Genomic DNA, 230,686 nt, shown 5'->3' with positions numbered 1-230,686 from the left:
AAACCTAATCCAGAAATCATCACATCTCGCTTCTCTTTACCTGTTTCTAATCTTACTGCTTTAACATTTTGTAAATCAAAATTATCAGGATTATGAGGTGGTGACAATAATGCACCTAACTGATTTTTCCACAATTCATTGGCATTTTCAGTTTTAGTTCTATGAATATTGAGTTCGTTTGAAAAATGACATACTAATGAACGTCTGCCACCACTAACATAGTCAATACGCGCTATCCCACCAAAGAATAAAGTTTGACCTTCATTCAATTGATATACACGTTGCTTAACTTCTTTTTTAGGCATAATCGTTTTAAGTTCATCGTCCGTTACCACATGTGTCATTTGATGTTCTTGAATCACGCCTGGAGTATCAAACATAAATGATGTATCATCTAACGGTATGTCAATCATGTCTAGCGTTGTTCCTGGGAATCTAGATGTAGTAACAACATCTTTTTCACCAACACTGCGTTCAATTAATTTATTTATAAGCGTAGATTTACCAACATTTGTAGTTCCTACAATATAAACATTGTCGTTATTACGTAATGTGTTAATAGATGCTAATAAATCATCTATTCCTTCATTTTTTTCTGCAGATATCAATACAACATCTTCAGTTTCTAAACCATATTTTCTTGCTGTTTTCTTCAACCATTCTTTAACTCGACGTTTATTAATCTGTTTAGGCAATAAATCTAACTTATTGGCTACTAAAATGATTTTTTTATTACCTACAATACGTTTGATTGCATTAATGAAAGATCCTTCAAAATCAAAGACATCTACAACATTTACTACAATTCCTTTTTCATCTGCTAAACCGTTCAATAAATTTAAAAAGTCTTCACTATCTAAACCAACATCTTGAACTTCATTGTAATTTTTTAGTCTAAAGCATCTTTTACATATGACATCTTCACGATGTAAATTATGTTCTGGCACATAGCCTGCCGCATCTGGATCTTCAGATTGAAGTGGCGCACCGCATCCGATACATTTTAAAATTTCAGTCAATCAATTTTCCTCCCATTTGATATAGCCTTTTTTTCTAAAGTGTTGTAATAATCTTCGCTCTATCATTCGGTTGAATTTCGTAATAAAACCATCCGTTTGTTTCACGGGTACCACCATAATTGTGAAGAGGCCACGTCTATTACCTCCAAATACATCTGTAAGCATTTGGTCACCAATCACAACAATTTCAGCAGGTTTTAAGTGCATTAATTGTGCGGCTTGATTAAAAGCACGACCTCTTGGTTTTTTTGCTTTGAAAATATAATCAACATTCAATGATTTTGAAAAACTACCAACACGTTTTTCATTATTATTAGAAACAATCGTAATTGTGATACCTAATGCATTTGCTTTCTCAAACCATTGTTTTACTGCTGCAGTCGGGTCTGCTTCGTCCCATCCTACAAGTGTATTATCTAAATCTGTAATAATTCCTTTCACGCCAGATGCTGCTAGTTTATCAATATCTATTTGAAAAACGGACTGCACATATTCATTTGGCATAAAATAGCTTTTTATTATACCCATTATTTATTTTCACCTTTTTATATAGTTTTAATTAAACGCTCAACAATTTCACTAGAAGATACTGCTGCTTTTTCTAAAAATACATCGAACGTAATACCAGCATCGCCGTCAGCTAAATCTGAAATTGCACGCGTAATTATGAATGGCAAATTAAATTGATAGCAGGTTTGTGCAATTGCAGTAGCTTCCATTTCTGCAGCCATTGCTTGTGGGAAGTTCGTTTTAATCGTCGTACGTTGCTCAGTTGTACCAATAAAGCTATCTCCACTCACAATTAACCCAGTTTTAGCTACAAGTTGTTGTTCATTTATTGCATCTGTTGCCTTTTTAATTAAATGCTCATCAGCAATAAATTGTGCTGGCATTTGCGGTATTTGTCCTAACTGATAACCAAACGCTCTTGCATCTGCATCATGATAAGCAACCATATCACTGACAACAACATCACCAACATTTAATGTTTTGTCTAAAGCTCCTGCAGAGCCTGTATTAATAATTACATCAGGTTTAAATTTCTCAATTAATAATGTCGTAGAAATTGCAACATTCACTTTACCAATACCACTTTGTGTAAGTACTATCTCTTTATCATGTAGACGACCTTTATAGAATATTACATGCGCAATTTTTATTTCTTCTAATGTTTCAAGTTTATCTTTTAAGATTGCTACTTCTTCTTCCATAGCACCTATAATACCTATCATTATAATTCACCTCATATTAAAATCCTAGCCTTAGTTATTCTACCACATTTATGTTCAGAGCTCGATCATTGTTCAACTTTTTATATTAAATTCTATATGTTATTTTCCCTATTTTTAAGTTAGTAATATTAATTTTTTTATACATTTGAATTCTTTATTTTTTTCCATATAAAAACTCTGAACAATACATTAGCAGTATGTATCGTTCAGAGTATTAAAATATTGATATATTAACTACCAAATAAACCTGATAAGCTTTGTAGAGAGAATAATGCTGCAGCAATTGTAACTATTACTGCCAATATACCAAAGAGTAACATCCACGTTGGATGATGATAATCTCCGACAATTGATTTTCGCTTACTAGCTATTAAAATCGTACCTAACGTAATGGGTAGAATAAAACCGTTAAGTGCACCAGCAACAATTAATAAAGTGACTGGTTGACCTATGAATAAAAATACTAGTGAAGAAACAACAATAAAACTAATTACGATTATATTGGTTTTATTGTATATCGATTTATGTAGTGTTTTTAAAAATGTCGCACTCGTATAAGCAGAACCAATTACAGATGACATTGCAGCTGCGAATAATACGACACCAAAGATACTACGTCCAACTGGTCCAAGTACATGTTCAAAGACTGAAGCTGGTGGGTTTTCTGAACTTAAAGTAACACCTGTAACAACTACACCCAGTACCGCTAAGAATAATAAAGCTCTTAAAACGCCGGTAGTCAATATGCCAGAGATTGCGGCTTTGTTAATAAATGGTAAATATTCTTTGCCTTTAATTCCAGAGTCTAAAATTCTATGCGCCCCTGCAAAAGTAATATAACCACCAACTGTACCACCTACCAAAGTAATAATCGGTAATACAAGCGCCAATGGTTGTTCTGGCATAACTAAATGTTTAGCCGCTTCTGCATATGGCGGATTGGCTTTGAACATTACGAATGCTATGACTACAATCATGAGCATACCTAAACACATTGTGACAAAGTCCATAATCTTTTGACCACTTTTACTAATAAAGATACCGATCGCTAGAACTGCTGTAATCGCAGCACCAATCTTCACATCTAAACCGAAAATAGCATTTAAACCAAGCCCAGCGCCTGCTATATTACCAATATTGAAAGCTAATCCTCCAATGGCTATCAGTATTGAAATAATTGTACCTAGCCCATTGAATATCTCATTTGCTACTTCTTGACCACGTTTACCGGTAACTACTAATACTCTCCAAATATTTATTTGCGCTCCAATATCTATAATAATAGATAATAGAATAGCAAATGCGAAACTTGAAGTAAATTGTGCAGTAAATACTGCGGTTTGAGTTAAAAATGCTGGTCCTATAGCAGATGTTGCCATTAAAAATACCGAACCTAATAATAACCTTTTATGGTTTTTTGTGAACTCAAAACCTTTTTCTTCAGAACTTAATCTTTCTTTCATAGGTTAGCCCCCTAGACTTTTTATAGAAACGCCTTCTTTCGTTAATCTTTCTCTAATTTGTGTTACAAACTCGAGAGCATGTGCACCATCTCCATGCACACAAATTGTATCAGCTTCTATGCTGATGGTCTTTTGGCTTTTTGCGACAACGGTTTGCGATTTCACCATGTTAACTACTTGCTCAATTGCTTCATTTGTATCCGTAATTAGTGCATCGTGTTCTTTCCTACTTACAAGTTGGCCATCGTCTTCGTAACGTCTATCTGCAAAGACTTCTGAAGCTGTTGTTAAACCAACTAATTTAGCTTCAGAAATTAATGACGTGTTAGATAATCCCACATATATTAGGGTCTTGTCAATATCAAATACTGCTTGTGCGATTGCACGAGCTATATCTTTATTTCTAGCTCCCATTTGATAAAGGGCACCATGCGGTTTTACGTGATTAATCTTCACGTTATGAATTTTACAAAATCCACTTAATGCGCCAATTTGATAAACAACAATATCATAAATTTCATTTGGTGATAAATCCATATTTCTACGTCCAAATCCTTGTAAATCTGGCAATCCTGGATGAGCACCGATTCCTACACCATGTGCTTTGGCTAATTTAATTGTTTCATTCATTACATGTTGGTCACCCGCGTGAAAACCACAAGCAATATTTGCTGAAGTAATTAGTGGGATGATTTGTTCATCCCCTCCAAATGAGTAATTACCGAATGCTTCACCGAGATCACAATTTAAGTCTACTTGCATTAAGATACCCCCTTGATAATTTGATGTCTATCTAAAAATTTTATATCTACTTCTTTTGCATCTCCATCTGCATACAATGGATATGATAATACTGCGTATAAAAAGTCAGCAGTTGTTGTAAAACCGTCTATCACCATTTCATCTAAAGTGACTTTTAATTTATTGATTGCACGTTGTCTGTCGGGTGCTTTTACAATCACTTTTGCTACTAAAGAATCATAGTAAGGAGAAACAGTATAACCTTGGTAAAGTAAACTATCTACACGTACGTTAAATCCTTGTGGTAAGTGTAATGCTTCTACTTTACCTGGTGAAGGTTGGAATTGTCGTTCTGGGTTCTCTGCATTAATTCGTGCTTCGATTACATGTCCATCAAAAACTATATCTTCCTGTGTAAAAGGCAATTCACCATTTATCATCAAGTATAGTTGAGCTTGTAGTAAATCCCTATTCGCTCTCATTTCAGTCACCGTATGTTCTACTTGAATACGCGCATTCATTTCAATGAAATAATATGCTTCGTCTGTTACTAAAAATTCGATTGTGCCTGCACTTCTATAATTAGAAGCATTTGCGACTTTGACAGCATCAGTACACATTGCATTTCTAGTCTCTTCTGTTATTGCTGCACATGGTGATTCTTCAATTAATTTTTGGTTTTTTCTTTGTACAGAACAATCTCTTTCCCCTAAATGTATGTAATTATTCTTACCATCACCAATGACTTGAACTTCTACATGTTTCGCTACGGGAATGAACGATTCAACATAAATACGATCATCACCAAAATACTTTTCTCCCTCACTCTTGGCTTCTTTAAAAGCTTTAGCTAATTCACCAACTGTTTTAACAATTCTAATACCTTTACCACCGCCACCGCTAGCAGCTTTTAAAACTAGAGGGAAACCAATATCTTTTGATATTTTCTTCACTTCTTCAATTGACTCCACAGCATTCGTAGAACCAGGAATAATTGGCACGCCCGCATCATCAACTGTTTGACGAGCGGTGATTTTATCACCCATCATTTCCATCGTCAATTGTGTTGGGCCAATGAAATCAATATTATTTTCTTCTACTTTTTGTGCAAAAGAAGTACTCTCTGATAAAAAGCCATACCCTGGATGTATTGCAGTAGCGCCACTGATTTTGGCGGCGCTAATAATTCGATCTTGATTCAAATAACTCTCTAGTGGATTTGCCTCACCTATGCAAATAGCTTGATCAGCTAAACTCACATGTAAACTCGTTTCATCCCCTAATGCATATATAGCTACTGTTTCAACATCCATCTCTCTACATGCTCGGATAATTCTAACAGCTATCTCTCCTCTGTTTGCTATTAAACAACGATACACAGCAAACGCCCCTTTCTTTCACTTATTTTATTTTAATAATCGTCTGATTATATTCGACATTCTCACCATGTGCTACTACGATTTCCTCCACTACACCATCTATGTCACTTTTCACTTCATTCATTACTTTCATCGCTTCAATAAAACCAATCGTATCACCTTTATTTATTTCATCACCAACACGAATGATTGGCTCAGTAAGCTCCTTTTCATCTTGTTGGAAGAACGTACCTACCATTGGTGATTTAACTTCTTTAAAGTTGTCATGCTCCTTTGTTTGGCCGTCCGCTACACTTTGATTTTGATTGAATGCTTGGTTGGCTAAAGTTTGTGAACTATGATCGGAAGAAAATGAATGTAATTTATTGTCATTAAAATCTATAGATATTTCACTTTTGCTATCTTTGTATTCAAATTTTTTAACTTCGTTTTCTTTTACTAATTTTATTAATTGCTCGATTTTTTCAAGATTCATTTTAATTCCCCTTTTAATAATTTTTTGATACGTGAAGCCGTTGGTCTGAATTGCGCCGTATTATAAATAGGTGTATCGATTGTATTTTCTAATACTTTCTTGAAATCTAATTCTTGTTGTTTTAATTTATTTGTTGCTTCTTCAATCGTTGTCCATTCAAAATGTAGCACGTCCCCCGGTTGTTTCTGTGCTAAAATATGTAAATCTGAAGCACATACAGTAGCAATTTTTGTATAACCACCAACTGTTTGTTTATCATTCAATAGAATAATTGGATTGCCATCGTTCGGAACTTGAATGCTACCTAAAGCTACTGGTTCAGAAATGATATCCGCAGAATCTATTGGTGAAATTATCTCACCTTGTAATCGATATCCCATGCGGTCTGATTTTTCTGAAATTTTAAAATCAACTGTTGTTAATTTATCTTGCGCATCTTGAGTGAATCGATTTATTTGTGGTCCTTCGATTATTTGAATTGTATCTTTATTAAATGATTCAGTATTTAATTCTAAACTGTATCCTATTTGGGAAAGGTATGTATCGTCTTGTTTACACAAAATTACATCGTATCCTTTTAAGGCACGTCCTTTATATCCTCCGATATGACTACGTGTATGCGTTGCATAACTACCAGCTACAATTGGGACATCTATCGGTTTACCAAACAAAATATAACCTCTTGCACCATTAACTACAGCACCTAGTTCCAATACATCCCCTTTTTTCACTGAAGTTACTGTTTGAACATCAATCACTTCATCATTTATCTTGGCTTTAAATTGCGCACCAGTGATAACAAAAGAATTATCTTCTAAAAATTGAAGTGTTGGCCCAATAATTGTGCATTCAATTGCAGGTCCATTATTTCCAATAAGTGTTTGACCTAATCTATATGCATATTGATCTAACACGCCTGCATTTGAAAAGCCTTGATTTTGAAAACCAATTCTACCTTGATCTTGTATTGTGCTAAATAGTCCAGGATTTAAAATTTTTATAGACATATTAAATTTTCACCCACTTTTCTATATCAAAATCGTCATATTGTTGTTCATCTAATATACGATGGTATGTTTCTTCTTCAATAGCATAAAATTTTATATAGTCTCCTGCGCCATATAAACACATAGGTTCTCTATGAATATCAAACACTCTAATAGGCGTACGTCCTATAATTTGCCAACCACCAGGCGATTGTTTTGGATAGAGACCTGTTTGATTATTAGCAATACCTACAGAACCTGCATGAATGCTTGTCCTCGGTTCTTGACGTCTTGGCGTATGTAATTGCGTATCTAATCCTCCTAAAAAAGGAAAGCCAGGCATAAAACCTAGCATATAAATTAAATAAGTATTTTCAGTATGTATTCGTATAACCTCTTTAGTAGTTAAATTATTATGCGATGCTACCTCTTGAATATCTTGTCCATAACTTCCACCATATAACACTGGTATATTAATTGTTTGTGTTGGTGTAGCTGTATGATTAAATTTTGTTATGTCCATTTGATTTAAATTAAGCGCTTTAATTATATAGGTTAAATCACTTTTAGTGATATCAATGGTTAACATAATTGCGCGATACGAAGAGACTACTTCAATAATCGCTGGATTGTTTTGTGCTTTAATATATTGTTCAACGCGTTGTACCTTTTGAAACGTATCAGGATCAATACGCTCTTCAAAATATATCATAATCGTTTGTTCATTAATTAATTTATAATTCAAAGATTATGCCCCCTTTATTACATTTACAATATAGTTTATCTTCAAATAAACTATATTGTGCACATGCTATTGATAGTATATCATTTATTTTAAAATTGTGTTTAATACAAAAAGTTATTACTAATAATAAGTAAACGTTTATTAAACAAAGTATATTAGTAAATAAAATGGCAATATTATTCTAAAACTTGATTCTTATCATTAAGTTAACAAAATGTTACCATCAAGTATATAATTACTTTTATATAGTGTAAAATCCCCTTAAACATATATATGTTTAAGGGGATTTTTTTATTTAATATTTTTAATAATAACGTTTATTTCGCCACCATTAGGTAACGGTACACGTACTTCTTCTTCTAATTTTTTACCAATTAAACTTTTAGCCATTGGTGATTCATTAGAAATTTTACCATTGAATGCATCAGATTCAGCCGAACCAACAATTTGGTATTCTTCTTCTTCTTCGCCTGGTAATTCAACAATTGTTACTGTTTTACCAATTTTAACTTCATTGTTATCACCAGTATCTTCGATAATCTGTGCATTACGTAACATATGTTCTACACGTTGAATATCTTGTTCGATAAATCCTTGTTCGTCTTTTGCAGCATCGTACTCTGAGTTCTCAGATAAGTCACCAAAAGAACGTGCTACTTTAATTTTTTCAACGACTTCTGGTCGTTTAACTGTTTTTAATTCTTCTAACTCATGTTCTAGCTTCTCAAAACCTTCTTGAGTCATTGGATATTGCTTTTGATTTTCCATTATGTCATCTTCCTTTACATATACATACTATTGTTTACTTACTAAAGTTTGAATCTTTGTCGTCATTATATCGATTGCTACTTTATTACTGCCACCTTCTGGAATAATAATATCTGCATATCTTTTAGTTGGCTCTATAAATTGATTATGCATTGGTCGCACCACATTTAAATACTGATTTATAACAGAATCCATAGTACGGCCTCTTTCTTCAGTATCTCGAAGTAACCGCCTTAAGATACGCAAATCAGCATCAGTATCAACATAAATTTTGACATCCATTAAATCTCTTAATGTTTTGTTTTCAAGCGCAAATATACCTTCCACGATAATAACATCTTTTGGCTTAAATGCAATCGTTTTATCACTTCTCGTATGATTTGAATAATCATACGTTGGAACTTCAATTTGTTTCCCATTTCTCAAATCATTTAAATTCTCGATTAACAAATCATTATCAAATGCAAATGGATGGTCATAATTGGTTTCCAAGCGTTCATCAAAAGTTAAATGCGATTGGTCTTTATAATAATAGTCTTGAGCCAATAGTGCAACACTATGACCTTCTAAATTCTTCATGATTTCATTTGTTACTGATGTTTTCCCCGATCCGGAGCCGCCTGCAATTCCTATAATTGTCGTACTATTCATTATCCAATTTCCTTTCTCATCATGTTGTTGGTATAAATTGGATGATCGACTTTGATTTGCACGATTTGCAATGGGTGGCGTGCAGCATCAAGTTCATTACCTTCTTCATCATAAATTGTATCCACAACTTGTCTAAATGTTTCAATTTCAGGGCCAAAAAATTCGATTTCTTGTCCAGGTTCAAATTTATTACGTTGTTGCACTGTGGCTATATGGGTAGAACTATCATAATCTAATACTAAACCACAAAAGTCAAATGATGCATTCTTTTTATTTTGTTGCCCAAACATTTGTTCTTCATAACCTGGCGTGCCTTCAATAAACGCCGAGGCCGTGTCTCTATTGGCACATTTATCTAATTCGATTAACCATTCTGGCTTGATTTTAAAATGTTCTGGATCCTCCGCATAAGCATCGATGACTTTGCGATACACAGAAACAACTGTTGCAATATAATGAATAGATTTCATACGTCCTTCAATTTTTAAAGAATCAACGCCAATATCCATCATTTTTGGTATAGCTTCGATTAGTTTTAAATCTTTAGGACTCATTGCAAATGGCGCAACTTCATCATCGTCATAGAACAAATCTAACTCGCCGTGTTGATCTACTTGTAACAAGTCATAATCCCAACGACAACTTTGACAACAACCACCCCTATTGGAATCACGCGCTGTCATATGATTGCTTAAAGTACATCTTCCTGAATAAGCAATACACATCGCACCATGTATAAAAGATTCGATTTCAATATCTACTTTTTCCTTCATCTCTTTCATTTCCATTGCTCCAGTTTCACGAGCTAATACCACTCGATCTAAGCCTTCTTCTTTCCAAAATTCAACGGCTTTATAATTTGAAAGAGATTGCTGTGTAGATAAATGTATCTCTAATTTAGGTGCCACACGTTTACATGTTTCAATAATAAGAGGGTCAGCAACGATAATGCCTGTTGCACCAGTTAAGGCTAAATTACGCAAATAATCATCTAATCCATTTATATTTTCATCATGCGCAATGATATTGGTAGTAACATAAATTTTAGCACCATAGCGTTGTGCAAATTCAACGCCTTCTTTAATTTCATCCATTGTAAAATTATCTGCATTTGATCTTAAACCGTATTCTTGTCCACCGAGGAACACAGCATCTGCTCCATAGTGTACTGCAATTTTTAATTTTTCTAAGTTACCAGCCGGAGCCAGAAGTTCAGGTTTATTCATTTTAGGTTTATTATGTAATTTAACTTCTTCTAAAACTTTCACTGTTAAACCTCCATCAATATACTGTTTGTTTAAATAAAAAGCCTTCGTCAAACGGACGATGTTCTGGTTGTATAGCTTCAATTGGGTCGACAAGCATAAATTTTTCATCTTCATAAACTTCAGGATCTTCGTTATATAAATCAATGGCTTCTCTATATTGTTCTGTACATACATTAATATAGGTTTCTGATTGTAATACACCATCTATTTTCAATGCATCTATACCTGCTGCTAAAAGTGGCTCTAACTCTTCAATTAGACATATATCATTAGGTGACATGATATGTGTACCATTATAATCCTCATACACCGGATATTTATTATCACGTTCTTCATCGTATAATAATAATTCATTTGCTTGTTTATTTCTTTCAATTTTCATTTGTCGTTCTTGAAATGTATAATAATTGCCTAATAGCATACGTTTAGATTGGAACATGCAAGTCATTCCATGCACTTGAACTTCAATCTCAACATCAGCATTTTCCTTAATATTAATAATCTCTTCTAAACTAAGCTCTCTAGCTAATTGAGCACGTTGAGCACCTTTTTTTCCCCAATAATTACATTGAAAATAATTGGTAACAAGTGCTTCAGCATCCCAATTTAATGGGATTGGATGTGCTTGTTCTTTTACAAACATAACCACCGCCGGGTCACCAAATATAATTCGGTCTACCTTAATTTCATGCAAAAAATTAATATAAGACGCTAATGCGTTCAGATGATAATTATGAAAAATGCCATTAACAGCAGCATAAGCTTTTTTACCTTGACTATGTATTAAATTCACAGCTTTTATCATGTCATCTTTATTAAATTCACCTGCAAGCCTTAAGCCGAATTTTTGTTCGCCAATTACAAAAGCATCAGCACCTTTTCCAATTAATGTTTCAATATGTGCAACAGATTTTGGTGTTACTAATAATTCTGTCATTTTGATTCCCCTTTAATTGAAATTGCCAAACCATCATCCATGTTTAAAAAATTAGTAGTATAATCCGTGTGGTTCATTAGCCATTCATTGTAATCTTGTACTTTCTTTACCATTTGTCGGACATTTCTATTACGAACGACAGAAATATCAGATACAAAACCGTGATAAAGTACGTTGTCAGTAACTACGATACCCCCCACTTTTAATAAAGGCGTATAAAGTTCAAAAAACTTTTTGGATTGTGCCTTCGCTGCATCAATAAATATCATATCATAGCTGCGATCATCCACATTTTCAACTTGCTCTAATGCATCGCCTTCAATTAATCTAATTTGGTTATAATATTGAAATAACTCAATATTTTCTTTCGCTTTATCTTGCATTTCTACATTACGTTCAATTGTAGTCACATTAATTTTTTTAGAAATAGAAGCAAATTGCATAGCGCTATAACCAATTGCAGTTCCAATTTCTAAAATATTAATAGGTTTATGTAATCTAATAATTTGTTTTATCATTTCTAAAGTGAGCTTATCAACGATGGGCACTTGATTTTCCTCTGCATAGGTTCTTAATGATTCAATATCTTTATCAGTTTGCTTATGCAAATTTAACAAATATAATTGATTATTATCCATTTTCATAACTTCCTTTGTTGTAAAATGATACTTTCGATTTAAATAATAAAATAAATCAGTCAGAATAAATTGACTGATTGTCTTTAATAAAAGTAATTGGTTACTCGCTTTTTATAAGGGTACACGTTCAAGTGTTGGTACAGAGATATATCATAAATATACATAACGTACGATTGAAATTAACTTTATATATTTTACCATAAACTAGCACAAAATATAAGTGTAAATTGTGCTTTGAAGCTGTGGTGAGCTTTATGTTGTGTTTACCAAAACGGAAGTCTCTGTTTAGAATATGAGCTGGACGGGGACTTATGCCAACGATATAAAAAACTGTCAACAAAACTTCACATGTTTGTTGACAGCAAGAAAGGATGATTTCTAGTGAAATCATCCTTTCGTTATTTATTAGTCCTATACGAGACTATATGTGGCTTTTATAGTTATTTTATTCGTGGTCGTGATCGTGGTCATGATCGTCCATTTCAGTATTAACTACTTCTTCAATCATATCCCACTCTTCATCTGTTTCAACAGGTAAGAATTTACCACCTTCACCATTTTCGTCTGGTTCGTTGATCATTGGTACTAATTCAATTAAATCTTCATCATCAGATTCAGCGCCTTCTTCAGCAAGAATGACATATTCTTTTTTGAATTCTGGGTGGAAAAATTCTAGGACTTTACGGTATAAAACTTCATTACCTTCTTCATCATATAGTGTTAATAATTCCTCTTCGTTGTTAATTTCTAATTCTGCATCTTTATTCTGTTCTGTCATTATTAAACGCTCCTTTTTATTGAATAGAGTCTAAATAGCCTTGCAATATAAAAACTGCTGCCATTTTGTCTATTACTTTTTTTCGTTTCTGTCTAGAAACATCTGCTTCCAGTAAAGAACGTTCTGCAGCCATGGTACTTAATCGTTCATCCCACATAATTATCTCTACAGATGGCAGTGCTTCTTGAAGTTGCTCCTTGTATTGTAACGAAGCCTCGCCTCGAAATCCAATAGAATTGTTCATATTTTTAGGTAAACCTATAACAACAGAGCCAACATTCTCTTTTTTTATAATTTTTACTAATTGTTCAATACCTAGTTCATTGTTTTCTTCGTCTATACGGAGTGTGTCTAATCCTTGGGCTGTCCAACCCATTAAATCACTTACTGCAATGCCTACAGTCTTACTTCCAACGTCTAAACCTAATATCTTATGCTTTAACATATATTATTTTGAATTCTCTTGTAAATAATTCGAAACAAGTTCTTCCATAATATCGTCACGATCTATGCGGCGTATTTGGTTTCTAGCCTCGTTATTACGAGGTATATAAGCTGGATCACCTGATAGTAAATAACCTACGATTTGATTTACAGGGTTATATCCTCTTTCTTCCAACGTATTATAGACATTTTTCAATACTGTTTTGACATCTTCTTTTGGAATTTCATCGTAATTAAACTTCATTGTTTTATCAAAATTTTCCATTCTTTTAGCACTCCTTCGTATCAAGTAAAAAAAGTTCTTATTTACATTCTACATTACTATGCATTGAAGTTATAGAGATTTAATGTAATCTTTAATGAAACGTAATGATTCTGTGATGTTTTCAGGTTGAGTACCTCCACCCTGAGCCATGTCAGGACGGCCTCCGCCTTTTCCACCTACAATAGGTGCCATGTTTTTAATAATATCTCCTGCTTTCACTTTAGCAGTTAATTCTTTTGGTACAGTGGCAACTAATGATACTTTTCCATCTACGTTACTTACTAATACGATTACTGTATCTTGTAATTTCGATTTAAAGTCATCCATCGTTTCACGAATTGCTTTGGCATTTGCAACTTCAACTTCTGTCGCTAAAACTTTCAAGCCATTTATATCTTCAACTTGGTCAGTGATATCACCCATTTTTAAGGCTGTAACTTCCTTGTTTTTTTGCTCTAATTGTTTTGTAAGTTCTTTTTCATCAGATTGCATTTGCACTATTTTTTCTAATACTTGCTCATCTGTTTTAACTTTAACTTGAGTCTTAACAGCATTAAATTTCTCTTGTACAGATTCTAAATATAGAAATGCTGATTTACTTGTAAATGCTTCGATACGACGCACGCCTGCACCTGTACCTGATTCACTAACAATTTTAAACAATCCAATTTCAGAAGTATTATTCACATGGATGCCACCACATAACTCAATAGAGTATGGTGCCATATTTACAACTCTTACTACATCACCATATTTTTCACCAAATAGTGCCATAGCACCTATTTGCTTAGCCTCATCTATTGGCATTTCTTGGATATTAACATCGATGCTATTCCAAATCTCTTCGTTAACACGTTGTTCAACACGATCAATCTCTGCCTGGCTCATAGGTCCGAAATGTGAGAAATCAAATCTTAAACGGTCTGCTTCAACCAATGAACCAGCTTGATTCACATGATCACCTAACACTTCTTTTAAAGCAGCATGTAATAAGTGTGTGGCACTATGGTTTTTCTTGATTGCACGGCGGTCTTCGTGATTCACGCTTGCAGAAACTTCAGCATCTTTTCTAACTGTTCCAAACTGAACTTCACCTGTATGTAAGTTCTGTCCATTCGGTGCTTTCGTTACTTCAGTCACGACAATTTCAAATTGTTCGTTACTGATTATGCCTTGGTCTGCAACTTGTCCACCACTTACAGCGTAGAAAGGTGTTTCACTTAATACAAAATGAATTGCTTCTCCAGCTTCAACTGTATCTACTAATTCTCCGTTATAGATAATATCAGTAATCGTTGTTGCTTTATCCATGATGTCGTAACCCACAAACTTACTTTCAGTAGTTATTTTTTTCAATACTTCACTTTGAATCTGCATAGATTGAGAACTTTGACGTGCTTGTCTTGCTCTATTCCTTTGTTGTTCCATTTCAATTTCAAAAGTCTGCATATCAACAGAAAGGTTTTCTTGTGTTGCGATTTCTTCAGTTAATTCAACTGGGAAACCATAAGTATCATATAATTTAAACGCATCTTTACCATTGATTTCCTGAGTTGAATCTTTAGCTTTTGCAACTAAATTATTTAATATTGCAAGCCCTTCTTCTAAAGTTTCGTGGAAACGTTCTTCCTCTGATTTAATAACACGTTTAATAAAATCTGATTTTTCTTTTACGTTTGGATAATAAGGTTCCATAATATCCGCAACGATATCAACCAACTGATACATAAATGGTTCATTAATTTCTAGAGATTGACTGAATCTTACAGCACGTCGTAACAATCTACGCAATACATAACCTCTGCCTTCATTAGCAGGTAAAGCACCGTCAGCAATGGCAAATGCAATTGTACGTATATGATCAGAAATTACTTTAAAGGCAACATCATACGTATCTTTTTCTAAGTATTTTTTGCCAGAAACTGCTTCAACTTCATGAATAATAGGCATAAATAAGTCAGTTTCATAATTTGTACGTACATTTTGGGCGATAGAAGCCATTCTTTCTAGACCCATGCCAGTATCAATATTTTGGTTTGGTAATGGTGTATAAGTGTGATCTTTATTATGATTAAACTCGCTAAACACTAAATTCCACACTTCTAAAAAGCGTTCATTTTCTCCACCTGGATACATTTCTTCTTCAGGATCATCATGACCAAATTGATCACCACGGTCATAGAATATTTCAGTGTTGGGACCAGAAGGACCTTCACCTATATCCCAGAAATTACCTTCAATTCGGATAATTCTACTTTCTTCTAATCCCATTTCTTCATTCCAGATTCTATATGCATCCACATCTTCAGGATGAACTGTGACATAAAGTAATTTCGGATCCATTGCCATCCATTTCTCACTTGTTAAAAATTCCCATGCAAATTGGATTGCTTCTTTTTTAAAATAATCGCCAATTGAGAAGTTTCCTAACATTTCAAAGAACGTATGGTGTCGTGCAGTAAAGCCTACGTTTTCAATGTCATTGGTACGAATCGCTTTTTGTGAATTCACGATACGAGGTTTTCTCGGTGTTTCTCTACCATCAAAATATTTTTTCAATGTCGCAACACCAGAGTTAATCCATAGTAAAGAATCATCATCAATAGGCACTAACGGCGCTGAAGGTTCAACCATGTGCCCCTGTTCAACGAAATAATCAATAAAACTTTGTCTAATTTCACTAGCTTTTAAGTTTTTCATCCTTAAAATTCCTCCATCTCAAATCAAGTTATAACAGTTATAAGAAAAAATTGGAAATAAAAAACGCCCATCCTCATAAAAGGGACGAACGTTTCGCGGTACCACCCTGGTTATAAGCATTAGTAAATCTATTTCTATCTAAATTTTAAAGATTTACATATCAGACGATAGTTATTCTTAAAATTTACTAACTCACACTTATCACTTAATTAGTTATTATTTATACTGACATAAAGCAGCGTTCAACTGTATTATCTGTACTTTCCACCAACCAGTACATCTCTTGTTGTCTAACACAGTCTACTCACCTTTATGCTAAGTTAATTATATTGTATTTACTTTCGTTACTAATGTCAATCTTCTACAAAGTCATATGGTGAAATGTCTCCCATGTTGATCATAGGGTTAATTTTAAAGATATTATCTTCAGTCAATATGATATCTGCATCAATTGTTTTACTGATTGCAATACTATCTTCAGCATCTTCAGTTACTTCGTTATTGAAATAACTTTTCAGAAATGTACATAATTGTGTCATTCTCACTTGACCGTGTGTTTTCAATCCAATATCAAATGCTTGTGGGTCACCTAAAAATATAAGTGACTGCTTCGCTCGAGTAAGCCCTGTATATAAAATAGGTTTTTGTAACATTCTAAAATATTGCTTGACCATTGGCATGATGACTATAGGAAACTCAGAACCCTGAGACTTATGAATAGATGTGCAATATGCATGTGTTAATTCTAATAAATCTTTTCGAACAAACGTTATTTCATTACCCTCAAAATCAACGACAAGTATGTCTTTATTTAATGCATTTTCTTTCGCCCAAAATATACCTACGATTACACCGATATCACCATTAAAAATATTATCGCTTGGTCGGTTCACAAGTTGTAAAACCTTATCTCCTTTTCTAAAAACAACATCACCAAACTCAATTTCTCGAGTATCTTTGTCTTTAGGGTTCAATATATCTTGCAAGACCGTATTTAGTTTTTTAATACCTGCGGAACCTTTATACATAGGTGCTAATACCTGAATATCACTCATGTCATATCCTTTATTTACTGCACTTGTCACTACTTTTTCAACTACTGTGGGTATTTGTTCAGTCGTACATTTGATAAAGTTACGATCATGGAAACGCTGTGTAATATCAATTGCTTCGCCCAATTTCATTCTATGTGCCAACTCAATAATACTAGAACCGTCTTGTTGGCGGTATACTTCAGTTAAATTGACACGGGGAATAACTTTTGAATCGATTAAATCTTTAAACACTTGTCCAGGACCAACAGATGGTAATTGATCTTCATCACCTACTAATATAACTTGTGCGTCTATAGGTACTGCACTCAAAAATTGATGAAAAAGCCATGTATCAACCATCGACATCTCATCTATAATAATAAGTTTTGCAGATATTTCATTTTCTAATATATCTTCAGGTTGTGTATCTTGATTCCAACCAATGAGCCGATGTATCGTCATTGCTTCTAATCCTGTAGATTCTGCAAGCCGCTTTGATGCTCTGCCGGTAGGTGCCGCAAGCACAACTGGGTAATCGTCATTTTGGTAATCATCATAGTCTAACGATAAACCATGAATCTCTGCATATAGCTCTACGATACCTTTGATTACTGTCGTTTTACCAGTACCTGGACCACCAGTTAGTAGCATGATTTTAGTATTAATTGCAGTTTGTAACGCATCTCTTTGTGAATCGGCATATGTTACTTCATTACGGTTCTCTATTTCACCAATTTCAAGCAATAATTCTGATTGCTCAATTTCTTTTAATTTATTTGTATGCGTAAAATTGCGATATAAGTTTTGAACACTTTTCAACTCTGAATAATACAAACTTGGTATAGCAACTTCATTTTCTTGTTGGATTAATTTCGTATCATTTACTAAATCTTGCAATACATTTATAAGTTGCTGTGCATCAATCATTTCTGCTGGTGGTTGAGACAACATATCTTGTGTCATTTCCATAACATTATTTGTAGGTAAATATGTATGACCTTGTTTAATACATTCTTCTTCTAAAACATATAACAAACCAGCTTTCAGACGTTCATCATCATTAAATTGAATTCCCACGTTACGTGCTAAAGTATCTGCTTTATTAAAACCGATTCCTTTTACATCATAAACCAATTGGTATGGTGTATTTTCAACAACTTTAAGTGTCTCACCTAAATAGGCTTGGTATATTGCCATAGCAAGCTTCGGACCAAAACCTAAGTCGTGAAGTCGTATAATGATTTGTTCTGTTTCTTGATTACTGGCGATTTGTTCTGCGATTTGCTTTTGTTTCTTTTTTGGTAGACTCGGTACTTTTTCTAAAATAGCAGGATCATTTAATATATCACTAATGGCATTCTCGCCTAACTTATTTACAATACTTTGTGCAGTTTTTTTACCAATACCTTTAAAAAGATCGCTGGATAAATAACTAATGATTGCTTCTTTTGTTTGCGGCAACTCTTTTTCAAACGTTTCAGCTTTGAGTTGCTTACCATATTTAGAATGTGTTACAACTTGGCCTTTAAACGTATAGACATCACCTTCAGCAATTTCCGGGAAAAACCCTACAATTGTAGGCATTGAATCGAAATCTTCATTTGTTTCAATTGTATCTACCTTTAAAACCGTATAAAAATTTTCTTTATTTTGAAATAAAATAGCATCCACGGTTCCTTTAATCATTGAATTGTTAAATAATGTAGGGTCTTCCATTAGTTATTCCTCCTCTGCTATAGATTTAAAAGTTTTGATTGCGTGTTGACTCATCACATGTTCTGGATTTGCTTCAACTGCACGTTCGAAAATTTGAATTGCTTGTGTTGTATCTTCAGTTTGCATATAAGTGGCTAAGCCTAGATTATATAAAGCATCTGAATGCTTCTCATCTAAAGTTAATACATAGTTCAATTGAGTGATTGCTTGTTCAAACATTTCTAAATGACATAATACAAGACCATATTGAAATTGAACTTCTACGTCTTTACGGTCATCTTTTTCAGCGGCAGTCATTAGGAACGGCAATGCCTCTTTAAATGCCTCTAGTTGATTAAATGACATACCAATCATATAATTGGTATCCACTAAATCTACATTGTATTTTAGAGCTTGCTGATATAGTTTGATTGCTTCACTAAATCGTCCTTCATTATAATATACATTACCTAAATTATAATAAATCGCACCATTTTCTGGATCGAGCGTTATTGCTTTTTGAAAAAACTTTTCAGCCTTTTCAACTTCACCCGCTTCGGCTATTAAAATACCTGCATTTATATAGTTTTCAACTTCTTTGGGATTTTCTTCAATATTTGCAAATAATGCTGTTAACGCTTCTTCAATATTACCTTGTTTAATTAATTTATATATTTGTTCTTGATCCAATTTAAACCCTCATTTCTGACTATTCATTATAACATTTGCTCATCTTTTTTAAATCATATTTCAGAAAAAGAAATCGTTAGTTACTATAATATATAGCTTACTAACGATTTCTAAGTAAAATGTATTATACGACGTAACTTAATTGACCTGATTCTTTAAAGACATCATCAATTGTAGCGCCACCCAAACATACATCACCATCGTAAAGGACGACAGATTGACCCGGTGTGATTGCTCGAACTGGTTCAGCAAATGAAACGCGAATTGCATTATCATTTTCTTTTTTAACAAATACTTTAGTATCTTTTTGACGATATCTAAATTTAGCAGAACATTCAAAGCCTTCTTCTAAATCAACTGTATTCACAAATGAAATATCAGAAGCAATTAAATAGTCACTGTATAATGCATCATGATGAAAACCTTGTTCTACATATAATACGTTGTCATCTAGATTTTTACCAACTACAAACCATGGATCTCCATCTCCGCCAATACCAAGGCCATGACGTTGACCAATTGTATAATACATTAAACCTGCATGTGTACCGATTTTATCTCCTGTTAGTGTAACCATATCGCCAGATTGAGCTGGTAGATATTGTGATAGAAATTCTTTGAAATTACGTTCTCCTATAAAACAAATACCTGTAGAATCTTTCTTTTTAGCAGTTGCTAAATCTTGTTCTTCAGCAATGCGACGTACTTCTGATTTTTCAATATCCCCTATTGGGAACATAACGCGAGATAATTGATCTTGTGATAATTGATTTAAGAAATAAGTTTGGTCTTTATTATTATCGACACCACGTAACATTTCGACATGACCATCTTCATGACGTCTTACGCGTGCGTAATGACCAGTTGCAACGTAATCTGCACCTAGTTTTAATGCATGCTCTAAGAAAGCTTTAAATTTAATTTCTTTATTACACATTACATCTGGATTAGGCGTGCGTCCTTTTTTATATTCATCTAAGAAATAAGTAAACACTTTATCCCAATATTCTTTTTCGAAATTAACTGCGTAATAAGGTATACCGATTTGATTGCAGACGGCAATTACATCATTATAATCTTCTGTAGCCGTACATACCCCATTCTCATCAGTATCATCCCAATTTTTCATGAATATACCTATGACATCGTAACCTTGTTCTTTTAATATGTGTGCCGTTACAGAACTGTCTACGCCACCTGACATACCGACTACCACACGTGTATCTTGATTTGACAACTATATTTCCTCCTTAAATTTATGATAAATTTTGTGTATTTCTGCAGTTATATATTTAATTTCTTGTTCAGTCGTTTGTTCATTAAAACTAAATCTTACAGAGTGTTTTGCACGTTCTTCATTGCCATACATTGCTACTAAAACGTGCGATGGTGTCGTTGTTCCTGCTGTACATGCAGAACCTGACGAGACATATATATTAGATAAATCCAATAAGGTAAGCATCGTTTCTACATCAACGAAAGGCAAATATAAATTAACGATATGCCCTGTTGAATCTGTCATAGAACCATTCAATTCAAATGGAACTGAGCGCTCTTGTAATGTAACAAGAAATTGGTTTTTCAAATTCATTAAATGAACATTATTATCGTTTATATGATTATTCGCTAAAGTTAAAGCTTCAGCTAACCCTACAATTTGTGGGAGATTTTCTGTGCCTGCTCTTCGTTTTGCTTCTTGTTCCCCACCTAATTGTGGAAATTGTAATTTTGTATCATCTTTGACTAATAAAGTCCCCACACCTTTGGGACCTCCAAATTTATGTGCGGTGATACTCATCGCATCAATGTTAAATTCATGGAAATCTATTTCCAAGTGCCCTATCGCTTGAACTGCATCAACGTGAAACAAAGCGTTAGATTCAGCAATGATATCGTCAATATCATACATAGGTTCGACTGTTCCTATTTCGTTATTAACAAACATGATTGACACTAAAATTGTTTCGTCCGTGAGTGCTGCTTTTAATTGGTCAAGTTGTATTAAGCCTTCGTGATCCACATCTAAATATGTTACTTCAAAGCCTTCTTTTTCGAGTTGTTCAAAAACATGGAGTACAGAGTGATGTTCAATTTTAGATGTAATGATGTGTTTACCTTTATGTTGACGTTCGTACACAATACCCTTTATTGCAGTATTATTAGATTCAGTAGCGCCACTCGTGAATATAACTTCACTTGGCTTAGCATTAAATATCTTCGCTACCGTTCTGCGCGATTCATCGAGATATTTTCTTGCGTCTCTTCCCATACTATGAATAGAAGACGGATTACCATAATGAACGCTATAAACATCCATCATCTTATCTATAACTGCTTGTTTGACTGGTGTTGTTGCAGCATAATCTGCATATACTTCCATGTTTGACACTCCTAACAATTTTATCAATGTTCCAATGATAGCACCATCTAATCAAATTTTCTAGTTCTCTGTTTCAAAATGTCCACTTTCATCAATTGTTTTGTAATCATCTAATAATTTCAAAGTATCAACGGTATTTGTCTTACGATATTGATTGAGCGTCAAATTATGGAGTTGCTTATTGGATACTTCCCAATGCGTCGCTGTGAATCGTGATTGTAAGTACTGGTCATGTGTGACAATGAGCACTTGACCACTAAAACTATGAATCATGTCCATAATCAAGTCTTGTGTTGTGATATCAAAATAGTTTGTTGGTTCGTCTAATATCAATAAATTAGGATTTGAGAAAAATAATAATACAAACTGCAACCTACTTTTCTCTCCCATTGACAAATAAGCAATGGGTTCAATAATTTTATCTTGGTCGAAACCAAATGCAGCTAAAATCGTTTGGGCATGGCTACGTGTCATACCTTCTAAAGCTAACAAAGTATTTAAAGGTGTCTCACGATACGTTAAATTATTATTTTGTTGATCGAAATAACCTATTTTAAGTGAAGGTGTAATATGGATAAAGCCTTGATCAGGTTTTATTTTTTGTCTAATCAAGTTGATTAATAGTGATTTTCCACTGCCATTAGGTCCAGTAAGTAATATGTTTTCATTATTCTTAATTTCGAAATTCGCTTGATTATAAATACAAAGATCATTTATTGAAATACTGAAATCTTCTAACCTCAATAAATAACGTTTACGCTTTTTTTCATGATGTTCGAAATGAAACTTTCTATTATCTTTTTCGGGTTCTTCGATATTTTTTTCGTTTAATTTTTGATTTAATTGTGACTCTTTTACTTTTGATTTTTGTGCTAATTTACTCAATCGTTTTTGCATAGAGGGATCGCGAACACTCGTTGTTTGCTTAGAAGCAGCATGCCATTCTTTAACTCTTTTAATGGTGTCTTCAAGCTTCTTAACTTCTTTCTGCTGTTTTTCATAAGCATTCACTTGTGTTTGAAACTCTAAATCTATAATTTCTTTATACTGGTTATAATTACCCGTAAATTTCCTTGTCTGTGTTCGATTTATCTCTATGATATGACTAGCAGTTGCATTGATAAAGCCACGGTGATGAGATACATAGATTATTGTACATTTTGATTTATTTATGTGAGTTATCAAATCATTAAGCATATTTTGATCAAGATGATTAGTTGGTTCATCTAATAAAATCAAATCTTTCTCTGAAATAATCGAACGTAATAATGCGACGCGTGTTTGTTGGCCTCCACTTAAAAGGCCCATTTGTTTGTCTAAATCAGTTTCGGTTAAATTAAATAAATTCGCTTGTGTAATAATTTTTTGTTCTATTTCATAACCATTATATGCTATATAATCAGCTATTTTTTCATAATTATAAGTTATTTCTTTTTTTAATTTTAATATTTCCGGAAATAAAGATAAAACAAATTCCATTCCAGTTTCATTATAATAATCCGTCATATCTTGCTTCATAAGATATGCATTATCTCTATACTTTAAGTATAGTTCATTCAGTAAGGTTGTTTTACCAACACCATTATCACCCACGAGCGCTATGTGTTCTCCTATTTCAACACTTATATTCACGTGATTTATCAACGTTTTACCATATTTTTCAAATGGTTTTTGAATATAATAAAAAGACATATCAATTTCCTCGCTTCCGAGGATATGACATGCCATAAATATATACTGCAATCATTATATGCGGTTGCTTAATAATAGTTCATATTATTTACGACATGGACATATCCTATAACTTTCTCATTTAAATGTAGTTTTGTTAATTTATTTTCTTGATATTTATCCAATGTCTTCATCGCCTTAATTAAGCCACCTAACGTTTTAATTTCCATCATTATAACAGTGAGCAGTTTCTTACGCAAGTTTTATAACGCCTGTTATACTTCAATATAATAACAATCAATGAGGAGGACAACGATAAACATGTACAATTTAAAATTATCAGCGCTTAATCTTGTACCTATTCGAGAAGGAGAAGATGATCAAGCTGCGATTAAAGATATGGTTAAATTAGCTCAAAATTTGGAGACGTTAGATTATGAACGCTATTGGATTGCAGAACATCACAATGCACCAAATTTAGTAAGTTCTGCTACTGCTTTGTTAATCCAACATACATTAGAGCACACATCTAAAATCCGAGTAGGTTCAGGTGGTATCATGTTACCAAATCATGCACCATTAGTAGTTGCCGAACAGTTTGGTACGATGGAAACAATATTTCCAGAGCGTGTAGATTTAGGTTTAGGACGTGCTCCTGGCACTGATATGATGACTGCTAGTGCCTTACGTAGAGATCAACATAATGGCGTTTATGAATTTCCGGAAGAAGTTGAACAACTTGCCAAATATTTTGGTCCTGGTAATCAGCAAGCATATGTGCGAGCTTATCCGGCTGTAGATAAACATGTACCACTTTATATCCTAGGTTCATCTACTGATTCTGCCCATTTAGCAGCACGAAAAGGACTTCCCTATGTTTTTGCTGGTCATTTTGCACCACAACAAATGAAAGATGCAATCGAAATATATAAAGATTTATTTGAACCTTCCAATGAACTTAGCAAACCTTATGTCATCGTATGTTTAAATGCCATTGTTGCTGATACTGATGAACAAGCTGAATACTTATCAACAACTCAAGCACAAGTTATGGTCAGTATAACAAGAGGCAGAATGCAACCACTTCAACCACCTACTGATGATTTAAAAGGTATCTTAACACCTACTGAATTTGAAATTGCCCAACAACGTATGAGTTCATCACTTATCGGCTCTGAAGAAACTGTAAAAAATAAAATTAAAACATTTATAGATGAACATGGTGATATTGATGAATTAATGGCTATCAGCTATATTTATGATCAAGAAGCCCAACTTGATTCTTACCATAAACTAAAAAACGTGGTAGATACGCTATAAAATTCAAGTAAATAAAATGATAAAATCCCAATCTACAAGTTTGTAGATTGGGATTTTATCATTTTACAAATTAATTTTAGCAAAGATTATTTTTCGTCCTTGTTATCTTCACCTTTGTTATCTTCTTCTTTTTTATCGTCACTGCCACCAGTGAATTTATCTATTTGTTCTGAAGCTTGTTGTGCTTTTTCATTGTCAGACCCTTTTAATTTTTCAGATACAGTTTTTGCAGTTTCTTTTGCTTTGTCTAAGAAATTTTCAGCCATAGTAATTACTCCTTTTAAAGTTAATTAAAACTTAAATTATTTTTTGAATTTATCAATAGCGTCATTCGCTTTATCTTTTGCATTTTCTACGAATTCTTTAGCTTTACCAGAAGTTTTATCTTCCTTGCCTTCATTTTCTAAATCTTTATTGTCAGTTACATTACCGACTGTTTCTTTCACATTACCTTTTGCTTGTTCGAATTTATTTTCATCTGCCATGTAAATTACCTCCTTAGCAATGTATACAAATTAAATACCACTAATCATTCTGTCTAAACATGAAAAAGAAAATAAATCCAATATTTTCATTAAAAGAAATCATTCTGAACTATAAAATTATAAATTATATTACATTTTAAATATAAAACATATAACCATCTAAGTCATCAGTTTCTTTAAAATCGGCTAGATATTGTAAAGTTGTATTATCAAGTACTTCTCTAACAGCATCTCTCATTCTAATCCATAGTTCTTTTTGCGCAGGTGGCTCTGATTCAATACTTTCTACAAACGTAATTGGACCTTCTAATAAACGTATAATATCACCAGCTGTAATTTCTTCCGCTGGTACTCTTAATTGGTAACCGCCTTTTGCACCACGAACACTTCGAATTAATCCAGCATTCCGTAAAGGACCGACTAATTGCTCTAGATATAGATCACTTAAATTATTTTCTTCTGCTATAGATTTTAATGATACGCACCCTTGTCCTTGTTTTTTAGCTAGGGAAATCATTAATGTTAACCCATATCTTCCTTTTGTTGAAATTTTCATTATATTACCTCACTTAATTCGAATACTATATATTAACATTCTATCATTTTTTACGTTAATATAGAATTAGAAAGGTGTGACAGATTGTGACGAACGAACCACTTGCATCTAGAATGCGTCCGAATAACATAGATGAAATTATTTCTCAAAAACATTTAGTAGGTCCGAAAGGAATTATTAGAAGAATGGTTGAAACAAAAAGATTATCTTCAATGATATTTTTTGGCCCTCCCGGTATAGGTAAAACAAGCATTGCAAAAGCGATATCTGGAAGTACACAATTCAAGTTTCGACAGCTCAATGCTGTAACGAATACAAAAAAAGATATGCAGTTAATTGTGGAAGAAGCTAAAATGTCTGGACAAGTAATTCTACTATTAGATGAAATACATCGTTTAGATAAAGCCAAACAAGATTTTTTATTACCGCACTTAGAAAATGGGAAGATTGTATTAATTGGCGCGACAACATCTAATCCTTACCATGCAATTAATCCTGCTATACGTTCAAGAGCTCAAATTTTCGAATTATATCCATTAGATGACAATGATGTCAGAGTCTCATTAGAGAGAGCAATTAATGATGCTGAACGTGGGCTCGCTACTTACAATCCAATTGTTGATGATGAAGCAATGACTTACTTTACCACACAAAGTCAAGGCGATGTTAGAAGTGCACTCAATGCTTTAGAATTGGCTGTATTAAGTTCTGAAGTAACTGATGGCAATAGGCATATCACACTAGAAGATGCAAAAGATTGTTTGCAAAAAGGTGCTTTTGTAAGTGATAAAGATGGAGACATGCACTACGATGTAATGAGTGCATTTCAAAAATCAATTAGAGGTAGCGATGTTAATGCTGCATTACATTACCTTGCACGTTTAATCGAAGCTGGAGATTTACCAACAATCGTTCGACGTTTATTAGTAATTAGTTTTGAAGATGTCGGTTTGGCGTCACCAGCAGCTGGTCAACGTACATTAGCAGCAATAGAGTCAGCTGAGCGTTTAGGTTTCCCCGAGGCTAGAATTCCTTTGAGCCAAGCTGTAATAGAACTTTGTTTATCACCAAAATCTAACTCAGGTATTTCAGCTATTGATGCTGCACTATCAGATATACGTAAGGGACATGTTGGTCAGATTCCTGACCACTTAAAAGATGGTCATTATGCAGGTGCTAAAGAATTAGGTCGGGCAATCGGTTATAAATATCCGCATAGTTATGAGAGCGGATTCGTTTCACAACAATATTTACCCGATAAACTTAAAAATAGAATTTATTATGAGCCCAAAACAACCTCTAAAAGTGAACAGCAATTTAAGTCTGTTTACGACAATATTAGTCATTCACAAAAAAAGAAATAAAATATAAATCAGTATAATCCATAAAAGGTAGCTCCCAAAAACAGGAAGCTACCTTTTTAAATAGTTATTAATGAATGAACATTTTTTATTTTTTGTCTTTAATACGCGTAACGGGAATGTCTTTTAGAATATCATTAATTACAAAACCTGCACTGATTAATCCAACTACACTAGGCACAAAAGCATTTGAAGATGGTGGCATTTGCCCTTTTCTTGTTGGTGCATTAGCATCACCCACTGTATCTTTAACATCTTCTCTAATTACAATTGGACTTTCATCTGAATATACAACAGGTATCCCTTTATGAATACCTAATTTTTTTAATTTACGTCTTATAATTTTAGCCATCGGATCTGTATGCGTTTTAGAAATATCTGCAACTTCAAAACGTGTTGGATCAATTTTATTGGCAGCACCCATGCTTGAAATCACGGAAATACCTCTATCTAAACACTCTTTCATTAAGTGTACTTTATAAATGATTGTGTCACTTGCATCTACAAAATAATCGATATCATACTCACTGAACAACGCTTCATAAGTTTCTTCTGTATAAAACATATGTAATGAAGTCACTTTACAATCAGGGTTAATTAATTTAATACGTTCCTCCATCAAAGTCACTTTACTCTGACCGATTGTAGTCGTAAGCGCATGCAATTGACGATTGACGTTAGTGATATCAACATCATCTTTATCAATAAGAATGATATGACCAATATTCGTACGTGCCAAAGCTTCAGCGGCAAATGAACCAACCCCACCTACACCAAGCACAACAACTGTCTTTTCTTTTAATAATTCCAAGCCTTCTTGACCATAGGCTAATTCATTTCTAGAAAATTGATGTCTCATCTAAATACTCCTTATTATTATTAATATGCTATAACAAAACTATTATAACATTATCATATATTTATATTTACAAAATGCATTATTTATCTTACATTATTTGAAATCGTAGCATACACATTTTAAATTTCAGCAAAAAAATACGCAAGACCGAAGTCTTGCGTACGATAGAGTCCGTTAGTGCCGTAGTTATAAAGTGCTTGATCATTCGGCCTGCTTATAACAGGTGGGTGCCCTGTTTCTTGTTTTGCAAGTCCTCCTTTGAGGCGTGTGCGCTGCAAGAAAACCCATTGGGCTCCCGGATCAAAGAGTGTTAGGCCCAAATATGAAGCAAACTTACGAACACTTCAGATGACTATCTTATGTGAACATCATAACACATAATTTCAAATTAGCAAGAATTAAAACTTCTTGCGCTAATTAATGACGAATACGTAATGAAAGTTCTTCTAATTGATTTTCTGATACTTCACTTGGTGCATCCGTTAATAGACATGTCGCAGATGCAGTTTTAGGAAAGGCAATTGTATCACGTAAGTTTGTGCGATTCGTTAATAACATAACTAAACGGTCTAATCCTAATGCTATGCCGCCATGTGGTGGTGCGCCATATTTAAAGGCATCTAGTAAGAAACCAAATTGTTCTTTTGCTTGTTCGTCTGTGAAACCTAAAACTTCGAACATTTTAGCTTGTAAATCAGCATCATGAATTCTGATAGAGCCCCCGCCTAATTCATAACCATTCAAAACAATATCATATGCATTAGCTTGAACATTCTCAGGCTCAGTGCTTAATTTTTCAATATCTTCTTGTTTTGGTGAAGTGAATGGATGATGTGCTGCAGTATAGCGTTTAACATCTTCATCATATTCAAGTAAAGGCCAATCTGTAACCCACAAGAAATTCAATTTCGTTTCATCAATCATGTTTAATTCTTTCGCAAGTTTAAGACGTAAAGCGCCTAAACTTTGTGCAACAACACTTGGTTTATCTGCTACGAATAATACTAAGTCACCTGCTTGTGCTCCAGTTAGCGATTGTAACTTTTCAACATGATCATTTTCAAAGAATTTGGCGATTGGCCCATTTAAGCCATCTTCTACAACTTTTACCCAAGCTAAACCTTTAGCACCATAGATGTTTACAAATTCAGTTAAAACATCTATATCTTTTCTTGTATATTTGTCAGAAGCGCCTTCAGCTACAATTGCTTTAACTTGACCATCTTTATTGATAGCATCTTTGAATACTTTAAAGTCCATGACTTCACCAAGTTCTGAAACATCGATTAACTCCATACCAAAACGTGTATCTGGTTTATCTGATCCATAACGACTCATAGCTTCGTTATATGTCATTCTTGGGAATGGACGCAGTACTTCAACGTCTTTCACATCTTTAACAACATTTTGCAACATTTCTTCGCCCATATCCATCACATCTTCTTGATCCACGAAGCTCATCTCAATATCTACTTGAGTGAATTCTGGTTGACGATCAGCACGTAAATCTTCATCACGGAAACACTTAACAATTTGGTAGTATTTATCAAAACCACTAATCATTAATAATTGTTTGAATATTTGTGGTGACTGAGGTAAAGCATAAAATTCACCGCCATGTACACGTGATGGTACTAAATAGTCACGGGCACCCTCTGGCGTAGATTTATTTAATACAGGTGTTTCTATATCATAAAAACCTTCTTGATCTAAGTATTGTCTAATAGAACGTGTTGTTTGGTGTCTCATTTTAAATGTTTGTGCTAACTCTTGACGTCGTAAATCAAGATATCTATATTTTAATCTGATATTTTCATCTACATTTTGATTTTCTTCATTTAAAGCAAATGGAGGTGTCTCAGATTTATTGATAATTTGAATATCTGAAACTTGTACTTCAACTTGGCCAGTTTCAATTTTTGGGTTTACTGTTTGAGGATCACGTTGCTTAACTATTCCTTTAACTTCTACCACATACTCTGATCTAACAGTTTCTGCAATTTGTAATGCTTCTGCTGAAAAATCTGGGTTAAATACGATTTGGACATAACCTTCACGGTCACGTAAATCAACAAAAATTAAGCCACCTAAATCTCTACGGTTGTGTACCCAACCTTTTAATGTTACTTCTTGGTCTAATAACGACTCAGTTACTAAACCACAGTATGTTGTTCGTTTACTCATGATATCTCTCCTTAATTTTTGAAATAATTAACCATTTCATCTAATTTAATATTTTCAGTTTCGCCTGATTCCATATTTTTTACATTAATTTTATTTTCTTCTAGCTCTTGCTCGCCAACGACTATTGTATATCTCGCATTTAATCTATCTGCTTGCTTCATTTGGCCTTTAACTTTACGTTGTAAATAATCTTTATCTGCCTTCACACCATTTTTACGTAGATCATTTAATAGTTTAACAGCATAACGGTCCGCTTTATCGCCCATTGTTACAATAAATAAATCAAATTCATGATTGGCATTAAGTTCAATTTGTTCTTCCTCTAGTGCAAGCAACAATCTTTCAATACTTAACGCAAATCCTATACCAGTTTGACTTGGTCCATCTAATAATTCCAATAAGCCATTATATCGTCCGCCACCACATAATGTAGTAATCGCACCATCATAATTAGGGTTATCCATCATTAACTCGAAAGCAGTATGTGTATAGTAATCTAATCCTCTAACTAAGTTCGGATCTTCTACATACGGAATACCTAAATCATCTAAATGTTGTTTTACTTCTGAATAATAAGCTTTTGATGATTCATTTAAAAATTCTGTAATACTTGGAGCTGTTTTTATTTCTTCTTTATCTTTATCGATTTTACAATCTAAAATCCTCATCGGATTTGTGTGTAAACGTGATTGACAATCACTACAAAATTGATCGATTACAGGTTCAAAATGATTCACAAGTGCATCATTATATTCTTTACGAGAATTTATATCACCAATACTATTAATAACGAGTTTTAAGTGTTTCAATCCAAATGATTGATAGATATGCATTGCCATTGCTAATACTTCTGCATCTACACCTGGATTTTCAGCGCCAATTGCTTCTACACCAAACTGAGTGAATTGGCGATATCTACCTTTTTGTTTTCGTTCATAACGAAACATTGGTCCGTTATAATATAGTTTAATAGGTTGGTTCGCAATACCTTGCATTTTATTTTCTATATATGAACGGACAACTGCTGCTGTGCCCTCTGGACGTAATGTGATATTTCGGTCACCTTTATCTTTAAAGGTATACATTTCTTTTTGAACAACATCCGTTGAACCACCTACACCACGTGCAAATAATTCAGTACTTTCAAAAATTGGTGTACGAATTTCTTCGTAATTATACAATTCCATGAGTTGATCTAACTTTGCTTCAATATAACGCCATTTCTTTGTTTCCTCTGGTAAAATATCTTGAGTCCCTCTAGGTATATTTATCATAGAACCTCTCCTTTTAAGCAATAAAAAAACCCTTGCATGACTAATAGTCATACAAGGGACGAATTTCCGTGTTGCCACCCTAATTGGTTATAAATATTTAAATTTATAACCCACTTCATACGAATAACGTTCGTTACACGGCTTTATTTTTAAAGCACCTCTTCTTGTGTTAAATTTCTAAATTACTAAGCATAATTTTTCAGCCAGGAATTATGTCTCTTCGCATTGTTTAAATGCTACCATTTCGTTTAGAATTTTCAAGAATCATAGCGGTTTTAATATAGAATTCATATTTAATAATAACGAGTTTATGACTAATATGCAACCCTTTTATTCTGAGAAGTATGCACGTAGTCCATCAACTACTGCTTTTTCTACAATTTGTCGATGTAATTGATCTCTAATCATATCTTCATCTGTAGGATTACTAATATAACCTAACTCTAATAATACTGCTGGTACATCTGTTTGTCTCAATACTTGGAAGTTTTCTTGTCGTGCGCCTTTATTTGTTAATAAAGCTTTCTTTTGTAAGCTTGCACTCAACGTCTCTGCTAATGCTTTTTGATTTTTCTTAAACCAATAAACGGTACTACCGTTTGCTTTAGCTGATTTTAATGAATCGTTATGTATACTAATATAAGCATCACCTTTAATATTTCTATCGCTAAGACTGACATATTCATCTGAACTACGTGTCATATTCACTGTTGCACCTTCTTTTTCTAAAAGTGCTTTGAGTTCTTTAGCGGTTTTTAAAGTGTATACTTTCTCTTTACTATGTTTGTTTGTATTACTTGATGCCCCCTGATCACGTCCACCGTGACCAGGGTCAAGTACAATTATTTTATCTTTCAAAGGTTTAGCATTCTTGTTAGTGTCTGCTTGAATATTTAAATTCGTATGCCAACCAGCCACCCAGCCTTTTTCATTGTTACCGGATTCTACTTCAATCCACTTACCAGATTCGCCAATTTTATGGAAGTTTTGTCCCTTTTTGATTGAATTAATTTCTGGATAAACAGCGTTAGGTCCAGTTCTTAATTCTGCATCTTCAGTAATATAAATCGTACTACTGTTTTCATCATTATGATTTAAGAAAGCAATAATCATAATAATGAAAATGACAAATGCTACTGCGACAATAAATGTGGGGATATTTCTAAGATTATGTTTTTCTAACCAAGTATCGAGTTTTTTCATACTATTTTGCCATCCTGACTTTCATAAATCACTGTTACAGGTCCATCATTAGCAATATTCACTAACATATCCGTACCAAATTCGCCTGTTAACACGTTTATTCCATAAGAACGTAATGCATCGTTAAACATTTCGTAATATTCATTTGCCTGTTCGGGAGGCATAGAATAAGAGAATCCTGGTCTGTTCCCTTTTCTAACGTCAGCATACAATGTGAATTGCGATATAGATAAAATTTCACCTTCAACTTGTTGAATATTTAAGTTAAGTTTTCCATCATTATCTTCAAATAACCGTGCATTCACAATTTTTTTTGCTAATGCCAAAATATCAGCCTCGGTAGATGTTTTACCAACACCAACAAATAGGCAATATCCTTTTTTTATTTTATTTTCAATATTTTCATTAGAAACCGAAGCTTCTTTTACTCTTTGTACGACTATTTTCATGTATGTTGCACCTCTAATTCCAAACTCTTGTGACAGTATATACATCGCCGAGTTGTTTAATCTTGTCTACAACTTGGTAAACTTCGTTAACATTTTTTACCATAACACTAATATTAATTACAGCATTTTTATCGATATCTGACTTACCAGATACTTTCACTAAATTACTTTTAGTTGAATTTACAGCTTGTAACACTTCATTTAGAAGCCCATTTCTATCGTAAGCAGAAACTTCTAAATCTACCTGATAACGTTGAGTAGCGTCTTTAGAACGTACCCATTCTACATGAATCAAGCGTTCTTTTTCACTTTTAATATTAGGGCAATCTGTTCTATGTACTTTAATGCCATGCCCTTTAGTGATATAACCAACAATATCATCACCTGGGATTGGATTACAACATTTTGATAATTTGATTAAGACATTTTCAATACCTTCAACATATACGCCACTATCCGTTGTAATGTCCTCTTTAATAGGTACTGATTTAGAAATTTCTTGTGCTGAATTCAATGCTTTTTGTTTATCTTGAATACGCTGTTTTTCAGTCAATTTATTCACTATTTGTAAAGCTGTTACGCCACCAAAACCAACTGCAGCAAATAAGTCATCATCGTTAGCAAAATTATATTTATTATTTACTACGTCAATGTTTTCTTCATTTAATACTGTGTCTACTCTGAAACCTTGATCTTTTATTTCTGCTTCAATCATAAATTTACCCTTTTCAATGTTTGAAGAGCGATCTTGTTTTTTAAAGAAACTGCGAATTTTACTTTTCGCACTTGATGATTTTACAATTTTCAACCAATCTCTACTTGGACCGTAAGAATGTTTGCTTGTTCTAATTTCAACAATATCTCCAGTCTGCAATACATAGTCTATAGGTTCGATCTTTCCATTTACTTTTGAACCTATCATTTTATTACCTACTTCACTATGAACTGCATATGCAAAATCAATAGGAACTGCACCGTAAGGCAATTCTACAACGTCACTTTCTGGTGTAAATGCATATACTTTGTCACTTTGTAAATCAAATTTAAGTGTTTCCATAAATTCTTCAGCATCTGAAGTAGTATTGTCTGTTTCTGCAAATTCTTTAATCCAATTTAATTTTTTATTAAAGTTTTGTGCTTTCTCAGTTACTTTTTTGCCTTCTTTATATGCCCAGTGCGCTGCTACACCATGTTCAGCGATTTCATGCATTTCAGAAGTTCTGATTTGTATTTCAAGCGGATCGCCGTTTGGACCAACAACAGTTGTATGCAGTGACTGATACATATTTTGTTTTGGCATCGCAATGTAATCCTTAAATCTACCAGGCATCGGTTTCCAAAGTGTGTGTACTAAGCCCAGTACAGCGTAACAATCATTAATAGAATTTACGATAATTCTAACAGCTAATAAATCGAAAATTTGATCAAACTGTTTCTTTTGTTTAACCATTTTTCTATATATACTATATATGTGTTTAGGTCGCCCATTGATTTCTCCAACAATATTCATGCTAGACATATCTGCTTGTATACGATTTATAGCATTTTGAATGTAATCTTCTCTTTCGCTACGTTTTTTCTTCATTAAATTAACAATTCTGAAATATTGAACGCTATCTATGTATCTAAGCGCTGTATCTTCCAATTCCCATTTAATGGTATTGATACCTAATCTATGAGCCAAAGGTGCATAAATTTCGAGTGTCTCTTTAGAAATTCTAATTTGTTTTTCTCTTGGCATCGGTTTTATTGTTCTCATATTATGTAAACGGTCTGCCAATTTAACTAAAATCACACGTACGTCTTTAGCAATTGCGATAAATAGTTTTCGATGATTCTCCGCTTGCTGTTCTTCTTTCGAACGATATTTCACTTTTTTTAATTTTGTTACACCTTCTACAATAACTGCAATTTCTTCATTGAACATACCTTGAACATCATCAAATGTATATGGTGTATCCTCGATTACGTCATGTAAAAATCCCGCAACAATTGTTGGCCCATCTAAATGCATTTCAGTTAATATGCCAGCAACTTGAATTGGATGCATTATGTATGGTAAACCATTTTTTCGAAATTGACCTTCATGTGCCTCATAAGCAATATGATAACTTTTTAACACATATTCATAATCTTCTTTTGACAAATATGATTTGGCTTTGGATAGTACTTCATCAGCACTATATGGATATTCATTGTTCACTTAAGACACCCCTATACTAAATATTAATCGTTATTAGATACCCAGTATTATATTTCGTTAGCTTTATCTAATTTTATTTAACTACGATTGTAACGTATTTTCATTTTATTAGGTCAAATTTTGTATAATAGTTATATGATACTACATGTTATTAAATAAATAAATGAGTTCATGTGCGTATTGGGAAAATAAAGTTTATTTTTAAATATTATATAGTGTGTTCAAGTGTATGTCATTAATATGAAAGACTCAAATGTTTTAAAATTCCAAAAAAATGACATAGCTTAAGACAAAAGGTTTTAGGTAACTCACCGACGATTCGCTCTAATGTATACATTATATATATCTTAAATAAAAAAAGAAGCTAGGACATAAGTACATGTCTGAGCTTCTTTCGTTATCTTACTATTATATTTTATTCGTCGTATGAGATTAAACTCATTACGTCGTAATCTTCTATTTTTTCAATACCGTTAAGATATTTAAGTTCAATGATAAATGCAATACCTACAACGATGCCACCTAATTGTTCAACAAGTTTAATTGCCGCTTCAATCGTTCCACCCGTAGCTAATAAGTCATCGGTAATTAACACACGTTGACCTGGTTTAAGCGCATCTTTATGCATTGTTAGCACATTTGTCCCATATTCTAAATCGTATTCGTAGCGAATTACTTCTCTTGGTAATTTGCCTTCTTTTCTAACTGGCGCAAAACCAATACCCATTGAATAAGCTACTGGGCAACCTATGATAAAGCCACGCGCTTCTGGTCCAACTATCACATCTACATCACGGTCTTTAGCATAATGGACAATTTGATCTGTAGCATAACCAAATGCCTCACCGTTATCCATAATTGTTGTAATATCTTTAAAGTTAACTCCAGGCTTTGGCCAATCTTCTACTTCCGACACATACTGTTTTAAATCCATTCAAACTTCCTCCTATTTATCTACCAGTTCAGACTTAATCCATTGCTTTAAATTATTAAAATCTTCATAAAGCAACATTTTTTCAACTTCAATTCTTTCCAAACGACCTTGATAATACTTACTCGATTCAATTGCTTTCTTAGTGGAGTCGCTATTTATCTTAATTATACCATTTTCATCTTTGATAAACTCTAAATCAAGGAAAACTTTCAAGATGAATTTAAGCATACTAGACTGTATATTTAAGTATTGGCAAAGTTGCATACCATCTTTAGCTAAATTAGTTTCTTTTTTCGTAGCTAATGCTTTAAAGCATTGTTTGAATGTTTCCATTTTGGGCATGCCTTCGAAATAAATCGAGCGTTCATGATTTAAAACAAGGTAAATTTGGGAAACCTCCACAGTTTTCAAAGTATCTTTGATTTCTTGTATCGAAGCAGGCAAATCACGGAACACATATTTATCATAATTTTGCTGAATTTCATCACCATAAAAGTAATAATTCTCGCCTAGTTTTTCGCTTTTTTTATGAATAAGATAAGCTACATCCGTTGAATTTTGCTCAAAGCCACTCACTTTACTTTTACTTCGATAATCAAGAATTTGTAAGTTATTACTTGATAAGTCTTGTATCATGAATTGAGGAGATTGAAAACCATTCCATTCATTAATCTGCAACGTACCAATACAATTAATCGGTTGTTGTTCTCCTAATTCTTTAACAAGGTGCCCGTTTTGCCAAAAGATAGCCTGTAATTGACTTTCACCCATTACGAGTTTGAGATGTTTCTGTTCTTGGCCAATTCCTTTTGCTTGATTGACATTAACATCTTGTAATTCAAAGCATGGACTAGAAAAGTCTGTACCAAAAGGGCGTAGTCTTTGAATATCTTGAATATTTTTTATTGTTATATCAGCTTCTGAAATTTTAACATCTACTTTTTTACGTGGCTCAAGTGATGTTGTTTCAGCAAGTTGAGTCATCCAATCATTTAATCCTTGTCTCAGTGTTTCAATGTGTTCTATAGGCATCGTTACACCTGCAGCCATATGATGACCACCAAATTTCGAAATTAAATCACCATGTGCATTCAAAACTTCGAACATTGAGACTTGAGCTATGCTACGAGCTGAGCCTTTTGCATGGCCTTGCGCCTCATCGACATTTAATATAAGCGTTGGTAAACTATACGTTTCTACAACTTTAGAAGCCACTATGCCTAAAACACCTTCATGCCAATTAGGTTCAGCTAATAATAAAAATTTAGCGCCTTGTTGTACTTGTGTTTCAGCAACTTGTAATGCTTCTTCAGAAATTTGTGCAACGATATCTTTACGCTCTTGATTAAAGAATTCAACTTGTTCAGCTAAAAAATCAGCTTCTTCATCTGTTTCAGCCATTAATAATTCTGCAGCAAGCGCAGCATCTTCAAGTCTACCTACTGCGTTTAAACGAGGGCCGATGATAAAACCGATTGTTTCTTCATTAATTTCATCACTGTAACCAGCTTGTTTTAAAATCGCCCTTATAGATGGTGGACAATGATCATTAAGAACTTCTAATCCTTGTTGAACTAAAGTTCGATTTTCATCCGTTAAAGACACTAAATCAGCAATTGTTCCTATAGCAACTAAGCCAAGGAAATATGCAGGTGGCTCATCCAATAAATTCTGTGCTAATTTATAAGCTACGCCTGCACCACATAAATATTTGAATGGATAATCAAATTCCGGATGCATCGGATGTACAATTGCATAAGCATTAGGCATTGTTCTACCAATTTCGTGATGGTCTGTCACAATTACGTCGACACCTAAATCTTGCACCATTTGTATTTCTTCATGGCCTTGTATGCCATTATCTACAGTAATAATGAGTGAAATCTCTTCTTCATAAGCATTTTTGAACGCCATTTCATTTGGACCATAACCTTCAGAGAAACGATTCGGTATATACCAACCTACATGTGCGCCCAACTCTTTTAACGTGTTTACGAGTATAGTTGTAGACGTTACACCATCTGCATCATAATCACCATACACTAAAATCTTTTGATTTTGATCTATCGCCAAATTAATACGTTCGACAGCTTTAGTCATATCGCTCATTAATAATGGATCATGTGTGACTTGAGTGCCTTTTAACAAAGCCTCAATTGATGGTTTATCAGTTAATCCTTTACTTTCTAAGATTTTCTTTACAATAGGAGTTAGCTTTAATTCTGATGAAACTTCCTCTGTAATCTCAGTTTCTGGTGCGTTAACATCCCAAGTATACTTGGATTTAATCATACTATTCTCCCTCATTTCCACAAGCAATTATACAAAAGATATTCGAAAATAAAAAGTACTTACATTTAAATAAGACTTTCTATTATATTTATACAGCGAATACCATATTTTTTAAAAAATTCACAAATACATCTTAACATGAAAAGCACTATACTTTAGCTTAATAACCATCATTCGTATTTAAAATTACTATATTCATTAATACCTTTTTTAAACTCATAAAAAAACAGCCCGAATTTTTAATTCGAGCTGTTTCACTTTATTTAAAATATTTTAGCTATAGTTTTCACTAGATTCAAAGTACTTACACCCTGTGCAACTTATACTAAGATTTTTTCATCATTTGATTTTTTCTCTTTATAGACGACAATCTTATGATCATCTGATTTTTTAAGTTGACGTTTCTTCATAATGCCCCATAACGGCACTGCGATAAATACAGATGAGAACACACCTGAAATCAGACCGATGAGTAAGGCTAATGAGAAGTTAAAGATACTTGGTGAACCAAATGCAAGTAATGAAATAACTACGATAACTACTGTTAAAACAGTATTAATAGAACGTGTCATTGTCTGACGAATCGATCTATTAACAATATCGTCTATTTGAGATTTCTTCGTAATCACTTTTAATTTGTGTAAGTTTTCTCGGACCCTATCGAATGTAACTATCGTATCATTGATAGAGTAACCAATAATCGTCAATACTGCTGCGATAAAGGTAATATCTACCTCTAATCTAAATAAACTAAATACAGCAACAATGATAAATGCATCATGTAGTAGTGCTAGTACTGATGATAGTCCCATACGCCATTCAAATCTAAATGTAGTATAGATAATAATACCAATAGCAGCATATACGAGTGCAAACATAGCGTTTTTAGCAAGTTCTTGACCAATCACTGGTGAAACTGTATTGACTGTTGGATCATTACCAAACTCATTATCTATAGTACTCTTAATTTTAGCAACTTCATCTTTAGATAAATCATTTTTAAATTGCACGGTTGCATTTTGCCCATTTTCACCTAAAGAAACCTGAGATGGTTTGAAATCTTTATCTTCAAGTGTTTGAGTTATTTTTTCCTCTGACACTTTATTTTCAGATTCAAAATCAACTCTCGTACCACTAGTGAAGTCAATACCTAAATTTAATTTAAAAATGAAGAGAATGATGGCACCAACAATGATTATAAGGATACTTAATGATAACAATGGTTTCGCTAATTTCATAAAGTCCCAGCGCTCATATGGTGTTCTCAAATCATGAATATCTTTTTCTTCATTGATATTATGAATGTCTTTCTTGTTTACACCAAATAACCAATATGATTTTTTGAAGTAATTAGATGACACAAGTAGTGATAATAACCATCTTGATAGGAATACTGCTGTTACAAAGATCATTAAAATACCGATAAGTAACATAGTCGCGAAACCTTTAACTGAACTTTCACCAAAGAAGAACAATACTGCGGCTGCGATAACAGTTGTTAACTGTGCATCGAAAATGGTTAAGAAAGAACTCTTATTCGCTTTTTTATAAGCTTGTTTAAGCGTCCGTCCAATTTTGAGCTCATCTTTAATCCGCTCATACATTATAATGTTCGCATCGACAGCCATACCGACACCTAACACTAAAGCTGCTAAACCTGGTAATGTAAGTACACCAGATATAAAGTTAAATGCTACCATTGTTAAGTATATATATACCGTTAGTGCAATAATTGCTACTAAGCCTGGCAAACGGTAGAAACCTAACATGAATAGATAAATTACTGCGATACCAATTACAGCAGCAAATACTGTTTTATCTAATGCATCTTGACCAAATTGTGCACCAACTGAATTAGAATAAATCTCATTTAAATCTACTGGTAAGGAACCGGCATTTAGTAAATCAGCAATTTGTTTTGCCTCTTTAATACCTTCTTCACCGTTAAATCCACCTGAAATTTCAACACTATCAGAGTTAATTGGTTTATCTACTGAAGCAGCTGAAACGAATTTCGGATCTTTTTTAGTCACTTCTTTATGGTAAGAATCACCTTTTTCGTAATCTAACCAAACAACCATGACGTTTTCATCTTTTTTCGAAATTTCTTCAGTTACTTTTTTAAATTTATCACTATCTTTTAATTGGAAAGTAACTGCTGGTTGATTCGTATTCTCTTTGAATTCTTGTTTTGCTGAACCTTGCTGAATATCTTTACCAGTCAATTTGATATTGTCATCTGCATCACGAATTGTTAAATTTGCTTGTGATGATAATACCTCTCGAGCTTCAGACTGGTTTTTAACACCAGCAAGTTGAACACGAATTCTATTTTTATCTTCGACTTGAATTTTCGGTTCGGAAACACCTAAGACGTTGACACGATTTTCAAGCGTTTTCGCTGTTGATTTAACCGCTTTATCGTCAATTTTATCATCTTTTTGTAAAGGATCTACTTGATATAAGACCTCAAATCCACCTTGTAAGTCTAAACCAAGACTAACGTCTTTAACTACACTCTTATAAGTAAATGCCATAGCTCCCAACAACAGAGCTACCAACACTATGAATGCAACTATTCTACTACTCTTCTTCACTTAAACACCTCATTGTAAGCTTATGTTATAAGAATACTTGATTAAATCATTTTAATGCAATTTTATACAATCTATACGTTCTTCTAAACGACCTTATTATCTTAACATATTACAACGTGTGTAAAAACTAACTCAACTATTTTGTATTCATAACTTAATTGTAAGCGTTATTAACTTTTTAAATTGTTACAAGAATATTACTCGTTTATACGTTAAGCTATGATGATTATATACTAGGTCATTTTAAATTATAACACTATATCAGCATATTGTTTAAGAAAGTATATATGATTTCCATTAATGTATCAGTAGAATATGCTAATAAAAAAAGAACTGATATTTTCATATCAGTTCTTTACTTTATTATGAAGGATCAACTTGTTTTATAGCAGGTTTTTCTAAAGTGATTTCAGTACCGTTGCCATTTAAAGTTAATACTACTGTAGTTTCATCTACTGCACGAACAGTACCTTTGATACCACCGATTGTAGTTACATGTTGGCCAGAACTTACTTGGCTAATCATTTCACGATGCTCTTTCGCTCTTTTTTGTTGTGGTCTGATTAAGAAAAACCACATTAATGCTAATAATAAAATTGGTAATATTAATGAAGTAAATTGCATTATTTTATTTCTCCCTTGTTAAAAGTTTTTTGGGTTGTCTACATTAAGTCCATACTGTTCAAAGAATTCTTCTTTAAAATCAAGAAGACGATCTTCACGAATAGCTTGTCGTACATTTTCCATTAATTTTAGCAAGAAATGTAAATTATGATAAGTAGTAAGACGGATACCAAAAGTTTCTTCTGCTTTAATTAAATGTCTTATGTAAGCTCTACTATAATTTTTACAAGTATAGCAGTCACAATTTTCGTCAAGTGGTCCTAAATCTTCTGCATATTTAGCATTTTTAATAGTCACTCGTCCATGTGAAGTCATACAAGTACCGTTACGTGCGATACGTGTTGGTAGTACACAGTCAAACATGTCTATACCTCGAATACTACATTCAATCAATGCATCTGGTGAACCCACACCCATTAAATAACGCGGTTTATCCTTCGGCATAAATTGTTCAGTATGCGTCACCATATCGTACATTACTGGCTTAGGCTCTCCTACAGACAAGCCACCAATTGCATATCCTGGAAAATCTAAAGCAACTAATTCCTCAGCACTTTGTTTTCTAAGATCTTTATATTCTCCGCCTTGTATAATACCAAACAAAGCTTGATCTTCAGGTCTCTTATGTGCTTTCAAACATCTCTCAGCCCATCTAGTGGTTCTTTCAATAGAATCTTTCACATATTTATATTCGGCAGGCATTGGAGGACATTCGTCAAATGCCATCATAATATCTGAACCTAGATCATTTTGAATCTCTGTAGCTTTCTCAGGACTCAAAAATAGTTTCGATCCATTTTTATGATGACGAAACTCTACGCCTTTTTCAGTAATGTTTCTCAAATTACTTAAGCTAAATACTTGGAAACCGCCAGAATCAGTCAGTATAGGACCATTCCAGTTCATGAACTGATGTAAGCCCCCACTCTTTTTGATAATATCATTTCCTGGCTGTAACCACAAATGATAAGTATTCCCTAAAATGATTTTCGCTTCCATCTGATGTAATTCTTCTGGACTCATTGTTTTAACAGTTGCTTTTGTTCCTACTGGCATAAACATCGGTGTTTCAAATGATCCATGAGGTGTGTGTACAATACCTAAACGCGCACCTGATTGCTTACAAGTTTTAATATGCTCATACGTTACTGCTGGCATATAAAATCTCCTTTCATTCCCTAAATAATTAACATTGCATCTCCGAAACTAAAGAATCTGTATTCTGATTTTACCGCTTGTTGATATGCATTTAAAATATAATCTCTACTACTGAAAGCAGATACTAGCATTACAAGCGTTGATTTTGGTAAATGAAAGTTTGTAATTAAACCATCAATTGCCTTAAATGTATAGCCTGGGAAGATAAAGATATCTGTCCAGCCGCTTTGAGCTTCAAATGCCTCATTTGTTTGCATAATCGTTTCTAATGTTCTAGTTGAAGTTGTACCTACAGAAATTACACGATGTCCTTTAGACTTGGTTTCATTTAACAACTTCGCTGTTTCTTGGTCCATTTGATAATATTCACTGTGCATTTCATGATCGTCAATATTATCTACACTTACAGGTCTAAATGTACCTAAACCAACATGTAGTGTAATGAATGCGATGTTAATACCTTTTTCTTTTATACGATTTAATAATTCGTCAGTAAAATGTAACCCTGCTGTTGGTGCTGCTGCAGAACCAGATGCTTTGGCATAAACAGTTTGATAACGATCTTGATCATCTAAGCGCTCTTTAATATAAGGAGGTAACGGCATTTCACCAAGCTCATCTAAGCGCTCTTGTAATATGCCCTCGTAATGTAGTCTCATTATACGACCACCTTGATTTAACTCCTCAATACACTCAGCAACTATTTTGCCATCACCGAACGATAATTTGTTACCAACTTTGATTCTTTTTGCAGGTTTTAATAATACTTCCCAATCATTACCAGAGATTTGTGACAGCATTAGCATCTCTACTTTTGCACCGGTTTCTTCTTTCAAACCAAACAAACGAGCTGGCATTACTCTTGTATCGTTTAATACAAGCGTGTCACCTTTATCTAAGTAATCAATGACATCTTTAAAATGTTTATGTTCAATATCACCAGTTTGTCTGCCAAGAACTAATAATCTACTCTCATCTCTGTTTTTCAGAGGTGTTTGTGCTATCAATGCTTCAGGCAAATGATAATCAAATGCTTCAATATCCAAGCTTATTCCCTCTTTCCATTCTTACTAAAATGTTCAAATGCATAAGGTGTCGCTTTCCGCCCTCTAGGCGTACGCTCAATGAATCCTTTTTGAATTAAAAAGGGTTCATATACATCTTCAATTGTAATGCGTTCCTCACCAATAGAAACAGCTATCGTATCCAAACCAACAGGTCCGCCTTTATACTGCTGCAATATACAATTCATCATTTTATGATCAATGTAATCTAGCCCTTCATCATCTACTTGTAATAACTGCAGAGATTGCTTTGTAGTATCTATGCTAATTGATTCATCTTCCTTCACTTGTTGAAAATCACGTACACGTTTTAACAAACGATTGGCAACCCTTGGCGTACCTCGACTACGTTTAGCTAATTCCGTTGCACTTTCTTTATCGATAGACGTTCCCAATACTTCAGCAGTACGCACAATGATTTCTTCTAATTCAGGTTCTTCGTAATACTCTAATCTGAGATGAACACCGAATCTATCACGTAAAGGAGCCGTTAAGCTACCTGCTCTTGTAGTAGCACCTATTAAAGTAAATGGAGGCAAGTCTATACGAATACTTCTTGCTTCTTCTCCTTTACCAATAACGATGTCCAAAAAGAAATCTTCCATTGCAGGATATAATACTTCTTCAACAACACTACTTAACCTGTGAATTTCATCAATAAATAAAACATCTCCCGGTTGTAAACTAGAAAGAATCGCCGCTAAATCACCTGGTCGTTCTACAGATGGCCCAGAAATCGTTCTAATATTTACTTCCATTTCATTCGCAATGATATTAGACAAAGTCGTTTTACCTAATCCAGGGGGACCAAATAATAGGACATGATCTAACGGCTCTTGTCTCATTTTAGCTGCTTTAATAAACACTTCTAAATTCGATTTAATCGCTGATTGTCCAATATATTGACGTAACCTTGTTGGTCGTAAAGAAAGTTCAAATGAAGATTCCTCTTCATGTACTGATTGGTCTACCATTCTATCATCCATTACATTCCCCCCTTTTTAAATATAGTAATATTTATGATATAAGTAATTGTAAACCTCTTTTAACTGCATCATCGACAGATTCAAATGATTCTTTAGTTAATGTTTTTTCGACTTTAGTCAATTCACGTTTAGAATAACCTAATGCTTCTAGTGCTAGCATTGCTTCTTTAACAATAGCAGTTGCACCATTACTATCAATTCCCATGTTTAATAGCTGACTGCTATCTACTTCGTTAATCTGCACTTTACCTTTAAGATCCAAGACAATTTGGCGTGCAGTTTTTTTACCTATTCCAGGGAATTGTGTTAAATAAGCATCATTTTCATTCTCGATGGCAATTTTGACGTCATTCGGAGAACTACTTGCTAAAATAGCTAGTGCAGATTTCGGACCTATGCCAGTTACTTTTATCAAGCTTAAAAACATATCTTTTTCTTCTTGATTTATAAAGCCATAGAGCAACTGTGCATCTTCTCTTACGATAAGTGAAGTGTGAATCACAACTTCTTGATCCATTTGTTTTTGAAAACGATAAGAATTAGGTGTTTGAATCTCATATCCTACACCTGATGCTTCAACCACCACGTGTGTAGGATTCAATACTGTTAATGTGCCTTTAATATATGCGTACAAGTTTACACTTCCTTATATAGTCATACTAATTAATTCAACTTTAGAAATATGATCAATAATTTTTAAAGCTTCCATTACATCATCAATTTCTAAATCCGTACCCTTGGCATCTAATGAAAGTGTGATTGTTGCTCTTCCATCCATTGGAATACTTTGGTGAATGGTTAATACAGATAACTGTAAACTAGATAATGTATTTAATACTTGTGCCAACATGCCTACGATATCATTGACATACAATATTAATGTAAACTCTCTCGTTGATTCCATTTTTTCATCAATCGGAAATATAGTATCTCGATATTTATAAAATGCACTTCTAGATAAATCAAACTGTTTGACTGCTTCAAATATGGACAATGACGGATCATTTTTTAATACATCTTTAATTTTTAAAGTTTTTACAACTGATTCTGGTAAAACATCTTCTCTAATTAAATAAAACTTTTTATAGTCTTTTTTGTCCAAATTAAGCACTCCTATTCAACAAATTCAAATTCTCCGCCAAGTATCCTTACAATATCACCATTTTCACAACCGCGTGCTCTCAACGCCTCATCAATGCCCATAGAGCGCATTTGACGTGCGAATCTACGTACTGCCGGGTCACTATTGAAGTCAGTCATCTTGAACATTCTTTCAATTGCTTTACCACTTACAACGTATGCAGCATCATCATCTCTAGTAATTGTGAAGTTATCTTGACTTGGCGTATGTTTATACAACACTCTGTTAACACCCAAGTCTTCCTCTTCATCTTTACTAAAGTCAATGTCTTTCACTTCTTCTAATTTATCTGCAATTGCATATAAGAGTTCGTCTATATGATCATGCATTACTGTAGATAAAGGAATAATATGAATACTATCATCATTCAATTCTTCTTTAAAAATTTCTAAGTTATCTTCAGCATTTGGCATATCCATCTTATTTGCTACAACGATTTGAGGTCTCTCTTCTAGACGATGTTCATAAGCACTTAATTCTTCATTAATTACTTTATAATCTTCAAATGGATCGCGACCTTCAGAGCCACTCATATCAATCATATGAACAATAACTTTTGTTCTCTCAACGTGTTTTAAAAATTGATGACCTAATCCTACACCTTCAGACGCACCTTCAATAAGACCAGGTAAATCTGCCATTACAAAACTTCTTTGATCTTTTGTGGAAACAACACCTAAGTTAGGTTTAATTGTAGTGAAATGATATGCACCAATTTTCGGTTTGGCTTTAGATACTATTGAGAGTAAGGTAGATTTACCCACACTCGGAAAACCTACTAATCCTACATCGGCTAGCAATTTTAACTCTAGCGTAACCTCTATTTCTTCACCTGGTTCTCCATTTTCACTAAAATCAGGTGCAGGGTTTCTTGGAGAAGCGAAACGAGAGTTACCTCGGCCTCCACGACCACCCTTAGCTACAGTTGCACGTTGACCATCTTCAACTAAATCTGCAACAACTTCCTCTGTTTCAACATTTTTCACAATTGTGCCTGGCGGTACTTTTAAAACTAAGTGATCTGCATTTTTACCATGCATATTACTTGTTTGACCAGCGCCACCTCTATTAGCCTTGAAATGTGTTTGATATCTAAAGTCTAATAAAGTTCTTAACCCTTCATCAACTTCAAATATAATTGACGCACCATTACCACCGTCGCCACCAGCTGGGCCACCAAATGGAATATATTTCTCTCTACGATAGGCTGTTATACCATTACCGCCATCACCTGCTTTGAGTGATATTTTAACTTGATCGACAAACATGATTTCACCTCTTTTTCTAAAAACTTAATTTCCATATCTTTTATATTATATCATTATCTTGCCTACTAGAAAATAAAGACAAAAAAATTAACACCAGAAGTCATAACTTCTGGTGTTAATGGTGACAAAAACTACTCAGCTGCTGCGTAAACAGAAACTTGTTTTTTGTCGCGACCTTTACGTTCAAATTTAACAACGCCGTCGATTTTAGCGAATAATGTATCGTCGCCACCACGACCAACATTTTCACCAGGATAGATTTTAGTACCACGTTGGCGGAATAAAATTGATCCACCTGTAACGTATTGACCATCAGCACGTTTAGCACCTAAACGTTTTGACTCAGAGTCACGTCCGTTTCTTGTAGAACTTACCCCTTTTTTAGATGCGAAGAATTGTAAGTTTAATTTTAACATTGGGTTGCACCTCACTTATAATTTAGTCTGATATTTTCTTTATATTCTTCTTCAATTGTTTGCAATGATACTAACATTGCCTGAAGAATTAATTGCGCTTTTTCATTTGTAGCATCGACACTTCTTACGTGGAAATGTCCACCGTCATCATTGTAATCAATGTCTGGCTTTTCGCTTGTTAATCCCATGATAGCATTAACGCTTCCGAAAATAACTGCGGATGCACCAGCACAAACTATATCATGCCCGTATTCGCCATGTTCTGCATGACCATCCATAATAACATCAGTTACTTGACCAGCTTCGTTCAATGTAACATCAACAGTAATCATGATTAAGCGTTGATTTTGTCGATAGTTAATTTAGTGTAAGGTTGACGATGACCTTTTTTACGTTTTGAGTCTTTACGACGTCTGTAAGTGAATACAGTGATTTTTTTACCGCGTCCTTCTTTATTAGCAGTAGCAGTAACAGTAGCACCCTCAACTGTTGGCGCACCAACTTTAACTGAGTCTCCACCTACAAATAATACTTTGTCAAAAGTGAATGTATCACCTTCGTTTAAATTTAATTTTTCAACGAAGATTTCTTGTCCTTCTTCAACTTTTAATTGTTTTCCACCTGTTTCGATAATAGCAAACATACTTTGCACCTCCTATAATTTTAAGTCACGCCAAATGCAGGTGACATAAATGTACTTGAACCTGAATCTGAGCGGTTGTATGTAGCTATGAACTACTCAACTACTGCATTTTAGCATTAGGATTTCTTACTGTCAATCTTCAATTGCACTTTTCTTAGGAATTTCATAATAATTGGGAATAAAATTGTAAGTAAAATTAAATTTAATATAAATGTAGGTATTAATCTAAATATAATAAAATCTATAAACACAAAATTAATAAGCCCTAAAATACTATACATAATTGCTACATAAATTTCTAAGAAGACTGTACTAAGTACAATAATGATAAACAGCATTGTATGATCTCTATAAAATGTTTTGAAGAAAAAGTCCATGATGACTACAAATAAAATATAGCCAAATAGATATAGACCATAAAAACTGCCGAAATATAAATCTGTAATTAGGCCTAATACTACTGATAAAACCATCGCTACACCAAAACTTCTATACACACTTAGCATCAAAATGTACATGATCGTTAAATGTGGCACGAAAATAATATCTTTATCTCCTATTTGCATTGGTATAACAAGTCCAATTGCAGTATCAATATAAAACAATACAATACCAATAAGAAAGTAGTATAATGCGCGCATTAATTATCCCCGCTTTCATTATCTGGTATTGTTTTAGGGTCTCTTTTAGCAACATAGACGTGGTTTAAGTCTGCTAAACTTGCAGCTGTCTTCACTCTTACTTCTTTAGATAAACCGTACTCATCATTTTCAACTTTAGATACTTCACCTATGTAAATACTGCTAGGAAGTTGATCTGCTAAGCCGCTCGTAACAACTTTATCTCCTTTTTTAATACTATCTTTATTATTTATATCTGTAATTACAAGTTCTTCATTCTTAGCATCATAATGATCTATTAAACCAAAAACGTTTTCTCCATCATGTTGGATGTTTACAGACAATCGATTAGCACGAGTGTTCGTTGAGATTAAATCTACTTGAGACGAGAATTGATTTACTTTAGAGATGCGGCCAACTAATCCTTCTGAAGTCATCACAGCCATATTGTTTTCTATTCCATCTTTAGAACCTTGGTTTATAACCAATGTATTCATCCATTGGTCAGGATTTCTAGATAGTACTGTGCCAGAAATCGGTTCATATTTTGAAATATCTTCAATATCTAATTCTTTTTTGTAAGTTTTATTTTCTGCTTTTAGTCTTTCATTTTCAGCTTCTAATTGCTTTACCTTACTACTTTGTTCTTCTGAACTTTCTTTTGCAAAGAGATTACCGATAGATCCTGTTACAAAATGTACAGGATAGCTGACTGCTTTTTGACCAAAAGCAACAGTATCTCCTACATACTGTTCTACTGGTGATTGCGTTTGTGAACGCAAAGATACACCAATTAAGGCTATAAACACAATGATTGCACACAGTATAACAATCAATTTGTTGTTTTTAAAAAACTTTGACAACCTGAACACCTCTATTAACCAACTATTTTATATTCTTATTATCATTTTATATCACTAGTGTTACGAAATAAAGCACGAACCCTAATATTCCACAACAAAATTTATCCTACGTTGAATCACTAGTTTAACTAGATTAAGCGAATACACTTCATGTTTTGATTAAAATGAAATAAATTAAACGATACATTGTATTATAACAATACTTACAGTCAATAGTGTATTAAAAAGTTTTGATTTTCTGAATAGTAATTAATATATTATTTTTGTTTAAAAATTAAGTTTAAATACTTTTTGAGGCAAACACATGCATTTATGGCTTATACACTTAATCTTTTTATATATGCTCATATAAGAATTACAATTGCCTTTAAGGTTTAAAGCATAAAAAAACGCCTCTACCATAAGAGACGTAAACTTACTTTAGTTATTTTCTTTTTCATCTGAATTGTTATCGTCAGTTGATTTTTTAGCTTTTTTCTCATCTTCTTCATATAATGTTTCTTTTTTACGCCAACGTGCAAATAAATTTTGTGCTTTAGCTTGCTCAGCCATTTTCTTATCTTTAGACTGTTCACTCATAATTGGACACCAACCTTTAACGTTTTTACTTATTTAAGGCTAACGCATTTTACCCTATAATTCAAACGCATTACTCGTAGTTAGATTGTGGTTGTAGTTCAATATGCGCTCCTAATTGATTTAAATCTTGTTCCATTTCGATTTCTGTCTTATAAACACGAAGTGAATCTGAGCCAAATTTATAGATAATAAACTCATCGCCACGTTGACCAGCCAAGTATTCATCAGTATAACCCATTCTTTCTAAACCTGAAACTGACATAAACTCTTTTTTATTAATCCAATCAAACACATTTTTCGTTTGACTAAATGGTACATTATTAAGGATGTCATTATCTTCTACTGAATACCGTTTGCCACCTGTCAAATTTTGTTGGGGTGCTTCATTATTCATAGATGGCTTATCGTCATGTACTGGGTTCCATTCTTGGTCTTTTAAAAAAGGTGCATATTTTAATGCGAAAAGTACAATTGCTACTATCGCTATGACAGCTATAATGTTTTTAACAATACTGAAAATAAACCGCATGAACCATCCTCCTATTAAGTCACTCTAAATTATAATTTTTCACGGTCGAATTATCATCAGTCTCTAGAAGTATTTAAAACTTAACTATAGACTGATGCATATGCCATATTTTCATAGTACAATGTTTTTAAAGGGAGTGAATACAGAATGAGTATTTTATCTATAATCCTGCTTGCACTCTTAGTCATACTACTATTTAGAGTAGGTTTATCAATTTTAAGATTTATAATATATATTGGGATTATTGTGTTATGTATATATTTGGGTTACCAAGGTATTCTTTGGTTAATGGAGAATTTTAACACTTATTTCAATTTCATAAATTAAAATTTTAGCGCTTAAGGATTAAATTATCCATTAAGCGCATTTTTTGTACTATTAGATTTAAAAATTTTATACTTTTACTTCAAATATGTAAAAATTACAAATTACCACTTACAAAACTTAACATATACTATAGAAACTTGTCATTTACTTACTTTCCTACACCATTACTTAACACTTGATAAACATAATAACAGCCACTTAATAATAGTGCCCATATGATCGCTACCGCTATAGCACTCAATAAATAAATCCATATCGAAGTTGAGGTGTGATTAAATACAACGAATAAAATAGTTGTAATTACAACCCCTATAACTGAAACAACTATGGCAATACCTGTTCTTTTCAAATTAATTGCTTGGCGCTTTTTGGTAAGTTGCATAAGATACACTACAGGTAACAATAACCCGATTAATAAGATACTTCCCAATATATAATCCTCCTTATATAACATCTTGATTATACATTACCTTGACGCATACCGGAAGATTAATGTACTCCATAAAACAAATATGTCATATGTAAAAAAAGACATCCCTTCATAAGAACAGGATGTCATTAATATATAATGTTGATTTAAATGCTTAAACAAACTCTTCATATTCACGCGGATTTTGACCTTCAACACGACCGCTTTCACCTTGATCTAAAGCATCAATCTTATCTAAGTCTTCTTGTTCTAATTCAAAGTCAAGATAATTATAATTTTCTTGTTGATGTACGTCATCACTCGATTTAACAATTGGAAATACGTGGTTTTGATTAACCCAGTTAATAATCACTTGAGCGGGCGTACGATCATATTTATCAGCAATAGCTTTAATCGTATCATTCGTAAGAACATCATTAATTTCACGTCCTAAAGGACTCCATGCTTCTGATAAAATACCTCTTTTATCATTTTCTGCTATTAAATCTTTATTATTGAAATACGGTTGTATCTCTATTTGATTGGTAGCTGGTGTCACTCCTGTTGCTTCAATAATTTCATCTAAATGTTCAGGCATAAAATTAGAAACACCAATTGTTTTAATTAAACCATATTTCTGTGCATCGACTAATGCTTTCCAGGCCTCAACGAATTTACCTTGTTTCGGATTCGGCCAATGTATTAAGTATTTGTCAAAATAATCTAACCCAGTACGATAAAGTGACTCTTGAATTAGATTAATCGCTTTATCATATTCATGAGCAGCGCCTGGTAATTTAGCACTTACATAAATCTGTTCTCGAGGAATTGACGAACGACGAATTGCTTCGCCTACCATACCTTCATTGTTATAATTAGTTGAAGTATCTATTAAGCTATAGCCTATATCAATTGCATTTATTACTTGATTAACGCCTTTTCCGCCTTGAATATTCACCGTTCCTAATCCTATATGAGGTAAAGTTGATCCATCATTTAAACGAAACTCATCATACATTGTCATTCATAATCCTTCCCTTCTTCCATGTATTTAAAAATCAGCATAAACAAGTTGATTTTATATTCGTTACTTTCTATTTCTACCCGTTTTAATAATTTAATAATCTGGGAAAATATTCAGACTATCAAAACCGATGGATGTTTTAATTTATATAATCGTTATATTATTTTTTCAACGACAAAAGACAAACTAAGTAATAACTGTATTAGTTTGTCTCCTTTTGATATAAAGTTAGTTTTTAGTACTCATTACTCTCTACTTCATACTTAATATTTAATTGTTTTAATAACTTATTTATTTCCAATTCCAATAACGGTTGTTCAATGTCTCTAACTAAATTTATATATAACTTATTATCATAACTTAACATACTGCAGTTGTATGGCGTTCGTGATCGAGTGTTAAGTATACAGTCTACTCTATCTATATATTTATCCATTTCCGTTGGCATTCGAATTAATCCTAAATTCGACAGAGTTAAGCATGTTGTTTTTTCGCTAAATAAAAATGAACGCTTAAGAAAATATTGCTTGATAAATAATGGCATCATTTTAATGAATATACTATTCTGTATGCTCACATTTTTCTGAATCCTTGTTCGTAAATTATCTTCCGATAATCCTGACTTAAGTTGATTATCAATAATTTTAATAATTTCATTCAAAGTATAATCTTGAACTTTAGGATTAATTTGAGGTTTCATATAGAGGACAAAATTACGTAACGTATTTTTATGGAACACATTTCTTAAATCAATAGGCAAGAAGATTTTAATATCTTTCTGACTTTGTGTTTTCATTTCCTCTTTTTGCAAATTTATTAGCCCCATAATTATCATTGAAGCTACTAAAACAGTTAAACTTATATTCATGTCTTTAGCTATTTTCTTTATATCTACTATATCAATAATATATTTTTCTGTTTTTAATTTGTTTATTGTTTTCCCTTTTAATTGGTACACTTGGTTATTCTTAAAAGTAACTTTATTTTTTTGTTTTATTTTAATATCTTTGTAGTTGTCTGCTATTTCATCTTTACTAGGATGCTCATTAGTATCTAATATATCTTCTCTATCTTTTAAATGTAGGCCTTCTTTTCGTTTAAGATATTCATAAACTAATGATTTCAAAAATACCATGCCACCTTTACCATCAGTCAATGAATGAAATAATTCAACATGTATACTTTTTTCTGAATATAATACGCGAAAACTACTTTTATATAAATCCTTTTTCGACATATACTTTAATAGTTTTGTATCTTTTTCTATAATGGGTGCTTTATAAACTGGTTCTAGATAATACCAAAAAATACCTTTGGATATTCTAGCTGCAATTGTAGGGAATCTTTCTGTAACTACATTTAAAGCCTCTTGTAATATGGCTGGGTGTATTTCTTCTTTTAAAGTAATAGATAACCTAAATATATTTAACCAGCTTTTATTATGAGAAGCCATATGAATAATTGCTGTGTTATCAAGTTTTACTTTATACTTTTTTCGATTATGCATATATTACACTCCTCTTAATAGTTTAGATTACCTATAAATATTCTGTATATATGACATGAATGCTATATTAAAAAGCAATTTCATAACAAAATTCTAATTTTCTATAATAATCATTTTCTACAAAATCAGTAGGTTTAACCTTAGTATTATTTGCTTCAAAATACTCTAGATTAGCTATTTTCAAAATGCTGTACACAAATTGAGAACAGAACATAATATTAGGTCTAATAGATGCCTTAGTTACAAGTCCTACTAAATTATAAGCACTACCGGCGTTATTTATTTCATTAATTTTTTCAATTATACGTTTCTTTTGTTCTTTCGTAGCTTTTATTTTATATACCATTATACTAGCGTCACTTTTTTTATTAAAAGACTCTAATTGTTCTTGGTTTAAACCAGGTAGAGTTAGATTTTCTCCACCATTGTAACTAATTGTTGTTTTCAGTTCTTTATCCAAACTAAGAGAAACATGATTATAATTTTTTTGAGTGAAAAGTGAAATTAATTCACTTGCAGAACTGCCTGTGCTAGATAAAACAATATACAAGTTTTCATCATTTAAACTTTTTTCACATTCTGCGAAATAACTTTCACTCAGCGCATTTCTATTTAAATATTTAATATAACTATGCCTAGGAATATCATTCGCAATTTCATGAATATTTTCTTTAGATAAAGCAGTTTTACTTTTACTAACGTTCTTTTTTAAACTGTTCCTTTTATTATTTATTTCTCTAATCATATCAAAACTAATTGATGTTTTACTGATCATTGAAAATTGATGTTCAAGTGTGTATATATAATGTAAGTACCTTACAAAGAACGGTACAAATATGATAATAATACCAATGATATTTTTTACTAAAAAGGCGAGCCAAATACTACTATTATTAAAAAATGTAGAAGCTATAAAAACTTCTTGTAGAATTAAGATTAAAGTATATATTGAAATGAACATGATTTTCACTTTCCACGAGTTCTTCGATACCAATATATGTATAATAAGAATTGAAGCTGATAAAGCAAATATGACTGCAAATATTGTAGTTGATTTAGTAAATAATAAAGATATTAATAAAATAATAATTAAAAATTGAATCAGTAATAAATATACTTTTTTGACTCTCATATAAATGTTCTCCTCCATAACTTTCTTTAATATAAAGTATATTTAAAAAATCAACAATCCAAAAGGTCTTTTAATTATCAAATTAATATGTTTTTAAAATATAGGATAAGTAATTTATGTTCTACTCATGTAAATGAATTAAACTTGGAAACAGAACTAAAATATTTCATTTACTCTAAAAGTCCTCAGTCAAAATAACCTTCTTCAACCATGCTTAAATAAGTATGGTCACCTATAATAATATGATCTAATAAATCAATTCCTAGCACTTGACCACATTTTTTTAATCTTTCAGTGGTTTTAATATCTTCGTTTGAGGGCGTAACGTCACCTGAAGGATGATTATGTAGTACTATAATAGCATTACTCGCACATTTAATAGCTTCACTAAATATTTCGCGTGGATGCACAATTGAACTATTTAAAGTGCCAACAAATATGGTTTTTTGCTTAATAATTACGTTTTTTGAATTCAAAAACAACGCTATAAATTTCTCTTGTGTCAAATGCTCCATTTTACCCATCATAAAATCCGCAACATCTTTAGGACTTGAAATTTGAATCTTATCATCTACGCTACCTGAATGCATGCGTTCTCCTAACTCAAATGCTGCTTTCAAAATAAGCGCTTTATATAAACCTACACCTTTGATTTTATTTAAGTCGCTGATAGATAACATTTTTAATTCTTTTAAGTTATCAACTGACTTCAACAATTCGTTTGCAATATCTATACTCGAACTCCCTTTTCGACCAGTATTAATTAGTATGGCTAATAACTCAGCGTGTGATAAATGTGAGGCACCATGACTTAACAAACGTTCTCTCGGCTTCTGGTTATCTGCAAGTTCATTTATTCTCAAATAAGACCCTCTCCTAAAGTTAAATATTGATGAAATATCATCGTTAAATTAAAAGCAACAAAAATAAAAGGTATCAGTGGTATTCTTTGTTTCAAATTACGAAAAAGTATCATACTAAATAAAGCAAAAATACCTCCACAAATAAACGTAAAAAACATTATTAACACAAAATCTGAATATGGCAGTAAATAAGAGAGCAATGAAAAAAGAAGAATGTCTCCGTAACCAATGCCGTGACGTATTAAAAAATATAAAAGATGTAATACCGTAGTCATGATTAAAAAATGGTATACATTTCCTTGTCCAATAAAGTAGGCACACAACGCAAATATAATGTACAGATGGATTGGTAATGCAAAAGTTTTTATGTCATACATAGTAAATACAAGTAGGAATATATAAATAAGTAAAAAAGTGGTGTGATCTAGAGGAAATGATAAATAAGAAAGAACAAATGCGGGAACAATCGATAAAAATTCTCCAATTAAATATAAAAAGCTCAACTTACTTTGACAACAATTACTTCTCCCTTTCAAACATAAAAAGCTTATAATTGGTATCATTTCAATAAATTTAAGTTCTCTATGACAATAATCACAACGAGACCGTAAACCAAAGTAATTTAACTTTAATTGATTCACATAGCTCAACTGATACAAATAACTAAATAGAACTGGGCATAATAAAAGTTGTTTGATCAATAATATACCTCCTTACAAAAATTATATCATGTCCGTTTTAATTTAATAACAAAAATATCACTTAGTTAAAAAATTTAATTGTAAGTTTGATAAAATAAATTTTTAGTACATAAAAAGCACATAACCTCTACAATTTAAATGATTAATCAATTAAATAAAATAAAGATTACGCGCTTCTGTATAATAAACATATGTACATTTAACTATGGATACAGAAAAACACAATCAGCCATTCTGTATTCATAAATTAATATGCTATTTATTGTTGTTATTTTTAAAAATAACATAATTCATTATTTTCGATACTATTTTTTCTTAACTTCTTCTACAGTTTCTTCCACTTCTTTACGTGTTATTTTTTCACGGCCATTTTTCATAGCTTTTAAAGATTTATGTGCAAGTGCTAAAGGTAAACGTGCGAATAATATAATCGTTCTCTTATGGAGTGAATTGATATATGCATCTGCTTTTGCTAAGTTTTCATCTGCATAATCAAACAGGTCTGCACGACTCCAACCATCCGGTACAAAACTCACACCACGTTCATCTAAATCTTCTTTCTCATTTCGTAAAATGTTAACAGCTTGAAGTCCACGTCCATAACCAATGGCTAAATCGCGGTCTGTTTTTTCACCAGCACACAATTCCCATAGTTCTGACAGCATGACACCAACACGTCCTGCAACGTAATATGTATATTCATCTAAATCTTCTCGTGTATGAACATCCCAGTTTGCTTTCGCCCATTTTGCCATACCGAATGCCATCTCGCTTGAACAATCTAAAACAATTGGCAAAGTTCTGTCAGGACATGCGTCTATCCACTCACTTAAACGGAGTGTAACTTCAGGCATGATATCTTTCACAGGACCTAGTATCTCTAGATATTTTTCTTCATCGAAAGGTTCTTTAAATAATTCACTCACTTGCATTAAAATTGTATATTTTAAATCATTATCTACTTCTTCATGATCCTCAATCTCATCAATTGCTCGTAGTATTAAATATGCAGATGCTACTGAATGTTTTAATTCTTTTTCTAAAAAGGTAATCGGAATATAAAACGTACGACTTGTTTCTTTCAGTACACGCATTGCATCCTTTGGAAATTTCTTTTCTGTCATGTTAATCTTTCCCTCCCTTTTGTAAATACTATCATATTATTACAAATTAAAATAGGAATTGCTAAATGGATAAAAAAAGCACTAATAATCATCTGATTTAAACGACGTATAAATTACAATTTATACAAAATATAAAAATATTCAACTTTTAAATTTTTCCGTAAAACTACTATATAAAAAAGCTAGTTACTTTTACATTAAAGTTAGAATAAATCATTAATCCTGACTCAATAACGCAAAATAATAACTAGCTTTCTTATTGAATAAATATTTAATTAATATCAGCACAGTTTCACTGTTGTTAAGTAATATCTAAAAATTAACTTTCGCTTTAACTTCACTAATGAAATATAAACTTCCAGTTATGATTAATCCATCACCTTCATATGTTTCAATAAACTTCACATAATCATCAACAAGTTCTTTTTGATCAAATCGTATTTCTTCAAAAATAGCATCTTTAGTTAATGCTCGAGGAAAATCAAAATCAGTAACATAAAACGTTGAAGCAATTGTTTTAAGTTGGTCTACCATCGTATTAATTGGTTTTCCTTTCACTGCAGAAAACAATATATCCAGACTATCAATATGATAATAATCTTTCATTGTACTAATCAAAGCTTCAACGCTTTCAACATTATGCGCACCATCAACAATCATTAAAGGCTTTTCTTTAACTTGCTCAATTCTCCCAGTCCAGCTTACTGATTCAATACCATCTATCATCTTATTGAAATCTAAATCAACCATACCTGATTCGTTTAGTTCAATAAGTGCAGTTATTGCTAAAGCTGCGTTTTCTTTTTGATGCTCGCCCAACATATTTAATAGTAAGGTTTCTAATTCATAGTCTTTATAACGATAAGTAAATTCTTCTTCTTGTGAAACGATACTAATATCACGATCAAACTCTATGCCTTCAGTATTCTGTTGCTCAACGCAGCCACGAATTACTTTAAGCGCATCTTCATTTTTCACTGCATAGATAATTGGCGTATTAGGTTTAACGATTGCACCTTTATCTTTTGCTATATCCGTATAAGTATCTCCTAAAATTTCAATGTGGTCTAGTCCTATACTCGTGAGAATTGTTAATATCGGTTTAAAAACGTTCGTTGAATCATTTTTAATCCCTAATCCCGCTTCAACTATTACAAAATCAACGGGGTGTAATTCACCAAAGTATAAAAACATCATCGTAGTAATGATTTCAAATTCAGTGGCTGTTCCAAGCTCTGTTTCAACTTCTAATGCTTCGCTTACTGGTTTTACTTTTTGAACTAATTCAACAATATTGTCATCACTAATCGGTATCCCATTTAAACTTATACGCTCATTAAAGGTTTCAATAAATGGCGAAGTGAAAGTACCCACTTCATATCCATTATCAACAAGCGCTGATCTTAAATATGCAACTGTGGATCCTTTTCCATTTGTGCCACCTACATGAATACCATTTATATTAAATTGAGGATTGTTTAATCGTTCTAACATCCATTCCATACGCTTAACGCCTGGTTTAATGCCAAATTTAGTTCTTTCATGTATCCAATATAAGCTATCTAGGTAATTCATGTTTAGGACTCCTATGCTTTTAATTGATTAATTCGTAATTTAACACCCTCGTATTTTTCTTGATACGTTTGTTTTTTCTCACGTTCTTCATTGATTACTTTTTCAGGTGCTTTATTAACGAAGTTATCGTTTGCTAATTTTTTATTAACACGATCCAATTCTTTTTCCCATTTCCCAAGTTCGTTTTCTAGTCTCTCAATTTCTTTATCCATATCGATTAAACCTTCAAGTGGTAAGACAACTTCACCAGCTGTAGTAATAGATGTCATTGCTTTTTCAGGTATTTCAACTGCTGTATCGATTGTAAGTTCACTAGGATGACAGAATCTATCTATATAATTTGAATTATTTAATAGTGTATTTTTAATATTTTCATCTTTTGCTTTAATGAAAATAGGTATTGCTTTAGATAATGGTGTGTTTACTTCCAAACGTGATTGTCTAACAGATTTAATTATTTCAACAAGTTGTTGCATCGTTTCTTTACTTTCATCAAAAATCAATGCATCGTTCACTTTAGGCCAAGGTGCATTAACAATTGTTTCACCTTCATGTGGCAGATTTTGCCAAATTTGTTCAGTAACAAATGGCATGAATGGGTGTAACATTCTCATAGTATTATCTAACACATAAGTTAGTACAGAACGTGTTACTTGTTTCTGAGCTTCATCATCGCTATTCATTGGTATTTTACTCATTTCAATATACCAATCACAAAAATCATCCCAAATGAAATTATAAAGCGTACGACCAACTTCACCAAACTCATACTTGTCACTTAAATCCGTAACGTTAGCAATCGTTTCATTTAAACGCGTTAAAATCCACTTATCTGCTAATGATAAATTACCTGATAAGTCTACATCTTCAACTTTAAAGTCATCGCCAATATTCATTAAACTAAATCGAGCTGCATTCCAAATTTTATTGATAAAATTCCATACAGATTCAACTTTTTCAGTAGAGTAACGTAAATCATGACCTGGTGAAGATCCAGTTGCTAAGAAATATCTCAGACTATCTGCGCCATACTCATCGATAACATCCATTGGATCAACACCGTTACCTAGAGACTTACTCATTTTACGTCCATCTTCTGCACGGACCAATCCATGTAATAATACATCATTAAAAGGACGTTTTCCAGTAAATTCTAATCCTTGGAAAATCATTCTTGCAACCCAGAAGAAAATAATATCATAGCCAGTTACTAATGCATTCGTTGGGAAGTAGCGTTGGAAGTCTTCAGCTTCAACATCTGGCCAACCTAATGTTGAAAATGGCCATAATGCACTAGAGAACCAAGTGTCTAATACATCTTCGTCTTGCGTCCAATTTTCAATATCATCTGGTGCTGCTTCACCGACATAAATTTCTCCAGTTTCATTGTGATACCATGCTGGAATTTGATGTCCCCACCATAATTGGCGTGAAATTGTCCAATCTCTAATTTCTTCCATCCAACGGTTAAATGTTTTTTCGAATCTTGCAGGTACAAAGTCGATTCTATCATCAGTTTTTTGATTATCTAACGCTTGTTCTGCTAAAGGTTTCATCTTTACAAACCACTGTGTAGATAAATAAGGTTCTACAACTGCCCCAGAACGTTCAGAATGTCCAACTGAATGTTCATGCTCTTCTATTTTAATAACTAAACCTTCAGATTCTAAATCTTGTACAAGCTGTTCACGGCAGTCAAATCTATCCAAGCCTTCGTATTTACCAGCTTTGTCATTCATTTTACCAGATTCATCCATGACAATAATACGCTCTAAATCATGACGATTACCGATTTCAAAGTCATTTGGATCATGTGCTGGTGTCACTTTCATTGCACCACTACCGAATTCAATATCCACATAATCGTCTGCTAAGATAGGCAATTCTCTACCAAGTATTGGTAATATAACTTTTTTACCAATGACATCTTTATAACGTTCATCATTAGGATTCACAACAATCGCAGTATCACCTAGCATTGTTTCAGGGCGTGTCGTAGCGATTTCTATATATCCTTCGCCATCTGCATAAGGGTATTTAAAATGATAAAATTTACCTTGTACATCTTCATGAATAACTTCAATATCTGATAATGCAGTACGAGCGATAGGATCCCAGTTTATAATATATTCTCCGCGATAGATTAAATCTTTATTATACATATCAACGAATACTTTATTAACTGCTTTACTCAAACCATCATCTAATGTAAATCTTTCTCTACTGTAGTCTAAACCTAATCCTAGTTTAGCCCACTGTTTTCTAATAAATGTAGCGTATTCTTCTTTCCAGTCCCACGCTTGTTCAAGGAATTTTTCACGTCCTAAATCATGACGAGATAATCCTTGTTCATTTAATTTAGCTTCTACTTTTGCTTGTGTTGCTATACCAGCATGGTCCATACCTGGTAAATACAAAGTATCATAACCTTGCATACGTTTCATACGTGTAAGTATATCTTGTAAGGTTGTATCCCAAGCGTGCCCTAGATGTAATTTACCAGTTACATTGGGTGGCGGAATAACAATTGTGTAAGTTTCTTTGGTATTATCTTCAGATGCTTTAAAATAGCCTTTATTAAGCCATTCTTCATAACGCCCTGACTCAACTTCGTTCGGATTATATTTTGGTTTCATTTCCATTCGTTAAAATCCTCCTTAAAATAAAAAAATCCGCCCTATAAATATTATAGGACGGATTTCCCGTGGTACCACCTAAATTCAAGAAATTAGTTCACTAATTTCAAGCACTTAAAATTATGATTAACGCTCAAACACGCTTCAACCTAATTTACATACAATCACCTTGTAGTATTTCAGCTAAAGTTCAATGTGGGCTACCTTCAATAAGTTAAACTGTACATTTTCAGCAAACATGTACTCTCTGTTAAATCTAAGCTTATTTACTCTTCCCAGTAGACAATATTTCTTTACTTAATTATAGTATAATGGATGTTAAGATAAGTCAATGGAATGGAGTGAAAATATATGAATGAATGCGCATTTGGTACAAAAGATCCAACCTATCTCGAATATCATGATGAAGTGTGGGGCCAACCACTTTATGATAGTTTGAAATTATTTAAACTGATGGCCTTAGAATCACAACATGCTGGTCTTTCCTGGTTAACAATTTTAAAGAAAAAAGCATCTTATGAAGCAGCTTTTTATGACTTTAATCCAGTGCTTATCTCTAAAATGACAACAGATGATATAGATCGCTTGATGACATTTCCTAATATCGTGCATAATAGAAAAAAGATAGAAGCCATTGTAGGACAAGCAAAAGGATATTTTGAAATAGAAAAAGACTTCGGAAGTTTCAGCGATTTTCTTTGGTCATATGTAGATCACCAGCCCATCGATTGTGGATATACAAATCCAAGTGATCGTATAACTGTAGACACACGCGCTACGGAATTATCGAAAACATTAAAGCAGTATGGTTTTAAATTTTTAGGGCCAGTGACAGTTTATTCATTTTTAGAAGCTGCAGGTTTGTATAATGCACATATGCAAGCATGTCCTAATAATCCAAAGCATTATCAGGGTAAAGGCTTTAGTTAGCCATATATTAATTCCTTTCAAGAAAAGTTTGTTTTTCAATTTTTTCACTATAATCCAACAAAGTTCTACGACCAAACTAAGAATATTTCTCTAGAAAATTAAAAAATGCCAACAAATCCATAAGGTTTTGTTGGCATTTTTTAATTGTAAGTTCACAGAGTAACGATTCTACATTTTTTATTTTCAAATAAATAGTAAGGTCTTTAAAATTTCAAAACCTTTATAAATCTCGTTTTTTGTGACTATTTTTAACAATCTTTTTATTTTTATACAGTCTAATTATAAATAAAGTCAATAATACTGCGACGATACCTTTAACACTATCGTAAGTCAGTATGACATTGACCCATAGAAGAATAATGGCCATGATATAAATAAATTTCATAATATATGTTAGAAATACTTTATTACTTGTGACTTTTGTTTCACCATATTCGCTCAAAAAGCAGAGTCACTTTAAAAGTTATTTGATATGCCTATATCACATTTTCTAACACGGTCTCACCCTCTCTATATCATAATATTGTGTATAAAAGTAGTAATATATAATTGTGCTGATATTGTTCAAATGTCTAATTAAAAATATCATCTGTTTAGTTAAGTTTTTTTTCACGATGTTTCAAGAACACGTTTATCGCTGGAGCAATTAAGAATAAAATAAAGAATATTCTAAAGATATGGTAACTAGAAATCAATGCGACATCCGCACCTGTTTCTAACGCTACAATAACAATTTGACTCATGCCACCTGGAGCAGCGCCCAAGAATAATTCATTTACTGAATGAGTCGAAAATGTAGAGATGATAAGCACCATTACGAAAGCTAATAATATGAGGAATGTATTTTGAAAAGCGATTGCGACGGCAATCCGTCCTTTCATCTGATCTAATAAGAGTGCAATTTGAACGCCAATTCTAATCATATATATGACTTGTGCAGCTGCAATAATATAATTATCTAATGTAAAGTTAGCACCTGTCAACAAATTCCAACATATTAAAACAAGAACTGGTGCAAGTATCTGTTTAGTTGGAAAATTAATTTTACCCATTATGACATAAACAATGATTACAGCTAGTGTCAAAAATATGATACTAGGAATTGATAAAGCTTCAGTCAATATTGCTGTTACTTCAGATCCACCAGTCGCTAATTCTTGTGCGTCTTTAAAAAAATATGAAATGAAAGGCACAAGAATAACCACAAATATAATTCTCGAAGTTTGGGTCAAACTTACTACCATAATATCTGCTTTTTTATTTTCTTCAGCCATAATCAACATTTGACTCAATGCGCCTGGAATGACACTAAGTATTGCTGTTTCAGTATTCACTTTTGCTATTTTTTTGAAAAAATAAGCAATGATTAATGCGAGACCAAGTAATAACACCGTAATTATCACAATGGTAAACCAATCATCTTTAATATCTAAAATAACTTCTTTAGTAAAAGTAGAGCCAATTTGAACACCTAATAACACTAAACCAATCTGACTTAGCCAAAATGGCCAATTTACTTCTAAATGCAAGTATCTCACGCAGATGATACTTGCAATAATAGGACCAAACATAAATGGTAATAATATGTGGGCGGCGTTAAGTATGAAACTTAAAAATAAGGCTAACGCTAAAACGATGATATTGTTTCTTAATTGCTTATTCATGTACTCACAACTTTCATAGGTATCATTATACTTCATTGTACTTTACATATAAAAGAGCCCGATCAACACATGGTTGTTCGGGCTAAAAATAAACTTTATACAATTCGACTTAGAGCAGTATCAAATGCTTGTATTGTTTGTTCAATATCAGCTTCTGTATGCGCTGTTGAAAGAAATGTTCCTTCAAATTGGGAAGGCGGTAAGAATACGCCTTCTTTTGCCATTTCTCTATACATTTGACTAAACAATTCTAAATCGCTCTTATTTGCTTGTTCAAAGTTTGTAACCGGCCCTGCATTTAAGAAATATCCTATCATAGAACCAGCACGATTTACAGTGATTGGCACATGATGTTTTGCAAAGACCTCTTTCAAACCTTCTTCTAATTTGTCACCTAATTTATTAAAATAATCATATGACTCAGGAGTTAATTGACTTAGTGTTTCATAACCACTTGTCATAGCTAATGGATTACCTGATAACGTACCAGCTTGATAAATATCACCAGCTGGCGCAATTTGATCCATAATTTCTTTCTTACCACCAATAGCACCAACAGGCAAGCCACCACCGATTACTTTACCCAAACAAGTTAAATCTGGTGTTACATTAAAGTAACCTTGCGCACAATTGTATCCAACTCTAAACCCTGTCATCACTTCATCAAAAATTAGCAATGAACCATATTCTGTAGTGATGTCTCTTAAGCCTTGTAAAAATCCTTCAACTGGAGGTACAACGCCCATATTACCAGCTACAGGTTCTACTATAACACCAGCAATATCGTCACCAAATTCTTCAAATGCGACTTTTAGCGCATCTAAGTCATTATATGGAACTGTGATTGTATTTTTCGCAATACCTTCAGGCACGCCTGGAGAATCAGGTAAACCAAGTGTTGCGACGCCAGACCCTGCTTTGATTAATAGTGAGTCACTATGACCATGATAACAACCGATAAATTTAATAATTTTATTACGACCAGTATAACCACGTGCTAAGCGTAATGTATCAAGTGTTGCTTCAGTACCAGATGACACCATACGTATTTTTTCAATAGATGGCACACGATCAATAACGAGTTCGGCTAATTTATTTTCTTGGAGTGTGGAAGCACCGAAACTTGTCCCTTTATCCACTGCTTCATGAATTTTATCAATTACCTGCTTGTTTTTATGTCCTAAAATTAATGGTCCCCAACTTAGAACGTAATCGATGTATTCATTACCATCAATATCATATATTCTTGAACCTTCACCATGGTCCATAAATATTGCTGGTGTATCTACTGATTTGAAAGCTCTTACTGGACTATTGACACCGCCAGGCATCAATTGTTCAGCTTTTACCATCGCTTTTTCAGAATTTGTGTAACGCATTCTAAATAACCTCCTTATTGTTCATCAATATATCTACAAATATCTTTTGAAAAATACGTAATAATTAAATCTGCGCCTGCACGCTTCATTGAAATCATTTGTTCCATAACTACCGCTTTTTCATCAATCCAGCCATTTAGCGCTGCTGCTTTTGTCATGCTATATTCTCCACTTACATTATAAGCGACTACAGGTACGTTTGTAGTATTTCGAACATCTCTAATGATATCTAAGAAACTTAGAGCAGGTTTAACAATCATCATGTCTGCACCTTCGTTTAAATCACTATCAAGTTCTCTAAGTGCTTCTCTTCTATTTGCAGGATCCATTTGATATGTTTTGCGATCACCAAACTGTGGTGCAGATTCTGCTGCATCACGGAATGGACCGAAGAAACTAGAAGAATATTTAATGCCATAACTCATAATTGGCACATTATAATAACCAGCTTCATCTAGACCCGCTCTAATTTCTGCAACGAATCCGTCCATCATGTTACTTGGTGCAATAATGTCAGCACCAGCTTCAACTTGAGAAATTGCAGTCTTAACGAGTAATGGTAGTGACTTATCATTATCAACATCTTTCGTCTCATGATTAATCACACCACAGTGACCGTGGTCTGTATATTCACATAAACACGTATCCGCAATAATTAATAAATCATTGTACATAGACTTCGCTTTTCTTGTTGCTTCTTGAATGATGCCGTTATGATCATAAGCACCTGTACCAACTTCATCTTTTTCATTTGGCACACCAAAAAACATGATGCCTCTTATACCTAATTCATACGCTTCTTTAATTTCTTCACCTAATAAATTTAAACTAATTTGGTAAATGCCAGGCATAGATTTAATTTCTGTTTTCACATTATCACGTTCAACTACAAAGATTGGATAAATTAAATCTTCTTTGCGAACGTGCGTTTCACTCACCATGTTTCTTAGTGATTTACTACTACGTAATCTTCTGTGTCTATCAAATTGCATTATCTTCCCAACTTTCTAAAGTTTTTTGAATTAATGATTCTAAGGTTTGTATTTCTGCCATCGTGCCCTGAACATTAAATGAATTTAATGTGTCCAATGTTTGTTGACCAATGACAAAATAATTATTAAAAGGTATATAGTGATGACTTTCAAAAAAATATCGCACAGCTGAGGAACTCGCAAAAGTAATAGCATCTAGTTTATTTTCAGCTATGAGATTTAAGACTTCATTTATATTCTCAGTATGTGGAACAGGTTTATATAAGTCAATTTTTCTAACTAAATAACCTTGCTGTTTTAAACCATTTTGTAATAAGGTTCTTGCTGCTGCGCTTGATGGTAGTAAAATGCGACTGCCTTTTACCGCTTCAAACTCCTCAAGAAAACCTTCTTGTGAATAATCTGTGGGACAAAACGAAACATCTAGACCTAAAGTTTTGCAATAATCAGCAGTTTTTTCACCAATTACTGCAATTTTTTGTATATTTAACTTAGGTAAATACGATTGAAAATGTTTCACAGCTTTTTTAGACGAAAAAATAAGCCAGTCATAGTTAACATCTAGCAAATTCAAATCAAAGGATAAAGGCTCTACATCTATGAAAGGCTTGTGTAGAATACATGTATCTTCTTTGTTAAATTCACTAGTTTGTGTCATTACTATCACTGGTCTCATTATTTTCACCTCAAACGATTATTGTTCTTCGTTTAGTGCCTTTATTATTTCATATGCACCTTGTGCATTTAAAACTTCAGTTACTTTTTCACCGATTTCAACTGGATTCTCTCCACGCTCAGTATGCTCATAACGTTCTTTACCGTCAGGAGACATAATTAAGCCTGTGAATTCGATTGTACCATCATTACTTTTCGTAGCATAGCCGCCGATTGGAACTTGGCAACTGCCGTTCATACGCTCTAAGAATGTTCTTTCAGCAGTAACACAATCCGCTACATCTTCATTGTGAACTTGCTTAAGTAATGCTAACAGCTCTTCATCATCCGCACGACATTCAATACCTAATGCGCCTTGTCCAATGGCTGGTATTAAAGTCTCTTTATCTAAATAAGTTGTCACGATATCATCTGACCAGCCCATACGTTTCAAACCGGCAGCTGCAAGTAAAATTGCATCAAAATCTTCAGTTTCTAACTTACTTAAACGTGTATCAATGTTGCCCCGTATCCATTTTATTTGTAATTTAGGATATTTCGCAAGTATTTGAGCACCACGGCGTAAAGAACTTGTACCTACAATACTATTATCAGGAAGTTCATGTAAAGGGACATGATTCTTAGCAATGTACGCATCATATGGATTTTCACGATCTGGTATGCAACCTAGAGTTAATCCTTCTGGTATCACGCTAGGCACATCTTTTAAGGAATGTATCGCCATATCTATACCATAATCAAATAATTCATTTTGAATTTCTTTTACAAACAGCCCTTTACCGCCTACTTTAGATAATTGTTTATCTATAATACGGTCACCTTTTGTTACTATTTCTTTAATTTCAATATCTAATTCTGGATCAACAGCTTTTAATTTTTCAATAAATTGTTGGCTTTGTGTTATAGCTAACTTACTTCTACGTGAACCAACGATTAACTTACGCATCAGGCGCAACCTCCTAGAAATGACTATATTTAACAATTAACCTTTTCTATCTGTAATCATATTCCTGTCCATTGATGAAAATCGGATATATGAGAAGCAAAAATCAAATTAATCATACTTAAGCAAAATAAGCTGAGATTAAAATAAATCAAATTATGTTTGCTTAACGTATGTCTTACTCTAAAGATGATATATATACCATACAGCAATGCAATAATTATAGACATCACTACTTTGGGATCATTCAATATGTGTAATCCTAAAGTATTTATACCCCATTGTGTACCTAATATGATACTCAATATGATAAATATAAAACCGATTAGACTACTATAAAACACAACTTGTTCTAGTGTAGCTACACTACCGATTCTAAAATATTTTTGATTAAATCTTTTTTGCTTTAAATTTTTATACTGTATTAAATATAATATACAATTAACAAATGCAAAAGCAAACAGGGCATAACTTATAATTGCAAAGGCAATATGTACTATTAACAATTCGTTTATAATACTTAATTTATCTCCTGCACTCTGATAATGCATAGGTTGAAACGTATTTATAGCAATTAATACAAAACCAATTAAATTAAATAAAAATATCGAAAAATTTATTTGCTTGATTACACTAATCACTATAGAAATAGAAATAATCAACCAAGCTAATGCAAAAAATACATCAAAAACATTACCTAATGGAATTTGTTTCGTTACATTAGCATAAATAGATAAAGAGATTGTTTGTAACACCCAAACAATCCCTAATGTAACAAAACCAATTTTTCTAACTTTATAATGCTTTTTCACAAAATCAAAAAAGTAACAAGCAATACTAAATAAATAAATTAATAATATAAGTTCATTTAATCTTATAAATGAAAATTCTTGCATATTATCACCATTTGCATATGCTTATTCAAAACTTAATATTTGACTAGTTGGCACTTCACTTCTTCTTTTTTTAGGTTCATAAGCTTGTTCAGCTTCAATGTCAAAAATGTTTTGAAACAGCTCTAATTTTTCGTTACTATTTCTATCATTACTCAATTCTTTTGCTTGTTTGATTGGATCTTTCAACATTTGATTTATGATACTTTTAGTATGTTTTGAAATGATTTTACGTTCTCTTTCACTTAGTGCAGGCAATTTTCTATCAATACTATTCATAGTATCTTCCTGTATATTCATAGCTTTTTCTCTTAAGGCACGAATAACAGGTACAACACCTAACATACTTACCCATTCATTATGTGCTACAATCTCACCAGGGATACGTTGCATAATGTCATTTGCTGCTATTTGACGTTCTCTAAGATTAGCATCCACTAATCCTTTCAAGTCATCTACATCATAATTAAATACATCTTGAACTGTATTAATATTAGGTTCTATGTCTCTTGGAACAGCAATATCTATTAAAACAAGTGAATCACTTTTACGTTCTGTTGAAATAGAACGCATCATTTCATTTGTCACAATATATTCGTCTGAACTTGTTGAACTGATAACAATGTCCACATTAGCTAAAAGTTTTGGTAATGATTCCATTGATTCAAATTTCACATGATGTTTCATTGCTAATTTTTGAGCTTTACTCAATGTTCTATTAACAACTGTAATATCTGTGACACCTGAACCAATTAAATTCAAGAGTGATAATTCACTCATATCCCCTGCACCAATAATCAAAGCTTGCTTGTTGTCAATTTTGCCAAATACTTTTTTGCTTAGTTCAACAGCCGCATAAGAAACACTTACTGCATTGTCTGCAATATCTGTTTCATTATGAGCTTTTTTCGCAAATGTAATTGCTTGTTTAAAAAGATGATTAAATATAGTACCTGTTGTATCTTCTTCTTGAGCTAATAAGAATGCATCTCTAATTTGTCCAAGAATTTGAGTTTCACCAAGAACAACAGAATCTAAACCTGAAGTAACATGCAATAAATGATTTACTGCGTCGTCCCCCACTTTTACTTCAGTCATTTCTTTAATATCTTCAACATCAAATCCAAAAGATCTCGCTAAAAATCGTTGTATATAATAACGACCTGTATGAATTTGATCCGCAACTGCATATACTTCTGTGCGATTACAAGTTGATAATATAACATTTTCTAAAATAGATTTTGTTTCAAATAAATCAACATTGGCTGAACGTATGGCATCATCTTTAAAAGCAACTTTTTCTCTCAATGCTACATCTGCTGTACGATGATTTATGCTAACCGCAATTAAATGCATTTATAACGCCCTCCATACATATTACAATAAGTAAATTATAACACAATTACGACATGAGTTAACCATCTTGCTCGAGTAAATTATAATTCTTCTAATTTACATTCAAAATGTTGACATAATTGTACTAAATTCAACCTATTTATAGCAAAACATATTTCTTCAATGTAATGATTACAAATAACTTTCAATCATATCCCATATTTTTTGTTGTTTGTCTTTTTTAATTGAAGAATAGCTTATAATCTCGTCCTCAGCTTCCATTTCTAATTTTTGCTGAATCTTCGCTAAATGCTTCTGTACTTTACCCTTAGCAATTTTATCTTCTTTCGTAGCTACAACTAGTGTTGGAATTTCATAGTATTTAAGATAATTGTACATAATAATATCGTCTTCTGTTGGGTTATGTCGTAAATCAACAAGTTGAATTACAAGCTTCAATGATTCTCTTTGTGAAATATATCTTTCAATCATTTTACCAAATGCTTCACGTTGCGATTTGCTTACTTTCGCATAGCCATAACCAGGCACATCAACAAATACAAGTTGATTATCTATATTATAGAAATTAAGTGTTTGTGTCTTACCAGGTCGTTGAGATGTTCTTGCCATATTCTTTCGACCAATCATACTATTGATAAACGTTGACTTACCTACGTTAGATCTACCACTTAAGCCAACTTCACTTAAACCGGTTTCTGGATACTGTTCCGGTTTTACTGCACTAATTAATAATTCTATTTCATTAGGATTAACTTTCATTATCGTCCCTCTTTTCTTCTTAACTCATTGTTTATTATATTACACTATGACTTATATGAATATGTATTTTTATTTTACCTATACTTTCTTTTTTAAAAATAAATGCCCTAAGTTGCATATATACAACTTAGGGCATTCGATTCACCTAATTTAAGCAGAAGTTTGTTCCTTGTTTACAAGGTTGCCTTCTTTATCGTATAGTTCAGGATTTTTTTCTTCATTAATTGTTTCTTCTGTAATCACGACTTTTACAACACCTTCAGATGAAGGCACGTCATACATAATATCAATTAACGCTTCTTCTATAATTGAACGAAGACCACGTGCGCCTGTTTTACGTTCAATTGCTTTATCACTGATTGCAGATAATGCATCGTCAGTAAATACCAACTCTACATCATCAAGCTCTAACATTTTAGTATATTGTTTCACTAAAGCATTTTTAGGCTGAGTTAGAATATTTTTCAGGGCGTCTACATCTAATGTTTCTAAGTTAGCAACAATAGGAACACGACCGATAAATTCTGGAATCAAACCGTAAGATTGTAAATCTTCAGGTCTGATTTGTTCAAGTATTGCATCTTCATCATATTTTGAAGCTTCACTACTTGCAAATCCGATTACTTTCTCACCTAATCTACGTTTAATTACTTCATCTATACCATCAAAGGCACCACCAAGAACAAATAAAATGTTAGTTGTGTCAATTTGAATTAACTCTTGGTTAGGATGCTTACGACCGCCTTGCGGTGGTACGCTTGCAGTTGTACCTTCTAATATTTTAAGCAGTGCTTGTTGTACACCTTCACCAGATACATCACGAGTAATAGATGTATTTTCTGATTTTCTAGCTATTTTGTCAATTTCATCGACATAAATAATACCTTTTTCAGCTTTATCAATATCAAAATCAGCTGCTTGCATTAAGCGTAGTAAGATGTTTTCAACATCGTCACCTACGTAACCAGCTTCAGTTAAACTTGTAGCATCAGCAATTGCAAAAGGTACATCTAATGTTCTAGCTAATGTTTGTGCTAAAAGTGTTTTACCACTACCAGTAGGTCCAATTAAAGCGATATTACTTTTTTGTAATTCAACTTCATCTTCATTTGGTCCTAAATTCTGTACACGTTTATAATGATTGTAAACAGCTACAGCTAATGATTTCTTAGCCTTTTCTTGACCGATTACATAATCATTCAATTGGTTCATAATTTCTTTTGGAGTTGGTAATTCAGTTAACCCTTCAGGTTCCGATTGAGCTAATTCTTCTTCTACAATTTCTGAACATAACTCAATACACTCATTACAAATATAAACGCCACTTCCTGCAACTAGCTTTTTAACTTGATCTTGGTCTTTGCCACAGAAAGAACATTTTAAATTTTCTTCATCTTCGTTGAATTTGAACATTCTATTTACACCCCTATTCCCTAAAGACTATACTAAATAGCATTTTAATATGCAACTTACAACTTTCACAAGTTATTTGCTTTAAAAATAGTGTAGCAGATACATTATTTGAATGCATCTGCTACTAGTTTACTATATTAAACGACCAACATATAATTCACAAAATAATTTGCTCTTTTTATATTTAGTTACGCTTCAGTGTCATCTTTAGATGGTTCTACTAATTTTGCTTCTTTAACTAATAAATCGATAACATTTTGGATACGAACATCATTTTTAACGATATCAGTATTACCAAGTGTTTGTTTAATATCTTCTACTGACATATTAAATTGTCCACTCATTTTTTCTAGTTCTTTATCGATATCAGCTTCAGTTACTTCAATTTCTTCTGCATCAGCAATAGCAGTTAATGTTAAGTTTGTTTTAACACGTTCTTCTGCATCATCTTTCATTTGTTCTCTTAATTGCGACTCATCTTGACCAGAAATTTGGTAATAAGTTTCTAAATTAAGACCTTGTTGTTGCATACGTTGTCCAAATTCTTGAACCATACGATCTAACTCAGTGTTAATCATAGCGTCTGGAATTTCAACAGAAGCATTATTTGATGCTTTGCTAATTGCTTCTTCTTTTTGATTATTCTCAGCGTCAGTTTCTTTTTGCTCAGTTAGTTTTTTACGTAAGTTTTCTTTGTATTCATCAACAGTCTTTGCTTCTGCGTCTAATTCATTCGCAATCTCATCTGTTAGTTCTGGAACGTCTTTATATTTAATTTCATTTACTTTAGCTTTGAAAGTAGCTTCTTTTCCAGCTAATTCTTCAGCATGGTATTCTTCTGGGAAAGTTACAGTAACATCTTTTTCTTCTCCAATTTTAACACCAACTAATTGTTCTTCGAATCCTGGAATAAATGAACCTGAACCAATTTCAAGGTCATAGCCTTCAGCTTGTCCACCTTCAAATTGTTCGCCATCAACGTAACCATCAAAGTCGATGTTAACTGTGTCACCATCTTCAACAGCACCATCTTCTTTAACTACCATTTCAGCTAAGTGACCTAATTGGTGATCAATTGATTCTTGTAATTCTTCTTCAGTTAATTCAACATTTTGTTTTTCAATTTCAAGACCTTTATAGTCTCCTAACTCAATTTCAGGTTCAACTACTACACTCGCTTCGAATGTCATATCGCTACCTTTTTCCATTGTAGTTACATTGATTTCTGGTTGATCAACTGGTTTAATTCCAGTTTCGTCAATAGCTTCACCATAAGCTTCTGGTAATAAGATATCAACGGCATCTTGATATAGCGCTTCTACGCCAAAGCGTTGTTCAAAAATTTGGCGAGGTACTTTCCCTTTACGGAAACCTGGCACGTTTATTTGTTTAACTACTTTTTTGAAAGCTTGATCAATTGCTTTGTCTACTTTTTCTGCTGGAACTGTAACGGTTAATACTCCTTCGTTACCTTCCTTTTTTTCCCAAGTTGCTGTCATGTATAAAAACCTCCATGAATATCCTATTTTATTTTTTCAACTTCATTATTATATCATACGTCAATGCTCTACACAAACACTGAGTTTACAAATAATATTGAATGAATAATTGAAATTAATTTAATTATTATTTTACTACTATTATTAATTACCCAAAAATTTAAACATTAATTATTCATGCATATCAATTGAAGTAATTAAATTAACAATAGTATTAGTTGTGTTTAAGCTTTCTAAACCTAACATTGATTTGAAATAGTTTGTGTAAGCTTCAATCCATTCATTTTCAGATGCTATGCTCTCTATGTCTAACGGATAAAGTAAAATAGCATGGTTGTTCATAAGATGAAGTGCTTCTTCTACAATTTGTGCTGCATCATCTTCCATTTGCTTAATGACTTCTGGAATAATTTTAATCTTAAACAGCGTTTGTTCAAGACCGGAAAGATGATTTGGATTCACTTCAACTGTATAACCAAATTTCTGAACACGAATGTTTTGATTGTATCCGGCAAAACGTAAATATTCAAGCATTATACTCACAACATTCGGTGCGAGTTCAATTTCATTAATAATATTTACCACTGTTTCTTGATAACGATACTGATTATGATCTATTAAAGTTAAGATTGTACTAATTTGTTCACGTAATGACAACGACTCAAAATCACGGAGCATTTCTGCTGCATGCGCATTATGTTTATCAATTTGACTTAGGGCATATTCTTTTAATGGAAATAGCTCCATTCTCGTTTTATGATCATTGACTTCATCAATAATTTGATTAATGACGTCAACGACTTCAAAATATTGTCCTAACCCGTTTAAACTTTTTACATAATAAACCATAAGGTCATCATACTTAGTAATACCTTGTTTCAGTAAAATGATAGCTTCTTCACGCAGTTCAAGATAATGTCCCATTTTGTATAACATGGCACATTTCAATAGAGACATTTGCTCATCTAATTCAAATTGTTTTTCAAAATCTTCAAACAGGTCATACATTTGATCTAATTCATTATTGTTAAAAGATTGTTTGATTTCTCTTATTAGTTTATCTTTTGAACGTGGAAAGGGAATGATATCAGACATTTTTATGCACCTCTATTGTATTGACTGTAATATTAACGTACTCCATGTTTCAAAATCATCATAATTATCTATTTTACTTTGATTCACCCATTTTATTTTTAAAGTATCTGTTTCTTTAGCTTCAACATCATTACTATTCACTTTAATTTTGAACACTACACCTAAATGAACTTCGCCAACTTCATTTGTATCATCATTAATAAAACCTATGTATGCTAAATTTTGTGATTTACTATCTGACAGGCCTACTTCTTCTTCAAGTTCTCTTTGTGCATTAATGCGCAATACTTCATTGATAGATTCAGCACCTTTTACATCGTTCATATGTCCACCGACACCGATTGAAGATTGACCATGCAAACGTGATTCTCCACCACCTGCTAATCTCTCATACACTAAAATTTCATCATTCTCATTTTCTAAAATACAATAAGATACCAATTGTTTATATGTCGGATCTTCCTCCATATCTCCACGACGCTTAATTTCATACTTTGAAAGTGCGTCAAAGATATCTTGACCCTTTTCAGAATTTTTATCAAGAAAACCGTTAAATTGATTCTTTTCACTATTAAATAAAATTGTTCTTGGTACTACCGTAATCATTTCATCAAATTTAGACATAAATTTCTCCTTCATATATGGCTTCTAAGCCATTTTATCAAATGATAGTTATTTATCAAAACGTTAATAGATACAAAAATAAAGAGATGTACGAATTGTACATCTCTTTATTTGAGAATTATTTTAAAGCGTCTTTAGCTTTAGCAACTAATTCACCGAAAGCTTTTTCATCTGAAATAGCAATTTCAGAAAGCATTTTACGGTTAACATCGATTCCAGCTTTTTTCAAACCGTTCATTAATCTTGAATAGCTCATGTCATGTTGACGTGCAGCTCCATTAATACGTGTAATCCATAATCTACGGAAATCACGTTTTCTTTGACGACGGTCGCGGAATGCGTACTGTCCTGATTTCATTACTTGTTGTTTTGCTACTTTATATAAAGTTCTTTTTGAACCAAAGTAACCTTTAGCTAATTTAATCGTCTTTTTACGACGAGCTCTTGTTACCGTTCCACCTTTAACACGTGGCATAATAAATTCCTCCTCAAAATATCTTCAATCTTTTTTATCTGTCGTTACTTATTTTTTATAAGCTAATAATTGTTTAACGCGTTTCATATCTGATTTGCTCACTAATGAAGCTTTACGTAATTTACGTTTTTGTTTAGTTGTTTTGTTTGCAAACATATGTGAAGTGAAAGCTCTAGAACGTTTTAATTTACCTGAACCAGTTCTTTTAACACGTTTTGCTGCTCCACGGTGTGTTTTCATTTTAGGCATGATTCAATTCCTCCTGTAGTATCTTTTTATTTTTCGTTAAGTGGGTTAAGCATGATGAACATTTGGCGTCCATCCATTTTAGGTCTTTGCCCAATTGTAGCGATATCTTTACATTCTTCTGCAAATTTTTCTAATACGCGTTGACCAATTTCTTTATGCGTAATAGCACGCCCTCTGAAACGAATTGAAACTTTACATTTGTCGCCTTTTTCTAAGAATTTACGTCCGTTCTTCAATTTAGTTTGGAAATCATGTTCCTCAATTGTTGGACTTAAACGAATTTCTTTAAGGTTAATAACTTTTTGTTTCTTCTTCATTTCTTTTTCTTTTTTCTGTTGTTCGAATTTGTACTTACCATAATCCATGATTTTCGCAACAGGTGGCTTAGCGTTAGGCGACATAATAACTACATCGAGTTCTACGCGCTCTGCCATTTCTAAAGCTTCTGCTTTAGATTTAATACCGATCTGTTCTCCGTCATGTCCGATTAAACGTAATTCTTTTGCACGAATCTTTTCGTTAACTTGAGTCTGATCTTTTGCTATGGTTGACACCTCCAAGATTTTTACGAAATTATCCCAAGAAAAAGAGCGAGTATATAATATACCCGCTCTTCTTTACACACAACAATGTCGTATGTATATAGACCTGCCAACTACTATTAGTGTCGCAACAGGTGAGAAGCGGGAGCTTCTACTTGGTTCGTTTCGTATTCAACATTACCTATCTTAGCAACAATTCATTAGCAAGTCAACAGCTTTTCTATTTATTTATCATCCATTTTAACATTTTGTCTTAAATCCACTTGTTCTAATGGTATTATTTTTGTTTTATAACGTAGTTTATGATAAATGAAGAATGCTAAGAATACTGGAATACCCATATATGTGATAACAAATCTATTGAGATCAAAATCTCCTGATTGGATGAAATCAACATCTTGTCCAATAATTACAAGTACACACAAGATACCTGCAAAAATAGGCCCGAATGGGAATAATTTAGCTTTATATTTTAATTTTGATTTATCATAGTTTTGTTTATCAAAAGCTTTTCTAAATCTGTAATGACTGACTGCAATACCAACCCATGCAATAAAACCAGTCAGACCACTTGCAGCAACGATATATTCATAAGCATCACCACTTAAATGTTGTAATACAAAGATAATTACTACGATTACTGCTGTAGCGAGTAATGATACATACGGCACACCACTTCTATTTGTTTTACCAAATATAGGATATGCAAGCTTATCTTTACTCATTGAATATAGCATACGTGTTGAAGCATACATACCTGAGTTACCTGCTGATAATACCGAAGTCAGTATAACAGCATTCATGAATGAGGCTGCAAATGCTAGCCCTGCATTTTGGAATACAAGTGTAAATGGTGAAGTTGAAATATCATCTCCGCCACCCATAAGTGATGGACTATCGTATGGTATCAACATACCAATTACAAAGATTGCAAGAATATAGAATATCAATATTCTCCAGAACACTTGTTTAATTGCCTTAGGAACCGCGCGCTCTGGATTTTCAGACTCTCCTGCTGTAATACCAATAAGTTCAGTACCTTGGAATGAAAAGCCTGCTACCAAGAACACACCTAAAATCGCTAAGATACTTCCTCCAAAGCCATCACCTAAAATAGGACCACTACCTTGAGTGAACGTGTCAAAACCAACAAACTCTCCACCCATGATACCAACTATTGTCAATAAACCGATTGCAATAAAGATAATCACAGTAACTACTTTAATCAAAGCAAACCAATATTCACTTTCGCCAAATACTCTAACGGACAATGCATTCAGTCCAAATATAATAATTAAAAATAGACAGCTCCAACTCCAAGCTGGAATACCTGACATTGGTGTCCAATACTGTATTACTTGTGCAGCAATCGTTACATCGGCTGCAACAGTAATTACCCAGTTAAACCAATAGTTCCAACCTAATGCGAATCCTAGAGATGGATCAACAAAACGTGTAGCATATGTACTAAATGATCCTGACACTGGTAAGTATGTTGCCATTTCTCCTAGAGAAGTCATGAGGAAGAATACCATCGCTCCAATGATTGCGAAGGCTAAGAGCGCACCTAAACCACCCGCATCATGTATTGCACCACCAGAAGTCATAAATAAACCAGTCCCAATACAACCTCCAATTGCAATCATGGATATATGGCGATCTTTCAGCCCCCTTTGAACACCATCATTTTGATTCACTTGTTTTGCCATAGACGCTTCCCTTCCTTAAATATAGAGGTTAACTTACTATATGATTAAGATTCATACTATTTATAGTTTGAGCAGTAGTTCATTGTAATTAACTATATGAATTACACAACAATTATAATTTTCGCTCTTTCCCGTTAACGTATTTATGATAATCATTTGACTAAAAATAAAATGGTTGCATACCTATTAGATATGCAACCATTTTAATAATAGCATTTATATAGGTAGCACATCACATATGTGACAGTCCAGTTTCTTTCGATAACTGGCCCAACCTGTATAGTTAATGGACAATACAAGTTTCGGCATCTTCACCTTTCTATTATTCAACATATGCCCCATTCGGCTTCTGAATAATTACTCATTGAAAATGCAACCTCTAACTCAAATTTAATTTTAATATGAATGTGAACTAACTTCACTATTCTGTAATATACATGATTTCTTCAAGAGTTTCAAGACTATCTTTGTTTTTTCAATCTAATCTCATCGAGTAAATTCCAAATGAATTCTTCTTTTTCTAACGTTTCTTGATCTTGGGAACCATATTTTCGTACATTTACTTCATTGTTTTCTACTTCTTTGTCCCCTACAACGAGTTGGTAAGGTATTTTTTGCATTTGTGCTTCTCTAATTTTATAACCCATTTTTTCATTACGATCATCAATTTCAACTCTTACACCTTGAGATTTAAGCTCGTCTTGAATGTGTCTAGCATAATCATAATGTAAATCAACATTAACAGGTATAATTTCTACTTGTTTTGGTGCTAACCATGCAGGGAATGCACCTTTTGTTTCTTCAGTTAAGAATGCGACGAAACGTTCCATAGTAGATACTACACCACGGTGAATGACTACTGGTCTATGTTGTTCTCCATCATTACCAATATAAGTTAAATCAAATTTTTCTGGTAACAAGAAGTCTAATTGGGCTGTAGATAATGTTTCTTCTTTGCCCATAGCAGTTTGAACTTGCACGTCAAGTTTCGGACCATAGAAGGCTGCTTCGCCTACTGCTTCTTCATAGTCTAAACCAAGTTCATCTACCGCTTCTTTTAACATACTTTCTGCTTTATTCCACATGTCATCGTCATCGAAGTATTTTTCTTTATCTTCAGGATCTCTATAACTTACACGGAACTTATAATTTTCAAAGTTGAAATCTTTGTATACATCAACAATTAAATTTACAACACGTTTGAACTCTTCTTTAATTTGGTCCGGACGTACAAAAATGTGCGCATCATTTAATGTCATTCCGCGGACACGTTGTAAACCAGAAACCGCACCACTCGCTTCATAACGATGCATAGTACCTAATTCAGCAATTCTAATAGGCAATTCACGATATGAATGGGGTTTATTTGCATAAATCATCATATGGTGCGGACAGTTCATTGGTCTTAAGACCATTTCTTCATGTTCATCTAATTTCATTGTTGGGAACATGTCTTCTTGATAATGGTCCCAATGGCCTGATGTTTTATATAAATCAACGTTGGCCATTACAGGAGTATAAACATGGTCATAACCCATACTTACTTCTTTATCTACAATATAACGTTCAATTTCACGACGAATTGTAGCACCGTTAGGTAACCAAAGTGGCAAACCTGCACCTACTAAAGGGTTGTTAGCAAATAGTTCTAAATCTTTGCCAATTTTACGGTGATCACGCTCTTTGCGTTCCTCCAACATTTTCAAATGTGCTTTCAATTCTTTTTTATCGAAAAATGCTGTGCCGTAAATACGTTGTAACATTTTATTATCACTATTTCCACGCCAATAAGCACCAGCTGTAGATAATAATTTAAATTCTTTTATTTTAGAAGTAGATGGTACATGAACACCACGACATAAATCAGTGAACTCTCCTTGGGAATATAAAGTCACATTTTCATCTTCTGGAATAGCATCGATTAATTCTTGCTTATATGGGTCGTCTGAGAAAAATGATTTAGCTTCATTTCTAGAAACCACTTTACGTTCAATTGGATAGTTTTCATTAACAATTTGTTTCATTGTTTTTTCTATTTTTTCAAAATCATCTGATGAAATACTTTCTTCCATATCAAAGTCATAATAAAATCCACCATCAATTACCGGACCAACACCAAAATGAACATTACCATAGAGGCGTTTTAAGGCTTGTGCCATAAGATGTGCAGTAGAATGACGTAATACTTCTAGCGCTTCATCAGAACCAGGTGTAACGATTTCAATTGAGCCATCTTCGTCAATTGGTCTAGTTAAATCAATGAGTTGTCCATTTAATTTACCAGCTACAGCTTTTTTTCTTAATCCTGGACTTATAGAATGTGCAATATCTTCTGTAGTTGTACCTTTATCAAACACTTTTGAATTGCCATCTGGAAATTTAATATTTATTTGCTCCATAAAAACCCTCCTATTTATTCAAGCACTTAAATCAAAATGAAATGATGTTTATACTGAATTAGACTCAAAAACAAAAAGACCCCATCCCTAAAAGGGACGAGGTCTTCGCGGTACCACCCTAAATTAAAGTTATGATGTAATAACTTTACTCTACGTAAGATAACGGTCTTGAGCCGGATGTTCATTACAACATCAATTATGAAGTAGTAACGAATAAACTTACTTACCAGCATCTCATCTTTTACTGGTTCTCTGTGAAGTAGTGGCTTATTCATCTCGTCTTCATTTCATTTGTTATGATTTAGATTTAATTATATTATACAACATTTATTTTAGATTTCAATCGTTCCTGTAATTTTTTCCTTCTAAGAAATATGGTGTTGATAATGTTTTGATTCTTTCCATGATTCTTGCAGACTTAGTTTTTTCTGTGCCGTCTCGCGTGACAGAGAGATGATATTCTAATTCTTCAAAACTTAAATTAGAACTGAAAAATGTAGGTAACTCTTGAACCATACGATAATGTAACAGTGGGCCAATCACTTCATCTCTTGCCCATGGTGTAATGTCTTCAGCACCTATATCATCTAACATTAATATATTTGCTTCTCTTACTCTAGAGAGTTTCGTTTCAAAAGTACCATCTTTAAATCCGCCTTTAAGTGAACGGATAAATTCTGGTAGATAAACAATTGTAGATGGAATTTTTTCAGTTTTTAATTGATTTGCAATTGCGCCAAGGATAAATGATTTACCAGTACCAAATGGGCCATGTAAATACAAACCTTTAATTTGGGGCTCTTTACTTGTTATTTTTTCACAAATTTGGTTAGCAGCCATTGCGACATCTAATCGATCTCTTCTATCCATATATATATCTTCAAGTTTTGCGTCTAGTGTGTCACGTTGCATATGGTGCGATGTAATTAAATGTTTATTAAACCGTTCTTCGTCGTGTTTAATTTTACAAGGACAAGGTAAATAGCGAATTTTTATATGATTATGTTCGATATATAATTCAGGAATATGACCTGTCACAAAATTGGGACAGTCTTTTAGTTTATGACCATCATAACGCTTTTCTTGATCTTTATATTCTTGTAAAATATTCAAATCTTCATCTATCATCGCATTTGTAAGTTCAGCTTTATGCGACTCTAAAAACTGTTTAACGTCTGGATCATTGACGACATCTTTTTTTATCTTGGCAATTTTTTTTGATAAATCATTTGAATCACCCATAATTTGATTAAATGGTTTCATCTACTTGTCCTCCTTCCATCTATCTTTAAGTTGATTTAAAAACTGTTCTCTATCGTTCTTCAATTTTTCATCATCTTCATTATTATTTGAAGTGTCAGTTTCTGCTTTATTATCTCGTTCTTCTAACCATTTAGGTGTCATTTCTCTCGATGCTAATTGTTTTTGTTTATAATAAGACTTAGATGATTTGTTTTCCGTCTTAGGTTGATTCACTTTTATCGCATAATTATATGCTTGTTCAGCTGTTTTGATGCCTTTTTTCTTCCAATTTGATGCTATTTCAAAAATGTAAGTCTTAGGTAGCTTCATATCTTCTTTCAACATCACAAATTGTAACAGTATATTAATGACACCGAATGACAATTGTTCACGTTCTACTAATTCTTCAATCATATACTTTTGTTGTGTTGTTGGTTCAGATTCTGACCAAGACGCTAACATATCTATGGGACTTGTTTCTTCTAATTGTTTTAACCAATTAACAGATTTTTCCTCATCTTCCGTTTGATTGTTATTCTGCACTTGAGTAGCTTGAGTTGTACTATCTGCATAATTGTTAGTTTTGATATTTAAAGATGGCATTTGTTGTTCATGCTCCATCAAATAATAAGTTCTTGCATGTTTTCTTAATTCTTCAAACGAAAGTTCTTGCGCGCTTGTTATCGATTTTAAAATGATACGTTTCATCGGCTCCGGCGTCAAACCATATAATGTCGCGATTTGTGTAATTAAAGCTTTGGCTTCTTTATCAATAATTTTTGTGCTGATAAAGTGGTTTTGCAATAAATCATATAATGTTTCAAAATCAAAGTGCACTTGTGACAAGTTTAAACCTTCATATGCCGTTTCACTTTGGATTTCATTTGTATTGTCATCTAATGACTTGTTAGGTACTTTAAACACATCAGTAAAATTTCGTGTCACATCTTGATACTTGCTAAAGTCAATTTGCTTTTTATGTTCAAAATGGCGTTTCAATTGTTGATAGCGTTGTTTGCTTACTTCACTAAACAAATACACTGATAACATTGGATCGCTGAAAAATTGTTTTGCTGATGGTGGTTGTACAAGTTGATAAACAAAAGACGAATGCTGTGCATCATGATTCACTAATGTTTTAACTAAACCAATTCCCTCTAATAAGTCCATATCTTTTCTAAATTCTAATAAATTAATCTTTAACTCACTCATAATTATATAGTGCGTCAATACAGAATCCGTTTCATATTCAACAAACTGATTCAAATAATGATATAAACCAATTGCATTTGCACCAATCATTGGTGTAAACAATCTATTTAAAATTTCTAAATGCTTACTGTTCAAATAGAAATTGCGCACAACAGTAAAATTATCATGTGGTCTCAAACCATAATCATATGATTGTAACCCCATTTAAGAATCACTCCGTTTATTTCCAGCTAAAATACCTTGCATAGATTGTAATAGTTGATCTACATCCTTAAACTCTTTATATACAGATGCAAATCTTACATAAGACACTTGGTCTACGTGCATAAGTAAATTCATCACATGCTCTCCAATTTCTCTTGAAGAAATTTCTGCATGTCCTTCATCACGTAACTTCCATTCAACATTATTCGTAATATCTTCTAATTGTTGATAACGGACTGGTCTTTTTTCACATGAACGCACCAATCCATTTAAAATCTTTTCACGTGAAAATTGTTCTCGCGTACCATCTTTTTTTACCACAATAAGTGGTCTTTTTTCTATATGTTCAAAAGTTGTGAATCTCGTACTACACTTTTCACATTCTCTTCTACGTCGAATCGCATTAACTTCATCTGCATGTCTAGAGTCTACAACACGAGAATGAGTCGAATTACATTTCGGGCATTTCATCGAATTATCACCCTCTCGTTTTGATTACTTATCATTATACTATAAATATGTATGTCACAAAAGAATCACTATGACACATGTAAAATACTTATTACATTATGTAATTTTTATCACTAACATTTCAAATATTGATAGCATTTAACATGCTAATTGCGTCTTTATGATAGTAAGTTTAACATGCTAAGTAATTCCATCATTACTTTTTTCTACAATCATCTAGTATATAGGTTTAAACGATAAATTGAAAACTCCTTTCAAAGTAAGCACTAACAATGTGCATCACTTCAAAAGGAGTATATATAACACTTTCTATCATCATGTCGTACAGTCTAAACATTGTGGATTCTTAGCATTTAATCAATTAGTTAATTATTAAATGTTATAAATGTGTACTTTAATTTGTGACAGCGCCAACATCATTTTTGAGTAATTGACCTATTTGTTCAGCCACATCTACAACTCTATTTGAATAGCCCCATTCGTTATCATACCAAGCGATTACTTTGACTTTATTGTCACCCATAATCATTGTGCTTTGTGTATCAATAATTGCTGAATGTGGATTTGTATTAAAGTCCATAGATACTAAAGGTGCATCTTCTGTTGCAATCACACCGCCTAAGTCATTATCTTTAAATGCTTGATTGACTTGTTCAGCCGTTACATTCGTGTCTAAATCAACGACTAAATCTACTAATGAAACATTCTTCGTTGGCACTCTTAATGCCATACCATGTAATTTACCATCTAATTCAGGTAGTACTTCTGTTAATGCCTTTGCAGCACCTGTTGAAGTTGGAATAATACTTTCATTACAAGAACGCGCACGTCTTAAATCTTTATGCGGATTATCTATATTATTTTGATCATTCGTAATGGCATGAACCGTTGTCATCAAACCATTTTGTATACCAAATTGATCATTTAATACTTTAGCAACCGGACCAATACAGTTAGTCGTACATGAAGCATTGCTAAATATGTCATACTGTTCGATGTCTAATTGTTTATTATTAACACCTTTGACAATCATTTGGACTTCTCCACCTTTAGATGGACCCGTGAGCAATACTTTTTTAGCACCTGCATTAATATGTGCAACAGCTTTATCTCCATGATTGAATTTTCCGGTAGCCTCAATAACGATATCGATGTTTAGCGCTTCCCAAGGTAAGTGCTCAGGATTTCTTTCTGCTACAAGCTTAATCTCATGGTTATCGACTTTGACCCCATTTTTTATAGGCTCTACTTTTAAATCGTAAGCACCATGAGTTGTATCATAATTAATTAGGTGGGCAATCGTTTCAGGCGGGTAGCTCGCATTAATTGCTACTACATTTAAATCCTTATTTTTCAAAGCGATTCTTAATACCATTCTTCCTATTCTACCCATTCCATTAATTGCAATATTTGTCGTCATTCAAAGCACCCCTTGTTTTTGTGTTATACTTTATGGAAATAGTATAACATAAATAAAAGTACAAGAAAGCGTTTTCTAAAATAAAATCAAAAAAATTTGAATTCCGCTTACCTAAGAGCTTAAAGAGACCTTTTCGAGATAATTTTATCTGTATAATTTGAAATCATAGTAAAAAAAGTACTACTCAAACTTAGATTATAAGTTGAGTAGTACTTCAGAATACACTTATTAAACCATACTAATGTATATTAAATCAAGCATACGATAATTATCATTTAAAAACTCACTTAAAAAGATGATTTACTGCGCTTCTTCTTCAGTATTGTTGTGAATATAGCCTTCTTCTACAAGCATTCTTTCTAAGTTCTGCTTCAATTCTAATTTCGTATCACGGTTATCAATTTCACGATCCGCCATTCTACGTTTTTTATCGATTGAAATTTGACTATAAACACGTGCTTTCGCATCTTCCATTGATAAATTATTACGTTCCATCAATCTATCAATTTGAATACTTTCAGAAGTGTATACTAACCAAACTTCATCCACTGTATCTTGTAAGTCATTTTCAAATAATAACGGAATATCCATAATGACATTATAGCCTTGCTCAAGATAAGATTCTTTTTCTTCTTCCATGATGTCTCTAACAATAGGATGAATAATTTCATTTAATTCCAATCTTTTCTCTGGATGATTAAATATGACATCTCCTACATATGATCGATTCATATTGCCATCTTCATCTATCGCTTCTTCTCCAAATGCTTCTTTAACTTGTTCTAGTCCTTTAGTACCTTTTTCTACTGCTTGGCGTGATGCAACATCTGCATCTACGACTTTAAAACCATGTACGGTTAATAATTCCGAAACACTGGATTTACCTGATGCGATACCACCTGTTAGTCCTATAACCTTTGGCATAATATCACTCTTCCTTTATTTTTGACATGTAGCGCAGAAATGACTATTTCTCGTTGCAATAACTTGAGTTTCAATATCACTTCCACACACTTTACATATCTTTTGTTTATAAACATTAAGATGTAATTGCATCGTACCTGTACTACCGTCTGCATGACGATAATCAGATATGCTCGTTCCACCATATTTTATACCCGCTTCTAATACATCTCGAACATAATAAAATAATATTTCTCGTTCTTGATTATTCAACTCTTTTGATAGACGCGCTGGATGGATACCTGCTCTAAAAAGCGCTTCACACGCATAAATGTTACCACAGCCGGAAATGACCCGATGATCTAAAATCATTTGCTTAATTGGCTTGTTTTGGTAAAGTTTTTTATTAAACCATGATAAATAATGTGGCATTGCTTCTTCATCAAATGGTTCTGGAGCAATTTCTAAAAATGAGGGATACGCCTCAAATGATGGCACATTTCTAATTTCACCGAAGCGGCGAATATCAGAATAGACAAGTAACTTATCATTATTTAATTTAAATATAACATGCCAATGTTTACGATAATTTGGAACACTAATATCCTCTATCTTATCGACCACAAAGAAACCACCAGCCATGCCTAGATGGCTAATAAGTATTCTTTCTTCACCGTTTTTCTCTAAGTAGAAAACGATATACTTACTTCGTCTATCTATATCACTAATTGTAAAATGCTCAGTAAAGCGTCTGAACGTATCTAATTCTAAACCTTTAATTATCGTCTCACGTTGGTTTGCTTTACCTTCATGCACTTTGTCAGAAAAAGTAACTGATTCAATTGTTTGTCCTTTAACAAAAGGCTTAATACCTCTTTTTACATGTTCTACTTCTGGTAATTCAGGCAATATAATACCTTCTTTCTATTTTGCATCGTACCATGTTTGACCATAGCTAGATTCAACTTTTAATGGCACATCTAACTCTATCGCATTATCCATAATCTTTTCAATGAATTTTTCAAACGATTCTATTTCTTCTTTAGGTACTTCAAAAATCAATTCATCGTGTACTTGTAATAATAGTTGTGCATGGAAATCTGTTTCTTTAACTTCATTTGCAAAATTAACCATGGCTAATTTAATAATATCTGCAGCTGTACCTTGAATTGGTGTATTCATCGCAGTTCTTTCTGCAAAACCTCTCAAATTAAAGTTTCTACTTGTGATATCTGGTATATATCTACGACGATGTAATAACGTTTCAACATAGCCCTGAGCTTTGCAGTCTTTAACAATATCTTCCATATATTGTTTAACTCCAGGAAAACTATCTAAATAATCATCAATAAATTGTTTCGCTTGTTTTCTTGTTATGCCTAAACTTTGGCTTAGACCATAATCGCTTATGCCATAAACAATTCCGAAATTTACTGCCTTCGCTTGTCTACGCATCGTGCTATCAACGTCATCTGGTTGTACATTGAATACTTTCATAGCTGTAGCTGTGTGAATGTCTTCATCATTAATAAATGCTTGTTTCATACTTTCATCTTGCGTGATGTGCGCCAACACTCTTAATTCAATCTGCGAGTAATCGGCTGCAAATATGACATTGTTTTCGTCTGTAGATTTAAAAGCTTTTCTAATTTTTCTACCTTCTTCTAAACGAATAGGTATATTTTGTAGGTTAGGATCAATAGATGACAATCTACCAGTTTGCGCAAGTGTTTGATTAAAGCGTGTATGGATTCGATTATCGTCAGCGATCACTTTTTGCAATCCTTCTACATACGTAGACTGTAATTTAGCAAGTTGTCTATACTCAAGGATATGCTCAATAATAGAATGTTCACCTTGTAATTGTTCTAACACATCTACTGCTGTGGAATAACCTGTCTTCGTTTTTTTAATTACAGGTAACTCTAATGTTTCAAATAATACAACACCTAACTGTTTTGGTGAATTGATATTAAATGGCTCTCCTGCAGCTTCATGTATATTTTTTATTAACACATCTAATTTACTTTGAATCTCTTTTTCCATTTCTTTTAAATCATTAGCGACTGTATAAATACCTGTTTCTTCCATTTCACTTAAAATACGTGCCAATGGTAATTCTAAATCATTTAGTAAATCTGTTTGATTATATTCATCTAGTTGTTCTGCCATTTTAGGCTTAATTGCACTAATTGCTTCTATAATGGTTGCTACATGGTGATTCAGAACATCATCTTCAGGCAATTGTCTTTTTTTGCCTTTACCATAAATAGCGATGGTTTGTTGTACATAATATTGACCATAATTGGTAACAACTGAATTGACATCATCTATTGTACGTGATGGGTCAATAATATAACTGGCTAACATCACATCAAACACAATGTGTTTAATCGCAATATCTAATCTATGTGCAACAACATATGATTTTTTAGCATCATATACATTCTTTTCAGTAGTACTATCTTCTAACCATGCAATAAGTGCTGGAAAATCATGCATCTTATGTGCATCAATAACAACATGGTGCGTGCCATCATATAAAGCAAATTTTAATATGTCATCTTTTAAGTAATTAGAACCATCTAATTCAAAATGTATAGATGCAGCGTCTAAATTGTTAAAATCAACCTGTGCAAAATCATTTGCTATATTGATTTCCATTTCTTCCACACTTGAGCTACTGCCATCAACGTCTATTTGGTCTAACAATTGTTTAAACTCTAATTTTTTAAACAATTCAATTTTATCATTTGTATCTGGGTTTTCTTGCAATTTAGTCTCGTTTAGTGATACTTCAATTGGACTTTCACAATTAATTGTCGCAAGTTCCTTACTCATTAAGGCATCATCTTTACTATTTTCAAGTTTCTCTTTTAATTTCTTCCCAGAGACTTCATCTAGATGTTCGTAGACATTTTCCACATTTGAAAATTGTTTCAATAATTTAATCGCTGTTTTCTCACCAACACCTGCAACACCTGGAATATTGTCTGAAGTGTCACCCATTAAGCCTTTCATATCAATAATTTGTTCAGGCACCAAACCATCATATTTTTCTGCAATAAATTTCGGTGTGTAATGATCAACATCTGTCACACCTTTTTTAGTGTAATAGATTGTAACGTCATCTGTAGCAAGTTGTGTTAAATCTCGGTCACCAGTTACAATAATTGTTTGGAATTTTTCTTCATTTGCTTGTTTACTTAGCGTACCGATAATATCATCCGCTTCATAATTCTCTAACTCATAACGTTTAATTTGATAAGCATCTAATAATTGTCTGATATAAGGAAATTGTTCACTTAATTCAGGCGGTGTTTTTTGACGTCCACCTTTATACTCACTATATTGTGAGTGTCTGAACGTTGTCTTTCCAGCATCGAATGCAACTAAGAAATGTGTAGGCTGTTCTTCTTTTATAATTTTTTCAAGCAACATCGCAAAACCATACACGGCATTGGTATGAATACCTGCCTTATTTTGTAACAATGGCAAAGCGTAAAAAGCTCTAAAGCTAAGACTGTTACCATCAACTAAGATTAATTTATTCAATGTTTTAACCTCCAACACATATTTACTATCCATTTTATCACAAATTATAACTCTACCCGTATTGATACGACATATCTTCTGGCTTTCATTGCAATATAAAAAAATCGACCTAACAACATAAAGTTAATTAGATCGACTATCATTTTAAATTTGTATAAAATCACACAACAATTATAAATTTAAAGTATACTTATTCTGTTTCAAAAAATGTAATTCTAAATGTTGAGCCTTCATTCGGACTACTAATTACATTAATTCTACCATTATGGGCTTCCATAATATGTTTTGTAATAGACAATCCTAAGCCTGTGCCACCTGAATCTCTACTACGTGCTTTATCTACTCTATAAAAGCGTTCAAAAATATGTTTTTGGTCTTCTTCACTTATACCCATACCGAAATCTTCTACTTCTAGTATACGCTTATTACCCTCTTTATATACACGTACAATAACTTCATCAGATTCCTTAGAGTAACTAATTGCATTGGATAGTAAATTGATAACAACTTGTGAAACTTTATCATTATTTGCATCAATGACAATATCAGGTGTCACTTCATTTATAATTGTTATATCTTTACTTTCAGCAATCGTCTGCATATTTTTAATCGTTAGTTCCGCAATGTCAGACAAACTAATATATTCAGTTTCTATTTCAGATTGTTGTTCGACATGAGATAAATCTAGTAAATCAAAAACTAAGGTTTCTATGCGATTAGATTCTTTAGAAATGATTTGTAAAAAATCATCTAATGCCTGTTCATCATTTTTTGCCCCATCTAGTAATGTTTCAGCAAATCCTTTTATTGAAGTAATAGGTGTTTTTAATTCGTGTGATACATTTGCTACAAATTCACGACGTAAATTTTCAAGCTTTTTAAGGTTTGTGATGTCATGCATAACAATAACCATGCCATATAAATTTTTCTTAGTTTTTGACAAAATTGGTACGCAAGCAGTATCAAAATATTTCTGATGCACTTGATCTATGGTTAATTCTACTTGATCATAAATAGGTTTTTCTACTTTAAACGCATCAACAATAAGTTTTTGTATTTTAACATCGATAAACTCAACATAACTTTTATGCTCTACTGCTTCTTCAGGCGTAAATAACTCATAATATGCTTTATTTGCTACAACAATTTCACCATATTTATCAATCATTAATATGGAACTCGGAATACTTTCTACAGTTGTTTTTAGTCTATTGGATTGTAGCTTTTGCTTATGATTTAAACGTTGTAAACGTCTAGCTAATTCATTTGTAGTAACGAACAACTCTCTCGTTTCTTTTACGTTGCTCTCTGGCACCCTCACATGATAATACCCCTCAGCCAAAAGGTTCGTGGCATACGTTACTTCATTAATAGGTCTTATATACGTTCTATTGATACTTCGAACGACAAAGAAAATAATCACTAAAACAATTAAACCAATTAAAGCCGTGTATTTCCACAGTTCAATTTGTAATTCTAAGATTTCATTATTTACACCACTAATCAAAACGTCTTTATCTTTGATTGAAGTCTTGAATGTATATCTTCGATCATCGGCTACGTTATCATAAATTAGGTTTGAAGGAATAGCATCATTTCTTATATCTTCATTTATCTCAGTTCCTTGTTTTGTGGACAACAAGACATCGTTACCTTTTTCAATAACTACAGTATATTTTTCACTTTCAGCAATATCTTTGATTTCAGCTATTTTATCATGGTTGTACAAACTAACGAAATGCTCTGAACGATGCTCTAGGTCCCCTTCTTGACCCGTAGTAACCGTGTTATAAATAACATGTGTTATGATTGCGCCTAGCATAATAAAGCTAATGATAACGATGGTACATAATAAAAATAAGAGGCGGTGATGAAACTTCAGCATTAAACCTTAGGTCTCTCCAACTTATATCCTAAACCTCGTACTGTTTTGATAAGTTTAGGTTGTTTTGGGTTTTCTTCTAATTTATCTCTTAAATGACTAATATGTACATCCACAATTCTAGAGTCACCCGCGAATTCATAATTCCATACTGAATTTAACATATGTTCACGTGTGATCACTCTACCCTGTCTTTCGATAAGATATAATAACAGTTCAAATTCTTTTGGTGTTAATTCTAATAATTCATCTTCTCTATACACTTCAAAATATTCTGGTCTAATTCTGATTGAACCAATAAGTATGTCATCTTCATCATTTTCAATTTGAGCTGCTTCTGTAACCATCGCAGATCTTCTTAAAATAGCTTTGACTCTTGCTACTACTTCTCTTGGTGAAAATGGTTTAGTCATGTAATCATCTGCACCAAGTTCTAGTCCTAGTACACGATCAAATTCATCATCTTTAGCTGTCAGCATTAAGATGGGTACAAGATTTTTATCAGAACGAATCGTTTTACAAACTTCTATTCCATCTTTTTTTGGAAGCATGACATCTAACACAACTAATTCGGGATTTGTAGCATTGACCTTCTCCAGTGCTTCTTCTCCATCATAAGCTACATCCACTATATACCCAGCTTGTTCTAAATTATATTTTAATAAGGTTACGATTGATTGCTCATCATCTACTACAAGTACTTTTTGTGACATAGTATACCTCCATATTTGTGTTTACAAATTAATTATAACTTATATTTAAATAAAAATAACATACTTTAAATTCTTTTCACATAAACTTTACAATACCTAGAATAAAGGATCAAATTAAGTATTCATGAATTTAATGTAATTGTGATGTTAACAATCTGTTGCGCTGTTGATTTCATTTCACCGATTTTTTAAAAATTCATACATTAACAAAATCTTAACATTTAATTAACAACATGAACACTTATATCATTGAAAATATGCAATCCAGAGAAATTGTTCGAGTTAATATACATCAAACAACGTTCTTAAATTTACAATTTACATTAAAAAATGTGGATTAAATGCTATTTGTGAGGCACTTTTTACTAACTTATGAAAATCACAAAAAAATACCAACAAAATCCTAAGATATTGTTGGTATTTTTAAAATCAATTCGTATTGAATCTTTAAAGACTCAATACGAATTTGTATTATTTGATGTTTTTAATAAGTTCATCTGCAAACTCAGAAGTAGAAACTTCTTTAGCACCGTCCATTAAACGAGCAAAGTCGTAAGTTACCACTTTAGAAGCAATTGTTTTCTCAATTGATTCAGTGATCTTATCTGCAGCTTCTTGCCATCCTAAGTGTTCTAACATTAATGTTGCACTTAAAATTTCAGATGATGGGTTAACTTTGTTTAATCCTGCATATTTTGGAGCTGTACCATGTGTAGCTTCAAAAATAGCATGACCAGTTTCATAGTTAATGTTTGCACCAGGTGCAATACCAATGCCGCCAACTTGTGCTGCTAACGCATCAGATACATAGTCACCATTTAAGTTCATTGTAGCTACTACATCATGATCTGATGGACGTGTTAAGATTTGTTGTAAGAAAATGTCAGCAATTGAATCTTTAACGATAATTTTGCCTTCTTTTTCTGCTTTTTCTTGCGCTTCGTTTGCTTTGTCTTTACCTTCTTTTTCAACAATTTCATCATATTGCTGCCAAGTAAATACTTTATCACCAAATTCGTTATGTGCTAAGTCATAACCCCATTGTTTAAATGCGCCTTCAGTAAATTTCATGATATTACCTTTGTGCACTAATGTTAATGATTTACGATTATTTTCTAAAGCGTATTGTATAGAAGCACGTACTAAACGCTCTGTACCTTCTTTAGAAACTGGTTTCACGCCAATACCTGATGTTTCTGGGAATCTAATATTTTTAGCGCCCATTTCATTTTGTAAGAATTCAATTAATTTCTTAACTTCAGGTGTGCCTTCTTGGAATTCGATACCAGCATAAATGTCTTCAGTATTTTCACGGAAAATAACCATATCAGTGTCTTCAGGACGTTTAACTGGTGATGGAACGCCTTGGAACCAACGTACTGGACGTAGACATGTAAATAAATCTAATTCTTGACGTAAAGCAACGTTAAGTGAACGGATGCCGCCACCAATTGGTGTTGTTAAAGGACCTTTAATAGCAATTAAATATTCATTAATCGTATCAAGTGTTTCTTTAGGTAACCACTCGCCAGTTTCATCGTAAGCTTTTTGTCCAGCTAATACTTCTTTCCATTCGATTTTCTTTTCACCGTTATAAGCTTCTTCAACCGCTGCATCGATTACTCTGCTAGCCGCATTCCAGATATCTGGTCCAATACCATCACCAATAATAAATGGGATGATTGGATTATTTGGAACTGTTAAACCTTCTTGTGATTTTACTATTTTTTCTCCTGACATGTAAAAAAACCTCCGTGTTTTGTTTTTGATTAAATATTTTAATAATGAATGATTAAACTTATTATCTTTTTTCTATTGGTTCATATTTTCTATCTGTTTCACCAATATACTCAGCTCTTGGACGCATAATTCTATTATCTCTATATTGTTCTAAGATATGTGCAATCCAACCAGAAGTTCTACTTACTGCAAAAATTGGAGTGAATAAATCATGTTCGATGTTCATACTATGATAAACGGTCGCACTAAAGAAATCCACATTGGCTATTAAGCCTTTTTCTTCTTTCATCTTATCAGCAATTTTAACGGAAATATCAAACAATTGACTTTGACCTGTTTCTGCTGTAATTTTTCTACTCATATCTTTTAAGTATTTCGCTCTTGGATCACCATCTTTATATACGCGGTGTCCAAAGCCCATAATCTTTTCTTTATTTTCAATTTTTTTATCGATGTAATTATCAACTTCATCAATTGATTTCACTTCAGATAACATGCTCATGACACGTTCATTTGCCCCACCGTGAAGTGGACCTTTCAATGAACCAACTGCAGCAACAATACCTGAATACATATCGGATAATGATGAAACAGCACATCTTGCTGTAAATGTTGAGGCATTTAACTCATGGTCTGCGTGTAATACAAGCGCTTTGTTAAACGCTTCGACTTCGATATCTGTAGGTAATTCTCCTCTTAACATATATAAGAAGTTACCAGCATAATTTAAATCGCTATTTGGTTTTACAACATCTTTACCTTCTCTAACTCTTGCATATGCTGTAACAAGAGAAGCTATTTTAGCTTGAATACGTATCGCACGCTCCATTGTTTGTTCATCGCTTTCAGTTTCAGCATGTTCATCAAAATGGGCAATATAAGACACAGATGTTCTTAACGCTGTCATTGGATGCACGTTACTAGTAGCGTATTCTTTAAAGTGGCTATACACTCTAGGATTTAATGTCATGTATCCAAAAAGTTTTTCTTTTAATTCTTTTAATTCTTCTTCATTAGGTAATCGGTAGTGCCATAACAAGAAGACAACTTCTTCAAACTCAGCATTTTGAGCTAAATCATCAATATCATAACCTGCATATGTTAATTGACTATCAATGATAGAACTTACTTTAGTTTGAGATGCAATTACCCCTTCTAAACCTTTTTGTAACTCTGCCATATATAAATTCCCCTTTTCTATTTCGTTATGAAATGGCTTTCATTAACCATTATATCCAATTTCGTCCCTTTTGTGAATATTTAAAGTTTAATCCTCTTGCCAGAACACTAAGAAATAAGTATTTGTTTATATACCCTTAAAACACATCATGATATTAAATGGTGTTATAAACTCATTCTAGTATGTAAAGCCTTACAGTTCAATTTTTATTACTTTTCATTTGGTTATCATTATTAATAACTAATTATTAATGTAGTTTTATCCTTAATTTTTTTATGGTTCAATTAAAAAACAGTTGTAATATTTTAAAGACAGTTGCATAATAATAAAACGACAAAATGAAGGAGTAGTAGATTATGTCAAACAATGAATTACAGAGAGAACTAAGCAACCGGCACATCCAGCTGATTGCAATTGGTGGCGCAATTGGTACAGGTCTGTTTTTAGGAGCTGGTCAAACAATCGCGTTAACTGGCCCTTCTATTTTACTTACATATATCATCATTGGTTTTATGCTATTTATGTTTATGCGTGGCTTAGGAGAAATGCTTGTAACAAATACTAATTTTAAGTCTTTCGCAGATGTCACGAATAAGTACATTGGTTCTTTTGCAGGTTTTGTGACTGGTTGGACTTATTGGTTATGTTGGATTATCACTGGTATGGCTGAGGTAACTGCAGTTGCTAAATATGTAAGTTTTTGGTTTCCTCACATTCCAAATTGGATCAGTGCATTATTCTGTGTACTTGTACTTATGTCACTTAATTTATTAAGTGCTAAACTATTTGGTGAATTAGAATTTTGGTTTGCAATCATTAAAATAGTAACGATTCTTGCTTTGATTGTTGTTGGTGCAATTATGATTATTATGGCCTATGACACACAATTTGGACATGCTTCATTATCTAATTTATACAATAATGGCATATTTCCTAAAGGTGTTAATGGATTTTTAATGTCATTCCAAATGGCTGTATTCTCATTTGTGGGTATCGAATTAATAGGTGTTACTGCAGGCGAAACTAAAGATCCAACTAAGACTCTACCGAAAGCAATTAATAGCGTTCCTTTACGTATATTAGTCTTTTATGTTGGTGCATTAGCTGTAATCATGTCAATCATCCCATGGAATGCTATAAATCCTGACGATAGTCCATTTGTTAGATTGTTCGCACTAATTGGTATTCCATTTGCAGCAGGCATTATTAATTTCGTTGTTCTAACTGCAGCGGCGTCTTCTTGTAACAGCGGCATTTTTTCTAACAGTCGTATGCTCTTTGGTCTTTCTAATAAAAAACAAGCACCGCCTTATTTTGCATCAACGAATAAAAATGGCGTTCCGCACATTGCAATATTTGTCTCATGTGCATTACTGATGATTGCAGCTTTATTAAATTATATTGTCCCGAATGCGACACTCGTCTTCACTTATATCACCACTGTATCTACAGTGTTGTTTTTAGCTGTTTGGGCATTAATCATTGTTGCTTATATTAATTATACTAAACGTAACCCAGAAGCTCACAAACAGACTAATTTTAAATTAGTAGGCGGTAAATATATGGGGTATATCATCTTAATATTCTTCTTGTTAGTATTTTGTTTATTGTTCGTAAATGAGGTTACAAGAACAGCGGTATTTTTAACACCAATATGGTTCGTTATGCTAAGTTTAATGTACTTAAGATATAAAAAAGTAGCACGTACTCAAGATAAATAAAAAAAGATATTTTCAAAATAAACTATCTATACACATTGCTTGCGAACCAATGTGTATAGATAGTTTTTATTATAATTAAAATCAAGAATACTTTGTTATTTCATATAAAATTGAGTGAAAATTAAAAAGAGAGTTAATTGAATTTAAAATTCAATTAACTCTCAACTTCTTATATGATTTCAAACAGGAATTTACAACTACCTATTAGTTTATATTGGTAAATCTATTATAGAACGTTAGCATATCCTTCAAAGATTTTACCTTGATTTGCATCAATAGTAACTAAAACATCATTTTGTATTTCTTTAGTTGCGTTTTCAACACCAACAACTGTAGGAATACCTTTTTCTAAACCAATGATTGCACTTGGAGAAGTGATGCCATTTTCCTCTGTGATTAAACCAATTGCATTTTCAATATAAGGTACAAGTGTTTCGTCTACTGAAGACGTTACAATAATAGTTTCAGATAGATCTTTACCTTCTAACTCACTTGCATTATTAACAACAAGTGTTTGGCCAACAACTGAATTTCTTCCAATACCTTGTCCTTTAGCAAGTTCATCTCCTACTAAATGTAATTTCATCATGTTAGTAGTACCTTTTTCACCTGTTGGAACACCAGCAGTGATAATAATTAAATCACCATTTTGAACTTTTTCAGTTTCAACTGCAGTTGCTACAGCATTATTTAATAATGCATCTGTAGTTTTACGACCTTCTTTGATTACTGGATGAATTCCCCATACTAGAGCACATTGGCGTGCAGTTTCTGGATTAGGTGTTACTGCGATAATGTCTGATTGTGGACGATATTTAGAAATCGTACGAGCAGTTGAACCACTTTCTGTAGCAGCAACAATTGCTTTTACATTTAAGTTTAATGCTGTATGTGCAACTGAAACACCAATTGCGTTAACAAGTGACGTTTCTACTAATTTAGTACGATCTGACAATAATTTTTTATAATCTTGTGCACCCTCAGCAGAAACTGCAATATTACGCATTGTTTTAACTGCTTCTTCAGGATAAAGTCCAGCAGCTGTTTCACCAGAAAGCATTACTGCGTCTGTACCATCATAGATTGCGTTGGCAACATCACTTGCTTCGGCACGTGTAGCACGTGGATTTCTTTGCATAGAATCAAGCATTTGTGTCGCAGTGATAACAGGTTTGCCTAATTTATTACATTGTCTGATTAAATCTTTTTGCACCATAGGTACTGATTCTGGTGGAATTTCAACACCCATATCACCACGTGCAACCATTAAACCGTCTGAAACTTCAAGAATATCTTTGATGTTGTCAATACCTTCTTGGTTTTCAATTTTAGGTATAATGCTGATTGTTGTATTTTTTTGTGCTTCAAGTAATTTACGGATATCAAGTACATCACTTGGACGACGTACGAAACTAGCTGCGATGAAATCAACGCCTTCGCTAATACCAAAATTAATATCTTCAGCATCTTTATCAGTAATACCAGGTAAACTTACTTTAACGCCTGGTAAGTTTACACCTTTTTTATTTTTTAATTCGCCAGTGTTTAATACATCACAAACAACTTCGCCATTATCTTTGTCGATACGTTTAACTTGTAATTCAATTAAACCATCATCTAATAAAATATATGAACCTTCTTCTACATCATTGATTAAATTATCATAAGTTACTGAGAATTTTTCAGGTGTACCTTCTACTTCTGTCATGCTTACGATGACTTCAGTATCTCTTTCAAGTTCAATACCGCCATCTTTCATACTGTGTGTACGAATTTCAGGTCCTTTAGTATCAAGTAAGATTGCAACAGTTTTACCTAATTTTTTAGATACTTTACGAATCGAGTCAATTCTTGCTTTATGTTCTGCATGATCACCATGTGAAAAGTTTAAACGTGCAACATTCATTCCGGCTTTCATTAATTTCTCAAGCATTTCTTCCGATTCTGACGCTGGTCCAATAGTACAAACAATTTTAGTTTTTCTCATTAATAATGCCTCCAAGTATTTTATATAGATAATTCATTTGTTAATTCATAAGTTTCAAAATCGAACTCATGTTGATCTGATCTAAATATTTCTTCAAATGGTGTATCAGTTAATTCATTATTACGGATTCCCACACCAATAGCAGTTTTCCCTTGTAATAATAAATCTACTGCATGCCCACCTAAACGTGACGCTAACACACGATCTGCTCCACTTGGGCTACCACCACGTTGGATGTGACCTAATACAGAAACACGTGCATCAACATTAATATACTTAGTTAACTCTTGAGCGCAAACCTCTCCAGACATACAACCTTCTGCTACCATGACGATTGAATGTTTTTTGCCTCTTTTAATACCATTATCGATTTTTTCAGCTACATCTTTGATGTCTGTTTCTACCTCTGGAACGATAATTGTTTCTGCACCTACAGACATGCCTGCCCACAATGCTAAGTCTCCACAATCACGTCCCATAACTTCTATAATAAAGGTTCTAGCATGACTCGATGCTGTATCACGGATTTTATCAACACAATCAATAATAGTGTTTAATGCTGTATCAAATCCAATTGTAAAATCTGAACCATTAATATCATTATCAATCGTACCAGGTATTCCAATTGTCTGGATTTCTTCACATTCTTCACTTATACGTTGCGCGCCTCTGTAACTACCGTCTCCACCGATAACTACAAGGCCTTCGATTCCTCTTTTACGTAAGTTTTCTATACCTTTCTTACGCATTTCTACTTCTTTAAATTCAGGACACCTTGCTGAATATAAAAAAGTGCCTCCGCGTTGAATTGTATCCCCAACAGAACCGAGTTCAAGCTTTTCGATATCATCGTTTAATAAACCTTGATAGCCTTGGTAAACACCATAGACTTCAATGTTATTAAAAATCGCTTTTCTAACTACAGCTCTTACAGCTGCGTTCATGCCTGGAGAATCTCCACCACTTGTCAACACTGCAATTTTTTTCATGACGACAAACCTTTCTAACATGTATTTCTTATTCTAAAAATACCATAAATAATACAATGGTGCCATTAAAATAAGGCTTTGTGCCAAATGTAAACGTTTTAAAGTAATCTGAACTATTAATTTATAAATAGTAAGCGTTTACTATAATTTTCGGCAAAAATGAAATGAGCGCTCTTATGTATTTACCTTTAAATTATATTTCTTAAACAATATATTTATTTTTTAAATAAAATAAATATTTGTGTTTACTCAATCTACTTCTCTACAACTATAAAAAATGGCTGTGAAGAAATCTATCGTCATAGACTTTTTCACAGCTCATCTCAATATGTTTGATATTATTCGTGAAATGCACCAATATTTCTAAATTTTGCATAACGGTCATCAACAAGTTGTTGTTTACTTAGCTGACTTAATTCTGCTAAATGATATTCAAAACCTTTCTTGATGTTTTGTGCTTGAATTTCAACATCATGGTGTGCGCCACCTAATGGTTCTTTAATTACATCATCAGCTATATTGAGTTCACGTAAATCTTCAGCAGTAATCTTCATTGTTTCTGCAGCAATTTTTGCAAGATTACTGTCTTTCCATAACAGTGCAGAAGCACCTTCAGGTGAAATAACTGAATACGTACTATTTTCAAGCATCAATATACGATTTGTAATACCTAAACCTAAAGCTCCTCCACTACCACCTTCACCAATCACAATAGAAATGACCGGCACTGTTAACGAAGCCATTTCAACTAAGTTTCTAGCGATAGATTCACTTTGTCCACGTTCTTCTGCTGCTTTACCTGGATACGCACCTTTAGTATCGATAAAAGTAATAATAGGTCGATTGAATTTTTCCGCCTGTTTCATCAATCTAATTGCTTTTCTATAACCTTCTGGATGTGCCATCCCAAAATTACGATAAATATTATCTTTGGTATCTTTACCACGTTGTTGTCCAACTACAGTAACAGCTTGGCCATTCAAATAACCAATGCCACCAATCATTGCAGGATCATCTCTATAATTTCTATCACCATGAAGTTCCATGAATGAATCAAATATATAAGGTATGTAATCTAAAGATGTAGGTCTTTCTTGTAAACGTGCTAATTGCACACGATCCCATGGTTTAAGGTTTGTATATACCTTTTCAGTCTCTCTCTCTAAAGAAGCTTCAAGCATATCAATTTCTTCTTGAAGATCTACATCATTCTTTTCTTGAGATTCTTTTAATGATTCAATTTTATTTTCTATTTCAAAAAGCGGCTTTTCAAAATCAAGCATTTGTTTTCACCTCTTGGTGCATTTTTAAGATATTAGATAACGTTGTTTTCATTTCTTTTCTATGTACTACTTTATCTAATTGACCATGTTCTAATAGAAATTCTGCAGTTTGGAAATCATCTGGTAATTTTTCATTAATAGTTTGTTCAATAACACGTCTTCCAGCAAATCCAATTAACGCTTTTGGTTCACTAAGATTAATATCACCTACAGAAGCAAAGCTTGCAGAAACACCACCTGTAGTTGGATTAGTGATGTAAGAAATATACAATAACCCCGCATCCGCGTGTTTCTTCAGTGTCACACTCGTTTTACCCATTTGCATTAACGATATAATACCTTCTTGCATTCTAGCTCCACCGCTTGCTGAAAATAAAATAAATGGCAAACGATTTTCAATACAATGCTCAATAATTCTACAAATTTTCTCGCCTACTACAGAACCCATGCTGCCCATTCTGAATCTAGCATCCATAACAGCAACACCATAACTTATACCTTCTAAATTTGCAGTTCCAGTCACTACTGCTTCGTTCAGCTCAGTTTTTTGTCGATCTTTTTGGATTTTTTCTTCATAACTTGGGAAGTCCAATGGGTTTGCCGAAGTCATGCCTCTATCAAATTCTTTAAATGTACCTTCGTCGGAAATAGCTTCAATACGTTTATAAGCTGTAAGTGCAATGTGATGATCACAGTTAAAACAAACGTTTAAGTTTTCAGCTAATTCTTTCGTATACATAATTTTTTTACATTTAGGACATTTCGTCATAATACCTGCAGGAACATCACTTTGTTTTGAATCCGATACGGTCACGTACTTTTTCTTTTTACTACTTCTATTGAAAAAATCTTTAAACATTGGTAAACCTCCACATAAATATCGCAATCTTTCTCTACACTTAACTGTAAGTCGCGTATTGAGTTCAGGATTAACGAATATTATTTATCTAAGTCTGTTAATTTCATTGTCTTTTCATAAATTTCCTCTGGGTCCATATCATTTCTAGCAACGCCAGACTCCATTGCTGCTTTTGCAACTTCTCTAGCGACTGATGGTGCTACACGCTTATCAAACGGACCAGGAATACAATAATCAGGATTCAATTCTTCTTGATTAATTAAATTAGCAATCGCTTCAACCGCAGCCTGTTTCATTGCTTCATTAATTTGTGTTGCTTCTACATCTAAAGCACCTCTAAATATACCTGGAAATGCTAAGACATTATTAATTTGATTTGGAAAATCTGAACGGCCTGTTCCTATTACTTTTGCACCTGCTGCTTTTGCAACATCTGGCTGAATTTCTGGGTTAGGGTTTGCCATAGCAAAGATAATTGGATCATCAGCCATAGATTCGACCATCTCTTTTGTTAATAAATCTGCAACAGAAACGCCTATAAACACGTCAGCATCTCTGATGACATCATTTAAGCTACCCTCAATTTTCTCTCTATTAGTCCACTTAGCTACGTATGCTTTCGTATCATTCATACCGAAAGCACGATCTTCAAAAATAGCACCTTTAGAATCACACATAATCATATCTCTAACACCATAAGAATATAATAATTTAACAATAGCCATACCAGCTGCACCGGCACCATTAAGAACGACCTTAATGTCTGACAAATCTTTATCCACTATTCTTAAGGCATTGATCATACCTGCTACTGTAACGATTGCTGTACCATGTTGATCATCGTGAAATACTGGTATTTTAGTTTCTTTTTTCAAACGCTCTTCTATTTCAAAACAGCGCGGCGCTGAAATATCTTCTAAGTTAATGCCACCATAATTCGGTTCTAATAATTTCACAGTGTTCACTATATCATCTGTATCTGTAGTATTTAATGCAATAGGCACACCATCGATACCAGAAAAACTTTTAAATAACACTGCTTTCCCTTCCATTACTGGGATACTCGCTTCTGCACCAATATTTCCTAATCCTAAAACAGCTGTACCATCTGTTACAACAGCTACAGTATTGCCTTTCATGGTATACTCAAAAACTTTTCGAGAATCTTCATGTATTTCTTTACAAGGCTCTGCGACACCTGGTGAATAAGCTAAACTTAATTCTTCTTTATTAGTAACTTGTACCTTAGGTGTTACTTCCAACTTTCCTTGATTTCGTCTATGCATTTCTAATGCTTCGTCTCTCAATGTCATGTAAATCTACCCCTTTACATTCAACTAGTATAAAAATCAGTTCATATATATTTTTATTACAATCTAACTTAAATTACAAATGATATTGCTAACAAGATGTCGATTTCACTCATACAGTGAATATTTGTAATAAAAATATATAGATTGATTTGACATTAAATAATTCTTATCTTTAATTTAGTTAGAATTAAAACTGACGGCAAGTTTATGCTTAACCATCAGTTTACTATACCATAGTTCATAGTGCTATTAAAGTTAAATAATTCTTATATCCCAAGGGGAAAACCGTTGTATAAATGTATTTAATACGTCGTTATCACGTGTGATATAACCTATGATTTTGAACTTATTTTGCTCCTCTTGGAAATACTTAACAGGAATATAGTTACTATTTTCTGTTTGTGCTAAAAATTGCTTTAATTCTGTTTCATCGCTTAGGTTTCTAATTACAATTTGTTTCGCTTGTTCAAATGTACTCACTTCAAAAGCTTCAACCGTCTCTATCTGATTAATAATAAGCTGCTTCTTATTATTCCTATTTTCAAACTTACCTTTTAGGATAAATGTCTCATCCGTTTTCAAATCTGTTTCATATTTTTTGAATGTATCTGGAAAAACAACCCCATCCAAACTATTAACTCCATCATTTAGTGTTACAAAAGCCATATTTTGACCGTTTTTAGTACGTATACGTTTAATATTATCAATTTGAACAAAAATCGGTTGATTATCTCGTGCATTAGTAAGTTTATATATACCGAGATATTGCTTTTGTTCAAAAGCTTTTTCGACAGGGTGTGTTGAAACATAAAAGCCTAAATATTCTTTTTCATAATCACTCAATACTTTATCCGGCAATTCCTCTTTGTCTTCATATGTCGCTTTAGGCGTTAATACATCAAATATAAAACCGTCTTGTTCAATATCAGATGAACTATCAAGTACTTGATCAATTGACTGTAGTAGTGTAGCACGATTTTTGCCAAAGGTGTCGAAAGCGCCTACTAATATGAGCGCTTCAAGTAATTTTCTAGATTTAATCCTTTTAGGAATGCGTCTTGTAAAATCAAAAAAGTCTTTAAAATGCCCATTTGTTATGCGTTCATCAACAATTAACTTAACACTTTGATAACCTACTCCTTTAATCGCACCAATTGACAAGTAGATACCTTGTTTAGTTGCTTTATAGAACCAGTGACTTTGATTAATATTCGGCGTTAAAATATTGATTGATTGATGCTTTGCTTCATCAATAATTTGCGCTGTCTTCTTCTCGCTACCGATAGTATTGCTCAAAATATTAGCGTAAAAATAATTGGGATAATGTACTTTTAAATAACTCATAATATAAGCGATTTTAGAATAGCTTACGGCATGGGCACGTGCAAAGCCATAGTCTGCAAATTTTAGAATCAAATCAAATATTTGTTTACTTAAACTTTCATCGTAGCCATTTTTCAAAGCTCCATCCACAAAGTGTTGACGTTCACTTTCTAATACAGCACGGTTCTTTTTACTCATCGCACGTCTTAAAATATCCGCTTCTCCATAACTAAAGTTTGCGAACTTACTGGCAATTTGCATGATTTGTTCTTGATAAATGATAACGCCATAAGTGTTACTTAATATCGGTTGTAAATCACTGTGCAAATATTGCACTTTAGATGGATTATGCCTTCTCGTAATATAGGTAGGTATTTCCTCCATAGGACCTGGTCTGTATAAAGACGTTACAGCTACAATATCTTCAAAATGTTCAGGTTGTAATTTTTTCAATACATTTCTAATACCATCTGATTCAAGTTGGAAAATACCTGTAGTATCACCTTGAGATAATAATTGAAAGACTTTGCTATCATCAAAAGGTATTTGCTCTATATCAATATGTGTATTCGTGTCTTTTTTAACTTGTTTCACAATTTGATGAATAATGGATAAATTCCGTAACCCTAAGAAGTCGATCTTCAACAAGCCTATTCTCTCTGCTTCCGTCATCGTCCATTGTGTTAATAATCCAGTATCACCTAACGTCAATGGTGCATATTCATATAATGGGTGATCATTAATAATGATACCTGCAGCATGTGTTGATGTATGGCGAGGTAACCCCTCTAATTTTTTACTAATTTCAAACCATCGTTCATGCCTATGGTTTCGGTGTACAAACTGTTTAAAATCATTTTGTTCGTAAGCTTGATCTAAAGTGATACCTAGCTTGTGTGGTATTAATTTTGAAATTTCATTCAAAGTAACCTCATCAAATCCCATAATTCTACCAACATCTCTAGCTACTGCTCTAGCTAACAAATGACCGAACGTTACAATACCTGCAACGTGATTATCACCATATTTTTCCTGTACATATTGAATAACTTTATCTCTATGCGTGTCTTCAAAATCAATATCAATATCCGGCATTGTTACACGTTCCGGATTAAGAAAGCGTTCAAACAATAAATTATATTGTATAGGATCAATCGTAGTAATATTTAAAAGATAACTTACCAATGACCCTGCCGAAGAACCACGACCAGGTCCTACTAATACATCATGCGTTTTCGCATAATGTATTAAATCACTTACTATAAGAAAGTAATCTTCAAACCCCATGCGAGTAATGACTTGATACTCATGAACAAGTCTTTCTCTATAAGTGTCGAATTGGTTATGATTTAAATTCAGTTGATTTAAGTTTTCTTGTAATACTTGCCATAAATAATCTTTTGATTGCTGATTGTCCGGCGTTTTAAATTTAGGTAATAAAGACTGATGATATATCATTTCAGCTTGACATATTGTTGCAAGTTGATTTGTGTTATCTAGCACTTCCTTACTTAAATGAAGTGTAGTCAAATCGCTATAATCGTATAAATGTGCATCATAATCAGGTTGTTCACTCACTAAATCTAATTTAGCGTTATCCCTAATGGCAGCGAGCGCAGTAAGCGTATCAGCATCTTGTTGGTTAAGATAACGTGTACTTTGAGCCCAAACCATTGGTAATTCCAATGTTACTTCACTCGTATGATTTACATAAATATGTGTATCATCAGTAAAATCAGCTACAATAGCTTCATTTGATGATGATACATCTTTAAAAATAACAACAATATGCTGTAGATATTTTTTCAGCCATTCTATAGGTGTTTCAGTTTTTTCTTTCATTTTTATAGCAGACGACAGCTTAAACATATCTTTTAGTCCTTGCTCATTTTGCGCTAGCACTATCGTTTCCACTGACTCTAAACCATCTGTCACAAAAATCGTCATACCGAAAATAGGATGAATATTTGCTGCAATACACGCGTCATAAAATTGTGGGTAACCGTATAAGACATTTGTGTCTGTAATCGCTAACGCGGTGTACCCTTCTTTAGCGGCCTTAGCAACAACATCTTTTATTCTCAAACTAGAATGTAATAAGTCATATGTTGTATGAATATTTAAATGCGTAACCATCAGCAAACACCTCCTATATACTTACAACTTATTATTTAAAGCTTCGGCTAATGAATTAAATTCGTTCCAGTTTGCAACAGAAACACCTGATGCATTTGGATGACCTCCACCACCAAATTCACTTGCAATATCATTAATCACAATGCCTTTTGAGCGGATGCGACATCTTATTTCAGTGCCTTCATCAACAGCAAAGACCCATATCTTCAAGCCTTGAATATCTGCAATCGCATTTACAAATAAAGAAGCTTCGTTAGCCGCAATATTAAACTGCTTAAGCACATCTTGTGTAATAATTATTTTACAAAATCCATTTTCATCTAACTCAAAGTTCTGTAATACATATCCTTGGAATGGTAAGAGTTTCGGGTCTTTTTCGCCCATTTGATTAAGCTCTTCATTATGATTAAATGGATATTTGAGTAACTGGCTTGCAACTTCCATCGTATGGGGCGTCGTATTATTAAATAAGAAACGACCTGTATCACCAACAATTCCTAAATATAGTACGCGTGCAACAGAGGCATCTATCACTGTTGTGTCATTAAAATGCGCAATAAAGTCAAAGATAATTTCACTTGTAGAAGAAGCCTGTGCATTCACATAATTAATATCACCATATTGATCCACTGCTGGGTGATGGTCGATTTTAATTAGGGAACGACCTTTATTAAAGCGCTCATCACTAATCCTTGGTGAATTAGCCGTATCACAAACAATCACTAATGCATCTTTGTATTGTTCATCTGTAATTTCGTCAAAAGTTCCAATAAAATCTAACGAAGGCTCTGATTCCCCAACTGCAAATATGTTTTTTTCTGGAAACTTTAATGTTAAATAGTGTTTCAAACCAAGCTGTGAACCATAAGCATCTGGATCAGGTCTGACATGTCTATGTATAATAACTGTTTCAGCTTCGTTAATTTCACTCATAATTTGATTGAATTCTTTAGTCATTTATATCTTCCTTTTCATTAATTATATAAAATTCGTTTAATCTATCATCTGGCAGATAATCATTGCTTTCGCTACATGATGCTCATCAGTAGACATTGTCACTTCTAATTTAGCAAAGTTTCTTCCTACATCTAACATATCATAATGCACATCGATTTCTGATTCGATTTGTACTGTCTTAATATATATGATGTTCAAACTTTCTATCATGACTTCAAGTTTTTTTAACTTTCTCATTTCATAGCGTACTGTTTCTTCAATTATAGCGACAAATACAGCTTTACTTAAAGTACCATATTGATTCGTTAATAGCGGGGTAGATTGAACTTGAATACCATTATTTGTAATGTTGATATGTTTTGCAATTTGATCATTAATAGTTTCCCCCACTTGAGGTTGTCGACTTAATAATTGCATCGCTGTTAATACATCTTTTCTCGTTATAACACCTATAAGTTTTTTGCTACTTGTAGTCACTGGTAACAGTTCTATACCTTCCCAAATCATCATATGGGCACAGTTTGCTACTGTGGTAGTTAATTGGACATTTATAGGTGCCTTCGTCATAAACTGAGCTATCGTGTCATAATCATCCATTTTTATAATTTCTTTACTCGTAATAATACCTACTAATTTCCATTGTTCATCAATAACTGGAAATCTTGAATGTCCAGTAGCTCTTGCTTTTTCTTTATAATCAATCAACTTCATATTTTCAAAGATTACTGTGCTCTCTTTCACTGATTTTACAATATCTTCAACGACCAATATTTCTTTACGAATCATTTGGTTATACATTGCTCTATTAATGATGTTTGCTACTAGATATGTGTCATAATTAGAAGAAAGTATTGGTAGATCATGTTCATCCGCATACTTTATAATTTCATCAGAAGTTCTAAAACCACCTGTAATCAGCACCGCACTTCCTCTTTTTAAAGCTGCTAATTGTACATCTTTACGATTACCTACAATCAATAATGTATGCGTACTTAAATATTTTACTACATCGTCTATCTCCATCGCACCTATGGCAAACTTGGTTAGTGTTTTAATTAAACCGTTTCTGCCGCCTAACACTTGACCGTCTATAATTTTTACAATTTCACCAAATGTAAGTTGTTCAATTTGTTCGCGCGTTTTCTTTTCTATGCGAACAGTACCTACGCGGTCAATTGTTGCTACCAAGCCAATTTGACCAGCATCTTTAATCGCTCGGTAAGCTGTACCTTCAGATACACTTAAATCCTTCGCTACTTTTCTAACAGAAATTTTTTGTCCTACTGCTAGAGATTCTATATATGATAAAATTTGCTCATGCTTTGTCATTTAAATAACCTCATTTTTATTGAACAGTTTCTATGCCATTATAACTTCTTATATCTAAAATTGCGATGTCACAATTCAAATTATGGTAGATTATAACTTTATAATGTTGAACTGCACCTTTTAAATAATATAAATAATTCTTTTAAAGAAATTAATATGTAAGATTTTATATTATAATTGGATTTATCAAGGAATTTTGATTAGAATGATATTAAGGAGGGATGAACAATGTTCAAAAATATTTTACTTGGTGTAGATACAACACTTACTAACGAAAAAGCACTTAAAGAAGTATCAAAATTAGCAGGTGAAGGAACGACGGTCACTATTTTAAATTCAATTAGTGAACAAGATGCACAATCATCAATTAAATCTGGTATTCATTTAGATAAACTAGTTGAAAAGCGCAGCAAAGGACTTGAGCCAACACGTAAGGCTTTAGATGAATATGGCATCAAATATGATGAAATTATTGTTCGTGGCAGTGCCAAAGAACAACTAGTTAAACAAGCAAATAGTGGCAAATATGAAATCGTCGTACTCAGTAACCGCAAAGCTGAGGAAAAGAAAAAATTTGTCCTTGGTAGCGTCAGCCATAAGGTGGCGAAAAGAGCAAACATCCCTGTTCTTATTGTAAAATAATATAAAACTCAAACACCTTTGTATTAATTTGAGTTTATCATCTAAACAAACCTAGCGCACAAATGCATTGGGTTTGTTTTTAGTTTATATTCTTAAAAATTTGAAATATAAATGAATACTTAGAATAATTCTTATAAATAAACATAAAAATGTCGACAAAATAATGAGATTTTGTCGACATTTTATTTTATTATGAATTCTAATCCATTAAACGTTTTAAAACTTAACTGATTCTCCAGGTTTTAAAATTTGTACCTCTCCTACCGTAACAGCAGATTTAAATTCATTTGGATCTTGTTCAATCAATTCAAATGTATCATAGTGCACAGGTACAGTAATTTTGGGTCTTATAAATGTGTTGATTGCATAACTTGCATCATCGATACCCATAGTAAAGTTATCACCAATAGGTACAAAACAAACATCCACAGGATGACGTTCTGCAATTAATTTCATGTCGCTGAATAATCCTGTATCTCCAGTGTGATAAATTGTTTTGCCTTCAACTTCTATAATAACCCCCATCGGCATGCCAAGATAAACTGGAATACCATTATCGTCAGTTAAACTTGAACTGTGAAAAGCTTGTACAAATTTCACTGTACCAAATTCAAATTCAGCTTTTCCGCCAATGTTCATTGGTCTTACATTTTCAACATTTTTATTTGTAGTTAAATAATCACCCAGTTCTGCTGAACCAATTACAGTTGCATTATTTCTATTAGCTAATTCGACTGTATCTCCGAAATGATCACCATGACCATGCGTTAAAATGATATAGTCTACTTCTATAGCATTTGCATCTAAATCTGACTGACCATTGCCAGTAATAAATGGATCTACAATTACTTTTTTACCGTTCGCTTCAAAATAAATCGTTGATTGTCCATGAAATGATAAGTTCATTATATGAATTCCTCCCATAAATCTGTTTATTTACTACATACCACATTCATACTATTTTATAACATATCCGTGCATTTTATAAAGCGCTTTTATGCATATTTTTAAAGCATTTAGCTAAAATAGCATCATTATAACATTTTATTTTTGAATTCCGTAATGAACTAACATAAACTTAGAATGATAGTATTTTTAGGAGGATGATGATAAATGAAATTAGAACAGATTACCGCAGAATTAAAATCACAACAAGCTGGAGCAGCATGGATTACAACACCATTAAACATTTTTTACTTTACAGGCTATTTAAGTGATCCTCATGAACGTTTGCTCGCATTATTAATCAAAGAAAATGGTGAACAAGTATTATTTTGTCCACAATTAGAAGTTGATGAAGTAAAAGCCTCGCCTTTTGAGGGCGAAGTAATTGGATATTTAGACACAGAAAATGCATTAGACAAATATACGTTCACTGTAAATAAATTATTAGTTGAAGCTGAACATTTAACAGTAAAACGTCAACGCGAACTCGTTGAAGCATTTAATGTACAAACTTTTGGTGATATTGACCAAACAATTAAAGACTTACGTAATGTTAAAAGCGAAAATGAAATTGCTACTATTAAAAAAGCATGTGAACTTGCTGACAAATGTATTGAAATCGGTGTAGACTTTTTAAAAGAAGGTGTCACAGAACGCCAAGTTGTCAATCATATTGAGAATGCAATCAAAGATTACGGTGTGAATGAAATGAGTTTCGATACGATGGTACTCTTCGGCGATCACGCTGCTTCACCACATGGTACGCCTGGTGATCGTCAATTACAAAAAGATGAATATGTACTATTTGATCTTGGTGTTATTTATAACAATTATTGTAGTGATATGACTAGAACCGTTAAATTTGGCGAACCAAATGATAAAGCTCAAGAAATATATAATGTTGTTTTGAAAGCTGAACAAGAAGCAATTGCAGCAATCAAACCAGGCGTTACAATTAAAGATGTAGATGATATTGCACGTAATATTATCAGTGATGCAGGTTATGGTGATTATTTCCCTCATCGTTTGGGACATGGATTAGGCTTAGAAGAACATGAGTATCAAGATGTTTCTAGTTCAAATACCAACCAATTTGTTGCTGGAATGGTTATCACTGTTGAACCAGGCATATACGTTCCCGGCGTTGCAGGTGTACGTATTGAAGACGATATTTTAGTAACTGAAGATGGTAATGAAAGTTTAACGGGTTACGAAAAATGATAAAAGAAGCGGTTGTTGAAACAATTCAACAAGTTGAACAAGCAATAAGCAATGGTGCTGATCGTATAGAATTATGTGATAATTTGAGTGTGGGAGGAACAACACCTAGCATCGGAATGATTGAAATCGCGACAGAAATTTGTCATACCAATGAGGTTGAAATCGCAGTAATGATTCGCCCGCGTGGTGGTAATTTCGTATATAATTTATATGATTTTGAAATCATGCAACGAGACATGAAAGCAATCAAACAACTTAACGTAGATTACTTTGTATTCGGATGTTTGACAGAGGATAATGTCTTAAATGAATGGCAAATGAAGACTTTGAACAACCTAGCATCACCTGTACCATCCGTGTGTCATATGGCGTTCGATGAAATTCATTTACATGGTCAAATCAAAGCGCTACATCAGCTAATTGATATTGGCTTTGTTAGATTACTTACACATGGTGGTCCATCAGGGACTGATATTTTCGATAATTTAAATCAACTCGGCAAGCTTGTGGTTAATACAGGCGGACGTATCGAAATCATGCCTGGTGGCGGGTTAAATAAAGATAATTTGCAAGATTTAATATCTTCTTTCCCTTTCCAAGAAGTACATGGTACAAGAATCGTTTAAAACTTGTCATTGATAGTTTAACTTCTTAAAACATAAGATCTTATAGAGTCAATAAAACAGGCTGGGACATAATTACATGTCTCAGCCTGTTTATTATATTGGCAGCAACTGACTGAATTGAAAATACGCTTATAACAAACTTTTAAAGCACTTCTACTGGCCATATAACACTACTAGACAATTATGTATAAAAAGTGCCGACAAAGTCAGTTACTTTGTCGGCACTTTAGAGTGAGATACATAAATATATGTCCTACTCTTATTTTATTTACATCAATTTAATACAATCAATTCGTTATGGTTGAGTTGTATTATAGGTATTTTTATTTTAATGCACTTTCAATATCGCTATATGATAAGTTTAATGCATCTGCAACACCTTTATTAGTTAATTTACCATTAATCGTACTTAAGCCTAAAGATAAAGCTGGATTATCTTGTAGTGCTTTTAAATAGCCTTTTCCAGCTACTTGTTGCGCATATGGTAACGTCGCGTTGTTTAATGCGATTGTTGACGTACGCGGTACTGCACCAGGCATATTAGCTACTGCATAATGTACTACGCCATGTTTTTTATAAGTTGGGTCATCGTGTGTAGTAATACGATCTGTTGTTTCGAAAATGCCACCTTGGTCGATCGCAATATCAACAATCACTGCCCCATCTTTCATTTGTTTAACCATTTCTTCAGTAACGAGTTTTGGTGCTTTTGCGCCTGGAATAAGCACTGCACCAATGACTAAGTCACTATTTTTAACGCATTGCTCTATGTTTAATGGGTTTGACATGATTGTATGTACTCGACCACCAAACAAGTCTTCTAATTGTTGTAAACGTTTAGGGTTAACATCTAAAATTGTAACGTCAGCACCTAAACCTAAAGCAATTTTCGCAGCATTAGTACCGGCTTGGCCGCCACCAATAATACTTACGCGTCCTTTTTCTACGCCAGGTACACCACCAAGTAGAATACCCATGCCACCTTTATATTTCTGTAAGAACTCAGCACCAATTTGAGCAGACATACGACCTGCCACCTCACTCATTGGTGTTAATAATGGTAAAGAACGATCTGGCAATTGCACTGTTTCATAAGCGATACTAATGACTTTGTTTTCTAATAAAGCTTTAGTCAATTTCTCTTCATTTGCTAAATGTAAATAAGTAAATAAAATTAATCCTTCCCCAAAGAATTGGAATTCTTCTTCCAATGGTTCTTTAACTTTCATAACCATATCTACGTTCCATACTTCAGCTTGTTCATTTACAATTTTTGCACCAGCTTCAGTATAGTCCACATCATCAAAATAAGAGCCTAAACCAGCAGATTTTTCAACAACAACATTATGACCTTGCTCAACTAATGCATGCACACCACTTGGGGACAAACTCACCCTGTTTTCATTGTTTTTAATCTCTTTAGGAATACCTATAATCATTTCATCCACCTCCAAATTTATAGTAACGTGTATTCTATGAAAGCGCAATCAAAGAATAGAGTACTTTTACAACAGTGAATTATGTTAATATTCTGTAAATGGTGGTATAATATATATAAGAAGAATAAGGAGGTCATTGATATGCTAACTTATAAAAACATTTTAATTGCGGTAGATGGTTCACACGAGGCTGAATGGGCGTTTAATAAAGCTGTAGATGTTGCAAATCGTAACGAAGCAAAATTAACAGTTGTGAACGTCATTGATTCACGAACATATTCATCATACGAGGTTTATGATGCACAGTTCACTGAGAAATCTAAAAATTTCTCTGACGACTTGTTAAAAGGTTATAAAGAAGTTGCAACAAACGCTGGTATTAAAGATGTTGAAACTCGCTTAGAATTTGGTTCTCCAAAAGCAATTATTCCAAAAAAATTAGCGTCTGAGGTAGAAGCTGATTTAATTATGTGTGGTACTTCTGGTTTAAATGCTGTAGAAAGATTTATTGTTGGTTCTGTATCTGAAGCAATCGTGCGCCACTCACCTTGTGATGTACTCGTTGTACGCACTGAAGAACTGCCAGAAGATTTCCAACCACAGGTAGCAACAGACGAACTTAGATCGCAACACCAAGCTCACTAAAATATACTAGTTTAATTTTATAAAAATGATTTAGTTACATTTAAAGTCTAAACAAAAGTTATTAATTTGTTTCGCTAGGATAGTTTGTTCATTTATTTAGAGCAATCTATCCTTTTTAATATATAAAAGAATGAGCATGTAAAGTTATATTGCGCATTCAAAGTGATTTTTACAAACTCCTTATCAAAACTTCATATACACTTTAAACAAAAGATATATGATTGAAGTGAAACGCATAATGAAAGGAGTATTAACAACTTATGAAACCGATGCATAAAGCACTTATAACAAGCATGTTCACATTATTTATTTCGAGCACAACATTACATAGTGAAATAATTGCTGCAGAAAAAGACAATACAACACGTACAGCAGATCGTCTCAAATTAATAGACACTAAAATCTTACCGTTTGATAAAACTTACAAAGATACAAAAGTTGGCGGATTGTCTGGTATAACGTATGACCCTAAAAATGATAAATGGTTACTTATTAGCGATGACCGATCAGAACACAATCCAGCAAGATTCTATGAAGCTGATATTGACTATAATAGCAATGAATTCAAAGACGTCAAATTTAATGGCGTCCACAAGTTAAAACAACCGAATGGCAAAGATTACATCAATAAAGAGCAATATAAGAACGGCGATGATAATATTGTTGCTGACCCAGAATCGATACGGTTCGACCCACATACTAATGAGATTCTATATACTAGTGAAGGAGATCGTTCCTTAGGATTGAATCCATTTATTCGTAAAGCAACTGAAGATGGTAAATATTCAACTGAAATTCCTGTTAAAGATACAATAAAAATGGATAAACAAAATAAGAAAGGTTTCCGTAATAATCAAGCTATTGAAGGTAGCACTTTTTCTCAAGATGGTAATACGTTATGGACTTCTATGGAGGGCCCTCTAATACAAGATGGCCAAAAACCTACACCTGAATCAGGCGCTTTATCACGCATCACACAATATGATCGCGAAGGCAACATATTATCTGAATTTGCATATCCACTTGATGCCATTCCTAAAAAACCTGGCAAAAACAAACAAGCTGATAATGGAATCACAGAAATATTAGCCATTAATGATCATGAATTTCTCACTCTAGAACGTGCATCTGTACAAGCAGAAGATGGTTCATTTAGTAATTATGTGCGTATATATAAAATTGATGTTAGTAAAGGAACTGATATCAAAGATATAAATTCACTCAAAGAGACAAACGCAAAACCTTTAAACAAAACGCTGGTTGCTGATTTAAATGAACAAGATATTGGTAAAGTTGATAACATTGAAGGCATGACTTTTGGTAAAAAATTGCCCAATGGTAATGACAGTCTAGTATTGACAGCCGATAATAACTTTAATGAAACACAACAATCTCAAATTATTGCTTTTGAGGTTAAACCAGAGAAAAAATAATCCATTTTAAAAACTGATTAATAAAATAATAAAAGCACCCATTCATTATTTTTTCTAATGAATGGGTGCTTTTAATTTAAGTATAAATATTTACAACTCATACTCATTTAATAAATCTGGGTTTACTTCCAGATTATTTTACGTTTCCAAAATCTACAACATCGCGAGCAATCATTACTTCTTCGTTTGTAGGAATAACGATGACTTTTACAGGTGAATGTGGATAATTAATGAAACCTTCAGAACCATGGATCATTTCATTTTTCTTAGCGTCCCAATAAACACCCATAAACTCTAAACCTTCTAAGACTTTTGCTCTTACAGGATCAGAATTTTCACCTACGCCAGCTGTAAATACAATAACGTCTACACCATGCATACGCGTCGCATATGAACCGATATATTTGTGAATACGAGATGCAAAGACGTCAAGCGCTAATTGGGCTCTTTCTTTACCCTCTTTAGAATCTTCAATGATATCTCTTAAGTCACTTGAAGTACCTGAAATACCTAATAATCCAGATTCTTTATTAAGTGTATTTAATACTTCTTCTGCATTTTTACCCGTTTTTTCCATAATAAATGGAATTAAAGCTGGGTCAATATTACCTGAGCGTGTGCCCATTGTAACACCTGCTAATGGAGTGAAGCCCATAGATGTATCTACAGATTCGCCACCATCAATAGCAGCGATTGAAGCACCATTACCGATATGACACGAGATAATACGTAATTCTTCAATTGGTTTATCTAAAATTTCAGCTGCACGTTGTGAAACATATTTATGACTCGTGCCATGAAAACCATATTTACGAATTCCGAAGTCTTCATAATATTGATATGGCAAACTATATAAATAAGATTTCTCTGGCATTGTTTGATGGAATGAAGTATCAAACACAGCGACATGTGGTGTCTCTGGTAAAAGTTTTCGGAATGCACGAATTCCCATTAAGTTTGCTGGGTTGTGTAACGGAGCTAATTCACTTAACGATTCAATTTGTTTTTCTACTTCATCAGTTATATAAACTGATTCTGGGAATAATTCTCCACCATGAACAACACGGTGGCCCGTACCATCAATATCATTAATACTTTCAATGATACCATGTTTTTTAAAGCTTTCTAACATAATGTTTACTGCTACTTCGTGATTAGCAATATCATTGGTATCAGTAATTTTTTCTCCATTTACTTCAATAGTAAAGACAGAATTTTTTAAACCAATACGTTCAATTAGTCCTTTAGTAACAACTTTTTCTTCCGGCATTTCAATAAGTTGGAATTTCAGTGACGAACTACCAGCGTTAATGGCCAAAATTAATTTTGACATAAGCTTGTTGCCTCCATTTTCAATTAAGTTTTAATATACCTATCTATTTAATCATTAATACAGTTTATTTTCAAGAATAATACAGTTTAATTTTCAGGATGATTTTCTTCCATCCACACATTTAAATCTTGTAAAAATGCTTGGAATTGTTGAGGGCTTTTGAAGTCAGGAATGTTCGCTAATAAAACCTCTACTGGTTTAGTAACGTTTGTTTCTTTTTTCTGTAGTACAAGAATAGATTTGCGTGCTTTTTCATTTTTAAATAATGTCGAAGGTAAATTTAAAAATGCTTGCATTTCTGTCTCTGTAGCAATGAAGTTTTGTAACTGTTTCACATTTGAACCTTCGAAAATATTACTTGGAACAACTAAAAATGCATAACCTGATTGTTTTAAGGCAACAACAGCTTGTTCAATTAATAAAAAGTGAGAGAAACTGTGACCTTCTTCAAATCCTAAAGCCATTTCCTTACTTCTCTCATCTGCTGGATAATAGCCAACAGGTAAATCACCAATAACAACATCTGTCTCTTCAAAAGGTAATGGCATAATTGCGTCTTGTGGATAAACATCAAATGGTATTTCTAAAAAGTTGGCTAAATGAACGCTGACTCTTGATAATACTGGATCAACTTCTATAAGATGATGCATTACCGTGTGTTCAGTTAACACTTCATGTACAGACGCACTTAGATGGCCTGCCCCACTTGCGATGTCTACAACGTGTAATTCTTCTTCGTTTTTTAAGAAGCGTTGAGATAAAAAACCTAAAATTAAGCCAATAGAGTCCGGCGTAATTTGATGATTTGCTTGGATATCTTCTTTTTGCATTAAGCTTAAGTAAGCAAACTGAAATGCTTTTCTTCTATCTTGCAATGTAGCTTGTTCTAACAAGTCTCTTTTACTTGTATAAATGTGTTCCATTGCTAGTCCTAAGTTTTCAATAAAACTTTGACCATTATTTTCATTTAAAGCTTTAGCTTTTTCGTCGAGTGTTTGGAATAACTTTTCCATTACTGTTTCTTCTTGTGTCATTTAATAGTCCTTTCTAAAAAAACTGTCCATAATTTGTTTGAAATTAAGTCAGTTCATGCTAACTTATATTACCAAATAATTATGGACAGTATACTTTATAATGTCAATGATACTGTTTGATTGTTTAACTTCAAATCAAATGACAAATTTTATATTACCTATATTTAATTTAAATAGCACGATATGCTTCTAAAGCAGCATCGAAGTCTGGGAAATCAGTGCCTTCAGAAACAACTTCAGTATATACTACTTTATTATTTTCATCTAAAACAAAAACTGAACGTGCAAGTAAACGTAATTCTTCCATAACTACGCCATAATTGTTACCAAATGAAAGCTCTTTATGATCACTTAAAGTAACCACGTTATCTAAGCCATTTGATGCACACCATCTTTTTTGTGCGAATGGTAAGTCAACAGAAATAGTTAACACGACGCCATCTTCCTGCGCTGCTTCTTCGTTGAATTTACGTGTTTGTTTATCACAGACACCTGTATCAATAGATGGTACTACACTGATCAATTTCTTTTGACCATCATAATTTGATAAAGTTACTTCATTTAAATCATTGTCTAACACTGTAAAATCTGGTGCTGTTTCACCTTTTTTTACTTGTGATCCTAATAATGTAATTGGTTCTTGTTTAAATGTAATTTGCGCCATTTGAATGCCTCCTATAAAAAGTGCTTACTCAATAATTATAACTGTTTAATCAGATGAAATAAACCTTAAACCCTTTGAAACATAACAATCTACTTCAAATAAAACAATTTTTCAAATTTATTTTTTATTACGACAGTATCAGCAAAATAATCATGTATACCTTTGTGTTTATCTGTAAATATTGTTACTAAATAAGGTAAATTAGCAAATACGCCACTAACAATGCGACCAATCCATTCTCTAAATAATACGTCTACCCAAGTTAAAGGTTGTCTATCTGCACGTTCCACTCTAATATTCAAAATCATTTTACCAATTGTTTGTTTAAAATATTTCGTTAATAACACAAAATACAAATAAAATACGAGTGCATCTAATATGTGACCTACACTAAAATAATCAATCCATAACTTTGCATTATCTATATGTGTGAAATGATAGATTGGTTTCAATATAATACTTTGAATACCAAAAATGATGAGTAAATCAATGAGAAAGCTACAAAATCTTATACCAAATCCTGCATATAGTGCTTTTGCTAATTGATTATGTGCAAGTGCATCTGACTCTGTTTGGGCTTCGTTTGAATCTGCAACCTTATGTGCAGTATCATCTTGTTTCATATTATCCATTATTACACCTAACCTTCGTATAGATACATAGGTTCAGCTTCAGTATCATTTTTAATTATTGATTTAACTTCATTGAATTCATTTTTAAATTGAGCAATACTCGCTTTTGCATTACTAAACGATGAGAAGAAACTACCTTCTTCACTATACTCAAATACTTCTGCATCTTTTGCTTTCATATCTTTTTTCATTGCTTTTAACGTTTCATCTTCATAACCAATTTCGTCAATTAATCCGTTATCTTCCGCTTGTTGTGCACTGTAGATTCGTCCATCAGCTAACTCTCTAACTTTACTTTCAGACATATCCCTACCATCTTTAACTATATTCACAAATCGATCAAAACTATCATCTAATACAGATTGTAAAATATCTTTTTCTTCACTTGTCATAGCTCTTGAGCTACTTAATATGTCTTTATGATCTCCTGATTTTATAACATTTTCTTTAACGCCTATTTTTTCTTGTAATTCTGAATAATCAACACTAGACATAATAACACCGATTGATCCTGTCATTGTTTGAGGACCTGCGTATATTTTGTCTGCTGGTGCTGAAATGTAGTATCCACCAGATGCTGCCATACTACCCATATGTACATAAATCTTTTTATCTTTTTGCTTAATTTCTTTTATCTTTTGATAAATTTCATCACTTGGATATGAGCCACCACCAGGAGTATTCACAGATAACAACACGCCTTTGACTGTGTCATCATTTTTTACGTTTTCTAATTGTTTTAAGAACGCCTCATGGTTGTAACCACCGCCACCAAACATGCCTCCACCTGTACCTTCAGCTATTTGGCCATCTAATGTTAAATGTGCAATTCGTTTACTTGAATTGCCCTCTTTTTCTACTTTTTCTGTAAATGGGTCCATTTTAGATGTAGCTTGTTCATCAAATAAAGATGAAAAGACCGCTGAAATTGAACTCATCACGATGCCGCCTAACACGATGACAACCGCAAGTATGATTGCGATAATCCTTTTCTTCGACATTTACACTCACTCCCATAATTTATTTTCCTTTTAACTCCATCCCCAATTTAACCATAATCAATTAAGCTATGTATACCTTATCCCAAATATATATTAAAAGAGTTTTAAAATATAATAGTGTTTTATCAGAATTATAGTAAAAAAGTACTAATAATGCGAAGTGACACTATGCCTTATTTTATAAAACTGTATACAAAAAAGAGCGGGAATACGAAATCAAATTTTGATTTCGTATTCCCGCTTCTATAAGGCTGACAAATAAAGGAAGACAAGCGTTGAGGCTCTTGTATAAGAACTACTTTATTTTAATACATTTTTGTAATTGCTACATGATTTGCAATAAATAATCGTACGCATTTTTCAAAATTAAAATAGCAGTAACTACAATAAACAGACCTTTGACATAACCAACGCCTTTTTTAATTGCAAATAAAGCACCCAAATATGATCCGCAAATCATACTACCAGCCATGATAAAGCCATAAAAATAATCGACTTGATCTAAGAATATAAATAATATTAATGCCCCTAAATTGGATGCAAAATTTAATACTTTGGCATTCCCTGCTGCACCTAGAAAATCAAATCCAAACATTAATAAAACAAAAAGCATAAATGAACCTGTGCCGCCGCCTAAAAATCCATCATATAGACCTATTAAGCACATTAACGCTGCAAATATTATAGCTTTACCGGTAGTGAGTTTTGTAAAAGTACGTATACTACCCCAATCTTTTTTCATTAATGTATAAATCATGACAAGCGTTAAGATAATGATTACCACTGGCTTTAATAGTTCAGACGGTAAAAATGTCGCCACGCTCGCACCACCCATAGCCATTAAGAATACAAATGGGAATAACTTCCCAACAACTTTCAAATCGACATTGCCTGACCTTAAAAAACGAAATGCACTGGTCATCGACCCAAATGCACTAGCTAATTTATTAGTACCTAACGCCATAGCTGGTGGCATACCCACTGCCAAAAGTGCAGGGATAGAAATTAATCCCCCACCACCGACAACTGCATCAATAAACGCTGCTAAAAATCCAAGAAGTATGATGATAATTACAATTGAAATGTCCCACTCTAACATGCGCCAACCCCTGTCTGTTTAAATCATGTTAACTTATTATTCATTATAAATTGAACATCTAAAACTAAGTTTTATATTTTTTAAATGATGCTTACTATAATTTAAACTCGTATTTAAAATAAATCGTCTGCCAAAGTTTGTGTCTCTGAGTCTTTATCACTTTGGTAGTCATTTGAAATTTCTATTGTTTCGATTTGATCCACAGCTTGTTGTACTAATGGTTCAAAATCAAAAATATTTTCATATTTTTCCACTTTTTCAATATCAGGTTCAGTTACAGGATTTTTTGGTGTGAAAATAGTACAACAATCCTCATAAGGTTGTATAGAGACATCAAAAGTTCCAATTTCTTTAGCTCTTTTAACGATATCTTCTTTATCTAATGTGAGTAATGGACGTAACACTGGCGTCGAAGTTACGCTATTAATTGCGTACATACTTTTTAAAGTTTGACTCGCTACTTGACCAAGATTCTCACCATTTACAATGGCATGTCCGTCAATTTCATGTACAAGTTTATCTGCTACTCTCATCATCATTCGACGTGTGGATGTCATTGTATAACGTTCATGTACAACTTTATTAACTTGTTTTTGTAAATCTGTAAAAGGTACAATGTGTAATTTAATTGGACCTACATGAGAAGCTAAAATACGTGTTAATTCAATTACTTTTTCTTTAGCTTTTTCACTTGTAAAGGGCGGGCTATGAAAATGAATTGCTTCAATCATCGCACCTCTTCGCATGACTTCCATACCAGCTACAGGAGAATCAATACCACCTGAGAGCATAAGTAATGTTTTTCCGCCTGTTCCAACTGGCAAGCCACCAAGTCCAGCTATAGTTTTGTCATAGACATATATGGCATCTAAACGCACTTCTACTTTTATATTGTGATCTGGATTATGGACATCGACAGTTAAATCCTCTGTTGCATTTAATACCGCAGCACCAATGCCACGTTGTAATTGATATGTGTCATAAGGAAAGTTTTTATCTGAACGTTTCACGTCTATCTTAAATGTATCTCCGTTTGCGTAGTCTTTTGCAAATTGAATGGCTTGTTCATTTGCCGCTTCTACAGTTTTATCAATTTTTAATACAGGACTAATAGAATAAATGCCGAATACTTTTTTAAGTCTATTACACATTTCATCTATGTCTGCACCTTCATCTAATTCAATATACATTCTATCTCTATTCGCTTTTACTTTATAGCCTTGCAATGGCATTAATGAACGCTTAACATTTGCGCGTAATTTATTCACGAATATTTTACGATTTGCACCCTTTAATGTTAATTCGCCATACCTTACTAATATATGATCATAAATCATACTAACAGCTCCCTTACTTCTTCATATACTTTATAAAAATTATCTTTAAATGTTTGAACATCTTCTTGAGTCGTATTGGCTCCCATTGAAATTCTGATACTACCTTCAATTTGTTTTCTAGGCACATTCATCGCTAAAAGTACTTCGTTTAGACTCGCTTTTTTAGACGAACATGCACTTGTGGTAGATAACATGATGCTATGTTTTGAAAATGCATTGACCAATACTTCACCTTTTACGCCTGATAAACCAACATTAAGAATGTGTGGCGCTGAATTTTGAGGTGAATTCAGCTTGACGCCGTGAAACCCTGTAAGAAATTGACGTAAGTCAGCATTAAATTCATTTAAAGTATGGTTAAGTTCTGTGGTATGATTCACAGCTGCTTTCATGGCTTTAACAATTGCAATATTCATCGGTAAATTAACTGTACCACTTCTCACACCATACTCTTGTCCACCACCGTGAATAATAGGTTCAAGTTGATGAATATTTCGAACAAATAATATACCTTGCCCTTTCAAACCGTGAAATTTATGCCCACTTAAACTCAACGTATCTACACCTTCAAAGCATAATGGCACTTTACCAATCGCTTGTACTGCATCTACGTGAAAATGTGCCTTGGGATATTGGTGCACAATATTTGCTGCCTCTTCTATTGGTTGGGTTTGACCCATAATATTATTAACATGCATACAGGTTACTATAGCAACATCATCCGACATCAATGTTTTTAAATGGTCCAAGTCGATTTGACCCTCTTCAGTAACATCAACATATTTAATAATAAACCCTTCTGTTTCTAATGAACGTACAACTTCTAATACAGATGGATGCTCAAGTACTGAAGTGATGATTTCATTAGCAAATGCTTTTTTCTTATATGCCACGCCTTTAAGCGCCAAATTATTAGATTCAGTCGCACCACTTGTAAAAACAATATCAAATTTTCCATCTAAATTAAACAAATCTTTTATTTGTTTTTTAGTTTGTTGTAACAATTGGTCTGCTTGTAAGCCGGCTTGATGCGGACTATTAGCATTAGAATACAATGATTGATTTACTTTTACATAAGTATCCAGCACGTCTTGGTTTGGCTTTGTCGTTGCGGCGTTATCAAGATATATCAATTCTTTCACTCCATTTCATTTTATCATACACACTTATTTAAGAAGTGATACTAATTTTATATTTATATTTAAGTTATTGCATTAATAACAATACTTTTCTGTCATTTTAAAATTAATTTTATACTTTCCCTTTAAGCATTATACTCGCTTTTGATAAAAAGAAAAGACACGAAATCATAATTCATTTCGTGTCTTACTGGTGTTATTTTTAATAATTAAATAGTTTAACCAATAACTTGATCCTCTATTTGTTTGGTAATTCCTGGTTCAACACTTTCTAAAGCTTGTTCAGATATTTCAATTGAACGTTTGTATCTATTGTTTTTAAATAGTCTTTCAGCCTCATTAAGGCTTTTATCTATGTTCGAACTATCTTTACGGTAACGGTTACCATATTCAATAAGTTTCTCAGCATAAACTGCATTAACAAGCACATCTGTAGCTTCATCTTCAAATTTATTCATTTGTAGCACTACTTTAGATACTTTATCTTTCAATTGTTTAACATGTATTGGACGTACACTGAATTTCTTGTTTACTTCACGCACTTCATAATCAATTTCATTTTTCATTATAATGAAACGTTCTGGTACGCTTGGTAAGTTAGAAGCTAATAGTTTTCTATAAACTTCTTCTTTTTTACTTTGTACACGTAAGATATTTTCTTCTGCTTCTGCTTCATCTTCGCGTAGTTGAATTAAGTGATTTTGTAATTTTTCTTGTTTTTCATTAATCACAGCTACATGCTCTTCGATATATTTCAAGTTATCTTGAACTTCACTGTAGCGTACTGCAGATTTGGCCATTTCTTTTAGAATTTCATCATAAACAGCTATTAAGTTTTGAATTTCATTTTCAAACTGTCTTACATTCTGTACATCACTTTCATTTATATAGTAATTTTCACGTACATATTCAATTTCAGTTTGTAAAGTATAATTCATTTCTTTTGCTCTAAACAAATTATCTGTAATGACTTCTTTTGATTCTTCTACTTCATTTTTCGCTTTAACTTCGTGCTCAATTAATTCATACATTTCATCAAGACGATCGTTAATATTATTTAATTTTTCATTCGCTTCATCAAGTTCCAATCTACTAATCATCGGTTCTACAAAGCTAAGTTCTGTTTTAAGCGTTTGTAAAGTGCTATCAATTTTGACATGATCTAAATCATAGCCTTCTACTTTGAGATCTCTACATCCGTATTTCATATCTTGGAACTGTCCAGGTAATTCTTTTTGTGCTTCTCTGATTAACTCAGGAATTTCTGACATATCCTTTTTTAAAAAGTTCATATCTTCATTTAAAGTTTTGATATGTTCATGTGCGTAAACATAATTACCTTCTGCTTTATATGATTCATAGTTTTCCATTTCTGGTACGAATGCTTCAATTTCATGTTCTAACGGCGCTGCTGCTTCACCGAACTGATGTCTGTTCGCTAACACGTCGCGCTTCATTTCTCGGTAATCCACTTTACATTCTTCATATAAGTGATCACTCTCTTTATGTACGCCCATAATATCTTCGACATCTGTAGTTAATACATTGTAATTTTCTTCGTATTTATCCATTAATTCGTGTGCTTCATCAATTTCAGTTTGCGCTTGCGAAAATTTAAATTTATCAAGTAAACCTTCCGCATTGTGAATCTTTTCTTCTAATGGTAACAAATATTGATTTTTACTATCTAAAGACGTTTGTTTTAATCTATCATAAGTAGATTTTGTTTCACCTGTTAAAGTTAAATCAGATAATTGAGATAAACTTTCATCATAGGGTAATTGCTCTACTTGTAATTTTCGTTCTTCAGCCTTCTCAATCATTTGGCTTTTATTCGAACGCATATAGAATAATACACCGACAATAATCAGTATAATAACAATAATTGCTAGAATGATATACAATACCATATGTTTTCTCCTCCTATTTTATCACTATTCATTATAACGTAATTTACCCATGCATTAAAAGAGAAAATGAATTAATCATTGATAATATTTTAAATTTCATAGTAAATCTATCTCTGTTAATATTATGTATCATGTTGCAACTAAAAAAAGCCCTTACAAATCATTTGATTGATTACTATTAAAACAGTCTTTATACTAAATGAAAAGTAAAAAGTGAGGTTTTATTAATATGACAGAGGTAAAAGAAACAAATTACGATTTATTACAAAAGCAAGTTGCTAGTCTAATCGAAGATGAATCAAATTTAATTGCTATACTTAGCAATGTCTCTGCTTTACTAAATGATTCGTTAGATCAAATTAATTGGGTTGGCTTCTATTTAATAGAAAATAATGAATTAATCTTAGGACCATTCCAAGGTCATCCTGCTTGTGTACATATTGCTATCGGCAAAGGCGTATGTGGCACAGCTGTAGAAACAAACGAATCACAACTCGTTGAAGACGTTAATGCTTTCCCAGGACACATTGCATGTGATGCGAATAGTAAATCAGAAATTGTTGTTCCTATTCATAAAGACAATCAAATCATTGGTGTCTTAGATATTGATGCCCCTATTACAAATCGCTTTTCAAACACAGATAAAATTGCTTTAGAAGAAATTGTTAAGATCCTAGAACAGCAAATAGCTTAATATTTAACAATCGTCTTTCTATAGGTAAATCTGGGTTTACTATTGACAGTAATTCAGAACATGGTACAATGTTCTTTGTGTGAATAAACGAAATTAGCAGTTGCCTATTAGTTGGCTCTATGTTGTTCCCAACGTGGACGTGTCGTGTAACCGTAGCTATGAGGTGAGGATACATAAAACAATATATCCAAATAAGCATGCAACACTCTTTTTTGTTTTTTCATAACAACAAAAGAGAAAAAGGAGGAGTCTATTATGGCTCGATTTAGAGGTTCGAACTGGAAAAAATCACGTCGTTTAGGTATCTCATTAAGTGGTACTGGCAAAGAATTAGAGAAGCGCCCATACGCTCCAGGCCAACATGGTCCTAACCAACGTAAAAAATTATCAGAATATGCATTACAATTACGTGAGAAACAAAAATTACGTTATTTATACGGAATGACTGAAAGACAATTCCGTAACTCATTTGAAATTGCTGGTAACCAACATGGTGTCCATGGTGAAAACTTCATGCAATTACTAGCTGCTCGTTTAGATGCAGTTGTATATTCATTAGGTTTAGCGCGTACGCGTCGCCAAGCTCGCCAACTTGTTAACCACGGTCACATTTTAGTAGATGGTAAGCGTGTTGATATTCCATCATATACTTTAAAACCTGGTCAAGAAATTTCAGTACGTGAAAAATCTTTAAAATTAGATATCATTGCTGAATCTGTTGAAATCAATAACTTTGTACCTGAGTACTTAGAATTTGATGCAGACAACTTAAAAGGTAAATATGTACGCGTTCCTGAACGTAGTGAATTACCTGCTGAAATCAACGAACAACTTATCGTTGAGTACTACTCAAGATAAGCGTTTTAATTTCAAACCAAGAAGTCCTTTCGAGGATTTCTTGGTTTTTTTATTACTATATAATTAACACCTTTCATCCAAATATTTAATTATAAGTAGAAATACTTTTTAACCCCCTCACTCATGGCACGATATCTTTTTACTTTCTTATAATAATTACTGTATGCTTATGAATAAAGGAGTGTTAAATTTGATTATTAGAGCACTAGAAGAAACAGATTTAAATTTTGTACATCACTTAAATAACGAATATTCTATTATGTCTTATTGGTTTGAAGAGCCCTATCAATCATTAAGTGAACTTCAATCATTATATAAAAAACATTTATTAGATGAGACTGAACGTAGATTTATTATTGAAAAAGATCAAACACGAATCGGTGTAGTTGAATTAGTTGAAATCGACTTTATACATAGTAACTGCGAAATTCAAATTATTATTGATTCAGAATATGGTGGCAAAGGATATGCCAAAAGTGCATTTAAAATGGCTATTGATTATGCGTTCCTAGTACTTAATCTCCACAAAATATATTTATTTGTTGATGTTAACAACGAAAAAGCTGTTCATATTTATAAAGCACAAAACTTCTCCATCGAAGGTACATTACAAGAACATTTTTATACTCGTGGTGAATATAGTGATTGCCATGTGATGGGATTATTAAAAAAGAATTGGGTAAATCATCATGATAATGATTTATCTCACATTAAATAATATACATTTCATTATTATTTAAACTAGAAAAAGCTTAAATGAACCCTTTAAATTCATTTAAGCTTTTTTAATATTTTCATTTTTATAAAATATCATTTGGATTATCTGAAATCAGTCCGTCTACACCTAGTTTTTGCAATACTTTTGCTTGTTCATGCTCATTCACTGTATAGGTCATCACTGACAATTTATACTGATGTGCATTTTTTAAAAACTTCTCTGTAAATAAAGCATAATTAGGATTTACATAATCCGCATAGGCAGCAATGCTTTTGAATGGAGGTAATTTATACCAATATTTCTTTTTACTAATCAATACACCTAGTTCATAGCCTTCATTCATATCAAATATTTTTTTCATACTTTTTTGATTGAATGATTGTACAATCACTTTATTTTTTGGTAAATCTGATGCATTTAATGCATCTATTAATTCACTTTCAATTCCAGGATAATACTGTGGCTGTTTTAATTCTATTAGTAACTTTTGATGATAATCTTGAATTAAATTAATTACTTCATCCAAAGTCGGTATTGTCGCTCCCGCAAATTGCTTATCTTTAGTTATACCATAATCAAATTGTTGCAATTCCGCTAAATTCATATCCTTGATTTTTCCTGATCCATTCGAGGTACGATCAATCGAATCGTCATGAATAACTACGAGATGGTTATCTGATGTCCTGTGTATATCTATTTCTAATATATCAATATCGCTTACAAGTGCAGCTTTAAAAGCAATCATCGTATTTTCAGGAAAATATGTAGCAATACCACGATGTGCCACTAATATGAGCTTGTTCTCATTATTATATATTGTCATTAAAGTTGCTCTCCTCTTTCTTTATATCTTATTTTCATCTAAACTTAAATTATCATAAATCAACTGGAGGTCAATCGTTATGGTTCAACATGAATTCAAAGTAAACACACAATGGTCTGGTGGTCGTGAAGCTGTAGGTCAACTTAACGGAGACGTATTAGATGAACAAATATCTATACCATCAGGTTTAGGCGGCAATGGAACTGGTACAAACCCAGATGAATTATTAGTTTCAGCTGCATCTTCTTGTTATATTATCTCACTTGCAGCTGTACTCGAACGTTCTGGTTTTAATAATATAGATATTCAACAATCTTCTATAGGTACAGCTGTATTTGAAAATGCCAAATTTCGTATGGACAACATTATCCACTACCCTGTCATTGAAGTTGAAACTGCACAAAAAGATAGCTTAGTTAGAAAACTACCTAAACTCTTAAAGGTTGCAGACAATAATTGTATGATTTCAAACTCAATTAAAGGTAACGTTACTGTAAAAATAGAACCAAAAATAAAATAATTTAAAAAAATTTTATATATGACGGAATATGAATGCGATAACAATGTATGCCCTTTCATGATATTTTATTTTGTTTATTTACATAATCTTTTAACTTTTGCACTTTTATATTTTCTGAAAATTTGCTAAACTAAGACAATCATAAGCATTGGGGGAATCACATATGAAATACTATCGTCCTATGTTACTTACACCAGGACCAACGCCAGTACCAGAAGAAATTTTACACGCAACACAGTCACCAATGGTCGGACACAGATCAAGTGACTTTGAAACAATTGCTGAAGAAGCATTTCGTGCTCTAAAACCAATATTCGGTGCGCAAAATGACGTAATGATATTAACTTCTAGTGGGACAAGCTCTTTAGAAGCAAGCATGTTAAATATTGCAAATCCTGATGACGACATTGTTATCATTGTTTCAGGTGCTTTTGGTAATCGTTTCAAACAAATTGCAGAAACATATTACGAAAACGTACATATTTTTGAAGTAGAATGGGGCAAAGCTGTAAATGTGCCTGAATTTATTGACTTCTTAAAATCATTGAACACAGATGTTACAGCAGTTTATAGTCAATATTGTGAAACATCCACTGCAGTGTTGCACCCTGTCCATGAATTAGGACATGCCCTTAAAGCATACGACGAATCGATTTACTTTATTGTTGACGGCGTGAGTTGTATCGGTGCAGTTGATGTAGACTTACAACGAGATCAGATTGATGTGCTTATTTCTGGTAGTCAAAAAGCTATTATGTTGCCTCCTGGTTTAGCGTTTGTAGCTTATAATAATCGTGCTAAAGAACGATTTAGCCAAGTTACGACGCCAAGATTTTATTTAGATTTAAATAAATATTTGAAATCTTTAGAAGCAAATTCAACACCTTTCACACCAAACGTTTCGTTATTTAGAGGTGTGAATGCCTACGCCAAATTAGTTGAAGAAGAAGGATTAGACCAAGTTATTGCACGTCACTATGCAATACGTGATGCTTTAAGAAAATCACTCAAATCACTAGGCTTAGATTTATTAGTCCAAGATGAGTTTGCTTCACCTACTGTTACGGCCTTTGTGCCTAAATCAAAAGAAGAACTCAACTTCATTAAAAATGAACTTAAAAACCGTTTTGCTATAACGATTGCAGGTGGACAAGGCCATCTAAAAGGAGAAATTCTACGCATAGGTCATATGGGTCAAATTTCACCTTTTGATATTTTACAAGTCGTATCAGCATTAGAAATTCTATTAACTGAATTCAGAAAAGAATCATATATTGGTACAGCAATTACTCAGTACATGGAGGTCGTAAAAGCATATGTATAAAATTTTAGTATCTGATCCAATCTCACCAGAAGGTTTAAAAAGTTTAATTGACCATAAAGACTTCGAAGTCGAAATCAATACAGAATTAAATGAAATCGAACTCGTTGAAAAAATTGGTGATTACCAAGGCTTAATTGTTAGAAGTCAAACACAAGTCACTGCAGAAATGATTGAAGCAGCACCAAATCTAAAAGTTATTGCTAGAGCTGGGGTCGGTGTAGACAACATTGATGTCGATGCAGCTACCAAAAATGGTGTTATCGTAATTAATGCACCAGATGGTAATACTATTTCTGCTACTGAACACTCTATGGCTATGATTTTATCAATGGCACGTAATATCCCACAAGCACATCAATCATTGAAAAATGGAAAATGGGACCGTAAAACATATAGAGGTACAGAACTTTATAATAAAACGCTTGGCGTCATCGGTGCTGGTAGAATTGGTTTAGGTGTTGCAAAACGTGCACAAAGTTTCGGTATGCATATCTTAGCTTTTGACCCTTACTTATCTGAAGATAAGGCAAAAGAACTAAATGTCACACGTGCAACAGTTGAAGAAATTGCTGAACAAGCAGACTTCGTTACTGTACACACACCATTAACTCCAAAAACTAAAGGTATCGTTGGTAAAGACTTTTTCGAAAAGGCAAAACCAACGTTACAAATTATTAACGTAGCACGTGGTGGTATTATTGATGAAACAGCGCTATTAGACGCTTTAAACAATGATCAAATTCAAAGTGCGGCAATAGATGTATTTGAAAGCGAACCAGCAACTGAGTCCCCTCTTGTTGATAACGATAAAATTATTGTTACACCACATTTAGGTGCATCGACTGTCGAAGCTCAAGAAAAAGTGGCTGTTTCAGTAGCAAATGAAATCGTTGATATTTTCGAAAATGGTAACGTCTTAAACGCGATTAACGCACCAAAAATGACTTACAGTGAAATCAATGATGAATTGAAGCCTTATATTGAATTAAGTAAAATGACTGGTGAAGTCGGTATTCAATTACTTGAAAAAGCACCTCGCGAACTACATATCAAATACGAAGGTGACATTGCATTAGATGATACAAGTTTGATTACAAGAACACTTGTATCTGGCGTCTTACGTCAAGATTTAGCAGAACGTGTAAACTTAATCAACGCCTTAGTACTCTTAAACGAACAAGGTGTATCTTATAATATTGAAAAGAATACAAAACATCGTGGTTTTAGTAACTATATAGAATTAACATTAATTAATAAAGATACTCAAATTAAACTTGGTGCAACTGTACTCAATGGTTATGGTCCAAGAATCGTACGTATCAATGATTATCCAGTAGACTTTAAACCAGAACATCACCAACTAGTAATAAATCATAACGATAGACCAGGCATTGTAGGCCGCACAGGACAAATTCTTGGCACATATGATATCAATATCGCTTCAATGCACCTTGGTCGTACAAACCAAGGTGGTAATGCCCTAATGGTATTATCAATTGACCACCCTGTTACACCAGATGTTATTGATGCATTATATCAAATTGAAGGATTTAATTTGATACAAAGCGTTGAACTCGATATTCAAAGTGATGCAAGCTACAATATTTAAATATTGAATCATCATAAAAGAACTTAGAATATAAACACCTTATTTCTTAAATTAAAAATACCACTCTATTAGTTTTCTAATGGATTGGTATTTTTTGTTGGCAATAAAAAAGATACTGACGCATTATTATTTAGTCATCAAATAATAAGCGTAGTATCTTTTAATTACAATAATATTTCTCTAATATCTCCTACATGGTCTACGATATATTCAGCATCATAAGACTCTAATTCTTCACGTGCATTCTGTCCTTTCAAACCTGTCAATGGACCAATGAAAGTCGCCCCTATTTTTTTAGAACTTAACAGATCTGCCAATGAATCTCCTACCACAAAAACATCATCTTTATTAACACGATTTTCTTGATTTGTAGCATATTTTTCATAATTATTTAAATGATTACCTTCTAATGTTGCTAAATAGCTAAACGGATTAGGCTTACCTAATGGTTTTAACTTAGGATATTGTTCCTCAGCGATTAATACCTCACTTGCAGTAACAATATGTAAATCATCAAATAAATCTTTGATACCAATTGCTTCAAATGGCACTAATGTTTCTGTTCTAGGTCTACCAGTTGCAATGGCTATATGATAGCCAGCAGCTTTCAAATCTGTTAATAACTGTTTAATTTCAGTTACAGGTCTTAACACAACTTCGTTATATATGTAACCTTCTTTAAATTCTGTACGGTTAGGCTTTTGTTCTACTTCGTTAAATAACTTAGAACCTAAGTACCACTCTTGGTAAACCTCTTGAGCTAGCGTCCAAAACGGACTTTTCAGTTCAAATAATGCTGTTTGCTTTGTATTTAACTGATCACCAGCATGCGTAACAAGTGTTTGATAAATATTATCTTTTCCTGAACTTATACCATCTAAAAACGATAATGGTGACTCAAAGTTCAATTCTATATCAAAAATATTTCCACCAATTTGTTGCAATGTTTCTTGATTAAAGCTTTCTGGATTTAAAACTTCCACTAATTTTTCTTGGGGTAATGTTTTACATATTTCAATAAAGTGAATGGCTACAACTACAAATAACATATCCCAATTTGAATTTAATCCAAGTGACTTTAACTTAGTTAAAATTTCATCATGGTAGAATACGATTTCTCTTATTACAGTAATTTGTTGATCACTTAAATCATCAAATTGTATAGATGGATCTAAGCCCATATAATCTTTACTCATAAGCATTTCGTAAACCGTTAATGCAGATACATCAAAACACCTTTCTTCACTTAAAAAAACACCATCAACATCAAATAATACCGACTTCATGTCATCTACTCTCCTTAAATCAGAAAATTCTGATACTAGTTCATCGTACTATTTACCCATGAAAAGAGCAATGTATTTTAGTCATTTTATCAAACAAATCATATCGTTAAATATTTAATTTTTTTAAGATAAAAAATACGCCTTACAAAGTTCCACTTTTCAGTGATAACTATGATTAGGCGTATCCTAAAATAAACTTATTTAGTTATTATTACGTCTCCATTATTTTTGCTGCTCTGATTCCATTTGTACTTCAATTTCATCAGCTACTTGCTGAACTTGAGTGCCGATAATAACTTGGGCATTATGTTTACCACTCTTTGTCACACCGACAGCTCCTGCCCCCTTAATCTTAGCTTCATCAATAATGGTATTATCATGTAATTCCATGCGTAATCTAGTAGCACAGTTTGTTAATGATGAAATATTCTCTTTGCCACCTAATCCATCTAAAATTTGGCTTGCTGTATTTGTATATTTATTAGTTGTCGCTGTAGTTGCTCCTTCTGAATCTGCAGCATCTCCCGTTGACGCTTCATCAGAAGTTGGATCTGCTAGTAAGTTATCCCCACGACCAGGTGTATTTAATTTCAATACTTTAATAGCAAATCTAAATACAAAGTAATATATAACAAAGAATACAAGTCCTTGTACTAACAACATGTATGGTTGACTTGATACAGGATTAATTAATGATAATACATAATCTATTAAACCAGCACTAAATGAGAAGCCTGCTGTCCACTCGAACAATGCTGCTATAAACATGGATAAACCAGTTAAAAATGCATGTATCACAAATAACACTGGTGCCACAAACATGAATGAGAATTCAATTGGCTCAGTAACCCCAACAAAGAATGCTGAAACTGCGCCACCAAACATTAAACCATAAACACGTTTTTTCTGTTTAGATTCTGCTGTATGGTACATCGCTAATGCTGCAGCCGGGATACCAAACATCATTACTGGGAAGAAGCCAGCCATATAACGTCCTGTAATACCATGTACTGCACCATCACCAGTTTGGAATTTAGCAATGTCATTAATACCTGCTAAATCAAACCAAAACACTGAGTTTAACGCGTGATGCAATCCAGTCGGTATCAATAATCTGTTAAAGAAACCATATAAGAAAGCACCTCCTGGACCTAAATCTAAAATCCATGTCCCAAATATTACAATTGCTGAATAAATAAATGGCCAAACAAATAACATCAATACGGCCAATATAATACTAAAGAATGCTGTTAAAATTGGTACTAAACGTTTACCACTAAAGAATGATAACGCTGTAGGTAATTCAGTTTTACTAAATTTGTTGTAAGTATACGCTGCGATTAAACCAATCAATAAACCAATAAACACGTTAGAATTATTCATTTGTTCAAAAGCTTCGTTTACGCCTGTTTCTTTAACACCTAATAATGGTGCTAATTTTGCTGGACTTAAAACAACTGTAGTTAAAAAGAAACCTACTGCAGCCGCGAGTGCTACTGCGCCATCATTTTTCTTAGCCATTCCTAATGCTACCCCAATTGCAAAAAGAATACCTAGTTGTTCAAGAATCGTCGAACCGGCAGAAGAGAAAAACGCTGCTACCGTTGGTAAGACTCCCATTGCTGTTAATGCGTTACCGATACCCGTAATAATTGCGGCTGCTGGTAACACTGCAACAGGAAGCATAAGAGATCTACCAAGACGTTGAAAGAAACTAAACATAACAATTCCCCATTTCAAAATAGATATTTACACAAACAAACACCACATGCACAATATGTCCACGTGGTGTTTGTAAACGTTTTACTTGCTGTCATTGTACAGTTACATAATAACACAAGTTTAAAAAAATTCGTATATAAATTAAAATGTCTAACTATTTAAAAAATATTGAAACTTACTATTTATGATTCACATAATCATTTAATTCATTTTGTAATCGTGTCGTTCTGCTTTCTAATTCTTTTGTTAAGTATTCTAATTTTTCATTGCGCTTCATGTTTTTTGGTAAATGCTTCGTTTCGATAGGTTCACCAAATTTAACAATCGCTTTACCCGTAACAAGTCCTTTAATTTCTTTAGGTCCTACATATGCAGCTGGTAAAATAGGAGCTTGGGCCATCAAAGCAATAGTTACTGCGCCACGTTTCATAGGTGATCCCTCATCATACTTCATGCGATGACCAGTTGGGAATATCCCTACCGTTTTATTTTCTTTTAATAATTTAACCGGTTTTTTCAATGTACTTGGCCCTGGATTTTCTCTATCTACAGGAAAAGCATTTAAAGAACTTAAAAACTTACCAAACCATTTATTGTTGAATAACTCTTTTTTAGCCATGTAATGAATTTGATTTGGGTATATTGCTGTCCCTAACATGATTACTTCATTATAGCTTTCGTGAGTACAAGTCACTACATATCTGTGAAGTTGAGGTATATTTTCTTTACCTTGCACCTCTAGTGATTTACATATTTTCATAATAATTAAATCTAACAAACCGCTAATGAATTTATACATTTCTCCACCTACTTCATTTTCCTTTATATTTACCTATTGATTCTATCATTTAGTCACCTTATGAACAAGAATATTTATATTTCAGTCTAAAGTTGTATAGTGCTATACTAGAAAAAGTTGTATAAACCTATCATAATAGGTTATATAGAATAAATCGGAGGTAAAGTATGTCAGATTTTAATAACGATCATAACTCTAATGAAACACAAAACCCTCGGCAGCCGCAACAACCGGAACAAGCTCACAATAAAAGGTCAAAAAACAAAACCAAATTCCCATGGTTTAAAACGATAATTGTGGCCTTAGTTGCCGGTATTATAGGCGCACTTTTGGTATTAGGTATTGGGAAAATCATGGAAAGCACAGGCTTAAATGATAACGGTTCTTCCGTTCAAGAAGCTTCTAATAGTAGTAATGGGGGCAATACACTCGATGGAAAAAGTGAAAAATATGATTCTGTGAACCAAATGATTAACGATGTCTCCCCTGCTATTGTAGGTGTTATTAATATGCAAAAAGCTCAAAATTTAGATAGTTTGCTAAAAGGTGATTCTTCTAAATCAGAAGAAGCTGGTGTTGGATCAGGTGTCATTTATCAAAAAAATAATGGTTCTGCATATATCGTAACGAATAATCACGTTATCGATGGTGCGAATGAAATCAAGGTACAATTGCACAATTCTAAACAAGTCGATGCGAAATTAGTAGGCAAAGATGCCTTAACTGATATAGCAGTACTAAAAATCAATGATACGAAAGGCACTAAAGCAATTGACTTTGCCAACTCTTCAAAAGTAAATACAGGAGACAGTGTTTTTGCAATGGGTAATCCCCTAGGTCTAGAATTTGCTAACTCAGTGACTTCAGGCATTATTTCTGCTAGCGAACGTACAATTGATACGAAAACATCTGCTGGTACAAATAAAGTAAATGTATTGCAAACAGATGCGGCAATCAATCCTGGTAATTCCGGTGGTGCACTCGTAGATATTAATGGTAATCTCGTAGGTATTAACTCAATGAAGATTGCAAGTGAACAAGTTGAAGGTATTGGCTTTGCAATCCCAAGTAATGAAGTTAAAGTTACCATTAAAGAACTTGTAGAAAATGGCGAGATTGAGCGCCCTTCCATTGGTATTAGTTTACTTAATGTAAGTGAGATACCAGAACAATATAAAGAAGAACTGAATACAAAACGCAATGATGGTGTCTATATTGCCAAAGTTCATGCTGATAACGAGCTTAAAGAAGGTGATATCATCACTGCGATAGACGATAAAAAAGTCAAAGAAGATGCTGACTTACGCTCTTATTTATATGAAAATAAAAAACCTGGCGATTCAGTAGAAATGACTATTGAAAGAAATGGTAAGGAGCAAACAGTGGAAGTACCATTAAAAGAACAAAAATCAACATCTTCAGAGTCATCTGAAAAAGAAAATGAAAGTCCTGCACCATTTAATTAAAACAATAACTTAAACTTAATAGTTATTTTGAACCAATCAAGTAAGATTAGTTTACTTGATTGGTTTTTTATATTTTATAAATTATCCTTATCTAGTTCTCTAATAATATTTGTTTCAGTATAAAGTATGTTTAGTTCAATACTACATAAAGTACACAAAATGACAATTTTCATTTTAAAAATTGACAATGCTTTAGGCCTACTACTACAGAAATACACTCGCAGAGGCATCCAAGATGAGTCTATTCCAAGAAAAACTTACACAAAAACAGCCAACAAAATCATAAGGCTTTGTCGGCTGTTTTGACGATAATTTATATATCGCGTTATTCATCTATCTATCTTCAAATATTATTTATAATTAACCATGAAATATTTTTTCTTACCACGACGAATAATAGTAAATTCATTCTCGATTATATCGTCATCGTTTAATTCATAATTCACATCTTGTTGTCTTATACCATTGATATAAATTGCACCATTATTCACATCTTCACGTGCTTGACGCTTAGACGATGAAATACCAGTTTCAACAATCGCTTCAACAATATTTGTAGTTTCTTTACTCAATTCAACTTGTGGCACATCCTTGAATCCTGCTTTTAATTCTGAAGCTGACAATGATTGTAAGTCACCTGCAAATAATGCTTTTGAGATACGAATTGCATCATCTAATGCAGCTTGACCATGGATGAAACGTGTGACATTTTCAGCTAAAGCTTTTTGTGCTTCACGTAAATGCGGTGCTTCATTTAACGATTTTTCTAATGCTTCAATTTCTTCTTTTTCTAAGAATGTAAAATATTTCAAGAATTTGATTACATCATCGTCTGTAGTGTTAATCCAAAATTGGTAAAATTCGTATGGACTCGTTTTTGTAGCGTCTAACCAAACTGCGCCACCTTCTGATTTACCGAATTTTTTACCATCTGATTTAACGACTAAAGGAATCGTCAGTCCGTATGCTTCTGTTTGACCGTACATACGACGCATTAATTCAATTCCACTTGTGATATTGCCCCATTGATCAGAACCACCAACTTGTACTTTACAATTGTAAGTGTTGTTTAAATGACCAAAATCAATTGCTTGGAGTATTGTATATGTGAACTCAGTGAACGAAATACCGTATTCTAAGCGACTTTGAATTGAGTCTTTACCCAACATGTAATTTACACCGACATGTTTACCGTAATCTCTTAAGAAATCAATCAATGAAATTTGGCTTAACCAATCTTTATTATTAACAAGTTTAGCACCTTTATCAGTACCAAATTCAAAAATTTTATGCATTTGTTCACTGATACCTTGTACGTTTAATTCAACTTGTTCTTCTGTTTGTAAGACACGTTCTTCAGATTTACCTGATGGATCACCAATCATTCCTGTTCCCCCACCTATTAATACAAGTGGACGATGCCCATGTTCTTGGAATCTACGTAAAGTTAAAAATGGTAATAAATGACCGATGTGTAAACTATCTGCAGTTGGATCGGCACCACAGTATAATGTAACTTGTTCTTTATTTAATACATTCTCTATACCAGATTCGTCTGTTTGTTGATAAATTAAGCCTCTCCATTTTAAATCTTCTAATAATGCATTTGTCATTGTATTTACCTCCTATATTTATTAAGATATTGTTTTGAATAGATTTTAAATACCGTCCAAAGTTTAATTCACTTTTAGCAAGTACGACCGAATAACACTTAAAAAATAAAAAAACGCCCCTACAAATTAATGTAAGGGCGCATGCGCACGGTACCACCATACTCTAAGTCAAACAACTTTATTAATGATACGTTCATTAACTTAAACGTTTGGATGATTGAAATCATTAAGGTGTATTCACATATTAATCATCGTTAGTTCACAGCAACCACTAACTCTCTGAAGATGACACCATATGTTACTTCTCCTTTATCCAAAAACGATATCGAATTGATATTAATTATAAGTAACTCTATTTTAAAAGTCAACATCATTTATTATGTTATAATATTGCATACGTAAGGAGGTCAAACATGGAAAATCAAACACATGAAAATAATGTTCACAATCATTTACATAACTCTAAATTCTCTAAATTTGAAATTATCTATAAAAAATTAAAGCATCTTTTCATTGGCTTGTTTGCAATTTTCGCATGTACCTTTATCATTTTATTGGCCATATCAGTATTTTACTTCCAAAGTTTAACTGATGAATCTGTAAACATGTCAGATAATGAATTACGTACAAAATTGCTGAACATTGCTGGTAACCAAGATATAAATTATAACAATAAGCATATTTTAGCAGAATACAATAAATCGACAAATTCACTCATCGTAGGACCTAAACATGTAAATAGCAACGTGATAAAGGCATTGACTTCTTCAGAAGACAGCTTATTTTTCTATCATAATGGTATTTTACCAAAAGCTATCATTCGAGCAGTTGGGCAAGATATATTTAATACAGAAGCTGCAACTGGAGGTAGTACCATCACCCAGCAACTCGTAAAAAATCAACTACTGACAAATGAAAAAACATATAATCGCAAAGCTAATGAACTTATCTTATCTATGCGAACTGAAAAGATTTTAACCAAAGATGAAATTATCTATACTTATTTGAATATCGTGCCTTTTGGACGTGATTATAATGGTTCTGATATCACAGGTATCGCTTCAGCATCTTATAGTTTATTTGGAAAAGCCGCTACAAACTTAAATATTGCTGAATCAGCCTATCTGATTGGACTTTTACAAAGCCCTTATTATTATACCCCTTATGACACGGATGGTTCACTCAAATCTGACGCTCAGATACAGATTGGTTTGGATCGACAACACTATGTGCTCAAACGGATGTTGGTTGAAGGTGAAATTACTGCTTATGATTTTAAAAAGGCTGAAAAATACGATATCAAACAACATTTAATGACAAAATAAAATGGCTAGTTCATAAACTACTTAGGCAATTAAAAAATAGCTGTAAAGGAAATCTATAACGATAGATTTCTTCACAGCTATTTTTAATATGTTTGTATCATATAATAGTTAAAATTTAGAATAGACCAATTGCATGTCCATCATCAGTAACATCCATGTTTAATGCTGCTGGTTTTTTAGGGAGACCAGGCATAGTCATGATTGCTCCAGTCAATGCAACTATAAATCCTGCGCCTGTTTTAGCTTCTAATTCACGAATAGTGATTTCAAAACCTTCAGGTGCGCCTAATTGTGTTGCATCATCCGAGAATGAATACTGTGTTTTAGCCATACATACTGGATAGTTATCCCAGCCATTTTCTTTAAACTGTTTAAGCTGTTTCTGTGCTTTACTACTAAATGTGACTTTTGAACCACCATAAATTTCTTTAACAATTGTTTCGATTTTTTCTTCAAGTGGTAAATCTAATTCATATAAATGTTTGAAATCTTGTGGTTCATCAAGTACTTCTAGCACTTCATTCGCTAGATCGACGCCACCTTTGCCACCTTTTTCCCATACTTCAGTTAAAGCAAGTCTCACACCATTCTCTTTTGCCCATTGTTGTACATATTTTGTTTCTTCTTCAGTATCATATACGAACGCATTCAATGCAACTACAGGTTCTAAACCATATTTTTTAACATTTTTAACGTGGCGTTCTAAGTTCACGATACCTTTTTTAACCGCTTCAACATTTTCTTCTTTTAAGTTATCTTTAGCTACACCGCCATGCATTTTAAGCGCACGAACTGTCGCAACTACTACAACTGCTGAAGGTTCAAATCCTGCTTCACGTGCTTTAATATCGATGAATTTTTCAGCGCCTAAATCTGAGCCAAAGCCTGCTTCAGTTACAACGACATCTGCTAAATCTCTCGCAGTTTCTGTCGCTAAAATTGAATTACAACCATGTGCAATATTAGCAAATGGCCCACCATGTACAAGAGCTGGTGTGCCTTCAATTGTTTGTACTAGGTTTGGTTTAATTGCATCTTTAAGAATCATCGCTAATGCGCCTTCTACTTTTAAGTCAGCTACAGTAACAGGTTTACGTGATCTAGTATAACCTATAGTAATTCTACTGATTTTTGCTTTTAAATCATTAAGGTCATTAGATAAACAAAGAATTGCCATTATTTCGGAAGCAACAGTAATATTAAACCCATCTTCTCTTGGGACCCCTTGCGTTGGTCCACCTAAACCTACATTTACATTACGTAATGCACGGTCATTCATGTCTAAAACACGTTTCCATTCAATACGTCTTTGATCGATTTCTAATTCATTACCTTGATGCATGTGGTTATCAATAAATGCTGACAGTGCATTATTTGCAGTAGTGATTGCGTGGAAGTCGCCATTGAAGTGTAGATTTATATCTTCCATTGGTAATACTTGTGCATAGCCACCACCAGTTGCACCACCTTTTATTCCGAAAATAGGACCTAAAGCCGGTTCACGTAACGCTACCATGACGCTTTTCTTAAGTTCGTTGAATGCGTCTGCTAATCCAACTGTAACTGTTGATTTACCTTCACCTGCTGGCGTTGGACTCATCGCAGTAACTAATACTACTTTACCCTTACCATTTTTTTGTTGAACTTGATTAATATCAATCTTAGCTTTATAGTGCCCGTATGGTTCTAATGCATCTGCAGGGATACCCGCCTGTTCAGCAATATCTCCAATCGGTTTTAATGTTGATTGATTTGCAATATCTAAATCAGATAAGTGTGCCAAATTCGTTCGCCCCTTCTTAAATAAATTTTAAATCAATAAATATATTTCCCATATATGCTACTGATAAAAATAAATCCTTACATATTAATATTAACTAACTTATGTTGTGTTGTCGATTAATAGAGACAGCGCTTTCAAAATAATTAATGAATATTTTCACTTTATGTGTCCTATGTTACTCTAAAAATGTTATTTTACACCAAAAAACTCCCTAGATACCATCATAATCTCTAGTGTGTCGAATAAAACACATACTTAAAGTTGATGATATAAAGGAAGTCTGGAAATCACTTGCTTTATTTTAAATTGGAAATACAGGTTAGCTATTTCTGATTAAACTACTATTTTGTTTAATTAGTCTTCCATTGTACTTAAATCGCCTTCAGGTAAATCAAGTTCCCAAGCTTTAAGGACACGACGCATAATTTTACCAGAACGTGTTTTAGGAAGTTTTTCTTTAAATTCTATTTCGCGTGGTGCAGCGTGTGCGGCTAAACCTTCTTTGACAAATACACGAATTTCTTCTTTTAGTTCATCTGATGCTTCATACTCAGGTCGTAAAGCAACGAACGCTTTAATAATCTCTCCTCTTACTGGATCTGGTTTACCAATCACACCTGCTTCTGCAACCGATTCATGTTCCACTAATTTTGATTCGACTTCAAATGGGCCGACACGTTCGCCTGCAGTCATAATAACGTCATCTACACGACCTTGGAACCAATAATAACCATCTTCATCTTTATAAGCAGAGTCTCCAGAAACATACCAATCACCAATGAAGTATGAGTCATATTTTTCAGGATTTTTCCAAATGGAAACCATCATAGATGGCCATCCCTTTTTAATTGCGAGGTTACCCATTCGATTCGGTGGCAACTCGTTACCTTGATCATCAACAATAGATGCTTCTATGCCTGGTAAAGGTTTACCCATAGAGCCTAATTTAACATCCATGGATGGATAGTTAACAATCATATGGCCCCCTGTTTCAGTCATCCACCATGTATCTAAGACCCGTTTGCCAAAGACATCTTTGGACCATTTAATGACTTCAGGATTAAGTGGTTCACCTACGGATAAGATACTTTTTAGTGATGATAAGTCGTATTTGTCTATAATATCATCGCCTGCACTCATCAACATTCTTAATGCCGTTGGCGCTGTGTACCATATTGTAACTTTATACTCTTCAATCATACCGTACCAAGCTTCAGGTGAGAATCTACCACCAACAATACAATTTGTCACACCATTTAACCAAGGACTGAAAATACCATATGAAGTACCTGTTACCCATCCAGGGTCAGCAGTACACCAATATACATCATCTTCTTTAAAATCTAGTACATATTTACCAGAAATGTAATGAACGAGCATAGCTTTTTGAGCATGTAGCACGCCTTTAGGTTGGCCTGTTGAACCTGAAGTATAATGCAATATCAAACCATCATCTAAGTTTAGCCATTCTGTTTCAAATTGATCACTAGCATTTTTTAATTCACTATTAAAATCAACATATTCACTTTCTACTTCCTCATCTACAACTACAATCGTTTCTAAATGTGGTAATTTATCTTTAGGAATACGTGGCAATAATGCATTCGTTGTCACAATCACTTTTGCTTCACTATTTTCTAGTCGATCTGCAACAGCTTTTTCCATAAATGCTTCAAATAATGGTCCTACAATTGCACCTATTTTTAATATACCGAATAAAGCAAAATAAAGTTCTGGCGTTCTAGGCATAAATACAAAAACACGATCACCTTTTTCAATATTTGCTTTATCTTTTAATACATTTGCCGCTTTATTAGAATTTGATTTCATTTCTTCAAAAGTATAACTTTCTTTACGTTTATCATCTTTATAATGTAACGCAACTTTTTCACCATTACCTTCATCCACATGGCGATCAATACATTCGTGTGCCATATTGATCTTACCAGTTTCTGACCATGAAAATGCTTTTTCTATTTCTTTCCAGTCAAAATTAGCGTACTCTTTTTCATAGTCTTTAAGGTTAAAATTTCCATTTTCCCCTTTGTATACTTCTACTTTCATTTTGAATCCCCCTCTTAATGAAATCGCTTGCTTAAAAATTATTATAACTAATATTGTCAAAATTTTCAAAATAATAGTGTGTAAACGAATACATTATTGTGTTATTTTAAACTTTTTTAACTTATAATAGACTTATATTAGATTGTTTACTGTATGTGTATGCGGTAGTTTGGAGTGAAAAAATGGAACATATAAAAACATATCAATCTCAAACTTATCACTTGGATGAAGGAACATTTGTGATAGAAGGTCCTGTTTCAAGAAGTAGTCTTGAATCTATGACATTTGATGATGGGCTCTTTGCATTTCGCCCACCTACGGATCAATTTGAAGCAATAAAAGAAATTAGTGAATTAGAAGAAGGTAGAATTTTTGTGTTGCGCAATTCACAGCATATTATCGGTTATGTCACTTATCATTACCCAGATCCATTAGAACGTTGGTCTAGTGGTAATTTGGAATACTTAATAGAATTAGGAGCTATAGAATTAAGTTTAGCTTATCGCGATTTACATTTAGGAAGTGAGCTTATCAAAGTCAGTTTAGCTGCTGATGAATATGAAGATTACATCGTGTTAACTACTGAATATTATTGGCATTGGGATTTGAAAAATTCTGGGCTTGATGTATATGAATATAAAAAATTAATGCAAAAACTGATGGGTTATGGGGGCCTTGAAGTATTTGCCACAGATGACCCAGAAATTACAAGTCATCCTGCTAATTGTCTTATGGCAAGAATTGGTTCAAGAATTTCTATAGAACAATTACAAGCATTTGATGACATTCGCTTCATGAATCGCTTTTTCTTTTAAAGGGGAGAAACATATGAGTAATACGCAACAATCAACGGGCTTTGTCTATTCTAATGAAATACTGCAATATCGTTTTAGTAATAGCCATCCATTTAACCAAATGAGATTAAAATTAACAACAGAATTATTAACAGATTTAGGTTATTTAAAATCACATCATATTATTAAACCACGTATAGCTAATGATACCGAATTATCATTAATTCATTCTCATGATTATATCCAAGCTATCAGACGTGCTTCACATGGTATTTTAAGTGACAATGAAGCTAAGAAGTATGGATTAGACGGTGATGATACGATGCAATTTAGAATGATGCACAAGCACAGTGCACGTATTGTGGGTGGAGCATTGAATTTGGCTGATCACATCATGGATGATACAGTCACCAATGGCTGCCATTTAGGTGGCGGTTTACACCATAGCCTACCAGGCCGTGCGAATGGATTTTGTATTTACAATGACGTTGCAGTTACTATCGCTTATCTCATACAAAAACATGACCAACGTGTGCTATGTATTGATACAGATGCACATCATGGTGATGGAACACAATGGAGTTTTTATACAAATGATCAAGCTTTAATTTATTCGATACACGAAACTGGCAAATTTCTTTTCCCTGGATCAGGACGTTACACGGAACGAGGTAGTGAACAAGGTTTCGGTTATACAGTAAATATTCCACTTGAACCTTATACAGAAGATGATTCATTTTTAGAAACATTTAAAGAAACGATAGAACCTATAGTGGCATCATTTAAACCAGATATTATTGTGAGTGTACATGGCGTTGACATTCACTACTTAGATCCACTCACGCATTTGAATTGTACTCTAGAATCACTCTATGAAATTCCATATATCATTAAAGATTTAGCAGATAAATACACAAAGGGTAAAGTATTAATGTTTGGTGGCGGTGGCTATAATATATGGAAAGTTGTCCCACGGGCTTGGAGCCACGTTTTTTTAGCTTTAATCGGAGAAAAACCACAAACTGGCCGTTTGCCTGATAAATGGTTAACAAAATGGCAACAATACGCGCCTTGCGAACTACCACAAACTTGGACCGATGAAAAAACTGACTATCAAATAATACCTAGACAAAAAGAAATTACAGAAACAAATTTAAAATATGCCAAACAAGTACTGAGTTGGTTTTAAATAAATCAACATCTTATCATACTGATTTAAGTTTTCAATTTAAATAAAAAACGAAATTCTTAATTAATAAGAATTTCGTTTTTTGTATTTCATTATCATTTATTAACACTGAAGTTATTGTTAATTATACATTGTTGAATCTATAAAAAATCTATTTTGTAGTACCTCTATACTCAACTCTATGAGGTAAAATCACATTAGGCTCTTCGATTTCTTCATCATTCATATATTTAGTAAGAAGTCTCATACCCACTGCCCCAATATCGTATAACGGTTGGATTACACTAGATAATTGAGGTCTTACCATTTCAACAAGTCTAGTATTGTTAAAACTTACAATTTGTAATGACTCTGGAACGTTAATACCTGCATCTTGAGCAGCATGAACTAGACCTATTGCTTGTTCATCACTGATTGATAGAATTGCATCTGGCTTAGCAGATTTCAATGCATCAAATGCACGTAGACCATCTTTATATGTTTCATTACCATTAAAAATCAATGATTCATCTAATGAAAGTTTATGCTCTGCTAAAACGTCTTTTAATCCTACTAGCACATCTTCTTGTGCTTTTTTAGAATAATCGCCACCGACAAAAGCAAATGTTTTTGCGCCGTTTTCGATTAATTGGTTCGTGATTTGTTTAGCTGCTGATTTAAAATCAATATTTACAGATGAAATACCTTCATCTTTACCATTTGTACCTGAAACTACTACAGGTACTGATGATTTATTAATCAATTCTTTAATTTCCTCAGAAATTGTTCCACCTAAGAAAATAATACCATCTACTTGTTTACTTAAAAGATTGTTAAAGATTTCTTTTTCTTTACTTGGATCATTATCAGAATTTGAAATAATTGAATGATATTTATACATTGTTGCTATATCTTCTAACCCTCGAGCAAGTTGCGAATAATAGACATTAGAAATATCTGGAATAATAACGCCTACTGTTGTAGTTCGTTTACTAGCTAATCCTCTTGCTACTGCGTTTGGACGGTAGTTCAATTTATTAATAACATCGTTTACTTTGTCACGTGTTTCGGGTTTAACATTTTGATTGCCATTAACAACACGTGAAACAGTTGCCATAGAAACTCTTGCTTCTCTAGCTACATCATATATAGTTACAGTCATAATTTCCTCCTTGAAAGCGATTTCTTTATTATTATACTCTGTTTTCATAATATTTTCAAAGTTTACCATATTTTTACTAAATGTAAAATAGTTTTGTTTTGAATGTCATAATTATGTCATCTTATAAAATTATAAACCTACTAAATGTATTATATTTCTTATTTCCAGTGAAAACAAACCTTTTTCGTTTAAATTTTTATGTTTTTCATTAAAATCAAGTGTAATATGATGATTCATCATTTATTTTTTATTTTATATTTAAATACTCTATACATTTGTCATATCACTCCAAAGTATGGGCATTTTAAAAATTGCCAACATTATACTTCATTCATTTTAAAAACAATATGAAAACAAAAAAATCCCCTATTACAGTTCACTACTTAAGTAGTAACGTAACAGGGGCTTTTTTATATTTCTTATTTTAATTGTTTGTTATTGTACATATCAGCTAATGGTCTAATTTCATTATAGAAATTCTCGAATTCATCGAAGTCCATTTGTTGTCCACTATCACTTAATGCAACCGATGGGTCAGGATGAACTTCAGCCATAATACCATCTGCACCTACTGCTAAGCCAGCTTTAGCTGTTGGTAACATGATATCTTTACGTCCTGTACTGTGGGTAACGTCAACCATTACTGGTAAGTGAGTACCTTGTTTTAAAATAGGTACTGCAGAGATATCTAATGTGTTTCTTGTTGCTTTTTCGTAAGTACGGATTCCGCGTTCACAAAGAATAATGTTTTCATTACCTTGAGAAGCAATATATTCTGCTGCAAAGATAAATTCTTCGATTGTTGCAGATAAACCACGTTTTAATAATACTGGTTTATTTGAACGACCTGCTTCTTTTAATAATTCAAAGTTTTGCATATTACGTGCACCAATTTGGAATACATCTAAATAATCATCTGCTACTTCAAAATCTGCAGGATTTACAATTTCACTTACTACATTTAGACCGTATTTATCTTTAGTATTTTTAAGAATTTTAAGACCTTCAACACCTAAGCCTTGGAAATCATATGGAGATGTACGTGGTTTGAAAGCGCCACCTCTAATGAATTTTTCGCCTCTAGCTTGTAAATTAGCTGCAACTGCATCAACTTGCTCTTGAGATTCAACTGAACATGGTCCAAATACGAATGATTTGTTACCACTTCCAATAATACCTCCATTATCGAATTGAACGATTGTATCTTCTGGTTTTAATTTTCTTGATACATATAAATGTTTTTCATTTTCAGATTTTTGTAAATCAGTAGAGGCTTTAAAAATTTCCTTGAATAATTGTTTGATCACATTATCGTTAAATGGACCTTCATTTTTATCTAATAGTTTGTTAATCATTTCTTTTTCACGTTGAGGATCGTACACAGCTGTACCTTGCTTACGTTTTTCCTCACCAATGTTTTGTGCTATTTTTCCTCTTTTAGATAAAAGATTTAAAATTTCTTCATTAATATCAACAATCTCGCTTCTGAATTCTTGTAATTTGTCTGTCATTTTATTCACCTCTATGAAAAATTTAAAATCGATATTTTATTCTGCTTTAAAGCGATAAAATATTTGTTAAACGTAATTCTAACAATAACTAGTTATAAGTTCAAGTCATGATTGTTAAAATTTCACTTTCTGCAAGTGAATATCCCTAATGGTAACTGAATTTTCAGTCATTTACCAGTAATATTTTACACTATTCATTCATTTTCTATACTTTATTAACTTAAGTTTCATTTAATTCAATTTATTTTTCATATAAATGCTGAATTGTACTTTCTAAATGATGATTTAATCATTCATCTATTAAATAAATACATTTATGTCACACAGTTTTTTCCTTTAAAAAGCACTAAAAAAAGGTTCTCGTTAATTTTAAGCGTCCGTTTAAATTTTTAAGCATATTGCACGTTGAGGCATCAAAATATAGCTATATCGTCTAATCAATCAAATATATACAATAAAGCATTTATAAGCATTCTAGATGACTTAAATAACGTTCTAGATGCATCCTAGTTATTTGTGTAATTATAATACTTCAAAAATGGCAAAATAATTATTTCAAGAGACAAAATGAGTATAATATATTCTAATTCGTATTACACTTTACATAACCTAGCTACTAAAAAGTATAAATTAAAAAGGCATCGAACAAGTTTTTGTTCGATGCCTTTTATTATATTTCATTTGTAGTAATGATTAATCATTAAAAGTTCTTTTATCTATTTTACTTTGAGATTTTTCTGATTTTTTCAATTGCGATCTGTTTTTAGAGTAAGTTGGTTCATTATCTACATCTTTACTTTGTTGTGTCTTACTATTATTTGTTGTTTTATTAGTTTCTACTTCATCATGCACAAGGATGCCATCTTTAAATGATGATGTTTTATCTGTTTCATTTGTAGTGGCTTCGTTCTGTTGCTCTTTGCTTGCACTTTGATTGCTAATATCAGTTTCAGCTTCATCATGCACAAGGATACCATCTTTAAATGTTGACGTTTTATCTGTTTCATTTGTAGTAGCTTCGCTCTGATGTGCTGTGTTTGCAGTTTGATTGCTAAGACCAGTTTCTGCTTCATTATGAACAATAATACCATCTTTGAAATTTACAGATTTATGTGTTTGTTTTACACGTTGTTCAGCTTTTTCTGGTTTTACAATCGCATTACTTTTATTTTTGTCTGCAGAGTTTTCTACTTTATCAGTTGATTCTACAGCATGACCAACTTTTGGTGTTACTAAATTAGGCACATCTTTTTTGATGCTTTGTTTAGGTGATTCTGGTTTTAATAAACTTGCTGTGTTTTCTGCAACTTTATCATCGTCATTTAAAGCTTTGTTTTTATTTTTAGCTGCTAACGCTAATCCAGATGCTGTGACAGTACCTGCTAAAGCGCCTGCTTTCAAATGACTATTATTTTTGCTTTCATCTTCTTTTGAGTCTTTAGTTACTAGGTTAGGCGCATCTTTTTGAGTATCACCTTTCGTTGTTTCTTCAGATTTCAAAAGATTATCAGTGTTTTCTGCAACTTGTGAATCATTATTTAATGATTGCTTTTTATCGTGTGCAACTTTAGCTAAACTACCTGCTGCTATTGCACCACCTGTTGCTGCAGCTGCAGTTTGTGCACCTTTATTATTTGAAGGTGTAGTACTAGAATCAGCTAAGTTATTATCTGCAGCTTCTTCTTTAATAGCATTCTGTTGCGCATTGACCTCGTCCTCAGTCGGTTCTGAATTAGGATCAATATGTGTTGTTGTATCGTCACTCTGCTCCAAATTATTATCATCTTGAAGGTCTTGTGCTTGTGGTGACGTATCTGCTAAATTGTTGTCTGAAGTTTCTTGCTGAATTGCCACTTTTTGAGCAGCTAGTTCAGAATCTGTTACTTCAGTATCTTTGTTTTGCGCATCTGCAACAGTAGATTTAATACCATCTACTTGTTGTTCAGCGTCAGCTTGTTCACTTTCAGACTGCTCAATAATACTAGATTTAAAACGTGATTCATCTTCAGAATCAACTTGAGATTTATCTTTAGTGCGTGACTTGCTTATAGAAATTAAACCTACAGCTGAACCAATAAATGCGCCTATGAGAAATCCGTAAACAAAATCATTTCTGGCACCTTTAGTAAAATATTCCGGTACTTCATAGCTTTCTACATTTCTTTCGTAATTATCACGGTTATAGTACTTCATAATTGAATGCCCCCTATAACAAATGCACTTAAATAAGTTTCATACCTCATTTAAGTGCATTTGTTTGTTTAAATATACGAATTATTTATTATCTACACGTGTAGTATAGCTATGATTAGAATCATCTGCTACACTGCTCGCTTTATAATTTGCACTATCTCTACGATTTCTTCTGTTTTGCCATTTGTCAGCAACTTCCATTGCTACATTTGACCATTGAACTACTTGAGAAATTTTATCTTCATTTTGAGAAATATTGTGCGTGATTGAGTTTGTAACTCGATCAACTGAACCATTTAACGTTTGAGCTGATTCGCCGATGCCTTTCACTGCATCAACTACAGAATTCAAACGATCTGATTTGTCTTGGATATCTTCAGTTAAGCGATTTGCTTTATGAAGTAAGTCCGTAGATTCACGTGTAATACCTTGAATTTGTCCTTCAACACCATCAAGAGTTTTTGCAACGTGATCTAAGTTTTTCTTAACTGAAAGTAAAATTACAACGATACCAATTACTAAAATAAGAAAAGCAATCGCCGCAATAATACCAGCTATAGGTAAAATCCATTCCATTTAAAACGCCTCCTATTAATCATATGTTGTTATTTAATATAAATACCCAAATCATTTTAACATAAACATATTAAAATGAGGTAGTAACACCAATTTCTTTCATATAAGCACGTTGAACCTTCTGAATATCGCCCGCGCCCATAAATAAAATAACTGCATCACTATATTGTTCTAGCGCATTCACAGTGGTTTCATCAATTAATGTCGCATTATCAATTCTTTGGAGTAAATCTTGAATTGTTAAATTACCAGTATTTTCTCTTATTGAACCAAAAATTTCACATAAGAAAGTTTTATCTGCTAAATTTAAACTTTCAGCAAAATCATCCAAGAATGCTTGCGTTCGACTAAAAGTATGAGGCTGGAATACAGTTACAACTTCTTTATTTGGATATTTCTTTCTAGCTGTCTCAATTGTAGCACTAATCTCTCTAGGATGGTGTGCATAATCGTCAACTAATACTTGTTTTCCCACTTTTGTCTCATTAAATCTTCTTTTTACGCCACCAAAAGATTCTAAGGCTTCTTTTATATTATTTACATCTAAACTTTCAAGATAGCTAACTGTAATAACGGCAAGTCCATTTAATATATTGTGATCTCCAAATTGTGGAGATAAGAACGTATCATAATATTCATCTTTAATGTATACATCAAATTTAGTTCCATTTTCACTAATTTGTAGGTTATCCGCATATACATCATCATTTTTTGAAAAACCATAATAATATACTGGCACATCTGCTTCTATCTTACGTAAATGATCATCATCACCCCACGCAATAATTGCTTTTTTTACGTTATGTGCCATTTCTTGGAAAGCACTAAACACGTCTTCAACATCTTTAAAATAATCTGGATGATCAAAATCAATGTTTGTCATAATAGCATAATCTGGATGATAGCTTAGGAAATGTCTACGGTATTCACAAGCTTCAAATGCGAAATAATCACTTGCAGGAATACCTAAACCAGTGCCATCTCCAATTAAAAATGATGTCTTTTTATCCCCATTCATCACGTGTGACAATAAACCGGTTGTAGATGTTTTACCATGTGCACCTGTTACAGCTACAGATGTATATTGACTGATAACATGACCTAAAAAGTCATGATAACGTATGACATCAAGTTTTAATTCATTCGCCTTAACAACCTCTTCATGTGAATTTGGAAATGCGTTACCTTGAACAATTACCATGTCTTCTTTTATGTTGTTTTCGTCAAAAGGTAATATTTTAATACCTTTATTTTGTAATGCCACCTCTGTAAAAACATAATTATTTATATCTGAACCTTGTACTTCATTTCCAAGATCATGCATTATCTGTGCTAATGAACTCATGCCGGCACCTTTTATGCCGACAAAATGATAATGTGTCATTGTAACACTCCTTTATCTCTATTTAATTCTCATTCAAATCTAATTCTGTAATGTATACATCTCTTGGTTTTGAACCATTTGCTCCAGAAACATAACCTAATTGTTCTAATTGGTCTACAATTCTCGCTGCACGATTATAACCGATTTGGAAATGGCGTTGGACTAATGAAGTAGAAATATGACCTTCTTTCAACATAAATCTACATACATCATCAAATAAACTATCCTGAGGTTGTGCTTCCGTTTTTTTCAATAATTCTTTTTCTTCAAATAAATATTCTGGATCTCTTTGTTGTTTTATAAAATCAACAACATCGTCAATTTCATCATCCGATACAAATGTGCCTTGAACACGTATCGGTTTATTCATACCACTGCCTAAATAAAGCATATCTCCATATCCTAACAAGCGTTCAGCACCGCCACTATCTAGAATTGTTCTTGAATCGACGCTAGACGATACCATAAATGCAATTCTTGTAGGTATATTTGCTTTAATTAAACCTGTAATGACATTCACTGATGGGCGTTGTGTTGCTACTAACATATGAATACCACAAGCACGTGCTTTTTGTGCAATACGTGCGATAGATTGTTCTACTTCTTGTGGAGCCATCATCATTAAATCAGCTAATTCATCTATAACTATAACAATTTTTGGCATTCTATCCTCATATGTTGCTTTCTTATTAAAAGCAGTAATATTTCTTACGTGATATTTTGCGAACACTTTATAACGACGTTCCATTTCTTCTACAGCCCATTTTAAGCTTTGCGTAGCCGCTTTTACGTCAGTAATTACAGGCGCTACCAAATGTGGTAAATCATTATATGGTGCCAATTCTACCATTTTAGGATCAATAAGTAATAATTTTAGCTCTTCTGGATGATTTTTATATAATAGTGACATTAAAATACTATTTATACATACAGATTTACCAGAACCAGTTGCACCAGCAATAAGTGCATGTGGCGTTTTAGATATATCCATAAGTAATGGTTCATTATTAATTCTAAGTCCCATAGCAACAGTTAATTTAGACTCTGCATTTTTAAATGTAGAATCTTCAATAATTGAACGTAAATTGACTGTGGCAGCATTCTGATTAGGAACTTCTATACCCACAAGGCTCGTACCAGGAATTGGGGCTTCTATACGAATATCTTTAGCTGCTAGCGCCATTTTAATGTCATCTTGCAATGCAGTTATTCTAGAAACTTTGACACCTTTTTCTACTGACAATTCAAAACGTGTGACACTTGGTCCTTCAGTAACATTTTGAACTTCAGCTGGAACATTAAAATAATAAAATGCATCATTAAGCTCTTGTTTTTTATCTTCGATCCAAACGTTATCAATTTCGTGTTGTTTAGGTTCTTCTAATAAATCTAAGTTAGGCAACTTAATATTAGGCCCTCTTCTAATTGTTGGCTTACCACTGTCGTCAGTTGTCTTACTAGCATCTAACTGATTGTCTACCTTCTCAGGTTTTAATGGTTCTTGATTTTGTGTTATTTGTGACACATGTTCATTATTGTTTTTATTAAATTTAGTTTCATCATGGCTTTCGTATTGATTGCCATCCACTGAAGATGAATTCATTTCATTGTCATGTTTTTCTGACGTTCCATAATTGATAGATTGTTCACTATGATTTGATGCATCTATTGAATTTGATGGATGTTCTGTCGTTTCGGACGTCGATGTCAGATTTTGCTGTGGTTGCTCTTGTCCAACTGTTTCAGCTTTAACTACGCTTTCAGTACCAAGGTCATTGGATTCAATTTCTTTACTTTCATTTTGTGACGATTGTGATGTGTTACTTGAATTTGTAAAATGCTGATTACTATTCTTAAGTTTTTTAGCATCCATCATACGTTTTTTATCAGAAGGTGTCATAACAACATTAAACGGTTTGCTACCTTTTCTAATTGATGTTTGATTTCTGTTTGAAGTCAATTCGTTAGATTCAGTTGTGTCATTATCAAGTGCATTTGATTGCGTACTACTAGAATGGAGCTGTGTTTCTTGACTAACCACTTCATCTTCGGTTTCAACTTGATCAGTATCAGATTGCTCTGTATTGTATTGTGCTGAACCTTGTTGCACTTCAGCTATTTCATTAGATACAGATTCCGATGACATCTCTGATTCTGATGGTTGTATCATATCTTGAGCACTGTTTAGTTCTGTTTTAGTCGCTGATTCCTGATCTTCAAACTCTCTCTCTGTCTCGGATTCAGGTATAATACTTTCCGCTTCTGGTGATTCATTTTGTGGCATTGTCACTTCTCTATATTGAGCGTCTGATATATCGTCATTATCTTCTACTTCTACATAAAGATCTTCATCAGAAATATTTTCATTATTATCTTCAACTGTATTTAAAGTATCATCGTTTGAAATGGTTGTTTCGACATCATCATTTAATGATTTATGTTCAGCTGATGTATGATGTTCAATGTCATTATCACTATCAGGTGATTCTGATTCTATATCTGCATCTACATTTACATATTCATCATTAATTTTATGTACATCGCGCACATTATCTAAATCAATTTCTTCATAATTAAATGGTGATGTAGCACCTATACGGGTATCATCCTCATTTTGTTGACTATCATCAGATAGTTGAGCGTCTTGAATCGATGCTTCTGTTTGATTTTCAGAAACATTTTTGGCTTTGCTCTCTTCGTCTAAAGAACTTTCACCAATAAAATGGTGTGCTTGTTTGGCATACATTTCATCTATTGCTTTTTGTATGCTGTCTTCGTTATTATCTTGGTTTTCTTGACGTTTTTGTTGCAACGCTTTTTTGAATTGGCGTTTTTGAAGTACTTTACGTTCACGTTCTCTTCGAATTTCTTCTACGATTTGTGATGCGTAAATATTTTCAATATTAATTGTGTTGTTTACTTTAGGTTGTTCATTTGAAGATTGCTGCTTTTGTTCAGAAGGTTGTTGTGGCTGTTCATTATCTTTTTCCACTTGCGCTTCTATATAGTCATTACCTTCAAAAGAGTATGGTTGCTTATTATCAACTTGTGAATTTTCGTCGTCTGCTGCATCAATTGATGGTTCTACAAATTGATCATTATAAATTTTAGTGTCATGTATTTCTGATGATTCCTGTGCTGAAGTTTGAGAATGCGTTTTGTTATCTTCATAATTTGAAACTTGCTCGTTATTGCCGTTTTCAGTTTCATCTGAAGGTTTTATAACACCATTTTCTAGCGGGTGGGGTTTTTGAGTACCAAATATAGCAGATGGCACTTCACTCGCTTTAAAATCACTCTCATGATACATAGGTGTATCTCTTTTAGTTTTCTTAGAAGCATTTGCACGTAAAACATCAGTTTGTATTCTCATTCGTTGACCTTTATGAGATTTTGATTCTCGTTTTGGTTCTGAATATGTTTCTTTTGGTGACTCCTGATTTTCTGTTTGTGTATTAACATCATTAGAAGCTGTCTTATCATACAAATGTCTACGTCTTCTCTGCTTATGATTGGCATTTATAGAGTCTGAAGTATGACGATCACTGTGTTGTTGATCACTATGATTCGAACTATCTTTTGAAATTGAATCTTCTTCTGGATGCTGTGCTTCATTCGCTTCTTCTAAAATACGCATTGGAAACCTGAATTTTCCTTTGGGTCTTTCATAAACATCATTGTTCTGAGGAAGTAATGAATCTTGTTCTTGTTGTGTAGCTTTTTGACGTCGTTGGTTTCTTTTACTAAGATAATCTTCTGTAGAATCATTATCTTCTCCAAATAACTTGTCGAACCAGCTCATTCGTACATTACCTCCTTTTATTCTTCAAAAAATGCTTGGCCAACTGTGTAATCATCAGATAAGACCATAATCCCTTTTTCTTGAGGTGCATTTGGTAAATCAAGTTCCTTCATAGAACAAATCATACCACTTGAAGCTACGCCTCTTAACTCAGCATCTTTAATAACCATACCGCTTGGCATTACAGCACCTACTTTAGCTACTACTACTTTTTGTCCAGCATCGATATTAGCTGCACCACAAACTATCTGTAACTTTTCAGAACTTACATCAACACTGAGTACACTTAATTTATCTGCATCTGGATGTTTTTCTTTAGTTTCAACATAGCCTACAACAAACTTAGGAGACAAATCTGCATTTAATTTAAATGTAAATCCAGCATCTTCAATGGCTTTTTGAAATTCATTAACTAGTGTTTCAGTTAACTTAACATGCCCATTTCCACTTATAGTTGATTTTTCTGATACATTAAAAATGTTATAACCTACAACTTGTGATTCATTTTTAATTTCAACAACATCACCTTTATACTCATAATTGAACTCACCACTAGCTGGTTCAACTTGTAGAAACGCAACGTCTCCTACTGCTTCTTTGTTATAAAATAAATTCATGTCTATAGACTCCTTATTTCTTATCTTTATTTTCGTATTGCTTTCTTGTTGCTTCTAATCTTTGTATCACGTTAGGATCTCTTTTTTGTTTATTATTTTTTCCTAATATAAAAATAGGCTCAAAATGACCTTTGTCGTAACCTAATGATAATGATGTAATTGGGACTAAACCTTTTGTAAAGAATTCCATAGTTAAATGCGCCATTACGTCATAACCCGTTTTATTACGGATATCTGCAATAATTAACACATCCTGATGTGGCACTGCAACTAACATTTCACCTTCACATTGGTCTTGGATTTCATTTAAAAATGTCGTGTTTAAGATTCTACTCGCATCATAGCCATCGTTAGAGTTAATAAAATAAAATATATTGCCTTTTACTTCATCCGTAGTATATTTATTATCTAATTTTCGCACATTAAATAAAGCCATTTCTTTTAATTGTTGCTTAGATAACTTCATTGACTCTAACATTTTTTCATCCATAAGACGATATGATTTCCCTAGATCAACTACGTAGTAAATATTTGTTTCTGCAGTGTGTTCTTCTATAACAAATGCATTACCATCTTTATCTTTTTTATCAAAACTTGGGGATCTCAATACTGGCATGATTTGGGCACTATTAACCTCTGATAGCCCCTCCCCTTTCATTTGTTCAATAGCTTCTTCTACATAATATACAATTTCATCTACTATATTTTCTTTTTGCTCTTTATATTTAGCTACTATCGTAGCAACTTTTACAGTGACACCTTTGCCATTGTCTACTCTAGATATACGTAGCGTTTCATCTTCTCGATTAAAAGTAAACTTCACTTCTGGTTTGCTTAATCGATCTTTTAATTTATCTCTCATTTGAAAGACATTCATTGTTAACACTCCTATTTACGTGCCTTATTATAGTTTACAATAAATACACCCTTAGGAACAGAAAAAATGTAAGTTCTAAGGGTATATATTTTTATATTTCAACATGAATTATTTACAAAATAATTTTTTTATAAAGATGCTAAAAAGTTATCAATTTGTTCGATGGATTTTCGTTCTTTTCCAATATAACTACCGATTTGTGAGCCGTTACGAAAAACTAGAAAACTTGGTATGCCCATAATGCCATTTTCCACACAAATATCTATAAATTTATCTCTATCAACTGAAATGAATTTATAATTAGTGTATTTATCCTCTAACTGTGGTAATTCGGGTTCAATCACTTTACAATCAGGACACCAATCAGCCGTAAATAAAAATACTGTTTGCTCGTTTTTAAGTTGCTCAAATTGTTGTTCAGTTTCTAATTGTTGCATCTAATCTCTCCTTCATGTGTTATTTATATTGTAATTCTTCAATTTTCGAATCATCTAATTGGGTTGTAGCTTGCGTTAATAATTCTCTTGCAGCTTCGTAATCTCTTATATCAAACACTGCGTTTGTACTATGAATATATCGTGCACAAACTCCAATTACTGCGGTTGGGATACCGATTTTTGCTTTGTGAATTTCACCACCATCAGTGCCACCAGGTGAAATATAATATTGATGCTTAATTTTAAATTCATCAGCTAAATCTAGTAAGTAATCTCTAAAAATTGGTTTAAGTAGCATCGTACCATCTTTAATTCTAATTAGTGTACCTGCACCTAATTCTCCAGATAAATTTTGTTTACCTTTCATATCATTGGCTGGTGAACAGTCTACTACAAAAGCCACATCAGGGTCTATCAATTCAGCAGAAGCTTTAGCTCCTCTTAAACCAACTTCTTCTTGAACATTGGCACCTACATATAAGTCATAGCCAAGCTCTACATCTTTTAATAATTCCAATAATTCAATACCAAGCAAACAACCATAACGATTATCCCACGCTTTACTTGTAAAACGATGCTCTGATAATTGTGTGAAGGGGGTTTCTGGAACAATTGAATCACCAATTTCAATGCCACGTTTTCTTACATCTTTTTGATTTTCACAGCCAATATCTAAAAGTAAATCTTCTATTTTAGGTGCACCTTCATTACCTGTCCTAAAATGTTTAGGTATATTCGCAACCACACCGGCGATTTCTTCATTTTTACGCGATTTTACTTTAAGTCGTTGACCTTGCCAAATATCTGTAGCAACGCCGCCCAAATTTGTAAATTGTATCATACCATTTTCTGTAATATTTGTGATCATAAAACCAATTTCATCCATGTGAGCAGCCACCATTACACGCTTTGGATTCTTTACTTTCGAACGTTTAACACCGTAAATGCCACCCATGCGATTATAAACAAAATCATCTACGAATGGTTCTAATTCTGCTTTCAAGTATGCTTTTACATCATCTTCGAAACCAGGTGCGCCATGTAATTCTGTTAATGTTTTCATTCTAGCTAATGTTTTATTATTGTCTATATTCAATGTCTCTCACTCCTTACTATTTATTATATCATCTTCGTTATGGTAAACTATAAATATGACTTTATTGGAGGTAGATTGTGTTATGTTAAATAAAAAGAATAGGCTTATCATCTTATTTATTTCACTAACAACAATTGTCGGAGCGACTTATTTTTATAAACGTCAAAAAGATCTACAATATCACGATCCAGATAAAATTATTACTGAAGTAAGAACATACTTTATGAATGTTGTAGGATCTTATATATTGAATGAACCGATTACGTATAAAAAATCCGATAATAATTTTATTGTTTTTCAAGGTGGTATTACCACACAAAACAATAAAACATTAACATATTATGACTTTTTTGCAGATGCAAAAAGTGGAGAAGTTATAGATATTCTTGAATGTGAATCATAAAAGTAAAAGGTTAAAGTTTTGAACATGTAATGTATCAATCGCTTAAAGCACTGATTATACATTACGAGAGATAAAGATTAACGCTGTTTAGACACTAGGAACTACACCCATCCTTTTCTAAAACAGTAATAGTCCATATCTCTTCGTTCATAACTTTAGCCTTTTTAATTTCTCGTAATATAAGTTTCTATCTCATTCAATTTATGCTTATCAAATTTCACAGCAAAGTATTTCGCATCATGATAATATAAGAACCAATAATCTTGCAAGATATAGTTTGGAATTAAACGTTCTTTCTCTCTTATAGATTGCATAGGATAGTCATCATATGCTGTTACCCACAATGGATTTCTATGAGCTAGCGTCGGGAAGATGTCTCCCATGTGCACTGCTTTTTCTCCTTCACTTTCTATTGTGACTACTGAATGTCCATAACTATGCCCTCCAGTATGACGGATTTGAATGCCAGGATATATTTCTATCTCGTCCTCAAATAATATTAATTTATTTTTAAAATCTCCATTATTTTTCTTCCAGTAAGTCGATTTACTACGTATATTGGGACTTTGGAATTCATGCCATTCATCTTGTTGAATGACATGTATTGCATTACTGAAAATAGCATATCCATCGTTATCCGTTAGCCCAGCTGCATGGTCAAAATGAAGATGAGTCATTAATACATAATCAATATCCTCTAGTGTTAGATTTAATGCTTTTAGATCATTTTCCATATCACTCTCATAATGGACACCAAATATTTTACGTTCTTTTTCAGTTAATTTTCCAGTACCAATACCAGTATCAACAATAATATTTTTATCCTCAGTTTGGATAAGTATCGGATGTGTAGGTAATGGGATTTGATTTTTTTCGTTCACCTCATATTTTTTTGTCCATAGTGCTTTTGGTACAACGCCAAACATTGCACCCCCATCAATATGAGTAATACCCCCATTTAAATAATGTACTTTATAATTGCCTAATTTCATCATTTAATTCCTCCTCATCTTCCATTTAACAACGTCGATTACTTACTATAGTAATACAATACATTTACTACGTAAAATAATGGATATGATTTGAAAACACTGATTCTTCAATTCCCTTCCTCTACGCAATCAATACTATTATGAATAATATAAAAAAATGCCAACAAAGTTATATAACTCTGTTGGCATTTTTTAATAATTATAAATTTTTATGGAATTTTGCTTCCATACGATAAATTCTTGAGCCCTTGTCAGAAAACTTTCTTTCATACTCAGTTTCTATATTATCTTCGTCATCTTCCTGATGAAGATTTAAATTGAGTTTAGTAAAATACATACCGAATTGAGACATACTCTCTAAACTATAAGCAAAAAGACCTCTGTTGTCAGTTTTAAAATGAAGTTCCCCATCTTCTTTCAAAACTTGCTTATACAGTGCTAAAAACGTATGATACGTCAATCTACGCTTAGTATGTCGTTTTTTAGGCCATGGATCTGAAAAATTCAAATATATACGATCAATTTCGCCATCTTTGAAATATTCATTGAGCTCCAGTGCATCATTACATATCAATTTAATATTTGTAAGGCCAAGTTCTTTAACTTTATCTACAATATTAACTACTACACTTTTTTCTCGTTCTAAAGAAATAAAATTTATATCAGGTTTTTGACCAGCAAGTGTAGTAATAAACTGTCCCATTCCTGACCCTATTTCAATATATATTTCTTGATTTTTATCAAACCAGTCACTTATGTGCCTTGCATGACTACCATCCATATCCACTAATTCAGGATGTGATTTTAAATAATCTTCTGCCCAAGGCTTGTAACGCATTCTCATTCTGATAACTCCTTATATAAAAGCATTGTTATTCATTACTTCATTTAAGAATTTAAGCCACATATTCATATCTTTGTAGCGCTTTTGTTCTTCGTACCATTGAACCATACCTATAGACTGGATAACTGTATACCATTTCATACGTTTTTGTAAGTCCATTGAATCTTTTGTTCCATATACATCTAACCAGTGAGGCCATTTCTTTTCAGGAACGTAATTGTATAGCAGCATACCTAAATCAATTGCAGGATCAGCAATCATCGCACCTTCCCAATCAACCAAGTAAAGCTCGTCACGATCTGATAATAACCAATTATTATGGTTGACGTCGCCATGCACAACCGTAAAGAAACGTGGATCTAAATTAGGCATATGGTCTTCTAAATACGTCAATGCTTTTCTTACTACATGATGCGTTAAAACTTCTCTAGATAATGAAGCGTTAATTTTGTTTAACAAAATATCGGGTGTAATCGGCTCCATTTCCATTCGTTTTAACATATTCAATAGTGTTCTTGAACTATGAATTTTTTTCAATAAATTAGCTACTCTTTGTTCGTACATTTCATTGAAAGTAAGTTCTCTACCATTTTTCCAATGCTGCGCCGTTACAACTTCTCCAGTTTCGATACGTTTCGTCCAAACTAGTTTTGGCACAATACCTTCAGCAGATAAGGCTGCAATAAAAGGGTTTGAATTTCTTTTTAAAAATAATTTCTGTCCATCCTGTTCAGCCATATAAGCTTCACCAGATGCACCACCTGCTGAATCAAGCGTCCATCCTAATTGATAAAACTGCTCCAACACGTTCACCTCACTTTCAACTAGAAAATGGCTCCTGAAAAGAATTTTCGAGAGCCATATATAATAATTTTTAATTCAAAATTATAAACTCCAACCAAAATTGTGCAGCCTCAAGTTTTATGACTGACACATTGTCCCATCGTGGTTCAAGTCCTTTTTAATTTATTAATACTCATACTGTCTGAGCTAATTTACAATAACTTTTACATCATATCATAAATTAGCTCTTAACAGAGTATTAATTTAATATTTCTTTATCTTTTTTTGTGAAATTTTTTACTTCCAAATTTCATGACATATAAAAGATTTTATAATCTTTAATACTTTATTTCAACTATAAATGAGAAATTAAAATTCACATTTTGATTCCATACCTTTATGGAATTCTATTAAACGGCTCAGTAAGAATTATAACATAATTTGACCTTAATATATGTTACATTTTCTATCCATTTATTGAAATTATTAACTATGCGTGTCAATATATCTATTAAATCCTTCTTGTAACGATTTAGTGATTGGTCCTACTTTTCCATCACCCACAGCTTCACCATTTAATTTAACAACTGGCATCACTTCAATTGATGTACTTGAAACCAAAACTTCATCCGCATTTTTCAAAAAATCTACAGTAAATGTTTCTTCTTTAAACGAAACACCTTTTTCTTGAGCAATTTCTTTTATTACCATACGCGTAATACCGTTCAAAATATAGTTATTGATTGGGTGCGTATAAATTGCTCCATCTTTAATTACGTAAACATTACTTGAAGATCCTTCTGTAACAGTTTCACCACGATGTTGAATTGCTTCTTTCGCATTATATTTAACAGCGTATTCTTTTGCTAATACGTTACCTAATAAATTCAAACTTTTTATATCACATCTTAACCAGCGGATATCCTCAGTCGTTACGGCATTTATACCTTCTTCTAGCAACTTATACGGACGGTCATAAGATTTTGTGAAAGCTGTGATATTCGCTTTTACTGATGGTGTAGGGAAAGCATGGTCTCGCGGCGCAGTACCACGTGTCACTTGAATATATACGCCACCGTTAACTACACCATTCGCAGCTATCAGTTCTCGTACGAGTTCTATAAGACCATCAACAGTATAGTTTAATTCTAAGCCAATTTCTTTAGCACTTCTTAATAATCTTTCAAAATGCGCTTTGGCAGTAAAAGGTTGATTATCATAAACTCTTACATATTCATAAATACCGTCACCAAATACATAACCTCTGTCATTATAAGCTACATTTGCATCTTTTTCTTCTAGTAATTTTTCATTTATTAACACTTTTGTCATATTTATTCCTCCACACATAAAGTATATAGTGACTCTAAATAGATGCTTGTCGCATCAAATAATTGCTTTTTACTAATATATTCGTTTTTTTGGTGCATTAAATCTTCTGAATCACTGAACATTGCTCCAAAGGCAACACCTTTATCTAAATTACGTGCGTATGTGCCTCCACCAATTGTGTATGGTTCAGCTTCGTCACCTGTTTGATTTCTATAGGCCTGTACTAATGTTTGAACAAACGGATCATCTTTTTCTACATAATGTGGTGTTTGATTTTTGCCTAATTCAATTGAAAATCCAAGTGCTTGAACTTCAGTCTTGAAGCGCGTCATTGCTTCTTCAAATTCAAACCCTTGTGGGTATCTTAAATTAATACCAAATGTTCCACCTTCAACATTGTTATAAGATATAACACCAATATTCGTCGTTAAATCACCCATAACATCTGTGTGGAATTTCATGCCCATTTTTTCTCCAAAATGAGAATTGAATAAGTATTTTTCACTAAAATCTACGAAATTAGCTGCTGTTTTATCTAAATTTAGATTAGATAAGAAATTTAACAAGTATAAACCAGCATTGACACCGATAGAAGGATCCATACCATGTACAGCTTTTCCTTGAACTTTTAATACAAGTACACCACTATCAACGATACTTTCCCCTTCAATATTGTTCTCTTGAACAAATTGTTCGAAATTTTGAATGACATCAGTCATGTTTTCTTTTACAGATACATTTGCCACGGCTTCATCAGGTACCATATTATATCTTTGACCGGAGTTAAATGAAATTAATTCATATTCTGGCTCGTCTTGGTCTTCTGCTTTTTCATTTTGTATCACATCAAACGTAGTAATACCTTTTTCGCCGTGAATTGCAGGGAATTCTGCATCCGGTGCAAATCCTAATGCAGGCATTTCTTCAGTTTCAAAATAACGCTCAGTGCATTGCCAATCAGATTCTTCATCAGTACCTATTATAATATGTATACGTTTTTTCCAATTTACATTCATATCATTTAATATTTTAACTGCATAGTACGCTGCAATTGTTGGACCCTTATCATCAAGCGTACCTCTTGCAATAATTCTATCGTCTGTCACAACTGGATCAAATGGATCAGAATCCCAACCTTCTCCAGCAGGTACAACATCAACATGGCATAATATACCAAAAACATCTTCTCCAGCACCCGCTTCAATACGACCAGCGATATGGTCTACATCATGTGTGCCAAATCCATCGCGTTCAGCTATTTTGTACATGTAATCTAAGGCTTTTCGTGGACCAGGTCCAACTGGATATTCTGTTGTTGCTTTATTATCTTCCCTAACACTCTCAATAGATAATAAACCTTTCAAATCATCAACGATTAGATCTTCATATTCTTTCACTTTGTCTTTCCACATTTGTGATCCACTTCCTTCTCGAAACTTATATATTTAATATTTTACATGAAGTGTGGAAGAAACTACAGTGAGATGTCATTATTATTTAAAAATTCCAACTGTTTAGTCAACAAAGAAAACAGTTCACCCTATATATATTAATATATTTCAAAAACTGTATTAATATAAAAAAGAAGTGAGACAAAATACATGTCTCATCCTTAATTATTATATTGACAGTAACTGACTGAACTGAAAATGCGCTTATATTAATATTTTAAAGCACTACTACTTCATTTATGAAGACAAGTAGGTCTTACGCAAGCGCTTCATCTCTTGTATTCGATTTTCTAGTTATCTTTGTGGGACTCGGCTCATACGACGAAATCTCGTTAAAAAATATAAATTTCTGTCTCACTTACATAAAAAAACCTAGTTCATTAAAATGAACTAGGTCGTCTAAACGTAATCTACTACTTATTATCACGTTTATTGCTATTATTTTTTAATTCTTCTTCAGTTACGACACGTAGATTATTAGAAGGATCTCCGCCTTCATCATCGAATCTAGCTTCTTCAATTTCTACGTCTTCTTTTTTGACACCATTTTTGAAATGATTTTTTTGATCTTTAAGGTAACCTTTAGGGTCTTGTTTTACTTTTGAAGCATAGCCTTTAGGATCTTGTTTTACTTCGCTATAAGTCTCGCCTGCTTTTGAACTAATTTGACTAGCGATATCTTTCGCGTTTTGTTTATATGATTCTGGATTAGACTTGTATTTGCCATACTCGTCTTTTAATCTATCTCTATTTTCTTTTTTAGAAAGAACAACTGCAGCCGCTGCTCCGCCGATACCTAATACTGCTTTAAATAATTTTGACATAAAAACACCTCTTCATTATTTTAATCCTAATTGTTTAAAATCTTGTTGAGTTAGATGACGATATTCTCCTGGCGCTAATGCTGAATCTAGCTTTAAGTCGCCAATGCTAATACGTTTCAAAGCTAAAACTTCATTATCTATAGCATGAAACATACGCTTAACCTGATGATACCTTCCTTCGTATATTGTGACAAATGATTTGTTCTTTTCATCACCTTCAACTAATTGAGCAGGTTTCGCCAATCCCTCATTTAATTCAATACCCGTTTTAAAGGATTCTATATCATTTTTTGTAATAGTTTTTTCAGAAATTACTTCATATGTCTTAGAAACATGCTTTGTTGGACTCATCAATTGATGGTTAAACTGCCCATCATTAGTGATGAGCAATAACCCTTCAGTATCTTTATCCAAACGTCCAACTGGAAATAGTTCTAAATATCTAAATTCTTCTACTAAGTCTATAACTGTCTGTTGATTATTATCTTCAGTAGCCGATAAATACCCTTTTGGTTTATTTAACATCAAATAGATTTTATCTATATACTGAATTTGCGTTTCATTAACGCTTACAGTATCCGTATCTGGATTGATTTGTGTTTTTGGTGATTTCTCTTTTTTATCATTCACGGTAACATTGCCTTTTTTTAATAGTTGTTTCACTTCTGTACGTGTTCCTACGCCCATATTAGCTAAGAATTTATCTATTCTCATTCTGCAATACCTAACTTACGTCTAATTTTCTGTGGAATATCACCTAAAAACTGATCTGCAAGTCTTGTCTTCATAGTCATGCTAGCATAAACTAACATACCTACAATCACACTAACAATAATTATAATCAGCGATCCAAATTTAGATTGTGTTGAAATAAAGAATTGTAAAATAAAGAATGTTAATTCAACTGATATCATCATAATTAAGCTATACAAGAATATTTTACCAAAGTGTAACCATGTTTCTGAAAAATCAAATTTAGCATGTTTTTTAAGTATATACAGATTACATGACACTGCAAATAATAATGCAATTGCCGTACTTAATATCGCACCAGCAGAATGGAACGCTATAATTAATGGTGTATTTAACACTACTTTTATTACAACTGCTGCTAATATAACAAATACTGTTAATTTTTGTTTATCAATACCTTGTAGCATTGATGCTGTTACACTCAATAAACCAATTAGAATTGCTACTGGCGCATAGTAGAATAGCATTTGGCTACCATCAACATTATAACTATAAAAGACTGTATATAATGGTAACGCTAATGCCATAATACCTAAACTTGCAGGCACTGTAATGAACATTAGAACACCTAATGACGTACGTATTTGTCTGTGCATCTCATGAAATTCACCTTTTGCATACGTTTTAGTAATAAATGGAATTAAACTTACTGCAAAACCAGCTGATAGTGCTGTTGGAATCATAACGATTTTATTTGTCGTCATATTTAAAATTGTAAAGAAATAGTCATGCATATTGCTAGAAACACCAGCTAAACCGAGTGCGCTATTATGTGTAAATTGATCGACTAAATTAAATAATGGGAAATTCAGACTCACGATGACGAACGGAATACTGTAAGAAATAATCTCTTTGTACATTTTACCGTATGATATATCAACGCCCGTTGTATCCGTTGCAACCATTTTTTCAATATTAGGTTTTCTTTTTCTCCAGTAATACCATAGTGTGAAAATCCCTGCAATTGCTCCTACAGCCGCTGCAAATGTAGCAATACCATTAGCTGCAAGTACACTGCCGTTAAATACATTAAGAACTAAATAACTACCAACTAAAATAAATAGTATACGTGCAATTTGTTCAATAACTTCTGACACTGCTGTTGGTCCCATAGATTTGTAACCCTGGAACACACCGCGCCATGTAGCAAGTAGCGGAATAAAAATAACTACCATACTAATAATTCTAATAATCCATGTAATTTCGTCTACTGACCATCCGCCATTTGCACCTGCTTTATTTGCTAAAGTAATAGATGCAATTGTTGGAGCTAATAAATATAAGATGAAAAATCCTATAAATCCTGTTACAGTCATAACAAGAAAGCTTGATTTATAAAGTTTTTCACTGACCTTATATGCACCCATTGCATTATACTTAGAAACATATTTAGACGCTGCTAATGGGACTCCCGCAGTTGCAATAGCAATCGCTATATTATACGGGGTGTATGCATAGTTGAAAGGCGCCAAATTTTCCTCTCCACCAATAATCGAGTAGAATGGAATAATATATATAACACCTAAAACCTTAGTAATCAAAATACTAAGCGTAATTAAAAAGGTACCCCTCACTAATTCTTTACTTTCACTCATTCAGATCTTCCTATCTCAAATTAATTTTTACACTCATAACTTTAATAATAACGTTATAACTACTTTTTTTCAAAAGTATATTACTATAAAATAACACTATATAGCTAAGGGAGGCAATAAAATGTATCAAACAATTATAATCGGTGGTGGGCCAAGTGGACTCATGGCTGCCGCTGCAGCAAGTCAAAATAGCGAAAATGTTTTATTAATTGAGAAGAAAAAAGGATTGGGTCGCAAGCTAAAAATTTCTGGTGGCGGCCGCTGTAATGTTACTAACCGCCTTCCTTATGATGAAATTATTAAAAACATACCTGGCAATGGAAAATTTTTATACAGTCCTTTCTCTGTATTTGATAATGAATCCATCATTCAATTTTTCGAATCAAGAGGTGTAGGTTTAAAAGAAGAAGATCATGGTCGTATGTTTCCAGTATCTAATAAAGCACAAGACGTGGTAGATGCCCTCATTCATACGTTACAACAAAACAATGTAAACGTTAAAGAAGAATCAACTGTACAATCTATTGAATATACACCACAACAAACGTTTCAAGTTACACTAAATGAGCAACAACAATTTGAAAGTAAGAGTCTCATTATTGCGACTGGTGGTACTAGTGTACCCAAAACGGGTTCTACTGGAGATGGTTATAAATTTGCTAAACATTTAGGACATACGATTACAGAATTATTTCCGACCGAAGTCCCTATTACGTCTTCTGAACCTTTTATTAAGAACAAGCGTTTAAAAGGTTTAAGTTTAAAGGATGTTGCACTATCCGTATTGAAAAAGAATGGCAAACAACGTATCACACATCAAATGGATATGTTATTCACACATTTTGGTATAAGTGGACCTGCCGCACTGAGATGTAGTCAATTTGTATATAAAGAGCAAAAAAGTCAAAAACAAAAAGAGATTCAGATGCAACTTGATGCTTTTCCAAATCTGAGTGTCGCTCAATTAGAAGCACAAATTAGAAATATATTAAAAGATACACCTGACAAATATATTAAAAATAGCTTGCACGGGTTAATCGAAGAACGTTATTTATTATTCATTATTGAACAAGCACAAATTAGTGATGACTTAACTGCCCATCATATTTCAAATGCACAAATTAATAAGTTAGTTGAATTATTTAAAGGGTTTACTTTTACTGTCAACGGAACGTTGCCCATCGATAAAGCTTTTGTAACTGGTGGTGGTGTGTCATTAAAAGAAATACACCCTAAAACTATGATGTCAAAACACGTACCAGGATTATTTTTGTGCGGTGAAGTATTAGATATACATGGTTACACAGGTGGATATAATATCACAAGCGCTTTAGTCACTGGTAATGTTGCTGGCTCAAACGCGGGTGAATTTCATCTTTAATACTTAAATATAATCTTCACAAATCAAAACGAACAAAATGCTCTTATAGCATTTTGTTCGTTTTTTTGATTTATATTGTCATCGAGACAATATTTGCCTTTGACAAGTTCATAGCTGAAGACTGTAGGATGACGCTGCGCTTGTGGAATACTTGTACAAAAAAATGCCAACAAAGTCAGAGACTTTGTCGACACTTTAAAATTACAATTAACGCTCTAAAAAGAAAGCTAATTAGAATTTATTAAATCAAACATTTTCAATTCAATATTTTAAGCTTTATTTCAACTTAAATACTATTGATTTCTAAACCTTCGTCGCCCCACGCGTCCATACCGCCTTCAACATTAACTGCATGTATATCGTTTTGTTCAAGGAATTGAACAACTTGTGCACTACGTCCGCCCACTTTACAGATGATATAATATGTTTCATCTTTGTTAAAATGATTTAATTTATCTGGAACTTGATTCATTGGTATTTTTTCTGCGCCTGGTATTACACCCATAGCTGTTTCTTCATCTGTTCTAACATCAACGATATGAATTGGATCAGAATTTAGGACTTTATCTTTCAACTCATCAATTGTAATAGATTCCATAAATAATTCCTCCTACTATTATTTAGCTACAATGTTAACTAATTTTTTTGGTACTGCAATGACTTTCTTGATATCTTTACCTTCAATTTCAGCTTTAACATTATCATTATCAAGTGCTAATTGTTCCATTTCTTCTTTTGAAGTTTCTTTTGGAATATTAATCTTAGCACGTACTTTACCGTTCACTTGAACAACAATTTCGATTTCATCATCAACGAGCAATGATTCATCATATGAAGGCCATGGTTGATAAGTGATTGTTTCTTCATGTCCAAGTTGCGTCCATAATTCTTCAGATATATGTGGTGCAATTGGTGCCAACATTTTAATGAATCCTTCAATATATGGTTTGTAAATTTCATCTGTTTTATAGCAATCATTGATAAATACCATAAGTTGACTTATCGCGGTATTGAAATTCAAAGTATTATAATCCTCAGTAACTTTTTTCACTGTTTGATGATAACTTTTATCTAAAGCTTTATTATTATTGTTTACCACTTTATCGGAAATCAAACCATCATCAGTAACTAATAAGCGCCAGATTCTGTCTAAGAAACGTCTTGAGCCGTCTAAACCATTTTCACTCCATGCAATTGCTGCATCAAGTGGTCCCATAAACATTTCATACATACGTAAAGTATCAGCACCATGTGATTTCACGATATCATCTGGGTTGATTACATTACCTTTTGACTTACTCATTTTTTCATTACCTTCACCTAGTATCATGCCTTGGTTAAATAATTTTTGGAATGGTTCTTTCGTAGGGACTACGCCTAAATCATATAAAACTTTATGCCAGAATCTCGCATATAATAAGTGAAGTACTGCGTGTTCAACACCACCAATGTATAAATCAACCGGTAGCCAGTGTTTTAATTTTTCTGGATCAGCAAGCATTTGATCATTATCTGGATCAATATATCTTAAATAATACCAACAGCTACCTGCCCATTGTGGCATAGTATTTGTTTCGCGACGACCTTTCATTCCAGTTTCTTCATCAACCACATTAACAAAATCAGCAATGTTAGCTAATGGAGATTCGCCTGTACCTGAAGGCTTAATTTCATCCGTTTCAGGTAAAAGTAATGGCAATTCTTCTTCTGGAACAGTGGTCATTGAACCATCTTCCCAATGAATTACAGGTATTGGTTCGCCCCAATATCTTTGACGACTAAATAACCAGTCTCGTAATTTATAATTTACTTTTCGAGTACCTGCACCTTTTTGTTCTAACAATTCAATTGCTTTAGCAATCGCTTCTTCGTTATATAAACCGTTTAACTCGCCAGAATTAACATGTGGTCCATCTCCATCATAGGCTTCTTGCGATAAATCGCCACCTTCGATAACTTCTAAAATTGGCAAATCAAATGTTTGTGCGAATTCATAGTCTCTTTGGTCTCCACTTGGTACTGCCATAACTGCACCAGTTCCGTATGTGGAAAGTACATAATCGGCAATCCAAATTGGAACTTGTTGTCCAGATAAAGGATTCGTTGCATATGCACCAGTGAATACACCGGATTTTTCTTTAGATAAACCTGTACGTTCTAAGTCTGACTTTTTAGCCGCTTCTTGTTGATAATCTTTGATAGCTACTTCTTGATCTGCTGTTGTAATTTGATTTACAAGTTCATGTTCAGGACTTAACACTAAGAATGTTGCACCGTACACAGTATCTGCACGTGTTGTAAATACTTCAATTTGGACATCATTGTCTTCTACATCGAATGAGATAGCAGCCCCTTCTGAACGACCAATCCAGTTACGTTGCATGTCTTTTAATGATTCAGGCCAATCTAAGTCATCTAAATCTTCAAGTAAACGATCTGCATATTCAGTAATTTTTAATACCCATTGTTTCATTGGTTTTCTTACCACAGGGTGACCGCCACGTTCGGACAAACCGTCAATAACTTCTTCATTTGAAAGTACTGTACCAAGTTCTGGACACCAGTTTACTGCAACTTCATCAACGTAAGCGAGTCCTTTATTATATAATTGAATAAAAATCCATTGCGTCCATTTATAATATTCTGGGTCTGTAGTATTCACTTCTCTATCCCAATCATAACTGAAACCTAATTCTTTAATTTGACGTTTAAACGTCTCAATATTTTTTTTAGTAAATTCACGAGGATCATTACCAGTGTCTAAGGCATACTGTTCTGCAGGAAGACCAAATGCATCCCACCCCATTGGATGTAACACATTATAACCTTGCATACGTTTATAACGAGAAATAATATCTGTAGCTGTATAACCCTCTGGATGGCCTACATGAAGTCCTGCACCTGATGGGTATGGAAACATGTCTAGCGCATAGAATTTTTTTTGACCTAAATTATCGCTCGTTTTAAAAGTTTTATGTTCTGCCCAATAATCCTGCCATTTCTTTTCAATTTCATTATGATTGTAGTTCACTACTTTTCCTCCTATTCAATAAAAAAACACCTCAAACTATTATCGATTTCAAAAGGGACGACTTTCACCGCGGTACCACCCAGTTTCACATTAAATGTGCGCTCATTTAAATTAATAGTTAGAGATGTTATAAATTCATTTAAGTCCTGGTAAGTTCACTCAATGCTTAACACTAGGTTCCACCTTTCCTAGTTCTCTGTAGAAAAGCTTTCAAGTTACTACTCCTATACATTACTAATGATATTTGAAAAAAGGTTTTATTTCAAGTGGAAAACGCGAAATAAAGCTACACTAAAAGTTTCTGTGTTGCGATTTATTAGTTTTTATAAAAAAATCGAACAGGCAACCTTACACCTGTTCGATAAAATGATTATAATTTTTATTTTCCATGTGAAATTTATACATCTTTTGGTAATTTCCTATCATAAATCATTAAGAAAAACACTGCGATAACAAGTAAACCTATCATACTTAAAAACATCGCTTGCATATTAAATGTATCTACAAGAACTCCGCCTATAAGCGGACCAAAAGCCTTGCCTACAGTTGCTGCTGAGTTAACATACCCTTGAAACGCCCCTTCTTTTCCTTTTGGAGCTAATTGATTCGCAATTGTTGGAACGGCTGGCCAAACAAACATTTCACCTAATGTTAGTATAATCATACCTATCATGAACACTGAAAATTGTTCAGCAAAACTTGTCACTAAGAACGACATTATGAAAATCGCTATACCTACCAACATTTGATATTTTAAATTACCTTTTAGTAACCTGATTACCGGCATAATTAGCGGTTGTGCAACCAGAATCATAATACCATTAACAGTCCATAACAAACTGTATTGGCTCATTGACATATTAATTTCTTGAGTGAAAGAAGCAATCGTACTCTCCCATTGAATATATGCAATCCAACAAATACTAAACATCACACATAATAGTGATAGCGCAATAAATTGAACTCTGTTTTGTTTAGATAATAAGGACATCGTATCATTCGATTTTACTTTCACATCAAGTTTAATATTAAATTGTGTGATTGCTACAACTGCAAATGCTACATACATTAATAAGTTTGCTATAAATATGTAATTGAAACTCAACTCTGCCACAAAACCTCCGGATGCTGCTCCTATAGCGACGCCTAAATTTTGCGCTAAATAGATTGCGTTAAATGTTTGGCGGCCACCTTGAGGCCATGCAGCGCCTGCGAGTGCATAAATAGCTGGAATAATCATACCCCCGCCAAAACCTAATGCTACGAGCCAAACCGCATACCAAGGCCACCCATGGAAGAAATTTAATAGCGTTGTACTGATTAAACATATAACTGTACCTATCATAATCGTTGGGTAGCCACCTAATTTATCAAATAAATTACCACCTAATAAATTACCAATAACCATACCAAACGAATTGATCATTAGGACAAAACCAGCCATTGTAAGACTTTTATCTAATTGTTCATTCATATAAATTGTATTTAAGGGCCATAAAAAACTTGAGCCAGTGATATTTAATGCCATCCCAATAACTAACCACCACACTGATTTAGGCATTTTCATAACAGTAAGCTCCTCTCTATTTTTAAAATTTCTAATTTTACACTAAACACTATATCATTAAAATATGTTAAAATCTTTAACTAGAATGAATTCAGAAAGGAAAATGTTTTATGGGACAATTTTTCCCTTACGCATTCGAGAATAAAAGATATCACACTTGGAATTATCACTTAAAAAATAAATTCGGACAAAAGATTTTCAAAGTAGCAATTGACGGTGGCTTTGATTGTCCTAATAGAGACGGTACTGTAGCACATGGAGGATGTACTTTCTGTTCAGCTGCAGGTAGCGGAGATTTTGCAGGTAATCGTGTGGATCCAATCGATGTACAATTTCAACAAATAAAAGATAGAATGCACGAAAAATGGAGTGACGGTCAATACATTGCTTACTTCCAAGCATTTACAAATACGCATGCACCTGTCGAAGAATTACGTGAAAAATATGAAACTGCTTTGAAGGAACCTGGTGTTGTTGGCCTTTCAATAGGTACACGACCTGATTGTTTACCTGATGATGTGGTTGAGTATTTGGCAGAGTTAAACGAGCGTACATATTTATGGGTAGAACTTGGTTTACAAACAGTTCACCAAGAAACATCAGATTTAATCAATCGCGCGCACGATATGCAAACATATTATGAAGGTATCGCCAAATTACGGAAACATAACATTAATATTTGTACACATATTATTAATGGTTTGCCAGGTGAAGACTATACAATGATGATGGAGACGGCTAAAGAAGTCGCTCAAATGGACGTCCAAGGTATTAAAATCCATTTACTACATTTACTTAAAGGCACACCAATGGTGAAACAGTACGATAAAGGCATGTTAGAATTTATGTCACAGGATGAATATACTAAATTAGTTTGTGACCAATTAGAAATTATTCCAAAAGAAATGATTGTTCATAGAATTACTGGTGATGGTCCGATTGATTTAATGGTAGGCCCAATGTGGAGCGTAAATAAATGGGAAGTACTGAACGAAATCGATAATGAACTTGGTCGCAGAGAATCATATCAAGGAAAACATTTTGAAAGTAAGATAAAATCATGAAATTAGAACGTATTTTACCATTTGCGAAAACGTTGCTTCAACAACATATTACATCAGAAAGCATTGTCATAGATGCTACTTGTGGTAATGGCAATGACACACTTTTTCTTGCGCAACAAGTGCCTCACGGTAAAGTATATGCATTGGATATCCAAACAGAAGCTATTAGCAATACAAAACTAAAAACTGAAGGTTATCACAATGTAACGTTGATTCAAGATAGCCATGCACATGTAAAACAGCATATTCCAGATATTGAAGTTGGTAAAGTGGATGCTGCCATTTTCAATTTAGGATATTTACCTAAAGGTGATAAATCGATTGTTACCCAACCTGAAAGTACATTATCAGCTATCAACGCAATTTTTGATATATTAGCTCCAGAAGGCGTCATTATATTAGTGATTTATCATGGTCATGATGAAGGCAAGTTAGAACGTGATGCTTTAATTGATTATTTATCACAGTTTGACCAAACTAAAGCACATGTATTGCAATATCAATTTATTAACCAACAGAATAACCCGCCGTTTATCTGTGCACTTGAAAAAATTTAGACTGTGAATACCTCATGATTTCAAGGTATAATTTCTTAACGCAACCACGGTTATTAACAATTTATTCGAAGATAAAATAACTATTTTAAATCTCAAACAAACCAAACTTGTATTATTTACGTTTAGTTTGTTTGAGATTTTTAATTACTATCAATGATTTAGCACGACTCCTGTGTGGAAGGATTGAGCTAAAGACTATAAGCTAAAGCTAGCCCTGAGGAGCCCTGAGGAAAGTATGCACAAACCTTATTTATAATAAAATAAAAAAGACAAACAAAAGCCTCGGTATTTGACTACCGAGGCTTTGCTTATTCCCTATAAGTTAATGATAGATTTAAGACTAGTTTGAATGCTAGTTGATTTTGATTCAATTTCTTCTTTGAAGAAATTTAAAAGGCTTTCCCGTTGCGCTTTTAAATCTTCATTGAAATGAATGATAACTGTACGTTCGTCATTTTGTGGTCTTTCTTTAATGATCCACGCTTTTTCCACTAAATCATTATAAGTTCTTGTACGCTTATAAGATTTAATGTGCACAAAATCATCCATTTCCTTTAAAGTCATCGATCCTTCTTTCCAAAGCGTTAAAAGAATCAAAATTTCTTCTTTCGACATCTTGTACTGCTTTTGAACTTTGTTAAAGATATCTTCGATGTCATTCAACACCATTTCTAATCTTAAAACACCATCAACATTATCAGTAAATGTCTTCCCCATAGAATAATCCCCCAATCATAGTATAAAGTTAAACATGTAAAATTAATTTATCAAAAAACATCATTCTTAGTAAATAAATTCTTCACTGAATTAACATTAGAATTTTTAATAAAATTAATCTTATATACAGTTTAAATTTAAACTATGAATTATGCAATTATATGAGTTATTTTATTTTGCATTTCTTTCAAAATAGTGGCTGATTTTTCGAATAATTTGCGCTCATGGCTGTCTAGAGGCATTTCAAAAACTTTTACAGCACCTTCTTTATTTACTTGTGTTGGTACACCAATATAGACTTCTTCTTGGTTGTATTCACCCTCTAAATAACTAGAAACTGTTAATACAACATTTTGATTATTTAAAATTGCTTTAGTAATGTGTAGTAACCCCATTGCAATCCCATAATACGTCGCACCTTTTGCTTGTATTATATCGTAAGCTGCATCACGCGTATTTGTAAAAATCTCTTCAACTCTGTGTTGTTTTTCAGGATCATCTTTTAAAAGTTGATATAAAGATTGACCAGCAATATTAGCTTGAGACCATACCGCTAATTCTGAATCACCATGTTCACCGATAATTTGACCATGCACGCTTCCTGATGAAACGCCAAATTCTTCAGCTAACTCATATTTAAAACGTGCTGTATCTAAAATTGTACCAGAACCTATCACTTTTTCTTTTGGTAAACCTGATACTTTGTATGTCACATATGTTAAGACATCTACTGGATTTGTAGCAATCAAGAAAATACCATCGAATCCAGATTTCATAACTTCAGAAACAATTCCTTTAAAAATTTTGGTATTTTTTTCAATAAGATCTAAGCGTGTTTCACCTGGTTTTTGAGCTGCACCAGCAGTAATGACGACTAAATCTGCATTTGTACATTCATTATATGTACCTGCTTTGATTTTCACTGGTGAATCACCATATGGCGCACCGTGATTTAAATCCATGACGTCGCCCTTAACTTTTTCTTCGTCTAAATCAATAATTACTAATTCATCTGCAACACCTTGAGCTACTAACGCAAAAGCATAACTTGAGCCTACTGCCCCATCACCTATTAAAACTACTTTATTATTTTTAACTTGTTTCATTATATGACGCTCCTCACGTATTCAATCGTTAAGTTATTATTTGTGATTTATTTCACAATATAAATATAACAGTATTCTATGAGTTTTTCAATAAAATTGTGATTTATTTCACAAAATTATTTCTATAACATTCATTATAGCGAGGTACATGCCCTTTATTCTAAATGATATTTTATAAGAAAAGCATCAGATACCATAAAATGTTATCTGACGCTTTTCTTACTCTATTTTAGTGTGGTGATGCTTTTAACTAAGATACTTCATGTTCATCATGTACAATAAAGCCGTTATTGCTTGCACTATTATTTAAAAATGCCAATATATATCTCATTACTTCATCTCTTTCGGGTTCATTATGTACCTCATGATAAAGTCCTTCCCATGCTTTGAAATATAATTCATCCGTTTTCACTTTGTCTTTAATTAATTCCATTGTTGATGTATCTGCAACTTGATCTTCTAGACCATACATTAACAGTAGTGGTAACCGTTTAATATCAGTTAAATGTGTTACTGTTTCTTTCATAATTTCTATGATTTGTTTATACCAGTGATAAGTTACTTTCTGCAACATCAACTGGTCATTTTTTGTTTCTTCAATTACTTCTTCGTTTCGTGTTAAGTCTTCAACCGTGATTCCCACTTTAAATCTTGTGTCTTTAGCTACTTTACCTATATTTGAAATTATTTTGTCTTTACGAGATTTATTACTCTTTTTAAATTCTAAAAGTGGAGATAAAAGCATCAAACCTTCAATTGGTACTTCTACTTTTTCAAGTAAATTAAGTGTAATTAAACCACCTAAACCGACACCTAACACGTAAGTAGGTATTTTATACTCATTCGCTATTCTAATCCACTCTAAAATATGCTCATGATATACATCAAAACTGTCAATTTGACCTTTGTTAGAACGTGACGTTTGCCCTTGGCCAGGTAAATCGCCCATAATAACATGATATCCATTTCGGCGAAGCATCGTAATTACATATGCGTATCTTCCCGTATGTTCAAGCATGTTATGTGCAATTACAACGACACCTTTAGCTTCCTTTTCGGTTTCCCATTTCCACATAATACATACTTCCCCTTCTCGTTAAATTTCATTATATTTATTGTATCAAAATATGATGTACTTTTTCCATTTTAAAGATAGCCATGGACGTGAAAAACTCAATTTGTTTTAGAAATAAAAAGTATCTTATAATCAACACTTTGCTATAAGTGTATTTAATAAAATAAAGTGTAATATATTCTATTGTAAACGATTTCATTCCCTTTAGATTCATGCTACACTTATATTGAAAGATCAGCTGTAAGCAGAATGGGAGGAATTAATATGCCAATTGTGAAAAATTTTTTTATCGGGTTATCTAACAACCCTTTTTTAAATAAGACTGCTAAGGAAATCGGTCCAATGCTCGGTGCTAATAAAGTGGTTGCTGGCAATACAATCGAAGCCTTATTAAACACAATTGAACGTCTAAACAGCAAGGGAATTACAGTTACTGTAGATTGCCTTGGAGAATTTGTTGTAACTGAAGGTGAAGCAATTCAATCAAAAGATCAAATATTAGAAGTGATGTACGCTATTTATAATCATAGCTTAGATGGTCACATGTCTATTAAATTAAGCCAGTTAGGCTCTGAATTTGATTTGGATCTTGCTTATCGCAATCTACGTGAAATATTATTAAAAGCGAATGAGTTTAATAATATGCATATTAATATTGATACTGAAAAGTATGATAGTTTATTTGACATCACGCAAGTGTTAGACCGTTTAAAAGGTGAATTCAAAAATGTAGGTACCGTTATTCAAGGTTATTTATATGAAGCTGATACACTTGTAGAAAAATATCCAGAATTACGATTGCGCATGGTTAAAGGCGCATATAAAGAAAGTGATACAATAGCTTATCAAACTAAAGAAGACATTGACGAAAATTACATACGTTTAATTGAAAAAAGATTATTAAACGCTAAAAATGTAACGTCAATTGCAACTCATGATGATAAAGTTATTACACATATAAAACAATTTATCAAAGATAATAATATCGAAAAAAATCAGTATGAATTTCAAATGTTGTATGGTTTCCGTACTGATTTAGCGGAGAAAATAGCTGGGGAAGGTAACAATTTCTGTATTTATGTACCATATGGGGATGATTGGTTTAGTTACTTTATGAGACGACTAGCTGAACGACCTCAAAATTTAAATTTAATGTTTAAAGAGTTAATGAAACCCGAAGTAATGAAAAAAGCGGGCGTTGTTACAGGTACAGTTGCAGCCTTTGGAGCAGCTAGTGCCTTAGTATATCGCCTTTTCAAAAAATAATAGTGAACAAAAAAGAATTGGACTTAACGAAATCGTTGTTGTCCAATTCTTTTTATTTTAGTAGAAACGCCTATATCCAGTTATATAAACGTTGACGTTTCAATCTTATTCTATTATATTTCTTTTAATAAATTAGCCATTTCTATTGCACTAATTGCTGCGTCTGCACCTTTATTCCCTGCTTTTGTGCCTGCACGTTCTACTGCTTGTTCAATATTTTCAGTTGTTACAACACCGAAGATAACTGGTGTATCAGCAACATCATTTGCCTTAGAAACACCTTTCGCCACTTCATTACACACATAATCATAATGAGAAGTAGATCCTCTTATTACACAACCTAACGTAATCACTGAATCATATTCACCTTTTTGAGCTAATTTCTTAGCTACTAATGGAATTTCAAATGCGCCTGGTACATATGCCACATCAATATTTTCTTTTGGTACTTCGTGTCTTACTAAAGTATCTTTTGCACCATCTAATAAACGGTTTGTAATAAAATCATTAAACCTACTTACAACAATTGCTACTTTTAAATCGGAACCTATTAATTTACCTTCAAAATTCATCCTATTGACCTCCTATATTAAATGACCCATTTTTTCTTTTTTCGTATCCATATAATCTTGATTAAATTTATTTGTTGGAACTACAAGATCAATTCTTTTATTAATATTCACACCATAAGTTTCTAGACTTTCAAATTTTTTGGGATTATTACTTAACAAATTCACGCTTTCAATGCCAAAATATTTTAAAATTCTCGCGGCGTCTTTATAATCTCTCAAATCTTCGTCGAAACCTAAAGCAATATTAGCTGTCACAGTATCATAACCTTGTTCAATAAGTTCATATGCTTTTAACTTATTAATTAAACCAATGCCTCTACCTTCTTGAGGTAAATATAAAATAATGCCACCATGCTCACTTATATATTTCATTGAAGCTTCAAGTTGTTCACCGCAATCACATCTTTGACTATGAAAAATATCGCCTGTTAGACAAGAAGAATGAATACGCACATTTTCTGTTTTCTTTATGTCTCCACTTACAATAGCCACAAGTTCTTCTTCATTCGTCTGAGAAGTAAAACCATACATATCAAACTTACCATGTTTAGTAGGCAACTTCACTTTTGCTTTTGCTTCTAACTTAGATGTTAATGATTTTCTATATGTTTCTAAATCTTCAATAGAAATCATTACAAGCTCATGCTTCTCCTTAAAGGCTTCTAATTCTTTACCTTTAGCCATAGAACCATCTTCATTCATAATTTCACAAATTAATGCTGCTGGTTTTGCGCCAGTTAGTTTAGCTAAATCTACAGATGCTTCTGTATGGCCACGTCTTTCTAACACACCATCATCTTGTGCAATTAAGGGGAATAAGTGGCCTGGTTTATTAAAATCACTAGCTGTTGCATTTTCCTCTATTAACGCTTTTGCTGTCATTGTTCTTTCTCCAGCACTAATACCTGTCGTCGTATTAATATGATCGACACTCACAGTAAATTGTGTACCATAGATATCAGAGTTATCACTCACCATTGGATTGAGTTCTAATTTTCCAGCTATACCTTTGCTAATTGGCGCACAAATGAGTCCTCTACCATATTTCGCCATGAAATTAACGGTATTATCTTGCATCCATTCTGTCACAGCTACTAAATCGCCTTCGTTCTCTCTATTTTCATCATCAACGACAACAATACTTCTACCTTTTTTCAGTTCTGTAAGTGCTGTCTCTATACTATCTAATTTCATACTACCCCTCCTAAAATCCAAATGCTCTAAGTTTTTCGGTATTTAATCCTGATTCATTATTACTGACAATTCTCTCTACATATTTGAATAACATATCAGTTTCAATATGGACCGGATCACCTACACGTTTTTGATTTAAAATTGTGGATCTTCGCGTTTCAGGAATAAGATGGATATCGAATTCAGCATCTTTTAATTGAAAAATAGTTAAGCTTACGCCATCTACAGTTATGGACCCTTGTGGCACCATTTGTTTAATAAGCGTAGTAGTAGGCTTAATTGTTACAATTTTAGAATTATCTGATGCTTGTATACGTGTAATCTTAGCTACTTCATCTACATGTCCTAGCACAAAGTGACCTCCAAAACGACCTTGACCACTCATCGCTCTTTCTAAATTCACTTCTGCAGATTGGTTTAAATGATTCAGATAAGTTTTATTTTCTGTACCTTTAATTACTTGTACAGAGAACGAATGCTTATTAAAATCAACAACAGTTAAACATGCGCCATTCACACTTATAGAATCTCCTATATGCATGTCTGATAAGATGGTCTCGCAATCAATTGTTAAGTTAACTACAGATTGTTGTGTCGTTATTTTTTTAATCGTGCCTATTTCTTCAACAATACCGGTAAACATGGTTATTCACTTCTTTCGCAACTCTAATTTAATGTTTTGCTCAAGCATTTGGGTATTAACAATTTCGAATTGTGGTACTTCTGATAATCCAAAAATATTTTTAGTTTGATAAAATTGATAATTACCAGAACCACCTATAATTTTCGGGGCATAATATAAGATAAGTTCATTCGTATATTGAGATTGAAGAAATGCTGAAGTTACGGTTGGACCCGCTTCTACCAATAATTTTCCAATTCCCTTTTGATATAAATCTATTAAAATATTTTCAATTGAACAATCAGTTAAAATAATAATTTCCACCTGTTCAATATCTGTTTTTAAGTTTTCATTTTGTGTATAAATCCAAATAGGTGTATTAGCATTTTTGAACATGTCTAATTCAAAATCAATTTGGCCTGATTGCGATAAAATCACTTTTATTGGATGCTTACCTTCCTCAATTCGTGTTGTATATTGAGGGTTATCTGCAACTAATGTGCCTCTACCTGTAAGTACAGCATCATGCGTATGACGTAAGTTGAAAACATCAGCTTTGACGGCTTTATTCGTAATCCATTTACTTTCACCTTCGTCAGTAGCCTGTTTACCGTCTAAACTACAAGCAACTTTAACTGACACTTCAGGTACCTCTTTACTTTTGCTTATAAAGAAATCTTTATACAAGTCTTCTGCTTCTGCATTATGACGAAATTCAACTTCTATTCCTGCATGTTGTAATATTTCGTCACCGTTAGAGGGTAAAGTCGTATCTTTAACAGCATATATGACTTTCTTTATGCCAAAATCGATAATTTTATTCACACAAGGTGGCGTTGAACCAAAATGTGTACATGGCTCTAATGAAATAAATATAGTAGCATCTTTAGCTTCATCTTGTGCCATATCTAACGCTTGTACTTCAGCATGTTTATCGCCTTTTTTCAAGTGTGCGCCCATACCTACGATTCGTCCGTCTTTAACAACTACCGCGCCTACAGGTGGGTTTACGCCCGTTTGACCACTTACCATTTTTGCTAATTGGATTGCATAATTTAAATATTGACTCACATTATCACCTCTAAATAATAAAAAACACCTGAAATAAAATATTTCAGGTGTGGGATATATATTGATATAACATCATTAGCTTCAAACTAAATACACTTATCCACTTTCAAATATAAGTGTATGCCAAATAAACACTTAAAAAGTGTCATTTTTGTTATACTTCATTCTTTCTCCCATCCAGACTTTACTGTCGGCTCTAGAATCTCACTAGATCAGCCACATTTGAATAATCAAATGCAGGTCGCAGGCTTTGTTTACTGCCGGTTGGGAATTTCACCCTGCCCCGAAAGAATATCTATGAAATTGTAAATAATGATTGAGTCAAGTAACTCTTACTAAGTTACATCAATATCGTACTACATTTTAGGCAGAATGACAATTCATATTATCTAAGTCGGCTTTATTTTCAACGTATTATTATTATTAAAATGCTTTAAATACTAATAAGAAAAGCTTTTTACTCAAATTAATAAAAAATAAATTAATTTTCATTATGACTTTTATACCCTTTATAATTTAGTTATTATTAAAAAATTAAACTCTCACAAAATATACTGCTAAAGAATTCATTTTACAATCACTTATCTGCTAACAACTGATTTACTACGCTAACCGCTTGTTTAACTATCATAGCTACACCATTACGAGACTGATTAATTCCATTTGTTAGTTGACCTAATGCGTACATGTGTTTAAGAGTTCCGTAGCGCGGACTTATAATTTGATTTGTTTCAGCAATAATTTGAATACCACCAAGCGGATGTGCTTGTACAACCTGTCTATTTTCAAGATTTAAAATCAATTGATCATCACTATCAAGATCTGAAAGTTGCGTTTTTGAACCAGTAGCATTAATTACGACATCGAATTTATGAACTGCCTCTGTTTCATTTTTGTATTTGAAATAAAATTGACTTGCTTCATACTGAACATTCTCTAAACCACTTTTAATTTCAATAGTCCCATTTTTAATATGATCTATTATTAATTTAGCCGTACGTGGAGGCATGGGGTTAGAATTATCCTTTAATATAGATTGGTAATCTTTTAAAAATTGTTTTTGATCTTCTCTACTGAAACTATTCCATATCCAATTTAAATTTTCTTTTACTAATTCAAGTATACTTTGGAACGCCCCTAATTCAGTTTCGTGTTCTAAATCATATGTTAAATCCTTCACTGGGTCATTTTGTCTACGGTGCACTAATTTTTCAATTGCAATATTATAATATGCACAATCTTTCAAAAATAAACTTAGCGCTTGTTCCAAAGGTACGTTTCCGAAATTTTCATTCTTTATTGCATTAAAATTTTCAGGTGTTAAGTATTTAAATTCAATGTCAGGCATTTCACCTCTTACACTTGGCAATTGACCTTTGCGACTAGTTAAAGTAATTGGTAATTTAGGATGATGTGCAGTAACATAACGAATTACATCTAAAGATGCTAAACCTGTGCCAATGATTGCAATTCTGTCAGTTTCATTTACATCATCTAACGTATTATAAGTTGGATAAGGTGTATGAATATATCCTTTTTTTCCTTTCAAATGATACGGGTCATGGTATGACATTGTACCAATTGTTAAAAATACAACATCATACTTTTGACAATTTGACATGTCTTTCGAAGTACAAACATAATATTTAACATCTGTTTGACCTACATCAGCCTCAATGAAAACTTCTGACACTTCTTCTTTAATCATCTGGATATTTTCAAATTGGTGATTATATTTTTCTAAAAAATCTTTCATATAATGTCCAAATATAAACCTAGGTAAATACTCCGGGTTTGAAAACTTAAATATCGATTGTGATTTGTACCATTCATAAAACTCGCCTTGATTCTCTAAATTCAAAGTCATTTGTTTGGCAGGCACATTTATTAATAATTGATCACTGTCATTTTGAAAAGGTACACCTTGCCCCATATTTTTAGGATTATCGTACATGTCTATATTCATCGTTGCAAAATTATCATGTTTCACTAATTCTTTCAGCAAGCTTACACCTGCTGTGCCCATTCCTATGATAGCTATTCGCATTGTACACATCCTTATTAAATTTATTTATATTCATTATAGCAATGATTAACCTTATATTACATGCTAATCTATTCAACTACCGTACAATTTAGCGTTGTTATAATATTTTGATGAATATGTTAATATTAATATATTGAAAAAATATTATTTCTGTACTTATTTTAAGGAGCTAGACAATGAAATTTTCAAAACATTTATTTTTTTTAATTATAGCAAGCACAATATTATTATCCGGTTGTGGATTGCCAGGGCTTGGTGGAAGCCAGTCAAAGGACGAGATTAAAGTTTCAGCGTTGGCTACGAGTGAATCTCAAATCATGGCATATATGATAATAAACCTTATCGAACATGATACAGAAGGTGAAATTAAAGGTTCAATCATTAATAACTTAGGCTCAGCAACAATCCAGCATAATGCACTAATGAATGACGATGCAGATATCTCGAGCACCCGATATACTGGAACAGATTTAGTGGGTGTCCTTGAGTCTGAGCCCATTACTGATCCTAAAAAAGCGATGAATTTAACTAAAAAGTTGTTTCAGCAAAAATTTAATCAGACCTTTTTTGATTCATATGGTTTTGAAAATACCTTTGCCTTTATGGTAACTAAAGAAACTGCAGAAAAATATGATTTACAGACTGTTTCAGATTTAGAAAAAGTAAAAGATGAAGTAGACGTAGGAACAGATACAACTTGGATTAAACGTGGTGGTGATGGATACGCACCTTTCCAAGAGCATTATGGTTTTGCTTTTAATTCAATTAAACCGATGCAAATTGGACTCGTTTACGATGCTTTGAAAAGCAAAAAATTAGATGTTGCACTAGGCTATACGACCGATGGTAGAATTGCAGCTTATGATTTAGTAGTACTTGAAGACGATAAAAAGTTCTTCCCAACATATGATGCAAGTGCTGTAGCACCAAACAAACTTTTAAAAGAGCAACCAGAAGTTAGGAAAGCACTTAATAAATTGAACGATAAAATAAGTACGGAGCAAATGCAAAAATTAAATTATGAAGCAGATGGAGAAGGCAAAGAACCAGCAGTTGTTGCAGAAGAATTTTTAAAAGAGCACAATTACTTTGAAAAAGAATAATGCACAGTATATGCATTTGTGAGTAGTTATCGATGTATCTTCACACCCAATTAATGTTAACATGTTGGCATAGACTAGGAAGTGATAATATGAAATTTACTATAAAAGTGTTTATATCAGCACTCATGTTCTTCATTCTTATAAGCCAAAAAAATAAAATAGAATAACAATAAAGAGTTTCCAAAATTGGAGACTCTTTTGTATATATTATAATATTGGCAGTAATTTGGGCTGACTTTTGACTCGTTTATAAAGTATTAGCCGAAGATTACAGTCTAAGTAGTGCCGCGGAAAGCCTGAACAAAAGACTGTCGACAAAGTCGAGGGCTTTGTCGACAGTCTGATGGGAGTGGGACAGAAATCTATTTTTTTAATAAGATTTCATCGTATGAGACAGTTCGGCAAAGCTGACTAGAAAATGGAATACAAGAGTTGAAGCTCTTGCAAAAGAACTACTTTTCTTCATAAATGAAGTAGTAGTTCTTTAAAAGCTTGATAAAAGCGCATTTTCAAATCAGTAAGCCACTGCCAATATAATAATTGAGGCTGATACATGTATTTTGTATCAGCCTCTTATCTACGTTCTGTTAGTTTTCTATTGTAGTAGAAATTAATATTTCAAACGCTTATCTATTTTTTGTGTTTTTCATCATCTTTATAAACAAAATATTTATAATATTTGCCTTCTGTTTTCATATCTTCATAGAAATGAGCCATTAAAGTCGCATTACTTTCAGCCCACTTAATGTCTGTAGCATATTGATGTTCTCCTGGATTTTTAGGGTTCCATCTCATACTATAAAGCGTGTTTTGATCATCATTAGATAAAAAGTGATCATGAATAAAGTTAGCCCCACCACTAATTGCTTTTTGTGGTGTGTCCCAGCCATGTTTTTTAGCATATTCTGAACCTGTTTTAATTGGATCTTCATCAAGTGCACCTACACCAAAGAAGTTATAATATTTTTTACCATCAATTTCTACACCACTTGCAAGTTCACTTTTAGCAGAGCCTGTTTCAAGTAGCGCATGTGAAATTAAATAAACTTCATTAACGTGCTTGTCTTGTGCGGCTTTTATAAAATCATCTGAATGCTCTAACAGTGTAGGGTTATCTATGAGCATACGTTTTATTCTATTTTCATCAATACCTTGATACTTATCTAATTCTAAAAATTGGTATTTTTGCGTATCACTTTCAATAAATTCACTACTATTCATCGCAGATTTTATCTCAGTAGATGACGCATCTCTCCATGTTTTATTATCTTTACTTGAAATTTGTTGGCTAGTATAATTATCGATTTGTTTTTTAGATGCTTTATCCAAAGTTACTTTAAGATTTTCCACTTTTTCTTGTTCGTCAACTTCTTTAAAAAAGATTTGATCTGAGATCATTGAAAAAACAACAACCGCAGCTACACCTAAGACTATCAATAAACCAATGATTGATAGAATTGAGCCTTTTTTATGCTTCGTCATGTTTACACCTCTTAGGTAATAATTAGGAAGGACACGCCTTCGTCATATGTATCATAGCTTTAAAGCTATCCGATAATAAAGTTTAACACTAATTACTTGAACAGACAATTTAATATGAACGTTGTTACATATTCATAAAAAAAGTAATGAAATTTTAATTTCATTACTCTTGACTTTTATAATAATCCATTATAATAAAGCTTGCAGCTTGTGATCTATTTTTATAAAAATAACGATTTAAATCAATCGTACCTTCTATTTCCCCGTCCCGATACATCATTTCTTTTGCCATGTTGTTTATCATAACAAAATCTGATTTATCTTTAATCAGATCCAAATCATCATGCCTTGCAAAAAAATGTTCTAAATTTAAATATGCGTAATCCATATAAACCTCCTGATAATTGTCCGAAGATAATAATATACCTCTAAAGTGTTATATCTTTAAGTTGAATACGCGCTAATGTTATAAAACTTAAAATTTATCTATCTTATGACTACTATTTAACACCTATTATCCCTATTTGGCAAATGAAAATTACTATTTCTTATAATAAAATAATAACATCCGGAAATACATGTTGTATATACGACAATGGAGAGAATGAATGACCTTCGAAGAAGTTTATAAAAAATACAAATATATTATTCATTATCTATTAAAAAAATACAATATTCAGTACAATTATGATGAATATGCTCAACTCCTCTTAATTAAAATGTGGGAGCTAAGTAAAATCTACAATTCACAAAAACGCAGCTCATTAAACACTTTCTTATATTCACGATTAAATTTCTATTTGATAGACCTTTTCCGCAAACACCAAGCTCTAACTCTAGTTGATATTTCAGAACAAGAAGTTAAATCTTCTTTAATTAATGATGATTATGTCAACATGCTAGTATTTCAACAATTTTTATCGTTATTGACTGATAAAGAACAGCAATGGCTACTATTAAAATTTGCAGGACTTAAACAATATGAAATTGCAAAACTTCTAAATTGTTCTGTCTCAACTTTAAAAAACTATCAAAAACGAATTCGACAAAAACATTTAAAATTTTATACCCATGATTGAGGTGAATATGATATGACTCCACTTACTAAACTACTCTATTTCAAAACAGTTGTTGGGCCAGAAATATTAACAATAAGCCAATATACAACACACCAATTCATTTACCCTACTACAATTAATCTCACATTAAAGTATTTTTTAGAATCAAGACATTTATCTTTAACTCTTCAGACAAAACAAGCCAAACATTTACTAAAAATACGTAAACTCGTTCCAATATTTATTAATAGCGATATAACATTATTCCCAATAAAGCCACAGCGCTCACCAATACAATATTATATTAATGCAATTCCAATCACTGGATTAAAGTCAAAGGGCACACAAACAATTATATATTTTGAGAACGCTACCTATATTACAGTCAATGCTCCCTATCTATTTATTCATAAAAAATGGCAAGAAAGTTTAACACTTTCTCACCATTCAACATAGCGCTATCCAACTATAACGCCTTATTATGTTTATATTCTAATAATTTTTTCGTAAAATAAGCAGTTACCATTTTAATCAAATATAAACTGACGATTAATAGTAATATTGAGCCAATCAAGGTCAAAATTACAGTTGTAGTAGATAATTGCACTTCAGGTTTAATAAAGTACTGTACAGATGATAGACTTGTCAAAAACCCAAATAAAAACAAACCTAATAGCACGATATAAGTGGTTAAAATACCTATAAGCAATGCAAATAATTGTGTTGATGATACAACTTTCTCTTTAAAGACATATTCCTTTAAAAATTGGTTTGAAAATGCAATAGGACGATTTAAACTTTGTCCGTCACTAGACTTAGTAACTTCTTCTAACACTTCATTCAATTGATTTTTTTCTTTTTTATTTAAAAACCATAATTGCTTTTTAACTTTTTGTTTAAAGATATCTAGTTTCATAAATGTTTCTCCTTTAGAACTTACGCAGAACTTTATACTCATTAAATAATAAATCAATTATCTAGGTTATTCAATTAAATTTTAAAATATTTTTATTATCTTTAATTTTATTGATTGTTATATTATCTACTCTACGATAACTAAGCCCATTAATGCAGCAAATTGTACAGCTTGATTTCTAGAAACTTTACAACCTAATAAGTCTTCTTTGTTAACCACAAATGACTCAAAGTAAGATTGGCTTAAATCACAACCTTTTAATGGGGTTTGATAAATTGATAAATGCTCTAAGTTACTATCATCAAAAACTATCTTTTTCAAAGTTGAATTATGAAATTCTGCATTTTCAAAGTTACTTTTTTGGGTCATTAGTGCTTCTATTTTAGAATCCACAACACTTATAAAATCAGCTTTCACTTCATCAAATACTATATTGCCAAATCTCATATAATTAAATAAAGTTCCTGTCATACGGCAGTTTTTAAATGTCACTCTATGTATGGAGCCATGATCCATTTTCGTATTCGAAAAATCACAATTTTCAAAAATAACATCTGTAAAATCAGCGCGACCTAAATCAGAGTTAGAAAAATCACAATCCTTGATATAAGAACCATAAACTACAAATCTTTGTAAAACTTTATTACTTAAATTAGCATTTTCTATTTTCGCGACTTCAACTATATCATCTTCATCTTGAAAAATTTCTTCTAATTCTTTAAGTTCTAAATTTGCACTAATTTTGGGTTGTTGTATTTTCATAAATAATCTTCCCCTCTTTATTATTCATAGTTTAATTGAACAAGTAGTTATATGTATTTGAAATTCAAGACATTCAACAGTATAACAGATATCTTAGCATCCTATACTTATGCTCAATAAAAAGCTGAGGCAACTCATTTAGAATGAATTGCCTCAGCGTATTATTATCTGAAATTTAAATTTCTTAATCTTCTATTAAAGAATAGATAATCCTGAACTTTGAATATCTTTAGCAAATCCTTGTACTGTATCAACTGATAATTCGTTAACATCACGGCCAAGGTTGTTATTTACTTTTTTCACAACGTCTGCAGGACATGTAATGATATCTGCGCCCACTTCATCCGCTTGGATTACATTGATTACTTCACGACAGCTTGCCCAAAGTAATTTAACACCTTTTTTACTATGTGTAACTTCTGCTGCATCTTTCATCAATGGAACTGGATCTACACCAGTATCAGCAATACGACCAGCAAATACTGATACATAAGTTGGAACACCTTCTGTTACAGCTTCTGTAATTTCTTTAACTTGATCTAAAGTATAAACAGCAGTTACATTTAAACGCACATTGTCTGCTGATAATTTTTTAATTAGAGAAATAGTTGATTCACCTTTTGTGTTTACAACTGGAATTTTAACAAATACGTTTTTACCATATTGTTTCAAAATCTCAGCTTCTTTTTCCATTGTTTCTAAATCATCTGCGAATACTTCGAATGAAATAGAAGCATCAGGAATTTCACGAACAGCTTCTTCTGCGAAAGCTTTATAGTCTGTTACACCTGCTTTTGCCATTAAACTAGGGTTAGTAGTAAAACCATCTACTTGTTTATTTTTATAAGCTGTTTTCATTTCTTCAATATCTGCACCATCTGCAAACACTTCAACATTTAATTTTGCCATTACTAATTCCTCCTGACTTAAATAAATAATTCAATAAAGAATTATTTTTATAACGGTTATTAACCATACAACTCATTTATACCACCATTAATCAATAAATTCTAATTTTTTGCTTGAATTGTCAAAATCTTTAGAGTAAAAAGAAACATTACGCGTACTTGAAGCTCTATACAGTTATGATTTACAGTGAATCTAAATTTATATATATTCTAAATTTACAAATTAGTTAATTTTTTGTAAATCTATGGTATTATTATTTAATGAATTGTACTAGGAGGTAAATATGGCACGTTCAAAACTTTATTTTTATTTATCTAGTTTATTGGTTATTATTAGCTTGTATTTTAATACTAGAAATCCTCTAATTACTATGCATTTTAGTTCAATGATCAAATTAATTTTTGTTTGTAGTATTATTAACGCTATTATTTTAATAATTTCAATTATTTTAGCAGATAAATCAATTAAACACTTACATGAAAATTCTGGGTGGGTTAGAAAAGCTAGTAAGATATTACCATACGTAATATTAGTAGTGCTTATCATCCATATCGTTGCTTCACTTTCAACATTTGGTATTATTTTCTAATTAATGCTACAAAAGTTATAATACTTTTGTAGTTTTTTATTTTTTGTCGAGAGGAAGAATAAAAACAATGCAATACTTATATATTTTTATAGGTGGTGCGATTGGTGCTTTACTAAGATATCTATTAACATTCATCAATCAAACTGCTGAATTTCCAACAGGCACATTTATTGCTAATATTGTTGGTGCTTTCTTAATGGGCCTTATTGGAACTTTGACAATAAAGTATTTTAGAAATAATCCATTACTTAAAAAAGGTATAACTACTGGATTTTTAGGCGCACTTACTACTTTTTCTACTTTTCAATTTGAGCTCGTTTCATTTTTAGAACAGCAGGCATATTTATTAATGATTTTATACGCTTTAAGTAGTTATATTATAGGTATACTCGTCTGTTATTTCGGGGTAAAATTGGGGGCTCATTTATCATGACACAATTACTGTTAGTTATGTTAGGTGGCGGTCTCGGAGCTGTAATCAGAGGAGTGATTACTAACGTTTGCACAAGTAGATTTAATAGTAAGTTACCTATTGCAACGCCAATCGTTAATATATTAGGCAGTTTAATGATCGGTTTATTGATGGGTATGACATTAAATATAGATTGGGTCCATCCCTTTGCAATTGTCGGCGTTCTCGGCGGATTAACGACATTTTCTACTTTATCTTCAGAGTTAGTCAAATTATTAATAACTGAGAAGAACATATTTATTTTTTTAATTTATTCTTTACTACAATATGGCGTGTCATTTTCAGCCTGTTTATTAGGATACATCATGATTTAGCCGATTAATTGAAATTCAGATGCATATAAATACAATAATTATTAATAGCTTCAATCATCATCCCTTTTATAAAATAGTTAAGCACACACCTTCAAAAGAAAAATAGTTAAAAAACCCAATCTATTAAAAAAACTAATAGATCGGGCTTTTTTATTTAAGAATTGCGAATTAGTAACGGTCTCTTCTTTTAATGCTAGTGTCCACTATATTCAGATGGATCTGGACCGATTCTTCTATCCTCATTGAGTTTATCTAATTTTTCAATTTGTGCTGATGTTAATTGGAAATCAAATACATTTAAATTTTCTTCTATTCTAGAAGGTGTCACTGATTTAGGTATTACTACAACACCATGTTCTATGTTCCAACGAATAATCACTTGTGCTGGTGATTTTCCTACTTCAGTTGCAACACTTCTTACAGTATCATCTTCTAAAATTTGCGCATTCATAAGTGGTGACCATGATTCCATATGAATATTCTGTACTTCTAAATATCTTCTTAATGATTCTTGCAATAAATATGGATGGAATTCAACTTGGTTTATCACAGGTTTAATAGAAACTTGGGCTAGCAAGGCTTCAAAATGCGCCGTTTTAAAATTACTCACTCCAATATTTTTTACTCTGTCATTTTTATATAAGTCTTCCATACCTTGCCAAGTGTCTATCATTAAAGCTTCATCTGTACCCGGCCAATGCATGAGATACAAGTCTAGGTAATCTAATCCAAGTTTATTTAAACTCGTTTCATAAGCATCTGCAACATTTTCACGGCCATAATCTGCTAACCATAATTTAGATGTGATAAACAAATCACTTCTATTTTTACCTGTAGCTGCTAAACCTTCTGCAATACCTTCCCCTACTTTTTCTTCATTTTCATACACCATTGCAGTATCTATATGTGTATAACCATTTTCTATCGCATGTTTTACTGACATTTTACATTCGTCACTGTTTTCGACACGAAAAGTACCTAAACCAACAATTGGCATTTCATTGCCATTATAAAAAGTTGCGTTTTCCAAATTAAAATCCCCTTTTCTATTTAGATAACTATTATATTAATCAATTTTCTTTAAATTATAAATTAAAAGGACTTTAAATAACCAAATTATATTGTATTAATCCATAAAACACCTTGTTTGTGCATTTAAAACTCCAACAAAAAAGATAGATAACCTTTATGGTTACCTATCTTTTTAAAATTAAGTATTTCACATTAATTAAATGTTTCTATTTCATCCATAACACGTTGCAAATCTTCAACATTGTATTGAATTCGACCGTGGAATACAAATTTATTAAAGAACTCATCAAGTTGCTCTGCACCCACTAGTACCTTAGTATTTGAACTTTGTGCATAATTTGAAATCGTTACAGCACCTTCATTTTTAGGATTGAAGTATAAAATAGTAGTTGGTGTGAATTTTAAATTAAGTTCTGTTTGAATATCACCGGCAAGTTTTTCTATTTCATTTAAATGCGATGTATAATTTACAAACGATAATGATTCCGCATCTTCATTCTTATCTAACACAAGCGTTTGTGGCGTGTGCTTATCAAGATCTAAAGTATTAAATACCTGCTCCATCATTGGCTGTTCTTTGAATTGAGATGCGCTAACGCCATTATATACATGCCCTTTCAATAACTGTGAATCTATGATGTATAGACCAGTACGTGTCAGTACTAAGTGGCTAATACGTTGAACGTCGCTAAATTCATTTCTAGGTAAAAATATATTAGCCATAATATGCATATCTTCAGGACGAATTCTTTTCTCATTTACAAGACGTTCACGGATACCAATCAATCTCATGTCAGTTACATATTCACTATGGTTCTTAGAAAATAATTTCAAGGCATCAATTTCTCTATCTTTAGAACTAACTGTAGCTGCATATTCTTCCTTTTGTTTTGTTACAGTTTTTTTATTTTCTATTCTTTCTTTTTCCAACTCTTCCTCATGTTCATCGCTTAATTTTTGTTCTCTAGATTTATATTGCTCTTCAGCCTTTTTTTGCGCTTTCTTTTTACTTTTTAAAGCAAGCATAAATAATATCAAACAAATGACTGCTACGATGATTGCCACGATTAAACCAATTTCTATTGGCCCTAATGAATTCATAACAAAAACGCTCCTTTATGTGTTCAGTAACTTAATTATAATAGATAATAGCTCATCATTCGATAGAAAAGTCCATAAAATTAAATTTTAGTTTATTATACTTCTACAGAATCTTTTAATAAGTTTACTTTATCTAATTTTTCCCATGGCAATAAGATATCTGTACGGCCAAAGTGGCCATAGGCAGCCGTTTGTTTATAGATTGGGTGTTTTAAATCTAACATTTTAATAATGCCAGCAGGTCTTAAGTCAAAATGCTTACGTACCGCTTCCACTAATTCATTTTCACTGACACTACTTGTTCCAAATGTATCAATAGAAATTGAAACTGGTTCAGCAACCCCAATTGCGTATGCTAATTGTACTTCACATTTGTCTGCTAATTTAGCCGCTACAATATTTTTAGCTACATAACGTGCAGCATAAGCAGCAGAACGGTCAACTTTTGTTGGATCCTTACCACTGAAACAACCGCCGCCATGACGTGCATAACCACCATATGTGTCTACAATAATTTTACGACCAGTAAGTCCAGCATCTCCTTGAGGACCACCAATCACAAAACGACCAGTAGGATTAATATAAAATTTAGTGTCTTCGTCTAATAGATTTTCAGGCACTGTTGGATAAATGACGTGCGCTTTAATGTCATCTTGTATTTGTTGCAATTCAGTATCTTCTGCATGTTGCGTAGAAACAACGATAGTGTCTATACGTTGTGGTTTATCCTGTTCATCATATTCAACTGTTACTTGTACTTTCCCATCTGGGCGTAAATATTTTAATATTTCATCTTTACGCACATCAGATAATTTCTTAGCGAGTTGATGTGATAAGAAGATTGGTAAAGGCATATACGTATCCGTTTCATTCGTAGCATAACCAAACATTAAGCCTTGGTCGCCAGCACCAGTGGCTTCAATTTCTTCTTCAGAAACATCATTACGATACTCTAATGCTGTGTCAACACCTTGCGCGATGTCAGGAGATTGCTCATCAATTGCAGTTAATACGGCCATGGTTTGACTGTCATATCCATATTTTGCACGTGTGTAACCAATATCTTTAATTGTTTCTCTTACTACTTTTGGAATATCAACATAAGTTGTTGTAGATATTTCACCTGAAATTAACGCCATACCAGTAGTTACCGTAGTTTCACAAGCTACCCTTGCATTAGGATCGTCTTTTAATATCTCATCTAATATTGCATCAGATACTTGATCCGCTATTTTATCTGGGTGCCCTTCTGTTACAGATTCTGAAGTAAATAATCTTCTATTGTATGTCATAATTTGCTCCTTTAGTTTTAAATTACGAAAATTCTCTCTCTGTTGAGCTCATTAAAAAGGGCCTTCATCACTATATTAAATAGAGAGAAGGCCCTTATACGTCCATTCGCTCTTATCGTTCAGACGATATATGTCTGCAAACGGTTTGGCACCTTTCTTCGTATTAAGAAGAGGTTGCTGGGCTTCATTGGGTCCATGTCCCTCCGCCACTCAGGATAAGAGAATCCGTTAAGTCCTATAGTACCTAATCTATGATATATTGTCAATTTAACAATTATTATTATTTATTTAAATTTCCTTTTAATATGATGTGGACTAATAATACATATGTGTTATACTCTTTAATTGTAAAGGCTTACATTAACTAAATAGCGTTGGAGGGATTAGTATGGCGGTAGATACATACACATACACAAGCAAGATTGAAAGTATATTGGACAAACCATCATCATTATTTCAATTATCTACAACACAGTTGTATAACAAAATTTTAAATAATGATGAAGGCGCATTGACTGAACTTGGAGCAATTAACGCTAAAACAGGTAAATACACAGGTCGTTCTCCAAAAGATAAGTTTATTGTAAATGAACCATCTTATAGAGATGACATCGATTGGGGTAACATAAATCAACCTATCGAAGAAGAAACTTTCTTAAATTTGTATGATAAAGTTTTAGCCCATTTAAACAAAAAAGATGAACTTTATGTATTTAAGGGTTATGCAGGTAGTGATGAAGATTCACAATTAAAACTCACAGTGATTAATGAATTAGCTTGGCATAACTTATTCGCACAAAATATGTTCATTCGCCCAAGTACTAGAGAAGAAGCTAGCGAAATCAAATCTGATTTCACTATTGTTTCAGCACCTTCTTTTAAAGCAGTTCCTGAAGTTGACGGCACAAACTCCGAAACATTTATAATTACCTCTTTCAAACATAAAGTAATATTGATTGGTGGCACTGAATATGCTGGAGAAATGAAAAAAGGCATATTCTCAGTAATGAACTACTTACTCCCTAAAGATAAAATCATGAGCATGCACTGTTCAGCTAATGTTGGCGATAAAGGTGATGTTGCTTTGTTCTTCGGTTTATCCGGTACAGGTAAAACAACACTTTCTGCTGACCCAACACGTAAACTGATTGGTGATGATGAGCATGGTTGGAATGAAAACGGCATTTTCAATATTGAAGGCGGCTGTTATGCTAAAGCAATTAACCTTTCATATAAAAAAGAACCACAAATTTACGACGCAATTAAATATGGTACTATTTTAGAAAATGTAGTTGTCGATGAAGATGGTGATGTAGACTTCGATGATAACTATTACACTGAAAATACAAGAGCCGCTTATCCAATTGATCATATCGATAATATCGTGACACCATCTAAAGCAGCACATCCGAATACAATTATTTTCTTAACTGCTGATGCTTTTGGTGTATTACCACCTATTTCTAAATTATCTAAAGATCAAGCAATGTACCATTTCCTAAGCGGCTTCACAGCTAAATTAGCTGGTACAGAACGTGGTGTTACAGAGCCAGAACCATCATTCTCAACTTGTTTCGGTTCACCATTCTTACCTCTCAACGCAAAAGTATATGCAGACCTATTAGGAGATTTAATTGATGAACATGACGTAGACGTTTATCTAGTTAACACGGGTTGGACTGGTGGCCAATATGGTCTCGGACGTCGTATCAGCCTTAACTATACAAGACAAATGGTAAACCAAGCTATTACTGGACAATTAAGTGAAATAGAATATATTAAAGATGATATGTTCGGATTAGATATCCCATTAGAAATTGAAGGTGTACCTCAGACATTATTAAACCCTATTAATGCTTGGAGTAAGCCAGAAGCATATAGAGAGCAAGCTCAAGATTTAATTAACCGTTTTAAACATAATTTTGAAAAATTCGGTACAGAAGTAGAAGATTTAGCTAACAATGGCGGTTTCAAATAAGTTAAATAAATAAAAAAAGCATGAACTACGAAAGAATTTGTAGTTCATGCTTTTTATTGTTCATTATAATTTTGTTTAATATGCTGGGCTTCAACATCTGTCATCCATTGTTTGATGGTCGACAATGTAGATTTTAATGCAAACGGCCTAGGAATATGCCCTTCTTCCATTTGATAAAACGTACGATAAGTCGCACCTATATGTTCTAATTGTTCCGCTAAATAATATGCTTGATGAATACCAACTTGATAATCTTTTCCACCGTGTACTATTAAAATTGGTGGGCTATCCTTAGTAATTTGGGAAACTGCATCTCGTTGCCTATACGCATCAGCGTTCTTTTTAGGATGACCAATCATACGTTTAAGCATTCCTCTTAAGTCAACACGTTCTTCATACATTAAATATATATCAGAGACTCCACCCCAAATTATATAACTAGATATCGGTAAATCTTGAAACGTTAATAACCCTTGTAGACCACCTCTAGAAAATCCAACCATATGAATATGTGCTTTTGGATACATACAATTTAATATTTTAATAGCAACAGTAACGTCGTTTAAATCCGCACCGTAAAATGCATCTTTACCTTCACTGCCATTATTCCCACGATAATAAGGACCGAAAACTAATGTATGATCGTCTGCAAATTGCATTAAACGTCCTGTACGTACCATACCTACTTGCCCTTTTCCACCTCGCAAATAAATAACAATTCTTTCTACATTAGCTATAGGTGCCATTAAGAGACCACGCACTTTTAAAGTATCCACATGATATGTGACTTCTTCAAAAAAATGTGTTGATGATTCAACTGGCATACGTTTTCTATGAATAAAATCCAAGCTCCATCACTCTCTCTAAACATTGTAAAATTGCTGCATCTTTCAATAAGTAGCTTTTGCGTTCTTCTGGAATATCATAAACATTATTATAAAATAAAGGTCCATTTGTTTCTAAATAGTCTTGTTGTTGCTCTACATCCTTAACGACAACCATAAATACATCTTTAGTAAAGCTTAATCCATTTTGTCTTACTACACGATATTGCGCAATATAATTACACTTTTTTATCGTTGCACCTGTTTCCTCGAACAATTCTCTAGCTGCTGCTACTTCACTGGATTCTCCTAATTCTTTTTTGCCACCAGGAAACTCTATACCTCTTATTTTATGATTGGTAAACAGCAATTGTCCTTGATATATAGGTATAATCAGGACATGGTTACCATCAGCATGATTTTCATCATTTTTATATGATAAAAACACATCATCATTTTCGCTATCTTTAAACTTCACGTTCATCCTTCTCCCTTTAATTATGTTAAACTGTCTATGCTAAGTTATTTGTTGGAGGCAAAATTATAATGAAAACATTGTTCCTAGGGCTTATACGTATTTACCAACGTTTCATTTCGCCAATGACACCTGCTACATGTCGTTTCTATCCTACTTGCTCTGAATATACGAGAGAAGCGATACAAGTCTATGGTGCATTTAAGGGTACCTGGTTAGGTGTTAAAAGAATTTCGAAATGTCATCCACTTCATAAGGGTGGCTTTGACCCAGTACCATTAAAGAAAAAAGAAAAGAAAAAAGATTAATAAACGCGCTTTAATTGTGCTGTATTAACTTCAGGAGGTTCAAAATATATTGAATCTCCTTTTAATATGCCTGCATTATTTACTATATCATTTTTAAAATAATAACCTTCTGGTGTGATATCGCTTGGATAGTCAGCAAATTGAGCTAACAATGCGGTGAAATATCTACTTAATCCATATTCATACATACCACCGATAACGATTTTGATATCTTTTGCTTTTAAAACGTTAATGATTTCTAATACTTTATCTACTCCACCTAATCTAAATGGTTTCAACACAACTACATTAATAGGATTATTAGCAATGATTTCCATAATTTTATCTTGAGATAATGCTTTTTCATCTATTGCGATTGGTGGCAGTTCAGATTTAGTAAAAGCCTCTAATTTATCTAATGATTTAAAAGGTTCTTCAATATAGAGTATTGATTTATTAGCAAGTTGTTTTAACTTGTGTGACTCATTTTCTTGAATAGATTCATTCGCATCTATTGCGATATTCGGTTGAAAATCTAATTGTTTTAACATTTCAATATTTTGTAGTATGTGCTGTGACCATTTTATTTTAACACGTTGTGGTTGGGTATCTACAAGTTGCTTTAAATTCCCTTCAGTCAAACCACTGACTGTTGCGCCATATGGAACATTAAATGAATGCATTTCATAAAACATTTGATAAAAAGCCATTACCAGCATGCTTCTTGTAGCTGGAAATGCCATCAAATTATCTAATGTTGCTTGTGCCTCTCCAAAATGATTAAACGTTTCATTCTGATATTGTTTAATCCATTTCTCAGTTTGGTGGCGCACTACTTCTATCGTTTCTGGTGAGTACCAATCCGTTTCAAAAGCATTACATTCTCCAAAATAATGTTGCCCCGTTTCAGTAATTAATTCAATAATTAATACCTTCCGACAACTCAATTTAATTTTCGGCGTCACAATAGCATGTTTAAAACTAGCATTATATTCGTATAATTTCACTGTTTGTAATTTCATATCCACCTCGAATTTAAAGTTTCAAACGGTTTCTCTGTAGCTTTCCTGTTGATGTATAAGGTAATGATTCAACACGTACAAATTGCTTAGGTATTTTATATTTTGCTAAATTTTGTTTGAAATGCTCTAATAATTGCGCATCAGATATTGTTATATTCGCAACATAATATAAATATGGGACTTCCCCCCAGGTATCATCTTCTGCGCCGACACACATTGCATCTTCTATGCCAAAATAATTCTTAGCAACCGACTCAATTTGATAAGGGTAGATATTTTCTCCACCACTGATTATTAAATCTTTTCTGCGATCATAAACCATGACATAACCTTCGTCATCTATTTCTGCAATATCACCAGTATTAAAATAGCCTACTTCAAAGATGTCTTGCTTATTTTCAGGATATAGGTAACCTTGCATAACATTATCACCTTTGATTAACAATTCACCATGACCTTGTGAATTTGGGGCTTTAATTTTCACATCAACATTTTCACTCGGTTTACCTACTGTATCATAACGATGTGTTAACATCTCTGGTGAAGCAGTTAAAAACTGTGAACACGTTTCTGTCATACCGAAGGAATTATATATTGGCAGTCTATTTTGAAGTGCTTGATCAATCAGAGCACTAGAGAGTTTCGCACCGCCAAGTAATATCTTTTGAACATGATAAGGTTGATCAAATCCTTCATCCATTAACCATTTTAATGTTTGGGGCACGAGTGACACATGTGTAGGTAATTCTTCTTTTATAATCTTTAACATAGCTGCAGAATTAAATTTAGATGCTATACGAACTGTAAAGCCTTCAATTAATGCTCTTAACACTACACTTAATCCTGAAATATGATAGATAGGCAATACGGATAGCCATTTCGTATTCTGATCAAACCCAAGGCTTTCTTTACAACCACTTGCACTTGCATAATGATTGCTAAATGTCTGTGGCACAGCTTTTTGAGGTCCCGTTGTCCCTGATGTAAACATAATCGATGCAATACGTTCTATTGAAAATGATGTTTCATATTGATTATCATCCAAATGAGTCCATAAGTTTTCAAAATTAACTATATGAATACCTTTTAATTGTATTGGCTCTCGTGCTATCACAGTATCAACTTCAATTGATGCCATTTGTGCAAGCATTTCCTTCTTAGTCAGTCTTGTATTTAACATAGCAATTTCAATACCAGCTAGCCACGCTGCATTAATTAAAATGACAGATGCTATCGAATTATCGATATATAATCCAATTCTTGGCTTATCTAACTGTTTTAATTGATATGCTAATCTCGAAGCATATTGATAGGTCTTATTAAATGAAATTTGCTTTGTGCCGTCATCTATAAACACCTTTTCACCATTTAGTTCTGCTTGTTTTTTCAACCAAAATTCCACGCCTACATTCCTCCATCTCATATTATATTATAACGCTTTTATTATTATTTAACATGGTCCAAATCTTCACTTTAATGTTATGACTACGCAAAGGTTTTATAAGTTTAATTTTTAGTCACACATTCTATTTTTTAAAATTTGTTTTATTTCAAATCGCTTTTGAATTTTCATACATCTATTTTTTTACATTTGCAGTTATATTTTTTACACTTTTATGAACCTTATTCCATCTCCTATTTAACTTTGCTATTTTAGTTTAAAGGAGTGATTTCTTATGAAAAAGGTTAGTGTGATCATGCCTACATATAATAACGGGAAGATGATTTCTCGTACTATCGATTCAATTCTAAATCAAACTATGAGTCATAAAGATTTTGAATTAATAATTATAGATGATCATTCAAATGATATTGAAACCGTTGAAACTATTAAATCATATTGGGTTAATTATAAGCATTTAATAAAATTTAAAAGATTAAATAAAAATACAGGAAGCGCAAGTGCTCCAAGAAACAAAGGCATAAACATGAGTAATTCAGAGTACATTTTCTTCTTAGATTCTGATGATTACTTGCATGAAAGAGCGTTAGAGGATCTTTACATATATGGGAAAGAAAATAATAGTGATTTAATTATTGGTAAGTATGGTGTGGAAGGAAAAGGTAGAGGTGTTCCGAAAGCAGTGTTTGAGAATGGTAATGTGCCAAAAGCAGATATTATAGAAAACAGTTTGTTTTATGCATTATCAGTTTTAAAAATGTTTAAAAGTAATATTATACATAAAAATAAAATTCGTTTTAAAACAAATGCTAAAACTGCAGAGGATCAACTTTTCACTATAGAATTCCTTATGAATTCAAAAAATTATTCTATTAAAACTGATTATGAATACTACATTGTTGTGAATGATTTCTCGGCAAAAAATCATCTATCTACTAAAAAAAGCACACCGAAACAATATTTTTCTACTATAAGCAATATCTATAACGCAATATATTGCAGTAAAGTATACAAAAAACGAGTACTCCGTGACAAACTTGCAGCGAAGTATACAACAAGGCTATTTAGACATGGACAGAATAAGCATTTTTCAATTAGTAAAATGAGTTACAAAGAGAAAAAAGAATGGCTTAAATATTTATCAAAAACTATAAATGAAGTTCCTAGAACCGCAGATACATACGTAACACCTATATTTAATTTAAAATTGGAAGCTATACGTCAAAATAACCTATTAGCTGTGATGACTGCAGATAAAATATTAAAAGGTGGTTAAAGATCTAATTGGAAAACTTTAATTATGAAAATAGACATTACTTAGCATTGAAGCAAGAAGATTTAAAACTAAACAAAGAAAAAATTGAATGGATATTCACGAATTATGAGCAAATTACATTTTCAGTTAAATGGAACAAAAATAAAACACCAATATTAATGATGAATGGGTATAAAATAGCAAGTATTAGCAATTTAAAAAGCCATATAAACATTCATGATTTAAAAGGAGAATTTAATTTTAATAATACCCCTCTTCTCCGTGTATCTTGTAGATTTTAAATTTCTTTAAGTCGGTAAGATAATAAACCATATAAGTGAATAAATTCATAAACTTCTATTACTGGAATTGCTTTAACAGTCTTATTAACTGCTTGAGTGATATCATTGTTTGGGATTAACATCTCAATTTATATTGGCAATGCTAATTGATCATAATATAAAAATAAGACAAACATGTCCTTTCAAAATCGGAATATTGTAAATGAAAATTTATTTAATTTATCATTTTTAGTTATTAATACTAAAAATATAAATTTTATCATACTAAAATTCTCAAAAAACTATTTTTAAAAATTATAGTTTAAAAGTATTATTACTGGGTATAGATTAATTAATGAATCATTTACAAGGAGTGTTAAAAATGAAGTTAAAATTGGTGACTGCGGTAGCACTGTCAGGTATTTTGCTTACGGCTTGTGGTAATGGAGATTCAGAGAGCGATACTAAATCTGAGGATTCTAGTAATAAAGATACAGATAAACAAGTCATTGCTTTAGATAAAATCAAAACAAGCCCTAAAGATGCTATTAAAAAAGCACAAGATGAATACAGTGGACAAGACTTAAAAGGCATTACTTATGAAAAGAGTAATGGTGAATGGGCTTATAAAATAGAGCAACAAAAAAATGGTGAAGAATCAGAAGTTATCATTTCTGATAAAAACAAAGAGATTTTAAATAAAGAAACTGAAAATGAAGATGAAGATTCAGTAAATGAAAATGAAACATTTAAATATAGTGATGCCATCGACTATAAAGAAGCTATTAAAAAAGGACAAGAAGAATTTGATGGCGACATCAAAGAATGGTCCCTATCTGAAGATGATGGCAAACTCGTTTACGATTTAGACCTAAAAGATGATAGCACTAAGCACGAAATCACAATCGATGCTAAAAGTGGTGATGTACTAAATAATGAACAAGACGATTAAAATTCACTAAATAATAAAGGAGGATCAATATGAAGTTATTGATCCTCCTTTATTTATGATTTCTATAAAGTTATGACTTATACGATGTGTTTGTTCCCCATAGAAATAGACAATCTATTCCACATATTGATTTGATTAATGATTAATATTAAGTCTGTGTACTCCTCTTCTGTATACAGTTTACGAACTTCGTTAAATAGTTTCTCTGAAACACCGTTTACAGTAATATTCGTTACTGCTTCTGCCAGTTCAAAAGCCAGTTTCTCTTTATCAGAATATATATTTGTTTCATGCCATGCATTTAATAAATATATTTCTTCTTCTGATACTTTCATTTTTCTAGCATCTGCAGTATGCATAACAATACAAAAAGCACAACCATTTATTTGAGAGACACGTATTTTAATCAACTCTCTTAACTTTCTATTAATAGATGTTTTCTTTAATTGTTTTTCCAAATCCATTATTAATGCCATTTCTTCTGCAGCAATTTCATAATAATCTATTCTATTTTCCAAAAATGAGCCCCCATAATCATGATTATTCTAATTCAGTATAATTTCTAAGGTTAAGAATCACAATTTGTTTGTTTACACTCTTCTTGTATAACCTCATTTTGTATTACTATTTCACATATTTCAGATTGTAAAAGACTTGAATGTAACAAAAAAATAACCATCTCCGAAGAGATGGTTACGTCTGAGAGTTTGTCTGAGCCCACACCCTAAGGTGTACGTTAGACCCACTCTATCTGACAACACCCTAGGGTGTCCACAACAATAATATAATAATTTCTGATAAAAGTAAATCCTTATTTAATTTAATGAAAGTTATAGTTTGACAACATATTTTTTAATATTAATTATGGGGATTACAATTTTTATAGTAGTCTATTGAAAGTAAAAACACCAAAACCCTATTATATCAGGTTTACGGTGTTTCAAGAAAGTTCAACTTATGTAAATAGCGGAGAGTGAGGGATTCGAACCCTCGAGACGCTTGTGACGTCTACACACTTTCCAGGCGTGCTCCTTCGGCCAACTCGGACAACTCTCCAATATAATATAAAAAAACAGAAGCGATATTTCACTTCTGTTTGTATGACCCCGACGGGACTCGAACCCGTGTTACCGCCGTGAAAGGGCGGTGTCTTAACCGCTTGACCACGGGGCCATATGGCTCCACAGGTAGGACTCGAACCTACGACCGATCGGTTAACAGCCGATAGCTCTACCACTGAGCTACTGTGGAATAATTTAAATGGAGCGGGTGATGGGAATCGAACCCACAACATCAGCTTGGAAGGCTGAGGTTTTCCCATTAAACTACACCCGCTTAATTAATCATTATGGGGCGGATGATGGGGATCGAACCCACGCGTGTCGGAACCACAATCCGATGTGTTAACCACTTCACCACAACCGCCAAAGCAATATTAAAAAATGGTTCAGGACAGAGTCGAACTGCCGACACATGGAGCTTCAATCCATTGCTCTACCAACTGAGCTACTGAACCATAATGATAATGGCGGTCTCGACGGGAATCGAACCCGCGATCTCCTGCGTGACAGGCAGGCGTGTTAACCGCTACACTACGAGACCTAAAATAAAAATTGCGGGAGGCGGATTTGAACCACCGACCTTCGGGTTATGAGCCCGACGAGCTACCGCTGCTCCATCCCGCGGTAATATTATTAATGACGCCTACCTAATTAATATACCATGAATCTTTACTTAATGTCAACAACTTTTTAAAAGTAATTTACATTGGCTTAATCAGGAATTAAAACTTTAATGCGATAATTGATGTTTGTACATCCCCTATCAATCAATACTTACTTAGTATATAAATTCCCAACGCTTTAGTCAATAACTTTTAAAAACTATTTTGTGTAAAAAAGGAATATAATAATAATATTTTATCTTTAGTTCCTTATTTATACAAAATTCTATTGTTTTCACGCTTAAATACTACATTTATTGTGATGTTATTACAATAAATATTGTACATTAAAGAACAATAACTAATTAAATAATGTTCTTTAATGTTAAATACTAAATTACTTACTCATGATACCTTGCATTTTTCCGTGTAAAATTGTGAATGTGGTAAAGCCGTCATCTTCCATAAAATGGCCACCATTCTCTGTTACTTTACATACACCATTTAACGTATCCATTAATCTTTTAGTTTCTAAGTACGATACATATTTATCATTTTTAGAACACAAGCCATAGAATTGATCTACTTTATTTTTAACAACCTCATAGTCGATTGCTTTTGTTTCAGGATCAATATATGCATCTATTTCTTCCGCGTCATCCATGAAGCCTGCAACACTAAACAGACCTTCTATATGATTTATATTCGTTTCTTCTATGTACTTTAATGATGCTAAAGTACCAAAACCGTGTGTTATAAAATATGTTTCATATTTTTCAACAGTGATTTGGTCTTTCATTCTTTCCACCCACTGCTCAAGATTATCATTTTCTTCTACTGGTAAATCAAATAATGTTACATTGTAACCTTCTAAAATAAGGTTATTAGCTAACCATTGATACCAATGGTTTGTAGCATCTCCAATTTTGGAATGTACAATTATAATATCTGTCATAAATATTCCTCCTGTACAATAGCTCATAAATCATTGTTATTTTGCTATCGTATCCGCTTTTACTACACTACATATTAAGTATCTCACAATTGTTATAAATATTAAATTATCCAACAATTAAAAATATAAAAATAAGCCGTTACTTCGATATAACAATTTATATATCGAAAAACGACTCTTCAAAGTTTTATTATAGTTCTGCTATTAATTCTTCTACAGCATTTTTGCCTTGTTGAATACAGTCAGGTAACCCTACTGCTTCAAATGAGGCGCCAGTAATACGTAATCTTGGATAACTTGTTCTAATATGAGCTTGTACTTCTTTAATACGATCTATATGGCCTACATGATATTGCGGCATGCTTTTAGGTAATCTATTCACGATGCTGAAATCTGGCGCACCTTTAAATGTCATCATTTGACTCAAATCATTTTTAACAATATTCACTATTTCCTCGTCTGTGTGATCGTTCACGACTGTGTCATTAGGTTTACCTACGTAAGCACGAATAAGTACTTTACCTTCTGGTGTTGTAAATGGCCATTTTTTACTTGTCCAAGTACAAGCAGTGATACTCGTCTTACTTGTACGCGCAATGACAAATCCTGTACCGTCATATGTGTTTTCAATATTTTGCTCATCAAAAGCTAATACGACTGTTGCTACAGTCGTAGAATCCATAGTATTGAAATAGTCAAAGGAAGGATCATTGCCAAACCATTGCATAAATGTTTGGTGTGGCGTAGTAACCAAGACACCATCATATTCTATTTTCGATTCTGCCGTAACGATTTCATAAGATTTTTGAGCAACGATAATATCTTGAATAGGCGTATTAAACTCTATTTGGACACCTAGATCTAATACATATTTAGTTAAAGCCTCTATAAATGAACTCAGGCCATGTCTGAATTGCTTGAATTGGCCTTTTGGCGCACCTGGATATAGTTGACGTTGTTTCTGTCGCTGTACTTTTTCATATCGCATACCTTTAATTAAACTACCAAATTGTTCTTCTCTTTGTTTGAATTCTGGAAAAGTACTCATCAAACTCAAGTCATCTATATTCGTACCGTAAATGCCACCCATTAGAGGCTCTATTAAGTTTTCTAACATTTCATCCCCTAGTCGCTGACGGAAAAATGATCCGACTGAAATATCATGTTCTATTTCTATCGATTTCTTAAATAAATCTAACCCAGCTATTAATTTACCTGTAGGAGAAATTAATTTTGTTTTTAAAAAGGGCTTAACATCAGTTGGTACACCTAAAATTGATCCACCTGGGATGGGGAATAATTTATTTTTAGCATATATATAAGACTGCCCTGTTTGGTTTGTAATAAGGTCATTTTCTAAACCAACCTCTTTAGCAATATCTGTCATTATCTGTTTGCGTCCTAAATAAGATTCTGGCCCAAGTTCGATAGTGTATCCTTCAGTTCTATATGTTTGAATTTTACCACCAGTTCTATTAGACGCTTCATATATAGTGACATCAATGTCAGGTCGTTGTTTTTTAATAAAATATGCACTTGATAAACCTGTAATACCAGCACCAATAATCGCAATACTTTTAGTCAAAACAGTTCACGCTTCCTTTAATAAACATTTTTGATTTCATCAACGATTGCTCCAATAAACAAAGGGTCCGTATTAGGCATAGACGGACGGAAATAGTTAACGCCTAATTCGTCGCAGACTACTTTACATTCATAATCATTGTCATATAATACTTCTAAATGTTCACATACAAAACCAACAGGAGTGTAAATGAAATTTTTATAGCCATGTTCATTATATAATGCTCTAGTTAAGTCTTGAACATCAGGTCCTAACCACGGTGTACCAGTGTTACCTTCAGATTGCCATCCTTCAGCTACATGGATAATATTAGAATGTTCTTCTAATAATTGTGCCGTATGATGTAATTCATTTGGATAAGGATCATTATTTTGCTCAATAAGTCCTTTCGGTAAACTATGCGCTGATACAACTAATACAGTTTCATCATGTTCTTCTTGTGGAATTTCCGATAATGATTCATTCACTTTTTCTGTCCAATATTGAATGAATTTAGGTTGTTGATAATAGTGCTCTACATGTTTAAATGTAATGCCATATTTATCCGCTTCTTTTTGAGCCCTTGTATTATATGAACCTACTGAGAAACTAGAATAATGTGGAGCCAACACTACTGTAACAGCTTCTTCTATACCTTCTTCATGCATTGATTTAACCGCATCTTCTATAAACGGGTGTATGTGTTTCAAACCAATGTATAATTTAAATTCAACATCACTGTATGCTTCGTTTAGTGCATCACAAAGTGTTTCAGCTTGACGATTTGTTGTATTAGCTAATGGTGATAACCCACCGATATGTTTGTATCTATCTTTTAAATCTTGTAATTCTGCTTCTGTAGGTTTTTTGCCATGTCTAATATCTGTGTAGTAAGCCTCAATATCACTCTCTTGATATGGCGTGCCATATGCCATAACTAATAAGCCTATTGTTTTTGTCATTTTTAAATCATCCTTTTGTATAATAAATTTTAGATGTATATGACATAATAAATTGTTACTCTTGGTGACGTGTGTTTATGTCTACTATCTCTTCGTATAATCATGAACGAATGTCGTTATACGTTTAAGTGTCTCAGGTTTAACTTCAGGAAAGACCCCATGTCCAAGATTGAAAATGTGCTGTCCATGTTCCATTCCTTGATCTAATATTGGTTTTAATCTTTCTTCAATAACGTCCCATGGTGCTAATAACAATGAAGGGTCTAAATTGCCCTGTAAGGTTCTAGTGATATGCAGATCTCCAGCTTCTTTGATAGAAAGTCTCCAATCTAAACCTAATACATCGATTGGTAATGAATTCCACTCATGTGCTAAATGACTCGCACCTACACCAAATAATATTACAGGTACATCATGCTTCGCTTTTATACCATTAATAAGTTTCTCCATCGCTGGTTTAATATAATAACGATAATCTTTTACATTTAACGCCCCAGCCCAAGAATCAAACACTTGAATTATCTCTGCTCCAGCTTCAACTTGAGCAGATGTATACGTGATGGACATGTCTACTAAATGATCCATAAGTGCAAACCAAGTTTCTTCGTCACTATACATCATCGCCTTAGTAAAATTATAATTCTTTGAAGGTCCACCTTCAATCATATAACTTGCTAATGTAAATGGTGCTCCTGTAAAACCAATTAATGGCACATTTAATTTTTCTTCAGTCAATATTTTTATTGTATCTAAAACATAAGGCACATCACGCTTAGGATCAATCTTCCCTAACTTTTCAACGTCGTGTATATTTTTTATAGGATTGTGAATTACTGGACCGATACCAGATTTTATCTCCACATCTACACCAATCGGCTGAAGTGGTGTCATAATATCTTTATACAGCACCGCTGCATCTGTATTATAGTTATCAACTGGTAAATGTGTCACATAAGCACATAACTCTGGTTGATGTGTGATTTCAAATAAAGAATACTTTTCTTTCAACTTTCTATATTCAGGCTGTGATCTACCAGCTTGACGCATAAACCATACTGGTGTGTGGTTTACCGCCTCACCATTTATCATATCTAGGATTGTATTATTTTTATTATGCACCTTGAATCCTCCTACATTATAATCATTCTTATTTATAATACCATACTGTCATATACGCCGTATTTCATTGTGTTAAAATGTCATAAAAAAGACAAACAGTCTACTTTTGTTATCTTAATCATTTGACTATTGTTTTCTTTTAGAAATCTATTATAATGTTATCAAAGACTATTGTTATATTTATTTGATAACATAGATATATCTATAGTACAGTATAATAGTTATATGCACTTTCTTAAACAAAGCAAGGGGGAAATCTTATGAAAATTTATGCATCTTATGGTACGTTTGGTTATTTGAATCAAATCAGACTAAATAACCCTAGTCATAACTTATTACAATTTTCAGCTTCTGACTCTTCAGTAATCATAGAAGAAACAGATAATCAATCCGTTTTAAAACAACCTTTAGTTTATGAAGTTCTAAAGGCTGAGGGCGATTTAGATGAGAACAACTTTTATTCAGTAATATTTATTCCAACTTCAGAAGATCATGCTTATCAATTAGAGAAAAAATTGGAAGGCTTTTCTACTGATTTCAATCAATTTGCTGGTTATAGAAGTTATCGTTTCTTAAAACCGGAACAAGGTTTAACATATAAGATTTACTTTGGCTTCGAAAGTAGAAATGCTTATGAAGATTTTAGAGCTTCGTCTTTATTCAAAGACAACTTTGATAAGCTGGCATTAAGCCAGTTCTTCGGCTCAAGTCGTCAACATTCGAGTTATTTCGAAAGACATTTATTCCCGATTGATGATAATTAATATTGAAAATTACAATTTTTAAAATAAAAAGTCGTTTCTTATGCGATGGATAAACTATCTATCGCACCGAGAAACGACTTTTTTTAATCTCTTAACAATGTTTCTTGATATTTAAGTTTTTTAATGACATTTATTATTGTTAGCCAACCTACAAGGAAGAATAACAAACCAAAGTAACTATAGAGTGGAAATACAAAAGTATAAACGATAATAAATAACGCTCCTACAATTAACATTAATCTATATAAGAATTGTTCATATCCTTTTATTACTTTTGATTCAGTAACCGGCCATACTTGTGGCCACAAACCATAAGCTTGTTGGGTATAAAATTGTGCCATTTGTAATAAGATAATGTACATAAACAAGCTACCAATAATTAACATGATAATGGGTTGTTCTAACCAAAACATTAAAACAAGCGCAAGAATTACTAACCTTAAAATGATGTTAAAAGCATCTTTACCACGCACAAAACTTCTTATAAATAAATAAAGATACATATAATTTGAATTAAATCTTTTACGCTTAGGCGTAATTAGCAATGGATCTAGATAACTTCTTCTTACCGCTGTTTCTTTTAGATGTTTTACATCCGTAAACATATTAACGAATTTATAATAATTCATATGATGTTGATGTTCTGATTTAATCATTTTTTCCCAAGGATATAAATGTGTCTTATTTTGATAACGGATCAACATTGTTATGCCGATTAGGATAAAAACAGAAGTAATACTTGATAGCTGTTTCGGCTCTAATGCTAAGTAATATCCAGACGTGAAAATAATAAAGAGTAATACATAAAGAGACCAACGTTCTAATCGGTATTTATACCATTGCCATTTTAGTAATAGCCCTAATAATGGAAAAATGAGTGCTAATACAGCAAACAAAATATAAAAACCAAAAGTTTGATTATTAATCACAAAAAACAATGGGAATAACACAATTAGTATTACTACTTGTATCCCTATTCTAGAAAAGTAACTATATATTAAACTATGTTTCATATATTCCGACATGTGTTTTTCAAATGGTAATAGAAAGAGTCTATCTGCATCTTTGAGCAACGTTCTAATTGGAAACATTGATGTTAATGCTACGACGATACTAGCAACCAAAGCGTAATTAAAATGCTTTGGTATAGATTGTAGCCAATCACCATAGCCTACTAGAAAGGCACCAAACATAATTACAAGAAATACAGAGAAATGACCATTAAATATGAATTTATTATAGTATTGTTTTTCTTTGCTTATCTCTTGTTTTCTTGTACTAAATAATTGTTTCGCATTTTGGTTCATGTTTGTTGGCCACCTTGTGTGACATGGATATATATTTCATCTAGCGTTTTACCTTCTAAACCTGTTTGTGCTCTTAGTTCATCTAAGTTTCCGAATGCTACAATTTGCCCTTCGTCCATAATTAAGAATCTATCGCAGTATCTTTCCGCAGTCGCTAAAATATGTGTGCTCATTAATACCGTACGACCTTCGTCTTTTTTCTCAACCATTAAATCTAACATGGATTGAATGCCTAAAGGATCTAATCCTAGAAATGGTTCATCAATAATGTATAATTCAGGATCTACAATAAAAGCACAGATAATCATCACTTTTTGCTTCATACCTTTAGAAAAATGGCTTGGAAATATATTCAATTTATCTTCTAAGCGAAATGTTTTTAATAAAGGTTGTGCCTTTTCCATTGCAGCTTCTTTGCTAATATTATAAGCCATAGCTGTCATGTAGATATGTTCTTGCAATGTTAATTCTTCATAAATAACCGGAGACTCTGGAATGTAAGATAATTTCCTTCTATAAGTTTCAACATCTTGCTTTATATTTATATTAGAAATTGTCATTTCACCTTCCATAGGTGTCAGCAAACCAAGCATGTGCTTAATTGTCGTACTTTTACCTGCTCCATTTAATCCAATAAGCCCAACAATTTCACCTTGGGTTAATTCGAAATTTATATTTTTAATTACAGGTCGTTTACCATAACCGCCTGTTAAATGTTCTATTTTTACTGTCATATGGCACCTCCACAAATTATATTGTATCAAAAATCAGTCTATAGGCATAAATTTACTGCGAAAAATGACGGAAATAATATACTAATGCTATAATAGTCAGTAACAATCTTACAAGGAGTGAAGATTCATGTCAGAAACAGTCTTTAGTAAAATTATTGATGGTGACATACCTAGCCATAAAGTATACGAGGATGATTATGTTTACGCATTTTTAGATATTTCTCAAGTTACAAAAGGTCACACACTATTAGTTCCTAAAAAAGCATCAGCCAATATTTTCGAAACAGATACCGAAACGATGAAACATATTGGCGCAGCATTACCTAAAGTAGCCAATGCGATTAAAAAAGCATTTAACCCTGATGGATTAAATATTATACAGAATAATGGTGAATTTGCCGATCAATCTGTCTTCCATCTTCATTTCCACTTTTTACCAAGATATGAAAACGATGTGGATGGCTTTGGCTATAAATGGGAAACGCATGAAGAGACGATTGATGATGACCAAAAAGCTAAACTCGCACAAGAAATAGCAGCTCAATTCGACTAAATATGCTTATTTTATCTCATATGGGGTATATAAAACATATTAAAGAATGCGATATTATTTAGAAATGAGGAGAATTTTTATGAAAACAGCTCAAATATTATTAGGTCTTAGTGCTGGCGTTGCAACTGGTCTTGGCTTTGCTTTGATGAACCGCGATAAAAGAGAGTCTAACCAATTCAATGCACAAATAAAAAAACCTGCCGGCGCTGAATCAGAAGTTGATAGAGAAATTAATACCATTAAGCAAAGTATAAATGATATTACGAATTATATCTCTCAAATTAAATCTGAAAGTACAGAATTTGGCAGTACGATTGGTGACGAGGTAAAAACAATGATTGGTGATTTCAAATCTGATATCAATCCTAACATTGAAAAATTACAGTCTCATATCGAGAATTTACAAAATCGTGGCGAAGAAATTAGTAAAACTTTTGAAAAAGATAAATAACTTACAGTTATTCAATTGATTTTATGCTAAACATCTATCAAGCCTAAACATAGAGCTGTAAACCTAAGCATTGTCCATAATGAGGTTTACAGCTCTTTTTATATACTGATAAAACCTTATATAAAAGTATTCAATTGATTGCTTATTTCTTCTTTAATATACGCCCTATTTCATATTCAAAATTATCTTGACCTTTTTCCTGTTAGGATAGATAATACGAAAGTATATAAGTGCTGTTATTTATTAAGTAGAGGAGCATGATTTAGTTATGTATCTATGTACACGCCAAATTGATATTAATGCACGTTTCGGCTTACCTAGAATAGCATTTCTAAGTTTAGTCACAACGATCATTACATTCTTGATTGCCTATGAGATTTTGTATTTTTTTTCCAATACGAAATTAACAGATCAATATTTTTTAGTATTTTTAGTATTAGTGGTGATCTTATACCCTATTCATAAAGCAATTCATTTAGTATTTCTGTTTCCTTATTATAAATCTTTCAAAAAATATAAATTAGTGCGACATAAATCCGTACCTTTTTATAATACGTATGTGAACACACCTGTTAATAAATATTATTTTTGTTTTGATTTAATTACACCTGTAATCATTATTACGAGCATCTGTGCATATGCCAGCATACAATTCCCACAATTTGGTCATTACTTTATGTTTATTCTTGCATTAAATATGGGTTATTCAGTAATGGATTTTCTTTATTTAAAAATAATACTATTTTCCAATGAAGGTTCATATATAGAAGAACATCAAACAGGCATTAATATTTTAAATAAAGTTGACACTAAATATGAACAATAAAGTGAAGTGACTTTGCCATAAATCCAGTATGCTATGTTACACATGTAAATTGGAGATTGCATAATAACTATCAGATACCTAATAAGTATTATGGATGGGATAGAAATCAAATTTTAAATTTTGATTTCTATCCCACTTTTTTGTTTTTAATTCAAATTAATTTTAATAATCTATTTTTTTATAAATTTACTAATACTATAGTCCTAGAAACAGGGTTTCTTATTGGTGAACACAGCATAATATGTTATATTTACGTTGTTATTATTACAAAAGGAGTTTCCAACCATGAAAACATTTAAAAAAGTTATACTTCCGGTTACAGCAAGCGCGTTGCTATTAAGTGCTTGTGGTAGTAGTGCAACAGATTCAAAAGATGATACGATTATTTCATCAAAAGCTGGAGACGTTAAAGTAGAAGATGTCATGAGCAAAATGGGCGATGAACAAATTGCCAACAGTTCATTCTCAATCTTATTAAACAAATTACTAGCAGATAAATATAAAGACGAAGTTAATACGAAAGATATTGATAAAGAAGTCGAAAAAGAACAGAAACAATATGGCGGTAAAGAACAATTTGAAAGTATGTTAAAACAGCAAAAAATGTCTATAAGTGATTATAAAGAACAGAAGAAAACACAAGCTTATCAAAAAGAATTACTTAATGATAAAGTCGAAGTATCAGATAAAGAAATCAAAGAAAACACTAAAAAAGGTTCTCATATCTTAATTAAAGTGAAAGAAAACGAAGATGATAAAGAAGGTTTATCAGATAAAGATGCAAAAGCAAAAGCAGAAAAAATCAAAAAACAAGTCGATAAAGATCCGGACAAATTCGGAGAAATCGCAAAAGAAGAATCAGGGGATAAATCATCAGCTAAAAAAGACGGTAGCTTAGGCTATGTTATGAAAGGCCAAATGGAAGATGAATTTGAAAAAGCACTCTTTAAACTTAAAGAAGGAGAAATTTCTAAAGTAGTGAAAACAGATTATGGTTATCACATTATTAAAGCAGACAAAGAAGACGACTTTGATAAACAAAAAGATAAACTTAAATCTCAATTATTACAATCTAAAGTACAAAAAGAGCCTAAATTATTAACAGATGCATACAAAGAATTATTAGATGAATATAATGTAGACTATAAAGATAGAGATATCAAAAAAGCTATTGAAGATTCAATCTTAAACCCAGAAAAAATAAAACAACAGCAACAACAGCAGCAACAACAACAAGCTATGCAACAAGGTGGCGCTGGAATGTCTACAGGACAATAATAGTCCATCACAGAGATCCTGAAATAGCTAACACAAATTCAAAAAGGCTGATAGATCCCAAAAGGATTCTATCAGCCTTTTTTATATTTTATTTGAGGATGAACTATTGATGTTCCAAACTACCCTCTTATATAAACAATGACGAGATTAGTCTAGTGACGTTGGATTATAAAACTGTCTGCCTTCTAGACCAAAAATACGTTCAGTAAATTGACCTTTATCCGTTTTCTTATATGCTTTTTCAAACATATTCATTTTTGCATCGATATTATCAATAAAGAATAATATTTCTGCTTCTTTCATATGCGGTAACTTAGGAGAACCATATTCCATCTTACCATGATGTGCTAAAATCATATGGCGCAATAAAAGTACTTCTTCTCCATCAAGATTCAACTCTCTTGCCGCTTCTGCAACTTCATCACTTGCTATGGAGATGTGACCAAGTAAATTACCTTCTACTGTGTACGATGTAGCAACTGGCCCGCTTAATTCTCTTACTTTGCCTAGATCATGTAAAATAATTGAACTATATAATAAACTACGGTTAAGTAAAGGATAAATATCACATATAGATTTTGCAACACGCAACATCGTTAATACATGATAGCTTAAACCACTAGAGAAGTTATGATGATGTGTACTTGCAGCTGGGAATGTGAAAAATGCTTCCTGATGCTTACGTATCAAATGACGAGTAATACGTTGTAATGTAGCATTTTCAATATCTAGCATATAATGTGAAACTTCTTCTTGAATTTCATCTGGTGTTAATGGTGCACCATCAACAAAATCTTGAGTTTTCATATTATCTTCTGGTTTTGCTAACTTTATTTTATTGATTTTCATCTGTTTTCTACCACGATAATTGATAACATCACCAGTAACATGGACGATTTGTTCAGGCTCTAATATTTTCATGTCTTCTTTTGAAACCGTCCATAATTTAGATTCTATATCTCCACTTTTATCTTGCAAATGTAGTGTCATATAATCTTTACCTTGAGCTGTCACACCTTGTATTGCTTTGTGAATTAGAAAAAAGTTATCTACAGAATCTCCAGGCTTTAAATTTTCTACGTTTCTCATTATTTACCGCCTTCCTCGAATTTATTCAAAGTAATGATTTGTTTTGAAGGCACACTTGTATCTTTCACACATGTAAAGAATAAAATTTGATAGTCTTTTGGCATTTGTCTTAAATAATTCATCATAATTTCTTTGCGTTGCTTATCAAAATGTACAAATGCATCATCAATAATAATAGGGAATGGATAGTATGGTTTTAACGTTTTGATTAAACTCAAACGTAATGAAATATAAAGTATTTCTTTAGTAGACTGACTAAGTTCTACTGGTTCATACATTTGACCATTTTGCTGTTTCACCATTAATTCATCATTTGCATAAGTCACTTGTACGTAATGACCATTTGTTAAATGCGTAAATATATCAGTTGCTTCGCTTATCACTTCTGGTAAACGTTTATCTTTAATTTGTGCAATGTGACCTTCTACTAAAGATTGTAAGTAACTCAGACTTGCCCAATCTTTTGCTTCGTCATTTACTTTATTTTTAAGAATATGGAATCTATGTCTTAAATCAGCTAATGTCTTGTCTGTCTCCATATCAGTTATTTTTGCGTTTAAGTCACTAACTTCTGACTGCATTTCTAAATATTGATCATTATATTCGTCTACTTGACGTGCTAAGACTTCATCTTCGTGCGTTAATTGCGCATAAGTCTTTTCACTTAACCTTGAACTTAAATCATAATTATAATTTTGATTCTCTAGGTATTTCGATAAATCATTAAACCTAGTCATTTGTTGTTGGTAATTTTGATATTGTACATGGTGTTGGTAATAAGTTTCTTCATCAGATGCATTTACATAGCTAAATAACTGTGTAATCACATTATTATTTTCGTTTAATCGATTGCGTAGTTGCGATACTTCACTCTCAATTAATTTGATTTGCTCATCGTTTCTATTCCATTTTTCAAGATTAGTTGTTTCTTCTTTAAGCCACTGTCTGATGTCATGGAATAATGATAAATCATTAAAATACGTAAATTGATTATTTGTAATTTCTTTAGCATGCGCATAAAAGGCTTCTAATGACTCACGTAATTGACGAGCTTGTTCTTTAAGTTCATCGATGTGTTTATCATGGTCTTTAATCTTATTCATTGTGCCAATACTATCAATGATCAGTTCATCTGACATTTTATCAGATAAATGTAAATCTGATTTAACTTTGTGAATACTGTCTTGGGCTTCTTGGTACTGTTTTTGAGCTTGTTCTAAACTCGTTGCTAAATACTCGGCTTTTTTATCAAGTGCTTCTTTTGTCTTAACTGTACTATGCAACTGTTCTCGCACTCGGTACTGATCATCCAAATCAAAGTCGAGATCATAATTATCTTCTAAATGCGTAATTTGTCGTTGCAAATCATCTATTTCTTTTGAGAAAGTTTCACTATGACCTATTTCTTTAGATTTTACAAAGAAAACGCCTATGATAAATATGACTGACAATATCGCAAATACAACGCCAAAGAGTATGTTCGCAGATATGAATGAGAAAATCGTTAGTACTATACTTATTACTGCTAAGATAATTAAGCTTATGCGTAATAGATTCTGTTTTTTCTCATTTTCTTGTTGATCTTTATCAAAAGCCTCTTTCATTTTTTGGTAAAGGTTATTCTTTTCTTGAAGCTCGAATACTTGTTTATTATATTGTTTTTTCTTTTCAAAATTTTCTTCAGGTACAATATCTGCTTCTAAAGCATCTATTTCCGTAGCATTGGTCTCTTGATCAATTTTATTCTCTTCGATATTACGTTCTAATTGTTGTACAAATGCAGTTTGTTCTTGTTTGTTTTTAATTTGATTACTTACAAAACTTTTCATTGCTTCTGAACTGTCAGCTTGATGATGCACATCATGCCAACCAATATTGGACTTCAGGCCTGTCTTTTCGCGTTCTTTATCTTGGATGTCTTTTTCAATAGCTTTAAGTTCGTATTCTTTTTGTTTAATTTCATTCTCTTGTTGGTGTAAGTGATTGAAAGCATCTATATCACTTTGTTTCGGAACATTAATTTTTTCGTTTTCTGATTTAAGATGTGCTAACTTTTCTTCTCTTAAGCCTAAATCTCTTTTAAGGTTTTGGGTTTGAATTTTTGCAGATTCATAGCGATCAATACCTTGTTCAGGGAAAAGTACTGGTTCAATATTAAGTTGAGATTCTAGCGTTTTCCACTCTTGTGTTTGTTCGTGCAAAGTGAGTTCTTTTTGTTTCTCGTTATGCATTTTTGATAACTGTGCTAGATTTTGCTTTATATTATCTAACCTGCGTTCTGATTTATCTTTATCATCTACAAGTCTTTTATAAGTAGTTAACTTCGACTCTTCTACTCTTATTTGACCCTCTAATTCTTTCAACTGTTCTAATTGCTGATTAATAATTGGATTACGTCCATTTTTCTTATATAACATTTCTTTTTTCTCATTTAAAATGCCACGCATACTAGTAAATTCTGTAGAACCTAATGCACCCGCTTGTAATAAATAATTTTGTAATTGAGTCTCATCCATATTTTTATGAATATCTTGTAGCCCAAGTACATCAAAAGAAAAAATACCTTGGTATGTACGTTTAGAAATAAAATTCAATTCTTTTTTCAACCAATTTTCATCTTTAATCGTGCCATTAGGTAAATAAACTTTCACATCACCCACTGCACTACCTTTTATACGCTCAACATCAACTAATGTACCATCGTCTTGAATTAAAGTTAATTTACCGCCATATTGATTACCTAATCGTGGTTCTAATCGAGGCTCATTTTCTTTCTTTGTTGGAAAACCAAATAGAATGGAGTGAATAAAAGCTTGTATCGTAGATTTTCCAGTTTCATTTTCACCATATATTTCAGTGAAAGTCTCATCAAATTCAATTGTTCTTTGTATAAATCTGCCATAACCATATATCTCTAACGATTTAATTTTCATATTATTCCTCCCTCATATCTGACTTTAATAATTCTTCGGCATGTTCAATCAAACCACGTCGATCAAAATCACTATAATTTTCAAGATATTTAGAAGCTTTTGGATTTAAATACAAATCGTTCATAGCTTTATCATACACAGTGTTGTCATCGATTAATTCTGGTGAAAATTCTTTTACTAATGTATTTTGATCTTCATATTTATTATTGATTGTTAAATTTTCAATAAATACAAAGTTATGCTCATTTTCTTCATAATCACTAATCATTTCATGAACTTGTAACGCGTCTTGTTCAGGTATCATTTGATCGGAATTAACAATAACCTTTAATTGATAAATGGATTTACCTTTTTTTCTCACTTGTGTTTTAAATGTTTGAATTGCTTCAAAAAGACCTTGCTTAGATGTTTTATCTGTTTCAAGCGTTGCTTTTTCAAAACGAATAAATTGTGTAGGTACGAATTTAGCCTCAAGATTTAGATCGTCACCTTCTACTAACAAACAACCTTTTTCGCCTAATTCTTTAAAGTGTCGGCCTTGTATATTCCCTGGATAGTGAATTTGAGGCATATCACTTAATTGTTGACGTTCATGAATATGACCTAATGCCCAATAATGATACAGCTTATTGTTTAAATCTTCTAATCTGAATTCTGTATAACGGTCTTTAGTGCTAGATTTACTATATGTACCATGAAGTATGCCAATATGGATTCCCTTTTGTCCTTGGCTTGATGGATAAGCATCTAATTTATTTTCGTAACTTGCATCATTTTGATAACTAAACCCATGAAGGTAGATTTCTTCACCATTTTTAGTAATTGTTTGATAAGTTTCTACATTTTCTGAGAACACTGAAACGTTATCTGGCCATTCTGTACCAATACTTGAAGATAATGGATCATGATTGCCGTGACAAATGTATACGAATATTTGTTCTTTAGATAAGCGCTCAAATTGCTCTTTCAAAAACACTTCTGCACGTAATGTCCGGTTCTGTTGGTCAAATAAATCACCAGAAACAATCATAAAATCTATTTCTTCATTCAATGCTAAATCTACTATTTTTTTAAAGCTTTCGTACGCACTTTTTTGCATATCTTCAAAAATCGACTGACTTAAATAGCTTCTTGACTTAAATGGGCTATCTAAATGTAAGTCAGCACAATGAATAAATTTCACCATACAGTACAGTTCTCCTTTATCTAAAGGTTTATTTAAGATGATACATGCAAGACAATCTATAAATGAATTGGTTACTTATTCAAATTTTAAGATGTGTGCATGCGAATACCTTGTATCTCTATATTTTACCACATTGTCTAAGATTCAGTCGATAAAACAAAAAAAGCTACAATACATAAAATGTATTGTAGCTGGAAATCAAAAATCTGATTAATTGATATTAGTCAGCGTAGATTTCGTCTAAAGGTTTAACAATGATTTGGTTGATTTCTTGGAAGATTTGGCTCATGTTTTGTTCAGCAGCCATTAATTCTGAAATGTTTGAATCATTTTCGATTTTTTGAGCTTGTTCTTGTGCTTTTTGTAGCTCTTCTTCACCGATTTCTTCACCTTGCATTTGTTTTTGTTGGAAGTCTAATTGAGTTTCACGGAATTCGTCAAATAATTCTTTTGACTCTTTATTTTCTTTAACATTTGCATAAGCTTTTTGAATAGCTTGGTATTCATCACTTTCTCTTAAAGCTTGTTCTAATTGATTTGCATGATCGTGTAAATTTACTGCCACTATGCTTCACTCCTTTTTTGTATATGTGTGAAAACCACATCGGTATTACAATAACATAATTTAATATGTTATACAAAAATTGCAATTACGCCTTGTAATAGCCCTATTATGCCCCCTAATAAAAAACCTAAAAGCATAATTAATTTCAGTTCTTTATTTGCGATATCAATAATTAATTTTTCTATATAAGCTAAATCAAATGTATTAATTTGTTCTTCAATCATTTGTCTTAAATTAATTTTTTTCATGATTGGAGATATATGTTTAGATATATTCTCTATGATAACATCTGTTAGTTTTTGACAAACTTTGCTTTCTAAGAAATGAATAAAGCTTGGCATTAAAGTATTAAACGATTGTTTTGATACTTTATCTACATCTAAATAACCAACGGCTAATTCAGTTACAGAAGTTTTAAATGAATTGTACTGACTTTCACTAACAAGTTCATTTAAATTTTTAGCTTTCATAGTCTCATATTCATTATCAATGACCTGTTTTGCAATTGCCTTAGCTTTAGGATGTTTAGTTAAACGAATAAGTTCATGCTGAATACGATCAGCAATACTCTCTTTAGTCATAAACATTTGTAATAAGCCAACTATTTTACCTTTCTCGTTGAAGAAAGTCTCCAACATAGATGCAATATCAGCCGCACCTTTTTCTGAATTGAGGTACACACTTGCTCTTTCAAATAATAAATCAGGAACTAAATCTATTTTACTATCAATGCTAGCTTCTATCTCTTCAGGAATAATCTGCTTGATAGGTGTAGTTTGATTATCTTGATAAAATTCATCTAATTTATTTGAAATCACTAAGTCTAATTTTTCATTTGCTAACTGCGTAACATCTAAATCTAACTTATCAGCAAAATATTGCAATGTCATATGTTCTTGTTTTAATTTTTGAATTTGATTGAGTAATACTTCTTCAATTGCTTGTCTTGAAGATGGTGCATTTAATTTTGATTGGATTAAACTTTCCGTTAATAAGTGTTCTTCAACAACTTGACCAATCTTATCAGCGACTTCTTTTCTACGTTTTGGTATTAATCCAGGTGTAAAGGGCACACGTTTATTAAAAATATAATAGGTTTTAAATGGATGAAATAGCATTCTAACTGCTAAAATATTTGTTACTCCACCTATCAATGACCCAATCACCATCATAAATACAATTATTAAAAAAGTTTGCATAGATGATTTCTCCTTTGAATTCTAAACTTTATTTCTGTTTTATTGAAAGACTATTTTAAATTACAATCATTTTTACATTGTATAATACTTACTATAAAAATGTGTAATAAAAATATCTTACTTTTCAAATTTAGTTACTTAATTTATCTTAAATATCACCAGTAACTATAACAAAGTTACAAAACAACCAAATAAAAAAAGACCTAAATCTTTGTTTAGGTCAAGTAGAGTAAAGTGACTAAATCATTCATATACAATTTAAAGTCCCATGTCACCCAATTATATAAATAATGATTCTCCTATCACAAAATGAATTAATATTATACGTGCATTAATTCTTCTTTTGATATTCTGCCGAAGTATGTTTCAGCTTCTCTTAATTTAGACGTTCCAAATATTGGTTGCGTTTCATTATTAAGCACACGATAGATATCACTTACTTTATTACTTTGTAATATAAATCCGTTGCGGCTATCAATCGTATTCCAGTATATGTCACTTGTTGTTGAATGGTTAGGGTATGCACAATGATTACGAGAAATCGTTTGTACCATTTCTAAAGGATCACAACCAAAAGTACTATTTAAAACATCTGAATCTCTGAATAATGCACAAATTGACACACACGTAGTCCAGTTAGGTAATACTCTCTCTTTTTCTATTTGTACTAATGTCTTTTTTGAAAGACCAATAGTTTGGGCCATCGTATCTTGCGTATAACCTGCTTCAATACGTACCATTTTAAATTTTGTTTGAATTAAATCTGTGAATTGCTGTCTATCCATTACTTTAATCTACCTTTCATAAAAGAATATTTTATCCGGACACAAGAAATTGCAATAATACACGCTTCTTGAAACACAAATTACATCTTAATACAATTTTCAAGAAAATAAAAGAGTGAAATGAAATTTTCATCGTTTTTTATCATTGGCGCAATTATCAAAATAATCAATCTTATATCTTATAAATAAGTTACAAACAAAAACATTTTGATTGTAAGCGTATTATTTTTGTGAAAAGTGTCATTTTCCTAAATTACTTATTACTCTTTTAAGATAAAAACACTATTTATCATTATAGCCTACTTTACCTATTTACGCATAGAAAAAGATTAAAAAATTTTAAAAGTTATTAAATTGAGCTATAATCGTTTACTTTTTTCTGAATTTTCATTATACTCTGAGTTACTTTTCAAATTAGAGGTGCTTAAAATGGAAGATAAATACATATTACTAGCTACATGTTCAGACAAAGTTGGAATTACATCATTAATCACAAATATCATTTCACAATATGATTCTAATATTTTACATTTAGATCATTTTACTGAATATGGTCATGCACAAGATGCGGATGGAAAATTATATTTAAGATTTGAATTTAATAAAGTACCCTTAGTAAAAGAAGCTTTAGAAAAAACACTAAGTGAAAATGATATCGAATTTGATTTATTCGATAATAGTCATAAAACTAAAATCGCATTATTTGTTTCAAAAGAAGACCATGCTTTTAATGAAGTTTTACTGAGAGTGAAACGTGGAGAAATACCTGCGGAAATTGTATGTGTTGTCAGTAATCACGAAAATAATAGACATTTTGCAGAAACGTTTAATATTCCTTTTTATTACATACCTAGTAATAATGCAAAAGATTTAGTTGAAAAAGACATTTTAGATATTTGTGCTAAACACGAAATTGAACTCATTGTATTAGCAAAATATATGCAAATTCTAAGTGATCATTTCGTGAGCCAATACCCAAATCAAATCATCAATATTCATCATTCCTTCTTACCTTCATTTATTGGAGCAAATCCTTATAAACAAGCTTGGGAACGTGGAGTGAAACTTGTCGGAGCTACGAGTCACTATGTAACTTCTGACTTAGATGAAGGCCCTATCATTGATCAAGATGTAACGCGCATTACTCATCGTTATAATGTCCAAGACTTAAGAAAAATTGGTCGTCATGTTGAATCAAGTGTGTTAGCACAAGCTGTGGAATACCATGTACAACACAAAGTAATTGTTACAAAAGGAAATAAAACAATTGTATTTAATTAATAGTACAAACAGTAATAGCAAATATAAAACTAGAGAATATCAATAAAATTAATAAACTAAAAAAGAGCCTATAAAGGCTCTTTTTTAGTTTAAATGATTTACTTCATCATGATTACTTATGTTCTAATCTCTTAAAATTTATATTTAGAGAGTTAATCCATTTTAAAACAAAAACTTGTTAAATTGAAGCTGCTTGCGTACTAGTAGTCTCTTTACTTAAAACTTCCATATCATATCCATCGTCAGTTTCTGTATATTTTATCTTAACTGTTTCTCCGTCTTTTTCTACTTCCGTAGGTAATTCTTTAGATTCTCCATCTTCATCAGTAAGCGTAACCGCCCCATCGTCAGCTTGAGTACCCTTGATACCCTCTTTTAATTTAAGATGTATTGTACTATCATCCTTCTTGCCCACTTCTACAGAATTATCTATACTTGCAGCACTTGCACTATTGAAGACACCTACTAACGAAATAATCAAAGCAGCAAACATTAAACTTACTAACCCCTTACTTTTCACAAAATTTAATGTATCCATATAGAAAATTCCTCCTTAATATATTGCAATTTATTTTGATTATCTTGCAACATGGTTATAACACTGAAAAATATTCTGAATTTTTAAAGTTTTTATATAAATATATTCTGAAAAACTTTCTGCTTCTATTTAAATTTGTAATTTTAATTTATATTAAGTTAATTCCTTATTTGTTGCATACATTTAAAAATGATATACTAGGAAAAATTCCACTAAAGACTGAGGGTTTATTATGACATTAAAAGCTCACCATCCAAAGATTTCGCTATACGCTGCTATGAAAGTTTATACAGCTCAAGCAATTCCAGGTACTTTAACACTTCTAAATGATAAAATTTACTTTCAAGCAAGTGGTGTACTGAAAGGAACAGAAATTAAAGACACTTTTCACTTTAAAGAAATTAAAAATATTAAATTTGGTTTTTCATTTTCTCCATTCCGCATTGTCATAATAGATAACGATGGCGAATCGTGGATTTTCGATCAAGTGAAGCGTAAAGATGGTAAACAATTTATAGAACTTTACAACTCCATTAATAAAATTTAAAGTGTGAAGTCATTCTTACTTTAGAAATCAATGTATTTTACTTTCATCTAAATTAACAACTATACATATTTTTAAATTGGCATTTAAAAAAGCCTCTCATTCAAACAATTGAATGAGAGGCTTTTTTATTAAAATACCCTTAACTAGTTATGCTTGAGCCTTTTTAGCGTCTTTTCTGTCTGCTGCGTTTGAAATAATTAATGCGCAAGCTGCGTCACCAGTAATATTAACAGATGTTCTTGTCATATCTAACAATCTATCTATACCTAAAATAATACCGATTGCTGCTGGATCTAGTCCCACTGCATTTAATACCATTGCTAACATAATTAAACCAACACCTGGCACACCTGCAGTTCCAATTGATGCTACAACTGCAATCACTACTACAGTAATAAGTTGACCAAATGAAAGATCCACGCCTGAAATTTGA

At 32.7% G+C, this 230,686-nt stretch carries 213 protein-coding genes, 8 tRNA genes, 1 other RNA gene, 3 riboswitches and 3 other annotated features (2 of these 228 running past the window's edge); of the genes, 43 read left to right on the top strand and 179 right to left on the bottom strand.

What is annotated here, in order from left to right:
• From yqeH to MHB47_RS06270, 24 genes are all read right to left on the bottom strand, one after another.
• Positions 1–1,019, bottom strand: partial view of a ribosome biogenesis GTPase YqeH gene (gene yqeH, locus MHB47_RS06385; protein ID WP_002507453.1) — the 5' portion only. It extends 82 nt beyond the left edge of the window; the window shows 1,019 of its 1,101 coding nt (coding positions 1–1,019); the start codon lies at positions 1,017–1,019; its stop codon lies beyond the left edge, outside the window.
• Entirely contained in the window at positions 1,020–1,547 is a 528-nt protein-coding gene (locus MHB47_RS06380; RefSeq protein WP_002507452.1) for a YqeG family HAD IIIA-type phosphatase, read from the bottom strand. It abuts the gene before it with no gap.
• A 17-nt stretch (positions 1,548–1,564) separates the two neighbouring features.
• Positions 1,565–2,251 carry a 5'-methylthioadenosine/S-adenosylhomocysteine nucleosidase gene (mtnN, locus tag MHB47_RS06375; RefSeq protein ID WP_340755733.1) on the bottom strand — a complete coding sequence of 229 codons (687 nt, stop codon included), beginning with the start codon at positions 2,249–2,251 and terminating at the stop codon, positions 1,565–1,567.
• Between the two features lie 230 nt (positions 2,252–2,481).
• Entirely contained in the window at positions 2,482–3,714 is a 1,233-nt protein-coding gene (locus tag MHB47_RS06370; protein ID WP_021339140.1) for an NRAMP family divalent metal transporter, read from the bottom strand.
• A 3-nt stretch (positions 3,715–3,717) separates the two neighbouring features.
• Complete coding sequence (gene pxpA / locus MHB47_RS06365; RefSeq protein ID WP_002512464.1) at positions 3,718–4,476, bottom strand: 5-oxoprolinase subunit PxpA; 759 nt, start codon at positions 4,474–4,476, stop codon at positions 3,718–3,720.
• A complete protein-coding gene (locus MHB47_RS06360; RefSeq protein WP_031265963.1) occupies positions 4,476–5,834 on the bottom strand; it encodes an acetyl-CoA carboxylase biotin carboxylase subunit in 1,359 nt (452 codons plus the stop codon). The genes pxpA and MHB47_RS06360 overlap by 1 nt, the downstream gene beginning before the upstream one ends.
• Positions 5,835–5,856: 22 nt before the next feature.
• Positions 5,857–6,309: an acetyl-CoA carboxylase biotin carboxyl carrier protein gene (locus MHB47_RS06355; protein WP_064782876.1), complete on the bottom strand. Its 453-nt coding sequence runs from the start codon at positions 6,307–6,309 to the stop codon at positions 5,857–5,859.
• Positions 6,306–7,316, bottom strand: a complete 1,011-nt coding sequence (locus MHB47_RS06350) for a 5-oxoprolinase subunit C family protein (RefSeq protein ID WP_340755730.1) — start codon at positions 7,314–7,316, stop codon at positions 6,306–6,308. Before MHB47_RS06350 ends, MHB47_RS06355 begins: the two co-directional genes overlap by 4 nt.
• 1 nt (position 7,317) lies before the next feature.
• Positions 7,318–8,040, bottom strand: a complete 723-nt coding sequence (gene pxpB, locus MHB47_RS06345) for a 5-oxoprolinase subunit PxpB (RefSeq protein WP_340755729.1) — start codon at positions 8,038–8,040, stop codon at positions 7,318–7,320.
• 291 nt (positions 8,041–8,331) lie between these two features.
• Positions 8,332–8,808, bottom strand: a complete 477-nt coding sequence (gene greA / locus MHB47_RS06340; RefSeq protein ID WP_002512467.1) for a transcription elongation factor GreA — start codon at positions 8,806–8,808, stop codon at positions 8,332–8,334.
• 27 nt (positions 8,809–8,835) lie between these two features.
• Entirely contained in the window at positions 8,836–9,459 is a 624-nt protein-coding gene (gene udk / locus MHB47_RS06335) for a uridine kinase (RefSeq protein ID WP_002507444.1), read from the bottom strand.
• Positions 9,459–10,727, bottom strand: coding sequence for a peptidase U32 family protein (locus MHB47_RS06330; protein WP_422066980.1), 1,269 nt, complete (start codon positions 10,725–10,727; stop codon positions 9,459–9,461). The genes udk and MHB47_RS06330 overlap by 1 nt, the downstream gene beginning before the upstream one ends.
• A gap of 13 nt (positions 10,728–10,740) precedes the next feature.
• Positions 10,741–11,664 carry a peptidase U32 family protein gene (locus tag MHB47_RS06325; protein ID WP_021339133.1) on the bottom strand — a complete coding sequence of 308 codons (924 nt, stop codon included), beginning with the start codon at positions 11,662–11,664 and terminating at the stop codon, positions 10,741–10,743.
• Complete coding sequence (locus MHB47_RS06320; protein WP_107518332.1) at positions 11,661–12,302, bottom strand: O-methyltransferase; 642 nt, start codon at positions 12,300–12,302, stop codon at positions 11,661–11,663. The genes MHB47_RS06325 and MHB47_RS06320 overlap by 4 nt, the downstream gene beginning before the upstream one ends.
• A gap of 445 nt (positions 12,303–12,747) precedes the next feature.
• Entirely contained in the window at positions 12,748–13,080 is a 333-nt protein-coding gene (locus MHB47_RS06315) for a DUF1292 domain-containing protein (protein ID WP_002507440.1), read from the bottom strand.
• A gap of 16 nt (positions 13,081–13,096) precedes the next feature.
• On the bottom strand, positions 13,097–13,525 hold the full coding sequence (gene ruvX, locus MHB47_RS06310; protein WP_002507439.1) for a Holliday junction resolvase RuvX: 429 nt from the start codon (positions 13,523–13,525) through the stop codon (positions 13,097–13,099).
• 3 nt (positions 13,526–13,528) lie between these two features.
• Entirely contained in the window at positions 13,529–13,789 is a 261-nt protein-coding gene (locus MHB47_RS06305; RefSeq protein ID WP_002507438.1) for an IreB family regulatory phosphoprotein, read from the bottom strand.
• 69 nt (positions 13,790–13,858) lie between these two features.
• Entirely contained in the window at positions 13,859–16,489 is a 2,631-nt protein-coding gene (gene alaS, locus MHB47_RS06300; protein ID WP_340755726.1) for an alanine--tRNA ligase, read from the bottom strand.
• Positions 16,490–16,842: 353 nt separating this feature from the next.
• Positions 16,843–19,239 carry an SF1B family DNA helicase RecD2 gene (gene recD2 / locus MHB47_RS06295; protein WP_340755724.1) on the bottom strand — a complete coding sequence of 799 codons (2,397 nt, stop codon included), beginning with the start codon at positions 19,237–19,239 and terminating at the stop codon, positions 16,843–16,845.
• Positions 19,240–19,242: 3 nt separating this feature from the next.
• Entirely contained in the window at positions 19,243–19,908 is a 666-nt protein-coding gene (locus MHB47_RS06290) for a tetratricopeptide repeat protein (protein ID WP_002507435.1), read from the bottom strand.
• Positions 19,909–20,032: 124 nt separating this feature from the next.
• Complete coding sequence (gene mnmA / locus MHB47_RS06285) at positions 20,033–21,145, bottom strand: tRNA 2-thiouridine(34) synthase MnmA (protein ID WP_021339128.1); 1,113 nt, start codon at positions 21,143–21,145, stop codon at positions 20,033–20,035.
• Positions 21,146–22,288: a cysteine desulfurase family protein gene (locus tag MHB47_RS06280; protein WP_340755721.1), complete on the bottom strand. Its 1,143-nt coding sequence runs from the start codon at positions 22,286–22,288 to the stop codon at positions 21,146–21,148.
• A 60-nt stretch (positions 22,289–22,348) separates the two neighbouring features.
• The gene (sal, locus tag MHB47_RS06275) at positions 22,349–23,980 is read right to left on the bottom strand and encodes a Sal family ABC-F type ribosomal protection protein (RefSeq protein WP_340755719.1); all 1,632 of its coding nucleotides are present in this window, start codon (positions 23,978–23,980) and stop codon (positions 22,349–22,351) included.
• Between the two features lie 68 nt (positions 23,981–24,048).
• Entirely contained in the window at positions 24,049–24,219 is a 171-nt protein-coding gene (locus MHB47_RS06270) for a hypothetical protein (protein ID WP_198644151.1), read from the bottom strand.
• A gap of 61 nt (positions 24,220–24,280) precedes the next feature.
• On the opposite strand from MHB47_RS06270, the gene MHB47_RS06265 reads away from it, so the two are divergent.
• Positions 24,281–25,279, top strand: a complete 999-nt coding sequence (locus tag MHB47_RS06265; RefSeq protein ID WP_021339125.1) for an LLM class flavin-dependent oxidoreductase — start codon at positions 24,281–24,283, stop codon at positions 25,277–25,279.
• Positions 25,280–25,365: 86 nt separating this feature from the next.
• Here MHB47_RS06265 and MHB47_RS06260 read toward each other — a convergent pair whose 3' ends face one another.
• The 3 genes from MHB47_RS06260 to cymR all read right to left on the bottom strand — a co-directional run bounded on the left by MHB47_RS06260 (position 25,366) and on the right by cymR (position 26,320).
• Entirely contained in the window at positions 25,366–25,545 is a 180-nt protein-coding gene (locus MHB47_RS06260) for a hypothetical protein (RefSeq protein WP_340755716.1), read from the bottom strand.
• Positions 25,546–25,581: 36 nt separating this feature from the next.
• On the bottom strand, positions 25,582–25,764 hold the full coding sequence (locus MHB47_RS06255) for a CsbD family protein (protein ID WP_002507428.1): 183 nt from the start codon (positions 25,762–25,764) through the stop codon (positions 25,582–25,584).
• A gap of 136 nt (positions 25,765–25,900) precedes the next feature.
• Positions 25,901–26,320 (bottom strand): cysteine metabolism transcriptional regulator CymR, encoded by a 420-nt coding sequence (cymR, locus tag MHB47_RS06250; protein WP_002507427.1) that lies wholly within the window; start codon positions 26,318–26,320, stop codon positions 25,901–25,903.
• A gap of 86 nt (positions 26,321–26,406) precedes the next feature.
• Between cymR and MHB47_RS06245 the strand changes: the two genes are divergently transcribed.
• Positions 26,407–27,684: a replication-associated recombination protein A gene (locus MHB47_RS06245; protein ID WP_198644149.1), complete on the top strand. Its 1,278-nt coding sequence runs from the start codon at positions 26,407–26,409 to the stop codon at positions 27,682–27,684.
• A gap of 85 nt (positions 27,685–27,769) precedes the next feature.
• Here the strand turns inward: MHB47_RS06245 and MHB47_RS06240 are convergent, their stop codons facing one another.
• From MHB47_RS06240 to MHB47_RS06125, 24 genes are all read right to left on the bottom strand, one after another.
• On the bottom strand, positions 27,770–28,540 hold the full coding sequence (locus tag MHB47_RS06240; RefSeq protein ID WP_002507425.1) for a tRNA threonylcarbamoyladenosine dehydratase: 771 nt from the start codon (positions 28,538–28,540) through the stop codon (positions 27,770–27,772).
• Positions 28,541–28,704: 164 nt separating this feature from the next.
• Positions 28,705–28,894, bottom strand: a non-coding RNA gene (ssrS, locus tag MHB47_RS06235) — 6S RNA.
• A gap of 63 nt (positions 28,895–28,957) precedes the next feature.
• A complete protein-coding gene (gene aspS / locus MHB47_RS06230; protein ID WP_340755712.1) occupies positions 28,958–30,724 on the bottom strand; it encodes an aspartate--tRNA ligase in 1,767 nt (588 codons plus the stop codon).
• An 11-nt stretch (positions 30,725–30,735) separates the two neighbouring features.
• The gene (hisS, locus tag MHB47_RS06225) at positions 30,736–31,998 is read right to left on the bottom strand and encodes a histidine--tRNA ligase (protein ID WP_340755710.1); all 1,263 of its coding nucleotides are present in this window, start codon (positions 31,996–31,998) and stop codon (positions 30,736–30,738) included.
• Between the two features lie 330 nt (positions 31,999–32,328).
• The gene (locus MHB47_RS06220; protein WP_064782865.1) at positions 32,329–33,201 is read right to left on the bottom strand and encodes an N-acetylmuramoyl-L-alanine amidase; all 873 of its coding nucleotides are present in this window, start codon (positions 33,199–33,201) and stop codon (positions 32,329–32,331) included.
• Positions 33,198–33,650, bottom strand: coding sequence for a D-aminoacyl-tRNA deacylase (gene dtd / locus MHB47_RS06215; RefSeq protein ID WP_002507421.1), 453 nt, complete (start codon positions 33,648–33,650; stop codon positions 33,198–33,200). Before dtd ends, MHB47_RS06220 begins: the two co-directional genes overlap by 4 nt.
• 13 nt (positions 33,651–33,663) lie before the next feature.
• Positions 33,664–35,853 (bottom strand): RelA/SpoT family protein, encoded by a 2,190-nt coding sequence (locus tag MHB47_RS06210; protein ID WP_340755707.1) that lies wholly within the window; start codon positions 35,851–35,853, stop codon positions 33,664–33,666.
• A gap of 415 nt (positions 35,854–36,268) precedes the next feature.
• Positions 36,269–36,787 (bottom strand): adenine phosphoribosyltransferase, encoded by a 519-nt coding sequence (locus MHB47_RS06205; RefSeq protein WP_021339119.1) that lies wholly within the window; start codon positions 36,785–36,787, stop codon positions 36,269–36,271.
• Between the two features lie 12 nt (positions 36,788–36,799).
• Positions 36,800–39,079, bottom strand: coding sequence for a single-stranded-DNA-specific exonuclease RecJ (recJ, locus tag MHB47_RS06200; RefSeq protein ID WP_340755704.1), 2,280 nt, complete (start codon positions 39,077–39,079; stop codon positions 36,800–36,802).
• Between the two features lie 320 nt (positions 39,080–39,399).
• On the bottom strand, positions 39,400–41,676 hold the full coding sequence (gene secDF, locus MHB47_RS06195) for a protein translocase subunit SecDF (RefSeq protein ID WP_340755702.1): 2,277 nt from the start codon (positions 41,674–41,676) through the stop codon (positions 39,400–39,402).
• A 363-nt stretch (positions 41,677–42,039) separates the two neighbouring features.
• The gene (yajC, locus tag MHB47_RS06190; RefSeq protein ID WP_002507416.1) at positions 42,040–42,300 is read right to left on the bottom strand and encodes a preprotein translocase subunit YajC; all 261 of its coding nucleotides are present in this window, start codon (positions 42,298–42,300) and stop codon (positions 42,040–42,042) included.
• An 18-nt stretch (positions 42,301–42,318) separates the two neighbouring features.
• Positions 42,319–43,458, bottom strand: coding sequence for a tRNA guanosine(34) transglycosylase Tgt (gene tgt / locus MHB47_RS06185; protein ID WP_002507415.1), 1,140 nt, complete (start codon positions 43,456–43,458; stop codon positions 42,319–42,321).
• A gap of 20 nt (positions 43,459–43,478) precedes the next feature.
• The gene (gene queA, locus MHB47_RS06180) at positions 43,479–44,504 is read right to left on the bottom strand and encodes a tRNA preQ1(34) S-adenosylmethionine ribosyltransferase-isomerase QueA (RefSeq protein ID WP_340755700.1); all 1,026 of its coding nucleotides are present in this window, start codon (positions 44,502–44,504) and stop codon (positions 43,479–43,481) included.
• A 2-nt stretch (positions 44,505–44,506) separates the two neighbouring features.
• Positions 44,507–45,508, bottom strand: a complete 1,002-nt coding sequence (gene ruvB, locus MHB47_RS06175; protein ID WP_021339116.1) for a Holliday junction branch migration DNA helicase RuvB — start codon at positions 45,506–45,508, stop codon at positions 44,507–44,509.
• A 31-nt stretch (positions 45,509–45,539) separates the two neighbouring features.
• A complete protein-coding gene (gene ruvA / locus MHB47_RS06170; protein ID WP_002507412.1) occupies positions 45,540–46,142 on the bottom strand; it encodes a Holliday junction branch migration protein RuvA in 603 nt (200 codons plus the stop codon).
• Positions 46,143–46,154: 12 nt separating this feature from the next.
• A complete protein-coding gene (locus tag MHB47_RS06165; protein ID WP_040762881.1) occupies positions 46,155–46,610 on the bottom strand; it encodes an ACT domain-containing protein in 456 nt (151 codons plus the stop codon).
• An 11-nt stretch (positions 46,611–46,621) separates the two neighbouring features.
• Positions 46,622–47,917: a GTPase ObgE gene (gene obgE / locus MHB47_RS06160; protein ID WP_340755696.1), complete on the bottom strand. Its 1,296-nt coding sequence runs from the start codon at positions 47,915–47,917 to the stop codon at positions 46,622–46,624.
• A gap of 131 nt (positions 47,918–48,048) precedes the next feature.
• Positions 48,049–48,333 carry a 50S ribosomal protein L27 gene (rpmA, locus tag MHB47_RS06155; protein WP_002507409.1) on the bottom strand — a complete coding sequence of 95 codons (285 nt, stop codon included), beginning with the start codon at positions 48,331–48,333 and terminating at the stop codon, positions 48,049–48,051.
• 11 nt (positions 48,334–48,344) lie between these two features.
• Entirely contained in the window at positions 48,345–48,665 is a 321-nt protein-coding gene (locus MHB47_RS06150) for a ribosomal-processing cysteine protease Prp (protein ID WP_002507408.1), read from the bottom strand.
• A gap of 2 nt (positions 48,666–48,667) precedes the next feature.
• Positions 48,668–48,976: a 50S ribosomal protein L21 gene (gene rplU, locus MHB47_RS06145; protein ID WP_002507407.1), complete on the bottom strand. Its 309-nt coding sequence runs from the start codon at positions 48,974–48,976 to the stop codon at positions 48,668–48,670.
• A gap of 13 nt (positions 48,977–48,989) precedes the next feature.
• Positions 48,990–49,063, bottom strand: a sequence feature (ribosomal protein L21 leader region).
• A 29-nt stretch (positions 49,064–49,092) separates the two neighbouring features.
• On the bottom strand, positions 49,093–49,617 hold the full coding sequence (mreD, locus tag MHB47_RS06140) for a rod shape-determining protein MreD (protein ID WP_002507406.1): 525 nt from the start codon (positions 49,615–49,617) through the stop codon (positions 49,093–49,095).
• Entirely contained in the window at positions 49,617–50,459 is an 843-nt protein-coding gene (gene mreC / locus MHB47_RS06135; RefSeq protein WP_064782858.1) for a rod shape-determining protein MreC, read from the bottom strand. Before mreC ends, mreD begins: the two co-directional genes overlap by 1 nt.
• 420 nt (positions 50,460–50,879) lie before the next feature.
• Complete coding sequence (locus MHB47_RS06130; protein WP_021339112.1) at positions 50,880–51,038, bottom strand: hypothetical protein; 159 nt, start codon at positions 51,036–51,038, stop codon at positions 50,880–50,882.
• Positions 51,039–51,108: 70 nt separating this feature from the next.
• Positions 51,109–51,567 (bottom strand): DUF4930 family protein, encoded by a 459-nt coding sequence (locus MHB47_RS06125; protein WP_021339111.1) that lies wholly within the window; start codon positions 51,565–51,567, stop codon positions 51,109–51,111.
• 147 nt (positions 51,568–51,714) lie between these two features.
• On the opposite strand from MHB47_RS06125, the gene MHB47_RS06120 reads away from it, so the two are divergent.
• A complete protein-coding gene (locus MHB47_RS06120) occupies positions 51,715–51,894 on the top strand; it encodes a hypothetical protein (RefSeq protein ID WP_071561853.1) in 180 nt (59 codons plus the stop codon).
• 148 nt (positions 51,895–52,042) lie between these two features.
• Here the strand turns inward: MHB47_RS06120 and MHB47_RS06115 are convergent, their stop codons facing one another.
• From MHB47_RS06115 to MHB47_RS06075, 9 genes are all read right to left on the bottom strand, one after another.
• Positions 52,043–52,324 carry a hypothetical protein gene (locus MHB47_RS06115; protein ID WP_002507402.1) on the bottom strand — a complete coding sequence of 94 codons (282 nt, stop codon included), beginning with the start codon at positions 52,322–52,324 and terminating at the stop codon, positions 52,043–52,045.
• A gap of 154 nt (positions 52,325–52,478) precedes the next feature.
• Positions 52,479–53,327 carry an aldo/keto reductase gene (locus MHB47_RS06110; protein ID WP_021339109.1) on the bottom strand — a complete coding sequence of 283 codons (849 nt, stop codon included), beginning with the start codon at positions 53,325–53,327 and terminating at the stop codon, positions 52,479–52,481.
• Between the two features lie 235 nt (positions 53,328–53,562).
• Positions 53,563–54,834 (bottom strand): hypothetical protein, encoded by a 1,272-nt coding sequence (locus tag MHB47_RS06105; RefSeq protein WP_340755694.1) that lies wholly within the window; start codon positions 54,832–54,834, stop codon positions 53,563–53,565.
• Positions 54,835–54,901: 67 nt separating this feature from the next.
• Positions 54,902–55,966, bottom strand: a complete 1,065-nt coding sequence (locus tag MHB47_RS06100) for a hypothetical protein (protein ID WP_002507399.1) — start codon at positions 55,964–55,966, stop codon at positions 54,902–54,904.
• Between the two features lie 185 nt (positions 55,967–56,151).
• The gene (gene radC / locus MHB47_RS06095; RefSeq protein WP_002507398.1) at positions 56,152–56,829 is read right to left on the bottom strand and encodes a RadC family protein; all 678 of its coding nucleotides are present in this window, start codon (positions 56,827–56,829) and stop codon (positions 56,152–56,154) included.
• Positions 56,826–57,530 carry a prepilin peptidase gene (locus tag MHB47_RS06090; RefSeq protein WP_340755691.1) on the bottom strand — a complete coding sequence of 235 codons (705 nt, stop codon included), beginning with the start codon at positions 57,528–57,530 and terminating at the stop codon, positions 56,826–56,828. The genes radC and MHB47_RS06090 overlap by 4 nt, the downstream gene beginning before the upstream one ends.
• A 305-nt stretch (positions 57,531–57,835) precedes the next feature.
• A complete protein-coding gene (locus MHB47_RS06085) occupies positions 57,836–58,654 on the bottom strand; it encodes a squalene/phytoene synthase family protein (protein ID WP_340755689.1) in 819 nt (272 codons plus the stop codon).
• A gap of 312 nt (positions 58,655–58,966) precedes the next feature.
• Positions 58,967–60,229, bottom strand: a complete 1,263-nt coding sequence (locus MHB47_RS06080) for a bifunctional folylpolyglutamate synthase/dihydrofolate synthase (protein WP_340755687.1) — start codon at positions 60,227–60,229, stop codon at positions 58,967–58,969.
• An 11-nt stretch (positions 60,230–60,240) separates the two neighbouring features.
• On the bottom strand, positions 60,241–62,871 hold the full coding sequence (locus tag MHB47_RS06075; protein WP_340755685.1) for a valine--tRNA ligase: 2,631 nt from the start codon (positions 62,869–62,871) through the stop codon (positions 60,241–60,243).
• 44 nt (positions 62,872–62,915) lie between these two features.
• Positions 62,916–63,157, bottom strand: a binding site (T-box leader).
• Between the two features lie 59 nt (positions 63,158–63,216).
• Between MHB47_RS06075 and MHB47_RS06070 the strand changes: the two genes are divergently transcribed.
• Positions 63,217–63,795: a DNA-3-methyladenine glycosylase I gene (locus MHB47_RS06070; RefSeq protein WP_340755683.1), complete on the top strand. Its 579-nt coding sequence runs from the start codon at positions 63,217–63,219 to the stop codon at positions 63,793–63,795.
• 593 nt (positions 63,796–64,388) lie between these two features.
• Here MHB47_RS06070 and MHB47_RS06065 read toward each other — a convergent pair.
• The 28 genes from MHB47_RS06065 to MHB47_RS05930 all read right to left on the bottom strand — a co-directional run bounded on the left by MHB47_RS06065 (position 64,389) and on the right by MHB47_RS05930 (position 96,983).
• The gene (locus MHB47_RS06065) at positions 64,389–65,459 is read right to left on the bottom strand and encodes an AbrB family transcriptional regulator (RefSeq protein ID WP_002507391.1); all 1,071 of its coding nucleotides are present in this window, start codon (positions 65,457–65,459) and stop codon (positions 64,389–64,391) included.
• Positions 65,460–65,554: 95 nt separating this feature from the next.
• The gene (gene hemL, locus MHB47_RS06060) at positions 65,555–66,838 is read right to left on the bottom strand and encodes a glutamate-1-semialdehyde 2,1-aminomutase (protein WP_064782850.1); all 1,284 of its coding nucleotides are present in this window, start codon (positions 66,836–66,838) and stop codon (positions 65,555–65,557) included.
• A 14-nt stretch (positions 66,839–66,852) separates the two neighbouring features.
• A complete protein-coding gene (gene hemB / locus MHB47_RS06055) occupies positions 66,853–67,830 on the bottom strand; it encodes a porphobilinogen synthase (RefSeq protein ID WP_056935711.1) in 978 nt (325 codons plus the stop codon).
• Positions 67,820–68,506: a uroporphyrinogen-III synthase gene (locus MHB47_RS06050; RefSeq protein WP_340755680.1), complete on the bottom strand. Its 687-nt coding sequence runs from the start codon at positions 68,504–68,506 to the stop codon at positions 67,820–67,822. Before MHB47_RS06050 ends, hemB begins: the two co-directional genes overlap by 11 nt.
• A gap of 18 nt (positions 68,507–68,524) precedes the next feature.
• Positions 68,525–69,451 (bottom strand): hydroxymethylbilane synthase, encoded by a 927-nt coding sequence (gene hemC, locus MHB47_RS06045; RefSeq protein ID WP_340755678.1) that lies wholly within the window; start codon positions 69,449–69,451, stop codon positions 68,525–68,527.
• Between the two features lie 56 nt (positions 69,452–69,507).
• Positions 69,508–70,344 carry a cytochrome c biogenesis protein gene (gene ccsA / locus MHB47_RS06040; RefSeq protein WP_002507386.1) on the bottom strand — a complete coding sequence of 279 codons (837 nt, stop codon included), beginning with the start codon at positions 70,342–70,344 and terminating at the stop codon, positions 69,508–69,510.
• A 21-nt stretch (positions 70,345–70,365) separates the two neighbouring features.
• Positions 70,366–71,697 (bottom strand): glutamyl-tRNA reductase, encoded by a 1,332-nt coding sequence (gene hemA / locus MHB47_RS06035; protein WP_340755676.1) that lies wholly within the window; start codon positions 71,695–71,697, stop codon positions 70,366–70,368.
• Positions 71,698–71,868: 171 nt separating this feature from the next.
• Complete coding sequence (gene yihA, locus MHB47_RS06030) at positions 71,869–72,456, bottom strand: ribosome biogenesis GTP-binding protein YihA/YsxC (protein WP_002507384.1); 588 nt, start codon at positions 72,454–72,456, stop codon at positions 71,869–71,871.
• A 150-nt stretch (positions 72,457–72,606) separates the two neighbouring features.
• Positions 72,607–73,869, bottom strand: a complete 1,263-nt coding sequence (gene clpX / locus MHB47_RS06025) for an ATP-dependent Clp protease ATP-binding subunit ClpX (RefSeq protein ID WP_340755674.1) — start codon at positions 73,867–73,869, stop codon at positions 72,607–72,609.
• 188 nt (positions 73,870–74,057) lie between these two features.
• Positions 74,058–75,368, bottom strand: a complete 1,311-nt coding sequence (gene tig / locus MHB47_RS06020) for a trigger factor (RefSeq protein ID WP_340755672.1) — start codon at positions 75,366–75,368, stop codon at positions 74,058–74,060.
• 171 nt (positions 75,369–75,539) lie between these two features.
• Positions 75,540–76,463 (bottom strand): hypothetical protein, encoded by a 924-nt coding sequence (locus MHB47_RS06015; protein WP_340755670.1) that lies wholly within the window; start codon positions 76,461–76,463, stop codon positions 75,540–75,542.
• Positions 76,464–76,475: 12 nt separating this feature from the next.
• Positions 76,476–77,087 (bottom strand): NUDIX domain-containing protein, encoded by a 612-nt coding sequence (locus MHB47_RS06010; protein WP_002507380.1) that lies wholly within the window; start codon positions 77,085–77,087, stop codon positions 76,476–76,478.
• A 118-nt stretch (positions 77,088–77,205) separates the two neighbouring features.
• The gene (gene rplT, locus MHB47_RS06005) at positions 77,206–77,562 is read right to left on the bottom strand and encodes a 50S ribosomal protein L20 (protein ID WP_002507379.1); all 357 of its coding nucleotides are present in this window, start codon (positions 77,560–77,562) and stop codon (positions 77,206–77,208) included.
• Positions 77,563–77,610: 48 nt separating this feature from the next.
• Positions 77,611–77,811: a 50S ribosomal protein L35 gene (gene rpmI, locus MHB47_RS06000; RefSeq protein WP_002507378.1), complete on the bottom strand. Its 201-nt coding sequence runs from the start codon at positions 77,809–77,811 to the stop codon at positions 77,611–77,613.
• A 26-nt stretch (positions 77,812–77,837) separates the two neighbouring features.
• Complete coding sequence (infC, locus tag MHB47_RS05995) at positions 77,838–78,365, bottom strand: translation initiation factor IF-3 (RefSeq protein WP_002507377.1); 528 nt, start codon at positions 78,363–78,365, stop codon at positions 77,838–77,840.
• Positions 78,366–78,387: 22 nt separating this feature from the next.
• Positions 78,388–78,516: a sequence feature (ribosomal protein L20 leader region), on the bottom strand.
• Between the two features lie 61 nt (positions 78,517–78,577).
• A complete protein-coding gene (locus MHB47_RS05990; RefSeq protein ID WP_002507376.1) occupies positions 78,578–80,062 on the bottom strand; it encodes an amino acid permease in 1,485 nt (494 codons plus the stop codon).
• 217 nt (positions 80,063–80,279) lie between these two features.
• Positions 80,280–80,452, bottom strand: a riboswitch (Lysine riboswitch).
• 71 nt (positions 80,453–80,523) lie between these two features.
• Positions 80,524–82,461, bottom strand: coding sequence for a threonine--tRNA ligase (gene thrS, locus MHB47_RS05985; RefSeq protein WP_002507375.1), 1,938 nt, complete (start codon positions 82,459–82,461; stop codon positions 80,524–80,526).
• Positions 82,462–82,800: 339 nt separating this feature from the next.
• Positions 82,801–83,724, bottom strand: coding sequence for a primosomal protein DnaI (gene dnaI, locus MHB47_RS05980; RefSeq protein ID WP_340755668.1), 924 nt, complete (start codon positions 83,722–83,724; stop codon positions 82,801–82,803).
• Positions 83,725–85,119 carry a replication initiation and membrane attachment family protein gene (locus MHB47_RS05975; RefSeq protein WP_340755665.1) on the bottom strand — a complete coding sequence of 465 codons (1,395 nt, stop codon included), beginning with the start codon at positions 85,117–85,119 and terminating at the stop codon, positions 83,725–83,727. It abuts the gene before it with no gap.
• Complete coding sequence (gene nrdR / locus MHB47_RS05970) at positions 85,120–85,590, bottom strand: transcriptional regulator NrdR (RefSeq protein WP_002507372.1); 471 nt, start codon at positions 85,588–85,590, stop codon at positions 85,120–85,122.
• Positions 85,591–85,984: 394 nt separating this feature from the next.
• Complete coding sequence (gene gap / locus MHB47_RS05965; RefSeq protein WP_340755663.1) at positions 85,985–87,010, bottom strand: type I glyceraldehyde-3-phosphate dehydrogenase; 1,026 nt, start codon at positions 87,008–87,010, stop codon at positions 85,985–85,987.
• A gap of 300 nt (positions 87,011–87,310) precedes the next feature.
• The gene (gene coaE, locus MHB47_RS05960; protein WP_340755661.1) at positions 87,311–87,934 is read right to left on the bottom strand and encodes a dephospho-CoA kinase; all 624 of its coding nucleotides are present in this window, start codon (positions 87,932–87,934) and stop codon (positions 87,311–87,313) included.
• A gap of 15 nt (positions 87,935–87,949) precedes the next feature.
• A complete protein-coding gene (mutM, locus tag MHB47_RS05955) occupies positions 87,950–88,822 on the bottom strand; it encodes a bifunctional DNA-formamidopyrimidine glycosylase/DNA-(apurinic or apyrimidinic site) lyase (protein ID WP_002512483.1) in 873 nt (290 codons plus the stop codon).
• Positions 88,823–88,837: 15 nt separating this feature from the next.
• Positions 88,838–91,468: a DNA polymerase I gene (gene polA / locus MHB47_RS05950; protein WP_340755659.1), complete on the bottom strand. Its 2,631-nt coding sequence runs from the start codon at positions 91,466–91,468 to the stop codon at positions 88,838–88,840.
• A 190-nt stretch (positions 91,469–91,658) separates the two neighbouring features.
• Positions 91,659–93,353: a two-component system histidine kinase PnpS gene (pnpS, locus tag MHB47_RS05945; RefSeq protein ID WP_340755657.1), complete on the bottom strand. Its 1,695-nt coding sequence runs from the start codon at positions 93,351–93,353 to the stop codon at positions 91,659–91,661.
• Complete coding sequence (locus MHB47_RS05940) at positions 93,353–94,063, bottom strand: response regulator transcription factor (RefSeq protein WP_002507366.1); 711 nt, start codon at positions 94,061–94,063, stop codon at positions 93,353–93,355. The genes pnpS and MHB47_RS05940 overlap by 1 nt, the downstream gene beginning before the upstream one ends.
• Positions 94,064–94,534: 471 nt before the next feature.
• Positions 94,535–95,803 carry an NADP-dependent isocitrate dehydrogenase gene (gene icd, locus MHB47_RS05935; RefSeq protein WP_107516849.1) on the bottom strand — a complete coding sequence of 423 codons (1,269 nt, stop codon included), beginning with the start codon at positions 95,801–95,803 and terminating at the stop codon, positions 94,535–94,537.
• Between the two features lie 61 nt (positions 95,804–95,864).
• On the bottom strand, positions 95,865–96,983 hold the full coding sequence (locus MHB47_RS05930) for a citrate synthase (protein ID WP_340755654.1): 1,119 nt from the start codon (positions 96,981–96,983) through the stop codon (positions 95,865–95,867).
• A 356-nt stretch (positions 96,984–97,339) separates the two neighbouring features.
• Between MHB47_RS05930 and MHB47_RS05925 the strand changes: the two genes are divergently transcribed.
• A complete protein-coding gene (locus MHB47_RS05925) occupies positions 97,340–98,704 on the top strand; it encodes an amino acid permease (protein ID WP_340755652.1) in 1,365 nt (454 codons plus the stop codon).
• 226 nt (positions 98,705–98,930) lie between these two features.
• Here the strand turns inward: MHB47_RS05925 and pyk are convergent, their stop codons facing one another.
• The 8 genes from pyk to MHB47_RS05885 form a co-directional block, all read right to left on the bottom strand.
• Entirely contained in the window at positions 98,931–100,691 is a 1,761-nt protein-coding gene (pyk, locus tag MHB47_RS05920; protein ID WP_107514749.1) for a pyruvate kinase, read from the bottom strand.
• 20 nt (positions 100,692–100,711) lie between these two features.
• Positions 100,712–101,680, bottom strand: a complete 969-nt coding sequence (pfkA, locus tag MHB47_RS05915) for a 6-phosphofructokinase (RefSeq protein WP_340755649.1) — start codon at positions 101,678–101,680, stop codon at positions 100,712–100,714.
• 338 nt (positions 101,681–102,018) lie between these two features.
• Positions 102,019–102,963: an acetyl-CoA carboxylase carboxyltransferase subunit alpha gene (locus MHB47_RS05910; RefSeq protein ID WP_340755648.1), complete on the bottom strand. Its 945-nt coding sequence runs from the start codon at positions 102,961–102,963 to the stop codon at positions 102,019–102,021.
• Positions 102,956–103,822 carry an acetyl-CoA carboxylase, carboxyltransferase subunit beta gene (gene accD, locus MHB47_RS05905; RefSeq protein ID WP_002507359.1) on the bottom strand — a complete coding sequence of 289 codons (867 nt, stop codon included), beginning with the start codon at positions 103,820–103,822 and terminating at the stop codon, positions 102,956–102,958. Before accD ends, MHB47_RS05910 begins: the two co-directional genes overlap by 8 nt.
• A gap of 80 nt (positions 103,823–103,902) precedes the next feature.
• On the bottom strand, positions 103,903–105,135 hold the full coding sequence (locus MHB47_RS05900) for an NAD(P)-dependent malic enzyme (RefSeq protein ID WP_002507358.1): 1,233 nt from the start codon (positions 105,133–105,135) through the stop codon (positions 103,903–103,905).
• A gap of 255 nt (positions 105,136–105,390) precedes the next feature.
• A complete protein-coding gene (locus MHB47_RS05895; protein WP_340755646.1) occupies positions 105,391–108,594 on the bottom strand; it encodes a DNA polymerase III subunit alpha in 3,204 nt (1,067 codons plus the stop codon).
• 21 nt (positions 108,595–108,615) lie between these two features.
• Complete coding sequence (locus MHB47_RS05890; RefSeq protein ID WP_056935722.1) at positions 108,616–109,551, bottom strand: DHH family phosphoesterase; 936 nt, start codon at positions 109,549–109,551, stop codon at positions 108,616–108,618.
• A gap of 36 nt (positions 109,552–109,587) precedes the next feature.
• Positions 109,588–110,880 (bottom strand): DRTGG domain-containing protein, encoded by a 1,293-nt coding sequence (locus tag MHB47_RS05885; RefSeq protein ID WP_340755643.1) that lies wholly within the window; start codon positions 110,878–110,880, stop codon positions 109,588–109,590.
• Between the two features lie 228 nt (positions 110,881–111,108).
• On the opposite strand from MHB47_RS05885, the gene MHB47_RS05880 reads away from it, so the two are divergent.
• Complete coding sequence (locus tag MHB47_RS05880; RefSeq protein WP_002507354.1) at positions 111,109–111,522, top strand: universal stress protein; 414 nt, start codon at positions 111,109–111,111, stop codon at positions 111,520–111,522.
• A gap of 216 nt (positions 111,523–111,738) precedes the next feature.
• Here MHB47_RS05880 and MHB47_RS05875 read toward each other — a convergent pair whose 3' ends face one another.
• The gene (locus MHB47_RS05875) at positions 111,739–112,428 is read right to left on the bottom strand and encodes a metal-dependent hydrolase (RefSeq protein ID WP_340755641.1); all 690 of its coding nucleotides are present in this window, start codon (positions 112,426–112,428) and stop codon (positions 111,739–111,741) included.
• 207 nt (positions 112,429–112,635) lie between these two features.
• Between MHB47_RS05875 and MHB47_RS05870 the strand changes: the two genes are divergently transcribed.
• Both MHB47_RS05870 and MHB47_RS05865 read left to right on the top strand, forming a co-directional pair.
• The gene (locus MHB47_RS05870; RefSeq protein WP_107516729.1) at positions 112,636–113,688 is read left to right on the top strand and encodes a M24 family metallopeptidase; all 1,053 of its coding nucleotides are present in this window, start codon (positions 112,636–112,638) and stop codon (positions 113,686–113,688) included.
• Positions 113,685–114,314 carry a copper homeostasis protein CutC gene (locus MHB47_RS05865; RefSeq protein WP_002507351.1) on the top strand — a complete coding sequence of 210 codons (630 nt, stop codon included), beginning with the start codon at positions 113,685–113,687 and terminating at the stop codon, positions 114,312–114,314. The genes MHB47_RS05870 and MHB47_RS05865 overlap by 4 nt, the downstream gene beginning before the upstream one ends.
• A 323-nt stretch (positions 114,315–114,637) precedes the next feature.
• Here MHB47_RS05865 and ald read toward each other — a convergent pair whose 3' ends face one another.
• Positions 114,638–115,753 (bottom strand): alanine dehydrogenase, encoded by a 1,116-nt coding sequence (gene ald / locus MHB47_RS05860; protein WP_340755638.1) that lies wholly within the window; start codon positions 115,751–115,753, stop codon positions 114,638–114,640.
• Positions 115,754–115,894: 141 nt separating this feature from the next.
• Between ald and MHB47_RS05855 the strand changes: the two genes are divergently transcribed.
• Together MHB47_RS05855 and MHB47_RS05850 are read left to right on the top strand one after the other, a co-directional pair.
• Positions 115,895–116,398 carry a universal stress protein gene (locus MHB47_RS05855; RefSeq protein WP_002507349.1) on the top strand — a complete coding sequence of 168 codons (504 nt, stop codon included), beginning with the start codon at positions 115,895–115,897 and terminating at the stop codon, positions 116,396–116,398.
• A gap of 260 nt (positions 116,399–116,658) precedes the next feature.
• Positions 116,659–117,831, top strand: a complete 1,173-nt coding sequence (locus MHB47_RS05850) for an esterase-like activity of phytase family protein (RefSeq protein WP_340755636.1) — start codon at positions 116,659–116,661, stop codon at positions 117,829–117,831.
• Positions 117,832–117,964: 133 nt separating this feature from the next.
• Here the strand turns inward: MHB47_RS05850 and MHB47_RS05845 are convergent, their stop codons facing one another.
• The 9 genes from MHB47_RS05845 to ezrA form a co-directional block, all read right to left on the bottom strand.
• Positions 117,965–119,164, bottom strand: a complete 1,200-nt coding sequence (locus MHB47_RS05845) for an acetate kinase (protein ID WP_021339074.1) — start codon at positions 119,162–119,164, stop codon at positions 117,965–117,967.
• Positions 119,165–119,250: 86 nt separating this feature from the next.
• Positions 119,251–120,198, bottom strand: coding sequence for a class I SAM-dependent methyltransferase (locus MHB47_RS05840; RefSeq protein ID WP_340755634.1), 948 nt, complete (start codon positions 120,196–120,198; stop codon positions 119,251–119,253).
• A 169-nt stretch (positions 120,199–120,367) separates the two neighbouring features.
• On the bottom strand, positions 120,368–120,862 hold the full coding sequence (gene tpx / locus MHB47_RS05835) for a thiol peroxidase (protein WP_002507345.1): 495 nt from the start codon (positions 120,860–120,862) through the stop codon (positions 120,368–120,370).
• Positions 120,863–120,951: 89 nt separating this feature from the next.
• Positions 120,952–121,494, bottom strand: a complete 543-nt coding sequence (locus MHB47_RS05830) for an RDD family protein (RefSeq protein WP_340755631.1) — start codon at positions 121,492–121,494, stop codon at positions 120,952–120,954.
• Between the two features lie 8 nt (positions 121,495–121,502).
• Positions 121,503–122,495, bottom strand: coding sequence for a signal peptide peptidase SppA (gene sppA / locus MHB47_RS05825; protein WP_340755629.1), 993 nt, complete (start codon positions 122,493–122,495; stop codon positions 121,503–121,505).
• Between the two features lie 325 nt (positions 122,496–122,820).
• Entirely contained in the window at positions 122,821–123,594 is a 774-nt protein-coding gene (locus MHB47_RS05820) for a sulfite exporter TauE/SafE family protein (RefSeq protein ID WP_340755628.1), read from the bottom strand.
• Positions 123,595–123,707: 113 nt separating this feature from the next.
• Positions 123,708–124,931: a tRNA uracil 4-sulfurtransferase ThiI gene (gene thiI, locus MHB47_RS05815; protein WP_340755626.1), complete on the bottom strand. Its 1,224-nt coding sequence runs from the start codon at positions 124,929–124,931 to the stop codon at positions 123,708–123,710.
• Positions 124,928–126,064: a cysteine desulfurase family protein gene (locus MHB47_RS05810; RefSeq protein ID WP_340755624.1), complete on the bottom strand. Its 1,137-nt coding sequence runs from the start codon at positions 126,062–126,064 to the stop codon at positions 124,928–124,930. Before MHB47_RS05810 ends, thiI begins: the two co-directional genes overlap by 4 nt.
• 224 nt (positions 126,065–126,288) lie before the next feature.
• Entirely contained in the window at positions 126,289–127,980 is a 1,692-nt protein-coding gene (gene ezrA, locus MHB47_RS05805; RefSeq protein ID WP_002507339.1) for a septation ring formation regulator EzrA, read from the bottom strand.
• Positions 127,981–128,209: 229 nt separating this feature from the next.
• Here ezrA and MHB47_RS05800 point away from each other — a divergent pair, with 229 nt between their 5' ends.
• The 3 genes from MHB47_RS05800 (at position 128,210) to MHB47_RS05790 (ending at position 130,250) form a co-directional block, all read left to right on the top strand.
• The gene (locus MHB47_RS05800; protein ID WP_021339067.1) at positions 128,210–128,674 is read left to right on the top strand and encodes a GAF domain-containing protein; all 465 of its coding nucleotides are present in this window, start codon (positions 128,210–128,212) and stop codon (positions 128,672–128,674) included.
• Between the two features lie 255 nt (positions 128,675–128,929).
• A complete protein-coding gene (gene rpsD / locus MHB47_RS05795; RefSeq protein ID WP_002507337.1) occupies positions 128,930–129,532 on the top strand; it encodes a 30S ribosomal protein S4 in 603 nt (200 codons plus the stop codon).
• Positions 129,533–129,722: 190 nt separating this feature from the next.
• Positions 129,723–130,250: a GNAT family N-acetyltransferase gene (locus MHB47_RS05790; RefSeq protein ID WP_340755621.1), complete on the top strand. Its 528-nt coding sequence runs from the start codon at positions 129,723–129,725 to the stop codon at positions 130,248–130,250.
• A gap of 82 nt (positions 130,251–130,332) precedes the next feature.
• Here MHB47_RS05790 and MHB47_RS05785 read toward each other — a convergent pair whose 3' ends face one another.
• Complete coding sequence (locus tag MHB47_RS05785) at positions 130,333–131,073, bottom strand: glycerophosphodiester phosphodiesterase (protein ID WP_340755619.1); 741 nt, start codon at positions 131,071–131,073, stop codon at positions 130,333–130,335.
• A gap of 79 nt (positions 131,074–131,152) precedes the next feature.
• Here MHB47_RS05785 and MHB47_RS05780 point away from each other — a divergent pair, with 79 nt between their 5' ends.
• The 3 genes from MHB47_RS05780 (at position 131,153) to serA (ending at position 134,526) form a co-directional block, all read left to right on the top strand.
• A complete protein-coding gene (locus MHB47_RS05780) occupies positions 131,153–131,593 on the top strand; it encodes an SACOL1771 family peroxiredoxin (RefSeq protein ID WP_107518759.1) in 441 nt (146 codons plus the stop codon).
• Positions 131,594–131,756: 163 nt separating this feature from the next.
• Positions 131,757–132,917, top strand: coding sequence for a pyridoxal-phosphate-dependent aminotransferase family protein (locus MHB47_RS05775; protein WP_340755615.1), 1,161 nt, complete (start codon positions 131,757–131,759; stop codon positions 132,915–132,917).
• Positions 132,910–134,526, top strand: coding sequence for a phosphoglycerate dehydrogenase (gene serA / locus MHB47_RS05770; RefSeq protein WP_340755613.1), 1,617 nt, complete (start codon positions 132,910–132,912; stop codon positions 134,524–134,526). Before MHB47_RS05775 ends, serA begins: the two co-directional genes overlap by 8 nt.
• Before the next feature lie 164 nt (positions 134,527–134,690).
• On the opposite strand, the gene MHB47_RS05765 is transcribed toward serA, so the two are convergent.
• From MHB47_RS05765 to MHB47_RS05755, 3 genes are all read right to left on the bottom strand, one after another.
• Complete coding sequence (locus MHB47_RS05765; RefSeq protein ID WP_340755611.1) at positions 134,691–135,812, bottom strand: HAD family hydrolase; 1,122 nt, start codon at positions 135,810–135,812, stop codon at positions 134,691–134,693.
• A gap of 222 nt (positions 135,813–136,034) precedes the next feature.
• Positions 136,035–137,534, bottom strand: coding sequence for an N-acetylglucosamine-specific PTS transporter subunit IIBC (nagE, locus tag MHB47_RS05760; RefSeq protein ID WP_340755609.1), 1,500 nt, complete (start codon positions 137,532–137,534; stop codon positions 136,035–136,037).
• Positions 137,535–137,712: 178 nt separating this feature from the next.
• A complete protein-coding gene (locus MHB47_RS05755; RefSeq protein WP_340755607.1) occupies positions 137,713–138,333 on the bottom strand; it encodes a lysophospholipid acyltransferase family protein in 621 nt (206 codons plus the stop codon).
• A 167-nt stretch (positions 138,334–138,500) separates the two neighbouring features.
• Between MHB47_RS05755 and MHB47_RS05750 the strand changes: the two genes are divergently transcribed.
• On the top strand, positions 138,501–139,799 hold the full coding sequence (locus MHB47_RS05750) for a S1C family serine protease (protein ID WP_021339061.1): 1,299 nt from the start codon (positions 138,501–138,503) through the stop codon (positions 139,797–139,799).
• Between the two features lie 350 nt (positions 139,800–140,149).
• On the opposite strand, the gene tyrS is transcribed toward MHB47_RS05750, so the two are convergent.
• Positions 140,150–141,412 carry a tyrosine--tRNA ligase gene (gene tyrS / locus MHB47_RS05745; protein ID WP_056935729.1) on the bottom strand — a complete coding sequence of 421 codons (1,263 nt, stop codon included), beginning with the start codon at positions 141,410–141,412 and terminating at the stop codon, positions 140,150–140,152.
• A gap of 413 nt (positions 141,413–141,825) precedes the next feature.
• On the opposite strand from tyrS, the gene MHB47_RS05740 reads away from it, so the two are divergent.
• Positions 141,826–142,737, top strand: a complete 912-nt coding sequence (locus MHB47_RS05740) for a transglycosylase domain-containing protein (RefSeq protein ID WP_002507326.1) — start codon at positions 141,826–141,828, stop codon at positions 142,735–142,737.
• 115 nt (positions 142,738–142,852) lie between these two features.
• Here the strand turns inward: MHB47_RS05740 and MHB47_RS05735 are convergent, their stop codons facing one another.
• Together MHB47_RS05735 and acsA are read right to left on the bottom strand one after the other, a co-directional pair.
• Positions 142,853–144,520, bottom strand: coding sequence for a formate--tetrahydrofolate ligase (locus MHB47_RS05735; RefSeq protein WP_340755605.1), 1,668 nt, complete (start codon positions 144,518–144,520; stop codon positions 142,853–142,855).
• 354 nt (positions 144,521–144,874) lie between these two features.
• Positions 144,875–146,584 carry an acetate--CoA ligase gene (gene acsA / locus MHB47_RS05730; protein WP_002507324.1) on the bottom strand — a complete coding sequence of 570 codons (1,710 nt, stop codon included), beginning with the start codon at positions 146,582–146,584 and terminating at the stop codon, positions 144,875–144,877.
• 182 nt (positions 146,585–146,766) lie between these two features.
• On the opposite strand from acsA, the gene MHB47_RS05725 reads away from it, so the two are divergent.
• The gene (locus tag MHB47_RS05725) at positions 146,767–147,399 is read left to right on the top strand and encodes a hypothetical protein (protein WP_002507323.1); all 633 of its coding nucleotides are present in this window, start codon (positions 146,767–146,769) and stop codon (positions 147,397–147,399) included.
• Positions 147,400–147,412: 13 nt separating this feature from the next.
• Complete coding sequence (locus MHB47_RS05720; RefSeq protein ID WP_340755602.1) at positions 147,413–148,567, top strand: acetoin utilization protein AcuC; 1,155 nt, start codon at positions 147,413–147,415, stop codon at positions 148,565–148,567.
• 151 nt (positions 148,568–148,718) lie between these two features.
• On the opposite strand, the gene ccpA is transcribed toward MHB47_RS05720, so the two are convergent.
• The 10 genes from ccpA to MHB47_RS05670 form a co-directional block, all read right to left on the bottom strand.
• The gene (gene ccpA, locus MHB47_RS05715) at positions 148,719–149,708 is read right to left on the bottom strand and encodes a catabolite control protein A (RefSeq protein ID WP_002507321.1); all 990 of its coding nucleotides are present in this window, start codon (positions 149,706–149,708) and stop codon (positions 148,719–148,721) included.
• A 419-nt stretch (positions 149,709–150,127) separates the two neighbouring features.
• Complete coding sequence (locus MHB47_RS05710) at positions 150,128–151,219, bottom strand: bifunctional 3-deoxy-7-phosphoheptulonate synthase/chorismate mutase (protein WP_002507320.1); 1,092 nt, start codon at positions 151,217–151,219, stop codon at positions 150,128–150,130.
• Between the two features lie 693 nt (positions 151,220–151,912).
• Positions 151,913–153,412 carry a hypothetical protein gene (locus MHB47_RS05705; RefSeq protein WP_340755599.1) on the bottom strand — a complete coding sequence of 500 codons (1,500 nt, stop codon included), beginning with the start codon at positions 153,410–153,412 and terminating at the stop codon, positions 151,913–151,915.
• An 81-nt stretch (positions 153,413–153,493) separates the two neighbouring features.
• Positions 153,494–153,988, bottom strand: a complete 495-nt coding sequence (locus MHB47_RS05700; protein WP_002507318.1) for a DUF948 domain-containing protein — start codon at positions 153,986–153,988, stop codon at positions 153,494–153,496.
• Positions 153,989–154,058: 70 nt separating this feature from the next.
• Positions 154,059–155,372 (bottom strand): UDP-N-acetylmuramate--L-alanine ligase, encoded by a 1,314-nt coding sequence (gene murC / locus MHB47_RS05695; RefSeq protein WP_340755597.1) that lies wholly within the window; start codon positions 155,370–155,372, stop codon positions 154,059–154,061.
• Between the two features lie 22 nt (positions 155,373–155,394).
• Positions 155,395–159,174 carry a DNA translocase FtsK gene (locus tag MHB47_RS05690; protein WP_340755595.1) on the bottom strand — a complete coding sequence of 1,260 codons (3,780 nt, stop codon included), beginning with the start codon at positions 159,172–159,174 and terminating at the stop codon, positions 155,395–155,397.
• 17 nt (positions 159,175–159,191) lie between these two features.
• Positions 159,192–159,791 (bottom strand): YtpR family tRNA-binding protein, encoded by a 600-nt coding sequence (gene ytpR, locus MHB47_RS05685; protein WP_002507315.1) that lies wholly within the window; start codon positions 159,789–159,791, stop codon positions 159,192–159,194.
• 13 nt (positions 159,792–159,804) lie between these two features.
• The gene (locus MHB47_RS05680) at positions 159,805–160,668 is read right to left on the bottom strand and encodes a DUF1444 domain-containing protein (RefSeq protein ID WP_021339051.1); all 864 of its coding nucleotides are present in this window, start codon (positions 160,666–160,668) and stop codon (positions 159,805–159,807) included.
• A gap of 128 nt (positions 160,669–160,796) precedes the next feature.
• Complete coding sequence (locus MHB47_RS05675; protein ID WP_340755593.1) at positions 160,797–161,105, bottom strand: thioredoxin family protein; 309 nt, start codon at positions 161,103–161,105, stop codon at positions 160,797–160,799.
• A gap of 19 nt (positions 161,106–161,124) precedes the next feature.
• The gene (locus MHB47_RS05670) at positions 161,125–162,168 is read right to left on the bottom strand and encodes a M42 family metallopeptidase (RefSeq protein WP_445684161.1); all 1,044 of its coding nucleotides are present in this window, start codon (positions 162,166–162,168) and stop codon (positions 161,125–161,127) included.
• A gap of 115 nt (positions 162,169–162,283) precedes the next feature.
• Here MHB47_RS05670 and MHB47_RS05665 point away from each other — a divergent pair, with 115 nt between their 5' ends.
• Positions 162,284–162,604, top strand: coding sequence for a hypothetical protein (locus MHB47_RS05665; RefSeq protein WP_021339048.1), 321 nt, complete (start codon positions 162,284–162,286; stop codon positions 162,602–162,604).
• 164 nt (positions 162,605–162,768) lie between these two features.
• Here the strand turns inward: MHB47_RS05665 and MHB47_RS05660 are convergent, their stop codons facing one another.
• The 8 genes from MHB47_RS05660 to MHB47_RS05625 form a co-directional block, all read right to left on the bottom strand.
• Positions 162,769–163,596 carry a YtnP family quorum-quenching lactonase gene (locus tag MHB47_RS05660; protein ID WP_340757279.1) on the bottom strand — a complete coding sequence of 276 codons (828 nt, stop codon included), beginning with the start codon at positions 163,594–163,596 and terminating at the stop codon, positions 162,769–162,771.
• A 199-nt stretch (positions 163,597–163,795) separates the two neighbouring features.
• Positions 163,796–164,440: a tRNA (guanosine(46)-N7)-methyltransferase TrmB gene (gene trmB, locus MHB47_RS05655; RefSeq protein WP_340755589.1), complete on the bottom strand. Its 645-nt coding sequence runs from the start codon at positions 164,438–164,440 to the stop codon at positions 163,796–163,798.
• Positions 164,441–164,452: 12 nt separating this feature from the next.
• Positions 164,453–165,244 (bottom strand): phosphotransferase family protein, encoded by a 792-nt coding sequence (locus MHB47_RS05650; protein ID WP_002507308.1) that lies wholly within the window; start codon positions 165,242–165,244, stop codon positions 164,453–164,455.
• 465 nt (positions 165,245–165,709) lie between these two features.
• The gene (dat, locus tag MHB47_RS05645; protein WP_340755587.1) at positions 165,710–166,555 is read right to left on the bottom strand and encodes a D-amino-acid transaminase; all 846 of its coding nucleotides are present in this window, start codon (positions 166,553–166,555) and stop codon (positions 165,710–165,712) included.
• Between the two features lie 2 nt (positions 166,556–166,557).
• Positions 166,558–167,967: a dipeptidase PepV gene (gene pepV, locus MHB47_RS05640; protein ID WP_340755585.1), complete on the bottom strand. Its 1,410-nt coding sequence runs from the start codon at positions 167,965–167,967 to the stop codon at positions 166,558–166,560.
• A gap of 452 nt (positions 167,968–168,419) precedes the next feature.
• A complete protein-coding gene (locus tag MHB47_RS05635; protein ID WP_002507305.1) occupies positions 168,420–168,830 on the bottom strand; it encodes a YtxH domain-containing protein in 411 nt (136 codons plus the stop codon).
• Positions 168,831–168,845: 15 nt separating this feature from the next.
• Complete coding sequence (locus MHB47_RS05630; RefSeq protein WP_002512504.1) at positions 168,846–169,544, bottom strand: pseudouridine synthase; 699 nt, start codon at positions 169,542–169,544, stop codon at positions 168,846–168,848.
• The gene (locus tag MHB47_RS05625; protein WP_340755584.1) at positions 169,541–171,178 is read right to left on the bottom strand and encodes a putative polysaccharide biosynthesis protein; all 1,638 of its coding nucleotides are present in this window, start codon (positions 171,176–171,178) and stop codon (positions 169,541–169,543) included. Before MHB47_RS05625 ends, MHB47_RS05630 begins: the two co-directional genes overlap by 4 nt.
• Before the next feature lie 121 nt (positions 171,179–171,299).
• On the opposite strand from MHB47_RS05625, the gene MHB47_RS05620 reads away from it, so the two are divergent.
• Positions 171,300–172,559, top strand: a complete 1,260-nt coding sequence (locus tag MHB47_RS05620; protein ID WP_002507302.1) for a BaiN/RdsA family NAD(P)/FAD-dependent oxidoreductase — start codon at positions 171,300–171,302, stop codon at positions 172,557–172,559.
• Positions 172,560–172,845: 286 nt separating this feature from the next.
• Here the strand turns inward: MHB47_RS05620 and MHB47_RS05615 are convergent, their stop codons facing one another.
• The 3 genes from MHB47_RS05615 to MHB47_RS05605 all read right to left on the bottom strand — a co-directional run bounded on the left by MHB47_RS05615 (position 172,846) and on the right by MHB47_RS05605 (position 177,157).
• On the bottom strand, positions 172,846–173,157 hold the full coding sequence (locus MHB47_RS05615) for a rhodanese-like domain-containing protein (RefSeq protein WP_002507301.1): 312 nt from the start codon (positions 173,155–173,157) through the stop codon (positions 172,846–172,848).
• 18 nt (positions 173,158–173,175) lie between these two features.
• Positions 173,176–175,590: a leucine--tRNA ligase gene (gene leuS / locus MHB47_RS05610; protein ID WP_340755582.1), complete on the bottom strand. Its 2,415-nt coding sequence runs from the start codon at positions 175,588–175,590 to the stop codon at positions 173,176–173,178.
• Positions 175,591–175,987: 397 nt separating this feature from the next.
• Entirely contained in the window at positions 175,988–177,157 is a 1,170-nt protein-coding gene (locus MHB47_RS05605; protein WP_002507299.1) for an MDR family MFS transporter, read from the bottom strand.
• A 110-nt stretch (positions 177,158–177,267) separates the two neighbouring features.
• On the opposite strand from MHB47_RS05605, the gene MHB47_RS05600 reads away from it, so the two are divergent.
• Together MHB47_RS05600 and MHB47_RS05595 are read left to right on the top strand one after the other, a co-directional pair.
• On the top strand, positions 177,268–178,221 hold the full coding sequence (locus tag MHB47_RS05600; RefSeq protein ID WP_056935740.1) for a TIGR01212 family radical SAM protein: 954 nt from the start codon (positions 177,268–177,270) through the stop codon (positions 178,219–178,221).
• Entirely contained in the window at positions 178,218–178,778 is a 561-nt protein-coding gene (locus MHB47_RS05595) for a tRNA (mnm(5)s(2)U34)-methyltransferase (protein ID WP_107516751.1), read from the top strand. Before MHB47_RS05600 ends, MHB47_RS05595 begins: the two co-directional genes overlap by 4 nt.
• A 315-nt stretch (positions 178,779–179,093) precedes the next feature.
• Here the strand turns inward: MHB47_RS05595 and MHB47_RS05590 are convergent, their stop codons facing one another.
• The 3 genes from MHB47_RS05590 to MHB47_RS05580 form a co-directional block, all read right to left on the bottom strand.
• Complete coding sequence (locus tag MHB47_RS05590) at positions 179,094–179,495, bottom strand: transcriptional regulator, SarA/Rot family (RefSeq protein WP_021339039.1); 402 nt, start codon at positions 179,493–179,495, stop codon at positions 179,094–179,096.
• Positions 179,496–179,644: 149 nt separating this feature from the next.
• Positions 179,645–180,601 carry an L-lactate dehydrogenase gene (locus tag MHB47_RS05585; protein WP_021339038.1) on the bottom strand — a complete coding sequence of 319 codons (957 nt, stop codon included), beginning with the start codon at positions 180,599–180,601 and terminating at the stop codon, positions 179,645–179,647.
• 250 nt (positions 180,602–180,851) lie between these two features.
• The gene (locus MHB47_RS05580; protein ID WP_340755577.1) at positions 180,852–181,676 is read right to left on the bottom strand and encodes an alpha/beta hydrolase; all 825 of its coding nucleotides are present in this window, start codon (positions 181,674–181,676) and stop codon (positions 180,852–180,854) included.
• A 264-nt stretch (positions 181,677–181,940) separates the two neighbouring features.
• Here MHB47_RS05580 and MHB47_RS05575 point away from each other — a divergent pair, with 264 nt between their 5' ends.
• A complete protein-coding gene (locus MHB47_RS05575; protein ID WP_340755575.1) occupies positions 181,941–182,942 on the top strand; it encodes a proline dehydrogenase family protein in 1,002 nt (333 codons plus the stop codon).
• A gap of 113 nt (positions 182,943–183,055) precedes the next feature.
• Here the strand turns inward: MHB47_RS05575 and ribH are convergent, their stop codons facing one another.
• From ribH to MHB47_RS05550, 5 genes are all read right to left on the bottom strand, one after another.
• Entirely contained in the window at positions 183,056–183,514 is a 459-nt protein-coding gene (gene ribH / locus MHB47_RS05570) for a 6,7-dimethyl-8-ribityllumazine synthase (protein ID WP_340755573.1), read from the bottom strand.
• 12 nt (positions 183,515–183,526) lie between these two features.
• The gene (gene ribA, locus MHB47_RS05565; protein ID WP_340755571.1) at positions 183,527–184,708 is read right to left on the bottom strand and encodes a GTP cyclohydrolase II; all 1,182 of its coding nucleotides are present in this window, start codon (positions 184,706–184,708) and stop codon (positions 183,527–183,529) included.
• Positions 184,709–184,718: 10 nt separating this feature from the next.
• Entirely contained in the window at positions 184,719–185,351 is a 633-nt protein-coding gene (gene ribE / locus MHB47_RS05560; RefSeq protein WP_107515035.1) for a riboflavin synthase, read from the bottom strand.
• A gap of 6 nt (positions 185,352–185,357) precedes the next feature.
• Positions 185,358–186,401: a bifunctional diaminohydroxyphosphoribosylaminopyrimidine deaminase/5-amino-6-(5-phosphoribosylamino)uracil reductase RibD gene (ribD, locus tag MHB47_RS05555; protein ID WP_340755569.1), complete on the bottom strand. Its 1,044-nt coding sequence runs from the start codon at positions 186,399–186,401 to the stop codon at positions 185,358–185,360.
• A 161-nt stretch (positions 186,402–186,562) separates the two neighbouring features.
• Positions 186,563–186,696, bottom strand: a riboswitch (FMN riboswitch).
• A gap of 282 nt (positions 186,697–186,978) precedes the next feature.
• A complete protein-coding gene (locus MHB47_RS05550) occupies positions 186,979–188,448 on the bottom strand; it encodes an FAD/NAD(P)-binding protein (RefSeq protein ID WP_340755567.1) in 1,470 nt (489 codons plus the stop codon).
• Between the two features lie 176 nt (positions 188,449–188,624).
• Here MHB47_RS05550 and MHB47_RS05545 point away from each other — a divergent pair, with 176 nt between their 5' ends.
• Entirely contained in the window at positions 188,625–189,551 is a 927-nt protein-coding gene (locus MHB47_RS05545) for an osmoprotectant ABC transporter substrate-binding protein (RefSeq protein WP_340755565.1), read from the top strand.
• 630 nt (positions 189,552–190,181) lie between these two features.
• Here the strand turns inward: MHB47_RS05545 and MHB47_RS05540 are convergent.
• Positions 190,182–191,033, bottom strand: a complete 852-nt coding sequence (locus tag MHB47_RS05540) for an N-acetylglucosaminidase (RefSeq protein WP_340755563.1) — start codon at positions 191,031–191,033, stop codon at positions 190,182–190,184.
• Positions 191,034–191,196: 163 nt separating this feature from the next.
• On the bottom strand, positions 191,197–191,421 hold the full coding sequence (locus MHB47_RS05535) for a hypothetical protein (protein WP_002507285.1): 225 nt from the start codon (positions 191,419–191,421) through the stop codon (positions 191,197–191,199).
• 220 nt (positions 191,422–191,641) lie between these two features.
• Here MHB47_RS05535 and MHB47_RS05530 point away from each other — a divergent pair, with 220 nt between their 5' ends.
• Both MHB47_RS05530 and MHB47_RS05525 read left to right on the top strand, forming a co-directional pair.
• Complete coding sequence (locus MHB47_RS05530; RefSeq protein WP_340755561.1) at positions 191,642–192,112, top strand: sigma-70 family RNA polymerase sigma factor; 471 nt, start codon at positions 191,642–191,644, stop codon at positions 192,110–192,112.
• Positions 192,113–192,124: 12 nt separating this feature from the next.
• Positions 192,125–192,547 (top strand): competence protein ComK, encoded by a 423-nt coding sequence (locus MHB47_RS05525; RefSeq protein ID WP_340755559.1) that lies wholly within the window; start codon positions 192,125–192,127, stop codon positions 192,545–192,547.
• A 10-nt stretch (positions 192,548–192,557) separates the two neighbouring features.
• On the opposite strand, the gene MHB47_RS05520 is transcribed toward MHB47_RS05525, so the two are convergent.
• From MHB47_RS05520 to MHB47_RS05510, 3 genes are all read right to left on the bottom strand, one after another.
• Positions 192,558–193,007, bottom strand: a complete 450-nt coding sequence (locus MHB47_RS05520; protein WP_340755557.1) for a hypothetical protein — start codon at positions 193,005–193,007, stop codon at positions 192,558–192,560.
• A 126-nt stretch (positions 193,008–193,133) separates the two neighbouring features.
• Complete coding sequence (locus tag MHB47_RS05515; RefSeq protein ID WP_340755555.1) at positions 193,134–193,769, bottom strand: pentapeptide repeat-containing protein; 636 nt, start codon at positions 193,767–193,769, stop codon at positions 193,134–193,136.
• A 195-nt stretch (positions 193,770–193,964) separates the two neighbouring features.
• Positions 193,965–194,678, bottom strand: coding sequence for a transaldolase (locus MHB47_RS05510; protein ID WP_002507279.1), 714 nt, complete (start codon positions 194,676–194,678; stop codon positions 193,965–193,967).
• 283 nt (positions 194,679–194,961) lie between these two features.
• On the opposite strand from MHB47_RS05510, the gene MHB47_RS05505 reads away from it, so the two are divergent.
• The 3 genes from MHB47_RS05505 (at position 194,962) to MHB47_RS05495 (ending at position 196,053) form a co-directional block, all read left to right on the top strand.
• Positions 194,962–195,267, top strand: a complete 306-nt coding sequence (locus MHB47_RS05505) for a hypothetical protein (protein WP_002507278.1) — start codon at positions 194,962–194,964, stop codon at positions 195,265–195,267.
• A gap of 67 nt (positions 195,268–195,334) precedes the next feature.
• On the top strand, positions 195,335–195,700 hold the full coding sequence (crcB, locus tag MHB47_RS05500; protein ID WP_340755553.1) for a fluoride efflux transporter CrcB: 366 nt from the start codon (positions 195,335–195,337) through the stop codon (positions 195,698–195,700).
• Complete coding sequence (locus MHB47_RS05495) at positions 195,697–196,053, top strand: fluoride efflux transporter FluC (RefSeq protein WP_340755551.1); 357 nt, start codon at positions 195,697–195,699, stop codon at positions 196,051–196,053. Before crcB ends, MHB47_RS05495 begins: the two co-directional genes overlap by 4 nt.
• A 193-nt stretch (positions 196,054–196,246) precedes the next feature.
• Here the strand turns inward: MHB47_RS05495 and MHB47_RS05490 are convergent, their stop codons facing one another.
• From MHB47_RS05490 to metK, 3 genes are all read right to left on the bottom strand, one after another.
• Complete coding sequence (locus MHB47_RS05490; protein ID WP_340755549.1) at positions 196,247–197,083, bottom strand: aldo/keto reductase; 837 nt, start codon at positions 197,081–197,083, stop codon at positions 196,247–196,249.
• A 194-nt stretch (positions 197,084–197,277) separates the two neighbouring features.
• The gene (locus MHB47_RS05485; RefSeq protein WP_340755547.1) at positions 197,278–198,186 is read right to left on the bottom strand and encodes a nuclease-related domain-containing protein; all 909 of its coding nucleotides are present in this window, start codon (positions 198,184–198,186) and stop codon (positions 197,278–197,280) included.
• A 95-nt stretch (positions 198,187–198,281) separates the two neighbouring features.
• Complete coding sequence (metK, locus tag MHB47_RS05480; RefSeq protein ID WP_340755545.1) at positions 198,282–199,478, bottom strand: methionine adenosyltransferase; 1,197 nt, start codon at positions 199,476–199,478, stop codon at positions 198,282–198,284.
• Positions 199,479–199,587: 109 nt separating this feature from the next.
• A riboswitch (SAM riboswitch) is annotated at positions 199,588–199,700 on the bottom strand.
• Positions 199,701–199,866: 166 nt separating this feature from the next.
• On the opposite strand from metK, the gene pckA reads away from it, so the two are divergent.
• The gene (gene pckA / locus MHB47_RS05475) at positions 199,867–201,456 is read left to right on the top strand and encodes a phosphoenolpyruvate carboxykinase (ATP) (protein ID WP_021339026.1); all 1,590 of its coding nucleotides are present in this window, start codon (positions 199,867–199,869) and stop codon (positions 201,454–201,456) included.
• 53 nt (positions 201,457–201,509) lie between these two features.
• On the opposite strand, the gene MHB47_RS05470 is transcribed toward pckA, so the two are convergent.
• Together MHB47_RS05470 and ytkD are read right to left on the bottom strand one after the other, a co-directional pair.
• Positions 201,510–202,304 carry an alpha/beta hydrolase family protein gene (locus tag MHB47_RS05470; RefSeq protein ID WP_340755543.1) on the bottom strand — a complete coding sequence of 265 codons (795 nt, stop codon included), beginning with the start codon at positions 202,302–202,304 and terminating at the stop codon, positions 201,510–201,512.
• Positions 202,288–202,764 (bottom strand): RNA deprotection pyrophosphohydrolase, encoded by a 477-nt coding sequence (gene ytkD / locus MHB47_RS05465; RefSeq protein ID WP_002507270.1) that lies wholly within the window; start codon positions 202,762–202,764, stop codon positions 202,288–202,290. The genes MHB47_RS05470 and ytkD overlap by 17 nt, the downstream gene beginning before the upstream one ends.
• A 62-nt stretch (positions 202,765–202,826) precedes the next feature.
• Between ytkD and yidD the strand changes: the two genes are divergently transcribed.
• On the top strand, positions 202,827–203,063 hold the full coding sequence (gene yidD, locus MHB47_RS05460) for a membrane protein insertion efficiency factor YidD (RefSeq protein ID WP_002507269.1): 237 nt from the start codon (positions 202,827–202,829) through the stop codon (positions 203,061–203,063).
• Here the strand turns inward: yidD and menC are convergent.
• The gene (menC, locus tag MHB47_RS05455) at positions 203,060–204,064 is read right to left on the bottom strand and encodes an o-succinylbenzoate synthase (protein WP_340755541.1); all 1,005 of its coding nucleotides are present in this window, start codon (positions 204,062–204,064) and stop codon (positions 203,060–203,062) included. The genes yidD and menC overlap by 4 nt on opposite strands.
• A gap of 13 nt (positions 204,065–204,077) precedes the next feature.
• Positions 204,078–205,466 carry an o-succinylbenzoate--CoA ligase gene (menE, locus tag MHB47_RS05450; protein ID WP_340755539.1) on the bottom strand — a complete coding sequence of 463 codons (1,389 nt, stop codon included), beginning with the start codon at positions 205,464–205,466 and terminating at the stop codon, positions 204,078–204,080.
• A 274-nt stretch (positions 205,467–205,740) separates the two neighbouring features.
• Here menE and MHB47_RS05445 point away from each other — a divergent pair, with 274 nt between their 5' ends.
• Entirely contained in the window at positions 205,741–206,742 is a 1,002-nt protein-coding gene (locus tag MHB47_RS05445; protein WP_340755538.1) for a glycosyltransferase family 2 protein, read from the top strand.
• A gap of 8 nt (positions 206,743–206,750) precedes the next feature.
• Positions 206,751–207,023, top strand: coding sequence for a hypothetical protein (locus tag MHB47_RS05440; protein WP_056935754.1), 273 nt, complete (start codon positions 206,751–206,753; stop codon positions 207,021–207,023).
• On the opposite strand, the gene MHB47_RS05435 is transcribed toward MHB47_RS05440, so the two are convergent.
• Positions 207,020–207,145, bottom strand: a complete 126-nt coding sequence (locus tag MHB47_RS05435) for a hypothetical protein (RefSeq protein ID WP_340755535.1) — start codon at positions 207,143–207,145, stop codon at positions 207,020–207,022. The genes MHB47_RS05440 and MHB47_RS05435 overlap by 4 nt on opposite strands.
• A 239-nt stretch (positions 207,146–207,384) precedes the next feature.
• Between MHB47_RS05435 and MHB47_RS05430 the strand changes: the two genes are divergently transcribed.
• Positions 207,385–207,954 (top strand): PepSY domain-containing protein, encoded by a 570-nt coding sequence (locus MHB47_RS05430; protein ID WP_340755533.1) that lies wholly within the window; start codon positions 207,385–207,387, stop codon positions 207,952–207,954.
• A gap of 77 nt (positions 207,955–208,031) precedes the next feature.
• On the opposite strand, the gene MHB47_RS05425 is transcribed toward MHB47_RS05430, so the two are convergent.
• The 13 genes from MHB47_RS05425 to hemE all read right to left on the bottom strand — a co-directional run bounded on the left by MHB47_RS05425 (position 208,032) and on the right by hemE (position 214,217).
• Positions 208,032–208,472, bottom strand: coding sequence for a carboxymuconolactone decarboxylase family protein (locus tag MHB47_RS05425; protein ID WP_340755531.1), 441 nt, complete (start codon positions 208,470–208,472; stop codon positions 208,032–208,034).
• Positions 208,473–208,921: 449 nt separating this feature from the next.
• Positions 208,922–209,010: transfer RNA gene (locus MHB47_RS05420), tRNA-Ser, on the bottom strand.
• Positions 209,011–209,055: 45 nt separating this feature from the next.
• Positions 209,056–209,127, bottom strand: a tRNA-Glu gene (locus tag MHB47_RS05415).
• 3 nt (positions 209,128–209,130) lie between these two features.
• Positions 209,131–209,205: transfer RNA gene (locus tag MHB47_RS05410), tRNA-Asn, on the bottom strand.
• 10 nt (positions 209,206–209,215) lie between these two features.
• A tRNA-Gly gene (locus MHB47_RS05405) sits at positions 209,216–209,289 on the bottom strand.
• 14 nt (positions 209,290–209,303) lie between these two features.
• Positions 209,304–209,379: transfer RNA gene (locus MHB47_RS05400), tRNA-His, on the bottom strand.
• A gap of 18 nt (positions 209,380–209,397) precedes the next feature.
• Positions 209,398–209,470: transfer RNA gene (locus MHB47_RS05395), tRNA-Phe, on the bottom strand.
• A gap of 10 nt (positions 209,471–209,480) precedes the next feature.
• Positions 209,481–209,556 (bottom strand) — tRNA-Asp (locus tag MHB47_RS05390).
• An 11-nt stretch (positions 209,557–209,567) separates the two neighbouring features.
• Positions 209,568–209,639: transfer RNA gene (locus MHB47_RS05385), tRNA-Met, on the bottom strand.
• A gap of 375 nt (positions 209,640–210,014) precedes the next feature.
• Positions 210,015–210,572: an RBBP9/YdeN family alpha/beta hydrolase gene (locus MHB47_RS05380; RefSeq protein ID WP_340755529.1), complete on the bottom strand. Its 558-nt coding sequence runs from the start codon at positions 210,570–210,572 to the stop codon at positions 210,015–210,017.
• 190 nt (positions 210,573–210,762) lie between these two features.
• A complete protein-coding gene (gene hemY, locus MHB47_RS05375) occupies positions 210,763–212,157 on the bottom strand; it encodes a protoporphyrinogen oxidase (protein WP_340755527.1) in 1,395 nt (464 codons plus the stop codon).
• Between the two features lie 17 nt (positions 212,158–212,174).
• Complete coding sequence (hemH, locus tag MHB47_RS05370) at positions 212,175–213,098, bottom strand: ferrochelatase (RefSeq protein WP_325972139.1); 924 nt, start codon at positions 213,096–213,098, stop codon at positions 212,175–212,177.
• Positions 213,099–213,182: 84 nt separating this feature from the next.
• Complete coding sequence (gene hemE, locus MHB47_RS05365) at positions 213,183–214,217, bottom strand: uroporphyrinogen decarboxylase (RefSeq protein WP_002507258.1); 1,035 nt, start codon at positions 214,215–214,217, stop codon at positions 213,183–213,185.
• 260 nt (positions 214,218–214,477) lie between these two features.
• On the opposite strand from hemE, the gene MHB47_RS05360 reads away from it, so the two are divergent.
• Entirely contained in the window at positions 214,478–214,981 is a 504-nt protein-coding gene (locus MHB47_RS05360) for a signal transduction protein TRAP (protein WP_021339016.1), read from the top strand.
• A gap of 83 nt (positions 214,982–215,064) precedes the next feature.
• Here MHB47_RS05360 and ecsB read toward each other — a convergent pair whose 3' ends face one another.
• Both ecsB and ecsA read right to left on the bottom strand, forming a co-directional pair.
• Positions 215,065–216,288, bottom strand: a complete 1,224-nt coding sequence (gene ecsB / locus MHB47_RS05355; protein WP_340755523.1) for an ABC transporter permease EcsB — start codon at positions 216,286–216,288, stop codon at positions 215,065–215,067.
• Entirely contained in the window at positions 216,285–217,022 is a 738-nt protein-coding gene (ecsA, locus tag MHB47_RS05350; RefSeq protein ID WP_069818064.1) for an ABC transporter ATP-binding protein EcsA, read from the bottom strand. The genes ecsB and ecsA overlap by 4 nt, the downstream gene beginning before the upstream one ends.
• Before the next feature lie 127 nt (positions 217,023–217,149).
• On the opposite strand from ecsA, the gene MHB47_RS05345 reads away from it, so the two are divergent.
• From MHB47_RS05345 to prsA, 4 genes are all read left to right on the top strand, one after another.
• Positions 217,150–217,575: an HIT family protein gene (locus tag MHB47_RS05345; RefSeq protein WP_002507254.1), complete on the top strand. Its 426-nt coding sequence runs from the start codon at positions 217,150–217,152 to the stop codon at positions 217,573–217,575.
• A gap of 79 nt (positions 217,576–217,654) precedes the next feature.
• Positions 217,655–218,026 (top strand): YtxH domain-containing protein, encoded by a 372-nt coding sequence (locus MHB47_RS05340; RefSeq protein WP_340755522.1) that lies wholly within the window; start codon positions 217,655–217,657, stop codon positions 218,024–218,026.
• 268 nt (positions 218,027–218,294) lie between these two features.
• On the top strand, positions 218,295–218,852 hold the full coding sequence (locus MHB47_RS05335; RefSeq protein ID WP_002507252.1) for a DUF3267 domain-containing protein: 558 nt from the start codon (positions 218,295–218,297) through the stop codon (positions 218,850–218,852).
• Between the two features lie 285 nt (positions 218,853–219,137).
• Positions 219,138–220,130: a peptidylprolyl isomerase PrsA gene (gene prsA / locus MHB47_RS05330; RefSeq protein ID WP_021339012.1), complete on the top strand. Its 993-nt coding sequence runs from the start codon at positions 219,138–219,140 to the stop codon at positions 220,128–220,130.
• Between the two features lie 147 nt (positions 220,131–220,277).
• On the opposite strand, the gene yhaM is transcribed toward prsA, so the two are convergent.
• From yhaM to xdrA, 6 genes are all read right to left on the bottom strand, one after another.
• Positions 220,278–221,219 (bottom strand): 3'-5' exoribonuclease YhaM, encoded by a 942-nt coding sequence (gene yhaM, locus MHB47_RS05325; protein WP_002507250.1) that lies wholly within the window; start codon positions 221,217–221,219, stop codon positions 220,278–220,280.
• Positions 221,219–224,152: an ATP-binding protein gene (locus MHB47_RS05320; protein WP_340755520.1), complete on the bottom strand. Its 2,934-nt coding sequence runs from the start codon at positions 224,150–224,152 to the stop codon at positions 221,219–221,221. Before MHB47_RS05320 ends, yhaM begins: the two co-directional genes overlap by 1 nt.
• A 1-nt stretch (position 224,153) precedes the next feature.
• Complete coding sequence (locus tag MHB47_RS05315) at positions 224,154–225,338, bottom strand: metallophosphoesterase family protein (RefSeq protein WP_021339010.1); 1,185 nt, start codon at positions 225,336–225,338, stop codon at positions 224,154–224,156.
• A 220-nt stretch (positions 225,339–225,558) separates the two neighbouring features.
• Positions 225,559–225,903: a YlbF/YmcA family competence regulator gene (locus MHB47_RS05310; RefSeq protein WP_340755519.1), complete on the bottom strand. Its 345-nt coding sequence runs from the start codon at positions 225,901–225,903 to the stop codon at positions 225,559–225,561.
• A 68-nt stretch (positions 225,904–225,971) separates the two neighbouring features.
• Positions 225,972–227,102: a DUF445 domain-containing protein gene (locus tag MHB47_RS05305; RefSeq protein WP_340755517.1), complete on the bottom strand. Its 1,131-nt coding sequence runs from the start codon at positions 227,100–227,102 to the stop codon at positions 225,972–225,974.
• 320 nt (positions 227,103–227,422) lie between these two features.
• Positions 227,423–227,887 carry an XRE family transcriptional regulator XdrA gene (gene xdrA / locus MHB47_RS05300; protein WP_002507245.1) on the bottom strand — a complete coding sequence of 155 codons (465 nt, stop codon included), beginning with the start codon at positions 227,885–227,887 and terminating at the stop codon, positions 227,423–227,425.
• Positions 227,888–228,316: 429 nt separating this feature from the next.
• Between xdrA and purU the strand changes: the two genes are divergently transcribed.
• On the top strand, positions 228,317–229,168 hold the full coding sequence (gene purU / locus MHB47_RS05295; RefSeq protein ID WP_340755515.1) for a formyltetrahydrofolate deformylase: 852 nt from the start codon (positions 228,317–228,319) through the stop codon (positions 229,166–229,168).
• 178 nt (positions 229,169–229,346) lie between these two features.
• On the opposite strand, the gene MHB47_RS05290 is transcribed toward purU, so the two are convergent.
• Entirely contained in the window at positions 229,347–229,706 is a 360-nt protein-coding gene (locus MHB47_RS05290; RefSeq protein ID WP_340755513.1) for a hypothetical protein, read from the bottom strand.
• A 232-nt stretch (positions 229,707–229,938) separates the two neighbouring features.
• On the opposite strand from MHB47_RS05290, the gene MHB47_RS05285 reads away from it, so the two are divergent.
• Positions 229,939–230,253, top strand: a complete 315-nt coding sequence (locus MHB47_RS05285; RefSeq protein ID WP_340755511.1) for a hypothetical protein — start codon at positions 229,939–229,941, stop codon at positions 230,251–230,253.
• 147 nt (positions 230,254–230,400) lie between these two features.
• Here MHB47_RS05285 and MHB47_RS05280 read toward each other — a convergent pair whose 3' ends face one another.
• Positions 230,401–230,686, bottom strand: partial view of a dicarboxylate/amino acid:cation symporter gene (locus MHB47_RS05280; protein WP_340755509.1) — the 3' end only. Its footprint extends 998 nt past the window's final position; the window shows 286 of its 1,284 coding nt (coding positions 999–1,284); its start codon lies off the right edge, out of view; its stop codon occupies positions 230,401–230,403.

The organism is Staphylococcus sp. FSL K6-3157 (genome assembly GCF_038005145.1).
Lineage (GTDB): Bacteria > Bacillota > Bacilli > Staphylococcales > Staphylococcaceae > Staphylococcus > Staphylococcus equorum.
The sequence above is the reverse complement of the archived record's forward strand: the minus strand, read 5'-3'. Positions and strand labels throughout refer to the sequence as shown.

Bases quoted from the DNA above. Each gene is read 5' to 3' on its own strand.
- MHB47_RS05660 (WP_340757279.1), bottom strand. From the start codon at position 163,596: ATGAAATTAGGCAATTATAAAGTACATTATTTAAATGGGGGTATTACT.
- MHB47_RS05520 (WP_340755557.1), bottom strand. From the start codon at position 193,007: ATGAAACTAGATATCTTTAAACAAAAAGTTAAAAAGCAATTATGGTTT.
- gap (WP_340755663.1), bottom strand. From the start codon at position 87,010: ATGACGACAAATATTGCAATTAATGGAATGGGTAGAATAGGAAGAATG.
- MHB47_RS05575 (WP_340755575.1), top strand. From the start codon at position 181,941: ATGCCAATTGTGAAAAATTTTTTTATCGGGTTATCTAACAACCCTTTT.
- rplT (WP_002507379.1), bottom strand. From the start codon at position 77,562: ATGCCACGTGTTAAAGGTGGAACGGTAACAAGAGCTCGTCGTAAAAAG.
- MHB47_RS05680 (WP_021339051.1), bottom strand. From the start codon at position 160,668: ATGAATGTCTTTCAAATGAGAGATAAATTAAAAGATCGATTAAGCAAA.
- yihA (WP_002507384.1), bottom strand. From the start codon at position 72,456: ATGAAAGTTAATCCTAATGAAATAGAATTATTAATTAGTGCAGTAAAA.
- MHB47_RS05890 (WP_056935722.1), bottom strand. From the start codon at position 109,551: ATGACTAAAGAATTCAATCAAATTATGAGTGAAATTAACGAAGCTGAA.
- MHB47_RS05700 (WP_002507318.1), bottom strand. From the start codon at position 153,988: ATGGAATGGATTTTACCTATAGCTGGTATTATTGCGGCGATTGCTTTT.
- hemL (WP_064782850.1), bottom strand. From the start codon at position 66,838: ATGCGTTACACAAATTCTGAAAAAGCGATGGTAAAAGCTGAACAATTG.
- MHB47_RS05710 (WP_002507320.1), bottom strand. From the start codon at position 151,219: ATGACAGACAAATTACAAGAATTCAGAAGCGAGATTGTTGATATTAAT.
- MHB47_RS05900 (WP_002507358.1), bottom strand. From the start codon at position 105,135: ATGACATTGAGAGACGAAGCATTAGAAATGCATAGACGAAATCAAGGA.
- ccpA (WP_002507321.1), bottom strand. From the start codon at position 149,708: ATGACTGTAACTATATATGATGTAGCTAGAGAAGCAAGAGTTTCTATG.
- MHB47_RS05600 (WP_056935740.1), top strand. From the start codon at position 177,268: ATGGGACAATTTTTCCCTTACGCATTCGAGAATAAAAGATATCACACT.
- pnpS (WP_340755657.1), bottom strand. From the start codon at position 93,353: ATGCTGAAGTTTCATCACCGCCTCTTATTTTTATTATGTACCATCGTT.
- MHB47_RS05445 (WP_340755538.1), top strand. From the start codon at position 205,741: ATGAAAAAGGTTAGTGTGATCATGCCTACATATAATAACGGGAAGATG.
- MHB47_RS05635 (WP_002507305.1), bottom strand. From the start codon at position 168,830: ATGTCAAAATTATTTAAAGCAGTATTAGGTATCGGCGGAGCAGCGGCT.
- MHB47_RS06380 (WP_002507452.1), bottom strand. From the start codon at position 1,547: ATGGGTATAATAAAAAGCTATTTTATGCCAAATGAATATGTGCAGTCC.
- acsA (WP_002507324.1), bottom strand. From the start codon at position 146,584: ATGAAAGTAGAAGTATACAAAGGGGAAAATGGAAATTTTAACCTTAAA.
- hisS (WP_340755710.1), bottom strand. From the start codon at position 31,998: ATGATAAATATACCTAGAGGGACTCAAGATATTTTACCAGAGGAAACA.
- purU (WP_340755515.1), top strand. From the start codon at position 228,317: ATGGAAGATAAATACATATTACTAGCTACATGTTCAGACAAAGTTGGA.
- MHB47_RS05840 (WP_340755634.1), bottom strand. From the start codon at position 120,198: ATGACACAAGAAGAAACAGTAATGGAAAAGTTATTCCAAACACTCGAC.
- MHB47_RS06150 (WP_002507408.1), bottom strand. From the start codon at position 48,665: ATGATTACTGTTGATGTTACATTGAACGAAGCTGGTCAAGTAACTGAT.
- MHB47_RS06240 (WP_002507425.1), bottom strand. From the start codon at position 28,540: ATGAGACATCAATTTTCTAGAAATGAATTAGCCTATGGTCAAGAAGGC.
- hemB (WP_056935711.1), bottom strand. From the start codon at position 67,830: ATGCAATTTGATAGACACAGAAGATTACGTAGTAGTAAATCACTAAGA.
- MHB47_RS05535 (WP_002507285.1), bottom strand. From the start codon at position 191,421: ATGGATTACGCATATTTAAATTTAGAACATTTTTTTGCAAGGCATGAT.
- ytkD (WP_002507270.1), bottom strand. From the start codon at position 202,764: ATGAACGTGAAGTTTAAAGATAGCGAAAATGATGATGTGTTTTTATCA.
- MHB47_RS05765 (WP_340755611.1), bottom strand. From the start codon at position 135,812: ATGAAGTCGGTATTATTTGATGTTGATGGTGTTTTTTTAAGTGAAGAA.
- MHB47_RS05505 (WP_002507278.1), top strand. From the start codon at position 194,962: ATGGCACGTTCAAAACTTTATTTTTATTTATCTAGTTTATTGGTTATT.
- yajC (WP_002507416.1), bottom strand. From the start codon at position 42,300: ATGCAATTTACTTCATTAATATTACCAATTTTATTATTAGCATTAATG.
- pepV (WP_340755585.1), bottom strand. From the start codon at position 167,967: ATGTGGAAAGACAAAGTGAAAGAATATGAAGATCTAATCGTTGATGAT.
- MHB47_RS05675 (WP_340755593.1), bottom strand. From the start codon at position 161,105: ATGCAACAATTAGAAACTGAACAACAATTTGAGCAACTTAAAAACGAG.
- dat (WP_340755587.1), bottom strand. From the start codon at position 166,555: ATGACAAAAGTGTTAATAAATGAAAAATTACTAGAAGAAAAAGATGCA.
- MHB47_RS05705 (WP_340755599.1), bottom strand. From the start codon at position 153,412: ATGAAGTACTATAACCGTGATAATTACGAAAGAAATGTAGAAAGCTAT.
- ribH (WP_340755573.1), bottom strand. From the start codon at position 183,514: ATGAATTTTGAAGGTAAATTAATAGGTTCCGATTTAAAAGTAGCAATT.
- MHB47_RS05665 (WP_021339048.1), top strand. From the start codon at position 162,284: ATGTTAAATAAAAAGAATAGGCTTATCATCTTATTTATTTCACTAACA.
- MHB47_RS05430 (WP_340755533.1), top strand. From the start codon at position 207,385: ATGAAGTTAAAATTGGTGACTGCGGTAGCACTGTCAGGTATTTTGCTT.
- thrS (WP_002507375.1), bottom strand. From the start codon at position 82,461: ATGGAGCAAATAAATATTAAATTTCCAGATGGCAATTCAAAAGTGTTT.
- clpX (WP_340755674.1), bottom strand. From the start codon at position 73,869: ATGTTCAAATTCAACGAAGATGAAGAAAATTTAAAATGTTCTTTCTGT.
- MHB47_RS05525 (WP_340755559.1), top strand. From the start codon at position 192,125: ATGACTCCACTTACTAAACTACTCTATTTCAAAACAGTTGTTGGGCCA.
- sppA (WP_340755629.1), bottom strand. From the start codon at position 122,495: ATGTCGAAGAAAAGGATTATCGCAATCATACTTGCGGTTGTCATCGTG.
- MHB47_RS05285 (WP_340755511.1), top strand. From the start codon at position 229,939: ATGACATTAAAAGCTCACCATCCAAAGATTTCGCTATACGCTGCTATG.
- tgt (WP_002507415.1), bottom strand. From the start codon at position 43,458: ATGCCAGCAGTAACGTATGAGCATATTAAAACTTGTAAGCAATCAGGT.
- MHB47_RS05580 (WP_340755577.1), bottom strand. From the start codon at position 181,676: ATGTGGAAATGGGAAACCGAAAAGGAAGCTAAAGGTGTCGTTGTAATT.
- MHB47_RS06130 (WP_021339112.1), bottom strand. From the start codon at position 51,038: ATGAGTGAACAGTCTAAAGATAAGAAAATGGCTGAGCAAGCTAAAGCA.
- MHB47_RS05725 (WP_002507323.1), top strand. From the start codon at position 146,767: ATGGAACATATAAAAACATATCAATCTCAAACTTATCACTTGGATGAA.
- MHB47_RS05605 (WP_002507299.1), bottom strand. From the start codon at position 177,157: ATGAAAATGCCTAAATCAGTGTGGTGGTTAGTTATTGGGATGGCATTA.
- MHB47_RS05545 (WP_340755565.1), top strand. From the start codon at position 188,625: ATGAAATTTTCAAAACATTTATTTTTTTTAATTATAGCAAGCACAATA.
- MHB47_RS06125 (WP_021339111.1), bottom strand. From the start codon at position 51,567: ATGCGGTTTATTTTCAGTATTGTTAAAAACATTATAGCTGTCATAGCG.
- MHB47_RS05775 (WP_340755615.1), top strand. From the start codon at position 131,757: ATGAAATACTATCGTCCTATGTTACTTACACCAGGACCAACGCCAGTA.
- MHB47_RS05850 (WP_340755636.1), top strand. From the start codon at position 116,659: ATGAAACCGATGCATAAAGCACTTATAACAAGCATGTTCACATTATTT.
- MHB47_RS05585 (WP_021339038.1), bottom strand. From the start codon at position 180,601: ATGAAACAAGTTAAAAATAATAAAGTAGTTTTAATAGGTGATGGGGCA.
- menC (WP_340755541.1), bottom strand. From the start codon at position 204,064: ATGAAATTACAAACAGTGAAATTATACGAATATAATGCTAGTTTTAAA.
- prsA (WP_021339012.1), top strand. From the start codon at position 219,138: ATGAAAACATTTAAAAAAGTTATACTTCCGGTTACAGCAAGCGCGTTG.
- murC (WP_340755597.1), bottom strand. From the start codon at position 155,372: ATGACACATTATCATTTTGTCGGCATAAAAGGTGCCGGCATGAGTTCA.
- MHB47_RS05830 (WP_340755631.1), bottom strand. From the start codon at position 121,494: ATGGATAATATGAAACAAGATGATACTGCACATAAGGTTGCAGATTCA.
- MHB47_RS05620 (WP_002507302.1), top strand. From the start codon at position 171,300: ATGTATCAAACAATTATAATCGGTGGTGGGCCAAGTGGACTCATGGCT.
- MHB47_RS05550 (WP_340755567.1), bottom strand. From the start codon at position 188,448: ATGCGAATAGCTATCATAGGAATGGGCACAGCAGGTGTAAGCTTGCTG.
- MHB47_RS05975 (WP_340755665.1), bottom strand. From the start codon at position 85,119: ATGGGGTTACAATCATATGATTATGGTTTGAGACCACATGATAATTTT.
- MHB47_RS05930 (WP_340755654.1), bottom strand. From the start codon at position 96,983: ATGGCAGAGTTACAAAAAGGTTTAGAAGGGGTAATTGCATCTCAAACT.
- icd (WP_107516849.1), bottom strand. From the start codon at position 95,803: ATGTCAGGAGAAAAAATAGTAAAATCACAAGAAGGTTTAACAGTTCCA.
- pyk (WP_107514749.1), bottom strand. From the start codon at position 100,691: ATGAGAAAAACTAAAATTGTTTGTACTATTGGACCAGCGTCAGAATCG.
- ytpR (WP_002507315.1), bottom strand. From the start codon at position 159,791: ATGAATTTATTTTATAACAAAGAAGCAGTAGGAGACGTTGCGTTTCTA.
- MHB47_RS05595 (WP_107516751.1), top strand. From the start codon at position 178,218: ATGAAATTAGAACGTATTTTACCATTTGCGAAAACGTTGCTTCAACAA.
- udk (WP_002507444.1), bottom strand. From the start codon at position 9,459: ATGAATAGTACGACAATTATAGGAATTGCAGGCGGCTCCGGATCGGGG.
- MHB47_RS06100 (WP_002507399.1), bottom strand. From the start codon at position 55,966: ATGAGAGTCAAAAAAGTATATTTATTACTGATTCAATTTTTAATTATT.
- coaE (WP_340755661.1), bottom strand. From the start codon at position 87,934: ATGCCAAAGGTTATAGGACTAACAGGTGGTATCGCATCAGGTAAATCC.
- MHB47_RS06260 (WP_340755716.1), bottom strand. From the start codon at position 25,545: ATGGCTGAAAATTTCTTAGACAAAGCAAAAGAAACTGCAAAAACTGTA.
- rpmI (WP_002507378.1), bottom strand. From the start codon at position 77,811: ATGCCTAAAATGAAAACACACCGTGGAGCAGCAAAACGTGTTAAAAGA.
- hemC (WP_340755678.1), bottom strand. From the start codon at position 69,451: ATGCGTAAGTTAATCGTTGGTTCACGTAGAAGTAAGTTAGCTATAACA.
- ald (WP_340755638.1), bottom strand. From the start codon at position 115,753: ATGATTATAGGTATTCCTAAAGAGATTAAAAACAATGAAAACAGGGTG.
- MHB47_RS05615 (WP_002507301.1), bottom strand. From the start codon at position 173,157: ATGGAATCTATTACAATTGATGAGTTGAAAGATAAAGTCCTAAATTCT.
- trmB (WP_340755589.1), bottom strand. From the start codon at position 164,440: ATGAGAATGCGTTACAAGCCTTGGGCAGAAGATTATTTAAAATCACAT.
- MHB47_RS05340 (WP_340755522.1), top strand. From the start codon at position 217,655: ATGAAAACAGCTCAAATATTATTAGGTCTTAGTGCTGGCGTTGCAACT.
- MHB47_RS06015 (WP_340755670.1), bottom strand. From the start codon at position 76,463: ATGTCTGATATCATTCCCTTTCCACGTTCAAAAGATAAACTAATAAGA.
- MHB47_RS05750 (WP_021339061.1), top strand. From the start codon at position 138,501: ATGTCAGATTTTAATAACGATCATAACTCTAATGAAACACAAAACCCT.
- nrdR (WP_002507372.1), bottom strand. From the start codon at position 85,590: ATGAAATGCCCGAAATGTAATTCGACTCATTCTCGTGTTGTAGACTCT.
- pckA (WP_021339026.1), top strand. From the start codon at position 199,867: ATGGCGGTAGATACATACACATACACAAGCAAGATTGAAAGTATATTG.
- MHB47_RS05885 (WP_340755643.1), bottom strand. From the start codon at position 110,880: ATGACAAAGCATGAGCAAATTTTATCATATATAGAATCTCTAGCAGTA.
- MHB47_RS06070 (WP_340755683.1), top strand. From the start codon at position 63,217: ATGAATGAATGCGCATTTGGTACAAAAGATCCAACCTATCTCGAATAT.
- MHB47_RS05870 (WP_107516729.1), top strand. From the start codon at position 112,636: ATGAAATTAGAACAGATTACCGCAGAATTAAAATCACAACAAGCTGGA.
- sal (WP_340755719.1), bottom strand. From the start codon at position 23,980: ATGTCTTTTTATTATATTCAAAAACCATTTGAAAAATATGGTAAAACG.
- MHB47_RS05755 (WP_340755607.1), bottom strand. From the start codon at position 138,333: ATGTATAAATTCATTAGCGGTTTGTTAGATTTAATTATTATGAAAATA.
- greA (WP_002512467.1), bottom strand. From the start codon at position 8,808: ATGGAAAATCAAAAGCAATATCCAATGACTCAAGAAGGTTTTGAGAAG.
- ezrA (WP_002507339.1), bottom strand. From the start codon at position 127,980: ATGGTATTGTATATCATTCTAGCAATTATTGTTATTATACTGATTATT.
- ccsA (WP_002507386.1), bottom strand. From the start codon at position 70,344: ATGCAAGAATTTTCATTTATAAGATTAAATGAACTTATATTATTAATT.
- yhaM (WP_002507250.1), bottom strand. From the start codon at position 221,219: ATGAGAAACGTAGAAAATTTAAAGCCTGGAGATTCTGTAGATAACTTT.
- thiI (WP_340755626.1), bottom strand. From the start codon at position 124,931: ATGATTTATGATCATATATTAGTAAGGTATGGCGAATTAACATTAAAG.
- accD (WP_002507359.1), bottom strand. From the start codon at position 103,822: ATGTTTAAAGATTTTTTCAATAGAAGTAGTAAAAAGAAAAAGTACGTG.
- hemH (WP_325972139.1), bottom strand. From the start codon at position 213,098: ATGACAAAAACAATAGGCTTATTAGTTATGGCATATGGCACGCCATAT.
- MHB47_RS05625 (WP_340755584.1), bottom strand. From the start codon at position 171,178: ATGAGTGAAAGTAAAGAATTAGTGAGGGGTACCTTTTTAATTACGCTT.
- MHB47_RS05590 (WP_021339039.1), bottom strand. From the start codon at position 179,495: ATGGGGAAGACATTTACTGATAATGTTGATGGTGTTTTAAGATTAGAA.
- MHB47_RS06050 (WP_340755680.1), bottom strand. From the start codon at position 68,506: ATGAGACCAGTGATAGTAATGACACAAACTAGTGAATTTAACAAAGAA.
- MHB47_RS05485 (WP_340755547.1), bottom strand. From the start codon at position 198,186: ATGAATTCATTAGGGCCAATAGAAATTGGTTTAATCGTGGCAATCATC.
- ruvX (WP_002507439.1), bottom strand. From the start codon at position 13,525: ATGTTAAAGCATAAGATATTAGGTTTAGACGTTGGAAGTAAGACTGTA.
- MHB47_RS05875 (WP_340755641.1), bottom strand. From the start codon at position 112,428: ATGAACTTATCATTTCATGGACAATCAACGATTTATTTTGAAGCGAAC.
- MHB47_RS05670 (WP_445684161.1), bottom strand. From the start codon at position 162,168: ATGAAAACATTAACAGAATTACATGGCGCACCTGGTTTCGAAGATGAT.
- aspS (WP_340755712.1), bottom strand. From the start codon at position 30,724: ATGAGTAAACGAACAACATACTGTGGTTTAGTAACTGAGTCGTTATTA.
- MHB47_RS05855 (WP_002507349.1), top strand. From the start codon at position 115,895: ATGCTAACTTATAAAAACATTTTAATTGCGGTAGATGGTTCACACGAG.
- MHB47_RS05800 (WP_021339067.1), top strand. From the start codon at position 128,210: ATGACAGAGGTAAAAGAAACAAATTACGATTTATTACAAAAGCAAGTT.
- MHB47_RS06120 (WP_071561853.1), top strand. From the start codon at position 51,715: ATGAGTATTTTATCTATAATCCTGCTTGCACTCTTAGTCATACTACTA.
- MHB47_RS06370 (WP_021339140.1), bottom strand. From the start codon at position 3,714: ATGAAAGAAAGATTAAGTTCTGAAGAAAAAGGTTTTGAGTTCACAAAA.
- mreD (WP_002507406.1), bottom strand. From the start codon at position 49,617: ATGCGCGCATTATACTACTTTCTTATTGGTATTGTATTGTTTTATATT.
- MHB47_RS05315 (WP_021339010.1), bottom strand. From the start codon at position 225,338: ATGGTGAAATTTATTCATTGTGCTGACTTACATTTAGATAGCCCATTT.
- MHB47_RS06075 (WP_340755685.1), bottom strand. From the start codon at position 62,871: ATGGAAATGAAACCAAAATATAATCCGAACGAAGTTGAGTCAGGGCGT.
- MHB47_RS06010 (WP_002507380.1), bottom strand. From the start codon at position 77,087: ATGTCTAAATTTGATGAAATGATTACGGTAGTACCAAGAACAATTTTA.
- obgE (WP_340755696.1), bottom strand. From the start codon at position 47,917: ATGTTTGTCGATCAAGTTAAAATATCACTCAAAGCAGGTGATGGCGGT.
- MHB47_RS06205 (WP_021339119.1), bottom strand. From the start codon at position 36,787: ATGGATTTAAAACAGTATGTGTCGGAAGTAGAAGATTGGCCAAAGCCT.
- mtnN (WP_340755733.1), bottom strand. From the start codon at position 2,251: ATGATAGGTATTATAGGTGCTATGGAAGAAGAAGTAGCAATCTTAAAA.
- MHB47_RS05895 (WP_340755646.1), bottom strand. From the start codon at position 108,594: ATGGTTACGCATTTAAATATTCATACAACATATGACTTATTACATTCT.
- MHB47_RS05380 (WP_340755529.1), bottom strand. From the start codon at position 210,572: ATGACAGATATTATAATTGTACATTCCAAAATTGGAGATGCTACAAAC.
- nagE (WP_340755609.1), bottom strand. From the start codon at position 137,534: ATGTTTAGTTTCTTTCAACGTCTTGGTAGATCTCTTATGCTTCCTGTT.
- alaS (WP_340755726.1), bottom strand. From the start codon at position 16,489: ATGAAAAACTTAAAAGCTAGTGAAATTAGACAAAGTTTTATTGATTAT.
- dtd (WP_002507421.1), bottom strand. From the start codon at position 33,650: ATGAAAATAGTCGTACAAAGAGTAAAAGAAGCTTCGGTTTCTAATGAA.
- MHB47_RS06085 (WP_340755689.1), bottom strand. From the start codon at position 58,654: ATGACAGAAAAGAAATTTCCAAAGGATGCAATGCGTGTACTGAAAGAA.
- recJ (WP_340755704.1), bottom strand. From the start codon at position 39,079: ATGATTAAATCCAAGTATACTTGGGATGTTAACGCACCAGAAACTGAG.
- serA (WP_340755613.1), top strand. From the start codon at position 132,910: ATGTATAAAATTTTAGTATCTGATCCAATCTCACCAGAAGGTTTAAAA.
- ruvB (WP_021339116.1), bottom strand. From the start codon at position 45,508: ATGGATGATAGAATGGTAGACCAATCAGTACATGAAGAGGAATCTTCA.
- MHB47_RS05540 (WP_340755563.1), bottom strand. From the start codon at position 191,033: ATGACGAAGCATAAAAAAGGCTCAATTCTATCAATCATTGGTTTATTG.
- ribA (WP_340755571.1), bottom strand. From the start codon at position 184,708: ATGAAATTAGATAGTATAGAGACAGCACTTACAGAACTGAAAAAAGGT.
- MHB47_RS05290 (WP_340755513.1), bottom strand. From the start codon at position 229,706: ATGGATACATTAAATTTTGTGAAAAGTAAGGGGTTAGTAAGTTTAATG.
- yidD (WP_002507269.1), top strand. From the start codon at position 202,827: ATGAAAACATTGTTCCTAGGGCTTATACGTATTTACCAACGTTTCATT.
- ribE (WP_107515035.1), bottom strand. From the start codon at position 185,351: ATGTTTACCGGTATTGTTGAAGAAATAGGCACGATTAAAAAAATAACG.
- MHB47_RS06315 (WP_002507440.1), bottom strand. From the start codon at position 13,080: ATGACAGAACAGAATAAAGATGCAGAATTAGAAATTAACAACGAAGAG.
- MHB47_RS05780 (WP_107518759.1), top strand. From the start codon at position 131,153: ATGGTTCAACATGAATTCAAAGTAAACACACAATGGTCTGGTGGTCGT.
- MHB47_RS05880 (WP_002507354.1), top strand. From the start codon at position 111,109: ATGTTCAAAAATATTTTACTTGGTGTAGATACAACACTTACTAACGAA.
- MHB47_RS06105 (WP_340755694.1), bottom strand. From the start codon at position 54,834: ATGCATAATCGAAAAAAGTATAAAGTAAAACTTGATAACACAGCAATT.
- MHB47_RS05785 (WP_340755619.1), bottom strand. From the start codon at position 131,073: ATGACAATATATAATAATGAGAACAAGCTCATATTAGTGGCACATCGT.
- MHB47_RS05720 (WP_340755602.1), top strand. From the start codon at position 147,413: ATGAGTAATACGCAACAATCAACGGGCTTTGTCTATTCTAATGAAATA.
- tpx (WP_002507345.1), bottom strand. From the start codon at position 120,862: ATGGCGCAAATTACATTTAAACAAGAACCAATTACATTATTAGGATCA.
- MHB47_RS05690 (WP_340755595.1), bottom strand. From the start codon at position 159,174: ATGAGCTGGTTCGACAAGTTATTTGGAGAAGATAATGATTCTACAGAA.
- MHB47_RS05345 (WP_002507254.1), top strand. From the start codon at position 217,150: ATGTCAGAAACAGTCTTTAGTAAAATTATTGATGGTGACATACCTAGC.
- MHB47_RS06325 (WP_021339133.1), bottom strand. From the start codon at position 11,664: ATGACAGAATTATTAGTAACACCAAAATCTGTTGCACATATTGAAACA.
- MHB47_RS06110 (WP_021339109.1), bottom strand. From the start codon at position 53,327: ATGACAATGTATGATGAGTTTCGTTTAAATGATGGATCAACTTTACCT.
- MHB47_RS05865 (WP_002507351.1), top strand. From the start codon at position 113,685: ATGATAAAAGAAGCGGTTGTTGAAACAATTCAACAAGTTGAACAAGCA.
- MHB47_RS05305 (WP_340755517.1), bottom strand. From the start codon at position 227,102: ATGCAAACTTTTTTAATAATTGTATTTATGATGGTGATTGGGTCATTG.
- MHB47_RS05360 (WP_021339016.1), top strand. From the start codon at position 214,478: ATGAAAATTTATGCATCTTATGGTACGTTTGGTTATTTGAATCAAATC.
- dnaI (WP_340755668.1), bottom strand. From the start codon at position 83,724: ATGAAACCATTTAATCAAATTATGGGTGATTCAAATGATTTATCAAAA.
- MHB47_RS06355 (WP_064782876.1), bottom strand. From the start codon at position 6,309: ATGAATCTTGAAAAAATCGAGCAATTAATAAAATTAGTAAAAGAAAAC.
- metK (WP_340755545.1), bottom strand. From the start codon at position 199,478: ATGACATACAATAGAAGATTATTTACTTCAGAATCTGTAACAGAAGGG.
- MHB47_RS05820 (WP_340755628.1), bottom strand. From the start codon at position 123,594: ATGTTAGAGTGGGACATTTCAATTGTAATTATCATCATACTTCTTGGA.
- MHB47_RS05940 (WP_002507366.1), bottom strand. From the start codon at position 94,063: ATGTCACAAAAAGTACTTGTAGTAGATGATGAGCAATCAATCGTAACC.
- MHB47_RS06255 (WP_002507428.1), bottom strand. From the start codon at position 25,764: ATGGCAGATGAAAATAAATTCGAACAAGCAAAAGGTAATGTGAAAGAA.
- MHB47_RS05435 (WP_340755535.1), bottom strand. From the start codon at position 207,145: ATGTTAATCCCAAACAATGATATCACTCAAGCAGTTAATAAGACTGTT.
- MHB47_RS05630 (WP_002512504.1), bottom strand. From the start codon at position 169,544: ATGAGAATAGATAAATTCTTAGCTAATATGGGCGTAGGAACACGTACA.
- MHB47_RS06305 (WP_002507438.1), bottom strand. From the start codon at position 13,789: ATGGAAAATTTTGATAAAACAATGAAGTTTAATTACGATGAAATTCCA.
- recD2 (WP_340755724.1), bottom strand. From the start codon at position 19,239: ATGGAAGACCCTACATTATTTAACAATTCAATGATTAAAGGAACCGTG.
- MHB47_RS05335 (WP_002507252.1), top strand. From the start codon at position 218,295: ATGTATCTATGTACACGCCAAATTGATATTAATGCACGTTTCGGCTTA.
- MHB47_RS06265 (WP_021339125.1), top strand. From the start codon at position 24,281: ATGTACAATTTAAAATTATCAGCGCTTAATCTTGTACCTATTCGAGAA.
- MHB47_RS05530 (WP_340755561.1), top strand. From the start codon at position 191,642: ATGACCTTCGAAGAAGTTTATAAAAAATACAAATATATTATTCATTAT.
- hemA (WP_340755676.1), bottom strand. From the start codon at position 71,697: ATGCATTTAATTGCGGTTAGCATAAATCATCGTACAGCAGATGTAGCA.
- MHB47_RS05910 (WP_340755648.1), bottom strand. From the start codon at position 102,963: ATGCTTGATTTTGAAAAGCCGCTTTTTGAAATAGAAAATAAAATTGAA.
- tig (WP_340755672.1), bottom strand. From the start codon at position 75,368: ATGACAGCAACTTGGGAAAAAAAGGAAGGTAACGAAGGAGTATTAACC.
- rpmA (WP_002507409.1), bottom strand. From the start codon at position 48,333: ATGTTAAAATTAAACTTACAATTCTTCGCATCTAAAAAAGGGGTAAGT.
- ecsB (WP_340755523.1), bottom strand. From the start codon at position 216,288: ATGAACCAAAATGCGAAACAATTATTTAGTACAAGAAAACAAGAGATA.
- MHB47_RS05990 (WP_002507376.1), bottom strand. From the start codon at position 80,062: ATGGCAAAACAAGTGAATCAAAATGATGGTGTTCAAAGGGGGCTGAAA.
- cymR (WP_002507427.1), bottom strand. From the start codon at position 26,320: ATGAAAATTTCAACAAAAGGAAGATATGGGTTAACATTAATGATTTCC.
- MHB47_RS05320 (WP_340755520.1), bottom strand. From the start codon at position 224,152: ATGAAAATTAAATCGTTAGAGATATATGGTTATGGCAGATTTATACAA.
- MHB47_RS06320 (WP_107518332.1), bottom strand. From the start codon at position 12,302: ATGGATAATAATCAATTATATTTGTTAAATTTGCATAAGCAAACTGAT.
- MHB47_RS06280 (WP_340755721.1), bottom strand. From the start codon at position 22,288: ATGGAAGTATATGCAGATTATGCTGCAACAACACCAGTCAAACAAGCA.
- pfkA (WP_340755649.1), bottom strand. From the start codon at position 101,680: ATGAAAAAAATTGCAGTGTTGACAAGTGGTGGAGATTCTCCAGGCATG.
- tyrS (WP_056935729.1), bottom strand. From the start codon at position 141,412: ATGACAAATGCATTATTAGAAGATTTAAAATGGAGAGGCTTAATTTAT.
- MHB47_RS05495 (WP_340755551.1), top strand. From the start codon at position 195,697: ATGACACAATTACTGTTAGTTATGTTAGGTGGCGGTCTCGGAGCTGTA.
- rpsD (WP_002507337.1), top strand. From the start codon at position 128,930: ATGGCTCGATTTAGAGGTTCGAACTGGAAAAAATCACGTCGTTTAGGT.
- ecsA (WP_069818064.1), bottom strand. From the start codon at position 217,022: ATGACAGTAAAAATAGAACATTTAACAGGCGGTTATGGTAAACGACCT.
- MHB47_RS06065 (WP_002507391.1), bottom strand. From the start codon at position 65,459: ATGAATAAGCAATTAAGAAACAATATCATCGTTTTAGCGTTAGCCTTA.
- rplU (WP_002507407.1), bottom strand. From the start codon at position 48,976: ATGTTTGCTATTATCGAAACAGGTGGAAAACAATTAAAAGTTGAAGAA.
- MHB47_RS05515 (WP_340755555.1), bottom strand. From the start codon at position 193,769: ATGAAAATACAACAACCCAAAATTAGTGCAAATTTAGAACTTAAAGAA.
- xdrA (WP_002507245.1), bottom strand. From the start codon at position 227,887: ATGGATAGACAGCAATTCACAGATTTAATTCAAACAAAATTTAAAATG.
- pxpA (WP_002512464.1), bottom strand. From the start codon at position 4,476: ATGCAAGTAGACTTAAATTGTGATCTCGGTGAAGCATTCGGTAATTAC.
- MHB47_RS05925 (WP_340755652.1), top strand. From the start codon at position 97,340: ATGTCAAACAATGAATTACAGAGAGAACTAAGCAACCGGCACATCCAG.
- MHB47_RS05740 (WP_002507326.1), top strand. From the start codon at position 141,826: ATGGAAAATCAAACACATGAAAATAATGTTCACAATCATTTACATAAC.
- MHB47_RS06080 (WP_340755687.1), bottom strand. From the start codon at position 60,229: ATGAATTACCTAGATAGCTTATATTGGATACATGAAAGAACTAAATTT.
- MHB47_RS05845 (WP_021339074.1), bottom strand. From the start codon at position 119,164: ATGTCAAAATTAATTTTGGCCATTAACGCTGGTAGTTCGTCACTGAAA.
- MHB47_RS06220 (WP_064782865.1), bottom strand. From the start codon at position 33,201: ATGAAAAAACTCGATACTTGGTTAGAAAAACATAATCTTAGAAATATC.
- MHB47_RS05510 (WP_002507279.1), bottom strand. From the start codon at position 194,678: ATGGCAAAATTAAATGTTGAAGTGTTTGCAGATGGTGCAGATATTGAA.
- MHB47_RS06350 (WP_340755730.1), bottom strand. From the start codon at position 7,316: ATGTCTATAAAAATTTTAAATCCTGGACTATTTAGCACAATACAAGAT.
- crcB (WP_340755553.1), top strand. From the start codon at position 195,335: ATGCAATACTTATATATTTTTATAGGTGGTGCGATTGGTGCTTTACTA.